Source organism: Embleya sp. NBC_00888 (assembly GCF_045207655.1).
Classification (GTDB): domain Bacteria; phylum Actinomycetota; class Actinomycetes; order Streptomycetales; family Streptomycetaceae; genus Embleya.
The window spans coordinates 57,672-288,357 of record NZ_CP108785.1 but is presented as its reverse complement, the minus strand read 5'-3'; the positions used below and the strand labels follow the sequence as shown (position 1 = coordinate 288,357).

The window sequence follows — 230,686 nt, the reverse complement described above, 5'->3', positions numbered from 1 at the left end:
CCAGGGCTGGAGCGAGGAAGGGCTGGTCCAGATATATGAGGGCACCGCGAAGCTGGTCGCCCGTCGCCTGCCGACCCGTGTGCGCTCCACCGTCTGCCACGCTGTGGGCCGGTTGTCCGGCAGAGCCCAGGGGCTGTTGCGAGCCGCCGCTCTCCTCGGCAGATCCTTCCCTGTCGAGAAGGTGTGCGAGGCGGTCGGGGAGAGTGCTTCGGAGTTGTCGCCCGAGCTGGACGAACTGGTGACGGCGGGGGTGCTCGCGGTCGACGAAGGGCGAATGGAGTTCCGGCAGCAACTGTTCTGGCAGGTCGTCCGTGACGACGCGCTGGAGGCCCCGCCCCGAACGGGGTTGGACGATCACGGTCCCGCGGCACCTGAGGACTGCATCCACGCGGTGAGCGCCGTGCGGACCCTGATCACGCACGGGTGGAACGACTCGGCGATCACCTTGGCCAAGGCGGCTCTCGCGGACTCACCCCGCCCCGACAGCGCCGCGCGGCTGCGTAGCGGGCTGCTCGACGCCCTGCTCATGAGCGGCAGACCGCAGGAGGCTGCCGCCGTCGCCGAACGGGCCCTCGCCGACCCAGGACTGCCCCCCGACGCCGCAGAGGAGCTGGCGGCCGGCCGGGTCCTCGCGCTGGTCATGCAGGAGGCAGTGGGCCCCGCGCAGGCGAGAAAAGCCGTGGTCGCGCAGCTGAGCGGCGCGGACAGCAACGCGATCGCGCTGGCCGCCCTCGCCCGGATCGAGTGGGTGGACGGGAACTTCGCCGAGGCGCTGCGCCGGGGGCGGCAGGCCGTCGGCCGCTGTCCCGCGCTGAAATCCTCGGTTTGGCGGCCCTACCCCGGGCTCACGCTCGCCATGTGCCTCGTCCTGTCCGGGAAGACCGACGAGGCCGAGGTCCATCTGAGGCAGGTCAGCCAGGACATCGCCCGGTACGACCTGACCGCGCACTCACCAGCTCCGAGCCTGATCCGTGCCTGGTTGCTGCTGCGGAACGGAAGACTGTCCGGCGCCGGTAAGGCGGCGCGCTCCGCTCTGGACACGGCCTCCGCGTGCGACGCGCGGATGACCGTGCCGTTCGCCCTCTATCAGCTGACGATGATCGCATTGCGCCAGGGGGACGCGCTGCTGGCCGGGTGTTATCTGTCCAGACTCGCTACTTGCCAGCCCAGCGGCTTCGGCTGGTACCGGCCCGAGCACCGGGCGTGGGCCGAGTTGCGACTGAGCGCCCTGCTCCACTCCTCGCCACGCCGCGTCCGCCTCATGCTGACCGAGCACGCCGACCTGCTCGACTGTCGTTCCCTGCTGGTGGAGGAACCGGGCCTGGCGGCCTGGTTCATTCGGGCCGCGTCCAAGGTGGGTGTCCACGAGATCGCGGTGGCGGCCGTGGAGGCCGCCGGGCGGCTCGACGAGGCCAATCCCGGGATGCCTGCGGTGTCCGTGGCCGCGCTGCACGCCCGGAGCCTGCTGGAACGCGATGTCGAGGGACTCGGCCGCGCTGCGGCCGGGCACCTCGACGACTGGGCGCGCGGCTGCGCGGTGCAGGACATGGCCGCCCTGGTCGGCGACCGGCGGGGCAACCGGCACGATGCGGCGGACACCCGGCACAACCCGGGGCCCAAACCGTTTTACGGTGTGCCTTCGCAAAAGGGCGGGGGCGGCAGCCGCGAGGACGACGGGCACGCAGGCGGGGACGCGTACAGGAACGCGAACGGTGTCCCCGACCGGTCGCCGCACCCCCTGGAGGAGCTGTCCCAGAGCGAACGCGTCATCGCCAAGCTCGTCAGCGAGGGCCTGACCAACCGCCAGATCGCCGGCCGGATGTTCCTCTCGCCGCACACGATCAACTACTACCTGCGCAGGATCTACCGCAAGCTCGACGTCAGGTCGCGGGTGGCCTTGGCCAGGCACGTCCACGGCATGCCTGACGACGTGCCCTTCCGGCCCGAACCCAAAGGACCATCCGACCCCTCCGGGCAGACCGGACCGAGTACGCGGAAGGTCAGCTGACGACCCGACCGCCTGAGCCGAGCGCCGCCAGCACGGCCTCGGTCGGCGGCGTGGCGGCACAGCGCTGCGCCGCGTAGGCGAGCGCCATCTCGTGGTTCGCCGACGAGAAGTCCGCGATCGCGTCCGCCACCAGGAACGGCTGGATGTCGTGAGTGAACGCGTCGCAGGCGGTCATCAGGCAGCCGACGTGCGCGTACACACCGCAGACCACCAGCTGGTCACGGCCCAGCTTCCGCAGGTAGTCCAGCAGGCCCGTGCGGTGGAAGGCGCTGTAGCGCCACTTGGTGAAGATCCGGTCCTCCGAGCCGGGCGCCACCTCGTCGGCGATGGCGCGCTGCTCGGGAGCGACCGTCATCCCCGGACCCCAGAAGTCCTTGAGTAGTCCCCGCTCCTCGTCCGTCATGCCTCCGGGCTGTGCCGTGTACGCCACTGGGACACCGGATTCCACACAGGCCCGCCGCAACAGCGCCACGTTGCGCACCAGTTCCAGGATCGGGGAACGCTTTTCCGGAAACGGCGAAAGAAAGTACTTCTGCATGTCGTGGATCAGCAGGACGGCGCGGCCCGGATCAACCGTCCACGAGACGACGTCTTCTGGGAGATCGTCTCGCTGCGGCATCGCGTACGGCTCGATGACGGGAATACCCATGGTCCTCTTCTCGCCCTGCCCTGATTCCCGCCCGCCGAGTGTTCCCGGCAAGGACGGGCAGGAATTCCACGAATGGCTGCCTGAATTTCGTTTCTTCTCAACCTCGTGCGCATGAATCTAGGTCCCGACCCGCCGCCTGCGCACTACTCGATCGAGTAGTAGGCATTCCGATTGCGAGCTGATTAGGTGGACGGTGAGAGTGCCCACGTCACACAACGAGTGGTGACGGGACGGTGCTCGTGGCAAGGACTGGCATCCCTCGAATGGCGCGAGTCAATTCAAGGAGGCGGCGTGCCTACCGGTAGGGAAGCTTCTGTGTCCTGCAGCGGATCAGGCCCCGAGGAATTCACAGGGATTGTGCAGAACCTGCTCACGGACGAAGACCCGCCGCCCTTCGCGCTTCTCTACCGGCCGGAGTCATGCGCCGACGTCGAGATCCTCACCGGCACCATGACAACGGCCGGGTCGCTGGTCGAGCTGCAGCGTACCCCCAGCCGGTCCGGGGCTGCCCACGACCTCCTCGTCGTCGTTCCCTACCGCCAGATAACCGAGCGCGGATTCGACTGCCCCGACGACTCGGCCCCGCTGCTGGCCATGCGCGTGGAGGCCCAGGGCGCGATGTCCGTGCGCGAGGCGCTGCGGCACCTACCCGACGAGCCGGTCGGCCTGGCAGACGGCCGCTTCGACATCCAGGACGACGACTACGCGGACATCGTGCGCCGGGTCCTGGCCAACGAGATCGGAAGGGGAGAAGGCTCGAACTTCGTCATCAAGCGCTCGTACACGGGCAGCGTCGACGGGGACTCGGTGCGTGCAGCGCTGGCCGTCTTCGCGAGACTGCTCACCGTCGAGCAGGGCGCGTACTGGACTTTCATCGTGCACACGGGCGCCCGCACCTTCGTTGGCGCCAGCCCGGAGCGACACATCAGCCTGGCCGCGGGCGAGGTTGTGATGAATCCGATCAGCGGCACTCTGCGGTATCCGCCCGCCGGCGTCGGCCTGTCCGACGTTTTGCGCTTCCTCTCCGACACCAAGGAGACCGACGAGCTGTACATGGTGCTCGACGAGGAACTGAAGATGATGGCCCGGATCTGCCCGACGGGCGCGACCGTCACCGGCCCGCGGCTGAAGGAGATGGCGCGCCTCGCGCACACCGAATACCTCCTGGAGGGCAAGTGCGAGCTGGATCCCAGGGAGATCCTGAGGGAGACGCTGTTCGCCCCCACGGTCACCGGGAGCCCGCTGGAGAGTGCGTTCCGAGTGATAAAACGCTACGAGCCCACCGGGCGCGGCTACTACGGCGGCGTGCTCGCCGTCCTGGGACGCGACGAGCGCGGCGAGGAGGCGATGGACTCCGCCATCCTCATCCGCACCGGGGAACTTGACCGCTCCGGGCGGCTGCGGGCCGGCGTCGGCGCCACGCTCGTCCGGCACTCCGACCCCGATTCGGAGGTGGCCGAGACGGAGGCCAAGCTCGCCGGGCTGCTGTCTGCGTTCAACGTGGGCCCCGGCGAGGGCACCGGCACCCCCGCGACCCCGTCACCTGCCCGGCCGAGGCTGGCCCGGCACCCGCTGGTACGTCGAGAGCTGCGGCAGCGCAACGCCGATCTCGCCCGCTTCTGGCTGGAGCCGCCGGAACGGCGCGGCTACGCGGCACCGGAACTCGACGGCCGCCGGGTGCTCGTGATCGACGCCGAGGACGCCTTCACCGCGATGCTCGGACACCAGCTGTCCGCGCTCGGGCTGGCGGTCGAGATCCGCAGGTTCGACGAGGCCGAGCCGGTCGGCGGCCACGACCTCGTCGTCCTCGGCCCTGGACCGGGAGACCCCCGGCGGCGGAACGACCCGAAGATCGCAAGACTACGGGCGACCGCCGCCGCACTGTTGCGCGATTGTCGTCCCGTGCTCGCGGTGTGCCTCAGCCACCAGGTGCTCAGCGGGCACCTGGGTCTCGACCTCGTCCGCAGATCCGTCCCCAACCAGGGGGTACGGCGCACCATCGACTACTTCGGCGTCCCCCGCACGGTCGGTTTCTACAACAGCTTCACGGCCGTCTCCAACCGGGACCGGCTGAGCCACCGCGACGTACCGGGCGTGGTAGAGATCAGCCGGGACATGACCACCGGGGAGGTGCACGCGCTACGCGGCCCCTGCCTTCGGTCGATCCAGTTCCACGCGGAGTCGGTGCTGTCGCCGGACGGGCTCGGCATCCTGCGGGACCTCGTCGGGGAACTGGTTTCCGCGGACGACGACTCCAGGGCCGGCCCCGTCTGACCCACCTGCGGCCCACGCCGGGTCTACGCTCTCGCCCGCCGGGGCCTGTGCCCGCTGTCAGTCGGTGGCCGCGGCCTTCCCAGCGAGCGCACCGAAGGTGAGGGCTTGGCCGAGCGTCGTGCCGGTGCCGGGATAGGCATAGCCGAAGGGGCTGGCCGCCGCGTTGCCCGCCGCGTACAGCCCGGGGACCGGTCCGCCGTCGATGTGCAGCACCCGCCCGTCCCCGTCGGTGCGCGGCCCGCCCTTGGTGCCGCCGAGCCCCGCGTGGACCGGCACGGCGTAGAAGGGCCCCTCTGCCAGCGGGCGCAAGGTGGGGTGCGGCGCCAAGCGGTCGCCCATCGCCCGGTCGTACGCGCCGGTGCCACGGCCGAAGTCGGGGTCGGAGCCGTCCCGCGCGGCTGTGTTGAACCGCTCGACCGTCCAGGCCAGCGTCTCGGCCGGCACGTCCATGTGCTTCGCCAGCTCCGCCACCGTCTCCCCGCGCGCGAGCCACGGCGGATCGGGCGCGCCGGGCAGCACCGGGCCGACCGGGTATGAGGCGCGGTGCGGCGCGTCGAAGACGAGCCACGAGGGGTTGCGCCCGAACCGGAAGCCAGAGGAGTCGAACGAGGTCAGCGCCCGGCCGAGATCGTTGTAGTTCTGCGCCTCGTTGGCGAACCGGCGGCCGGCGGCGTCGACCATGATCGCCCCGGGTCTGGCCCGCTCGGCGAAGAGCATTCGGTACAGCGGCTCGCCCTCCATCGAGTCACCGGGGGCATGCATCGCGGGGCACCACCAGGCCTCCGCCATGTTGCCGAGGGCCGCGCCCACCGAGATCGCCATGCGGAGCCCGTCGCCCCGGGCTCCCGGCGCGCCGATCACACCGCGGACGGGGGCGCGCAGGAAGGCCGCGACCAGGCCCGGATCGCGTTCGAAGCCCCCACTGCCCAGGACGACCCGGCCGCGTAGCCGCTCACCGCCCGCCGTGACACCGCCTCGCCCGTCCCGGTCGTCGCTCACGAAGCCCTCGGCCCTCGCCGACGTCCTGACCTCCACGCCTGCGGCAACCGCCGCGGCCAGCAGTCCGGCCACCAGGGCCTGTCCGAGCGTGGCCGTGCCGGTCCGCCGACGCTCGTCGACGACCTCGGGTGAGATCCGACCCGTCGCCATCTCGGTGAGCGTCGCGGCAAGCCGCCACGGCAGGGGAGGGCGTACCAGTGCGGTGACGGACGCGGGGGCGCGCAGTGGCTGGGGCTCGACCGAACGCCCGCCCTCGGCCGCGCCCCCGGGCAAATCGCTGTGGCAGTCGGGAAAGGGCAGCGCAGACCACCGCAGCGCCGTCACGTCCTCCAGCCAGCGCAGGACGCGCGGGGCCGCGTCGACGAACCGGTCGCAGACCGCCAGATCGGTGTCGCCCGCCGCCAGCGAACGCAGATAGCGGTGGGCTCGATCCGCGCTGTCCAAGGGGGCCGACGACTGGCGCACATGGTTGCCGGGAACCCATACCGCGCCGCTGGACAGGGCGGTCGTCCCGCCCACCGACGTCGTCGCCTCCAGCACGGTCACGGCCGCGCCTGCCTCGCGCGCGGCCAGGGCGGCCGCGAGCCCAGCGGCGCCGGAGCCGACGACGATCACGGAGCCGGGCACGGCCGCCGTTCTTCCACCACTCGAGTCGCCCCTCGTTCCGCCTGGGGAGCCGTTGCCGATGTCAACTCGGGATCCCGGCCCGCTTGACGAGCGGTACCTCGATGCCGAGGGCCCTCATCTGCTGGCACGGGTTCATGAACTCCCGAACCTCGGTGATCTTCCCGTTGTCGAGGCGGAACGAGTGGATGAAGTGGTTCTCGTAGTAGCCGGGCGGATAGTCGGGGAACAGGATCTGCCCCTCCCCGTCGCACTCCACCCAGAAGTGGTTGGGGTCCTGGGTCTCGAAGATCTGGATGTTGGTCCAGCGCCAGTCCGGGAACATCTCCAGAGACCACGCGGCCATACGGCCGAGGTTCTCCTTGCCGGTCACGGCCGCCGGCTGACCGGTGTCAGTGGTCCACAGGCCGCCGCGCGCGTCCTCGGAGAACAGCCGATGTCTGTCCAGACGGGGCGTGCCTTCCGTCACCCGCAGGTACTCCTCGACTGTTGCGCGATTGCGCCGCCTCAACTCCGTGTCGCTGCCGAACCCCTGGTTCGCGCTGTCGGGTGTGTTCTCCTCGGTCACGATCGAACCACCAATGTGTTCGCTGAGGGCTTGGTTGGCACCTGTCGAACCTAGTCGAGTCGCCCGACGTGTTGGACTACCCATTCAGGTAGTAAAGCCGCAACCTCCGCGGCGTGTCCGGGTTCAGGTGGTCGCGGTCTGGGTCTCGAGGATGCGGATGAGCAGGAGGGCAAGCCAGCACAGAACGACGTGGGCGCGGATGCGCTCTTCGAGCCGGCGGTGGACGGGCGGCAGGTCGCCGCGAGCCGCGATGCCGCGTCCGGATCGGCGCGTTGCCGGCCGTTGACGCCGACCGCATCGCCGGCGTCCGCCGCTCGATCACACCCACGACCCCACCACGACTACGGAACAAAGCCGTTCTCTTTACAGACCCCTCTGAACCTCACCGGCCCGGGCGTGAGTAATCAGGGAGCGGGAAGTCCCGGGGCCCGTGGGTGAACGTCACGGGGTGCCCGGCCGTTCGGTGAGGAAATCGCGCGACTTCTCCCGTTGCCAATTCGGTTCGGCGACGACATTGGCGGTGGCAAGGGCTGTCCTGGTCGAATACTCGGCCACTGGCTTTGACCCGGGGCTTCGTCTGCGCAGATGATCTCGGCCGTGGCTGCTCGGATGCTGTACCAGTTCGTCGTCCAGGTGTTCTCGTGGATGGTGCTGCTTGCGCGGTCGTCCCCGTCGAAGGACGCGGAGATGCTCGAACTCCGGCACGAGGTCGCGGTCCTGCGCCGGGTGAACCCGAGGCCGCGGTTGTCGTGGCCGGACCGTGCGGTGCTGTCCGCCCTGGCCCGGGTGCTGCCGAAGGGGCTTGCGGGCGCACCGGATCGTTACGCCGGGCACCCTGTTGCGCCGGCGCCGCCGTCTGGTCGCCGCGCGGTGGCGGCAGCCGCGCCCGCCGGGCCGGCCGCCAATCCCCGACGACGTGGTCGCGCTGCTCATCCGGTTCGCGGCCGAGAACCGCACCTGGGGTGTTGTCCGCATCCAGGGCGAACTGCGGCGTCTGGGCCACCGGGTGGCCGCGTCCACCATCCGTCGGATCCTGCGCGCCCGGCGGATCCCGCCGCCCGGGCGGCGGGACGACTCGTGGCAGACATTCCTGCGCGCCCAGGCCGACTCGCTCCTCGCGATCGACTTCTTCCACGTCGACACCGTGACGCTGAGGCGGATCCACGCCGCGGTCGCCATCGAGGTACGCACCCGCCGGGTACGCCTGCTCGGCGTCAACGCGCATCCGATCGGCGCGTGGGCGGTCCGGGTCGCCCACGAACTCGTCGCCGACCTCGAAGACGCCAGACACCGGTTCACGCACCTTATCCGCGACCGGGACGCGAAATTCACCGCCGCGTTCGACGAGGTGTTCGCCTCAGCCGGCATCAAGGTCGTGCCCACCGCGCCGCAGACGCCGCGGATGAACGCGTTCGCGGAACGCTGGATCGCCTCCGCCCGCCGCGAATGCACCGACCGGCTCCTCATCGCCGGCGAACGCCACCTCGACGCCTACGTCGAGCACTACAACACCGGCCGCAGCCACCGAGGCGACGGCTTGCACCTACGCGCCCCGGACGGCGACCCGACGGTGCTCGCATTCCCGGCTCGGCCCGACCGGCTCCGCCGCCATCGACGACTCGGCGGACTTATCAACGAGTACCAGTCGGCAAGCGTGAAAACCCAGATCAGACCCGGTAGTCGGGTTATCGACCAGCACAGGCCCAGGCCGCCTGCAACCTCGCCATGGACCTCGAAGACGCCGACGCCAGGGCCGCGTTCCTCATCCGCGACCGGGACGGGAAGTTCCCCGGGCTGTTCGACGAGATCCTCGCCGACGCCGGGATCCGCACAGTCGTCACCGGCGTCCGCATACCCCGTATGAACGCGGTCACGGAGCCGGGTCCGCACCTGCCGCCACGAACTCCTCGACCGCACACCGACCCGGAATCGGCGTCACCTGCTCCGTGCGCTGCGCGAGTTCGAACGGCATTACAACGCGCACAGGCCGCACCGAACGCTCCGGCAGGCGCCGCCGCTCCGTGCGCTGCCCGAGCCGATCACCGACCCCGACGAACTCCAGCGGTTGCGCATCCGCAGACAGGATGGACTCGGCGGCACCATCCATGAATACCGACATGCCGCCTGAACAGCGCGGATGGTGCTTCCGGCACCCACAGGGTGCGGCGGAAGCCGATTCCGCATTCTGCGGCGCCGGCGACTCTCCAGGTGGTCCCTTCGTCGGAAGCAACGCGGCCGGATCCGCGAGGAGAACTGCCTGGCTCGCCCGGTTCGGGCTCGTCGGGCTCGGCCGCAGTGTCTGCGGCCGGTGGTCCCGGGCCGGCACGAGTGTCAGCCCACTCGGTCCCAGCCTCGTCGTGGTTTGTGGCTGCCGAGCTGTGTGACATCGCGTCTGCGGTAGACGATATAGGGACGGGTCAGATATCCGAGCGGGGCGCTGAACACGTGGACGAGCCGGGTGAAGGGCCACAGTGCGAAGAGCGTCATCGCGATCAGCCCGTGGAGCTGGAAGCCCAGTGGCGCCTCGCCCATGAGTTCGGGGTGCGGGTCGAAGCGGAAGATCCCGCGGAACCAGACCGAGACACCGTCTCGGTAGTCGTAGTGCTCGAAGATATTGGCCGCCACCGTGTTGAACAGGCCAAGGAAGATCACCGCGGCGAGGAAGAGGTACATCACCTTGTCCATCCGGGTGGTGGCCGAGAATACCGGGCCCACGGTGCGCCGACGGTAGATCAGGATCACCATCCCGACGACCGTGGCCAGCCCCGCCAGCGCGCCGACCGAAAAGGCCAGGAAGTGGTAGAGCCCTTCGGACACGCCGACCGCTTCCGTCCAGCTCTTGGGGATGCCCAGTCCGATCACGTGGCCGAAGAACACCCCGATGATGCCGAAGTGGAACAGGGGGCTGCCGATCCGTAGGACGCGGTTCTCGTAGAGCTGGGAGGAGCGGGTGGTCCAGCCGAACTTGTCGTAGCGGTAGCGCCACAGATGTCCCAGGACGAAGGCCGTCAGGCAGATGTAGGGGAAGACCACGTACAGGAACTGATTCACGTGCGGGCTCCCGGGAAGGTCGGCGTGGGCAGCAGGGTCGTCCCGCGCGACGCGGCGGGGCTGAACCGGGGATTGGCGAAGGGTGCGAGCCCGACCTCTTCCTCGGGTGGCCCCTCTGCGGCGAGCCGGCTTACGGCGTCTCGCTCGTCGCCGCGCAACGGCGGCAGGGTTGCGGTGACGGCTGCGACCAGGCCGGCCCACGGAGAGTCCATGTCCCGCAGCGACAGCCGTAGCAGCTCAAGGCCGGCCCGGTGGTCGAGCATCAGCCCTCGGCCGAGCTCCCCGTCGACCGTTGCGGCGAACTCGAGCACGACGCACAAGTGGTCGGGCAGCTCCGTATCGTCGAGCGTGAAGCCGGCGCGCAGGTAGACCTGCTTGAAGCGAAGCAGAGCGAGCCCTCGTTTGCGGGTGTCCCCGTGGGCGAAGTAGGTCAGGAACAGGTTGCAGCGTCTACGGGTGTCGAAGGTCTCGACGTACTGTGCCTGCAACTCCGCCAGCGGCGTGGCCTCCAGTTGCTCCACGGAGTCGCGAATCGTCCCGCCGAGCGCCGAGGGCAGTTCCCGCAGCGCCGACCGGACCAGCGCGATCCGTCCGGGGAGCTCTTCGTCCGGGTAGTCCAGCAGGAGGGAGACCGACTGCCACACGATGGTCAGCTGGTGCGAAGCCGGCGCAGGCTTCGCGCGAGCCCTGCTCAAGAGTCCGACCCCTTCGAGGGGAAGAGCCCGGAGGGAGAGCCCTTGCCATCCCAATTGAGCAGGTTGACCCGTTTGCCCTTGTCGTCAGGGCCCGCCAGGGAGTCGGAGGTCTGCCGGTCCTGTAGCATCTGGAAGTTCTCCACCGCGATCGGTGTCGGGACGCCCGATCCTTCCCCGAACGGGCCGGAACCGCCCATCCCGGGCCCGCCCTCGGAGTCGAGCGAGCATTCCGTTGCCAGCTCTTCCAGGGAGTGGGCCTGCTCGCTGTGGGCGGGCGGGATGACGTAGCGTTCGTCGTACTTCGCGATCGCCAACAGTCGGTACATGTCATACATGTCCTCCTCGCTCATCCCGACGGCGGCGGGGATCGAGGCGTCGGGCTCGCGGCCCATGTTGATGTCGCGCATGTAGCACCGCATCGCGGCGAGCTTCTTCAGCACGGCGTCCACAGGCGAGATGTCGCCGGCGGTGAAGAGTTCGGCGAGGTACTCGACCGGGATCCGCAGCGCGTCGATCGCGGCGAACAGATTGCCCCGGTTCTCGGCGTCCTCGCCGGTCTCCTTGACCACGTCGACTACCGGGGACAGCGGCGGGATGTACCAGACCATGGGCATGGTGCGGTATTCCGGATGCAGCGGCAGTGCCACCTTGTAGGTGTTGATCAGGGCGTGGACCGGGGAGCGCTGGGCGGCGTCGATCCAGTCGCGGGCGATGCCGGCGTGCTCGGCCGCACGCACCACCTCGGGGTCGGACGGGTCGAGGAAGACGTCACGCTGGGCCTCGTAGAGCCCTTGCTCATCGGTGGTGGACGCGGCCTCGAGCACCTTGTCGGCGTCGTACAGCATCAGGCCGATGTAGCGCAGCCGGCCGACGCAGGTCTCGGAGCAGATCGTGGGCTGCCCGACCTCGATGCGGGGAAAGCAGAAGGTGCACTTCTCGGCCTTGCCGGTGCGGTGGTTGAAGTAGATCTTCTTGTAGGGGCAGCCCGAGACGCACATCCGCCAGCCGCGGCACTTGTCCTGGTCGACGAGGACGATGCCGTCCTCCTCGCGCTTGTAGATCGCACCGCTGGGGCACGAGGCGGCGCACGAGGGGTTCAGGCAGTGCTCACAGATGCGCGGCAGGTAGAACATGAAGGTCTGCTCGAACTCGAACTTCACCTTGTCCGCGATCTTCTTCAGCAGTGGGTCCCGGTGACCGTTGGTCGTGGAGCCGCCGAGGTCGTCGTCCCAGTTGGCGGACCACTCGATCTTCATGTCCTTGCCGGAGATCAGCGACTTGGGGCGCGCGACCGGCGTGTGCTCCTGGGCAGGAGCGTCGGTGAGCGTGGAGTAGTCGTAGGTCCAGGGTTCGTAGTACTCACCGATCGAGGGGAGCTTGGGATTGGAGAAGATGGTCAGCAGCTTCTTGAACCGGCCGCCGCCCTTGAGCGTGAGCCGGCCGCGCTTGTTGAGCGTCCAGCCGCCCTTCCACTTCTCCTGGTCCTCGTAGGTGCGGGGGTAGCCGAGCCCAGGCTTGGTCTCGACGTTGTTGAACCAGATGTACTCGGTGCCGGAGCGGTTGGTCCAGGCCTGCTTGCACGTCACCGAGCAGGTGTGGCAGCCGATGCACTTGTCGAGGTTCATCACCATCGCCATCTGTGCCATGACCCTCATCAGTAGGTCACATCCTGCGAGCGCTTGCGGATGACGGTGACCTCGTCGCGCTGGTTGCCGGTGGGGCCGAGGTAGTTGAACGCATAGGTGAGTTGGGCGTAGCCGCCGATCAGATGCGTGGGCTTGACCAGCAGGCGGGTGAGCGAGTTGTGGATGCCTCCGCGCTTGCCGGAGGTCTCGGCGATCGGTACGTCGATGAGCCGGTCCTGTGCGTGATACATGTACACCGTTCCCTCGGGCATCCGGTGGGACACGATCGCCCGGGCGACCACGACGCCGTTGCGGTTGACCGCCTCGATCCAGTCGTTGTCCTCGATCCCGACCTTCGCGGCGTCCCGGTCGCTCATCCAGATGTTCTGGCCGCCCCGCGAGAGGGAAAGCATGAACAGGTTGTCCTGGTATTCGGAGTGGATGGACCATTTGTTGTGCGGGGTGAGGTAGCGCACGGTGAGCCCTTCGACGCCCTGGCCGTCGGAGCCGTCCGAGACGTTGCCGAGAGAGGGTTCGGCGAACAGTGCCGCCATGTTCAGCGGTGGTCGGTAGACCGGAAGTCCCTCGCCGAGTTCGGTCATCCAGTCGTGGTCGAGGTAGAAGTGCATCCGCCCGGTCAGCGTGTGCCACGGCTTTTTACGCTCGACGTTGATGGTGAAGGGTGAGTACCGTCGGCCGCCGCTCTCCGATCCTGACCACTCCGGTGACGTGATCACGGGCACGGGCGGGCCCTGGGTGTCGGCGAAGGTGATCTGTTTGCCCTCGTGCTCCTCGGCAAGGTCGGCCAGCCGCACGCCGGTTCGCTTCTCGAGAGTCTTGAACCCCTGGGTGGCGAGCGCCCCGTTGGTGGTGCCGGACAGCGCGAGAATCGCCTCGCAGACGTTCACATCGCGCTTCAGCGACGGCCGGCCTGCCGCCGCACCGGTCCGGACCGTGCCGTTCTTGCGCCGCAAGTAGTCCACCTGTGCGCCGAGTTCGAAGGTCACCCCCTTGGTGGTCGCGCCGAGCGTGTCCACGAGCGGGCCGAGTGCGTTCATCTTCTCGGCCACGGCTCCGTAGTCGCGTTCGACCTCGACGAGCCTGGGCATCGTGACCCCGGGGACCGGCTCGCACTCGCCCTTCTTCCAGTCCCGCACGGTTCCGTGCGGGTTCGCCATGGCGTCCGGGGTGTCGTGGGTGAGCGGAAGGGCCACCACGTCCTTGCGGACCCCCAGCCGGGTGGCGGCGAGCTCACTGAACTTCTCGGCGATCGTCTGCCAGGCATCCCAGTCCGTGCGGGTCTGCCAGGGCGGTGCGATGGCCGGGTTGAAGGAGTGCACGAAGGGGTGCATGTCCGTGGTGTTGAGGTCGTGCTTCTCGTACCAGGTGGCGGCGGGCAGCACGACGTCGGAGAAGATCGTGGTGCTGGTCTGCCGGAAGTCGATCGTCATCAGCAGGTCGAGCTTGCCCTCGGGGGCCTCGGCGTGCCACTTCACGTCGACCGGACGTCGGTTCTGCGGTGTCTCGGTGGCCCGTACCGAGGAGTCCGCGCCAAGGAGATGCTTGAGGAAGTACTCGTTGCCCTTACCGGACGAGCCGAGCAGGTTGGCCCTCCAGATGGACAGGATGCGCGGATGGTTCTCGGGGGCGTCCGGGTCCTGCCCCGCGAACTCCAGGGCACCCGACTTCAACTGCTCGACCACGTACTCGCCCACCGAGGTCCCCGCCGCGGCGGCCCGGTCGCTCAGGTCGAGCGGGTTCTCGTTGAACGTCGGATAGGACGGCATCCAGCCCATGCGCGCGCTCTGCGCGAGTACGTCGGCGGTGCTCATGCCCGCGAGCTGCCCGCTGCCGGTCTTGGCGGACAGAGTGTCGGCACCGAACTGGTCGTAGCGGAACTGGTTGGTGTGAAGATACCAGTACGCGGTCTGGATCATGTTGCGCGGCGGCCGGTTCCAGTCCAGCGCGTTGGCGATCTGTGTGTAGCCGGTGAGCGGCCGGACCTTCTCCTGGCCGACGTAATGCGCCCAGCCACCGCCGTTGACCCCCTGGCAGCCCGTCAGGTTGGTGAGGGTGAGGAACGCGCGGTAGATCGTGTCGGAGTGGAACCAGTGGTTGGTTCCGGCGCCCATCACGATCATCGAGCGGCCCTTGGACTCCTCGGCGTTCGCGGCGAACTCGCGTCCGACCCTGGCCGCGGTGGAGGCCGGGACACCGGTGATCGTCTCCTGCCATGCCGGGGTGTAGGGCGACTCGGCGTCGTCGTACCCGGCGGCCCATTCTCCCGGAAGGCCGTCTCGGCCCACGCCGTACTGCGCGAGCAGCAGGTCGTAGACGGTGGTCACCAGGTGGCCGTCGACCCGCCGGACCGGCACACCGCGCGGCAGATCGGCCGCCGCACCGTCGGGGGTGTCGAAGCGCGGGAAGCGGACGAGCACGCTCTCCTGCGAGGTGTCCATCAGCGTCAGCTGGGGGTCGACATCACCGAGTTCCAGATTCCACTTGCCCACACCGGCCTCGCCGTAGCGGTGCCCCAGAGATCCGCCCGGAATGGTCGGCTGCCCCGTCCGCGCGTCGACGAGCACGGTCTTGAACGCGGCGTTCTCCTCATGCCGGTGCTCGGGGAGGTCGGAGGCGGTGAGGAACTTGCCCGCCGTGTACGTCTTCTCACCGCTCGTACCTGGTCCGGCTGCTTCGTCGAGCCGGACCAGGTAGGGAAGATCGGTGTAGGTCTTGACGTACTGCGTGAAGTACGGGGTGTGACGATCGACGAAGAACTCCTTGAGCACGACGTGGCCCATGGCCATGGCCAGGGCGGCGTCGGTGCCCGGCTTGGCCGGCAGCCATTCGTCCGCGAACTTCACGTTGTCGGCGTAGTCGGGGGCGACCGCGACGACCTTCTGGCCGCGGTACCGGGCCTCGGTCATCCAATGCGCGTCCGGTGTGCGCGTCACCGGCAGGTTGGAGCCCCACATGATGAGGTAGCCCGCGTTCCACCAGTCCCCGGACTCCGGGACGTCGGTTTGGTCGCCGAACACCTGGGGCGAGGCCACCGGGAGGTCGGCGTACCAGTCGTAGAAGCTCAGCATCGAGCCGCCGATGAGGTTGACGAACCGGGCACCGGACGCATGGGAGACCATCGACATGGCCGGGATCGGTGAGAAACCGGCCACCCGGTCGGGGCCGTACTTCTCGATGGTGTGCACGTGGGCGGCCGCGACGATCTCCGCGGCCTCCTCCCAAGTGGCACGGACCAGACCGCCCTTGCCCCGCGCGGACTTGTAAGCCCTGGACCGCAGCGGGTTCTCGACGATGTGCGCCCACGCCCGCACCGGATCTCCGTCATGCTGGGCCTTCGCCTCGCGGAACATCCGGAGCAGGACACCGCGGACGTAGGGGTAACGCACCCGGGTCGGCGAGTAGGTGTACCAGGAGAAGGCCGCGCCGCGCGGACAGCCGCGGGGCTCGTATTCCGGGGAGTCCGGGCCGACCGAAGGGTAGTCCGTCTGCTGGGTCTCCCAGGTGATGATCCCGTCCTTGACGTAGACCTTCCAGGAACAAGAACCGGTGCAGTTGACACCATGAGTGGAGCGGACGACCTTGTCGTGGCTCCACCGGTCCCGGTAGAAGTCGTCGGCATCACGACCCCCGGTCTGCGACAGGGTCCTCAGATCGGCGGAGACCGTGCCGCGGGTGAAGAAACGCCGGCTGCGCACCAACGCCTCGGCCACGGTCCCGTCCATCCCGACTTCCTTGCTCATGGCACTCCCTGTCCTTGTGTGGCTCAGCGGACGATGATCAAGGCACCGGCCGCCGTGAGGGCCACGCTGACCGCTGATGGCGAACCGACCGGATACGAGTCGGTCCCGCCGTGGGCGTCGCACACCGTCAACCAGGGCCCCTCGTATTCCGCCGGGCCTGGACTGCCACCGGCCACCGCGCTGCCCTACGATGTGCGTCCGTTCCTCCGATGGGGCACATCACGAGCCGGTTGCCATGGATGCGCCACGACGCGGGCGCTCGGACCACACCACGGCCACGATCGACATGCGAGAAGCGCACTTCCCCGCATCCGAGGCGGAGCAACGCGCCAGGCAAGTCGCCGGCGTCCTCAAGCCGGCTGCACCGATGCCGAGTTCACCGGGTGTGTGGCAACAGTGAGCAGAATGGCGGATCTCTCGAGTGCCTCGAGGCTGTGCCGGGCCGGAGGCACAATGATCATGTCGCCGGTGACCCCGTCCCACGACGCCTCCGCGCACTGCAAACGGACCCGGCCACGCAACACGAGCAGCGTGGCCTCGCCAGGGTTCTCGTGTTCCGTGAGCGACTCTCCCGCCTCCAGCGCCACGAGCGTCTGACGCAGCACGTGCTCGTGGCCCCCGTACACGGTTTGCGCGCTACGCCCCGATGCTGTCTCTGCGGCGCGTTGCATGTGCTCGCGGACCCGGGCATCCAGAGAGAATTTCTGCATGGCGCCGAGTCTGTCACTCATTCGATGATCGTCAATGACCCGCCCGACCTTGGCGGCGGCGGCATTCGTCCACGTGCGCTTGGGACTTATGGCACTACACGATCGGGCACTTCGCAGTTCGGCCGCCCGGCGGGGGAGTCGGACTCGCTCCCAGACGCGCGGGGTGCCGGGTCGGGTGGCACCGCATTCGCGACGGCCGGCCATTTCGCCGACCTCGCACGTACGGGAACATACCTATCTGCGGTGGAACACACGCGATTTCCTCACCATCACGGAGCATGGGCCGGTGGTGCCGCGGCAGGGAACGGGCCCGAACGCGCGCAGTTCCTCGCCCAGTTCGGTGGGTGAGTCGCGCAGCGCGGCACGAGCGCTCTGTGACGTGGTCCCGGTTGGCCGGTCGGCCGGTTGGTCCGGGCCGAACGGCCCTGGTGCCGGCTCGGCCGGTCGCCGAATCTGGGTGTGGAGCCATTGCCGGAAGAAGCAGGCGCCGTGTCCCGGACCATGCTTCGGCCCGTCCGGCTGCCGGCGAGACCGAGAGGGAACCTGATGCGCCAGGTGGAGGAAGCGGCGGTCGATGAGCGGGCGGATACGGGTGGCCCGGTTCGGCCCGGTGCCCGGCCTGTGGTGATGCTGCTGCTGGCGACACTGGGATTCGCGATCAACTTCTGGGCATGGGCCCTGCTGAGTCCATTGGGGCCACGCTTCAAGGACACCTTGTTCCTCAGCTCGTTCGAGCAGTCGCTGTTGGTCGCCGTGCCGGTGATAGTGGGTTCGCTGGGCCGGATTCCGGTGGGGGCCCTGACCGACCGGTTCGGTGGGCGGGTGATGTTCCCGCTGGTCTCCGCGGCGACGGTCATGCCGGTGCTGTTCCTGGGATTTGCCGGCCACTCCTCGCTCGCCGCACTGCTGACAGGCGGGTTCTTCCTCGGCATCGGCGGCACGTCGTTCGCCGTCGGCGTGCCTTTTGTGAGTGCATGGTTCCCACCCGAGCGGCGTGGCCTGGCCATCGGGATCTTCGGAGCGGGAATGGGCGGCACCGCGATCAGCGCACTCACCACGGTGAAGCTGGTCGATGCCCACGGCATGGCCAACCCCTTCCTGATCACCGCCTCCGCGCTGGCCGCCTACGCGGTGCTGGCCGCCGTGCTGCTGCGAGACGCTCCCGGGCGTACGGCGCCGACCGAGCCATTCGGCCGGCGGCTGGCCGCCACCGCCCGTCTGGGCATCACCCGGCAGGCATCCGCCCTGTACGCCGTTGCCTTCGGTGGATATGTGGCGTTCTCGGTGTACCTGCCGACCTACCTGAAGACCGGCTACGGCCTGGATCAGGCCGACGCGGCGAACCGCATGGCGGGGTTCGTACTGGTGGCGGTTGCGATGCGACCGGTAGGCGGCTGGCTGTCCGACCGCGTAGGGCCGACCCGGGTGCTCGGAGCGGCCATGGCGGTCGTGGTCGTCGGCGCAGCCGTACAGGCCGCCACGCCGACGTTGGCTCCCGTGGGCACAATCGCATTCCTGGCCATGGCCGCCGCCTTGGGCGCCGGCAGCGGTGCCACATTCGCTTTGGTCGCCCTGCTGTCCCCGGCGAACATGGTCGGAACGGTCACCGGGATGGTCGGTGCGGCCGGCGGCCTGGGTGGATTCATCCCGCCACTGGTCATGGGCACCATCTATGGTGCCACCGCCTCGTACGCCCTGGGACTGATTCTGCTTGCGGTCGTGGCACTGGCGGCGCTGGCGTACACCGTCACCGGTGTGCGCCGGGCAGCAGCCCGGCCCGCAGCGGCCGGCACCGTGCCCGCACCCGTGCAGCGAAAGAGGAGCCCCCATGTGTGAGCACTGCGGTTGCCAGTCGATCGAGGCCATTGCCGAACTGACCGCCGGGCACGACAGCGTGGTCGATCCGATGAGTAACGTGCGGACCGCCCACCGCTGCTGCGACATCGCGGAAATGGGCCGGGTGGCACGCCCGATCACGGCAATCCTCCGCCCACCCACGCAGGTGGAGGAGCACGGTCTCTTCCCGGCCATGTCGGACGAGTTCCCCGGCCACATCGCCGCGCTGGAAGACGAACACCGCTGCTTCGAGACGGTATCGGGTCAGGCCGCCGCCCCCTTCGGCCACTCCAGGGCGTGCACGAGGAGCACAGGCCGTTCACGAAGGGCAGCTTCGTCGGCGGCCCATTCCACCGCGAGCCGCGTTGCCTTGCTGCCGTCGACACCCACCACGACCGGTGCGACCGCACGGAATCCCGCCACGACGTACCCTCTTCGTTCTCGCGTAGCCGACCCATCGTCGGCCCTGTCCCGACTCTGCAACCGGGCAGGCCCCGGCCGACAGGGCCGGACGGCCTTCTCACAAGGTCACCGCACGGCCCGGCCGGGGTGAACCCGGCAGCTGCCCTGAAGGCCAAGGCCTGCCGGGGTGCAACCGCGCCCCGGCAAGGAGTCGGGGCCGGACCCCCGGGCCCGCTCCGGCAGGCCTAGCGGCCCTGCTGCGGCCGTGTCCGGCGGAGGAGGGTCGAAGCCGATCGCGTCCGGTGGTGGGTCAGGCGGCAAGGCCGTAGTCGGGCCGGACGGGGAGGGACCAGGTGCGGACGGCGTGGACGCGCAGCGGTCCGGGAGGACCCGACCGCGGAAGGCGGCGCAGCGACCGGGAGCAGCCCCGTCGGCGACGGGCTCGAGCTGATCGCTCGGTGCCCGACTCGAGCGCGCCCCGGAGCAGCTGATTCGCCGACGCCGCGTCCCGCGGAAGGTCATCATCGCCCCACTGCACGGCCCGCCGGGCGAGCAACTGGTCGCGCGAACGGCGACCCCTCTGGGCTCCACCGGAATCAGCTTTCCGGTCCCCGGCGGTGTCGGGTTGTGTTGCCTTGCCACGCCCCGTTCCCGTCGTCTTCGTCTCCACGCCCTGAGCCTGCGGCCGGCAGCGCAGCCGGGGCATGCGATCCGCGAGCGGGGCGTCTCACGACTTCCGCACCCGTCACCCCGATCGGAGAGCCGGCTTGCCTGCCGGCCGGACCTGTATCCAGCGCGTTTCGGGCCGCGGTTGCCACCGCGTCACAGGACGCTGCGTTCGGGGTACCGGCCGCTCGGGGTGACGATGGTTCCCGCCTTGCCGGCGAGGATGTCGGTGGCCTGCTCCAGCGATCCGATGGCCGCCATGTCGCCCGTCGTCTCGACGAAGTGGCAGACGGCGTCGACCTTGGGTCCCATCGAGCCGGCCGGGAAGTCCTCGACGCGCAGCACCGCCGGGGTGGCGTTGGGGATCTCCTCGGCCTGGGGTGTGCCGAAGTTGCGCACGACGCGCGGGACGTCGGTGAGCAGGAGCAGCGCGTCGGCGTCCAGCGCCTCGGCGAGCAGCGACGCGGTCAGATCCTTGTCGACGACCGCTTCGACCCCGACCAGTTGGCCGAGTTCGTTGCGGATGACGGGGACGCCGCCACCGCCCGCGCAGACCGCGATGGCCCCCGAGTTGAGGAGTTGGCGGATCAGCCGGGTCTCGACGACGCGGCACGGCCGGGGCGAGGGGACGACGCGGCGCCAGTACTTCCCGTCCTGCCTGACGGTCCAGCCGCGCTCGGCGGCCAGCGAACTGGCCTCGGCCTCGTCGTACACGGGACCGACGAACTTGGTCGGGTTCTCGAAGGCCGGGTCGGCGGCGGAGACGAGGGTCTGGTTGATGAGTGCGCACACCTGGCGGCCGGGCAGGGCGTTGTGCAGGGATTGGAGAAGCCAGTAGCCGATCATGCCCTGCGTCTCGGCGCCGAGGACGTCGAACGGGTACGGGATGGTCAGCGACTTGTCGGCGGCGGACTGCAAGGCCAGGACACCGACCTGCGGGCCGTTGCCGTGGGTCACGACGAGCTCGTGCTCCTCGGCGAGCGGCGCGAGGGACTTGACCGCCTTGCGGATGTTGGCGAGTTGGATGTCCGCGTCGGGTTTGTCCCCGCGCTGGAGCATCGCGTTTCCGCCGAGAGCGACGACGACGCGCATGATGATCGTTTCCCTTCCGGGAGCCGGGAGCCGGGAGCCGGGAGCCGGGAGCCGGGAGCCGGGAGCCGGGATGTGGGCGGGAGTTGGGAGTACCGGCGGAGCCGGCGAGGTTGTGACGAAGGGATCGGGGGAGGGGAGCGCGTACGGTCCGGGGCCGGCTCGGGTACCCGGGCCGTACGCGGTTCCCGGGGCGTCAGTCGCCGAGCGTCGCGACCATGATCGCCTTGATGGTGTGCAGGCGGTTCTCGGCCTCGTCGAAGACGATCGAGAAGTCCGACTCGAAGACCTCGTCGGTGACCTCGAGGGCTTCCATGCCGGTCTTCTCGAAGATGTCCTGGCCGACCTTGGTGTTGCGGTCGTGGAACGCCGGGAGGCAGTGCATGAACTTGACCTTGGGGTTCTCGGTCGCCTTCACCACGTCCATGGTGATCTGGTAGGGCTTGAGCAGCGCGATGCGCTTGTCCCAGACCTCCTTGGGCTCGCCCATTGAGACCCACACGTCGGTGTAGAGGTAGTCGACGCCCCTGACGCCCTGCTTGACGTCCTCGGTGTGGGTGATCGTCGCCCCGGTCTTGGCGGCGCTCTCCTTGGCCTTGGCGATGATGGCGTCGTCGTTCCAGAGGGACTTGGGGGCGACCATGCGCACGTCCATGCCGAGCATCGCGGCGGTGGTCATGAGCGAGTTGCCCATGTTGTTGCGGGCGTCGCCGAGGTAGGCGAACGAGATCTGGTGGAGCGGCTTGTCCGAGTGCTCCTTCATGGTGAGCATGTCGGCGAGCATCTGGGTCGGGTGCCACTCGTCGGTAAGGCCGTTCCAGACGGGGACGCCCGCGTACTTGCCGAGTTCCTCGACGAACTCCTGTTTGGAGCCTCTGTACTCGATGCCGTCGAACATCCGGCCCAGCACGCGCGCGGTGTCCTTCATCGATTCCTTGTGGCCGATCTGCGAGCCGGTCGGGTCGAGGTAGGTGACGTTGGCACCCTGGTCGTGTGCGGCGACCTCGAACGCGCATCGTGTGCGGGTCGAGGTCTTCTCGAAGATCAGCGCGATGTTCTTGCCCTTGAGGCGCTGCTGCTCGGTGCCGGCGTACTTGGCGGCCTTGAGGTCGGCGGACAAGTCGATCAGGAACCTGAACTCCTGTGGAGTGAGGTCCAGTTCCTTGAGGAAGTTTCGGTGACGCAGGTTGAAAGCCATGTCTGGGACAATCCGTGAGAGCCGTGTGCCTTCCGCCGGACAGGCGGCGAGTCACAGGGGCGATGGAGGTGGACCACATAGGGGCGGATGCTGCGCCGGCGAACGACAGACTGGGCTTTCACCCGGCCGGGTCGCGCTCGACGGGGCAGCTCATGCAGCGCGGTCCGCCGCGTCCCCGGCCCAGTTCGCTGCCGCGGATGGTGACGACCTCGATGCCGTTCTTGCGCAGGAACGTGTTGGTGGTGACGTTGCGCTCGTAGGCGAAGACCACACCGGGTTCGACCGCGAGCACGTTGCAGCCGTCGTCCCACTGCTCGCGCTCCGCCGAGCGCACGTCCTGGGTGGCGGTCAGCACGTTGATGCCGTCCAGGCCGAGCGCGCGGGCGATGGCGTCGTGCATGTCCTCGGCGGGGTGGTCGCCGACCTTGAGCTCGTCGTCGCCGTCCCCCGGCTCGATGGTGTACGAGGGGAGCATGCCCATCCCGGCGTACTTGGTGAACGTGTCGCCGTTCAGCATCGTCATGACGGTGTCGAGGTGCATGAACGCGCGCGCCTTCGGCATACGCAGCGCCACGATCTTCTTCGCAGACCCCTTGGCGAACAGCGAGCGGGCCAGCGCCTCGACACCCATCGGCGTGGTGCGCTCGCTCATGCCGACCAGGACCGCACCGTTGCCGATGACCAGGACGTCGCCGCCCTCCATCGTGGCGGGGTAGGCGGACTGCCCCGGGTTCCACACGTTGTGGTCGCCCTTGGCGAACATCGGGTGGTAGTTGTAGATCGCCTCGAAGTGCACCGTCTCGCGGCGGCGGGCCGGCATCTGCATCGCGTTGATGGCGACGCCGTCGTACACCCATGCCGAGGTGTCACGCGTGAACAGGTGGTTCGTCACCGGCGTGACGACGAAGTCGTCGAGATCCATGGTGTGGAGCGCGAGACTGTTGGGCTGCTTGATGTGCTCCAGGACCTCGCGCTTGGTGATCCCGCCGATCAGATGCCGTACCAGCGTGTCCGCCTCGAAACCCTCGAACAGACCGCGCAGTTCGTCGACCGCGAGCAGGCCGTACGCCCGCTCGTCGAAAACCCGGTCGAGGATCAGCTTCTTGGCGGCCGGCTCGCCGCCCACCGTGTCCCCGAGGAGTTCGGCGAAGAGGTGGACGGTGATGCCCCGGTCCCGCAGCGCGTCGGCGAACGCGTCGTGCTCCTCACGGGCCCGCTTGACCCACAGCACGTCGTCGAAGAGCAACTCGTCCTTGTTGGTCGGGGTCAGCCGCTTGAGCTCCAGGTCCGGTCGGTGCAGGATGACCTGCCTGAGCCGCCCGGTCTCCGACTGGACGTTGAAACCCATGGAACCTCCTTGGCAATGCGGGGATTGCCCGCTGCATGTCGGGAACGCCGTGTGGCGAAGGAAGGAGCGAGCTCCCCCACGCCGGGGTGCCGGGCATGGGGGACGCACGCGTGCGGCGTGTTCAGCCCTGTCCGCCGGTGGGGTCGGCTCCAGGGTTGAGACCCGCGGAGGTGGCCGCGGGGTTGTTCTCCGCCGGAGCGGAGATCTCGTTGGGGCCGTACTCGCCGCGCGAGGCCTTGACCCAGATGTAGACCGGGATGCCGACCAACAGCATGATCAGGCTCTTCAGGACGGCGTCGGCGCCGGAGCCGTAGACCATCCAGATCGTGAACGCCAGGCCGACGACCGCCACGGTCAGGTCCCGCGCGAACGCCCCGCGGTTGATCGGCCGCTCGCGGGTGACCAGCCAGAAGAGCTGGGCCGCGGCGGAGAACAGGTAGGGGATGACGGTCGTGACGGTGGCCAGCAGCAGGATGTCCTCGAAGGCGTCCTCGGACCACAGGTAGTTCATCGCCATCACGATGACGGTGAGCATGGTGCCGATGAGGATGCCGACGTACGGTACCCCGTTGCGCATCCGGGTGAAGGCCTTGGGGAACATGCCGTCGCGAGCCGCCGCGAACGGCATTTCGGCCACCAGCATGGTCCAGCCGTTGAGTGCGCCGATGCCGGAGATGATCGCCATGGTGGCCATCACGTCGCCCCAGACGCTGCCGCCGAACATGTTGTTGAGGGCGTCCGAGAACGGCGCGGTGGAGTTCGCCAGTTCGCCGTGCGGGACTGTGCCCATGATGGCGATCGTGGACAGCATGTACACCGCGGCGCATGCGAGCGTGCCGAACACCGACGCGCGGGCCACGTTGCGCTCGGGATTGCGCACCTTCTCCGCAGCGACAGAAGCCGCCTCGATGCCGGAGTAGGCGAAGACCACCAGCGCCGCCGAGGTCTGCAGCGCACCGAGGAAGTCGTCGCCGCTCGCGTTGAACGGACCGAAGTTCGCGCCCTTGACGAAGAACAGCCCCACGATCGAGACGAACAGCAGCGGAACGAACTTCAGGACCGTGGTCACCAGTTGGAGGGCGCCCATGTTCTTGACGCCGGAGAGGTTGACCAGTGCCGGAACGGTCAGGCCGACCAGGGCGATGAACATCTTCCCGAGCGTCGAGTCCCAGTGCAGGAAGTAGTTGACGTAGCCGACCCACGCCACCGCGATACCGGCGTTGCCGACCCACGCGGTCAGCCAGAACGACCATGCGGTGAGAAAGCCCGCGAACTCGCCGAAGGCGTCGCGGGCGTAAGCGTAGGGGCCACCGGAGGCCGGGATGCGGGCACCGAGCCTGCCGAAGATCATCGCGATGAGGATCGCGCCGATCGACACCAGGCCGAACGCGAGAATCGAGACGGTGCCGTACTTGGCCAACGTGGCCGGCAGCAGGAAGATCCCGGTTCCGATCACCCCGCCGATCACCAGCGCGGTGGCCTGCGCCAGGCCAAGCGATCCGGGAGGGCTGCTCTTGCCCACGCCAGGCGCCGGGACATCCGCGGGTGATGTGCTCGCCGGCATTGTTTCCTGGCTCATTTCCGGTCCTCCTCGTGGCGGCTGCACCGCAGACCAGTCCCGCGATGCGGGACGGCCACCTCGCCATCCCTTCGCCAGTGATCATCTCGGCGGAACGGGACCGGCGATCAGAGCCGGCAGGCCCCACCCGAACGGCCAACCGGCCCTGTCAGCAGGGCCCGTTCGGCCCACCGGCCACCGCGCACAGCACCGCACCTCACAGGTTCGGACGAGAAACGCCGTTCCGAGCTACGCCATGCCGGGACCGGCGCGCCACTCCCTACGACGCCGGGACAGCTGTCATCCGCGCGGAGCGGAGATACACCCCGACCGAACCTGCAAGAGCGGTCCGGACGGGCGAGGACCTGATGCGGTTGAGCGCCGAGGTCCGCCGGACCGATACCGCCGATGTCCTGCTGATCGGCGTCATCGGGACTACGAACGCCCCCCGCACGCTGGTGATCGAACCACCCGGCAGCCACAGGACGATCACCTCCCCACAACTCGACACCCGCCAGGCCCGTCATGTCGCCGAAGCGGTACAAGGACGCCGGGGCACTCCAGCCTCGGCACGGACCGTCGGCCACGTCATTCCGCACACGGCTCCGTTGCCCATCGAGATCACCCTCGGCGTCGACTGCCCAGAACAAGTCGCTTCGTCCGCGTTGGCGTTCGCGATACGGAGCTCCGGACGCGGCAAGGAGAAGGCTCGGAGCCGGACGATCGGACCGCTCGATGTCCCGAACGTTCATATCGACGGCGAGACGCGCGAACGGTCCGCCACCCACGGAAAGCAACGTAGGGCGGCAGACCGGGTCGTCACCACACCGGACCTCGTTCGGAGGGAGGTCTCCGGCGTACCCGGGGTCACGTGTGGATCGGAACGAGGAGGATCGGGGCCTTGGCGTGGTGTGGAGCACCGTGTGGGTGACGCGGCCCAGGTTGGGGCCGAATCGCCCGGTGTTGCGGTGCGCGGCTGGGACGACCGACTCGGCGCCCGCGCTCGCGGCGACCAGGGCGTGCGAGGGGGAGTCGAGCACGACGTCCTCGGTGACGGCGACGTCCGGGTACTTCTCACGCAGGGGTTCGAGGACGGCGGACAGGGTGGATCGTGCGGCGGCCCGCCAGTCGTCGATGAGCCACGCGGCCGGGGCGTAGCCGGTGCCGGCGGCCGTCGTGGCGGGGTACAGGCATGCGTGGACGGCGCGCAGCGGCGGTTGTCGGGCGTGGGCCCGGGCGAACGCGGCCTCGATCGCGGGGGCGCAGTCGTCGCCGGAGACGCAGACCACGACCGACGTGGGGGCGCGGTCGGCGGCGGTGTCGTGGTCGGGATGGACGACCAGAAGCGGGCAGCGGGCAGCGGGTCGCGGTAGCGACGGGAAGGCTGACCGAGCCCATCAACGGTCCGGCGAAGCCATCCATCCCTCGACCGCCGACCGCCGACCGCCGACCACCGGCATTGCGGCGCGATCGCTCGCGGCCTCCAACGCGTCCATCGCATTGGCGAGTTCGGCCGTGTCGACCACGGGGACGTCACCGTGGCGGGCACGGGCGCGGTCGGCGCCCCCGGTCGACGATCCGGCTGCGGCAACGCGTCTACGACGGCGCCGTCATTCGTCTCTGGCTCAGGGGCGGTCCGGCTGTCGGCCGAGGGCATCGTGTGGGGAGTCGGCTCGCGCCGCCGTGGTCGGGTGGTCGTTCAGCCGTCGTAGTTGCTCTTCCATGGCCGTGCAGGCGCCGCTCGAGGCGAGCATATTCCAGGCGTTCCTCGGCCTGCTGCTCGGGAAGGATCAGCCGGGTGGCGATGGTCGCGGTGACCACACCCATCATGCCGATGCCCACCACCATCAACACCGCCCCCACCAGACGCCCCTCGGCGGTGACCGGGTGCAGAGCGCCGTACCCGACGGTGGTGACCGTGCTGATCGCCCACCACAGCGCATCCGGAGAGTCGGTGATGTTCGCGTCCGGCGCGCGGCATTCCGGCGCCAGGACCGCCGCGGCGCCGGCGACGAGGATCGTCAGGACCAGCGCAACGGTGCTCACCAACAGGCGGCCGGTGCGCCCACCCGCGCGACCGCCCCGATCCGGCCGATCACAGCGATCAGGCGCAGGACCCGCGTCGCGGGCAGCGCGACCGCGGCAAGGTCCAGCGGGTGGGAGCGCACGAACCGCCAACGGTCCCGACTGAGTCTGACCCTCACGAGGTAGTCGGTCATGAAGACCGCCCATACTCCGTACTCGATCCACAGCACCGGACGGTCACGCGCCTGCAACGCCTCGCCCAGAACGAACGTGGTCAACGAGACGACCGCCAGGAGCGTCAGCCATGGGGTCGTCGCGCGTTCCCACCGCTGATACGCCGTGGACTCTTCGTGCCTGTTCGAGCCCCGCATCACGAACTCCCTCCCGGCGGGGACGCCGTCGGGCCGGCTGCGTCCCCGCGTCACGGCGGTCTCCGTCGCCGATCGCCCTTCACCGTCCGGTCGGCTCTCCGGAAGATTTCCGGAATGTGGTGGGGAACGGTGCGGCGCGTGCGTCGGATTGCCGCGCGACACGAGGGTCGGGTCGCGGACAGGGGGTGAGGGGTTCATCCGATGTTCTCCTTCCGTCCGGCGGGCGCGGCGGTGGTGTGGTGGCTGCCGGTCGGGGTGAGAAGACAACGAATTCGGCTGGCTGTCTCAGTGGTCGACGGGGACGAGCAGGACCGGGGCCTTGGCGTGGTGCAGCACGGCGTGGGTGACGCGGCCGAGATTGGGGCCGAAACGGCCGGTGTTGCGGTGGGCGGCCAGCACGACCAGGGCGGCGTCGGTGCTCGCGGCGATCAGGGCGCGGGCGGGTGTGTCGATGGGGACGTCGTCGGTGACGTCCACGTCGGGGTACCGCTTCCGCAGGGGCGCCAAGGCCCGTTCCAGGACGCCACGTTCGGCGTCGCGCCATTCGTCGGTGACCCACATGCCCGGGGCGTAGCCGGGGCCGCCGGCCATCATCGCCGGATAGAGCCATGTGTGGACGGCGCGCAACGGGAGGGCTCGGGCTCGGGCTTGGGCGAAGGCGACGTCCAGGGCGGGGGTGCAGTCCTGGTTCGAGACGCCGACCACGATCGGCTTGGCGGCGGGATCGGCGCTGGTGTCGTGATCGGGGTGGACGAGCAGGATCGGGCAGCGGGTCGCGGCCGAGACGGGGAGGCTGACCGAGCCCATCAACAGGCCCGAGAAGCCGCCGAGGCCGCGACTGCCGACGACGAGGAGCACCGCACGGTCGCTCGCGGCCTCCAACGCGTCCACGGCGTCGGCGAGTTCGACGGTGGTCAGCACCGACAGTCCCGGTCGGCGTCGGCGTGCGCGTTCGGCGCCTTGGTCGGCGATCGCGCGGGCGTTCTCGCGCAGCTGCTGCCCGAAGCGGTCGTGTGCGTTGCCGAATTCCAGCCATTCGAGGGCGTGCAGCACTTCGAGGGTGGTGTGGCGGCGGGTGGCTTCGTCGGCGGCGAGGTCGACGGCGTGTTGGGCGCCGGGTGAGCCGTCGAAGCCGACGACGACGTGCCCACGGGCGGGTCGGGGGCGAGCCACGGAATCGGTGGTCGTCGATGTCTGATGCACGGCGAGTCCCTTCGAAGGTGGGGCCTGCGGTCCGGGGACGGACCGGTGATCGGTTCTCGGCGCGGTTCGTGTGCCGCCCAGGGCCGCGGAGGTCCCGCTCCGGGCGCGCCGCTCGGCACGGTCGCGACTCAACCGGGGAAGTGGCGGGCCTCGTCGGGTGCTCGGCCGCGGGTGGGCGCGTTCTCGTCGACCGGGACCGGGACGATCATCAGGGGGCAGCGGGCGTGGTGGATCAGGCCCTGGCTGACCGAGCCCAACAGCATGCCCGCGAAGCCGCCGTGTCCCCTGGTACCGACGACCAGGCCCAGCGCGTGCTCGGCGGCACCGGTCAGGACCCGGACCGGGTGCCCGACGACAACTTCGCGACGCACCGGCACATCCGGGTACTTCTCGCTCCACCCGGCGAGTGTCTCGGCCAGTCGGATCCGGCCCTCGCGTAGTTCCTCACCGGTGTGCAGTCCGGCCATCAAACCGGTGGACGGTTGCCGAACGTGTACGGCCACGACCGAGGCGCTGCGGCGCGAGGCCTCGTCGAACGCGTACGCCACCGCCGGTGCCGAGCGCCGCGACCCGTCCACACCGACCACGATCGTGCGCGGGTCGGCAGTGGTGTGCTCGGGCTCGCGGACGACCACGACCGGGCACCTGGCGTGCGCGGTGATCGACGTCGCGATGCTGCCGGTGATCAGCAGTTCGGTCGTCGCCGACAGCCGGCGCGAGCCGACCACGATCATCGCCGCATTCCGCGCCTGTCCGGGCAGCACCGATATGGGCGCGCCGTCCAGGAGGACCCGGTCCGTGACCAGCGAGGGATGGCGCGCGGCCACGAACCCGAGGGCCTCGTCCAACGCACGCGTTCCGACGCCCCGAAAGCGTTCACCCCAGGTCCGCCGGTGCGTGTTCGTGTCGGACCCGCGGTCGGCGCCGGTGGGCCAGTCCAGGGCGTGCACCAGGCGCAGCGGCAGCCGGCGACGGGCGGCCTCGTCGGACGCCCACACCACGGCGAGCCGGCCGGCGTCGGTGGGCTCCACTCCCACCACGATCGGCGGCGTCCCCTCATCCATGTTCACGGTGAACTCCCTCTCTGGTACCGGCGCTTGACGGTCTGTGCCCCGAACACTGCTCGTCGTCGCGGCCCGGACACAGAGTCGATGGACCCCCGCCGCGGGACCGCCCGGCCCTGGCCCGGCCCAGGCGATCGACTCGAGACTGACCGTGAGAGGCGCGCGGGTGCCACGGTCGAAGGGATCGGGTCCATGAACGAGATCGGCACACCGCGTGAGGTCTGGGTACTGGCCGTCGACGGCGAGACGGTCCTGCTGTGGCCTCCGGGGCCCGAGGACCGGGGCGGGGTGCTCGCGATGCATCGTGCGATGTCGGCGGACCTCGGGGCCGAGCCCGTCCTCAGGGAACTCCACATCCCCACCTCCACCTACCACCGCCGGCGCCGTTCGGTCGAAGTCCTCTGCGAACGACGCAGGTTCGACCTGGAACTCACCGCGCGAATCACCGCGATCCACGCCGGATCCGACCACACCTACGGCTCCCCGCGCGTGCACGCCACCCTCGCCCGCGAAGGCGTGCGCGTGGGCCGCAAACGGGTGGAACGTCTGATGCGCGAGGCCGGCCTGCAAGGAATCAGCCCGAATCGGCGGCCCGAGGGCTTCACCCGCCGCGACCCGGCGGCGGGCCTCGCCCCCGACCTCGTGCGGCGCGACTTCACCGCCCGGGTGCCGAACCGGCTGTGGGACACCGACCTGACGATGATCCCGACCGGCGAGGGGCCGCTGTGGCTCGCCGCGATCCGCGACGCCTTCTCGCGTCGGGTGGTGGCCTGGGAGACGTCCGCCCGCGCGGACGCGGACCTGGTCCTGACCGTGCTCGAATACGCCCTGCACGGGCGCGACGTCACCCCCGGCACGTTGGTCCATCACGCCGACCACGGCTGTCAGCAGGCAGTACACGTCGATCAAACTGACAACGCGCCCTCTGTGCGCCGGAGTTGCCGCCTCGATGGGTTCGGTGGGCGACTCCTACGACAACGCCCTCGCCGAGAATCTGCGGAGCGTCATCAAGACCGAATGCATCCGTGGCAGGGTCGCCGAGACCTGTGCCGAGGCCAACCTCGCGCTCTTCGCCTACATCGACGGCTGGTACAACCCCAAACGCATGCAAAAGGGTCTGGGATGGCTCAGTCCGGACGAATACGAGGAGAAGCACTACGCCGAACAAGCGACGGCCAATCAGGCAATCATCAAACCCCCCAACCCGCCCTGACCAGCTAATCAACACCTCCTGCACAACGGGGGAAGCTCAGGCATGAGTGGGGCCATCCCGGGTCGGGCGTGGTTGTCAGAGGCCCGTGTCCGGCCCCCAGACCACCGCGGATGTTCGGCTCCCTCCAGGGCTGGCCCACGGAAGCGGACGGTCCGCGTGGGCCGACTGCCGAAAAGGTAGGACGCAGGCGCGTGGGGCGCCGCCCGTTGGTTCGGGCACGCTGCCAGCAAGCCCGCCCCGATGGCCTGTGCCTTCGTGCGAGACAACACCAGGCTGCGAGTCGGACCTGGCGGCTGAAAGATCCAGGTGGCCGGCAACCGTTGCCCATGGCCAACCAACGCTGCTCGTTGTGACCACGACCGATGGGTGGCGAGCGACGGTTGCGTTGTCGCAGGTCACGACTTCGCGTCGATGCGGGGTCGAATCACCATCACCACCCTCGCCGAACGACCCGAACTGTCCGATGTCCTGTGGGAGATGCCGGACGGCCGGCCTGAGTTCATGCGCCACGACCTGGTGGCCAACGCCTACACCGGGTCGATCGCCGAGGAGTTCCCGGAATACGTGTTGGTGGCCACCGGTGCCGACGGCGCGCTCGCCGCGCGCGGGCTCTGCGTCCCGTTCCGGATGGACCACCCCAAGCGCGGCACGCTGCCCGATCGGGGCTGGGACGAGGTGGTGGTGTGGGCGTTCGCCGACCGCCGACACGGTGCCGTGCCCGACCCGGTCGATGCGATCGAGATCGCGGTACGGCCCGATCTGGGCGGGCTCGGGCTCTCCGGGCGAATGCTCGGCGCCATGCGGGCCAATGCCCGCGCACACGGGTTCGCGGAGGTCGTGGCCCCCGTGCGGACGAGCGCCCAAGACCACGAACCGAACGCGTCGATGACGCACGAGCAGCGCCGCCCGAACGTCAGCCGTGTGGCGCCCGGCATTGCGTCGCTTTGTGTCAACTCCCGCTCGGCAGAGCGGCGTTGGGGTGTACTCCGGTCGCATCGCAATGCCCGGGTGTGATGTCGGGGCCGCGGTACGCCCGGCACTACGCGCAGGCCGCCCGCGCCCGGGAACGCGGCCGCTCGGCACGCTGGGTGCCGGGGGACCGGGGGGAGGGCGCGTCGAGATCCTCCATCGCCCTGCGCTCTGCGGGAACGTCGGCATCGACCACCTGCCGGTCCCTTGTCGTCTGCCTCGTGTGTGGTACCTCCGTGGCCGGGGTCGCGGGATGCGGCCCCGATGATGGTTGTTCGACGCCGGGGTTCGCCCGCGGTGTCGAGAAATTGAGCACCTCACTTTGAACGCCTTATCCGCATCATGTGCCACGACCCGGCCTTCGCCACGCCGGAACTGGTCGCCGAACGCACCGCTGAGGCCCGCAAACACCCCGAACACCTGGCCAACTGGCTCGAACTCATGCGGGCGGGCATCGGCGCGGAGGAACTCGTCCACGCCGGGACGGTGCTGCACCGGTCACCGGTACCGGCACTTCTCATCCACGGACGCGACGACCGCGCGGTGCACTACGAACTGAGCCTGCGCACGCTCGCGATCATCCCCGACTTGCGCATGGTGCTCCTCAACTGTTGCGGTCACTGGGCCCAACTGGAACACGCGGACGAGTTCAACCGGCTCGTCGACGAGTTCATCACCCACCACTGACGGCTGCCGCGGTGAGAGGAAATGCCTCTCCGCGACCACACGCGCAGCCACTCAGGCGGTCCTGGCAAGTTCTTCGTAGCCGGAGCCCTGTCCGCGTATGCGCCAACAGCGAGTCGGCATCGAGGCTGTGTGGCACGTGATCGCGCCCGGTCCGGCAACCGCGAGTCGCCGGACTTCGGCGCGGTAGCGGTCCAGCGCTCACCGCCGAACGTCCACGAGGACATCCCCTCACAGCGAGAAACCGGGCTGCCGGAAACCGGTCGCTCCTCTGCGGTGTCCGTATCGGACCATGGTTGCCGGGCCGCGCCGAGCCCTCCGATACCAAGTCATGGGTTGGATCCTGGCATGGGCCCGCGTATGGGAGCGTTCGGCGCGGTCCGGGTCGGTCTGTGGTGGTCGGCGTCCGATGCGCTACCGCGGATGGTGGCGCCCACCCGGCGGGCGTTGATCCGCTCGTGCTTCCACGTGGACTCGGACAGGAGGAACCGGAGCCGCTGTACCGCCGGATGCCGTGCACCGACCACGGGTTCCGTACCGGCCGGGCAGGTCGGCGTCCTGTTGCGGTCCCTCGGCGGCAACAGCCCGGCCGAGTACTCGCGGAACCCACGTCGCTGTGCCAACGTCGAGAAGAGGTCGTCGAACCGCGCGGCACAAGGCTCCAGCGGCCCCGGTGCGGGGGGACAGGGCACACGCGCCGCCCCGTCATCGACCTTTCCCAAGGATGGTGACCGTAGACAACATCAGCGCCCTGTGGTCAGTCCTGCTGTGTCGCTGCCTCCGCCGGACGCCTGGGCGTAGAGGGGAAACGACCGACAACAACGAGTAGAAGCTCGCCGAGACACCGCGCCGTCGCGGTGGGCTGTGGGAACGGGCGGACCACACACCACCGGGCCCCACCAGGCACCGCACCCCTGCACCCCGAGAACCGACCCCGCCAGGCATGCGCCCCCCGGATTCCACCCACCACAACAGCAAAACCCCAGACCACCCAACCCCACTCTCGACGAACCAACGGCCAATCGGAGCAACCTTGTTCGAGAGCCGTCAGACAGGACCCGGCTCCGCTGCACGCAAACCTTGATGTCCTGACAGCCATCGCTCGGCTGGCGTTCACACGGCGTTGGCGTCGGCTGAGTTGTATGTACAACTCAGCGGACATGCTCAAGCATTCATGCCCACGTGAGGAGCTTCCATGACCACCGATCCGATCACCCCGACACTCGAGTCCGAGCTCGTCGGCAGAACCGGGACGACGACTGCCACCAGCCGCCGTCGATTCCTCCAGGGAACAGCGGTCGCCGCCGGGGCGGTGGCGCTCGGCGGGATAACCGGGGCAGGCCGCGGGTACGCCGCTCCGAAGGCGAACTGCTTGCCGGACGGCTTCAAGGGCGACATGTCCGACCTGAAGCATGTCGTGATCCTGATGCAGGAGAACCGCTCCTTCGACCACTACTTCGGCCAACTCCCCGGCGTACGCGGCTTGAACGACAAGCAGGCGCTGCGGTTTCAGGACGGCACCACCGTCTTCCAGCAGAAGGACGGCACCGGCAAGATCGTCACGCCGCAGGTCGACGACGGCGCCTGGGGCAACGACCACGGGGCCTGGGGCGACGTCAACCATCGCAAGTGGAACATGTGGGTGCAGCGCGCAGGCGCCGGCTGCATGAACTACCACAGCGCCGCCTACATGGGTTTCTACCACTCGGTCGCCGCGCAGTACACCATCGCCGACCAGTACTTCTGTTCCGAGTTCGGGCCGACCGACCCCAACCGAAAGTACCTGTGGAGCGGTACCGCCAACGGCGAGACGACCAACGGCGATGAGTCCAACTACTCCCGTCCCTGGATCACGGTGGCCGAGCAGCTCCAGCAGGCCGGCATCGACTGGCGGCTCTACTCCGACAACAGCGGCAACGGGCGACAGGGTTACATCAGCACATGGGTCGGCGACTACGGCGACAACGAGCTGAAGTACTTCAAGGGGTTCGAGCCGGAGGGTCTGAGCGCCGACGACCCGAAGCTGCGGCCCGGCACCGGGCTGATCTGGCGCGGCAACGCCGCGTACTACTCCGGCATGACCTCGCCGAACGACGACTCCAACGAGAACCTCGACGCGGTCCTCAAAGACCTCCAGGACGCCTGCCGGCCCGGCGCGGAACACCCGCTGCCGGCGGTCTCCTGGATGGTGGCGCCGTACGGCTGGTCCGAACACCCGGACGCAGACACCCTGCACGGCGAGCGCTACGTCAAGAAGGTGCTCGACATCCTGCAGAGCAACCCCGAAATCTGGAACCACACCCTCTTCATCCTCAACTACGACGAGAACGACGGGAAGTTCGACCACGTGCTGCCGCCGTGGCCCGAGCCGGGCACGGCGGGCGAGTACGCGGGCGACTACCCGCTCGGCTTCGGTGCGCGGGTGCCGATGCTGCTGGTCTCGCCGTGGACCCGCGGCGGGTACGTCGCCTCGGAGGTCTTCGACCACACCTCGACGATCAAGTTCCTCGAGACCTGGGCGGCCTACCTCGGCAAGCCGTTCACCTGCCCCAACATCAGCGACTGGCGGCGTTCGATCACGGGCGACCTGACCAGCGCGCTCGACTTCGCCCATCCGCAAGCGGGTCCGGCCACCTTCCCGGACCCACTCGCCCAGCGGCCGGTGTCGATCACCGCCGACCACATGAAGCCGCGCCCGCTGGCCTTCCATTCGCACGCAACCATCGCGGAGAACCGCGCGTCGGGGACGGTGGCCGCCACGATGACCCTGACCGGCGGCCCGAAGGGCAAGGCCGTGAGCTTCCAGGTCTTCCCCGACAAGTACCAGGCGTTCTCCAACACGCCGTTCACCGTCACCGCGAGCAAGCCTCGCGAGTACACCTGGGACGCCACGGCCACCGACGGCAGGTACGCCTTCTCGATCTATTGCAACGACGGCTTTGTGCGCTCCTTCGCGGGCCGGGTCGCGCCGGCTGGAAAGACCGACGGTGGCCTCCCGCGCGTGGAGGTCGACCTGCTGCCGGGCGAGAACGGCAAGCATGAAGCCAATGTGAAGTTCTCGCTGCACAACGACGGTAGCAAGCCGGTGCGCTACATGCTCACCGCCAACGACCACGGCGGCACCCCCCGGCGCGTCACGGTGGACGGCGGCAAGACCAGGGACATCACATGGCGGGCCGACCACGGCTACTACGACGTGGTCATCACCGTCGACACCGACACCACCTGGACGCAGCGGTACGCCGGCCGGATCTCCATGACCACATGGAGCTGATCGACGTTGCTCCGGCTCAACCCGGCGCTGCGGAGCTGGTGCGCGCCGTAACGATCCTCTCGCGCCACTCGATGACCGGGGACGCGTCGTCGCCCCCGGCTTGGTTCGGGACCGGCGGCAGACCTGGATCGACGAGCACCGCTATGACCTGATCGACGTCACGACCGCCCATCCCGCCCACGAGATCGCGAACCTGATCGCGCTGACGTCCTCGACGGTGCGGGCAGGGTGGACCGGCGAGTGCCTGGCGGCCGTGTGCGACCACCGCGCCGACGCGTGGGAGAGCCTGGCGGCGCTCGGCGACACCCCGAGCGCCGCCGAGGAGGCCGCCGCCAACCGCGCCCGGGCCAACCGGGACGTGCGGCCCGGTCGAGACCGCGAGGTTGCTCTCCCGGGCACTGTTTCGCCGGCCGTCGGCGCGGGCCCGACTCGCGCTGATGTACGGCGGCATGTCGCTCGTGGTCGGCACGGTCCTGTTGGGCATCGTGTACTGGTTCGTCGACCAGCGGTTGTCCCGGCAACTGCCCACTGCGATGGCGAAGACACTGGTGCTGAATACGACGGGCGTGCCCACAGGCGCGAACGAGGGCGACCCCCGGTACGTGGGCCAGGCCCAGCCCACGCAAGCGGCACCGGGTCCGCAGGCCCAGGGCACGACAATCCCCGCGGACGCGATCCGGCGGGCCGTCGACATAGGTCAGGACGTGACGATGAGTCAACTGCTGACCGTGCTCATCGCGGCACTGCTGCTGGCCGTGACCTCGATCCTGGTCGGCTGGTGGATGGCCGGCCGGGTGCTGCGCCCGGTCCACAAGATCACCGCGACGGCACGCCGCTTGTCCGAACACAACCTGCACGAGCGGATCGCCATGCCGGGCCCGGACGACGAACTCAAGCAACTCGCCGACACGTTCGACGGAATGCTCGATCGCCTGGAGAAATCCTTCGACAGCAGGCGCCTGTTCGTCGCCAACGCCTCACACGAACTGCGTACGCCACTGACCATCCAACGCACGGCGATCGAGATCGGCCTGGCCGACCCGCACTCCCCGGAAGACATCGTGGCGACGCGCGAACAACTCCTCGCAATGTGGACGCGGCGCGTCGGCGACCACCGGTAGCGCTCGCTTCGGAGCGCGTCGATGATCGCCTCGATCTTGGCCAGGCGCATGCCGTCCACAGTCTCGGCCGTGATGCCGGGCGTCATCGCACCGCCGTTGCGATAGATCCGCCCATAGGCGAGCAGGTACAGATCCCGGTTGAACAAGCACCGGTAGAGACGCTCCAGTGGCAACCCCTTTCTGCCGCGTTCACGGATGATCCCCAGTACGGACTCGGCGCTCTGCATTTCGCATACCTCACCAACATGGACGATCAGTTGACACCTGGGGCCCTTCGCCCGTGCGGACGGCTTTCCCGTCCTCCTCGGTCGGGCGTTACTCCGACGACTACTACGACCCCTCCGTAGCCATAGGGCTCGCGCCCCTTAGGCCATCCCGTATTCCCCTTGCGCTGGACGTATCGAGCGTGACGTAGGCCGCCCATCCGTCCCCTTGAGCGAACTCGCTGTCCGCCGCCCGCCGACCGGAAGGGTTGAGACGAGGAAACTCGGACTCGTCCGATGCCGACGGCTGCGACCCAAGACGTCGTGTCGCAGGGTGTGCGCATTCCACCGCTGGTGACTGGGCGTCAGGCAGTATGGCTTTCGCCGTATCACGCGGGCCTTGCGCGGCAGCGCCTTCGACGCCTTCTCAACGCTCCACGCTTTCCCGCCATGCTGTTGTCCCCTCGCGCTTTTGCGTCCAGGTCAGGCGGGTAGCCCCAAGGTCATCTCCTTCCGAACCTCGGCCCCCTGTAGGGGCGATCCAGCGCCGAGTGAAACGGCGCACTGATCCTGCCCAACCGGCTCGGCTCGCCGTTTGACGTGGACCTCGCCCGGATCGGGAATCGTTCGGTGGCCGGGATCCCGCCGGTGCAGCCCTGGCGGGCGCGCGCCCGTTCCCGAGAACCGATGCGCGAGCGGGTTCGGGGATGCCGGGGCCGTTGTCGGTGACGGGGAACGCCACGTGCGCGGTGTTGGCTTCGAGGCGGACGCGCATCCGGCCACAACACACGACTGTGCGACGGCTCGGCGACGGGACGACGCCCTTGCGATTCCTCGGCCGACCTCGCCGAGGCGAGCGAGCGAACGGGCGCAGGCTCAGGTTCGGTGCTCGTCGTGGTCGTGGCGCCGTTCGGTCTCGTACACGGCCGCTTGGACGCGGCGTTCGACGCCCAGCTTGTTGAGCACGGCCGAGACGTAGTTCTTGACCGTCTTCTCCGCCAGACCCAGGGCCGCGGCAATCTCGCGGTTCGTCAGACCCTCCGCGATGTGTGCCAGGACCTGCTGCTCTCGACGGCTCAATCCCGCCGCCCCCGGATCGGCCACCGACCCGCTGCGGACCCGGTCCAGGACTCGGGTGGTCATCGCCGGGTCGAGCAACGATTGCCCGGCCGCGACGGTGCGCACCGCGGCGACGAGATCCCTGCTCCTGATCTGCTTGAGGACGTAGCCGGACGCGCCTGCCAGGATCGCCGCGAACAGTGCTTCCTCGTCGTTGTACGAGGTCAGGATCACACGTGGTCGCCGATCGCCTCCAGGCCGGCGGCCCCGGCTCCTGGACCTGTACGGGCCACAAGGATCGAGTCCGCGCTGACCGCCGAGTGACATCGCGGAAAATCACCGGGACCTTTCGGAGAACGCATCGCGCGATCGCCACGGTGGTCCGGAGAAGTGTCCCGCCCGTCGGGGTTGTTCCCACGGCCCACTCCGCGCCGAACGGCCCGGCATCCGGGGCCGATCGGCCCTGCCGACGCCGCGCAGGCCGCGCGACAGTCGGTATGTAGCCCTCCGGCTCCACCCCGCGTCACCCACACATCGGACAGAGGCACATCGTGGCCATCCTGATCACCCTCGGCGTACTGCTGTTCCTCCTCATCCTGTTCGGCATGGGCGTGAGAATCGTCAAGCAGTACGAGCAGGGCGTCCTGTTCCGCTTCGGGCGCCTGCGCGGCTCCCGGCCCCCGGGAATGCGCGTGATCATCCCCTTCGTCGACGTCCTGCACCGGGTGTCGCTGCGGATCGTCACCAAGCCGATCCAGTCACAGGGCATCATCACCCGCGACAACGTCAGCGTGGACGTCTCCGCCGTCGCCTACTACCGCGTCGACGACGCGGTGAAATCGGTCATCGCGATCGAAAACGTCGAATCCGCGATCGACCAGATCGCGCAGACCACGCTGCGCAAGGTGGTGGGTCAGCACACGCTCGACGAGACGTTGTCCGAGACCGACAGGATCAACGTCGACATCCGCGAGATCCTCGACGTGACCACCGTCGAATGGGGCGTGCAGGTGACCCTGGTGGAGCTCAAGGACATCCAGCTACCGGAAAGCATGAAGCGGGCGATGGCCCGCCAGGCCGAGGCCGAGCGGGAGAAGCGCGCCAAGATCATCAACGCCGAGGGCGAATCCCTCGCCGCCGCCGCACTCGGCGACGCCTCGGACACCATGATGGCCCACCCGCTTGCCCTGCAACTGCGCAACCTGCAGAGCCTGGTCGAGATCGGCGTGGACAAGAACACCACCGTCGTCTTCCCCGCACCACTGATGAGCACGATCGGCGAACTCGGTTCCTTCCTCGCCCGCGAAGCAGCCGCCGCAACCCCGCAGAAGCCGCCTACCACCCCGGTCCCCGCCCCGCGTCTGGTGCCGATCACCGCACTCGACAAGGACGTTCCGGTCAACGGCGGACCGATCGTCACCGTTCCGTAGGCAAGTACGACAGGACGCTTTCACGTGGGCCGCCGACGAGATCCCTTCGTCGACGGCCACGCCCACTCGTTTCCGCTCCACCGAACGAAGCGGAGCACGATCCCGGCGTGCCGGAGCCCGTGGACCGGGCCGGCGCATCCCCGGACCCGGCCGAGAGTCGGTGCCGGTCCCCAACACAGCGATGCACCGGCGCCCGGGCGGAGACACGCACGAGGCGTCCGTACCGCCTGTGGGCATCGGGACGACCTTGCCTCGGAGCAGTCGAGTTCGTCGCCCGAAGAGACCATCGGTCACCTGGACGAGGGCCGACCGGCCCTGTCGCGGACTCCGCGCGGGGAGCACGGTTCAAACGGCCGACATCGTGTCGGCCGTGGTCGAACGGAGAGCCCCATGACGACCTACGCAGGTCTGCCGCCCATCGTCGTCGGTGTCGAGAACACCGACGGTGGGAGGCTCGCGATTGCCTGGGGGGCGGACGAAGCGGCCCGGAGAAGGCTCCCACTGCTATTGGTACACGCCCTGGACTGGCCGATCGGCATCGACCGCGACACCAAGGGTGACGGGTATCACCAGACCTGGCCGGGGCGGTTTCGCAACGCGGGACGGCTCGCGCTCGACGAAGCCCGCGTCCAGGCGGCGGGCCGGCACCCCGAGTTGACCGTCGAGACCGATCTCGTCGACGGTGAACCGGTGGACGTGCTGAGGGAGCGGGCCATGGGAGCGGCGATGCTCGTCCTGGGCTCGCGACACCTCTCGTCGGTGACGGAGCTGATGACCACCGGCGGCATCGCGGTGCCCGTCACCGCGCACGCGGCGTGTCCGGTCGTCGTGGTGCGCGCGAGTGAGCGGGAGGCGGGCGACGCGCGGCGGATCGTCGTGGCGGTGGACGGGTCGCGGCGGTCGGAGGCTGCGGTGGCGTACGCGTTCGAGGAGGCTTCCGTGCGCGGTCTGCCGCTGCTGGCGGTGCACGTGCGGCAACCCCTCGCCGGGTTGATGAGTGGGATCTCGATCCCGGACGAGATGCAGGAGGGTCGAATTCGCCTCGCCGAGACGCTCGCCGGGTGGAGCGAGAAGCACCCCGAGGTCACCGTCACCCGCGACGTCCTGGTCGGGCATCCCGTCGCCACCCTCGTGCAGGTGTCCGAGCACGCCCTGTGCCTGGTCGTGGGTACGCGAGGACTTGGCGGCTTCGAGGGCATGCTGCTCGGTTCGGTCAGTCACGGACTGATCCATCGCGCGTACTGCCCGCTGGTGATCGTGCCCGCGACGCACGACGCAGAGGAACCGGAAGAGCGCTGATCGGCTCGCCCCGACCCCGCCTCGCATCCCCTCCCCCCGACCCCACCGCGCATCCCCTCGAAGGGCGGACAACGATGCACGAGGCCCCGACCCGACACCTCCCGACGCGATCCACGGAGTACGTGACCGGACTGACCGCGCGTCAAGTGGCCGTGAAACGCGCCGAGTACGGACCCAACACGATCGAAAGGGCCGAGCAGACGCCCGTGTGGGTGCGAGTGGTGGCGCAACTGCGGGATCCGCTGGTCCTGGTATTGCTCGCCGCCGCCGTGTTGACGTCGGTGACCGGTGACCTGGCCGATACCGCGATCATCCTCGTCGTGGTCACCGTGAACACGGTGGTGGGCGTGGTGCAGGCGATCCGGGCCGACCACGCGGTGACCGCCTTGTCCGACCTGGCCACGCCCGCCGTTCGGGTACGCCGTGACGGGGTCGAGCGCGAAGTCACCGCCACCGAACTTGTTCCGGGGGATGTCGTGCTCCTCGTCGAGGGAGACGTCGTTCCCGCGGATGTGTGCGTGGTTGAGGGGTCGGCCCTGCTCGTCGACGAGTCCACACTGACCGGCGAGGCGATGCCGGTGGACAAGTCCGCCCTGGATCCGGTCGATGAGGTACACCCCGACAACCTGCTCGGTGCGGGCACGGTCGTGCTGCGCGGCCGAGCCGTGGTCGAGGTGATCGCGACCGGCGCGGGCAGCGCGCTGGGCCGGATCGCCGTGCTCATGCGGGAGCGCCCGGGCCCCACTCCGTTGCAGCGCAGGCTCGCGCAGCTGGGCCGTGTGCTCGCCGTCGCGGTGATCGCCTTGTGCGCCGTGGTGTTCGGCCTCGGCCTGCTACGCGGCGAACCGGTGGAGGCGATGGCGATCACCGCGATCAGCCTCGCGGTCGCCGCCGTGCCCGAGTCGCTGCCCGCGGTGGTGACCCTCGGACTGGCCCTGGGAGCGCGGCACATGGCCGCCCGGCACGCCATCGTGCGCAACCTTTCGGCGGTCGAGACATTGGGCTCGGTGACGGTGTTGGCCACCGACAAGACCGGCACCCTGACCGAGGGGCGCATGGTCGCCGAGCGGTTGTGGACCGCGACCGGAACGGCCGAACTCACCGGGAGCGGATACGGCCCGGTCGGCCAACTCCGCGCCGCCGGTTCCACCTTGGACGTCGAGACTGTCCCGCGACTTCGCGAACTGCTGACTGCCGCAGTGCTGTGCAACGACGCGACGCTCGTACCCCCGGACACCGCGAACACCGAGTGGCGGGCCCTGGGCGACCCCACCGAGGGCGCGCTCGTCGCCGCCGCGGGCAAGGCGGGCCTCGACCGGGATTTCCTGCGGGCCTGCCATGCCCGCCTTGCCGAAGCCCCGTTCGACAGTGTTCGCAAGCGCATGACCACGATCCACCGCGGCCCGGACGGCGACCTGCGAGCATTCCTCAAGGGCGCCCCCGAAGTCGTGCTCACCTCGCAATTCCTCACGACGGACCCGACCGACCTGCGAATCGCCCGACATGCGGCGGACGAACTGGCCGCCGCGGGCTACCGCGTCCTGGCCCTCGCGACGCGCGGGCTCCAAGCCCTGCCCGAAAGGGCCGAGTCGGTGGAGGCGGGTATGACGCTGCTCGGCCTGATCGCGATCGCCGACCCGCCCAAGGCCGGCGCGCGGGCCACCATCACCGCCTGCCGCGCCGCCGGTATCACCCCCGTGATGATCACCGGCGACCACCCCGCCACGGCCCGCGCGATCGCACTGCGCCTGGGGATCGTCGGCAAACGGGATGTCGCCGTCCTGACCGGCGCCGACATGAGCGCCGACTCGACCCTGGACCTCACCTCCGCCCGCGTGTTCGCGCGCACCACCCCCGAACAGAAGCTGACGATCATTCAGGCCTGGCGCTCGCACGGCGCGGTGACCGCGATGAACGGCGACGGCGTCAACGACGGTCCGGCGCTGCGGCGCGCCGACATCGGTGTTGCGATGGGCAAGCGCGGTACCGAGGTCGCCCGCCAGGCCGCCGACGTGGTGCTCGCCGACGACGAGATCTCCACTGTGGTCGCCGCCGTGGAGGAGGGCCGCCGGGTGTACGACAACATCCGCCGCTTCCTGCTGTACGCACTGTCGGGCGGTGTCGCGGAGATCGCGATCATGCTGTTCGGGCCCGCGCTCGGGATGCCGATTCCGCTGGTGGCGGGCCAGATCTTGTGGATCAACCTGCTCACCCACGGCCTCACCGGGGTGGCCTTGGGCGCCGAACCGATCGACCCGGGCACCATGCGCCGCCCACCGCGCCCGCCGCAGCAGAACATCCTCGGCGACGGCCTGTGGCAGCGCGTCGTCCGCCTGGGCGCCGTCGTCACCGCGATCAGCCTCGCGGTGGGCACCTGGGCCGACCACACCGGCCGCGCCTGGCAGACCCTGCTGTTCCTTACCCTCCTGGGCGCCCAACTCGGCGTCGTCCTGGGCCTGCGCACCCGGCTCTTCGCCCGGGCGAACCCGTTCCTGCCCATCGCCGCCCTCGCCTCCGCCGCGCTCGGTTTGGCCGGCGTCTACCTCCCGTGGCTGCGCGAACTGCTGGGTACCGAAACCCTCCCTGCCGCGGATCTCATCCCGGCCCTGATCGGCCTGTGCGTCGGGTTCGCCGCCGCACGCGCCGCCGGGTGGACCCGCGCCCTCATCCGAGGCATCGGCAGCGATCGTGCGGCGATCGCGTCCGCCGAGGCGGCGCCGATCCCCGATCCGGCGGGCAGGCGATCGGAACCGGCCGATCGATGATCGGCAGGGGGATATGCCTCTGCCGAACGGGTCGCGTCGTCCAACCGGCCGATGGACGACTTGCGATAGGTGAAGGGGGCGGGTGAACCCACCACACGGTGGGTTCACCCGCCCCCTTCACCTATCGCAAGCGAGGGCTCCTCCTTACTCCGGGCTCGGTACGAACACCACGGGCGTGCGACTGTGGCGCAGGCAATACAGGCCGACCCCGCCGGGGATCTCCGGCGAGCTGATGCCCGTCGTGCCCAGGACCAGCAGCTCCGCGTCACGCGCCCGGTCCACCAGCACGCTGCCGGGCGGTCCCTCGATCGGGGCGGCCGGCACCCGGGGTGGCGCGTCCCGGTTGCGGAACAACTCGCCCAAGGCGTGTTGCAGGCGCTCACGGGCCACCTCCACCGGGGCATCACTGCCCGGGAAGTCCGGCTTTGCGTCCGCGAGTTGCTCTCACACCGACACCACGTCCAGCACCGATCCCCGCTCGCTCGCCTGCTTTGCAGCCCAGCGCAGCGCGACGACGCACCCGTAGGAACCGTCCAGGCCCACCACGATCCGCCGCCGGCGATCGTGCTGTTCCATGGCGGCCTCGTACGCCTCGTGCACTCGCGCCGCCATGGCTGCGACGTCCGACGCCCGGTGCTCGCTGTCCGTGTGCATGCCGATCTCCCTGTGGTGTGTGGTTGGGGCTGCCGGCACCTCGCGGCGGCAGTCGTGGGAGCCGTGGCCCACGTCACCCGCCTGCGTGGGCGGCGGGATCGTCGCCAGGGCCGAGTGGCCCGTTGAGGGGAAGACACCTGGTCACGCGGAGGCAGGGCGGGTAGCCGGCGTCACCGCGGAGCAGCCTGCGAACGACGCATACCGGTGCTGAAGTACGCGGCGCGACGACGCAGGTGCCGGAGTTCGTCGCCGGTGCGCCGGCGCGGGCCGTCGACCGCCGCAGCGCGGTAGAAGAGGTGCTTGCCCACTTCGATCAGGGCGAGGTAGCCGACGACCATACCCACGAGGGCGGCGAAGAACGCGGCGGGCAGCGGGCGGAAGCCGAGGGTGTGGGCGAAGGGGGTGGCCGGGATGAGCATCCCGACGGCCACGACGCCCAGGGTCGCCAGGGCCAGTGGCAGGCTGGGCCGGCTGCGGAAGAACGGGACGCGCCGGGTGCGGATCGCGAAGATCACCAGGGCCTGGGTGGCCAGGGATTCGACGAACCATCCGGTGCGGAACTGCTCCGGGCCGGAGTCGAAGACCCACAACATGACCGCGAAGGTGGCGAAGTCGAATACCGAACTCAGTGGGCCGAAGCACAACATGAAGCGGCGGATGAAGGCGATGTCCCAGTGCGAGGGCCGGCGCAGTTGTTCGTCGTCGACGTTGTCGGTGGGGATGGCGAGTTGGCCGGTGTCGTAGAGCAGGTTGTTGAGCAGGATCTGGGACGGGAGCATCGGCAGAAAGGACAGGAACAGCGACGCGCCGGCGGCGGAGGCCATGTTGCCGAAGTTGCTGGAGGTACCCATCAAGACGTACTTGATGGTGTTGGCGAAGATCCGGCGGCCTTCGGCGACGCCGTCCGCCAAAACGTCGAGGTTCTTCTCCAGCAGGATCACGTCGGCGGCGTCCTTGGCGACATCGTGTGCCGACTCGACGGAGATGCCCACGTCGGCGGCGTGCAGCGCGAGCGCGTCGTTGACGCCGTCGCCCAGGAACGCGACGCCGCCGGTACCGCTGCCGCGGCGCACCCGCACGATGCGGGCCTTGTGCTCGGGGCCGACCCGGGCGAACACGGTGGTGTTGGCGATCGCGGCGGTCAAGGCGGTGTCGTCGAGCGCGTCGACGTCGACGCCGGTCAGCACGCCTCCGTCGACCAGTCCCAGATCCCGGCAGACCTTGACCGCGACCTCGGCGTTGTCGCCGGTGACGACCTTGACGGTGATGCCGAGGTCGGCCAACCGCCGCAGGGCTTCGGCGGCGTCTGCCTTCGGCGGGTCGTGGAAGACGAGCAGCCCTTCGAGGCGCAGGTCCCGCTCGTCCTCCCGGGTGGGCCGGCGGGCCTCGGCGACGGATCGGGTGGCCACGGCCACGACCCGATTGCCGGCCGTGAACTCCGCTGCCAGGGCGGTGCGCACCGCCTCCGGGACGTCCACGCAGCGTTCCAGGACGGTTTCCGGGGCGCCCTTGGTGACCTGGATCAGCTGCGCCCGCGGGCCACGGACGAGCACCGAGACCATCCGGCGCTCGTGGTCGAAGGGAAGCACGTCGAGCCGGACCCATCCGGCCTGTGTCGACCGCGCGTGCTCGGCGGCAGGCGACTGCCACAGCGCGCTGTCCAGTGGATTCCCGCCGACGGCGTGTTCGTCACCCGCACTGGTCTCGGTACACAACAGTCCCCAGCCCAGCGCCGCTGCGGGATCACCGGCGTCGACGTCCGCGGGGACCGCACGCATGTAGTCGATTCGGCCCTCGGTGAGCGTCCCGGTCTTGTCCGTGAACAGGATGTCCACGTCGCCGAGATCCTCGATGCACACGAGTCGTTTGACGAGCACCTTGCGCCGGCTCATCCGCCGTGATCCGGCCGCCAGGCTCGTGGAGACCACGGCGGGCAGCAGTTGCGGGGTGATGCCCACCGCGATCGCCAGCGAGAACAGCAGCGCGTCCATGATCGGCTTGTCCAGCAGCACATTGAGCACGAAGATCGACGTGGTCAGCGCACCGGCGACGTACACGAGCAGCATCGAGAACCTGCGCAGCCCCACCTGAAATTGGGTGTCCTGCTGCCGAGTGCCCAACCCGGCGGCGATCTTGCCGAACTCGGTCCCGGCGCCGATCGCGACCACCACGCCCCGGGCACTGCCGGCATGCACCTCGGTGCCCATCAGCGCACACCCGGACAGCTCTGCGAGCGGGGTGCGCGGTGGCACCGGGTCGGTGCCCTTGTCCGTGGGCAGCGACTCGCCGGTCAGCACCGACTCGTCGCATTCCAGACCGCTGACCTCCAGGAGCCGCAGGTCGGCGGGGACGATGTCGCCGAGCCGAAGGTCGACCACGTCCCCGGGAACCAGCTCGGTCACATCGACGGAGAGCGAACGCCCGTCCCTGACGGCGATCGACCGGTGGTGGATCTGCGAGTGCAACGCCTCGGCGGCCTGTTCGGCCCGGAACTCGTTGACGAAACCGAGGCCGACCGACACGGCGACGATCACGCCGATGATCACCGCCGAGCCGCGTTCGCCGACCAGATAGGACGCCACCGCCGCGGCCAGCAACAGGCCGAGCAACGGCGACCGCAGTTGATGCCAGAGCACGGCCCACAGGTGGGTGCGATGCGAGGCCACGGCGTTGGGGCCGTACCGGGTGCGCCGCTTCGCGGCCTCCTCGCCCGACAACCCCGAGGCGGCGTCCACGTCGAGCCCGCGCAGGACATCCGAAACCGACAGCGCGGCGGCGGAGGCGACGTCGGTCACCGCCCCGGGCGGCGCGGTCGGCAGGGAAAGCGTCATCGAGCTTCTCCTCGGGCGAATCGCACACGGAACAGGGCGTTCGGGAGTCGGGCATGTGTCGCCACTGCCCGTCCCCCATCGTGCATCCAGCCCACGCGGCGGTTCAGGGCCGACCGGCTCATCGCGGTGGGCCGGTCGGCCCTGCCGCACGATCGCGCGCGGGGACAGGGTGGGCCGCACGGACGGATCCGAGAGGGGAACACACATGACAGGCAACACCGAACCGCGCGTGATCGTCGGTGCGGACGGCGCGGAACTTCTGCTCGGATCGGTGAGCCTGTCCGTCGCGGCGTACACGAAGTGCCCGGTGCTTGTGGTTCGCCCAGGAGTGTCCATACCGGCGTCGGGAGACGGCGACGAGCGCACGGTCGTACTCGGGGTCGCCGGTTCCGCGGCACCGTGAGTGTGTTGCATCCGAGCGTGCACGGTCGAAGGGGTTCGGGCCCATCGGGGCCCGGACGACCTGCCGGAAGCGCCCGACCTGGTGACCGTCGCGGTGCCGGCGGCAGCCGTTCCCGACCTCGCGGAGGACTGTGGGCGCGCGGGGGTGCGAGCCCTGCTGGTCGTGACGTCCGGACTCACCGCAGAACAAGGCGCCCGGCTCCGTGCTTTCTGTCATCGGTAGGGCATGCGCAGAACCCGTTCGTCGACTACCACCTGATCCATGCCCTCGCCCTGATCGCCCTGGCCGCGTTCGCGATCCGCGGCCGTCTCCGCCTGGGATCCCGCTGGGCGCGCATCACCATCGTCGGCCGCAACCGCCGGCTGCTCTGACTTGTCGACCCCGGTCGGGACACGCCGCAAGGAGTACCCGTGACCACCAGCGCATCGACCTCCCCGCCCGCTCTTCTCACCCCCACCGCGCTCGCCAACTGGCTGGCGCTGACCCAACGCGGCGCGCCGATCGACAATTTCATCTTGAACCCGGGAGCCGACCTTCCCGTGCCCGTGCGGCGCTGGCTGGACCACACCCTGCCGGCGAACCCCGGCACCCCCGTCTCCGTCGAACTGTGGATGCACGGACGGATCAAGCTCGGCCGATGGATGCGCTTCGAGGCCCGACAGATCCTGGCACCCACGGCCGGGTTCTGTTGGGCCGCTCGCGTGCATGGGCCGGCCGGCATCCGGATCGCCGGATTCGACCGCCTCGGCTCGGGAGTCGGGGAGATGCGCTGGCGGCTGTTCGGAGTTCTCCCGCTCATCAACGCGGCCGGGCCCGACGTCAGCCGCAGCGCAGCGGGACGACTGGCCGGCGAGTTCGTCATGATGCCGACGTTCGCACTGCACCCCTCGGTTGTGTGGGAGGCAGTGGACGATCACTCGGCTCGCGCTCACCTCGTCGTCGCCGGACATCCGCATGTGGTGACTGTCGTGGTGGGGCCCGGCGGCGCCCTGACCTCGGTTTCGCTGCCCCGCTGGGGCAACCCCGGCGGCGGCGCGTTCCGGGAACACCGGTTCACGGCGTGCTTCGAGGACGAGAAGGCACTGGGCGACCATCTCGTCCCGGCGCGCATCAGCGCCGGATGGGAAGGCGCCGGCGTTTTCATCCGATACGGGATCGACCGCGCGTCATATCGCTGATTCACCGGACATCACCATCACCTTGAGGTTTCGACACCGCTCCCGAGCGGCCGACAGTCTCTCGGCAACAGCCGGGACCGCACAGTGGAATCGAGGGCTGAAGCCATGATCGATAGGCCGACAACGAGGCGTCCTCTCGGCCGTCGGGAAGCGCTCGACCTGATGACGGGAGTACCGGTGGGGCGCGTGGTGGTGACCGAGGACGCGCTCCCCGCCGTCTACCCGGTCCTGTTCGCTGTGGACGGCGATTGCGTGGTGTTTCGGACCCTGTTCGACTCCGCGCTGGCCCATGCCGCACTGGACACGATCGTCGCTTTTCAAGCTGACCGCATCGACGCCGCCGCCCGGACCGGCTGGACAGCCACGGTGACCGGCACGTCCAGCCCGGTGGACAACCAAGCGGAGATCGAGCGGTTGGACCGGCTGCTGCCGACGGAGCCGGGCGACGAAGCGAAATACACGTGGATTCAGGTGACTTCGGAGCTGGTGAACGGACTCCTGGTTCAGCGTCCCGGCGATTCGTGACACGGGGCACACCTGAGATACGCATTGATGCAGCGGCTGCCGCACATGCAGCCGCTCATCTCTTTTTGCGCAGCGCGGGCAAGTGCCTGCGCCTCGGCGCCTGGGATCGTCAACCCCCAGCGGCGCCCGAAAGCATCGAACCGGACCGTGACATCACGCAGGACGAACCCGTCTTCCCTCCGGTCGTGTTCGACATCCTCCACGTCGACACCCGAGCGCGACTTCGCCCGCACCTGGGCGCCGCCACAGCCCCCTGTGAAGGGCCCGCGCCGTGGCAACGCCCTGGTGCGGGCGAAGCGTGTTTCAGTGCCCCGGAAGGGCGGGATCCACCCGCGCCGATTCCGGCGCCGGGTCGACCACCGGATCCGCCGGGTCGTTGCCGGCCGGGACGACCGGGCCCTCGCCGTATTCATTGCGTCCCACCTTGAGCCAGATGTAGACCGGCAGTCCGAGTAGTACGACGAACAGGCCGTAGTACACGGCCTGATAGCCGCTCCCGGCCAGCGACCAGAAGGAGAACACCAGCGCGACGGCGGAGACGCCGCAGTCCCGGATCAGGTGCGGCCACCGGGTCTCACGACCTCGGGTGAGCAGCCAGAAGAGCTGCGCCGCGGCGCTGAAGATGTAGGGGATGACGGCGGTGAGCACGGACAGCAGCACCAGCGTGGTGAAGACCTTGTCGAAGCGCGTGTAGCTGACCACGGTCAGGAGCGAGGCGAGCAGCGTCGAGGCGACGATGCCGAACACCGGTATGTCGCGCCGGGTTCGCGCGAACGCCGAGGGGAACAGACCGTCCTTGGCCGCGGCCATCGGCATCTCGGCGACGATCATGGTCCAGCAGATCAGCGCACCGAGTCCGGAGATGATCGCGGCTATCGCGACGGCGTTGCCGGCCCATTCGCCGCCGAAGATCGCGTTGGCCGAGTCGGTGAACGGGGCACTCGACTTCTGCAGCGCCGCGTTGGACACGGTGCCGAACACCGTCGATGCCCCGTGGAGCGCAGTTCATCGGGAGCCACCCGACGACTCCATGGGACGAGTGGCCCCAAGCACCGGACCGACCGGCCTGTGCTTCGGTGTCGAATCACCCGAGCCGTGACAGCACGGGCCACGCAGAGCACCGCGCATGCCGATGGGCGTGACCCCAGGAATCCTGGAGTCACGCCCATCGGCATGCGCGGGTCAGGCCTGCGGGATCCGGCGATCCCGCGGCAGACGCCGGTCATCGCCGGCGCGGTGGAGGCCGACGAACACGTTCAGCAGATCGTGGTCGGTCAACACGCCCACGGCCGAGCCTGATTCGTCGATGACGAGTACCGCGTCCACCGCTTGACGCAGCATCACCTCGCCCGCCATGACCACATCGGTCGTCGGCACGACGACTGCCCGGACGTCGCCCAGGACGTGTTCGACGGTGAGGTTCTTGAGCCCGAGCGGGTTCGTGGCCCACACGGCGGCGAGGTCGCGGTCGTTGATCAGTCCGAAGGCGCCACCGGCGTCGACGACCGCGAGGTGGTGCAGGTTCGTGGTGAGCATGAGACTCATCGCGGCCCACAGCGTCTCCTCGCGGCCGACCGAGACGACGGGGCTGTGCATCACGCTGCCGACCTCGGGCAGGGGGGAATGGGTGCTTGCGGTCTGTTCGGTGTGGTTGGACATGGGTGCCTCCGTCTTGGTGCGGGTGGAGCGGGATGCCACGCGGGGGGTGGTCAGTGCCGCGCGGGCCGCCTCCAGGCGAGCGCCCGGGACGCGAAATGGTGAGCAGGAGACGTAGTCGACGCCCGCCGTGTGGAAGAAGTGGATCGAGTCGGGGTCGCCGCCGTGTTCGCCGCAGGCGCCGATCTTCAGGTCGGGCCGGATGGCGCGGCCGTCCTCGATGGCGATCCGGATCAGTCGGCCGACGCCTTCGCGGTCGATGGTCGCGAAGGGCGACACGGAGAAGATCCTGCGGTCCAGGTAGAGCGGAAAGAACGATGCCTCGACGTCGTCGCGGGAGAAGCCCCACGTGGTCTGGGTGAGGTCGTTGGTGCCGAAGGAGAAGAAGTCGGCGGCCTGCGCGATGCTGCCCGCCGTGAGAGCGGCCCTGGGCAGTTCGATCATGGTGCCGATCGGGCAGGTGACCGTCGCGTCGCAGGCGTCGAAGACGTCCGCGAGCACCTTTTCGACCTCGTCGCGGACGATGCGCAGTTCCTCGACGGCACCGACCAGCGGGATCATGATCTCCGCACGAGGGTCGCCGCCGACGCCCAGCCGAGCCGCCACCGCCTCTGCGATGGCGCGTGCCTGCATGGCGACCAGCCCCGGCACCGCGAGGCCCAGTCGTACGCCGCGCAGCCCCAGCATCGGGTTCACCTCGTGCATGCGCTCGACGGCATCCGACAACCGCACGTCGTGCGGGTCGGGAGTGCCGCCCTTGGCCCGCGTGGACGCGATACGAACGGCCAACTCCACCCGGTTGGCAAGGAACTCGTGCAGCGGCGGGTCGAGGAGGCGGATCGTGACCGGCAGACCGTCCATGGCTGCGAGGATTGCGGTGAAGTCATCCCGCTGGAGCGGGAGTAGGGCGTCGAGGGCCGGTTGCCGCTCCTCGTCCGTGCGCGCCAGGATCATCTCTTCGACCAGGCGTCGCCGTTCGCCCAGGAACATGTGCTCGGTCCGGCACAGGCCGATACCCTGCGCGCCGAACCTCCGTGCCCTGGAGGCGTCTTCGGGCGTATCCGCATTCGCCGGCACGGCCATCTCGCGCACGCCGTCGGCGTGCTCCAACAGTCGGGCCACCGCGTCGACCACCCCGGCCGAGCGTGCACCGGTTTCGAAGTAGGTGGTCACCGCGGATGCCACGAGCGTCATGGCGCCCAAGTACACGGTGCCGGCCGTCCCGTCGACCGAGACGATCGAGCCTTCGGCCACGACCGTTCCGTCGGGCGTGGTGAACCGGCGTTGCTCGATGTCGACGTCGAGTTCCTCGGCGCCACAGACGCAGACCTTGCCCATCCCTCTGGCCACCACGGCGGCGTGGCTGGTCTTGCCGCCTCGGCTGGTGAGTACGGCCTGGGCGGCGATCATGCCCGCCAGGTCGTCGGGCGTGGTCTCGCGCCGCACGAGCACGACCTTCTCGCCGGTGGCCGCGCGTCGCACGGCGGTGGCACTGTCGAAGACGACGGTGCCGACGGCCGCCCCCGGCGACGCGGATATCCCGTGGGCGAGCGGTGTACCGGCCTGGCGCACGTCGAAGCGCGGGAACAGGAGCTGGTCGAGTTGCCCGCTGCCGACCCGTTCGAGGGCCTCGGCGCGGGTGATCAGCCCCTCGTCCACCAGGTCTGCGGCAATCCGGAACGCGGCTTCCGGCGTCCGCTTGCCGATCCGGGTCTGCAGCATCCACAGCCGGCCGCGCTCGATCGTGAACTCCACGTCGCACAGGTCGCGGTAGTGGTTCTCCAGCACACCCAGGTGCCGACAGAGCTGTGCGTGGCAGTCGGGGTCCAGACGCGCCAGGTCCTGGAGAGGAGACGCGTTGCGGATACCCGCGACGACGTCCTCGCCCTGCGCATCGGAGAGGTAGTCGCCGTAGATCCCGGGGCGACCGGTGACCGGGTCGCGGGTGAAGGCGACGCCCGTCCCGGAGTCCGGGCCGAGATTGCCGTAGACCATGGCCTGGATGTTGACGGCGGTACCGAGGTCGTCCGAGATGCGTTCGCGTCGTCGGTAGATCCCGGCCCGCTCGCCGTTCCACGAGCGAAAGACCGCCAGGATTGCGCGGTCCAGCTGCTCGTGCGGGTCCTGTGGGAACTCCGTGCCGCAGACCTGACGAATCGACACCTTGAACTCGGCCACGAGCGAGGTCAGATCGTGCACGTCCAAGCCGAGGTCGTCGGTGACTTCGCGCTCCGCCTTGAGCCGGGTGAGAGCCGTCTCGAACACGACCGGGTCGACACCCCTCACGGTGCTGCCGTACATCTGGACGAGCCTGCGGTACGAGTCCCACGCGAAGCGCTCGCGTCCGGAGGATTTCGCCAGCCCCACCACCGAGTCGTCGTTGAGCCCGATGTCGAGAATCGTGTCCATCATGCCGGGCATCGAGAACCGGGCCCCCGAACGTACGGAGAGCAGGAGCGGGTCGTCCGCCTGCCCGAGCCGGCGTCCCGTCGCACGCTCCAGGCGCGCCAGGTGCAGGCGGATCTCGTCGTCCAGTCCCGCCGGCACCGTGCCGGTGCGCAGGAACTCCCAACAGGTCTCGGTGGTGACGGTGAAGCCGGGGGTACGGGCAGTCCGAGTCGGGTCATCTCGGCGAGGTTGGCCCCTTTGCCCCCGAGCAGGTCGGCCGCCTCGCGGGAACCGTCGGCGAAGTCGCTCACTCGCGTGACCATTGTTGTGTCCTTCGTTCACCGTGCTCGGCTGGTGCGGGGCCGGACCGCCTCCCCGGACCGCGCGCCGAGGGACGCTGCGCGCGGGACACCGGGTGGTGCCGGATCGTGATCGATGTGTTCCGCTCGGGTTCAGAGCCGGGCGGCGACGTACTCGTAAGGTCGAGGAGACGATTGCTGTACCCCCACTCGTTGTCGTACCAGCCGAAGACCTTGACCAACGCGCCGCGCGCCTGGGTCAGTTCGGCATCGATGACACACGAGGCCGGATCGCCGATGACGTCACGCGAGACGATCGGGGTGCGCGTCACCCGCAGGATTCCGTGCAGGGCTTCGGCGGCGGCCGTCTCGAACGCGGCATTGATTTCGGCTGCCTCGGTCTCTCGTCCGAGGACCACCGTCAGGTCGGTCAGCGAGCCGTCCACGACGGGCACGCGCACGGCGACGCCGTCCAGGACCCCGTCCGGATCCGGGAGTACGAGGCCCACGGCGCGGGCGGCTCCCGTACTGGTGGGGATGATGCTCACGGCGGCGGATCGGCCCCGGCGCAGATCCTTGTGCGGGCCGTCGAGCAGCGCCTGGTCGTTGGTGTAGCCGTGGATCGTCGTCATCAGTCCGTTGCGGACGCCGAATTCGTCGTGCAGGACCTTGAGCATCGGCACGACGCAATTGGTGGTGCAGGACGCGGCGGAGACCACGTGGTGGTGTTCCGGGTCGTATTCGTGCTGGTTCACGCCCATGACCACGGTCGCGTCGACGTGTGTGCCCGGCGCGGAGATGAGGACCTTGGACGCTCCGGCCTTCAGGTGCAGAGCCGCGTCGTCGCGAGCCCGGAAGTGGCCGGTGGCCTCGATCACGACGTCCACGCCCAGATCGCCCCAGGTCAGTGCGGCAGGGTCGCGCCGTGCTGTCACTCCGATCCGTATCCCGCCCACGGTGATGGACTGTTCGTTGGATTCGACCCGGTGGGCCAGGGTGCCGTACGTCGAGTCGTAGCGGAGCAGGTGGGCCAGGGTCGAGGCCGGGGCGATGTCGTTGATCGCGACGACCTGGATCCGATGCTCGTTGCCGCCGGTGCGTTCCAGGACACCGCGCAGATAGTTGCGTCCGACACGCCCGAATCCGTTGATGCCCACTCGTACGGTCATGTCGACGTCCTCTTCGTGCCGGGGGAACGGGCCGTCCGAGCGGCTATATCGGTCGTTTCCAGACTCGCTGCGCCGGCTCGGTCGGCACAGGGCCGGTCGGCCCGACCCGTGGTGCCGTTCGGCACCGCAGGCCGGGCGCTTGGCGGTCCGCGTGTTTCCGCGGCTCCTCAGTACGCGTTCGGGCCGACGGCACGGAACTGCCCGAGCACACGCTCGATCAGGGTCCGGTCCGGGACGGGCGTGTCGCGGAGTGGGGAGGCGATGCCGAGTGCCTCGTACTTGGGCAGAGCCGGCTTGTGGAAGGGGAGGACGTCGACGTGCTCGACATTGCGCAGTCCCGCCACGAAGGTCGCCAAGTCGTCGATCGTCGCTGGGTCATCGGTGAGCCCGGGCACAGCACGAATCGGATCCAGGTGCGGGTGCCGAGGGTTTGGAGACGGCGCGCGAAGTCGAGCGTCGGAGCCGGCTCCGCTCCGGTGAGGGCCCGGTAGCCTGCCGCGTCGGACGATTTGATGTCGAGCAGGACCAGATCGGTGTCGGCGAGGCGGCGATCGTCCGCGCGTGCGCCGAGAAACCCGGAGGTGTCCAGCGCGGTGTGCAGGCCGATCTCCTCCATTCCCGTCCGGCGAATCCCCGCCATGCCGTCGGGGTCGCGGTCGCTGCTTCGGCTGTCGTGGTCATCGTGCGCCTCTGCTTTCTCGTTGCCGTTGCCTGTCGCTGCCTGCGGAACGACCCGAACGGGTACGTTCGCGGCTACGCCGGTCGCACCATCGAGATGTCCGGACTCCGAGCACATCGCGAAGTCCGACGATGCACTCGGGCCGAACGGCCTCCGGCGTGGGGCCGCGTGGCCATGAGACGTGCTCCACGTCGGATGGATGGCCCAGGTCACCAGGGCGCCGGAGAGAAGCACCACCGAGAGGGACAACAACAGGGGCGTCGTCGGGGAGGCGTACGCGGCGGTCGAGCTCACGATCAGCGAGGTGAGGACCATCGTCGAGATCGCGAACACCGCGAACGAGCGCACGCGATGCCCGACGGGCGATCCCGCGTTCATCAGCGCGGCGCCATGACGGGGCGCACGCGGCGACCGGCGACCCGATAGGGCCGGATGCGGATGCGGATGCGGATTTCGCGGTGGTTCGGCGGCCAGGCGACGGAGTCGCCGGACTCCTCACGCGGCCTGACCCACTCGGCGGTGCCGAAGAAGAGCGAGCTCCAGCCGATGGAGGCCGCGTTGATCACCTCATCGACCTCGAAGTGCACAGGCCCACTCGGTCGCGCCGTCATCGAGTCCGCCGCAGTCGAGAACTCGATGTCGTTGCCGACCGGCTTGTAGTTGACGGGCAGGATGAACGGGATCGGGGCGTTGATCATGGAGATCCGCCCCACCTGCTGAAGCGCGACGTGAGCGAAGCTCTCCTCCTCGGTCATCTCCGCGAGTTCACGCCCGGAAACGTCAGCTCCGCCCGATGCCGACACCCGCTCGGGCACCACCTCGCCGAGTGTTCGGACCGTCCCCGCCGTCACCTCTTCGGAAAGCCCGTCAAACCTCGCCGCCGACGGGTCGGCAGTCCATCTTCCCGGACGCTTGTGGCGTGATGGCATGATCATCCTCGGCTCTCGTGGGGGACCGGGACCACCGCGACCGGGCAGGGCGCGTGGTGCAACACGGCGTGTGTGGTGGGGCCGATCCGCATCGGGAATGCGCTGCGCCCGCGATGGGCCGACACGACCACCAGTGCGGCGGCGGCCGCGAGTTCGATCAGTTCCGAGGCCGCCGAGCCGGTCCTGACGACCGACTCGATCGCGACGTCGTGCGCTCGGGCGCGGACGGGGCGCAGGATGTCGTCGAGCAGGGTTCGCTGTCCATCGGCGATCTGTTCGGTGTCGTCGATCACGGGCGGGACCAGGCCGGGCCCGAACGCGGTGAGCGGCAGCGTCCACGCGCGCAGGGCGATCACGTCCCCACCTGTACGGCGTGCCTGCGCGACCGCGAAGTCGACGGCGGCGGTGGGCGCTCCGTCGGCGACACCGACCACGATGTCCTTGTGACCCGCCGTCGAGACCGACTCGGGTACCACGACGACCGGACACGTGGCCTGCGCACACACGCGCAGTGACACCGAACCCAGGACCAGCCCGACAAAGCCGCCGTGACCGCGGCTGCCGACCACGATCAGGCCGGCACGGCGACCAGTTTCCAGGATGACATCCGCAGCCGGCCCTTCGGGCAGGGTGGTTTCCACGACCAGGTGAGGATAGGTGTCGCGCACCGCGGCCGCGGCCGTCTCCACCAGTTGCCGGGCGCCCGCACGCAGAGGCACCGCGTCCTTTCGGTGTCCCAAGCTGCCCGAGGGGATGGCCATGGCGATGTACAGCGGCGTCTTGGCGTCGGCGGCGGTGCGCGCGGCCCAGGCGAGCGCGCGTTCACCACCGGGGGAACCGTCGTAGCCGACCAGGACACCGAGGTCGGGAATAGTGCCGGTGAAAGTCATGGCGCGCTCCGCAGCGTCTCGGTATGCGACAACAAACGTCGTGGGCGCCTGCGGCGAGCCCGCCACACGCCCCGATCGACATCCACAGCCTCACTGCCACCGGGCGCACCCGGCAGGGCCGTTCGGCCCCCGTCGGTGCCCGAAGTGACCCCTACCGGCGGTTCGCGGGCTTCACGTTCGCATGGGCGGGATCGGCGGACAGCCAGGTCCCGATGGCGGATCTCGTGAGGCCGTCGAGCCCTGGGAGTCGGCGTTTCAGGGCTTCGTCCACTGGTCGGAGCCCGAGCCATGTCTGGACGTGAAGGTCATCGAGGAAATCGACGTGCAGGCGCGGCCCGGAAGCCTTTACGCGGAGACATCTCCCGTTTCGGGGCGAGGGCTCAGCGATTCGCGGTCCCGGCCTCCAGGTTGCTGGCGAACACCGCCGCCTGGATTCGGCGTTCGAGTCCGAGCTTGCGCAGCACGGTCGATACGTAGTTCTTCACGGTCTTCTCGGCCAAATGGAGCTGCCCACTGATCTGACGATTCGTCATTCCTTCGGTGATCAGCTCGAGGATGCGGCGCTCCTGCTCGGTGAGGGAGGCCATCCTCGGGTCGGTCCGTGGTCCGCTGCGCACACGGTCCAACACACGCTCGGTGACTGCCGGGTCCAACAACGAGCGTCCGCCGGCGATCTCACGCACCGCGTTGATCAAATCGTTGCCGCGGATCTGCTTCAACACATACCCCTGAGCACCGGCCATGATCGCCGAGAACAGCGCTTCCTCGTCGTCGAAGGAGGTCAGGATCAGCGCGTTGACCTCCGGGCACTGCGAGCGGATCGTACGACAGACATCAATCCCGCTGCCGTCCGGCAGCCGGCCGTCGAGGACCGCGACATGCGGCCGCAGTACGGGTATGCGCCTAAGCGCCTCCTGCGCGGACCCGCTCTCGCCGACCACCTCGATATCGGGTTCCGTCGACAGCAGGTCGCACAAGCCGCGGCGGACGATCTCGTGATCGTCCAGGAGAAATACTCTGATTGTCGACATGAGCCTCCTTGCTGAATGAATCGTCGGACGAACGGAGACCGCTCACCCGCCGAGGGCGAGTGGCTACCCGAAGGTTCTCCCCGGCGGGATTCGATCGTGCCCGAGTCGATCACGTCCGCTCAGGGTCACCGTGGCGAGTGGGCCGCAACAGGGCCGTAGGTCCCCCTACCGGCGAGTATGCCGACACATCGGCTCGCGCCCGTCACCACGTGCGATGTGGGCTCGAGGGCGCGTCCGGCTCACCTCGGCAGCGCTCCCAGCAGGGGGATTTCGCAATTCACCGGCCGATGCCGCTTGAGGTTCGATTCGTTGGACAGGCTGGTCATGACGCCACAGCCGGTCCGAGTCAGGGTGACGCGGAGTGGTCCGGTCCGGCGTCGCCCGGAGCATCCCGTGTGTCTGGGGAGCACGGGCAGTTAGGGGATGACATGACCGAAGCAGCGACGCCACATCCCCGTTCGCCCCGCCTGCGGTCGGACGAGTCCCGGACCGGGCTCGACGGCGCGTGGGCGACCCGAGATCGGCTGCACACCCTGCTGGAGGCCGTGCTCTCGGTCGGCGGCGACCTCGACGTCGAAACCGTGCTGCAACGCATCGTCGAGTCCGCAGTGATACTCGTCGACGCCGAGTACGGCGCCCTGGGCGTCATCGGCGACGAGGAACAGCTCGCCCGGTTCCTGACCGTCGGCGACGACGCCACCATCGAGGGCATCGGGGACCGCCCCTCGGGACGAGGCATCCTGGGGTTCGTCGTCCGCGAACCCCATCCGCTGCGCCTGCGCGATCTCAACACCCACCCGAACGCGCACGGCTTCCCGCCGGGGCATCCCCCGATGCGGACCTTCCTCGGTGTGCCGATCCGGACCCGCAAGAAGGTCTTCGGCAACATCTACCTCACTGAGAAACGCGGTGGGGCCGACTTCACCGACGAGGACGACGCCCTTCTGCGCACGTTGGCCGCCGCGGCGGGCGTGGTCATCGACAACGCCCGCCTCAACGACGAGGCCCGACATCGCGAACAGTGGATGTCGGCCGGCTCGGAACTCACCCGAAACCTGCTCGCCGGCACCCATCCCGGCCAAGTGCTGAGCACGTTTGCCGCCACCGTGCGCTCGATGGCCTCGGCGGACCTGGTCATGGTGGTCGCGCCGGTGACGGGCGCTGCCGAACTCGTCGTCACGGCGGCGGACGGGGACCGGGTCGAGCAGGTCCTGGGCGTGGTGCTGCCCGCCAAGTCGACCCTCACCAAGAAGATGTACAGCTCGGGCGAGGTCTTCGTCAGTCCGGACATCCGAGCGGATCCCCAGGCCGAGGGCTCGATGATCGCCTCGCTCGGCCTCGGGCCCACCTTCATGGTGCCGCTCGGCGGCCCCGGACACATCCGTGGCATCCTCCAGGTGGCGAACAATGCCGGCGGCACGGAGTTCGCCGACAGCGTGGTGCGTACCGTCGCCAGGTTCGCCGACCATGCCGCGCTTGCCCTGGAGATCGCCGAACGGCGGTGGGAGGCCGAACTCCTGACGGTCTTTCAGGACCGCGACCGGATCGCCAGGGACCTGCACGACCTGGCGATCCAACGCCTGTTCGCCACCGGCATGATGCTCCAGAGTGCGACCCGACTGATCACCGACACCGAGGCGTCCCGACGCGTCGAACGCGCCGTCGACGACCTCGACGAGACGATCAAGGTCATCCGCACCACGATCTTCTCCCTCAAGGTCCGCGACCGCGCCGGCGGCCCGGGACTGCGCGCGCGCATCCTCGACGAGATGGATCAGGCTGCGACAACCCTGGGGTTCGGCCCGAGCCTGCGTCTGGACGGCCTGTTGGACACTTTGGTGCCAGCCGACATCGCCGACAGCGCCATCGCCGTACTGCGGGAAGCCCTCTCCAACATCACCCGACACGCAGCCGCCGGCCGGGTCGAGATCTCGGCGGAAATCGTCGCGGATGTGCTGCACCTGCGCGTCACCGACAACGGGATCGGGATACCCGACAAACCCACGCGACGCAGCGGCTTGGACAACATGTACGAACGCGCCCGCGCCCTGTCCGGCGACTTCACGGTGATGCGGCGACCGGGCGGTGGCACGACACTGTCGTGGGTCGCGCCCCTACCCGCGAGCCCCTGAACCTCCTCGCCCTCGAACGGACGGCCACGACGTGGACGGCTGACGCGTGCGACGCCCGAGACCGGGGTCGGCGAGGCGATCGTCACACAGGCCCTCGCCGTCCGAGGTCGCGTCAAAAGCTGAACTCACTTCGCGATGTGACAAGGCGTGTCGCCGGAACGCGAACACGCCCAGACGAGACCGCCCGAGCGCAACGCCGCCCCCGGTGCGATGGCGGCGACCAGGCCGTCGGGGGAGACGCGCAACAGCCTCCGACGGATCAGGGCGCGTGCGTCGACGGCGGTACACAGACCCGGCGGCGGCCAATGCCTCCAGTTCCGGCACCATGCTCCGCCCTCCGTCCGCGCCGCCGTGACGTCGTCCGACCAGGTCCGCCAACCGGATGCACCACACCCGCCGTGTTTCACAGCCGCATCTGCCCCTTGGGGCCGGCCACTGCGGTCCTCGATCCCGAGTGCCGCGACCGCCGACGGATATCCGGCGCCTGTGGTTGGTGTTCCGGATTGACGGTCCCTCAACCCCCGGACGCACCCGCCCAGTTCGGCGCTTGAGAGAACCTGCAATCCTGTGCTCGGACCGTGAATCGTGTGCGCAGGGGGAGATGAGCAGGGACTGGGTCGCGATCGACTTCGAGACCGCCAACGCTTCGTCGGGCAGCATCTGCGAGGTCGGCATGAGCTTGGTCGAGGCCGGTACGATCACCGCGAGACACCGCACATTCGTCCGACCGGCCTGCACTGGAGAGTTCGCCTCTCGCAACGTGCAACTGCACGGAATCAAGGCGTCCACGGTCTCGGGGCCCCGACCTGGCCCGAAGCTCTGCGGAGCATCCTGTCCTTTGCCGGCGACCGACCCTTGGTCGCCCACAATGCGGCCTTCGACTTCAGAGTCCTGCGGGCAGCCTGTACGGAGACTTCCACGCCTTGGCCGAGCGTGCGCTACGCGTGTTCGCTGGTGGTCGCCCGCCAGACCCGGAGGTTGCTGACCTACCGACTGCCCTTCGTCGCCGAGGCCACCGGCGTGCCCATGACGGGCGGCCATCACGACGCCCAGGCCGACGCGGATGCCGCCGCGCTCGTGATGCTCGCCGCCTTCGCGGCGAACGGCGTGGACACCCTCGACGATCTGCTTCGGAAGCTCGACCTCCACTAAGGACAAGAGAGCCCCGATGCGGTGACGTGGAGCAACTGTCGGCGCCGCTCCTCCGACGGGTCCAGGCGGGCGGCGAGCCTCCATCGCCCAAGCGAACCCGCACGCGGACCCGACGGGGCCCTGTACGGGCGCACGGTGTGCTTCACGGGCACCTTGACCACCATGACGCGGCCGGAGGCGCAGGAACGACTGGCCTCCGTCGGAGGGCAGGCGTTGCCCGGAGTGAGCCGCAAGACCGATCTCCTCGTCGTCGGCACCTCGGACCCGACCCGCTTCGCCCCGGGAATGACGCTCGGCAACAACCACCGCAAAGCCCGAGAACTCCTCGATGCGGGCCACGACATCGAAGTGATCAGCGAGGCGGACTTCCTCGAACTGCTCGCGCTTTCCGGCACCGTGTCCGCAGAACCAGCCGAGCTGGAACGAGTACGGCGGCTGCCCGCCCGAGGGGCGCGGGCGCGGTATGCGACGCTCACCGCTCGGATCGAGGATCACAGATTCCGCTACTACATCAAAGACGCCCCCATCGTCAGCGATGTCGAGTTCGACCGACTCGTGAGTGAGCGGAAGGCCCTGGAGACAGCACACCCGTCACTGCGGCACGCGTAGTGCGTGGTCTTCGGGGGAGGCGCGGGCCGAGTCCCGGAACCTGGTCACCTGATTTCGTATCATCAGGAACGATACGCGTACCGACGAGACCGAAGGCCCACTGTAGGCAGAGGTCCGCCCGGCAGGACGGTACCGCAACCTGAGTGGTGAGGAACGTCCCACTACCTGTGCAGACTCGGCTGAGGCAGGCGTCGGTGAGGGCACACGCCAGTCAAAATGGTGCTGACCAGCGGAAACTACCGGAAGGCGTTTTCGCTGGTCAGCCCGTATCTGGTGGTTCCCCGCAGGTCACCTGTCGGGGTGTGCGCTTCGTCGAGGATGTGGTTGTCGCCGGGGAAGCGGGGACTGCCCAACGCGGTTCCGCTCAGGTGGTGCGCGTGGTGGCGTCGAAGCGCTTCATGCGCTCGAGGACACGTTCGTAGGTCGGCGTGCTCATCTCGTCGACGATGTGGCCGTCGCCGAGGAAGACGACACGATCCGCGTAGGACGCCGCGACCAGGTCGTGGGTGACCATGACCACGGTCTGGCGCAGTTCGTCGACGCTGCGGCGGAGTACGCCCAGCACCTCGGCGCCCGCGTGCGAGTCCAGGTTGCCGGTCGGCTCGTCGGCGAAGATCAGTTCCGGACGGCTTGCGAACGCCCGTGCGCACGCAACGCGTTGCTGTTGCCCGCCGGACATCTGCGACGGCCGATGGCGCAGCCGGTCGCCGATCTCCAGGGTCGCCACGACCTGGTCGAGCCAGGCCCGGTCCGGCTTGCGGTGGGCGATGGACATCGGCAACACGATGTTCTCCATCGCGGTGAGGTAACCGAGCAGGTTGAACGTCTGGAAGATGAAACCGATCTTGTCGCGCCGCAGTCGGGTGAGGTCCTTGTCCTTGAGCGCGGTGATCTCGGTGTCCCCGACCCAGATCTGACCACCGGTCACCGAGTCGAGACCGGCCAGACAGTGCATCAGGGTCGACTTGCCCGAGCCCGACGGCCCCATGATCGCGGTGAAGCAACCCCGTTCGATGCCGATGTCGACCGCGTCCACGGCCACGACCCGGGTGTCACCGACCCCGAAGGTCTTGGTCAGGGCGCTTGCGCGGCAAGCGAGTTCGGGCCCGCGCGGCAGATCACGCGGGGGAGTCGCATCGATCTGGTCGCCGTCGTTTTTGCGGTGGTTGCGCACGAGCTCTCCTTGGGTGGTGAGCGTACGGACACCCCGAGTATCGACCCACCGTCGCCACAGAGGAACGCGCGGGTGAGACCGGAGCACCGGAAGGGGGTGGCTGGAGGCGTCGGTCATGCGGCGGTGGTACGGCCGACCGGCCTCGGGTGCTCCGCCCCGGCTTAACGCTTCCTCCGCGAAGCCGTCGCGCGCCTGAAGCCGGTGCACAACAGCACGGCCGAAGTCGTCGCGGCCGAGCAGGCGCTCCATCGACAGACCCACATCGTTCGGCGCGCCCGTGAGCACGTCCGGGCCCAGGCCGAGCGCCAATCACGGCAGGACGCCGCGTTGCGCCGCGAGGCGGAAACCGCCGAACAGCAGGTGCGCGAGGCCGAGGGCCGGGCCCACGAACGGAGGCGACGCGTGGCCGAGGCGAGGGAGGCGGCCGAACGGCTACGGATGGGTGACCACCGGCAGGCCCACGACGCCCGGACCGCGGCGGTTGCAGACGCGAAACGCGAGGCGGAAGCCTGGAGAGCGGTCCCCTGGCTCCGAGACCTGGCAGACCACGAGAGCGAACACCGCGAGGCCAGGCAACTCCTGGCCCGCGCGCGAAGCGAGCAGGCCCCGTTGCGTGAAGCCATGGAACACGCCGGCGCGGAACTGTACGCCAAACTCGATGACGGCCTCGCACGGCTCGCGATCGATTCCGACCAACTCCGAGCCGTACTCGAGACATCGGCCGCGCAGGCCGAGGACGGTCTGCGCCGACACGAGGAAGCAACGACTGCGATCGGACACGCCGAGAGCCTGGCGACGTGCGCCGAGCAGGCCGGCGAAGCGCAACAGGCCAAGCTCGCCGCTGCCCGCGGTGACGGCCTCCTCGGCGACCGGGAACATCCCACCCAGGCACTGGCGCGGCTCGTCCGCGAAGAGGAGACAGCCACGAAGCGGGCCGAGCAGGCACGCAACGACGGGGCAGGCCCGCCAGCAGGCCGCCGCCCGCGCCGCGGAACGAATCGCGTGCACCGACCGGCTCACCACCGTGCGACAGCGACACGACCAGATGTCGCACCGGTGGACCACCCTGGTCGAGGAACGCAGCGACCTGGTCGCCGATCCTCGCATCCGAGAATTGGCCGGAATCGGGGAGACAGACGGCGAGCTGGACCTCGACGCGGTCGGAGCGGACCTCGCCGCGATGCTCACCGACCAACTCGTGATCGCTGACGGCCAACTGGCCGCCGAACACGCCCAGGCGCTCGAGGACGAACGGCTGCGCGACGGCCTGCACCAAGACGGGTTCCGCCCGCCCCCGCGCCACGTCGAACAAGCCGTCACCGCCCTGCGCGAGTTGGGCGCCGAGGCCGTCGCCGGGATGCAGTTCCTCCGCGACACCGTGCCCGCCCCACACCACGACGCCGCCATCACCGCCATCCCCCACCTGGTCGGCGGCGTGGTCGTCTGCGGACCCGTACCCGGCGGCGATCTGGCCGCGCTGGCCCGGCGCGCCGACGTCGCCCTGCCGACGGTGCTCTCGCTCGCCACCGACGACCAGGCCCGGGCGCTGCTGTCCAAGACCCCCGACGACACCGCCGTGCTACCGCCGCGCCGCTCGACACTGGACGCCGACGCCGCCGAAGAGGAACTGCACCTGGTCAACGTTCGCCTGGCCACCGTGGACGAGCGCCGCAAGGCCGTCGTCCGACGACGCGAGGCCGACCACGCCCTCCGCGGCCGGCTGCTCGACCACCTGGCCGCCTTCGACGCGCGGACACGAACCGCTCTGCGGGAATCCCTCGCCCGACTCGACCAGGAGAAGAACACGCTCACCGAGCGCACGAACGTCCTGCTCCGCCAAGCTGCCGAGACCGACGACGCCCGACGCCGCGCCCAGGACGAATCGCACCGATACACGGACGCGTTGCGGACACTCGCCGCAGCACTTTCGCAGGTCCGATCCCTCGTGGAGGCGGCCCACGCCGTGGAGCACTGGGCCACACAGCACCGGCACGCCCAAGCCGAGGCCCGCAAACAACGCGAGGCCGCCCAAGCATCCAAGACCTATTGGCAGGACGCCCACACGCGGCAGCAGGGCGCAGAGACGGCGCTGGGCCGCAACCACGACCAGGCCCGGCAGTGGCAGCGATGGATGCAGGAGATCCGACAGGAACTGTCCGCCGACGACCTCCGCGCCGCCCGCCCGGCCGCCTTGTCCGACAACAGCGCGCACGCCCTCCACCAACGCTGGACGCAGGCCAAAAGCGACCTGCGCAACGGCATCAGCGACACCGTCCTACACCGGCGACTGACCACCGCAGAAACCGCCATCAAGGATCTCGACCGCAAGCTCGACGAGGCCGACCCCGCCGCCCGCACGCGAGCCGCTGAACTCCTCGATCGGGCCCAGACGATGACCACCGAACGCCTCACCGCCCGCATCGCCGACGCCGCCAACGCCCTCAAGGACGCCGAACGGGCGCAGGCGAAAGCCGAAGTGCTGCTCGGGCAGGTCATGGAGGAGCACCAGGAAGCGGTCAACGCCCTCGACGACTTCCCCGACGCCCAGGCACCGGTCTTCGCAAGCACCCGGGAAGCGCGGGACCACCTGGACGCCGCCCGGCAGCTGCTGGAGCACGACGACGCCCTCATCCGGACCCGACGCCTGGAAGCCCTGGAGATCCACCGGCGCGCGGACCAGGCACAGCACCGGGCCGCACAGCTCGGGCAGACCGCCGGAGTCCTCCACGCGGCAGGCGACACCTCCGCCTCCGAGCCCGGCGCCGACAACATCCCGCGGACAACCGCGGACGTGTACCTACTCGAACACCACGGGCTGTCCGAGGACACCGCGCACACATTGCAACCGCACGACGCGGAGCGGATCAAGGACGCCCTGTGTCACGAGGTCACGCAGGCCAATCGCGCCCTGGAAAAGGCCAGAAGCGCCCTGCACAAGGACGTGCTCAGGGTCGAACGGCTCGCCCAACAACCGGAGTACCTGCAGATCGTCGACGAACGACTTCGCGAACGCCTGCAACAAGACGTCACCGCGCCCACGCGGCTGGCCACACTCCTGGAGGACATCCAAGAGCGTCAACGACAGGTCGCTGCCCTGCTGGCCGAGTCCGCCGAAGACCAGGCCCGCGTCGTCGACGCCTGCACGAGCACCGTCGAAGCGGTCCTGGACATGGTGGAGGAAGTCGCCCGCCACTCCCGCCTTCCCCACGACTTGGGGAACTGGTCCAACCAGCGCTTCCTGACCCTGGACCTGCGCCAGCGAGCCACCGGCGACGAACTCGCCCGCAGACTCTCCGCCGAGGTCGACCGCCTCGTCACCGCCCTGCCGACCGCCGCCGCCGGACGATCCGGCACCCTCCCCGAGGCGATCCCCCTGACCAAACAACTCGTCCTCGCGGCACTCGGCGGCCGCGGCAACATCACCGCGAAGATCATCAAACCGACGCCCAGCCCGGACACCATCGAACGCGAATGCGTCACCGAGATCAAAGAATTCAGCGACGGCGAACGCCTGACCGTGTCAGTGCTCCTGTACTGCACCCTGGCACACATGCGTGCCACCCGGCGTGACCGGCGCAGCCCCGGCGGAGTGGGCACCCTGGTACTGGACAATCCCCTCGGCAAAGCCAACTTCGGGCCCTTCGTCGACCTGCAGCGCCGCGTCGCCGCCGCCCACGGGATCCAACTCCTCTACACCACCGGATCCAACGACCTGCCCGCCCTGGCCCGCTTCCCCCTCATCATCCGCACGCGCAACGCCCGGGACCTGCGCACCAAACGGCGCTACGTCCAAATCCTCGAACGCCACGGCGCCGGCGTCGCCCACGCCCAAGACGACGGCTTCACCTCCGCCCACCTCCTGCGCAGTGCCGCCCTGCACACGCAGACGGAACCCGACCCCCGGGCCACCCTCAAGCAGGAGGCAGGATGACCGCCACCGATCACATGGCCGCGTTCCTGACCCGACAGCCCCGCCGGCGCGTCGACTTCGACGCCCTGGCGGGCGCCGCCGACGCGCGCGACTCCAGCCTCGCCACCTCGCCCCGACGCCGCCGCATCCTCGCCGACGCCGCCCACACGCTGGCCCACCGCGGGCTGATCACCCTGCCCAAGGGAACCGACGGCTGGGACCACAGCGCCCATCCGCCCCTGCCCCGCTGGGTCCAACGCCCCGCCGCGCCCCGGCCACCCAGCCACCGGCCCCGCCCCCACGCCTACTTCGAACAACTGCGTTTCACCACCACCCTGCGCCTGACCGCAGGCGACCACGCCCTCCTCGGCCCCGTCAACGCGCTGCTGCGCGACGACCCGGACGCCGAGATCATCCCGCTGGCCGACCGCTCCTACCAGCTGTACGGCGACGAGAAACGCCTCAAGGACATCGAACGCCACCACCTCGTCACCAAGGGACTGCTCGACGTCACCGCACACCTACGGGCCAGACCCACGCCTTCGAGGGCCTGGGGTCGGCGGGGGTGGGGACGTCGAGGGGTTCGCGCAGCGCGGGCACCGGGCAGAACCGCGGCGTGTGGTACTTCACCGCGGTCTTCCCGGCCCGGGTGCGGCACGGACTCCCGGCCGAGGCCGCGCACTTGGGGCAGTCGTGGCGTTCGACCGCATCGGCGGCCCGGTCCGGAGTCCTTTCCATGCCATGAGCGTTGCGGAACCCCTTCGCATGCCGAGGTCGGCTCTTCGGGGTGACGACGGTTGGCAGGTGCCGGTGCTGCCTACGGCAGGCCGCCGACGGGGACGGTCAGTGCGGTCGCTTCGGCTTCGGTTTCGCGGGTCACGGGGATCTCGGGGGTGCGGAACCTGTCGAGGAGGGCGAGGGCGATCGCCGGGATGGCCAGGTAGACGAGGAGGACGACGAGTGCCTGCGTGGTGCCGTGGCCGTCGAAGTAGATCGTGTTGCGGAGCAGGATGTAGGCGTTGCGCGGTGGCAGGAACGGGCCGATGTCTCGCCAGAACGTCGGGAGGTAGGGGACGCCGTTCGCTCCTCCGGAGGAGGGGTTGCCGAACAGCATGACCACGATGACGGTCACGAGTGTCCCGGCGGCTCCGAGGAGTTTCTGGAGGACGGCGGCGACGAGGGCGACGACGGCGATGATCAGCGACAGGATCGGCCAGACGATCCAGAACCGCTCCAGGGGGTAGCCCCGGAGCCAGGGGCCGACGACGAGGTTGACCGCCAGGCCGGCCAGGACGGAGAAGCCGAGGAGGGCGGTCAGGCGTCGGCGTCCGGTGGCGCTGCCGGTGACGGCTCTGAGCATGGTCGATGCCATGTAGCCGCCGACCAGCAGCGGGACGAGCATCAGCGACTCGACGAGGCCGAAGGGGTCCTTCTTCGCCAGCGGGTGCGGCGCGTACTGCCGGACGCTGAGCGGTTGCCCGAGGCTCTTGGCGGCGATCTCGAAGTTCGCCGCCAGGTCGAGGGGGGCGACGTCGCTGAGGGTGGGGACGACGAGCAGGGTGTTCGACGTCGGTCCGGGGACGAGTGCTCCGTAGATCTCGGCCCGGTCGATCGCGTCCTTCGCGGCTTGTTCGTTCGGGTACTGGGTGACTTTGAGGGAGAGGTTCTTCTGGGCCGCGGCCAGGAGCGGTGACTGGCCGGTGGCACCGAACGGCATGTTCGTCGCGACGGGTTCGTGCGCCGAGCTGATGTAGTTGACGGTGAACAGGCACTGCATGACCGCGGCGATCGCCAGCGCGGCGAGGACGCGCACGGCGGTCTTGGGGCCCGCGCCCTTCGCGGCCGAGGCACCGGTCGCGTCGGCGGGCGCGGCTGCGCCGACCCTTTTGACGGGCCGCCGGCGTCCCAGGTAGCCGATGACGATGCCGCCGGCCAGCGCGTATAGACCCAGGACGATCACCGGCGTGGTGATGTTGTTTCCGTCGAAGTAGATGACGTTGCGCAGCAGGGTGACGGCGTGTTGGGGCGGGAAGACGGCGCCGAGGTGCTGCCAGTAGTCGGGCAGGAGGGTGATGCCGATGCCGCCGGCAGCGGAGCCGCCCACGATGATGAACAGGGTGGCGACCACGAGGGTGCCCGGTGGTCCGAGGAGGCGCTGGAAGGCTGCGGCCGCGAGGGTGACGGATGCGGCGATGAGGATGAAGCAGGGCAGGAGCGGCCAGAAGTGGCTGTCGGAGTAGGCGCCGATACCCGGCCCGGCGATCAGGTCGGTCAGCAGGGCGCCCACTGCCGAGTAGCCGACGAGCATCGCCACGTGCCAGGGGGCCGCCGCGGTTCTGGTCGCCTTGAGGAGCAGGACGGCCGCCAGGTAGCCGCCGATGAGCAGCGGGATCAGCAGCAGCCCGGAGACGCCGCCGAGGCGGTCGTACACCGGCAGCGGCTTGACGGTCTTCACCGTCAGGGGCCTGTCGAGTTTCCTGGCCGCGTCCTCGAATGCGGCTTCCAGCTCCACACGGCCGAAGAAGCTCTTGGCGGGGACGACGATCAGGGTGTCGCTCGCCTGGCCGGGCAGGTAGGCGCCGTAGAGCTTGCTTTGGCCGATCGCCTCCATCACCGCGGACTCGTTACCGTAGCTGCGGGTATCCAGTGACACCTTCGAGGTCACCGCGTTCACGACCGGGGACGCGCCGGTAACCCCGAACGGGGTGTTGCGCAGCACGAGCAGTTGGAGCGCGCTGACCAGGCAGAGTGCGAACAGGCTCTGCAGGACCAGGACGATGCCCAGCGCGACCAGGGCCTTCTTCAGCATGCGAACACCCGCCTGCCCGTGTCCGCTTCTCGGCACGCACCGTACCCGGGAAGGCCGCGCCGGTCTCGAGCACCGGGCGGAGGCGGCCGATCACCAGGCCCCGTCACGACCGGGCCGCTAGCCATCGCTCTCATGAGTGCACGTTATGTTCGCGCTCCCGGGGCACCTTGGGCAGTGCATCAGGATGAACACGGGAAGGCCGGCTCGGCCGTCACGGATGGCATGACGACAAGGCCGCAAAAGACGTTGGCAACTTGGAGCCGGAAAATCTTTCGCATCACCCTGGGTTCTCCCTGCCCACCCGGCATCGTCGCGATGGGGCAGCCACCGGCGGGCTCGGTGATCCCTGCCCAGTGCTGTGATGTCGCGTTCGAGGAACGTCCAGGTCCAGTCGTCGGCGACGAGTTCGCCGCTCTCGCGGCCGGGCCGGGTGGTGCGGCAGTGTGCGCACGGCCGTACCGGCCGGGGCTGCCCGAGGGCGGTTTGCAGGATCACGGTCGGCCCGTCGTCGGCCGGGGCCCGGTCCTCGCACAGGTGGCAGACGGCGACGGCGACGGTCAGGCGCGGGCGGGGCGAGGATGTGGTCATGCGGGTTCAACGATGTCACCGGCTTCGGGTCGCGCACCGGTGGCCGACGCGATGCCGGCGGCGAGGACACTCGGCCCGCGCGCACTCGCACCACCACCCGGCCGTGCGGGTGTTGGGCTGTGTGTCCACGAACGTGTCCGCCGTCATTCTCGCCGGCGGCCGAGGTTCGATTCGCGCGGGTCTGTGGTGGGGGTTTCGGAGTAGGCGGGTGGCATGGGCCTGGGGCGCTCGGAGAGGCGAGGCGGCGTGGGGCGGATTGCGGACGGTGTGGATCGGCGGTCGCCGGCGGGGGTGGTCGCCTCGGCGTCGGCGGTGTTCGGGGACGGCGAAGGCGTCCGGCCCGCGGGGGATCTGGCCCGTGCGTTTCTCGGTGGGTGCAGGCCGTGCACGGGCTGCCGGTGTCCGAGCGCGCGATGGACACGGTGCGGCTGGTGGTGAGCGAGTTGGTGACCAACGCCCGCAGGCACGCGCCCGGTCCGTGTCTGTTGACGCTGGAAGTGCGCGACGGCGCGGTCGAGGTGAGCGTGTGGGATGGCGATCCGACGCCGCCGGCGATCCTCGCGCCCGATCCGGCCCGGATCCGCCGGCACGGTCTGGAGATCGTGATGGCGGTGTGTCGAAGCTTCGCGGTGCACCGCGGCCCCGTGGGCAAGCGGATCTGCGCCTCCGTCGTGCCGGCCGACGATCCCGGCGGACACGTCGCCGGTCGCCAGGCCTGAGAGCCCGCGACACCACACGGCGGCCGCCGTCGAGCCGGTCGAGGGCCGGCGGGATCAGGGTCTGGGAAGACCGGCGTTGGTGTCGACACGACGTCGGCGCCTCGGTGGAGCAGCGCTTCACAAGCGTGTCCGGGTGGCGGCCTATTGCCTGTCCGGGGCGACTCCCGCGCTTGGTCGTCACCCAAAGGCTGGCGGTTCGGTTCTTGATGGTCGTGATGCGTCGGTGAGGTCGGCGCCGGTGGCGGCGTCTCGCCGGGAGTGGCCGACGCCGTGCCAGTCCAGGCACATGACGGTCGCGTCGTCCTGTAGATGGCCCTGGGCGGCGTCGACGATGGCTCCGACGAGGGCGCGGGCGGCCTCGCGGGGATGCAGCGCGCGGGTGCCGACGATCAGGTCCGACAGGTCGAGACTCGTGACGTTGCGCTCCAGCATGCCGTCCGTCAACATCACCAGCCGGTCACCTGGCCGCAGGTCCAGCGACTGCACGCGGTAGGTGGGGGTTTCCGATGCTCGGAACCCGAACCCGAACCCGTACCCGAGACCGAACGGCGGGTCGATGTCCGGAACGATCTCCCGCACCTTTGCGTCCCGCATCCGCAGCGGCCAGGGGTGCCCGGCGTTGACGAACTCGGCCCCGCCGTCCAGCAGGCTGATACGCAGCAACTGGCCGGTGACGTAGGCGTGGCGGGCGTGGGCCCGCATGGCCCGATCGGCCTGGCGGGCCTGTTCGCCGAGGTCGGCGCCCGCCCGCCGGGCCCTGCGCAGGGCACCCACCACGAGGGTGGCCAGCAGCGCGGCGTCGACGTCGTGACCCATGGCGTCGGTCACCGAGAGCTGGACGGTGTCCCGGTCGATCACGTAGTCGAAGGTGTCGCCCCCGACCCGGTCGGCGGGCTCCAATGCCCCGGCGACCGCGAACTGAGCGGCTTCGCAGGCCAGGGACGAGGGGAGGAGTCGGTGCTGGATCTCCGCGGCCAGACTCAGTGGGGTGGTGCGGCGGCCCCACTGGTACACGTCGGTGTAGGACCGGTTCGCGATGACGATGTACGCCAGCGCGTGCGCGGTCTCGCCGATCTCGCGCATCGTCCCCGCGTCCGGCGCCGCGGGCAGGAACAACTCGAGGAGCCCGATGGCGTCCCCGCGGTTGGTCACCGGGGCCACGACCCGCACCCCCGGTCCCTCGCCCAGGGCCTCCACGCTCGGGCGCTGGGTGCGGATCACGTCGTCGTACGGGGTGCCCCGAAGCGGGATGCGCCGGGCCGGCTCACCGGTCTCGACGGTGCCTGCCGCCCCCAACCGCACGACCGAACCGCCGGTGAAGTCGGTGATCAAAAACGACACCGACGCGGCTCCGAGGTGCTCCTTGAGCATGCGCGCGACCACGTCGAGCGACTCCACGGGCGCCGCGGCCTCTGCCGCCGCCAACGTCCCCGCCAGGGTCATCGCCCCGCCCCGGCGGCTCCCGTTCTCGGCAGGACGAGAGTCCGGCCCGCCGTTCGGCCCTCCAGCGCTCACAGCGACTCCCACTGCTCGACGACGCCCCGGGCCTCGTCCCGAACGTGCGCGACTTCCATGCCGAGCCCGGCATGGCACACGTCAACATTGCACCACCTCCGCAGCCCCGCGGCCCGCCCGCCGCGGCCGGCCACGGTGAACGACCGCGCGGACGGGAACCCGGATCCCGCGCCTGCCGGTGATGCCCGCGAGGGACTACCGGTCCCGGAGGTCGTGGACAACGAGACCGAGCTTTCGGATGGGCTGGGCGGGATCCTCGTGCCGGGGCGGGGCGTCGGAGTGCTCGGGGGCGACCGGCGGCCCTGGTTCGCTCACCCGGTGCTCTCCACCCCGGTGAACGACAAGCCGGTCGTGGAGTGCGCGGTGTCCCGGCAGGAGGGCCGGGAGCGTCGGACCGGCGGCCGAGGCCCCCGACACCGTGCCGCCCCACTGCCCGACGACCTCGGGGGGTGACGGTCGCGCCCCCATCGCCGCTCGTGGTCGATTACCTCACCACCTCGCGCGCGAAAATCTATGCTGGCTGGAGTAGACATCAGGTGTTGGTGTGGTTATGGTTTCTGTCGTAGCCCAGAGAGACCGAAGGGCCTGGCAGAGACGAACTGCCGGCCGCATTACAGGTAGTCGCAGTACGCAGTATCCGCAGTAGCAGGTGCAGGACGGTGCGCTGGTGGAGTCCCGAAGCCAGGTTGTCGCAGGACGGCGACGGGACTGACGGACGCACCGGGCGGTCCGCAGTGACCAGGGCCGCCGTGAGCAGTACCGCGGTTGACGCAGTGGCACTACCCGGCAAGTGCAGTTCGCAGTACCCGCAGTGGGAGTACGTGAGCAGTACCTCGGTGAAGGCGTCGGCTGCGGACGCGCGCACCGGGAGGTTCGGCAGTGGGGTTCCAAGCCAAGAACGAGACGCAGGACGGGCGATCGGGGCCGGCTGTCGAAGAGTGGCGCTGTCACAGGCCACCGAGCAGTACGTATCACCCGCGGCACGCACGAGAGCGGTATCGGCAGTACGCAGTATCCGGTAGAGCAGTAACGCAGAGCAGAACCGATAGAGCAGTACGCAAGATGGTCACCGAGGAAGAACGAAGGAGTGGAAGCGCCATCGGGATCGCCCGGGCGGAAGCCTGAGCCCGGGTACCGCAGGACATCGTCAGTGAGGTGGTCTCCGGTCGAGCAACCGCGATCCCCGCGCCCCCGACGCCCTCCCGGTCGGGTCCGCGGAAACAACGGGCCGGCGCAGTGTCAGGGCCGGCGGATGGTGTAGCAGTTCCTTCGGGGCCCTGGTGCCAACGGCACCAGGGCCCCTCCACGCGTTCCACGGACGACAGAGAGGTGTGATGACCGCAGAGGACCCGCACGGCCGTCTCGACGACGACCACTACCCCGCCTACACCACCGGCCGGGCCGCCGAACTCCTCGGCACCACCCCGAGTTTCCTGCGCGCCGTCGAACAAGCCCGCCTGATCACCCCGCAGCGTTCCGCCGGCGGCCACCGCCGCTACTCCCGCCACCAACTGCGCATCGCCGCCCGCGCCCGGGAACTCGCCGACCACGGAACCTCCATCGAGGCCGCCTGCCGCATCGCCATTCTCGAAGGCAGGCTCGAACAAGCCCACCGCGTCAACACCGAACAACACCGCCGCAACGACGAACCGGCGAACCCCACGGCCGCGGCCTGAGAACGGCCGAGACCTGCAACTCGCGGGAGCCCGACGGCTTGCCGCCCGCACGTACCGCCCGGGACGCACAGCGTTCCGGGCGACCGCACTCCCTCTGCGGCCACGGGGCCGAGAACCCACGCGCGAGCACACCCCCCCCGACCACCCCGGCCCAAGACATCCTCTTCCCCTTGCCGGACCGGCGGAGTACCGTTCCCGGTCCGTTGATCTTGGGAGGTCGCCATGTGGGTGATCCGGGAATTCACCAACGACGAAGGCGTCACCTGCCGGGCCGTGATGACCGAAGAGGCCGCCGCCCGACCCGACGAGGAACACCGCGCGATGTACCGCCGCCTCCTCGCCACCCACCGCCCACCCGACCCCGCGATGGAACCCGTCAACCGCACCCTCGACACCAACCTGAACGCCTTCGTCCTCGAACGCCTCGAAGGCCTCCACACCCCCGGCCGGCACGTCGGCCTCCACGACCTGGCCCCCGGCCTCCTGCGCCCGGACCTGGACCCGCAGTTGATAGAGACCATGGACCGCCTGCTCGACCGGCAGATCGAGACCATCGCCGACCGGATCCGGCGCGGCGGGACGTGACGGCCCGTCCACGGGCCGCCGGCCTTCCCCTCCGCCGGCGCCCGTGAGACGCGGAGAAGGCGTCGACCGCACTGTTGGTCGACGCCTTCCCCTTCATCCCCATTCTGGGGCACAGACGCCACGCCCGGCGAGATGTGTGTGGACCCCGCGAAGGGCACCCGCCGGCCACGCGGTCTCGGTGCGCCGTCGACGCACTCTCGACGGGCCGGGAACGCCCGCGCGGCGCCCCCCATGTCCATCGCATGTCGAGTGCGGTGAGCGCTTCGAGCCGCTCCGACGGGTAGGTGGCCCGTCGCTGTCGCGCGTTGGCGAGGGCGACCCCGAGCTTGACCTGGTGTGCCTCGCCGCCCTGCTCGACGGCTTCGACGTGCTTGCGCGGCACCGTCAAGTGCCCCTCGCGCTCCCGGAAGGCCGCCGCCGCGGCGAGGGTGAGCGCCCACCGATCCACCGGCGCCGCCCGCTGCTCCGGTACCACCACCATGTCGACACCCACCCCGCCAAGGCCTCCCGCTGCGCGGGCGTCAGACTCTCTGCGCTGCGTCGTTGCCGCTGGAGCCAGGCCCCGACGTCCTCGCCGCCGACGGTGTGTCCGGGCACCAGGTCGTCGACGCGGCCGCCGGCTTCGACGTGGAGGCGTACGGCGGCGAGCATGCGCTGCCAGTCCAACGACCACCGCTTGGCCGGGTTGTCGCGTCCGGCGGGGTTCCAATCGGGGTCGATCGCCGCCGGCTGCGCCCAGCGTTCGCGCCACCGTTCGGGGTTCCTGCGCGTCTCCAACGGTCGTCGGAAGTTGGCGAGGAACTGGCCGATGGGGTACCCGTTGACGGCGGCGGGCTTGGGCGCGGCGAGGTGTCCGTGGACGGCGAAGTACGCGCGGCTTATGGCGAGTCCGTCCTCGAAGGCGGTGTCGTCGGTGTTCCACACCATGCCCAGCCGCTCGAGCAACTCGATCCGGTGCGGGGTGATCGATCGGGCCGCGCGGGCCCGTCGCTGGTCCCCGACCCACTGCCCGATCGGGTAGGACGTGCCGGTCTCGGTGTCGTAGTCGATGCTCTCGAGTGGCACCCGCAGGTGGCCGTGGGTGGTGTGCCGGCGTTTGGCGGCGTGGTAGCCGCGGCGCCAGTCCCGCCGTTCGGGGTTGATGACGCGCAGGTTGATGAAGTCGCGCAGGAGCGTGGGGTCGCGGTCGGTCATGAACCGGACGAGGAACCGCTCCTCATCACCGGCGGCGTCGTTCTCGGGCTCGGCGTCGTCTTGGTCCTCGATGTGCTCGCCGTCGTCGGTGGTTCGGCGGTCGGTGTCGTCGATGTCGATTGCCCGCGCCCGGGTCTTGGGTCCGCTGGGGGCGGGTGTGGCGAGCATGTCCAGGACGCGGGCGTCGTGCGCGGCCAAGGCGTGCAGGGTGCGCACCAGCGGGTGGTAGCTGTCGGAGACGAGCATGTCGTCGGGTCGTTCGCCAGGGGCGAGGAAAACGGGGACGATGATGGTGGCGGTGCGTCCCTCGCCCGGATTCTGGCGCAGGGCTCGGCCGATGGCCTGGACGATCTCGACGATGCTGAACTTGGGGTCCATGAAGGCGACCGCAGAGGCGCGCAGGTCCACGCCCTCGGCCAGGACACGGACGTTGCTGAGGATGGCGCGCCGGGCGATGGTCCCGTGGGGGTCGGCGCGTTCGACGAACCGTGTCAGGACGTCGCGGCGGTGGTCGGTGGGGTGTTCGCCGCTCAACCAGTCGGCCCACACGCGCGCGGGGTGCCGCTTCGGGTCGTCCTGGTGCAGGCGTGCGGCGACGTCGGGCAGGCTCGCGGCGCAGGCCTGGGCCTCCAGGGTGCGGGAGTGGTAGGCGATGACGGTGTCGAGGTCGTCGTCGGCCGCGGCGCGCAAGAGCGCGGTCTGCAGCGCGACCAGGCGCGCGGCCCGGTACTGCTCGACCTCGTCGATGCCGCGCCGGCCCAGGCCTCGGTTGAGGCCGCTGCCGGTGGCCAGCGCGAGCTCCCGGACCTCCGGGTCGGTGATCTCCACGACCACCACCCTCGGCCTGGCGATCAGGCCCATGCGGGCTGCGGCGGCGAGTTCGAGGCGGTGGACGACGGGGCCGTAGATCGTCTCGTCGTCCATGGACGCGACCGTGCGGACCTCCAGTGCCGAGTGCACGGGCCGGCCGCCTCGTACGCGGACCGGCCGATCGTCCTCGCCTTCGTCGTCCCACTCCAAGTCCGGAGCGTCGCCGCGGGCATCGTCCCGGCCGGCGGCGAGGTCGGGTCCTCCCACACGTCGTCCTGGGCCAGGGCCGGGGGCAGTTCGGGGTCGGCGTCCGACAACGTGGCTTCGCTGTAGGCGCTGTTCCCGGGCGGTTCCCACACGCGGGGTGTGGCGGTGAGGTAGAGCCGGCGCGCGGCGGGGAGTCGGGTGTTGTCGTGGACCGCGGCCCATTCCTTCCCGACGGATCCACTGGTTCGGTGGGCTTCATCGACGATCATGAGGTCGAAACCGGCCAAAGCGAGGCCGTAGGCGCCCGCGTCGGCCGTCAGGACGGCGCCCAGCGACTGGTGGGTGGCGTACAGGTCAGGGGCCCCGAGACGGCCGCCCACAGGGCCATTCGGGGGGGGCTGGTGGTGCACCGTACTCCGGCCTCGTCGAGGGTGCGGTCGCCGGCCAGGGAGCAAACGGCGATCTGGGCCCCGTCGGTGCGTCCGGCGCCCTGCCAGGCGGTGACGGTCTGGGTCAGTAGATCGAGGGTGGGGACCAGGACGAGCACGCGCCCGCGCAGGGCGAGGGCTGCGGCCACGGCGGCGGCGATCCTCGTCTTGCCGGTGCCGCAGGCCGTCACCGCGGTGGCCCGCGCGCCGCCGTGCGGCCCGTCCGGGACCACGTCCGCGTCGGGGTTTTCCAGGGCGCGGACGATCGCGTCGACGGCTTCGCGCTGGTGCGGGCGCAGCGGTGACAGGGGCCGGCGTGTGGGATGTGGTGCGGTCTCGGGCGGGAAAAGTGGCAAGGAATGCTGCACGGTTTCTCTCTTCGTGGTGCCGGCTCCCGGACCGTGGTCGCGCTGTCGTCTCGGTGGCGCTTCCGGTGGTACCGGTATTTTCGCGGCTGTTGCGCCTGTGAGGGACCGAGCACGAGCACGCTGCCGCCCCGTGGTCGACGCCCCACCACCCCGGACCCCAGCCGATATCGGCCCCGACCCCTGGACTACACGGGCCTCACGGATCACCCCTGATATCAAATGTGGACCAGATTCGATATCACCGGGGTTGTTTCCCGTCGAGGACAGGGAGTCTTCATGTCTCGTACGCTCATCGATCTCGACGACGCGTTGCTCGCCGAGGCCCAGGAACACCTCGGGACGAGCACGAAGGTCGCCACGGTGCACGCGGCGCTGCTCGCCGCGGTCAAGCTGGCCCGGCGGCGGGGTTGGCGGACGCGATCGCCGCCGGGGAGTTCGACCTTCTCGACGAGGACCGCTCCGCCCCACGCGACGTCTCGTGAACGTGAAATGGAAGTCCCGCACGGCGCCCGTGACGCCGACGAGGCCGATCGTCTGCAACGCCTGCTCGCCGGCTTCGACCACCTGCCCTTTCCGGACGAGGCGTGGGACCGCGCCAAGGACGTCCGGCGCCTGACGGTGGGCAAGGGTTTCCACCGGGCGCTGTCCATGGCCGACCTGCTCGTCGCCGCCACCGCGGAGCGCCACGGCGTGGCGGTCCTGCACTACGACGGCGACTGCGACATGATCGCCGCCGTCACCGGCCAACCCACCCGATGGGTCGCCCTCGCCGGAAGGCCGACTGACAGGACGCCACCGTCCGCGCGACCCCGAATACGTCTCCGGAGCCCACTCCTTGTCGCGCCGCCCGCCGCACCCCGAGGTGTGTGGTCCGGCCGTGCGGCTCGGTGTGTCGGCGTCCGCCGGTTCGGTGTCGGGGGTGTGGCTACCCTTGCCAAGATGTCTGGATGATGGTGTCATGTAGTCATGCTTTTTGGTGTGCCCCGCCTGGACGACCGCGACCTGAACACTCTCCACGAGATCGAGGAGATGCGTACCCGTCTGCGGCACATGCTCCGTCCGGAACTGCGCTGGTCGGGACAACTGCGCCGCAACCTGACCGCGCGGGCGATCGCCGGTTCCAACACCATCGAGGGATACGCGGCCTCCGTCGACGACGTCGAGGCCCTGCTCTCGGGCGAGGAACCCCTGGACGCCTCCGAGGAGACACGCGCGGAGGTCGAGGGATACCAACGCGCCATGACCTACATCCAGGGACTCTCCGACGCCGGCGAGGACTTCCGCTACGACACCGGCCTCCTCAACGGCCTGCACTTCATGATGCAGGCCGACCACGTGACCAAACGCCCCGGCCGCTGGCGCAAGGGACCCGTCTACGTCACCTCCCCCGAGGACCCCACCGTCGCCGCCTACACCGCCCCCGCACCCGCCGACGTCCCCGCCCTGATGGCCGAACTCGTCGACTGGCTCAACGACGGCGACCTCGGCGCACCCGTGCACGTACGCGCCTCCATGGCACACCTGAACCTGGTGAGCATCCACCCCTGGCCCGACGGCAACGGCCGCATGTCCCGCGCGCTGTCCACCCTGGTGTTCTCCCGCGAGGCACTCATGCCCGCCGAATTCTCCTCCATCGAGGAATGGCTCGGATACGGACAGAACACCTACGCCCACTACGGAGTCCTCCAACAGGTCGGCGGCTCCTCGTGGGACCCCACCCGCGACGCCCACGCCTGGATCCGCTTCTGTCTGGGCGCCCACCACCGCCAGGCCCAGATGGCCGGCAGACGCGTGGACCTGTACGCCCGCATCTGGCGCGAACTCACCGAGCACGCCGAACGCGCCGGCCTCGACGAACGCGTCGCGTTCGCCCTGATGCCCGCCGCCTTCGGGACCAAGGTCCGCCGCCCCGTCTACCAACACGACGCCGACATCAGCGAGCAATCCGCCGTGCGCGACCTGCGGGAAATGGTCGCCCAGGGCTGGCTCGAACCCCACGGCAACGCCCGCGCCCGCCACTACACCGCCGCACACCGCATGGCACCGATCCTCGAGCACGTCACGAAGACCATGCCCCCCTACCGCGACCCCTACGGCCACTGACCCACCACCGACACCACCTCCCGCCAAGGCGCCCCAGCGCACTGCCGCAGGCGCCCGGCGACTGTCCCCGGTCACCAGGCGTTTCGCCGCGCCTGCCGCCGGCCGTGGGTGCCCGGCGGGCGCCTCGCGGGGAGTATCAGGAGTACCGAACGCACCCGCCCCGCAAACACGCTCGAGCACCGAGCACGCGATCACCCTGTTCCGCGCACGCGGGGCCACCCGCGACCACAAACGCTCGGCCGTCGTCGCGCTCGCCGGAATCCTCGAACAACGCCGCGACCTCGGATTCACGCCCGCACTCACACGCCTCAGCGGGGAGCGACAGGAAAGCCTTCGCGGTTCCCGAAGAAATACGCGTAACACCCGTCGAGAAAGCGGTAGAGGTCCGCCTCGTTGTCGAAGTCGATGTCCGACAGGCTTGCCCACTCCCCCAGGGTGAGGGTTCGGTCCTCGATGATCTCCGCAAGCCCACTGCGGAGTTCGTCGAGGTTCCCTTCGCTGCGGAGGGACAGCCCACGCTTCACCTTGTCCAGACGGAATACGATTTCCGCAGAGAAAGTCACTTCAATAAATATTGGGCGGCCGACTCCTCCCGGCCGTCCCGAGCACCGGCCCGCATCCGGGGCGGCCCACCGACGCCCGACCCCAACTCACCACCATGCCCACCCAATTCCACGGAGTCTCCACAATCACCGAGGCGATCCGTCCCCGCCCCGACACCCACGTCGCGGGGCTGCGCGCGTTCGACGCCGTCGTCACCACCAACGGTCCCCACATTCGCGCTCACGGACCCGTGCGACTCACGACCGCCGACGTGCACGGCGATGACATCCGGCCAACTGGGCACCGCACACCTTGCCGACCAGGCAACCACCGCCTCGGCACGCTGCTCGGCGCGCCCGCCCATGGTCTGTTCCAGCGTCGTGTACACGGCCTCGACGTCCCGTACGGCCGTCCGCTGGGCCGCACGAACCTCGGGAGCACCGGCCACCTTGTCGACGTCGGGCGGACTCGGAAGATTCCAGTGTACGAACAGGCCCCACGCGACGAGGCCGAGTATCACCAGAATGACCGACGCCACCGAGCCCAGGAACCACTTGGCCACGCGCTTCGCCACGGAATACATGGCGCATGGTGGCTCATGGTCCACGCCTTCGGCTTACCGCGGAACAGGACCGAGTCCAGCTGCCCTTGCGGTGTGTCCCGTCCCTGGATTCGATGCCCGGATTGCACGATGAGGCCCGGGATTTCGGGTACGCCATGGACGGTGTGGCGGGGTGTGAACGCGGGGGCGAGGTCGCGCACGAGGGTCGCGTCTTCCCGATGGCGGGTCAGTGTGCGGTGTGACCCGGGGTGCGGCACGGATCGCTTCCTCATCCTCGATCAGCCATACCAGGTCTGCTTCCCCGAGGACGCGCGAGAGGGCAGCCCGCTCGCTCGCGGGACCCGACCGAGCCGCCCTCCTGAACCTCCACAAGACGATCCAGAACACGGTCGACTGCCTGAACGGCGCCTTCCAGGTCATCGTGTGGAGCACGCCGACCTCGACGACGAACCCTTCCGTGGCGCGGTCGAGGCCCGATGGAGACGAAGCAACGGCCAAGCGCTCGTGCCCCACGACTGGATCACCGAAGAGATCGAGGACTCCTGACGAGAGCCTCCTGCGGGTGGCCGCTCGATCGGTGTCGCCCGGCGCTGGGCCTTCGTTGCGTTCGCGTCGCACTGTTCGGCCGTCGGAGCGTGGTCGGCGCCTGCGTAGTGCAGGGCCTCGCCTGCTGTCGTGCGGCACTGCGGCGCATGGGGCGCTCAGCAGTCGTAGGAGGGTTCCTCGAAGGTGCCGGGGTCGGTGATCCAGCCTGCGTTGAGGACGAGTCGGGAGGTGCGGTGCAGGGCGAGGAAGGCGAAGGGGCAGTCGAAGCGGAGTTGATCTTGTGGGTCCGGAAGGGGTGGTGGGGGATGCCGGCGGCGACTGCGGAGAAGGTGGTGACGGCTGCGGAGCGGAAGCCGCGCGCGCCGAAGGTCGCCGTCATCGTCTGCGCGGCTTGCTGGATGGCCAGGGGTTGGGTGCTGATGCCGGGGAATTGGTTTTGTGAGAGGTCCGCTGCGGTGCGCAGGCCGAACAGGTCGGCGTCGGCGAGGAGGTCGTGGTGGGCTTTGACGGTGAACGCGACGGTGTCCACGTGGAGCTGGGGTTCGCCGTCGACGCGTCCCGGGAATCGCGCCCGCGACGACGAAACGCGCTCCCGAAACGGGGGTGTCGCCCGCGGACGGAGCGTTCTGCCGCGAACTCGGGGAACGGACGGGCGGCCGTGGTCGAGGACGGCCGGCCTTCGATCGCGTGGACGGGCGCCGCCATCCACCGACGCCGCGCGGTCGCGGATCCCGGTCCGGGTGCCCGCAAGCCGGCCGGGGCGCGCGGCGCGGCGGCGGCAGTGCGCATTGACAGTCACGCCGGTCATACCCGCGGACGCCGGGTCGTGCTCGTGTGATCGGTGAACGCCCTCGGGGGCGCTGCCCGCCGGTCGAACCGCCGGTACGGTAGGCACAATCGGTCACGGTCACGGTCGTGTGACGTGCGTCGGTCGGCCTCGGCCCGCCCCCGGTGCGCACGAGGGGTTTCGTATCCGTGACGGTGGTGTTGTCGGTCGAGTGGAACGGGGTGGGGACGGGATGACGGAGTCCGGGTCGGTGGAACGGGAACTGACGGAGCACGAAAAGCAGCTCAACCGGGCGTTTCGACTGGATGGTCTGCTGCGCGAAGTGGCGACGACGGCCTTCACCGGGTCCGTGCTCGCGGCGATCCCGGATGATCGATTGGCGCCTGGCGTCAACCGTGCCCTGGACGCCAGGGCACGGGAACTCGGCGAGCTGGCCGCGGCGAGGGCCGAGGAGGCACGAACGGTCTTCGGCGACTTCACCCGCCACGAGGTGAACATATCCATGGAGATGGAGCACGATCGCACGATGACGGCCGAGGAGGCGGCCAGGTTCGAGAGCTGGATGCGGACACCCGACGGCAACGGCGTCGAGGGCTACGAATTCCCGCCGCGAACCTATCCGTTCGACAAGGTCACCGACGGTCGGCCGTTGGCCGACGAGATGCGTCGCGTGGTCGCGGAACACGGGGACGCGGTCCCGGCGGCGCAGTTGCCCGCGGTGATCGAGCAGACCGTCCGGTCGCAGACGCGGATGAGCCAACCGCTGGGCGATGCCCGGGACGCCCACCTGTACGACGCCATGGCCGAGCATCTCGTGCGCGCCCCGGGCTCGGAGGTCGACCCGCGGATCCAGCGGGTCTACGAGCGGCGAGGCAGCGTCATACAGGAGTACATGTCCGACTACCGAATGGTCCCGCCGGCGGCGGGCCAGGCCGGGGCCACCCTGACCCGTGACCTCGAAAGCCGGCGTTCGGCCGTTCGTACGCCCGAGTGGCAGTGGCAGCGATACGCGAGAGCCGCCGAGCAGAACACGCGATCGGAACCGGCGAGTACCCCCACTCGCGGCCAGGCGGTCAACGCGCGCGGCCCCGTGACGGCCACGGGCTTCAGTCCCGCCAAAACGGTGGTCGCCAAGCCCGCCAAGGACCTGGGAGGCGTCACGAACCAGGGTTCGCCGTCATCGCCGGCGCCCACCCGGGAAGCGCGCGCCGGCCGGGAGGCGAGCGGCCCCTGATCCCCGACTTCCCGGGCAACCGCGGAGCCGTGCGGGGCGGGAGCCGCCGCCGGGACCGGACGCAATCCAGACCACGTCGACTCCGGGCCCGTGCGCTCCGGATCTACGGGTCGACCTGTCGGTGTGTTGATGCGCGGCCATCGGCTCGCCCCGCTCTCGGACTTCCGACCGTGGCTCCGCCGCTCCTCGAGTCCGGCCGGCCGGGATCGGTTCGGGCGGTGCGTGCGGGCCGGCTCACGGCCGAGGGCCTCGGGCCCCGGCCGTCGGGCCCGCGGGAGCCCTCGCCCGACGTTGTCGTCCTCATCGGCCGAGAGGTCCTCATTCCTTGGCAGGCCTTTGGCGAACCGCGGGATCGCCGTTGCCCGTTGCGGGTTCGGCCCGGTCGCCACTCGTGCTTCGCCATCGACCCCGACGAGGGGTCTGCGGCCATGGACGCCCGTTCGCGCGCCACGAACACCGGCCGGGTCGGCAGGACGTCGCCGGTCCGTTGGACCCTCGTCATGATGCCGAACTGCTCCGGGGCGAGGCCGTCCGGCCTCGTGGGCCGGGGCCGCGCTCCCGACCGGCCGGTGGTCCCGGCGAGGTCGACGATCGCACAATGATGCCGTGTCGGGGGCCGCAGTTACGCTGTCGCCGTTCCGAGGCCCCGGGGGAGTGATGCGTCGGTACCGGAGGTATGTGCTGGTCTTCGTGTTCGTCGTCGTGGCGGCATGGACGGCGACGCGTGTGCTCGACGGGGGGTCTTCCTCTGCGGATCGGCCGCCGGTCTCGGCGTCCCCGACGTCGTCGCCCATGAGCGCCTCCGACATCGAGGCGATGTGCCTGCGGCCGAACACGGTGTGCGTGACGGCTCGTGCCACGGCAAAGAGGTAGGACGGGTCCGGGGCGTCTCGGACTGTGTTCGGTTCCCTGTTTTCCACGCCGGGTGATGTGGGACGCGACGGTGGGCACGACGACCGACCCCGCCCCCCGGTGACGGACGCGAACGGCTCCATCCACGGGCACGGGGCGGCGCGGTCGGCAGGTGGTGGGTCCCGACCCGCCCGGGGTGACCGCGACGCGAACGGCACCGGCGGGTTACATCGGGCCGGCGAAACCGCCCCGCGGGGTACGCCGCGCGCCGGACGGTGCGGGCGCCACTCGTCCGGGTGGATCTCGCTTACCCCACCTCGCCCATGGAGAGGATCCGGCCAGGCCGCGCAGCACGACCGGGACCCTTACCGACTCCTGCCCGCGAACACCCCTCTATCCGGCGCGGGCACCCGCGGAAGCAAGGACCGCCGAGGCCGGACGCGCGACGGCCACGGGCGCCCTCTACACGGGGCCCGCTCCGGTGACGGCCTGGAGGGCGTACACGTTGTGGTCGTCGCTGCCGATGTAGGCCACACCCCCCGCCACCGCCGGCGCCGAGGAGACGACATCCCCGGTGGGGCACCTCCACTTCCCGGTGCCGGCCGCGGCGTCCAGCGCGTACACGTTGTGGTCGTTGCTGCCGATGTAGACCACGCCGTCCGCGACCGCCGGCGACGAGACGGAGTCCCGGGTGCGGTGGATCCATCTCGTGGTGCCGGTCGCGGCGTCCAGGGCGTATACGTTGCGCTCGTCGCCGCCGAAGGCCACGCCGTTCGCCACCGTCGGCGACGAGACGGAGCCCCCCGGTGTGGTGGATCCACCTGTCGGCGCCTGTGCCGGCGTCCAGCGCATACACATTGTTGCCGCTGCCGACGTACACCATGCCGCCGACCGGCCTCGGCGAGGAGGCGATTTTGTCAGCCGTGGTGTACGTCCACAGCCTTGTCGCGAGGGTGTGTTTCGTCCCCGGCGGGGTGGTGCGGCGGTTGAGGACGAGGGCGGTGGTGATGCCGCCCCCGGTGAGGGCGGTTGCGGTGCCGGCGGCGAGCCACAGGAACCGGCGTCGCCCCGGCGACGCGGGCATGCCTCCGGAGGCGTCGGATCCGTCGTCGCCCCGCTCGTCCCCGGCGGGTTGCGGCTCCGGGGTGTGGTGCAGGTCGGGGACGGCCGCGGGCGGTGCGACCGGTCGGGTGATCGTGGGTGGGCCGGTGGCCGGGTCCACGGCGTGTCCGGCGGGTGGCGGGGTGCGCGGGTTGGGCTCGGTGGGCGGTGCCGCCGCCGGTGGCCCGCCCGGGGCCGCTCGGGTGCGGGAGCGCGTGTGCGGCGTGTGCGGTGAGGGCGCGCAGGCGCCGGTGGACGTCGTCCGCGCCGGCGGGTCGGTCCGCGGGGTCCTTGGCGAGGAGTTCCAGACGAGGTCGTCCAGGGCGGCGGTCACGTCGGGGCGTTGTTCGCCGGGGCGGGTGGGGGTCCTGCGCAGGTGGGCGTTCATCATCGCGATCGGACCGCTCGCGTCGAACGTAACGTCGCAGGTCAGGAATTCGTGCAGGACGCAGCCGAGGGAGTACAGGTCGGAGCGGGCGTCACCGGGCTGTACGTCGAACCGCTCCGGCGGCATGTAGGCGAGAGTGCCCATGACCTTGCTGGAGCGGTTCGTGGACTCCATGAACCGCGCGATCCCGAAGTCCAGGATCTTCACGACCCCGTCGTCGGTGAGCATCAGGTTCGCCGGCTTCAGATCCCGGTGCACCACGTTCGACGCGTGCGCGCGCCAGCGCCGCGGTCGTCTGCGCGGCCCAGTCACCGCGACCGCCACGGGCGGTGCACCGCTCTCGCGCAGTATCGACGCCAGATCACCGCCCCGCAGGAACTCCATGACCAGGAACAGCGACCCGTCCGCGTCGTCGCGGCCGAGGTCGTGCACGGTGACCACGCCGGGATGGTGCAACGCGCCCGCGGCGCGGGCCTCCCGGAAGAAGAACGCCGCCCCCGCGGTGTCGCCGGGCCCGTGGGCGAGGAGTTTGATCGCGACCCGCCGTTCGATCACCCGGTCCAGGGCTTCCCAGACCTCGCCCATCCCGCCCCGGCCGACGAACCGCACCAGCTCGTAGCGCCCCGCAAGCACCCGTACGACCACCCGACACCCCCGCAACCCGGACCGGCCCCGACAAGACGACGCCCAACCTTCCACCCCGCGACGCGGGATCGACCGGCATTGCCCAATCGTTGCGGGCCGAGCAACCCGACACCACGTCTCGCGGCGTACCCGAACGCCCCGACCCGTCCCGCCCCCGGTTAGCGGTGAACTGCTCGGGGAGGGGGGCGTCTCGCTGGGTATGAGCCCGAATCCCTTACGGCGTCCGCCCCAGCGCGACGGTTTGCGTCTGTGGCCGGTCGGCCGTGTCCTGGCCCTGGTGTTCGTCGGCGCGTTGATCGTCGCCGGCGCCGTGTTCGTCACGACCTGGAACCTGCTGGACGTCCACGCTTTGCAGAGCGAGCGCCGGCTGCCGTCGAAGACGTTGTTCGACATGGTGAAGTTGTCGTTCGGGGTGGTCGCGGGAGCAGGCGCCCTGGTCGCCTTGGTGGTGGCGTACCGTCGCCAACGCGTGGACGAGGAAGGCGCGCTGCGCGAGGCCACCCGTCTGCACACCGAACGCTTCACCACCGCCGTCGGCCAACTCGGCCACGAATCCCCGGCGGTGCGCCTGGGCGGCGTCCACGCCCTGGCGGGCCTGGCCGACGACGCACCCACCCGCGAACTCCGCCAGACCTGCATCGACGTCCTGTGCGCGTACCTGCGCCTGCCCTACACCGCCGAAGCCCACCTGCCCCTGGGTGACACCGCCGCCCATCACGAGTACGTCGCACTGCGCCAGGTCCGCCACACCGTCATCCGCCTCATTCGCGACCACCTGCGCCCGCCCCCCGAACACGACCCCCGCTCCTGGCAGGGCCACGACCTCGACCTCACCGAAGTGGTCTTCGACGGCGGCGACTTCACCGGCGCGCTGTTCTCCGGCGGCACGGTCCGCTTCCGCGACGCGGGGTTCTCCGGCGGCACGGTCGACTTCACCGGCGCGGAGTTCTCCGGCGGCACGGTCGACTTCCGCGACGCGGGGTTCGTCGGCGGCACGGTCGACTTCAGCACCGCGCAGGGACAGCGTCCGTCCGGGTTGGTGTCCTCGGCGGGTGGGGTGTCGGCGGGAGTGCTGCTCCCTGCGACGTGGAATTCGGGTCCCTGACCGGTGGGGTGACGTCGCGCGGGACCATTGCGGCACGAGACCACCGTCCCTGCCGGCCCGAAACCTGCCGCAGGGAAGCCCTGCAAGCTGCTGAGGTCGGCGAGCGAGTCGGACCATCAGGGTCCCGTCGAGATCCCGGCCCGACGTCGGTGATGTGTTCCCGACATCGTTCGGTCGCGCGGGTGTTGCCGCCTGCGGCCACACATCCGCAGCAGGGCGTGCGATGGCTGTGCCGACTTGCGGCTCCCGACGGCACGGAGGCCTCTGGCGTGGGGGTTCGCCAGAGGCCTTCGTGCCGTCCCAGCACGGTCGGCGGCCGGTGCGCGGGCGAGGTGTCGACGTACCCGGGCCGTTGGCCTCTCCCGGGAGGGGAAACGGTAGACCTGCGAGTGCAGATACGGAATTCGCCGGACCGAGCCCGCGTCGGTTCGGCAAGCCGGTCACCGCGTGGCGGTGCGAGGGAGCCGACCCGGCCCGGAAGGGCCGACTTGTGGGCACTGCCTCCGGAGGACCGGGTCCTCCTGGTCGCCGCGTACTGGCGCACGAGCCTGACACGCTGTCAACCGGCGCCGTTGTTCGGGGTGTCGAAGTCCGCCGCGGACCGCGTCGTGGACCATCTCGACCCCTTGCTCGGGCCGCAGCCACGCAAGCGGTTTCGCAAGGGTGCCGCGCTGGTCGTCGACGGTACCCTGCTGTCGACCCGCGACCCCGCGGTGAAGAACTACCGGTACTCCACGAACCACCAGGTCGTCGACGCCCGCCTGGTCGTCGCGGTCGGGCGCCCGGTCACCGGCAACCGCAACGGCTGCAAGGCATGGGGCCCGTCCGGCGCCGAGGCCGCTGACGGAACCGTGCGGGTGACCGGCGACGGCGGTTGCCACGGCACCGGCGTCTTCGTCCCCACCGCCGCGAACGCGGCCGAGACGAACTCCCCGACTGGAGACACGAACACAACGCCGACCACCGCTACTTCCGCGCGCATCGAGCACGCTTCGCCCGCATGAGGGCGTGGAAGATCCTCCGCGACTGCCGCTTCGAAAGGGACGGCGTCCGCCACGCCATGCTCGGCATCACCGGTCTACACGACCCGGCCCTCGCCGGGTGGCCGATGAACCGGACGGCCTCGGACAACCAAAGGATCGACGGGACAACTCCTTGAGTTGTAACGATCGCTTCGATTTGCGTCCGGTACCGGCATTCCACCCCGGGCGCGAGGTGGAATGTCGGTACCGTTGGAGCAGAAGCCATCACACGGGGGTCAATGTGCGTGTGCCTCTTGAGGCTGGGCTGGTCCGGATCTGGAACGGTGACGAGCCCGTCGGTGCCGGCTTTCTTGCCGGCCCCCGGCATCTGATATCGGCCGCGCACGTGGTCGCCGGGGTTCTCGGGATATCAACGGACGAGGCCCCGATCGAGGGGGCCTCGGTCAGTGTTGATTTCCCGCTGCTCGCTCCCGGTAGACGGCAGTTCGCCGACGTCGTCGCTTGGCGGCCTCCCCTGCCGGAGCACGGGATGGACGTCGCCGGGCTTCGGTTGCGTGAGCCACCGCCTGCGGACGCTCGGCCGCTCGTCCTGAGCCGACGGTACGGGGAGTTGGACGGTTCGCTGGTCATGGTGGGCTTTCCCCGCGGTCTGGAGCTCGGTACCTGGGTGCACGGGCGCCAGGGTGGTTCCGTTGCCACGGGCTGGGTGGAGATCGAGAGCGACCCGGCACGGCAGGCCATGTTGGCCCCGGCTTTTCCGGAGCCCCGGTGTGGAGCACCGACGCGGACGCTGCCGTGGGCATGGTCGGCTACCGGGTCACCGGCGCCGGCACGAAGATCGGCTATATGCTTCCGGTGGACATGCTGCTCGAGGCGTGGCCCGAGTTGGCCAAGGTGATCGAGCGGCGCGTTCCGTACCGGGCGCTGCGGCCCTTCACCGAGCAGGACGCCGATCTTTACTACGGGCGCGAGGAGTTGGCCGGTCAGCTCGTCGACCGCATCCGCTCCGGAGCGCCGCTGATCAGCGTCATCGGCGGATCGGGCACCGGGAAGTCCTCGCTGTGGCATGCGGGCGTGATGCCCCGGCTGCATGGCGCCGACTCCTCCGGCACCGTCCGGCTCACGCTGGCGTTACGCCCGTCCGACGCCGCCACCCCGCTGACCGCCCTGGCCTTCGCCCTGGACCGGCTGATGCGCCCCGACCTCACAGCGGTGACCAGGCTGGAGTCGGTTGCCGCGACCGAGGTTTGGCTGGCCGGCGGACAACTGTCCGACATTGTGGCGGCTGTGCTGGAGCAGCACCGCGCGCACCAACTGGTCGTGTGTGTCGACCAGTTCGAGGAGTTCTTCGCGGCGTCGGACAACGACCGCTCCGCATTCGTTCGCGCTCTTTTGCCTTGCTTGTCCGCCGGGTCCCGACTATGTGTGCTGGTGAACCTGCGCGACACCTTCCTGGGGGCCGCGCTGACCGATCGCGCCGCCACCGAACTGGCCCGGACGTGGCTGCCGGTCACCGTGGGCGAGATGACCGAGGCCGAGCTGCGCCGGGTCATGACCGGGCCGCTGGAGAGTGTCGGCACGGTCGCTTTCGCCGACGGGTTGGTCGAACGCATCCTGGACGACCTGAAGCACACCCCGAATCCCCTGCCCCTGCTCGAGTTCACTCTCGCCGAACTGTGGCAGCGCCGACGGGCGGGTCTGCTGACCCACGCGGCGTACGAGGAACTGGGCGGCATCTCACAGGCTCTCGCTCGCTACGCGGACCGGATCTGGGCCGGCATCGACCCGGAGAGCCGGGAGGTCGCCGACCGGCTCCTCATCCAGTCACTTCACGGTTGCTGGTGATGCACCGGATCGGTGGTGACCCGAGCGGTGCCTCCGGTATCGAACTGGCGCACGACTCGCTCCTGCTGCACTGGCGGCACCTGCGCGAACTCTGCGACGAGCAACGCGCGTTCCGTGTCTGGCAGGACGCCGTCCGGCAGCGCATGGCCACCTGGTCCGAACAGGGCCGCCCGGGCAGGCGGCTGCTTGCCGGTGCCGAGCTGAGGGACGCCCGCCTGTGGGGGCGCACCCATGAGGCTCATCTCTCCGCCCGGGAGCTTCAATACATCAAGGCCGGCCGCGTGCGCCGCTGGCGGGTGAACGGCACGGTCTCCGTCGCCCTGGCCCTCGCGGTGGTGGCAGGGACGCTGATCTACCAGCACCGTAGCGAGCAGGTGGCGCAGTCGCTCGCGGGGACCCTGCGCACCAGGGCGGAGGAGCGGGCTTCCTACGACCCCTACGGCGCGATGCAGCTGGGCCTGCGCTCCTACCGTACGCACCCGGACAGCGGTCTGCCGGACGTCTTCCACGGACTGGGTCCCGTCGACCGGATAGTGCCGAACCTCGGTGCGACGACCACGGCACCACGCGACGAATCCCCGACATCGACACCGGCCGCGCAGAGATTTCCCTCGTTGTCGTACCACTACCAGGGGGAACTTCAGGATCTGACCCACCTGGTGGCGGCCGACGGCCGGACCCTGGTCACGGTCGCTCCGAAGGGCCAGATCGTCCCGTGGAGGGACACCGGGCGCGGGCTGGTGGCTGAGCCCCTGGACGAGGTGCTGGTGGAGCACGACCTGGCCAACAAAGCGGTGATCAGCCGCGACGGACGGTACGTCGCAATCCAGGACCAGCTCTTTCCGGACATACAGGGGAAGCGGGATGTCCCCGGCTCCTGCCCTGTGCCGGGCCTCACCACCATCAAGATCTGCCTGGTCGTCTACGACACGGTCGAACGCCGGGTCGTCTTCGGTACCGAGTTCGCCCCGCTGCCCCTGCTCGGCGGGCGCACCATGAGCATCGATCCGAACAACCGGGTACTCGGGCTGGTGCTGCCGGACAGCCCGGAGCCCACGAAGGCCGAAGGTCAGCGCAACACCCTGTACCTCGTCGACCTGAAGAGCGGCAAGCTCCTCCGCAAGGCCGTATTACCGTGGCGGAGCGCGGTGTTCGACTTCTGGCTGGGGCCGGACGGCGAGTCCGCGATCCTGGGCGAAGCCGAGGCAAACGATTCCTCGATGCGCACCGACATCACCCTGACCCGAGTGCGCCTGGAACCCGATCGGATCACCCGCGCCGCGCTGGCGGATCCGACCCGGACACAGAAGTTCATCACGAGCCTGGACGGCCGGACCGTCGCCGCAGTTCTCGAGGGCGCGCCCGGCGCCCCTGCCGAGCTGAGGGCCTGGAACATCGCCACCGGCGCGCAGACGGGATATATCCCGCGCCTCGACCCTGCGGAGGCGGACGGGGTGCTCGCCCTCAACGCCACCGGGACCGCCGCATGGTTCTCCGTCTTCCCCGATATCGATGCCATCAATGGAAAAGCCGACGTAACCGGTATTGCGGCCTTGAGGAGCAGCGTGTCCATTCGGTCACTTACCACGGGAGAACACGTCGGCCGCTACCCCTATTCGTTAGCCTGGCCGACGCTGATGCCGCTGGGCGATTCCCCGGACGGCTCGGTCCTGCTCGTAGACGGCACGGCGCTGGGCGTCGTGTCGGCGGCCTCCGGCGGGCGGAGTCCCCTCCAGCGGGTGGCGGCCGCGGCCGAGGCCGGCGAAGCCAGCCGGAAGCCCGGCATCGACCGCCTCTGCGAGCTCCTGGGCCCCCAGGTCAACGATTCGCACAATATCAAGGATGTGATCCCTTCCGGGGCGCACAAGGGGTCCGTGTGCCCCTGAGCCGGGAGCACCTACGAAACACGCGCCATTACTCACGGACGAGGTGTCACATGGCCGAGATCGCTCGCTGGTCGTTGGACAACGGCGGAGAGGTGCTGGTGGAGATCGCGGAGGACGGCCCTGAGATCAGCCCGGTCTCCCGCTCCCGGGATGCGGTTCGTTCCGCGTCGACCTCGCTCGGGTCCGCACTGAGCAGTGTGCGGGACGCCTCGTCCATGATCCTCGGTCAGTTCCGGGACGCGCCCGTGTGCCCGGACAAGATCGAGGTGGAATTCGGGGTGCGTCTGAGCACCGAAGCCGGTGCCGTCATCGCCACATCCAGCCTCGAGGGCCACTTGAAGGTCAAGCTCAGCTGGGAGGGCGGGCGAGCCGCCCAAGAATGAGCCTCCCGGTACCGGCCGGTTGCCACCGCACTCCCAACTTTCGCTGACGCCTTTGCCGAGGACTCGGCCGACATCCATACCGAGCATGGCGCGCAGCCGACCTCGAACCGATTCTTCATCCTGCTCCCTTCTCTTTTTGGCCCCAACCTCGCGCTGTGGTTGTTCGAGTCGCCGACGACCCCGAGGGGCGTGCCCGCTCCGATATCTGCACAGCGGTCTGAGGGGCCCCGCACGCGGAGGTCTCCTGGCTGGGGTTGTCCTTCCTCACCACCGCATTCCCCGGTGTCTCGTGGCCGATCGTGTGACATCGAACGACCCTCGAGGTCCCGCGATTTCGGGCCGGGCGACCGAGACGGCCCGGCCCTGAGCTGCGATCGCCGCCGGCGCCATTCCACAACCACCGCCAGCACACGGTGTAGCTGAGTGCCGGGTACTCCGGGGAGTCCCAGTACGCCGAGCCGTCGCGTCCGCAGAATGCCGCGTTCCGGGGGGCGGCGGTGCGTCCGGTGACCACGACGTTCGAGCCGGCGCAGGAGCCGACGTTGGTGAAGGTCGGATGGGCATCGGTGCCGGACTTTCGCAGGCACGTGCGGACCGCGGCGCGGCCGAGGTCGTCGGGATAGTTGATCGACAGGCACAGGAGCACGTTCAGGCCGGTGTCGGAGGAGACGGTGAACGTCTTCCAGAGGTTGTTGTTCGGCCAGGAGTTGCATTTCGAGGTGTCGGTGGTGTCCCGGTAGGCCGCCTGGACCTTGAAGTTCCCGGTCTGGCAGGGCCACGCGTTCCAGGAGTATCCGCTGCTGAGGCCGTAGACGCAGTCCCCTGCCCGGGCGTGGTAGGCGGTGCCGTTCGGATGCTGGTAACTCAGGCACAGCACGAGGTTGTTGCGTTTCGACGACACGCACGTCGTTGTCGGTGACATTTTGGCAGCTGTCCAGGTCGGTGGTGCCCCGGGCGATCCGCACCACCTTGAACACCCCGGATGTGTAGGTCGTCGAGACCAGGTCGGGGTGGGTGCTCGTTCCCTTGTCGTCGAAGCAGGAGCCGACCTCGGCCTCACCGATGGCGTCGGGCGTCGCGGTCGCCGTCGGCGAAGCCGAGGGCTCGGCGGGGGGCGTGGCCGGTTGGTCGTCCGGAACCGCCGCCGGCCGGGTCGGCGTTGCGGGGTACTGGGGGTACTGGGGATACGTGGGGAGCGGCGCGGGGCGGGGTGTGTATTGACCGGCCGGAACGGTGGTCTGCGGGCGGGTGTCGGACGCGTTGTCGGACGCGCCCTCGGAGTGCGGGAGGCTCAGGGCGAGGATCACGACGGCAACGGCGGCGGCGATACCGGCACCGATCTTGGCGGGCATCGTGCCGAGCGGGCCGGGTCCGCCTGTCGTGGGTGCGTTCGGTGGTGGATGTCCCATGCCGAGGTGGGCGGTCGGCGGTACCGAGGGCTGTCGGATTTGGGACGGGGTGGGTGGCGGCGCCGTGGTCGATGCCGTGGTGCAGGCCACCGCCAGGTGTTCGGCCCACAGAGCCGGCGTCGGTCGTCGGGCCGGGTTCGGATCCAGGCCGAGACGGGTCACGTCGACCAGCGCCGGGCACCTCGCGGCCAGGACGGCGGGGTCGGTGGCGCTCTGGTCTCGGCCGAGGAGGCGGAGGGCGAGCAGTGTGAACTTGTAGGCGTCGCCGGCCCAGGTCGCTTTCCTCTCGCCGGCGGGGAGTTGCCAGTCGGGTGTCTCGACGTGGGGCAGCACGGTGGTGCCGCCCACGAGCATGGCGTCGCAGTCGATGAGGAAGCATTCGGGGCGTGGCTCGGTGGTGAACAGCAGGTTCTTCGGGGAGAGGTCCCCGACGGTGATGCCGATGCGGTGGAGTCGGGCGAGCGTGCCGGCCAGGTCAATCAACAGCTCGAACCGGTCACGATCGCTGACGGCCAGGCCGATCCCGGCGACGTAGGCGTCGTCGTTGAGCAGGTATTCCAGATTCGCGAGCCGCCGGGTTCCCGTCGTCGCCGTCAGGCCCCGGAAGTCGAAACCGAAACGCTCGGGTACGGCGCGCATGAGGAACCCGCAGGCGTGGCCCCGGCTTTCGACCACGGCCGCAGGCCAGGCGGTCGTCTCGCACAGCCACCGGCTGTCGGCGGCGGTCAGCCTGGCGAGCAGGTCCACCCTCGACGCCAGCGCGGCGGCGTCGAGATGGGGCAGCGTGTCCGCGCCGTACTCCTTGTAGACCACGTCCCAGCCGCCGCCGTCGGCCTTGTTGATCTTCCGGTGGGCCACCTCGTGGACGCTGCCCTGGCCGCCCCGGCCGAGTCGACGCCCCAGGGTGAGCATGCCCCGGTCGACCGCGGGTGTCCGCCCCATGTCACCGCGCCCGTCCGTCGGCGTGGGGCCACACCACCAACAGGGACCGGTCGTCGTCGAACGTCTCCCGGGAGAAGTCCAGCAGGTGGGCGAGCCACAGCGGGGGCGGCGGTTCGGCCAGGCCGCGAGCGAACAGCGAGCCGACCAGGCCGTCACCGTCACCGAACGGATCCGCGAAGCCGTCGGTGCCCACCAACAGCACCTGATGGGGAGTCAGCCGGGCGCCGGCCGGTTCCAACGGATCGGGCACGTGGGGCAACGGCGTCACCGTACTCGGGACCACCGAGGCACCCGCGCCGGTCTTCGGGTCGAACAGCGCCCGGTACTCCCCGTTCGATCGATCCAGGATCCAGGCCCCCGAGTCCCCGATCCGGCACAGTTCCACCACGGGTCCCGCGGGGTCGGGGTAGACCACGCCGGCTACGAGCGTCGTCGCGTACCGGGCCGCGATCTCGTGCGGCTCGGGTTCGGCCCCCTCCGGGCTCCACCGCGCGAGGTCGCGCAGCCGCTCGGCGGCGTGCCGGGCGACGTCGGGAAAGTCCAGTGGCCGCGGATCCCCGGACAGCAGCTCGAGCATGCGCTCCACGGCGGCCCGGCACGCCTCGACGGCGCCGAGTTCGGCGTTCGACGCGCTGGAGACGCCGTCGGCGACGGCGAAGACGACGCCGCCGGTGGACTCGTGCATCGCCGCGCGCGCGGCGTCCTGGCGCGGCTGTCGGTAGTAGCGGTGTTTGGCACCGCGCACCGACGCGAAACGCAGGGCGAGTTCGGGCGTGGACCATCCGTCGCATTCGGAGTCCGGGAAATCGAAGGCGTACTGGCCCGGCGCCCGCGCCTCGAACTCCGGTCCCGGCACACCCACCGTGATCCGCTGCCAGGGGACAGGTTCGGGGGATACCGGCGGGCCGGACGCCGCCGCACGACCGTCTCCGGTCGGGGAGTCCATTACCCGACCTCGTCGATCGCCATGGTGAACTGGTCCGGCCGGTTGACCACGAGCTGCGGGCTGGCCGAGTTCAGCGCGTGCCCCGAGGCGACCAGGCTCGCGGTGAGCGCGTGGAAGAACTCGGAGATCGCCCGACCGATGTCGGTCCCGGCCTTGGACGTGCCTCTCGCGCACGCGGATTACGTCCGTCGCACGGTCACAGCCGCTCGGGTACGGCTGGCCTGACAACGGCGTCAAGTGGCAGGCGGTTCTGGCAGATTATCCCTGGTGGCGAGCGGTCTGCGACTTCTTTCGTCGCTGGCGCGGCTACGGCTACGTGCGCGAGCTGTACGAACGCCCGCGGCGTGCGGCGCGAGTGTGCGGATGACCGTGTGCTGTGAGCGCGCCGGGTGGCGGAAATCTCGGCGACCGACGCGGCGCGTCATGCATGTGTCTTCCTCGACCAGCCACCGATGGCCGGTCGGCATGCTCAAGAGCCTTCGTGGGACGGGTTCTTCCAGAAGCCCGGTCGCTCATCTGCGACCTGCCCGAAGCCGTTCGTCCGACGTCCGCGTGGACCGACTTCGACTTGACCTGGTGCCGTGTTGGAAGGCGCCGAAGCCCCGCCCATCGCAACGGACGGCATACGGCCTGCCATGGTGGAATCATCCGGTCTGTGGAGCTTGGTCTCGACCTTCCCTTCGGCTGTTTCGCGATCATGGAGACCGCACGACCGGTGACACGTGATCACGCGGACGTCCCCGCCAACCGGGCGACAGCCAATCGGTACCGGCGAAGGCTCGAGGATCGCTCTCCCGACCGGCGGGGCCTGGACGAGGGCATCTCTGAAGTCGTCCCATATACGAAGTACGCGCGAGCGGATCCCAGCAGAGGGTTCGACTGCGCAGTGGAAGGTCTTCCACTCGGAGAAGACGCAGCCTCCGGCGTGCGGACACCCTCATCACCCCCTGTGCGTACACCCGGCGACGGACGGTACACCCATCGCCGGGACAGGGCTCGTCGGACGGGCGGACGGGCGACCCGGGCCGGCAGCGCTCTCGGTCCTTGGTCCGCGATGTTCGCGGACTTCGCAGGTGGCGTGGGTGCGGGACGCGGGCGGACCGGGGCCAACGCCCCGCCACGGGAACGAGCGGACGGACCCCGAAGGATTCAAGCAGAGACGTTACTGCACGTCCGGAGACATGACCTCAGAGTAGGGTCGCGCTCAGGGGCAGGTACGCCGAGGAGTAGCGGTCCGAGCCTTGTTGCCAATCGTGAGCGCCTCTCATGACTGTGCGGATGGCGTCGTACTGATAACGGTGGACCGCTTTGGTCCCCGCTCGATCCAACGCCAGCCCGGCGCAGAAGTCGGGTAGTTCGGCCTCCAAAGCCAGGAGGTGTTCGGTACGTTGCGCGAGCAGGGCGGTCACGGCCGAGATCGACTCGGAGCGGCTGCAACCGTGGGCGCGTTCGTAGGTGAGGACGAGGTTGTTGTCGCCGAGAGCCTCTTCCTTCTCCAGGGAGATGATCTCGTTGTCGAAGACCACGACTTCTGCGGCCAGATCCCGGAGGGCGCGCAGGAACGGGCTGTCGACGGCCGGTTCCGGAACCTCATATCCGCCTATGCGCTCGGCGAGATCGAGGATGGGATAGACGCCGCTGGTCTCACGGCGTACTGCCAGTTGTTCGTCCATCCCCGGAGGCACGCCGGTGCGGTCACGGGCTTCAACCACATGGCCTTCGAGATAGCGGCGCCAACTGTCTGCGGCTCGTACGGACCAGGAATCGGACATGCCCACGCGGCTACGTGCCCACAGGTCGGCGAACGAGGAGACCAGCTCGGTCGTGGACGTGCGGACGAGGTCGCGAGTACCGCCAAGGACGGCCAGCACCGCGTCGATCAGCTCGCGCGCGTGCCCCGGGTGCCGGCCACGTTTGCCGTCGAACTGGTCGTCGAAGATGAAGAACCAACTCATCTGGTCGATTGCCAAGTCGAGTTCGGCGCCGCGAGCGGTCGGGTGGAAGCGGCCGGCGAGGTCGGGATAGCGACCTTGGATGTGGCGTCGTTCCGCCTCGAGGGTGGGCAGCAGACCGAAGGAGCGAGGCCAAGCCAGGTGCCGTTCGCTCGCCCGGCTCACGTCCGGGCTGATCCTGGAGGGGAAGGGTATGTGGGTGCGAATCCCTTGGGGCAAGGTGGATACCTTTCCGTGCACAGCCGTTGTGGTGCGCTCGCGGCCGTGCAGGGCCGGACGCCGAGAGCATTGCGACGGTCAGGTGCTCGCCGGTCGGGGGATGGGGATCATCGCCAAACCCTGCGCCTGCATCAGGGCGACGGGGACTTCCTTGACCCGGCTCCCGGGCTTGGGGACCAAGCGCCAGCGGCGGGCGATGGCGGCGATCGCCACCAACATGGTCAGCACGGCGAAGTGCTCGCCGAGGCATCGGTGTTTGCCGACCCCGAATGGCATGTATGCGCTCTTCGGCAGGACGGTGCTCGTGTCGCGCCATCGATCCGGGTCGAAGGCCGTGGGATCGTCGTAGTGTTCGCAGTGGCGATGGAGCGTGGTGAGGCTGAACGCGATCTCACCGTCCCGGGGGATGCGGTAGCCGCCCAGTTCCAGGTCCCTGCCGGCTCTCCGGGTCAGCAGCCAGGTCGGAGTGTGCAGACGCAGCGTCTCTTTGACCATCATCGTGGTGTACTCGAGGCGCATGAGATTCTCGACCGTCAGCGAGTCGGTCCCGAGCACCTCGTCGATCTCGGCGACCATCCGCTTCTCGATCTCGGGGTGTTGAGCGACCTCGTGAAAGAACCAGGCGAGCGTGGTTCCCGGGGCCTCTGCACCCGCGACCACCAGATTGACGACCTCGTCCCGCAGTTGACCGTCGTCCATCCGCTGTCCGGTGTCGCTTTCCACCGCAGCCATCAACATCGCCAGGATGCTCTTGTCCTCAGCACCGGTGACATCCGCGCCGCGATAGCGCGCGATGACGTCGTTGACCGCGGACTCCATCTGCGGTCGGGCCACGTTGAACCGGCGGTTGATGCCGATCGGTAGCTTCTCCATCCACTGCGCCGGGTACAGCGAGTGGGCGATGATGCCGGCCATGAACGCGGGCGTGGCCTTCTTGACACGTTCGGTGGCCGCGACGGCGAACTCGGCTCGAAACAGCGCGCGGCTGAAGAGCTCCATCCCCAGGTCGTGCAATTCCTCGTTGGCGTCGAGCGGGACGCCTGGCTGCCAGGCACTCGCCCGGGCTTCGGCGACCTCGACCATGGCCTGGGTATAGCCGGCGATCTGCCGCTGGGTCAGCGCGGGTTGAATCATCTTGCGCTGCTTCTTGTGTACATCGCCCTCGAGTACGGTCAGTCCTTTGCCGAGGACCTTCTCCGCCTTCTCGAAGATAATGCCGCGCCTGTAGTCCTCGACACGGGTCACCAACATCTCGTATACGAGATCGAGCGTGTTGGCGACGTACATCGGCCGCGTGCCGATGTAGATCGTCGTGACCTCGGGCCCGGACGTGAGGGAGTGCAGGAAGCCGATGGGGTTCCGGACGAGGGCGGGCAGGTGCCCCAGGAGCGGCAACCGCCCGGGAGCCACCGGTGGGTCCGGAGCTCGTACGGCAGCCGTGTTCTTTGACGAGGCGGGTTTCACCACGCGTGTACCACCAGACCTACTTCGTCGTCACATACGGGGAGCAGCCGACTCTCTTCGCCCTTGAAACAAGGCTCCGAGAGGCGGCTGTCGCGCCCGGATACGACCGGATGTGGGAGAGCCCCGGGACACGAGGAGTCCGCCCAGGCTGCGATACGAGACGACCAGTGTCAAGTTACGTTCGGGAAATGGCAACTGATGATCTGTGGTGGTGTGTTGGTGAAGGTTCGGCAGGGTTCTGCCAGTTGGGTGGGGTCGGTGTTCCGGCTCGTGGTGTGGGGTGTGGGGTTGGGCGGTCTGCTGACGTGGGTGCCGATCTGATGGTGACGTTTTTGACGTATCGCCGGGTCGGTTGAACGCAGATCGGTATGACCAGTGATGTTGGTCCGGGTCTCAGGTCCGGCTCGTCGCAGGTGGGAAGGCCGGCGCCGTCGTAGCCGTCCCTTCGTGGATCTCGCCGTCCGGGACCACGCCGTCGATGACGACCTCGACGTCCTCATCGACGTCGAGGAACAGCACGCCGTCGTCGTCGGTGTACGCGGGCCGGATCACGCTCTCGCCGACGACCTCCTCGAAGTAGAAGTCGCCCCTGTACCGCCCGAACCTGCCCATCACGGCCCCTCGCCCCGGTCCCGACTCCAGATGACGCACCACGAACCCGGACAACAAACCCCGCCGCCCCACACCGTTGCACCCAACGGTCCGGCAGCCACCCACCGGTGTCACAGGGATTCGCCCGTCGTTGCGGCCCTTCCGGTACGGACATTGCCGGTGGGGTGGTGTGCCGGGCCGAAAAGAGCGAAGGAGCCCCCGGCATCGGGGGCTCCTTCGTCGAGCGTTCGGGCTCGGTCGTGTCACTCGTCGTCGTCGCGTCGACGGCGGCGCAGTCGGCGCAGCGCGGGCAGCGTGAGGGTGGCCAGCAGTGCCGAGGGCAGGTCGGTGAGCAGTCCGGTGAGGAGTTGGGCGAGCAGGTTCATGGCGTCCACGGGATCCCCGATCGAGGTGGTGGTGGGCGGGCCGACCGCGTGTCGTGCCCGGGTGTCCAGACCACCGGACGGGGCGATCTTGCGCTGAACGCAAGGACTTTGTTGCGCTGCACACGGCAAAATGCAGGCACGCAACCGGGAGGGGCTGTCGTGAGCGAGCTCGAGGAACGGGTGGATCCCGTGCGGCGCGCGGGTCGGAATCGGGGACCGATTCCCGCCGACGCCGTCTACCCCGAACTGGCCGGATACTTCCGCGTCATGGTCGACCGCGTCCTGACCTCGCCCCGCAGCAGGGCCGCCACCGACGGGGACGTCGCGTCGGGACTGGGCATCAGCGCGAGCACACTCTCGCGCCACCTCGCCGGCCATTCACGTCCCGAGCGCGCCGGCATGCGCGCCTTCCAGCGGTGGGTCGCCGAGGAGACCGCGACGCCGCTCACGGCCGAGGAGGCCGAGCGCGGACTGACGCTGGTGTACGCCACCTACGACGCCCGCCACGACCGTCTGCTCATCCGCCAGTTCGAACTCGACGCCCTCCAGGAGCGATACCGGGTCGAACAGGCGGCCACCACCCGCCGCATCGCCGACCTGTCCGAGGAACTCGCACAGGCCCACCGCACCCGCGAGGAAGCCGAACTCCACCAGGCACAAGCCGACACCGCCTGGGCCTCACGCCTCGCCCAAGCCGAGCAACGCATCCGCGAACTCGAACGCGACCTCACCCAGGCCCGCGCCCTCGCCAGACTGCAGGAAGCCGACCAACAACGATGGGCACAGGCCGCCGCCGACACCACCGCCGCCCTCGCCGCACTCGACACCGACACCACCCCCGAACACCCCACCGACGACGCACGGGACCCGCTGCTGCGCCGCATCGAGAAACTGCGCCACGACGGCCACCACGAAGACGCCCCCGCCCTCCTGCACGCCGCCGCGACCGAACGCGACATCATGGAACTACCCCTCCTGGCCCTGACCCTCGAAGCCGGCACCACCGTCGAACGCCACCAGGACGTACCCGAACTGCTCCAGCACGCAGGACGACTCCAACCCATCCCCGACATCGCCCGCCTCATCGCGGTCGCGCACAACCGCGCCACCAGCTCCCCGACCCTCGACCACTCCCGAGCGGACGGGGCGCTGCGCCGCATCAGCAAGGAATGGGCCGCCCCGCTGCTGCGCGGTGTTGCCATGCGCACCCCCGCCGACGTCATCGACCTGGCCGAACTGCTCATCGGCAAGCGCCTTGTCCAAAACACCCGGTTGATGTTCATCGCATGCAACGTGCAGTCCTCGGAGGTGCGACTGCGCGAGCTACTGATCGAGGCGCGCAGCCGTCTCCGCAACGCCGACGACACCCATTCCCCCTTGTTCGCCGTGCTGGAATCCGCATCCGTCGGGCTTCCCGACAGCACGGCACAGGAACGGTGGAACAAGGTGTTCGAGGACACGGTAGGACGACGGTCGCCGGCCACGGGCCCGGCGGCCGTCGAACCGCCGCCACGACGCCGACGCTTCCTCGGTCGCGGCTGACGCGCCGCCGACTCGGGACCGCGACTTTTCCAGAGCAGAGGGCGACGCGGCCGTCAGGGCGGGCCGCCGCGCCGAGGCGGACACACGCAAGCTCGATCTCGGGCGCGACGCTTACTGAGGTTTTCATCGTGATGTCGGTGGGTTGGTTTTCATTCCCTGGGTCGGATGGTGAGGCCGGTTTCGGCGAGGCAGGCGTCGATGAGGTGTGGGCGTCGTTGGATGTGGCGGAGGCCGTGTCTGATCGTGCGGACCAGGTGGTCGACGTCGGTGAACGCGACGTTGCCGGTGAAGCCGCGACGGACCAGGGACCAGATGCCCTCGACCGGGTTCAGGTCGGGCGCGTAACTCGGCAACTGTCTGATCGTCAGCCAGTCGTGGTCGGCGGCGTACTTGCGCAGATCGGCCGCGCGGTGGGTGTTGAGATTGTCCCGGACCAGGACGACGGGGCCGCCGAGTTGCAGGTGCGCGCGCACGGCGAGGTCGCGGTAGTCGGTCCACGCGAAGCTCCTGCGTTCCCCCTTGCGGCGCGTGTGCACGCGGTGTCGGTAGATCAGACGGGAGCGTTCACCCGGCTTGTAGCAGGTCGGTGCGGCGATCGAGACCCGACCGCGGGAGCCCCCGCACACCCGCACCACCGGGGTGAACCCGCGTCGCCCCCACGTACGCGCTCGCGGCGGCGTCATCGACATCCCGGCCTCGTCCTCGAAGACGATCCAGGCGTCGAGCGCCGCCGCGGTGCTTCCACCGACGGCCACGTCTCCCGCACCCAACCCCGCACCGCGTCCTCGTCCCGCTCCACCGCCCGCCGGACCGGCTGTTGACACGACCAGCCGGCCCGACGCAGCAACCCCCAGACCTCATGGATCGAGTACGTCACCCTGAAACGGCGCCGGATCACCGCCTTCACCCGCATCAGGGTCCAACGTTGATCCTGCCAACCGTGGGCTCTCGGACCTCTGTCCAACTCCCCTTCCAATGGGTCCATTTGCGACGGATCCAACCTGGGCACAGACGCGGGACCGCTCGATCGCAGGCCCTCGACACCCGCCTCGCGCCAGGCACGACGCCACCGTTCCACCGACCGACGCGCCACCCGTAACTCCGACGCGATCACCACGTTCGACTCCCCACGCTCGAACCGCTCGGCGGCGTCCAACCGCAACCGCTCCCGAGCCGCGCGTTCCTTGGGAGTCAACCCACCACCCTGCGCATACCGCATATCCACGGCATAGCGCAGGGATCTTCAACCGTCCACGACATCACGACGAAAACCTTGGTAGCTCGCCTTGGCACACCCGAGTTGGCCGGTGAGCTCGTCGAATCGGCCGGTTGACCGTCGACGTTCTTCCCGGTCGGCGAGTCGCGATGCTCCACGGGCCGTTCCACTGCTGCGCACGGACCTGTCGGCGACGACCGGTACGGTCACGCTTGGCCGTCGGAGACCTTGCCTCCCCACCCGGGTCCGACGGCCTTGATCGGCCCGCCGGCCAGTGCACTCCTGGTTCGGCGGGCCGATCGGCGTACCGGACGTGGCCCGCACGGGGGTTGGGCCTCGTCCGGCACGCCGGTGCCAGGGCGCCCGCCGCCCCGACACGGGATCGGCCCCTGGGACGAGCGTGTGTGTGCCGAACGAACCACGTGCCTGCGTGGCATCCTTCGGTGCGGGGAGACGTCCTTCCTTCTCGCCCTGCCCGAGGCCCTGCCGAGGCATCGACGAACAACGGCTCGTCTCCTCACCCGTTCCTCCCGGCGGCGCAGGCCCGGCGCCACGCGGCGCGGCGGGCGGGCGGCGGGCGCGCCGCGGCCGGGGATGCGAGTGTGAACGAACCCGAGAAGACCGGCTCGACGATCCGGGACCGCGCCGATACCCGCCCCGCACCCGGCGCGCACCCGCGGTTGCACCGGACGGCGCACCACGAGACATCCGAAGTCGCGTCCCTCACCGTCGCCCTCGGCGCCGGCGTCGGTGTAGAGGTGTTCGATCCGGGCCTTCTTGACGGCGAAGTCGGGTCGCGGGAGGTCTTGCCGGCCTTCACGCGTTGTCCGCGCGCACTCGGATGTTGTCGCGGGCGGTCGTTTCGCTTGGATCAACCGATCATTGAACCTGTCGTTGGCCGGCGCGCAGTGGGCGCGGATCGAGCCGCGAAGCACCCGAATGGCCGTCTCGTGTGGCGGCGGCTGGCGGGTCCGAGGCACCTACGTTGGTATCCGTCGACGGTGGACCACGGCCGTCACGTATACATGCACGGATCGGAAAGGTAGCGGTGTGACCCAAACTCTCGAGTACCAGAGCAACGCCATCGTCGAACTGATGGGGGTTCGCCCCACGGAGCGCGACGCGGAGTGGCTGAGGAACGCGCTCCAGCAGGCGATCATGGTCGAGGTCGCGACCATCGGCCCCTACGCGAGCGGCCTCTGGTCGATCGAGCAGAGGCAGGGGCCGGTCTACGACGCCATCCGGGCGGTCATGTTCGACGAGATGACTCACATGGGGTTGGTGTGCAACATGCTCACCACCATCGGCGGGAATCCGGTCATCGCCGACGCGAGCGTGGTGCCGAAGTACGAGCACCCGCTGCCCGGTGGTGTACGCCCCGAGTTGATCGTCTTCCTGGAGGGCTTGAACAAGGCTTCCGTCGAGATGTTCTCCGAGATCGAGCGTCCGGACGACCCCGTCGCGCAATTCGAGACCTTCACCACGATCGGGGCCTTCTACACCGCGATCGAGGAAGCGTTCGAGGCGCACAGCCACCTGATCACCGGCGCCCGACAGATCGACTACTCGCTCGCCCACCACGGGCAGGGCAACAACATCGTCCCGCTCGACAGCATCGAGAAGGTCAGGGCCGCCATCGAGGTCATCAAGGAGCAGGGCGAGGGCACCTCCGCCTCGCCCGAGAATCCCTTCCCCGGGAAGCCGGGAGAGCCGGCGCACTTCTACGTGTTCCGCGAACTCTTCCACGGCCGGAAGCTGATCAAGGTCTCGGAGTCCCCGGACGTCTGGGACTTCACGGGCGACGCTGTTCCCCTGCCTCCGGCCCACCCCATGGGCAGGGTCCCCGAGGGCGGCTGGGCCAACGACCCGACGAACGCTCCCACTCCCGAGATCCGGGAGACTCTCGACGCGTTCAACACCGAGTTCAGCTCGATGCTGCGGGCGCTGGAGCGCGCGTGGCGGGCAGACGATCCGAACGCGGGCAAGAGTGAGGTGGGTGCCGCGGTCGGCCACATGTTCAAGATGGGGCCCCTCGCGCGCTCCCTGATGGTGCAACAGCTTCCGGACGGCGGCGGGAAGACCTACGGCCCGGAGTTCCTCTACGTCGAATGAAAGAGCGTTTTGCTCTGGGAATGGTGTTTGCTTCCGGGTTCAGGTGCCGCGCCGGTTCAGGGTTTGCCTGATGCGGCACAGAGCCCATTTTCACTGCCGGCCACAATGTTGTCCGCCGCGAACTTGGCAGTGGATTCGCCAGGAGGGGATGTCAGCGGTTTCGGGGGATCGACGGCACCGCGCCCGGGGACGCCACGCCCCGGGCGGACGGACCTCGACCTATGCCGGGGGTACGGCGTCGAACGTGATCGCCACGACGCCGGTGTAGTCGCCCGGTGCGTAGTTCGATCCCGTCGCGCTGATCTTCAGTGGCGCCCTGAAGTTGACGTCCGATTCGGCTTCTCCGACCACCACTTGGGGAGTGGCGGTCAGGACCGTGTCGTTGAGCTCGACGCGGAGGTCGATCGTGTCGGAGCCGGAGATCAGTCGGGGGAGGGCGTCGGCGAGGACCGCGGCGACCTGGCCGGACTCGAGTCCCAGGGAGTCGCCGGTGCGGGCGAGTTCCTCCTGTCCGACGGCCAGGGTGATCTGTTGGGCGGTCACCGGCTCGTTGGGCCCGGAACCGATCCAGGACCGCCACTGGGCTTCCAGGCCGGCGTCCGTGAGGTCCTTCACGGGGATCGACAAGGTGGTCGGCGTCACTGCGCCGTCGTTCACGGGATCCGTCATGAAGGGATCCTTTCCCATGAGCCGGCCGTCGGGAAGATCGTTTCCCGCCGATGCCGGCCGAAGCTCGTATCGACGAGCGTTCCGCAGCCTCGCATCGTCGTGGCTTCGCCCCGCGTTGGTGGAGCCGGGGCCACTTCCAGGGCCGGCGACCGGCCCACCGATCGCTCCACACAACCCGGGCATCCGTACTGACAAAGCTCGTGGCGAAACCGCTGACAACGACTGTCAAAACACGCTGACGCTGCATCGGCGGTCAACATTCGTGTTGACCGCTGCGAACCTGTCAGTCGGTTTCGCCACGGGGAAATGTCAGCGAGTTCGAGGCGTCGTCTGCGGACGCGTCAAGCCACACCGCAGGCACGGCGTCGAACATCTTCGTCACGGCGCCGGTGTGGTCACCGCGCTGCCGGTCCCGCCGAGCCCGAGGGCTGATCGCGGCCGTTTGCGGCCGGCGACACGGTTCCTGCCGGCACCGAGCCGCGTTCTCGCCCGTTCGGGTGCTTTCGACTGTTCGGCGTCTTTGTGTTCGTGGGTAGGGAACGAAGTCCGGGTCTGCTCTTCGTCTTCCCTCAGGAGTCTCGGAATGTCCGGATATCACAGGCGCCTTGCCATGGCGACCGCCGTGCTGCTCTCCCTGTCCGGCGTGGTCCTGGCCACGCCGGCCGCCGGCCAGGCGGTGTCGCCACAGGACGACTCCGTCCAGTGCGACATGGGCGGGATCGCCGCGTTCAGCCCGGCGGTGTCCAATACCGCCGCCCAGAGCACCATGAAGCTCACCGTCGGGAAGCGGCAATGCGTCGACGATGCGAGCGAGGTGGCGAGCGTCACGTTCGAGGTGTCGTTCACCGGCAGCCTGAGCTGCACGGCGCTCCCCGCGGGGACGTCCGGGAAGGCCACGTACACCTGGTACCTGACGGACGGCTCCACCGACACCAGCACGGCGAACGTGCATCTCACCGGGGCGAGCCCGCAGGAATTCACGATCGAGGGCTCCATCGCCAACGGACGCTACGAGGCCCAGTCGGTGGACGGCGAGGGGAGCATCGACCTCGCCGGCGCCGAGGGCGGGTGCGACGCGGACGGTGTCGCCGAGGCGCGGATGGACGGAACCTTCACCGTCACATAGTCCCGCCACGGACGTCCGGCGGTGGGCGGGTTCCCCTCGTGTGGTCGACGGTCCCGACGAACGGGCGGCGGGTGGTGGGCCGTGTGAGGGCCACCGCCCGCTCCTCGTCACGGGCACCGCGAACCTCCCTCGGCCGATCCGCACGATCACCACGCCCGGCCCGCAGGCGGAGCCCGTGCGGACCGAGGCCGTCCGGTCGACCTCGGGATCGTTTCGCATACGACCGGCTCGGCGCGCTCGGCCCGGCCCTCGGTGCCCTCGTGCCGTTCAACGGCAGACCCCGACCCCCACTCACCGGGGTTCGGCGAAGGTGACGGCGCCGGCACACGGTCGGCCGCGCGGCCGGAGTCGCCGATCACCGCCGGCCCGCTCGTCCACCACGCTCCCGGGACCGACGCGGACGACGCCACGCTCGGCCCGTCCGCCGACGTGCGGTACAGCCTCCGCCTGTTCGAACCGGACGACACGACCTCCTCGTCGGAGACGAAGGCGCGCAGCACCGCCAGCAGCTCCTCCTCCAGGCCGGACAGGGCCAGGCCCTGCTCGTGCCGGGCGGCGGCGTGCAGGGTCACACCGGCCAGGACGTTGGCCGGCCGGTTCAGTCGCAGCCGCCTCGCCGCGCGCGAGGTACCGGGACACTCGCCCAGACGTCCCCGCAGACGGTCGAGACGCTCCTGGGGGTGGACGCGAGTTGAACCATGAACGCTCCCTGGGAACGAACGAATCGGGCGCGACACCGCGCCCCGCGACAACCTGGGACGACCACCCGCAACGCATCCAAGAAAGCCGACCGGATGGCTGGTTTCCGCAGGTCAAAGCCTTGATCCGTTCCATGACCCGGGAATCCGGAAAGCACGGGCGACACAGTGTGTTCGCGGCGGACGAGTCGGCCCGGCCGCAGCGTTTCCCGGAGATCGACAAGGAAGTGGGGGCTGCCGGGCCGTCAGCCGAGAGACCGACTTGAGTCTTCCCCGGGTAACGCCCCGATATCAGTGCCAACGGACGCATCAACCTGCGGGAACGGGCTCCGCCCGATGCGCGAACAGACCCCGATATCCGTGCCAGGCTCGAAGAATGGGGAGCATCGCGCACCTGCCGACCGGTAGGACGCGGTCGGTGGCCACGGCCGCCGACGTGTTCGTCGACGCCCTCGACAACCCGAACACCGTCTGCGGCTACGGCACCGCGCTCAACGCGATCGTCGACTGCTTCGGCGCGGACCGCCCGCTCGCCCTGGTCGCCGACGACGAGATCGGCGAAGACCTTCGGGCACGTTTCGCGGTGTCGCGGGCCGTGTCCCATCCGACCACTCACCAGAGATCACACGTACACCGGACCGGAGCGCGCGAATCTCCCTCGAACGCGAACACCACGCGCCCGATCGAACGTGACGTACGACCCCATCCGGCCTCGACGCCCGAAACTCACGTCCACCTCATGTCGAGTGCGGAGAGGGCGTCGAGGCGCTCGGGCGGGTATGTGGCCCGTCGTTGTCGCGCGTTCGCCAGGGCGACCCCCAACTTGACCCGGTGCGTCTCGCTGTCGTGTTCGACGGCTTCGACGTGTTTGCGCGGCACCGTCAGATGCCCCTCCCGCTCCCGGAACGCGGCGGCCGCGGCGAGGGTGAGGGTCCACCGGTCCGCCCTCGCCGCCGACGCCACCGCAGCCGGCTGCGCGTCCTGCTCGGTGACGTCGACACCAACCTCGGCCAGCGCCTCCCGCTGCGCCGGCGTCAGGTCCGCCGCGTCGCGTCGTTGCCGCCGGAGCCAGGCCCCGACGTCCTCGCCGCCGACGGTGTACCCAGGGGCCAGGTCATCAACGCTGCCGCCGGCCTCGGTGTGCAGGCGTACCGCGGCGAGCATGCGTTGCCAGTCCAGCGACCACCGCTGCGCCGGGTCCTCGCGTCCGGCGGGGTTCCAATCGGGGTCGATCGCCGCCGGCTGCGCCCAGCGTTCGCGCCACCGGTCGGGGTTCCGGCGAGTCTCCAACGGACGTCGGCAGTTGGCGAGGAACTGCCCGATGGGGTAGCCGTTGATGGCGGCGGGTTTGGGGGCGGCGAGGTGTCCGTGGACGGCGTAGTAGGCGCGGCTTATGGCGAGTCCGGTTTCGAAGGCGGTGTCGTCGGTGTTCCACACCATGCCCAGCCGCTCGAGCAGCTCGATGCGGTGCGGGGTGATCGATCCGGCCGCCCGGGCCCGTCGCTGGTCCCCGACCCATTGCCCGATCGGGTAGGACGCTCCGGTCTCGGTGTCGTAGTCGATGCTCTCCAGCGGCACCCGCAGGTCCCCATGGCTCGCATGCCACCGCTTGGCGGCGTGGTAGCCGCGGCGCCAGTCCCGCCGTTCGGGGTTGATCACGCGCAGGTTGATGAAGTCGTGCAGGAGCGTGGGGTCGCGGTCGGTCATGAACCGGACGAGGAACCGCTCCTCGGCGCCGGCGTCGTCCCGGTCGCCGTCACCGGGCTCGACGTCGTCCTGGTCCTCGATGTGCTCGCTGGCGTCGTCGGTTCGGCGGTCGGGGTCCTCGCTGTCGATCGCCCGTGCCCGGGTCTTGGGTCCGCTGGGGGCGGGTGTGGCGAGCATGTCGAGGACGCGGGCGTCGTGCGCGGCCAGGGCGTGCAGGGTGCGCACGAGGGGGTGGTAGCTGTCGGAGACGAGCATGTCGTCGGGTTGTTCGCCGGGTGTGAGGAATACGGGGACGATGATGGTGGCGGTGCGTCCCTCGCCCGGGTGTTGGCGCAGGGCGCGGCCGATGGCTTGGACGATCTCCACGATGCTGAATTTGGGGTCCATGAAGGCGACCGCGGAGGCGCGCAGGTCGACGCCTTCGGCCAGGACGCGGACGTTGCTGAGGACCGCGCGGCGGGCGATGGTGCCGTCGGTGTCGGCGCGTTCGACAAACCGCGTGAGGACGTCGCGCCGGTGTTCGGTGGGGTGTTCGCCGCTCAACCAGTCCGCCCACACCGGTTCGGGATGACGTTTCGGGTCGTCCTGGTGCAGGCGTGCGGCGACGTCGGGCAGGTTCGCCGCGCAGCCCTGGGCCTCCAGCGTGCGGGAGTGGTAGGCGATGACGGTGTCCAGGTCGTCGTCGGCCGCGGCGCGCAGGAGTGCGGTCTGCAGCGCGACCAGGCGTGCGGCGCGGTACTGCTCGACCTCGTCGATGCCGCGCCGGCCGAGGCCTCGGTTGAGGTCGCTGCCGGTGGCCGCCGCGAGTTCCTGGACCTGCGGGTCGGTGATCTCCATGACGACCACCCTGGGTCGCGCGATCAGGCCCATGCGGGCTGCGGCGGCGAGTTCGAGGCGGTGGACGACGGGGCCGAAGATCGCCTCGTCGTCCATCGACGCGACCGCGCGCGCCGACAGTGCCGATTGGACAGGCCGTCCGCCCCGAACCCGTACCGGCCGATCGTCCCCGCCTTCGTCGCCCCACTCCTCGGTGTCGCCCTCGCCGGCCGCGGGGTCGGGGTCTTCCCACACGTCGTCCTGGGCCAGGGCGGGGGGCAGTTCGGGGTCGGCGTCCGACAACGTGGCTTCGCTGTACGCGCTGTTCTCGGGCGGCTCCCACACGCGGGGCGTGGCGGTGAGGTACAGCCGTCGCGCGGCGGGGAGTCGGGTGTTGTCGTGGACCGCGGCCCATTCCTTCCCGATCGATCCGCTGGTGCGGTGGGCCTCGTCGACGATCACGAGGTCGAAACCGGCCAAGGCCATGCCGTAGGCGCCCGCGTGGGCCGTCAGGACGGCGCCCAGCGACTGGTAGTGGCGAACACCGTCAGCGGCCCCGCACCGGTCGCCCACAGGGCGATTCGGGGGGCGCTGGTGGTGAACCGCACGCCGGCCTCGGTCAGGGTGCGGTCGCCGCCCAGGGAGCACACGGCGATCTGCGTTCCCGCAGTACGTCCGGTGCCCTGCCAGGCGGTGACGGTCTGGGTCAGTAGGTCGAGAGTGGGGACCAGGACGAGCACGCGGCCGCGTGGGGCGAGGGCGGCGGCCACGGCGGCGGCGATCCTCGTCTTGCCGGTGCCGCAGGCCATCACCGCGGTGGCCCGCGCGCCGCCGTGCGGCCCGTCCGGGACCACGTCCGCGTCGGGGTTCTCCAGGGCACGGACGATCGCGTCGACGGCCTCGCGCTGGTGCGGGCGCAATGGTGACAGGGGCCGGCGCCCGGACTGTGGTGGGGCCTCGGGTGGAAAAAGTGGCAAGGAATGCTGCACGGTTTCTCTCTTCGCGTCGCCGGTCTTGGGAGCGTTCCGGTCGGCCGGCGGTTCAACGGGTTCCATACTCCCGCGCGGCGGCCCCGGCGCAGGTTTCGGGAGTGCCCTGTCGGTGTCTCGCCCGGTCGAAGGCCGACGAAACGATCGTGGTCGTGTTCGGGACTCGAAGCCCGGCTCGAATCTGCTCCCGGTCCCCGATGGCGGCGCGTGCCGGTTGGGTCATTCCCCTTGATCCAATCGACAGCTTCACGGCGACCGATTCTTCGCAACCCGGTGAAAGTCCCGGTCACAGCAAACGACAAGCTGTGGATGTCTCCCGGCTTACGTTCGCGCAGTCACCAGAAATTACCGTGTGATGGTCAAGGAGTATTCGACGAAGCTTGGTGTTCCGCTACGGGAGCTGATGATCAGTTTGTGGTTGCCGGGAGAGAGGGGCGGCAGAGTGAACCAAAGGCCACAGGCCTGCGTAGAGATGCCTCCGGATTCTTCGGTGAGGGGATTGTCGGCTGGGCTGGTGAAGCTCACCTGCTCGGGGCCGAGTTTCTTGACGCCGATGGACTTGTCGTCCAAGGCAACGTCGCCCGCCGAGCCGGCGAGGTACTGGTTGCATGCCTCGGAGTCGTCCGCCGTGGTGGTGAGGACGGGGCCGACGACGGCCCGGCCGGCCGGGACGGTGCACTTGCGTTTGATGTCGACACCTGGCGCGGGAATCAGGAACCATACGTCGTCGGGCTGCCGTTGGGAGCAGCGCTCGCCCGTGGCATCCGTGTAGGGGCTGTGTGCCGAGGACTGGGCCGACCACTGCCACCAGCGCTCTTGCAGGTTCGCTATCCGGTCCGCCGTGGAGGTTGCCGTCGCCTCCTCTCCGGTCGATTCGCAGGCACTCAGCGAGGTCATGACAAGCGTTGAGGCGAACATGCCGGTAGCAGCGCGCCAAGAGCAATCACAATGGACGATTCTAGATCGCACTGCTCCCGCACCGGGCGTTCGATAGCGTGATTCACGAAAGCCACTCGCGTTTTATCCCATGACAAACCTTCGCCATGGACGAGCTGTTTCCGCTCGGGCCGGGGCCTGACGACGGCTGCTCCTCGAAAACCCCCGGCGCCTCCACCGCGGACGGCAGGTCCGCGTCCGCCGAAATGCCTACGGGCCGGGCACGGTCACCAACCGGAGCTCGACCACCACGTGGGTTGACCGCGACCACGGAAACGGTTGATCGACCCCCTCCGGGGCGCGGGCCATCGGCCGGCGTCGCCCCGTCGGACGGATGCCTGCGCCGGTCCGGCGACATGCCCTGACCCACCCCGCCCGCCGGCGCCGAAGGGCCGGCCCAGGACAGGACCGGGCCTTCGGCCGGCACGTCGGCCGGCGCCGGCGGCACGACAACGACCGGGCCCTGGTGCCCTCGGCCGGATGGCCCCCGATCCCGGCCGACACCCGCCACGCCGAACCGGTGGGCGCTTCGAGCGAGCCGTCCTTGCAGAGGGCTTCTAGTCGAATTAGAATCGATCTGTCTATCGTGGATAGAATCCACGAGTGAAACGAACCGACCTCGTCCGAGAGTTGGAAGCCCTCGGAGCCGTCCTGACCCGGCACGGCGGCAACTACGACATCTACGAACTCAAAGGCCAATCCTCGTGGTCGCGCGTCACCGCGAGATCAACGAGATCACCGCTCAAAAGACCCTGAGGAAGGCGAGGAACGCATGACCCCCACCGTCTACCAGGCCACCGCCGAACGGTCCGGCGTGTGGTGGGCCGTCAGTGTCGAGGACGCCGCCGGTGGCGTGTACACCCAGGGACGTACCCTCGCCGAAGCCGCCGACATGGCCCAGGACGCCGTCGCGGCCGCGTTGGACGTGAGCCCGGACGAGGTGCGCGTCGAACTCTCCGTCGCAGGCACCACTGAGGCCCTGCACACCCTGGATCAGGCGCGGCGGGCAGCCGAGGAAGCCGACAGGACGGCGAGCCGAGCGTTGGCCGACGCCGTCGCGACCTTGCTGGACACCGGAATGAGTCAACGCGACGCGGGCCGGGTCCTGGGACTCTCCCACCAGCGTGTCAGCCAACTTGCTCCGCGACGGACCACCACGCAACGCCCCGGACGCGGAAAACTCCAAGACGCCTGAGCTTCGGAGTCAAGCTGAGGCGCGCGCGAGGGGCTCGGCCGTTCGTGGGGCGGATTGACGACGCGGCTGCTTCTCGCGGTGGACGGGCGGGGGGTTGCCGTTGTCGATCGTGGCCGCTCCGGGGTAGGCCGGTGACGCGCCGGCGTTCGATCGATGTCCCCGGAACCGGCGGCCCGCCGTCGGGTTCGACACGTCTTTACCGCCGTCTCCACCACCACGCCCCGCTGAACACCCCGGCGCACGTGCGGCACGCCGCAGCGCGGACGTCGGGGAGCGCCACGCGCAGCCCGCGCGACATGCTGTTCGTGCGCAGCGTCGTCGGGATGGTCAGGCGGTGTCGTAGCTCCAGTGCGGGCGGCCGTCCGGGGGATCCGCGTGTTCGTAGTGGGAGCGGCCGTACTCCCGGGCGCAGTCGTCGGCTTCGAGCGCGACTCCGCCCGGGTAGGGCGGGTCGTGGTCGTCGATCAGGACCGGCCACTCACCGCCCAGGGATATCCGATCAGCCGGCTCCCGGTCTGGTCGGGGTCGAGGTCGGGCATGCGGGGATCGTGGCCGTGGCCGACGGCAGCGGCCCGGCGGGGTGTCGTCCTTCGCGTCGGCGCCGTCCGTGGCGGCCGCCGTTGCGGGATGGGCGCCGGGTTCGGTGGTGTCGACGCCGGGGCTGTCGCGACGGGAACGCTCCCGCGGCAGGTGTCCCGGTGGGCCGCGGTGCCTCGCGGAGTGGGTTCGGCTTCGGCGACGGATACGTCGGCCTGTGCAGAGCGGGTCGGCTGTCCGTCGGCAGGGTGCTCGGGTACCGGGTGTGGGCGTTGAGGAGAGTGGTGGTCCCTCGCCGACGCGAACGACCGTCACCCCATCCGGCGCGCGGCGCCCGTGCGAACCGCCCTCGATGCCCACGACCGCGCCGTCTTCGGCGACGCCGCCGTCCTGGCTTTGGTCGTCACCAACCTTGATTGTTCCCCGCGTCGACACGCCCGCCTACTATGAGTCATATAACGGTTGCTTTATGTGAGGAGTTGGGATGCCGTACTCGCCACTGCTGGTCAAGCCGATGAAGGAAGAGCTGACGAAAATCGGGTTCAAGGAGCTGTTGACCGCCGAAGAGGTGGACGCCGCGATGAAGGACGCCGAGGAGGGCCTGACCCTGGTGGCCGTCAACGCCGTGAACGGTGCCGCGGCCGGTATGGCCCGCCCCGGGGTCCGCATGGCCCTGGAGGACGGCTCCAAGCGTCCCGACCGGCTGCTGACCGTCTTCGCCGATCAGGACCTGGACGCCACCGCGAGGTTGCGCCGTCATATTGCGGATATCCCGCCGTCCGAACCGTCGTTCGCCTTGTTCAAGGACGGCGAACTCGTCTACTTCGTCCCGCGTCACCGTATCGAGGGACGCGACGCCGAAGCGGTGGCCGCCGACCTTCGCGCCGCGTTCGACGAGTTCGGCCGGTAGTCACCATCGGCCACGGCCACGGCCACGGCCACGGCCACGGCCACGGCGAGGGCCCCGGCCGGGGCCCTGCGTTGGTGACGATCAGCCTGCAAAATCGCCGGTGATGCCGGATGGCAGGCCTTACCAGGCAGGCGGCGATCCGCGTCCATTTCGCGGCACGGGACACGCCGAGCCGCATGAGCGGGCGGGACGACGACGAGCACCGGGCGCACGAGCCCGCTGCTCGTCGGGTCGGGGTGTCGCTCGTTGGAGTCGGCCTCGCATACGCTCTCCGCTCGGCAGGGTGATCAACGTGACCTCGATCTGCGGCCGGATTGCTCCGCCGCACCTGCCGGCGGCGGGCGGGCCGGTCCTGCTCGGTATCCCGACGCCGAGAGTGGACCGGCATGGGTGATCAGGCAGCGGGTGGGGAAGAAGCGGCGGCCCCTCACTGGACCAGGTCGGTGTGCGGGTGGCCTCCGTTTGCCGGGCAGGCGTACAGCTGGAGGTGATTGGCGTCCAGCACCGTGATCTCGGGCGGATTGGACCAACTGTCGTCGGATGTGCCGGGGACCCGGTCCTCGTGCGGGATCCAACTCGTGCTGTTGCGGTGCCATTCGGACGAGGCGATGGTCAGCAGCGGCGTCATCGCGGTACCGCAGGCCACACAGAACCGTGGCACGGGTCGGTGAGTCCCCAGGGGGCCCAGCCACCGACCTTCCAGCCGGGGGCGTGGGACAGCGCGTGGTCGTAGGGCTCCTTCGGGTCGGCATCGTCGACCACGATGCCCGCCGCCCGCCAGGGCGCGGGGTCCGTGATCTGCTGCTTCAGCTCCTCGGGGAGTTCCAGGGAATCGGGGTACTCGGTGACCTGCTCCGGGGCGAGCACGCACGGCTCAGGCACGTAGTAGTCCTCGTCCGCGTCGAACGGCTCGGGCGGTGCGGCCGGCACGTCGCCGACGTCCGCGGCGGTCCGCCAGGACAACTCGATCGGAATGCTTGAGTCCGGCGCGTGCTCCGAAGGGCACCACAGGACCTGCAGCAGGTCGGCCCGCCCGGGCGGCCGCAGCAGGGGTATGTCCCGCGCGTACAGCTGGGCCACGGGCACCAGGGGGTGGAGGCCTTCATGCTCGATGCGGCAGTACGGCCAGGGTTCCTGTGCGGGCCACAGCAGGGGCCCGCCGATCGAGCTGTCGTGCACCGTGGGAGAGCCGGGACGCGGGTACAACCGGACCGCTGGGCGGGCCAGCGGGGCCAGCGCGGGGAAGACCTCCGCGCCCGGGCGGTGTTCGAGCGGCGCGATCGGCAAGTGGGCCTTGGCGCCGGATACTCGAGTGCCTGCTATTCCTCCCAACCGACGGCTTCCTCGTGTGCAGCGAGGTTTCGTATCACGAGGTATGCGCCGGCGGTGGTGAACATTGCGCCTTCCTGACGGGTCTTGCACGTGGGTGCGCCTTCGACGGCCCGCGCGGCTGTAAACGCCGCCGCGTCGGCATCTACCTCGTCGAGTCCCCGGCGTGGGACCACGACGATCTCTCGAACCCGCTCGGAGACGGCGACGACCCCGGCCCGCTGTGGATCACCGACCCCACCCTCCGGCTCCTGCGGCGCTGCGCCTCGCGCCTACGGCAGCCTGTGCGAGGAACCACGAATCCTCGAGTCCCGGACCGCTGTGGCCACCGAGAACGTCTTGGAGCGGTTGCGGACCGCGTTGCGCGGTGCCCGCGACGCGGCGATCGCCGAGGGGGACGACGTGACGCTGGACTACGTGAAGCAGATGGGCGCGAAACTCGTTCCCACGATGGTGGTTCGAACCACAACCGGGAGATCAACCGCCCGGACTGGATGCACGTCATCCGCTCCCAGGCATTCCCGAACCTTTGGGTGAAGGCATTCAAGGCACATCAGGGCGACCTTGCCGTGGTGCGGGTTATGAGCACGGACGAGCTGCACCTCACCGGCGGCGACTGGCGCACGGTGTCCACCGACGGCCTCGGCGTGGGCGACGTGAAGGTCAAGGACATCTACACCCTCCAGACCAAGGAAAGGAATCGAACGCCGCACGCCGCACCGCTCCCTGGAGCCTGCAAGTACGGGATGCGCGGCATGCGCGCCTCGGCCCTGGCCGCGCAGCGCCTGGACGAGCCGGCCGACGGCGTGCCTCGCCCGTCAGATACCGAACGCAGCCTCGCCGGCCGCCGCTCTCAGCCGATTCGAGTGCGGGCAACCGCGCCGGGTCGCGCATGCCCCACGTCTGGCAGGATCCCCCGTATGCCTGAACCACTGGGAGCCGAGTCGCTCCGTCGTGTCCTCGGACCCACCACTGCGGCGGCGGTCGGCGACATCGAGACCGTCGGTGAGAGGCAGTGCGAGGGATACCTGCTCCGCCATGTCGCCTACCGCGTGCCGAGTGGTCGCGCCTCGGTGTTCGTCTGCATCCCTGACGGGTTGGCCCGACCGGCACCGCTGGTCTTCTGCCACCACCAGCACGCGAGTCGGTTCGACCTCGGCAAGAGCGAGGTGGTCGGGCTGCGGGGCAACGCCGACCAGCGCTACGCCGCCGAGCTCGCCCAACGGGGCTTTGTCACCATCGCCCCCGACGCCATCGGCTTCGAGGACCGCAACTGGGACGGCGGGGCCAACATCGGCTGGTTCGAGCTGTCCTCGCGCCTGGTGCGGGGCAGAACGCTGTTGGCGGATCTGCTCCAGGAGGTGAGTCTGGCCATCGACTACGGGGCGTCGCTGCCGGAGGTCGACGCGGCGCGAGTCGGTTTCATCGGCCATTCGTACGGCGGCCGGATGGCGATCTGGGCGCCGGCCTGGGATCAGCGCATCCGGGCGAGCGTGTCGAACTGCGGGTGCATTCCCTACCGTGACTCGGCCGCCCGGGACGCCGGCTTCCAGGCGGACTTCGTCATCCCGGGCTTCGCCCGCGACTACGACATCGAGGATGTGCTCTCGGCCGCTCCGCAATGCCGGTACCTGCTCATCGCGGGCGACCAGGACGTGTGGAGCCGGGGCGCGGCCGACATCGCCCGCGAACTCGAGCACCGAGGGCACGACCATGCCACCGTGCGCATCCGGCCGGGCGGCCACGAGTTCCCCTTCGAGGACCGCGAACTCGCCTACGGCTTCCTCGAGTCGGCTCTTGCCTGAACACTCCTCCACCGCCGACCGGACGTCGGGCGCGGGCCCCAGGCAGGACCACACCGCACCACCGTCGATGGTGCGGCGGGTTCGAGGCAGGGTCGACGAGAAAACCGACGCGGTGCGAGCGGACGTCGAAGGATCGCCAACCGTCACTGATCCAGCCCGTCACCCGCCGCCGGGTTCGGCCGCCGTTCGCGTCGTTCCTGCGCTCCTCTTGTGGTGGCGGTGTGTGGGTGTGCATGCTCGGGGTGTCATCACTGTGCGGGGAGGGGACGGCCGTGGCCGATACCGAGGCACGTGAACACCAAACGGTGGGACTCGCGTTGGACGCGCCGGAGTCGCGTCTGCCGGTGAACCCGTCCGGGGCGGAGCCGTTGCCGGACCTGACGGATCGACAAGGTCCGGTGCCGTTCGCGTTCCGGTTCCTGGTCCCAGTCACCGGTACCGGCGGCATCCTCCCTGCCGACGTCGGCTACGACGAGGACGCGCAGACCGGCGTGTACGAGGACCTCCCGCCCGGGGTGTACATGACGAAGAACCCGCCCAAGACCTACGGCCCCACCCAACCGTCGGGCCAGATGGACGCCCCGGACGACCCCGGCACCAGTGACGACTGAACCCGGCAACCCACCCACATCCCCACCCCCGCCGCTGCGCCGCGAGGGCCATGTCCTGGTCCTGTCGGGTCGTTTCGATCCGACCGCGGATCTGGTGGTGGAGGAGCTCAACCGGCGAACGGTTCCAGTCTTTCGCGCGGACCTGGCCGAGTTCCCCCTCGCTCTGTCCCTGGCCGCGACGTTCGACGGCGCGACCTGGTCCGGGTCGATGCACAACGACCGGCGCGAACTCGATCTCGCCGCAGTGCGCTCGGTCTACTACCGCCGTCCGACCCGGCCGCGTTTCCCGGCCGGCATGTCGGGGCCGGCGCGGCGGGTCGCGGAGCGCGAGGCCCGTCTGGGCTTCGGCGGGCTCCTGGCCGCGTTGCCGTGCCGCTGGTTGCCGCCTCCGGGCCGGGCGGCGGACGCCGAGTACAAGCCGCTGCAGTTGCGGGTGGCGGCCGAGTGCGGTCTGACGGTCCCGCGCACGCTGATCACGAACGACCCGGCGGCCGCACGGGCGTTCGCGGCCGAGGTCGCGGGCCCGGTGGTGTACAAGCCGTTCGGCCCGGTCCGCGGCGTCGTGGACGGCGCCTCGGTCGCGGTGTACGCGAGCGTCGTCGACCCCGCCGCGCTGGACGATCCGGCGATCGCCACCACCGCGCATCTGTTCCAGGCCGTGGTTCCCAAGGCGTACGAGTGTCGGCTCACGGTGGTGGCGGGCCGGGTGTTCGCGGCCGAGATCCACGCCGGCTCCGCCGCCGCCCGGGTCGACTGGCGGCGCGACTACGACAGCCTCACCTACAAGGTCTGCGACCCGCCGCCGGACGTGACCCGGGGTGTCCTGGCCATGCTCGACACGCTCGGTCTGCCGTACGGCGCGTTCGACTTCGTGATCACCCCGACCGGCGCGTGGGTGATGCTGGAGCTCAACCCGTCCGGACAATACGGATTCGTGGAACAGGCCACCGGACTGCCCATCACCGCGGCGATCGCCGACCATCTCGAAGGAGTCACGTGAGCGTCCTCGACGACGACCAGGCCCTGATCGCCGCCCGGGTGCGCCTGGTCGAGCGCATCGCCTCCGGCGACGTCGTGCTCTCGTCCCGGATCGCCGAGGCGTTCCTCAACATTCCCCGGCACGTGTTCACCCCGGTGTTCTACCGCCGCGAGCACGGCGACCGCTTCGTCCCGTGGCGCGCCGACGACACGGACGAGAGCGGCGACGGCGGGGCCTGGTGGGACGCGGTGTACTCGGGGGAGTCCCTGATCACCGAGGTCGACGGCGTCCACGCCGAACACGCCCCGCCCGAGGGTGTGTCCGGGGTGCCGACCTCCTCGTCGACCGCGCCGGACCTGATGGCCGACATGCTCGACGCCCTCGACCCCACCCCCGGCGCCCGTACGCTGGAGATCGGCACCGGCAGCGGCTACAACACCGCGTTGCTGTGCCGGGTCGTCGGGGCCGGGAACGTGACCACCGTCGACCACACCGATCACCTGGTTGTCACCGCCCGCGAACGCCTCAAGACCGCGGGATTCATCCCCGACGTCGTCCTGGCCGACGGCGCCCACGGGTGGGCGCCGAACGCCCCGTACGACCGGCTGATCGCGACCGCCTCGGTCCCGCGCGTCCCGAAGGCATGGATCGAACAGTGCGCGCCGGGCGCGGTGTTGGTGGTCCCCCTCAAGGGCACCCTCGCCGGCGGATCGATCGCCTGGCTGAAGAAACTCCCCGACGGCACCGCGGCGGGTCGCCTCATGCACACCCCCGCCGCCTTCATGCCTCTCCTGCCCGACACCGACCACGCCGAAGGCCGCCCTCGGCCCGCCCACCCGCAGGCCGGACACGCCGCGGACGGGACCCGCACCTCGGCGCTGACACCCAGAGTCCTGGACGACTGGACGTTCTCCTTCTTCGCCCAACTCCACCTCGACGCCCACACCACCCGCACCTTCACCCACACCAAAGGCCGCCACGTCACGACCCTGCGTACTCCCGACGGCTGCGCCGCCACCGTCACCGAGACCGACTCCGGAGCCGAGGTCGCCCGGTTCGGCGGGCGGGACCTGTGGGCGCCGATCGAGCGGGCGTATCACCTGTGGCTGGACCTGAATCGGCCCCGCCGCGAGTGGTTCACCCTCGATGCGGGCCCGATCGGCCAACACGTACGCCTCGCCGCACCGGACGGGCACGCGTACACCTGGACGCTGTGAACGAGCGGAGGTGACGGCACGGGGTGGAGAAGCGCATCGTCCGTTGAATGGGGAACCGAGCCGAATCCTCGTCGGTTCGGCTGAAACGTCGCCGTGGGCTCGGTGCCGTCGTCGAATGACCGACACCACCCCATCTGCCGGACTGCTTCACCCCGTTCGGTTGAAGCTGCCGGCGAACACGCTGGATGCGCCTGCCGGATATCGCGAAGCGACAGCAGATGGACGCATGGATGACTACCGTTCTTCCTTTGGTGATCGAGGGGAGACGGAATGCAGACGACGTCGCTACGCAAGGGCGAGAACGCCACGCTGCTCATGGCGCGGGCGGTGCTGTCAGTCTCGGTGCCAGGGTCTGCGGATGTGTCCGCGCTACTGCTAGGCCGCGTATCCAGTTGAGATCAACAGGTGCCCCGGCTGAGGGCGTTGACCCAGATCATCGCGGCGCGAAGGTGGAGGCCGGCGAGGTAGCTCTCGGGGGTCTTGTCGTAGCGGGTGGCGATGCCTCGCCAGGCCTTGAACCTGTTTATCAGGCGCTCGACGGTGTTCCGTTCCTTGTAGAGGTCTGCGTCGTGGCCGACGGGCCTGCCGCCCCCGGTGCCCTTCCTCTTGCGGTTGGCGGCCTGGTCCCTCTTTTCCGGGATGACTGCCTTGATGCGGCGTCTCCGCAGGTGGGCGCGGTTGCCACGGGACGAGTAGGCCTTGTCTCCGGCGACCGCGTCGGGCCGGGTGCGGGGACGCCCGACGGGCCCGCGGACCCGTACCTTCCCGAGGACGGGGACGAACTGCGGGCTGTCGGCGGCCTGTCCCGCAGTCAGGATCAGCGCCAAGGGCCGGCAGTTGCGGTCCGAGGCGAGATGGATCTTGGAGGTCTGTCCACCCCGCGAGCGTCCGAGCAGGCCGGCCCTCAGCCGGATCCGATGCCGGCGCCGGACACGTCGTCGTTCCTCCCGGTCCGGGTCGATTCCGGCTCCGTTCCCGCTTTGTTCCTCCGGATCGCCCCCTTTTGCCGGGCCTTCTCCTCCTCGGCGGCGGCCTTCTCCAGAGCGGTGAGCGTGTCCGGGTCGAGATGCATCCCGGCGGCGTCGTGGTGCGCCCGGACGGTGGTCGAGTCCACGCTCACCAGCGACATGTCCACCACGCCCCGCTTCGCGGCCTCCGCGATCAGGCCCTCCAACAGGGCCTCGAAGACACCGGCGTCCCGCCACTGCCGAAAGCGGTTGTGCACGGTCGGCCACGCACCGAACCGCTCCGGCATCTCACGCCACTGCGCACCCGTCCGAAACTTCCAGATCACGCCCTCGAACTGCTGCCGCAGCCGCTCGGGATACGGACCGAACCCACCGATCGGCAGATACGGCCCGATGAACTCCCACTCCACGTCCGTCAGTTGCTCTCGCGTCACAACAAGACCAATTACCAGACCAGGACCGGGTTGACGACGAATCCCACAGATCGATCACAACCCGATACACGCCCTAGGCCCTGGCGGCAAAGTCCGCGGCGACAATGACCTGGTCTTCTACAACCACCCGGCGCAAGACGGCGTGTCCATTGACGGCGCGGCAGTGATTGCGGAGCTGCACCGCTTGCCGACAGACGTGCACAGCGTCGTGGTCGTCGTCAGCGCCGATCCGCTGCAATCCCGCGCGGTCTTCACCCGAGCGCCTCAACTGACGATCACCCAAAGCGGTGGGCCGACGCTGTCGTTCACCGCGCCGGACTTCGGATCGGGGGAGACGGTCGTAGTCTTGGCGGAGCTGTACCGCCGGGGAAACGCATGGAAGATTCGCGCTGTCGGGCAGGGGTATGCCTCGGGCCTTGCGGGACTGGCGGCCGACTACGGCGTGGACGTCGACCCCGAGCCCTCTGCTGCGTCGCTACCTGCGCAGGCACGCGCCGCCACCGGGCAGACGACTGCTGTGGAACTGAGGAAGCTGGAGCGACAGGCGCCGGGCCTTCTTGCTCCGGCGAGGCAGGCGAGCCAGGCTCTTGCAGACCGAGGAATGACAGGACGGCGTGCTGCTGTCTACCTCGTCCTGGATCACGACTGGCACAAGGAGCAGCTGTACGAGTCGTTTGCCGTACAAGCTTTCGCAGAACGCGTCCTGGCACTGTCGGCCAACCTCGACGATGACGGGACCGTGCCCGTGATCTTCTCCAGCGGACGAGAGCCGTTCTTGGAGGAGATCGGGCTGGACAACTACCGCGGCCGTATCGGCCAATTGCACACCCAGGTCGACTGGGGCTGAGGCAACGTCGCCGATGCGATGCGATGCGATGCGCCGAGCCGTCAGCCACTATCAGGAGTCAGGCGCCACAGACCCCGCCTTCGTCGTCACTCAAGTCGGCGACGAACCATGGGACAAGGCCGAAGTCCGCTCCATGCTCCAGAACACCGCTTCAATGGGAATCTTCTGGCTCTTTGTGGGATTCGGCCGCGGCAAGCTCGCGTTCTACAAGAACCTCAATGCCTCCACCTCTGCCACCTTCACCAATGTCGCGTTCTACGACGCCGGCAACAATCCGGGATCGGTGCCCGGCGAGCGGTTCTACACGGGCCTCATCGACGCATTCGCCACCTGGATCCGGTCCTAAGAAACCCACACACGGCCAGATCTGCGAGCTGTCCGTGCCGGCCTCCCAGGATGGTCCGACGCAGTGAGCTACCTCCACGCCCAGCCCACGCCGAGTTCGACGACCGCGGGGTCGGTCTCGCTGCCGACCGCAACTCTTCGCTGTAGCCGCCCGGTACCGGCCCGCTTCGAGACGTTCCGGTGCCCTGGGGGCGTAGCGCCCGTCGCCGGCCTCATGGCTACGTGCGGGGTTGCGATGGCCCGACGCTGACGCCAGCCGATCCTGTCGGGACCTGAACTGCAGGCACCGCCGTGTGCGGGACCCGGGGGAAGGTGGACGCCATTCCGAACGGTTGTGCTTCTTTCGTGTGCCTGCGGTGAGTGGTATCACTTGCTTGCGTCGAGTGACCGGGGGGACGGTTTGTCGGATCAGCAGGAGGCGCTTGCGAGGGGCGCGGCCCGGCCGTCGTTGACGGTCCTGCCCCCTACGCTGCGGATGGCCTCGATGCCGTCGCCGAAGCAGATGGTTCCGTTCCTCGACCCGGACACGTTCGAGGAGTTCGTGAAGGAGTGGGTTCCGGCCCTCGAGACGAAGTACGTCCTGGTCGAACGGCACGGCGGGGCCGGGGACCACGGGATCGACGTGGCCGGGTATCTGTCACGGCAGAGGCTGGAGGGGGAGTGGCACAACTATCAGTGCAAGCGGTACGCGGCCGCCCTCGCCTGGTCCACCGTCGTCACGGAGATGCGCAAGATGTTCGTGGCCGTGGCGGCCGGTCACTTCACCGTACCGAAGCGGTACGTGTTCGTGGCCCCCATCATCTCGCGCAGCCTGCCACGTCAGTTCGCGAAGCCGACCGAGTGCCGGGACAAGTTCCTGCGGGAATGGGACACGGCCAAAGAGAAGTTCGTGACGGACCTGACTGCGGACGGGCGCGAGGCGGTGCGTGAGTTGGCCGCGTCCACCGACTTCGACATCTTCGAGTGTGTCGACCTCGACGAGATGCTCGAACTGCACAGCACGACCGTCCACTGGGCCGATCGTTTTCCGCATGCCCCCCTCGCGCGTGGCCCCGAGGCGCTGATTCCTCCCGAGGAGCACGGCGAGGTGGAGACCCGCTACGTCCGGCATCTGCTCGACGTGTACCGCGAACGATTCCCGGACGTGATAACCGACCTGGAGCACGTGAGCGAGGTCGCCGCGGCCGACGCCCACCTCAAGAGGCAACGCGAGGCGTTCTACACGGCCGAGGCACTGCGCGTGTTCGCCCGCGACGCGACCACGCCGGGTTACTTCGAGAAGTTGATGGAGGACGTGTACGACATCGTGGTGGAGGTGGCGGAGCGCACCTACCCGGACGGCTGGGAACGACACGGAGCCGTCACTGCCGCCGCGGGGAGCGTCCAGTTGACCCCGACGATCCTGACCCCTTTCGTGCAGCCGAACACCCGCAAAGGGGTATGCCACCACCTGGCGAACGAGAATCGCCTGATCTGGTGCCGGAAGGGACAGACGTGAATCCGCTCAACAGCCCGCTGGAGGTCGGAGTGCGCGCCCTGGTCCTCCTGGCCGAGAGCCACCCCGAACCGTTGGACCTTGCCCAACTCGTCGTGCTCGACCACGTTCTGCTACACAGCGGCGAGTTCGACGGCCCGCCGAGTCTGCATCCCGACCTCCCGGCCAGAGGGGGGGAGATCGGCATGAAGCGAACCGTCCTGGAGCAAGCCCTCCTCGTCTTGATCAGGGCCGGTCTCGCGGGTGTCCAGGACCGGAACGAGGGGCTGATGTACGCGGCCACCGACCGGGGCCCGGTGTTCGTCGACGTTCTCGAAGCGCCGTACGTCGAGTCCCTGCGCGAGCGCGCCGAGTGGGTGATCCACCACTACTTCCCCACGGTGGACGCCCGTGTCGCCACACGCGAGATCGTCAACTCCTCGTTCGCGGATCCCGCAAGGACGGAGACCGCCCATGGGTGACCTTCGTCTGATCCACCTCACATACACCGGGTCCGGCGAGCCGACCGCGGGCGTGGAGTTCGATCCATCGCGGGCGGCGGCGTTGGCTGCCTCGCCGAGGGCGCCCTTGAGCCAGGGGGTGCCCTGCCCGGCCGGGCCCGCGGTGTTCTTCGCGCCCGACTGGATCGTGCGGGGACACAACTTCGCCCACGAGACGAGGTGTTCGGGGGTGGGGAAGCGGCTCATGTCCGCGCCGATCTCGGCGATGATGATCTGCGCGGTGGCCGGCCCGATTCCGGGAACGGCGTCCAGCTTCTCGGCCAGGGCGCGGGCGCTCACGCCGCCGACGGACGGGTCTGCCGCCGGGCTGTCGTCGTGCGGGGTGATGATCTCTTCCAGTGTGTGGGCGATGAGCCGGTCGAGTTCGCGGATCTGTGCGGTGAGGTGGTCGACGGTTCCCGGCAACACCCGCAGCAGCCGGGCGTGGTGGTCCTCGAACTGCCCGGTCAGGCCCTCGATGAGGGCCGGCTTCTTCTTGACCAGGCTGCCCTTCGCAAGGTCGGCGAGGGCGCGCGGGTTGCGTTCGCCGGCGACCATCGCGTCGAGCATGGCTCGCCCGGACATGCCGAACAGGTCCGAGACGACGCCGGACAGCTTGATCTGCGCGTCTTGGAGGGCCTTGTCCACCCGGTGCTTGTGACGGGTGCGTTCCTAGGTGAACACGGTGCGGGTGCGAGTGAGATCCCGCAACTGCCGGACAGCCTTCGGCGGGACGAACTGGGCCCGGACCATTCCGCGTTCGGCGAGTTCGGCCAGCCGGACCGCGTCCGGCTTGTCGGTCTTGGGGCGCCCGGGGACGTTCTTCACGTCGCGCGCGTTGACGAGCCGGCAGTCCAGGCCCCGGGCCTCCAGCAGGTAGAAGAACGGCCGCCAGTACGACCCCGTCGCTTCCATGACGACCCGCTCGACGCCCTGGCAGACGAGCCGGTCGCCGAGTTCCAGGATCGCGTTGGTGGTCGAGGCGACAGTCCAGACCTGTTGAACGCGTCGGCCCTCGATGGTGTCGTGCGGGACGCGCAGGCAGACCATCCCGGATGCCTTGGCGATGTCGATCGCCGCGACCCGCGCGACCGTCCCGTCGTCGTGATCTTCCCTCGACTCCTCCATGACGTGCCCCCTGTCGTGCCGGTCGGGCGGGGCTGCCCGGGGAACCTGAGGGGAACGGAGAAGCTGATCGGCGTGCTCAAGGCGACAGTGTGCGGCCCCTCGGACGGCTCCCTCACCAGACTCCTATGCGGGCTCACGACCCAAACATCAAGCGGCGTCGGCGGACAGACCCTGTACCGATTTTCACGCCTGCGGGGCGTCATCCGCAGGTGAACGGTCGACTCCTATAGATCGTCAAGTCGCTGTTGTGGGTGGTTGCTTGGCCTTGATGTACTGGTAGATCTCCCGGGCCAGGTACCGCTTGAGGCAGCGGATGATCTCCTGTTTTGTCTTGCCTTCCGCCGTGCGTCGGATGACGTGGTCGATGGTGGGTTGGTGGAAGCGCATACGGACGATCACTACGCGGTAGAGCGCGGAGTTCAGCTGCCGGTGGCCGCCGCAGTTGAGCCGGTGCCGGTTCGTCCTGCCGGACGAGGCCGGGACGGGACAGACGCCCGCGAGCTTGGCGAACGCGGCTTGGGAGCGGATGCGCTCGGGGTTGTCACCGACGGTGACCGGCACTTCGGCCGTGGTGTCCGCGCCGATACCGAAGGCATCGACCGGGTCGGGCGCGTGGGCCCTGGTGAGCTCGCCCGGCAGAGCGTCGTGTTCCCGGACCTCGTCGTGGAGGCCCTTCCAGCGGCGGGCCATGGCGCGTATGGAGTGCTTCGCGGAAGCTGCAGGGCTGGTCACGGGGCCCGGCCGCAGGCCGGCGCATCGGTCGATGAGGGCCATCTTCGGCAACCCCTGGAGTTGCCGGCGCAGTTCGTCGGGGACCGTGACGATCAGGGCCTTGAGAGCGACCATGGCCTGGGTTCGGGCCTTGACCGCGCCGTCGCGGGCGATCTCGAGGTGACGGATCATCCCGACCGTTCCCTCGCCGCTCTCGGGAGTCGCGGTGGCGGTGCCAGCCGGTACCGCGCGGGCGGCGTTCTCCGCGTCGATGGGGTCGGACCTGCCGCGCCGGCGGCGCACGCGCCGGTCGGGCCGGTTGACCTCGACCGGCTTGTGGCCTTGCCTGCGCAGATGGGAGGCCGGTCCAGCCCCGTAGGAGCCGGTGCCCTCCACGCCGAAGGCCAGAACCTGACCGAACCGGCGTGCCCAGGCGTCGAGTTGCTCATAGCCGCCGCGGTCGGCCGTCACGCCGGTCGTGCCCTGGACCCCGCCGACGACGTCCACGGCGACGGCGGTGTGCACGTACTTGTGGGTGTCGACTCCGACAACGAATTTCCCGATCGGTTCGGCCTTCAGGATGCCGGTCACCGCTGTGGGTTCCTCTCCCGGGAGCGGCGGTCGGCGCGAGACCGTCGGCCGGGCGGGAGGACAGGACTGTGACGAGTGCCCGGGGGCAACAGGCTCCTATTCGGTCACTGCCCGCGCGGCCGACGGCCCGCATCGAGCCCGCCGCAGAGACGACCGACAGATCAACAGCAAGGACACCCGAAGGGTCAGTCGTAACGAACAGTCAGGCCGCCCCTGCGGCGGTGACCCCATCCTCACAGTACGAGTCCGCCACCGAGCCGACCGATGCGGCCGCGCCGACGTCGGCGAGCCGTTCGGTGTACCGAATCGATACGTATTGGGCGAGTTCAACCGGTCGTTGCAACACCGGGTTGTTGTAGTGAGCGTAGCTGTTCCTCGAAGACCTCGGCCGGGGTCTTCCAGCCGAGGATCTTGCGGGGTCGGTTATTGATGGCCAGGGCAACGGCTTCGAGGTCCTCGGCGGACCACCGGGACAGGTCGGTGCCCTTCGGGAAGTACTGACGCAGCAGCCCGTTCGTGTTCTCGTTTGTGGGTCGCTGCCAGGGCGAGTGCGGATCGGCGAAAAACACCTTCGTCCCGGTCTCGAGCGCGAACTGGGCATGCCCGGAGAGTTCCTTCCCGCGGTCCCAGGTCAGGGTCTTGCGGAGCTGCTCGGGTAGCTTCGTCATCGACTCAGTCAGGGCAGTGTTCATCGCGACGGCGCCGTAACCGCCCAACGGCGGGCCGTTCTTCACCGGCGGCACCTCGCCCCAGCCCTCCATCCTCGGCAGATGCACCAGGAGTGTAGATCGGCTGCTGCGCTCGACGAGCGTGCCGATCGCGGACCGGCCCGTCCCAATGATCAGATCGCCTTCCCAATGCCCCGGGACCGCGCGGTCCGCGGCCTCCGCAGGACGTTCACCGAGGACGACATCCGCGGTGACATGCCCCTGCGGCTTGTTCCGTGACCTCGACCGAGGCTCTCGAAGTGCCCGCCCGGTGCGCAGGCAGGCGACCAGCTCCCGCTTGAGCGCGCCACGGCCCTCAATGAACAGCGACTGGTAGATCGCCTCGTGGCTGATGCGCATGGACTCATCCTCGGGGAAGTCGGCCTTCAACCGGTGCGAGATCTGTTCCGGGCTCCATGCTGTCGCCCACCGCCTGTCTTGCCGGTGCGGCTTGTTCAGCCCCTTCCACGGAGGCGTCCGCGGTCCCGCGACGACCGTCCCGTCAGGCCGGTGAACGTTCCCCGAAAGCCTCTCCTGCACGTACTCACGCAACCGGTCGTTGCCCAGGAGCTTCGCGCTCTTCGGGCGCTTGGCCGCCTGCTGAGCCTTCCACTGGGCGACCGTCGCGCGGTACTCCTGCTTGCCGCCGCGCGTGGCGGCGTTGCGGCGCAGTTCGCGAGAGATTGTCCCGGGGTCACGCCCCAGGGCGCGGGCGATCTCGCGCACGCCCTTGCTCGTCGCCCTGAGGATCGCAATCTCCTCGCGCTCCTCGAACGTGAGGTACCGGCCCGAGGGCTCGGCCAACGAGATCGGCGGCATGCCGCCAGCGTGACGAAACCACCTCGCGCCCACCGGCCACGACACGCCGACCGCCAGCGACGCCTCCACCGTCGTGACCCCCGTGGCGATAAGTCGCCAGAACTGGCGCTGCACGACCCGAGACGGATCAGGCCGCCCGGGCGAACGCATCGCCGGCCGCAACGCACGGTCAGCGCGCCACTGCCGACGCCGCCCCTCCGGAACATCGCTGGTCTTCAAACTCCAGTCCGCCGTGGCCACGCCGCACACCTCCGAGATCAGGGTGTTGCGACGACCGGTTGAATCCACCTTGCGACCCGCGGTCGCTGTGGTGGACCAGCCCGGAGTCCTTCTTGATGCGGCGGCGCCATAGCGCCATCTCCAAGGCACCCAGAGGGAGTTCGGTGCGCAGGTGCTCGGCGATCCGCCAACCGACGATCATCCGCGAGTACACGTCGAGGACGAACGCGACATACGCCCAGCCGGACCACGTCCGCACATACGTCGGGTCGGCGACCCACACCCGGTCCGGGCCGTCGGCGGCGAAGACTCGGTCGACCGGGTCCGGCGGACGAGGCGCGGCCGGCTCGGGGACCGTGGTGCGCCGGCGCCGACCGCGGATGACACCCTCGATGCCCAGCTCGCGCATCAGCCGCTCGACCGTGCACCGCGCGACCGGGTGGCCCCTGCGGGCCGGGGCGCGGGCGATCCGCCGGGCGCCATGAGTACCGCCGGAGTCGCCGTGCTCACGCTCGATCAGCGCCATGAGCTGCTCGTCGCGCAGCCGGCGGGCGGACTTCGGGCGCTGCTTGCGCGCGAAGTACGTCGACGGCGACGTGTCGAGCACCCGGCATACGGGATCGACCCCGAGGCCTTTGTCGCGCAGGTGGTCGATCACCTGCTCGGCCTCGTCCGGGGACGGTCGATCTCCTGGGCAAAAAACACGGACGCGGCCTTGAGGATGTCATTGGCCCGCCGCAACTCGGCGTTCCACGCCGGAGTTGCCTCAGTTCCTCCGACTCGGCGGTGGTCGGGCGGTCGGTCCGCTCCCCGGCGTCGGCCTCGGCCTGGCGGACCCGGTTCCGCAGGGCCTCCTTGTGGATGCCCAGGTCCCGGGCGACGTGCGCAACCGGACGCCCGGAGGCACGCACCTCCCGGATCGCCCGTTCCCGCAGCTCATCGGGGTATTTGCGTGGTGCCGGCATAGCTTGTGGTGCTCCTTTACGCCGGGCACCATAACCCGGCTTCAAGGACTCCACCAAACTCAGAGCGGCTCACCATGGATAAGGGGAAGACCCGCCCCACCGACCCGCACGTTACGGCGCCGGTTCGCGTACACCCTTTGAGGAACGCAGCTCCCAGGACTCCGGGGACAAATACCGGTGTTCGCTCAGGCGCTCCCGCTGCCCCGCTCGACCGGAATCCACAGCTGAGAGTCGGTCTCCGCGCCGATCTCCACCGGCTGCGTCCGCAGGAGCTCCGGACCTGTCCGGCTCGTGTACGGGTTCGAGGGGAACCACGGCGTGAACACGTCTCGCCCCAGCTCCTGGAGGGCGCTCGGACAGGGCCCGTGGTTGTCGAAGACCGCCCAGGTCTTGGCCGGCACGTCGAGGACGTCGAGCTCCTCGGCGGCCGCCTCGGGACCGGTGACCACGCCGATCCAGTAGTCCGCCTCGGCGCCCTCTTCCCGGCTGCCGGTCAGGTACACCACCGCCGACAGGATCCCCTCCGGCTCCTGGCCGGCCGGCTATTTCATCCGCACGACCGCCTGCTCGTCCAGGCTTTCCACGTGCGCCGCGGCGGCCGCGTTGACCGCCTCGCGCACGAGCGGAGCCGGGCCTTCCTGCCGACGACCCGAAACGACTCCTTCCTCACGATCCGGTACCGCATGGTCGCCTGGTCGCCCTCCCATGCGGACGACCGCGCACCTCAGCCCCGGCGACCGATACGGCCGGGCTCTCGAGGACCGGGACGGGCGAAGAGTGGATCACCCCGCTTCGGGGGGTCAAGCTGTATGTATGCGTTCGTTCCCTCGCTCGGCTCCCGGAACGGGAACCGGTGGTCACAGCCGGCTCCTGGTCACACTCGCACAGTGTGTACCGTTCGCGATCGCGCTCCTGGTGATAGCGATCGAGTTCTCGCCCGCGCACGTTCTGTATACCGGTCCTCTGCTGACTGCGACGCCGGCACTGGCCGCGGTCACGATGGGTCCCAAGGGGACGATCTCGGCGGCGGCTGTCGCCCTGGCCGTCAGCGTGATCACCGCGACCTACAACCAGGCATGGGGCAGCCGACAGGTCTACACGAATTTCCTGGCCATCCTCCTGGTGTCCGCGGCCAGCGTCACGACCAGTGCCCTCATGCATACGCGCCGGCGGACCGAGCTCGACCAGATCCGCCGGATCGCTGCGGCGGCACAGAGAGTCCTGCTCCGGCCGGTGCCGGCCCGATTGGGCCCGCTGCGGACCGCCAGCATGTACCTCGCGGCAGAGAGCGGCGCGCAGATCGGCGGCGACCTGTACGAGGCCGTGCAGACGCGGTACGGAGTCCGGATGATCATCGGAGACGTCCGCGGCAAGGGGCTGCCCGCCGTGCGCTCGGCCGCGGCGGTGCTGGGCGCCTTCCGGGAGGCCGCGCACTACGAGGACGACCTGGTGGAGGTCGTGGCCCACTGCGAGGCCGCGCTGCGGCGGGAACGCGCCATTCCCTGGGGGATCGATTGGGACGACGAGGAGGAGCAGGCGGAGTCGTTCGTCACCGTGCTCGTGGCCCAGGTGCCCGACGGGCCCGTGATCGAGGTGGTCAACCGCGGCCACCCGCCGCCGCAGGTGCTGCGCGGGGGCACGGTTCACGCCCTGATGCCCGCCTCACCATTTCCGCCCCTCGGCCTGGAGGACTTGGTCACCGGTCCTCCCGGCGAGACGGAGAGCTACGTGTTCGTCCCCGGCGACCGGCTGCTGCTGTACACCGACGGCGTGATCGAGGCACGCAACCACGACAATGACTTCTTCGCCCTGCCCGAGGCCGTGGAAGCGGCGCCCGCGTGCGCCCCGCCGGACTTCCTCGAACAACTGCACCAGGGATTGACCCGCCACACTGAAGGCCGCCTGGCAGACGATGTGGCGATGATCGTCGCGGAGCGGCTCGACGGGGGAGCCGGCGCACGTCGGCGCCGCACAGCGTTCCGCAAGGACGCGGACATCGACCACCTACCGCAAGCCCCGAGGTGACGCGGGGGTGCTCGCCCGGGGCCATCCCCGACCTCTCGGTGCCTCGCCGGCCCGTGCCCGGCTCGCAGCCGTCGGGAGGTGGCCGGGCGCCGGCCCTGTGAGCGGCCAAGGGAGCACCTCGAAGCCGTCGCCCGCAAGGCACGCATCCACTGGACGGGTACTGGCCCCGGTCCTGGCCCGCTACGGCCTGAGCGTCATGGACGGCTCACTTTCAACCGGCTGATCGACCGCGACGACGACCAGGCACGGGGCGAGGCCGACCACATCTCCATCTTGCCGCCCGCGGTCATCACGGCCATGTGGCGCGAGTCCTCGAGGAACACAGCCACGACGAGGTTGCCGCCGAGGTGTACGCGAAGAGCCTCGTTCTCCCCGCCCGTACGCGGATCGACGGCGTGCATGTCCGATTCGCCCTGCACGGTGACTGCCGTGTACCCCGGCTCGCGGTGGCGTCCCGTGGCGTAGCTCGGCTGGTCCTTCGTGGTGAGCCGCAGGGCACCGAGGTCGATCGGCTGCGACAGGGCGCGGCCCTCACAGGCGTCCCATTGCTCGACGCGCGTGCCGGTGCCGTTCGGCGCCTGGATCGTCGCGTTATCATACACGATGGGTCAGCGGATCGTGCCGGTGGGCTCGTCGAGAGCTGCACTCGGTCGTGGGCGCTTCCGGGGTCGAGGGCGGCGAGAAAGTCCGTGAGCGAGCCGTCCCCACTGCGTCGTGCGCGGTCGGCGGCTGCTGCCGCGACCGTCTGTCGTGTGTCCGGGTCCTTGCAGCGAACCAGTGTGACGGCCGCGTGCGGGCCGGCTTCGCGCAAGGCCGCCGGGGCCGCCCCCGGTGCCGGATCACGGTGGACGGACCGGACTTCACCATGCTGCGGTACGCCGACGGCGGCCCGGCCACCGCGAACCGCTTCCTGGCCAACTGGCTCACGGACCAGCCCACCGCGAACGGCGCCCGAATCGCCGTCCCCACCGACCACCGGGTCACCCCGAGCGGACCCGCCGACTTCGACCTGAACTACCGCCTCTACGTCAACACCGTTCCCGTCGACCCGGCCAGGGAACTGCACTCGGTCACCCTGCCCGCCAACTCCGCCCTCCACATCCTCGACCCGGCGACCCGGCGCTGTACAGCCCGGTTGCCGGGCGCCCCTCATTCATGCGCCGAGCGCTTGTTCGGTCCAGATGCATTTGCCGGTGAGGGTGTAGCGAGTGCCCCATCGCTGGGCCATGGCGGCGATGAGTTGGAGGCCGCGACCACCTTCGTCCGTCGCACGGGCATGTCGGATGTGAGGCGTGGTCAGACTGCCGTCGGTGACCTCGCAGATGAGGGTGCGGCTGCGCAACAGGCGCAGCTGGATCGGACCTGTTGCGTGGCGGATGACATTGGCGACGAGCTCGCTGACGATGAGTTCGGTGGCCATTTCCAGTTCCGCGTCCAAACACCAGATCCGGAACTGCTCATGGACATGCTGCCTGGCTTGACCCGCGGCCGTGGGGTCTTCGGGGAGAGCCCAGGCGGCGATGTCATTCGGCGGGAGGGAACGGGCGCGGGCGATGAGGAGGGCGGTGTCGTCAGTGGTGCGGCGGTGGGCCGGCAGCAGGGCTGTGGTGACGGCATCGCACAGCAGGTCGGGTTCCCCGGCCGGCCCATCGCGGTCGGCAAGAGCGGCGGTGATGGTCTCGGTGAGGTGACGCAGGCCCTCGTCGATGTTGTGACCCGGGGTCTCCACGAGACCGTCGGTATAGAGAACGAGGAAGCTGCCGTCGAGCAGGGGAACATCGTGAACGTCGAAGGGCGGGGCGGCGATCCCGAGCGGCGGGTCGGGATCGAATGTCAGCAGGGACACGATGCCGTCGGGGCGGGCGACCACGGGCGGGAGATGACCGGCGTTGGCATAGCTGAGGATCTGGGTGGTCGGGTCGTAGACGCCGTACAAGCAGGTGACGAAGGACTCCTCCCCGAGTTCGCTGACGATGTCGTTGAGCCGGGCGAGGACGTCGTCCGGAGGCAGTTCGAGGTCGGAGAGGGTGCGCACGGCGGTGCGCAAGCGGCCCATGGTGGCGGCCTCGGGCATGCCGTGGCCCATGACGTCGCCGATGACCAGGGCCACACGGTCGGCGGACAGCGGAATGATTTCGTACCAGTCGCCACCGACGTCCGCGCCATGTCCGGCAGGCAGGTAGCGGGCGGCGGCAGTGACCGCGGGAAGCGCGGGCAGGCCGCGGGGCAGGAGGGCATGCTGGAGGTCACGGGCGCGAGTTGTGGCCACGTCGTACTGGCGGGCCCGCTCCAGCGCGTGGGCGAGCTGGCCGCTGAACACGGTCAGCAGGGTCCGTTCGTCCTCGGTGAGATGTCGCGGCTGGTCGAAGGAGACGACGACGACACCGATCTCGCGGCCCAAGACGATCAACGGAAGGACGGCCCACGCCTTCTTCCCTTCGGCAACCGGGAAGTCCGCCGGCCCGGGATAGCGAGCGGTGAGGTCGTCGGGTGATTCGATGAACATCAGTGCGTGAGTGTGCAGCACCTCTCCCAGAGGTGTTGCGGCGACGACCGGCATGCCGTGGAGGCGGTCGAGGAGCGCCGGCGAGTAGCCGACAGAGCCAACGAGGTCCAGTCGGTCGTTTTCCAGGGCGAGAATGACCAGTCCGGTGGCGTGGAGAGGAGGAAGGACGCTCTCGGCTACGGCGGTGGTCACGTCCCGGGTCGTAGCCGCCTCGGCGAGCGCTCGGGTCAGCCGGGCTATGAAGGCGGCGCGCTCGGCAGCGGCGCGCTCGGCAGCGGCGCCCTCCGCCTCGCGCAGGCGTCTTTCGGTGACGTCCGTGATGTAGAGGGTGAGTCCATCGGTGACGGGGACCAGTCGTAGGTGGTACCAGCGATCGGTGCCCGGCCACGGCACCTCGAACCCGTCGGGCGCCCCCGCGGTGGTGGCTCGGCGGGAGCGCTCCTCCAGGGAGGGCACCTTCCGGACGATGGAGACGTCCCACAGCGACCGTCCCACCAGGTCGCGTGGCCGGCCGAACAGACGCTCGGCGGCCACGTTGACGAATCCGATCCGCCCGTCGCGGTCCACGGACAGGAAGCCGTCACTCATGTGTGCCAGGGCACGCCCCACCGATTCCAGCGCGGCATGGGTGTCCGTGGTGTAGGACATGGTGCCGACCAGACGGGTCGGCTCGCTGCCTTGGCGCGAGACCGCCCGGCCGCGGAAGCGCACCCAGGCATACGTCCCGTCCGAACGGCGGACCCGGTACTCGCTATCCGCTCGGCCACGGGTTCTGAAAGCTTGTTCGACATCTCCCACCACCCAGGGGAGGTCATCGGGATGGACGTAGTCGTCGAAGGTCGAGAGCCGCCCGTCGAATGTCTCTCGCTCGATGCCGATGGCGTCGAGCAACCGCCCGTCGAGGACGACCTCGTTCGCCTGCACATCGAATTCGAACCTGAATTCGGTTGAGGTCTCACCGCGTCCCTGTCCAGAGGCGCGGTCCGGTGACGTCCCCAGCAAAGTGCGGGACACGCTGTCCGGCGTGGGAGGGGCCAGTCGCAGCCGTTCCGCCGCCCACCGGGCCGCCTCCTCAAGAAACGTCCGCTGATCAGCGGAGGGCGCGCCGGCCACCGGTAGCAGCACTGACAGGACACCGAGTGGTCCGTCCGGTCCGGACAGCGGTACGGCCGCCATCGCGGAGCGCGCCGAGACGTCTGCGGCAGGCGACGGGTGAGGCGGATCCGATGGGTTGCGTGCGGGGCAGTTCGCGGTGGACTCGTAGGCGAACTCGCCGGTCCGGAAGGCTCGCGCCGGAGCCACCGAATCGGTGACGCGGATGTCCTCCCAGTTGCGGGTGACAGCTCGGGGTAGCCCACCGCTCGCGACCAAGTGCAGGCCCTGAGAGGCGCTTGCGCTCAGGTGTCCCATGGCGCCGAACCCACCGAGCGCTGCGGTCGCGTGCTGCACCGCGGCAGTCAATACGTCGGTGTCCGTCGCTTGGTCGTCCAAAGCCGCGAGTAGGCACAATCTGTCGGCCCGCGCCTTCTCTGCCCTACTTCCCAGGCTTGTGGGGCTGCCAAGATTCACCGTCGGCCCCGCCTTCCCGTCGGATCCGTGTACGGCTCGACTCCCTGCGCACCGATATCATCTCTTCTCCAATGTAAAATATCACATTTAGATTTAAATATTTATTTGGGAGTAATTGTCTATATTACCGCTTGGCCGAAACTTCCCGAAGGAAGAGGCCGGCGGGGGCTGGATACGGGTAGATCGATCGACTCCTCCCCTCGCGCTTCTCGGCCAAGCCAGGCCGGCGAGAACGCATCCTCCTCGTGGGTGAGAAGCGCGGCGTCGAGTTCAGAACCCGTGCGCATCGGTAGCCCCGTGCGCGTCTGCCCCGCACCTTCCGCGACGGCCACACCGAGACCTGGTGGGCCGCCGACGCGACGCTGGGCCGGTGGGGACCGGGCGGCACGACCCGGCTGGTGGTGGCGACCGCCGACCCGGCGACGCTGCCGGCCAAGGCCACCTGGTATCTCGCCACCAACCTGCCCCGCCCGGGCGGGCGACGCGAGGACGAAAGCCCGCATCCGGTAGCCGACCCGACGGAGACAGTCCGCATCCATGGGATCCGTCATTGGATCGAGCAGAGTTACAAGCAGGTGAAGGACGAACTCGGCCGGGCCGACTTCCAAGTCCGCTCCGACACGGTGATCCGTCGCCATCAGACCCTGGTGAACTGCGCGTTCTCGCTCTGTTGGGAGGCCTGGTTCACCGAACGGGAGCCAACGAACACCCCGGCGCCGCAGCCCGGCGACGATGCCCCGGCGAGGGGTGTGTCCGTGAGGCGGTCCAAGGTGATGTGCCAGACGCGAGCGATGTTCCTCTCCGCCGATCCGCCTTCCGGGACTGCGGCGTACATCTGCGCCGGCCACCGGGCGAGCATGTCGAGATAGGCGCGAGGGGTGACACCGGTTTCGGCGCAGTAGGCGGCGGCCTGCTCCAACGCGAGGGGTAGGTGGCCGAGTTCGGCGCACACCTCGGCGATGCCGTCGATGTCGTGGGGACTTTGGCGCCGGAGGATGCGCGTGAACAGGTCGAGGGCCTCGTTCTCGTCGGGGACGTCCAGGCGGAGGGTGTCGGTGGTGTGCCATCCGGTGGCGCGGCGGGTGGTGATGAGGATTCGGCCGGTGGTGAAGCGGTCGAGCAGGGGGCGGATGTGGTCGATCCGGTCGACGTTGTCGAGGACTATCAGCCAATCGTCGTGGCCGGTGAGCCATTGCACGGCCCGCTGTCGAAGGACCTCAGTGGGCAGTGTGGTGAGGGCGGGTTGCAGGGCGCGGGCGAGGTCGGCCAGGCCGGTGTTCACGGCGGTCTCGCTGTCGGCGGTGATCCACCAGCGGGGGTTGCCGGCGCAGCGGGTGCGGGCCCAGTGCGCGGCCAGGGTGGACTTGCCGACTCCGCCGAGTCCGTGCAGAACCTGGACGGTGAGCCCGCCCTCTCGGGCGAAGGTCGTGTCCAGGGTTTTCAGCGCGCGCGCCCGGCCGACGAACGACCCCGGCCCAGGCACATTGGTCGTGTCCGGGAGCACGTGCACATCGGTGATCGGAGTGAACGCCTCCGGCGGCAAGACGATTGCGTTCTCGCTGTGGTTGATCTGGCTGAAGGTGTTCACGTTCGCGATGTCGCCGCCTGCGGCGACCCCGGCGTGCGTCGCGGAGACCGTCGGCCCGATGTCCTCGGGATTGGGGCCGGGGCGTTTCACGGGCCCGCGTGGGTGGTGGAGTCCTCGATGTCGCCGCCGGCGGCGATGGAGCCGTTCGTCGCGGTGATCCCCCCGGTGCCGGGCGGAGCCGGGGGTGGGGCCGTCGACCATCATCACTCCTCGGCGCGGTTCGGTGTTGCGGCGATCGACACCCGAACGCCAGTGACCGATGATCGTCAAGACTCGGAAACGAAGGCCGAGTTCGTCGCGTGCCGCGATCTCGCGCCCCGGTGCCAGTGCACGACGGATGATGGGGTCACGATCGCCCGCTGCGCTCCGGCAGGCGGGCCGGGCTCGGCGTGTCGGTGCGGGCACCGACGCGATCGAATCGAGGCGGAGGCGCGATGGTTTGGTGGAAACGTGGAAGCGATTCCGCTCGGGGCGACGAACGGCGCCCGATCGTGATTGCCGCGGACAACGGCTCGATGGCCGCGGGCGGGAACATCAACGCCGACCTCGGACTCACTCGGGCGGAGCGCATCCACCTGTTCTCGCCCGAGAGTCGCGTGCCGATCGAGCGGGTCGAAGCAGGACCGGTGCTGGACAACGTTCCCGACCCGGGCCTGTTCGTCGGCCATTCGGCCGTCCTGGACGACCTCGACCGGGTTCTCGCCCCGTGCGGCGAAGCGGTCGTGCATGTCGTCCACGGTCTGGGCGGCGTCGGGAAGTCGGCCCTGGTCGCTCACTGGGACCGAGCACGTTCCTCCCACGGGCCGAAACGGTGGATCAACGCCGACAGCCCTGCCGCGATCGACGCGGGCCTGGCCGCGTTCGCCGTCGGCCTGCAACCGACCCTCGCCGGCGCCGACACCGACTTCCTGCGCGACCGCGCCGGGCGAAGGCCGGCCTGCCACCCGAACGACTCCGACCGCGACGACGCGTTCTCCGCAGACGTCCGAATCGCCCGGACACGAACGACCCCGACGACCGGTGGACCGCCCGCGACCATGGACGGCGGCGGCTCGATGCCCGGTTGCCCGACCCCACGACGTCGTGCGCATCGGATCAAGGCAACACGACCACGCCGAGAACACCACCGTCGAAACCCCCGCAGAGCCGGTCGGCTCGCGAAGTGCCCCGGCACCGTGACGGACCCGCGAACGACCTGCTCCTTCCATGCGGCAGTGTCAGGACCGACCGGGGGATCCGACCCGCCCTCTGCATCAGCCGCCGGGCAAGCATTCCCCTGACATCCCTGCTGCCAGTGGTCGCGGCATCCGCTGCGCCGAGCGGTGGCGAGGACGGCCGGCTGAGGCTGTATCCATCCGCTGTTGGGCCGGGTGATCCGGAGTACCGGACTGCGGCCTCGCAGCGATCGTGCCCGGGCACCTCGTGGCCTTGCTGCCCGAGGGGGTGTGGGCGGCACGGCCACGCCGGGAGTTGTGTTCAGTTGATGGGCTGGAACGTCCACAACAGATTGGTGCTGTTCTCCCATGCCCATTGCCAGGTCGCGGATCCGGAGGGGACGTGTCCGCCGCCATCGAGGACCAGTCCGGTGGCGCGATTGGCGATCGAGTACTGGCCCTTACCGCGGTCGGCTATCTGCCACTGATGCTGGGGACCGCCGTTCCAGGCCGCTTGCCGGGCCGGGGCGCCGTTGCTGGTCGCGCCCCAGCCGTCGGCGACCATGCCGTTGGTGCGGTTGACCAGCCGGTGGTAGCCGTTGCCGAGGTCGACGGCCTGCCACTGGAGGTTGGGGCTGTCGACCGGTGTCCACTGCTTGAGGTTCGAGCCGCCGGCGACGTTGCCGCCGCTGTCGAGGGCCAGACCGTTCGTGACGTTGACCAGCCGGAAGTACGAGGCCGGGTTGAACGTGACCTTCAGCGAGGCGATGGCGTCGTTGTTGCCGGTCGCGCGCAGGTCGGGATTGTCCGCGGTGAACGTCCAGGGCGTGCCGGTGAAGTTGTCGTCTGAGTAACCGGTCACCCGGAAGCCCTGGGGCACCCTCAGCGAGGAGATGGCCCGAGGCCCCACCCCCGCGGCCGACAGTTGCGAGGACGTGTAGCCACCGAGCGACAGGACCGCGCCGGCCGCGGAGTAATGCACGTCCTGGAACACCGCCACCCCGGATCCGCCGGCGGCTGTGGGGACGCCGTTGACCTCGACGCACACCACTGAGTCGTTGGCGTCCGGCGCAGTGGCCGGCACGGTGACGCTGATCCGGCCACCGCTGACGGCGTAGGTGAGCGAGGTCGAGGGACTGCTCATCAGGTAGACGCGGCTGATCGTGTTGGTGATCGCCGGGATCCGAAGCACGCCGTTGGCGGGCCACGTGAAGACGTGGGCGAACAACTTGCCGTTCTTTTGGGTGGCCTTGCCCCAGGTGGGGTCCGTGTCGAAGGGGCTCGCGCCTGCTCCGTAAATGCTGTCGCCGTAGGTCGACATCCACGAGGCCACGCCGTTGAGGATGGTTACGGATCCGGCGGTGACCGAGCCGTCGCCCTTGGGGCCGATGTTCAGCAGGAAGTTGCCGTCCCGTGAGACGCATGTGACGAGTTCCTGGACGAAATCCCCGACGGGTCGGTAGGAGTTCTCGGAGCCCGAGTTGTAGCCCCAGGCGCCGTTCATGGTGGCGCATCTTTCCCACTGCCGCTCCAGCGGCGCGTTGGGGACGCCGAACTCCGCGACCGTGTAGTCGCCGAGACCCAAGTCCCGCTTGACGCGTTCGTTGACGACGAGCCCGGGCTTGCGGGCGATCAACCAGTTGTAGAGGTCGACGCCGTCCGACCGGAGCCACCAGTCCTGCAGGGAGGGGCTGGAGGGTTCGGCGAACCAGTCCCCGTCGAACCACAGGAGTGCCGGGTCGTAGCGGTCCAACAACTCCTGCAGTTGGGCCTTCATGTCGGAGATATAACCGGTGCGGGCGGCCTGCGAGGCCATCGCGGTGAGACCACCCCCTCGTCTCGTCTGGGAGGGATGGCTCCAGTCCAGGATCGAGTAATAGAGCCCGAACTTGACGCCCCGCGCCTCGCACTCGGCCTTGAGCGCCGCCAGCAGGTCACCCTGGACGCCGGCGTAGTCGTGCAGGTTGTACGGCTTGGTGCCGGTGGTGTCGGTGAAGCCGGGGACGTCGGAGTCCCACATGGCGAAGCCCTCATGATGCTTGGCGGTGATCACCAGGTACTTCATGCCGGCGTCCGCAGCCAGGTGGGCGATGGCGGCGGCGTCGAACGCGGTGGGGTCGAAATGGGCGGACACCTGGGTCTGGTAATCGGCCTTGGACCAGTTCTCGCTGTAGAAGGCCCATTCGCCGTGGCCGAGATGGGAGTAGGACCCGAAGTGGATGAACATCCCGAACCGGGCCTGGTACCACCAGTCCATCTTGGAGGGAACGGGATAAGCCTCGGCGGTGGCGGGGAATAGGGCCTGCGGCAGCCCGAAGGTCACGGCGCCTCCAGCGAGCGCAGCAGCCTTGATCAGGGAACGTCTACTCAATGGGCCAGGGGACACGGTGAGCTCCTGAGGTGTGGGGGATCACGGCAGGCAGTTGATGAGGGAGGACGATGAGGTCGTAGGCCAGTCCGGCGTCGGCCACGGCGGCAAGGCCGTGGAGCACGTCGGCTCCTGGGATCCATTGCGGGTCGGGTTCGTCCTGGATCCTGCGTCGGCGCCGGCGGCGGAGTAGTCGTGGACGACGTCGGGGAGTTCGGTCCTGCGCGCCCGCTACGCAACGTCGACCGGGTCGATCGACAATCGGGCGATCAACGCGGCGTAGTCCTCGCATTCGACCGGGTGGAAGAGGTCGGGGCCGCTGCGCCAGACAGTCCGGGAGGCGGTGTCGGCCCGGCGGATGGCACCGGTGGGTTCGGTCGGGACTTCGCGGTGGGCCTGCTCGTACTCGGTGACGCGTTCGGCGCGAACGCGGCTGTGCGGGGCGATCCTCACGACGGTCCTCGGGGCGGTCGTCGGTGGTGACATTCGGGGTGGCTACAAGGCACTCACGTCGACACGCGGCCGGTGGACACCGCGACCGGTGTACTCGTCTGTCGTCTGTGGGGCACTGATGTCACGGACGGCATGGCCCCTCGGGGATTGGGACATGCTCGGCCAACAGGCCCACCGCACGCAGCCGTGCTGCCGTTGGGAAGACCCGAGCAGGCGACCGACCTTCGTCGAGACGGTGAAGCTGTCGCGCGGCAGGCCGCAGCGTCGCGCCGAGGCGTCGCTTGGACAGGTCGAGTCCGTAGTGCGGGGCGGTGTCGAAGGAGCGGGTGCCGGCTTCCCACACCGCGTCGACCGCGTCTGCGGCGTCCGAGTCCGTTGCCGGGGTGAACAGGTTGCCGGTGTCGGCGGCGCCGAAGGAGAGCTCGGTGACCCGGGCGCGGCTGCGGCAGAGAGCCGACCCGGCATCGCCCCCTCCTGGTCGCTCGCCGGTCGACATGGCACCGCGGTTCCGTCGGCGACGGATACCGGGTGTCCGGCGGTTGCCGGAACGGGCCTTTGCCTGCTCATGGCGGGCTAGTCCTGTGCCTTTCCGCTGGTGATGCGTGAGAGCATGAGCGAGACGAGGATGATGCCGCCGTAGATGGCCTGGATCCAGAACGGCTTGACTTGTGCCAGGGTCAGCAGGTTCTGGACGATGCCGAGCAGGAGCACGCCGGTGAGGGCGCCGGTCATCGTGCCCTTGCCGCCGTCGAGGCTGATTCCGCCGATGACTGCCGCCGCGAATACGGTGAAGATCATTCCGTCGCCCTGGTTGGAGCTGATCGCGCCGACGTAGCCGGTGAGGACGAGTCCGCCCAGGGCTGCGAGTATGCCGCCGACGATGTAGACGCCCATCAGCACGCGGTCCACGTGGATGCCGGCCGCGCGCGCGGCGGCCGGGTTGCCTCCGATGGCGTACAGCGCGCGACCCGCGCGGTGGTGGCGCAGCACGAATCCCGCGAGGGCGAAGGCCGCCGCGGCCAGCCAGACGGACAGCGGGATCTCCGCGAACGTGGAGGTCGCGAGAGTGAAGAACGGTTCGGGCATCTCGAAGAGGGTTTTGCCTTCGGTCGTGCCCACTTGGAGGCCGCGCAGGACGATCAGCATCGCGAGGGTGACGATGAAGGCGTTGAGTTTGAGCTTGACGACCAGGAAGCCGTTGACGGCGCCGATCACCGCACCGGCCAGGGCCATGACCGACAGGCCCACCGCGGTCGGGAGTTCGGTGCCGAATCCGGCGGCGGAGGCGGGCAGGACGATCATCGCGCCGAGCGCGGGGGCGATGCCGACCGTCGATTCGAGGGACAGGTCGAACTTGCCGCCGATGAGGATCAGGGACGCCGCGAGTGTGACGAGCGCGAGCGCGGCGGAGGACCCGAGGATGCTGATCAGGTTGGCCTTGGTGAGGAACGTGTCGTTGGTCGCCGCGCCGAGCACGACGAGCGCGATCAGGGCCGGTACGAGGGCCAGTTCGCGGAGCCTGCGCACGAGGGACGCGCGTGCGTTGCGTAATGTCGTCGACCGGGTCGATCTCGGGCTTTTGTCGAGGACGGATGTGTCAGTCACGTGTGGCTGCTCCTTCGTCGCTCAGACCTTCGATTGCGGCGACCAGGTCGTTGTCGCGCCAGCCGGCGGGGTGTTCGGTGGTCACGCGGCCGTGGCGCAGGACGAGTACGCGGTCGCAGGTGCGCAGGTCGTCGAGTTCGTCGGAGATGACGACCACGGCGGTGTGGCGCTCGCGCCTGTCGTCCACGAGGCCGAGCAGCGCTTCCTTGGACTTGACGTCGACGCCGGCGGTGGGATTGATCAGCACCAGCAGACACGGGTCGGTGGCGAGCGCGCGGGCCATGACGACCTTTTGTTGGTTGCCGCCGGACAACGCGTTGACCGGCGCGTCGACGCCCGGCGTCTTGATGTCGAGGTCGGCGACCACGCGCCGTGCGCGTTCCCGTTCGCGGGCGGGCGAAATGGTGCCGAACCGGCCGGCTCGCACGCAGCGCAGCGTCAGTGTGGAGTTCTCGGTGACCGAGAGGTCGGCGATCAGGCCTTGGTCGTGGCGGTCGCGGGGGACGCAGGCGATGCCCGCGGCGAGGGACTTGGGGACGTTGCCGAAGGGGAGCGGGGCGTCGTCGAGGGTCGCCGTGCCCGACTTGGGGCGGCGCAGGCCCACCAGTGTCTCGGCCAGTTCGACCTTGCCGCTCGCACTGCCGCCCGCGAGGCCCAGTACCTCGCCTTGGCGGATCGTCAGGGACACCCCCGAGAAGGCGTCGCCGGCGAGGCGCGACACCCGGAGGCGGATCGGGCGGTGGGTGAGGTCGCGCCGTTCGGCGGCTGCTTTCTCGGGTCCCCGTTCGCCGGTCATCGCCGCGACCAGTTCGGTGTGCGGCATCGCGGCGACCGGGCGGGTGGTGATCCATCGTGCGTCGCGCATGACCGTGACGGATTGGCAGATTTCGTAGACCTCGTGGAGGTGGTGCGAGATGAACAGGAACGTCACGTCGGCGGCCTGGAGCGCCCGCATTCTCGTGAACAGCCGCTCGATCTCGCGGCTGTCGAGTTGCGCGGTGGGCTCGTCGAGGATCACGAAGCGCGCCCCGAAGGACAGCGAGCGGGCGATCTCGACGAGTTGGCGGTCGCCGACCGACAGGTCGCAGGCCGGGGTGTCGACCGGGATCTCGACTCCCCACCGGTCGAGGAGTTCGCGGGCCTGCACCCGCATGCGGCGCCACGCGACGAGACGGCCGGGGCCGGTGGGTTGGCGGTTGAGGAAGACGTTCTCGGCGACGGTGAGCTGCGGGACGATGGTGGACTTCTGGTAGACGCACGCCACCCGGCGCCGCCAGGCGTGGCGGTCGGTCAGGGAGGGCGCGGGTTGCCCGTCGAAGAGGATGCGGCCCGCGTCGGGGCGGGCGAGCCCGGTCAGGAGTGAGACGAGCGTCGACTTGCCCGCGCCGTTGCGGCCGACGAGCGCGTGCGACTCGCCGGGGACGATCCTCAGGTGTGCGTGGTCCAGGGCCGTGGTGGGCCCGAACCGTTTGACGACGTCGATCGCCTGGGCCAGGGCGGGCGTGGCCTCCCGCGCCTCGGCCGGGGTTGTCGTGGATCCGACCGGCATTCGACTCACTTCCCCAGGGAGTTGCCCCAGAGCGCGGGGTCGTCGACGTTGTCCTTGGTGATCAGCGGGGCTGCGAGTTGGTCCTCCAGGTTGCCGTTCGGGTGCTGGACGATCGTGCTGTTGTGGTCGGTCGGGCCGGGCCCGAAGGTCTTTCCTTCCATCGCTGCTTTGACGTAGAAGAGGCCGTACTCGGCGTAGTCGTCGGCGGGTTGCGACACGGTCGCGTCGATGTCGCCGCGGCGGATCGCGTCGAGTTCCTGCGGGATGCCGTCGTTGGAGACCACCGTGATGTGCTTGGGGTCGCCGACCGGGTGCAGCAGACCCTTGGCCTTGAGCTGTTGGAGCGTGGGGGCGAGGAACACGCCGCCCGCCTGCATGTAGATGCCCTTGAGATCGGGGTTCGCGTTGAGGATCGCGGTCAGCCCGGCTGCGGCTTTCTCGGCCTTCCACTCGGTCGGGATCTCGAGTACCCGGATCTGCGGGTGGTTCTGCTTCATGCAGTCGCGGAAGGCCTCCGACCGGTCCCGGCCGTTGATCGAGGACAGGTCGCCCATGATCTGTAAGACCGTGCCGGTTTTGGTCTTGTCGCCGATGTGCTTGCAGGCGAGCGTCCCGTACGCGCGGTTGTCGGCGCGGACGATCATCGCGACCCTGCCCTTGTCCGGGGCCACGTCCACCGCGACGACCGGGACACCCTTGCGCGTCGCCTGGTCCAGGCCGGCGGCGATGGCGGCGCTGTCGATCGGCGCCACGACCAGGCCCTTGACGCCCTGGTTGAGCAGGTTGTTCAGGTCGGTGATCTGCTGGGCCGCGTCGGAGTTCGAATTGACGGTCGGCAGGGTGGACAGGCCGAGTTCCTTGGCCTTGCCGGGTACGTAGCCGTTGTATGCCTGCCAGAACGGCGAGGTCAGCAACGGCAGTACGACACCGGTCCTGCCGGCTTTCCCGTCGCCGGTTCCGGTGTTTCCCTTGCTGTCGCCGGTGCTGCCGCAGGCACCGAGCAGGACGAGGGAGGTGGTCACCGCGGCTGCGGTGACGCTGGTTCGGCGGAGCGTGGTGGTCACTGTGGACTCCTCGACGAGATGGGTGGCGCTTGGGGATGTGGATGCGTGAAGCCGACCGTTGTCGAAGGCGAGCGAGGTGCCGGCCCCGCCTCGCCTCACGGGCGCGTCCGGGGGCGCCATGCCCGCCGACCTGCCCCGAGTCCAGCGAGTCGGACGTGTGGCACGGCTTGCTCTCGTCCCGTCGCCGGCGCTCCGGGGGACTCGCGTTCGGACATGTCCATGCGCGCCGGGACTGGCGACGCGGTCGGGCGTCTTTCGGCGAGCCGACCCGGCCTGCCCGACGGGCTGACGAGGAGGGCTGGTCGGATCTCCCGGTCGGTCTTGACGCTGCCGCGTGGAACGAGCACGTCGTTCGTGGGGCCGGCCACGGTGCCGGAGGATTTCGCGAGGCCGACTGGCCCTGCGGGGGTTGTGACGGTGGTGTTCCCGGCGTGGTCGTGCCTGGGTTTCCCACGCGGGGAATTGCACGGGACCTCGCTCCAGCCCTGCGCAAGGAGCCGTTCCGACAGCCAATCATCGGATCATTGGATACGCCGGAGTGCATAAAAAGGGGGTGATCGCGACTTGCTGCCCTTGATGTTCGAACATTCAATTCTAGTCATCCGATGTATGTCAAGAGTCGACGTGAAGCATCCGAGGTATGCGGTTCGCGGGTGAGTGAAGAGCTTCGGGTGTCCGTATCGCGTCGTAGTGGTGCCCGTCGAGCGGGCGGGTCCGGCGCCGACCACTCCCGGGGCGAGTGGCCCGAGTGGGATCGGCGCCGACCCGCCCTCCTCGAGGTGGCGTCGTGACCTGCGGCGCCTTCCTCGGGTCGGTCCGGGAAGGAAGGTGGGTCCACTCGAGTGGGACGGCGTGTCCGCGACGCCTGTGCAGCCCCGGCGGGAGGTCGCGGCGACGTCGACAGGTTCGGTGGCAACTCTTAGGATCGCGTGAGAGAGCATGCGATATACGAAGATGCTCTCGGATGGACGCGTTGCGACGGCGGGCGGGCGGATCGTCGGAGCCTTCGGACGTTTCGTCGGGGCACCGTCGGTGGCCGTCGAGGGCGGGTGGTCGACAGCGGCCGTCCGGTGGATCGGCCGGGCGGCGAGGTCGGCGGCGTGTCGTGGCCGGTCTCGTCGTGCGCGGCGGACCGTCGCGGTGCCGGAGGGGTGCAAGGATGCGCGTCGGACGGGACGCCGGGTCCCCGACGTGGGCGAGGTCATGAAACTCCGGATGGGGAGGGAGTGTTCGGGGTGCGTGGGGCACCGACCGGGCCGGACGTTCGCCGCCTCCTCCGACGATGTGCAGGGTGGCAGCTTTGACTCGACCGCATAGTTTGTCCATAGTCAGGAAGAAGTTTGTTTTCGTCAGTGAAATCTCTTCTTGACGGAAACAAAATGAACTACATTCCTGGCGAAAGTCGGCTGTCAGGGGCCGACGAAGCGGGAAGGCACACCCATGCTGCGGTCACGCATCCCCCAGTCCGCTCCCACAAGGGAAGACCGTTCCCGGCCTCCCGCGAAGGCCTCGGCCCAGGCACCGGACACGCAACACTGCGGATTCGACCAGCACGGAGCGCCGAACCCCTGCCCGTCGTAACCCCGTTGCCTCGGGAACACACCGCTGCGGAGACCGATCGCACCGCCATCCGCCCATCCCGCGGCATGCACTCCGCGCGGCGCGTCCCCACCACCGGACCCCACCCCGATCCCGGGCCGGACCCGCGACGACGCCGCACACACGTTACGCGTGCCCGCTGACGCCTCCCACCCCCAAGCCACCTCCGGACCCGCCCGCCCAGGCACACCACCGCAGCGGCCCGTGCGAACAGCGCGCGGCACCGCGGGCCCTGCCCGCCCGACGTCGACGGGGCGCAGTCGCGCCTCGGCCGAGGACCACCCACACACCACGACCACGGCCCGGTCGCCGCCGGACGGCGACACCACCGAGCCCGACACAGCACACCCGACCCAGGCCAAGGCGCTGCAGCTCGAACCCGCCCCGGCAGCGGACGACCCCGGAACCCGCAGGAGAACCCCCCCGCGAGCCCACCCGAACCGCCGCGCGGCCACCACCCTCTCCCAGCAGCGACGGCGGGCCCGCGGCCCACCACCGACCCGGCCCGACCATCGACGGTCACCGCGTCACCGCGTCACCGCATCGATCGAGCCCGACGTACCCGACACCGCAGCCCATCCGCCCCGAACCCCGTCCGCCATGCCCACGCACCTCCCGCCCCGGCCGCGCCACCGGCGACAACCGGCCGTGAACGCACCCCACCCCGTCCGACATCGAAAGGCTGTTCCGTCATGCACATCGGGTTCCACACCGACGCCTTCAACTCCGCGTACTGGTCGTTCGACAAGTGCCTCGCGTGGGCCGAGGAACACGGCGTCCACCACATCGAATGCGGCCTCATCGACGGCGTGAGCTGGATCCACGGCCTGGGTTACCAGCCGCACGTCGCGCTCTACGAGGACGCCGTCCTGCTGCGCCGCGCGATGCACGCGCGCGGCGTGCGGTTCTCCCAGGTCGACGCGGCCTACCCGCTGTCCGGCCTGGACGGGCCGTTGCGGGGGGTGCCGTACGTGCTCAAGTCCATCGCGTGGGCCGCCCAGGCCGGCTGCGACCGAGTCGACACCACCGACGGGTTGCACGCGCCGGCCGGCCTGACCGACGACGAGGCCATGGCGTCGATGAAGCGCTCCTACGAACAGATCCTCCACGTGGCCGAGGCACACGGTGTGCGGATCAACATCGAACCGCACGGCTACTTCACCACCAACCCCGACCGCATGGCCGAGATGCTCGACTTCGTCGACTCGCCGCTCCTGGGCATGAACCTCGACACCGGCAACACCTTCATCGCCGGCCAGGACCCGGTCGAGTTCGCCAAGCGCTTCCTCCACCGCATCTCCCACGTGCACATCAAGGACGTCTCCCGGTCCCTCGCGGAAGCCGTGCGCGGCGGACAGACCGGCATCGCCGTCAGCCACTGCGCGATCGGCGACGGCGTCAACGCCGACAACATCCGCCGCATTCTCGCGCTCCTGCACGACAGCGGCTACGACGGCGTGCTGAGCATCGAATGCGAGGGCCAGGGCGGCCCGATGCTGGAACGCTCCCTGAACTGGCTCCGGTCCGCGCTGGACGACCTCGGCATCCCCCACGACTGACCTCGTTCCGTCCAACCACCGCACCGAGGAGCACGCCCAGATGAAAAGATCCCTGACCGGGTTAACAGTGGTTCTCCTGACCCTGCTCGCCCTGGTCGCCCCGCACACAGCCGTCGCCCACCCCGGACACGAACACCGTTTCCGCGCACTGCTGTTCACCGAGAGCGCCGGATTCGTCCACGACTCCAAGCAAGCCGCCATCACGATGGTGCAAAACCTCGCCGACCAGCACGACTTCGAGGTCGTACACGCCCCGGACTCCTCCGGCTTCACCGACGCCAACCTCGCCGGCTTCGACGTGATCATCCTCGCGCAGGCGTCCGGCGACGTGTGGAACGCCGCCGAGGAAGGCGCGTTCGAACGCTACGTACGCGCCGGAGGCGGTGTCGTCGCCATCCACAACCCCCTCGACATGGAACCGAACTTCCCGTTCTACCGGTCCCTGATCGGCACCGAGTTCACCTCGCACACCGCCTCCGCCGGGGTCACCGCGACCGCACTCGTATCCGACCGGGCACACCCCTCCACCAAGGACCTCCCCCGCGAGTGGACCCGCAGCGAGGAGTGGTACGCCTTCACCAGGACCGTGCGCGGCGACAAGCACGTCCTGGTCCAACTCGACGAACGCAGCTACCCCTCCTCACCGGCCGCCGGCCGCATGGGCCCCGACCACCCGGTCACCTGGTGCGACGACTACCAGGGCGGCCGCACGTGGATCACATCCATGGGCCACTCCATCGCCGCCTACGCCGACCCGCTGCTGCGCGCCCACGTCCTCGGCGGCATCGAATACGCCGCCGGCGCCGAGCCGGGCGACTGCGGCGGCACCGACTGGCCCAACTACCAGAAGGTCGCGCTGGACACCGACACGTCCGCCCCGTGGGGCATCGCCATCGCACCGGACAGCCGGGTGTTCTTCACCGAACTCGTGCGCGGCCAGGTCCGCATCCACGACCCGAAACTGGGCCGCACGGTGACCGCCGCGACCATCCCGGTCTACAGCGGCGGCGAAGACGGCCTCCTCGGCCTGGCCCTCGACCCGAACTTCACCACCAACCAATACGTGTATCTCTACTACTCGCCCGCGAACAGCGGCCCGCTCAACCGCCTCTCCCGGTTCACCATGAGCGGCAACACCATGCGCCTCGACACCGAGGTCGTCATGCTGGAGGTTCCCGCGGGCCGGGCACCCAACGAGATCGGACACACCGGCGGCACCCTGCGCTTCGACGGGAACGGCAACCTCTTCCTGTCCGTCGGCGACGACGTCATCCCGTTCGAGTCCAACGGCTACACACCCATCGACGAACGCCCCGGCCGCAGCCACTTCGACGCCCAGGGCTCCTCGGCCAACACCAACGACCTGCGCGGCAAACTGCTGCGCATCCACCCCGAGCCCAACGGCACCTACACCATTCCCACCGGCAACCTGTTCCCGCCCGGCACGGCCAGGACCCGGCCCGAAATCTACGCCATGGGCTTTCGCAACGCCTTCCGCTACAGCGTCGACACCGACGGCACGGTCTACCTCGCCGACTACGGCCCCGACTCCAAGACGACCAACCCCAACCGGGGCCCGGCCGGAATCGTGGAGTGGAACATCATCCGCACCGCGGGCAACTACGGCTGGCCATACTGCATCGGCGACAACACCCCCTTCAACGACTACGACTTCGCCACCGGCACCCCGGGCGCGAAATTCACCTGCGCCACCCCGGTGAACACCTCACCGAACAACACCGGTCTCACGACGCTTCCCCCCGCCCGCGCCGCGGACGTGTGGTACTCGTACGGCGCCTCCGCGCAGTTCCCCGAACTGGGCTCCGGGGCGGGCGCGCCCATGGCCGGCCCGATCTACCGCTACGACCCGAACCTGGTATCGGACACCAAATGGCCGGAGTATTTCTCCGGCACGCCGTTGTTCTACGAATGGGGCCGCAACTACATCAAGGAGTTCCCCCTCGCGGCCGACGGCAGTGTCATGGCGCTCAACCCGGTGCTGTCCAACCTGTCCTTCCTCGCCCCCCTGGACATGCAGTTCGGCCCGGACGGCTCCCTGTACCTGCTGGAGTGGGGCGGCGGCTACGGCCGGGACAACCCCAACTCCGGGCTCTACCGCATCGACTACGTCAAGAACGGACGCGCCCCCACGGCGGTCGCCGACGGCACACCTCGCGCCGGCATCGCGCCGCTGACCGTGGCGTTCTCCAGCGCGGGCAGTCGCGACGCCGACGGAGACGCGCTGTCGTTCCTGTGGACGTTCGGCGACGGCACCACCTCCACCGACCCCAACCCCAACCACACCTACACGACGAACGGCGAGTACGCCGCGACGCTCAAGGTCACCGAAACCGACACACCTCAGAAGCGCAGCGCCACCGCGTCGGTGCCGATCGTCGTCGGCAACACCGCGCCCACCGTGAGCATCACCGTGCCCACCAACGGCGGCTTCTTCGAATGGGGCGACTCACTGCCCTGGCAGGTATCGGTCAGCGACGCCCAGGACGGAACGGTCGACTGCGCCGACATCGTCGTACAGCCCGCCCTGGGCCACGACGAGCACGCCCACCCGGCCGACCCGGTCCGGGCATGCTCCGGAGTCGCGGCGACATTCCTCGACGAAGGCCACGCCGCGGCCAACGCGTTCTGGGCGATCGACGCCCGCTACACCGACCGCGGCGGCCCGGGCGGGATCGGGAAGCTGACCGGCAGCGACACCTCCGTCTACCGGCCCAAGCGCTTCCAGGCCCACTACTACAACCAGGCGTCCGGCGTGGCCGTGGAGAACCACGCGAACGCCGAACACGGACAGTACGTCGGCAACATCCAGGACGGCGAGTGGGTGAAATACGACAACGTGAGTTTCCAAGGCATCGACTCGATCAAGTACCGGGTCGCCTCCGGTTCGACCGGCGGGCGCATCGAGGCCCGCCTCGGCAGCCCGACCGGGCAACTCGTCGCCACCACACAGGTCGGCAACACCGGCGGGTGGTACACCTTCACCGAGACGGCCCCCGTCCCCGTCGCCGCACCCGCGGGCACACACGACCTGTATCTGGTCTTCCGCAGCAACCCCGGCGCCGCCTACGCCCTGTCCCTGGACACCGTGCAGGCCCTCGGCCCGGGCGTGGGCCAAAGCATCGGCGGCGACTGGCTGGGCGTGAGGGGACAGGCGGGCCACGTCATCCCCGGAGTGTCCACGTCCCTGCCCGCCGGTGTCACCGTCACCCCCGCGGCGACCGCGACCCCGTACACCTGGGCGAACACCTCGACCCTGCCCAGGGCCCTGCAACACCCCACCAACGGCACCCGCGTCGCCCCGACCTGGTTCAACACCAACCGGTTCGACATCGGCGTATCCGTGCAGGGCACCCGCGACGTGGCGGCGTACTTCACCGACTACGACAACAAGGGCCGCGCCCAAACCGTGGAACTGCTGGACCAGTCCGGCACCGTACTGAGCACCACCACATTGACCGGATTCGGTGCCGGACGCTGGCTGACGTGGACGGTCAGCGGACAGGTCACCGTCCGCGTCACGAAGACGGCCGGCCCCAACGCGGTCATGTCCGGCGTCTTCGTCACCTGATCGCCCGATAGGGGCGGGACGGGGCCGACTCGATGGGCGGGCCCCGTCCCGCAACCCCTGACGAGGCCGTACAGGCACGTGAACGAGTTCCCCGACTCGTGGGTTCTCGCGCGCCTACAGTCCGCTCAGGACACCGGCTCGGTTGTGTGAAACGGCCGCCGCGGTCGCGGCGCCCGGTCGGCGGCTTCGTCGGGATCTTTGCGCAGGCCGAGCGAGGCCACGGGTTCGAATCCGTTGCCGCCTCCCGGGTGGCGTCGCACTCGGCCGCCGCAGTCGCCGTGTTCTCGCCCCTCTTCCCCCTGCTCGACCGCACGGGTTTCCATCGACCTGGAGAGCAGCGTCCAAGGCGTCGTCGTGATCACCGCCATGCCCCGGGCGCCGTCGATCCCTCCCGGAATCGGTCCCATGACACCTATATCCATACTTTTGCTGTGACCCTCCCGAGGAGAATCACGATGAGACACAGACTGTCCGTCGGCCTGACCGTCGCGGCCGCCCTACTGGCCACGGCGTCGTGTTCCAGTGACAAGGCCGACTCCTCGTCGGCGACCAAGGCCCCCGGCGTCCCCGGCGCGTCCGCCCCCGGAGCGAGTCCCGGCAAGGGCGACTCCGGCGACTCGAAGTTCTTCGTACAAGCGGACTACGACCGGCAGTTGGCGCTCCTGAAGGCGACCCCGCAGGGCCCCGCGGACAAGCCCTGGGAGCAGATGCTCGACCCGCAGCAGATGGTCGACACCACGCAGTACAAGAAGGACGGTCCGTACGAGATCTGCTTCTCCAACGCGAGCGTCGCCAACAACTGGCGGCAGACCGGCCTCAAGAACATCCAGGCGGAGGCCGGCACCCACCCCGAGATCGCCAGGTTCACCGTCCTGGACGCCCAGGGCAAGGACGACAAGCAGATCTCCGACATCCAGGAACTCGCGGGCAAGGGCTGCTCCGCGCTGATCGTCTCGCCCAACACCACCGCCACGCTCACCCCGGCCGTCAAGGCCGCGTGCGGAAAGATCCCCGTGATCGTCTTCGACCGGGGCGTGACTACCGACTGCCCGGTGACATTCGTCAACCCCGTCGGCGGCTACGCGTTCGGCGACACCGGCGCCCGGTTCCTGAAGGAGAAGGTCAAGCCCGGCGGGAAGATCCTCGCGCTGCGGGTCCTGCCCGGCGTCGACGTCCTGGAGAACCGCTGGGCCGCGGGCAAGCGTGTGCTGGAGCAGGGCGGACTCGACGTCGTCGACGTGAAGTTCACCGACGGCGACCCGGCCAAGACGAAGGCCGTCGTCAGCGACGCCATCCAGCGCCACGGCACCATCGACGGCGTCTGGATGGACGCCGGCGACACCGCCGTCGCGGCCGTGGAGGCGTTCGAGGACGCGGGCAGGAAGGTCCCGCCGATCACCGGCGAGGACCAGCAGCAGTTCCTGGAGGTCTGGAAGAAGAAGAACCTCACCGCGATCGCCCCGACGTACCCCTCGTACCAGTGGCGCACTCCGATCATCGCGGCTCTGAAGATCCTCAAGGGCGAACCGGTACCCAAGGAATGGAAGCTCCCGCAACCCACCATCACGGCCGACAACCGCGATCGGTACCTCAAGCCCGGCATGCCGCCGCTGCATTACGCGATGTGCGGCTGCGAGACGTTGCCCGGCTATCCCGACAAGTGGGGCGGCAAGTAGTCGAACGAGTCGGGGCGATCGTCTCGTCGCCCCGACTCCGGTCGGTCACGATCCCTCGGCCTCTTCGACTTCCGCGCGACGACAGAAGCAAAGCGGTGGGTGCGCCCGATCAACGCCCGGGCGCGGGCCGACCGGCCGTTACCACTCCCGGCCAACCGTGCACGCGGACACGCGGCTCGGGGCCGGACGTTGCCGAACTCGTCTCGGAGCGACCGGATGACCGGGCCCGGTGACGGCTCGGCGGGGTCGTGCTCGACCACGACCCGACGGGTGCCCTCATCGATGCGGTCGTTCGCCGAGCAACGCGATTCGCGGCCGGGCCCCGGCGTGGCCGCGAATCCCGCTACCGTCGATACGACTTTGCCGCCGGAAAGGAAAAGTTGACAATGCGTGACGCGAGCGGGCCAAGAACGAGGCGCTGTCGATTGTCGGTCGAGGCGCGTCTCCTTCCGGCGACGATCCGGTGAAGCTTCCGACGGATGCCCCGGTACGGGGGCGGCGGGATGTGGATGATCCGCATCCGCCGGATCACGAGGGAGGCGAAGCCGTGAACGCGCGATACGAGCCGGAGAACCGGTACCAGGCGCATCTGCTGCGCTTGTTGCGCGACCACGGGCCGCGGTCCCGGTCCGAGCTGGGCGACGCCGTGCAGGTGTCGCGCTCCAAGCTGGCCGTCGAGGTGGACCGGCTCGTCGAACTCGGCTTGGTGGAGCCGGCCGGCCTCGCCGCCTCGCGCGGGGGGCGACGCTCGGGCATCGTACGTATCGCATCGGCGACGCGGTTCGTCGGCGTCGACATCGGCGCAACGTCGATCGATGTCGCGCTCACCAACGGCGAGTTGGAGGTGCTCGGGCACCTGAGCGAGCCCTGCGACGTGCGCGGCGGACCGGAGGCGGTGCTCGAGCGCGTGTTCGCGCTCGTCGACAAGCTGCGCCAAGTCGATCCGTTTCCCCGAGTCCACGGAGTGGGTATCGGCGTCCCGGGACCCGTGAGCTTTCGCGAGGGTACGCCGGTGATCCCACCGATCATGCCCGGCTGGGACCGTTTCCCGATCCGGGGCGTGGTCGGTCGGCGGCTGGACTGCCCGGTCCTGGTGGACAACGACGTGAACGTCATGACCCTGGGGGAACGCCACGCCGGCGTGGCACGGTCGATCGACGACCTCCTGCTGATCAAGGTCGGTACGGGTGTCGGATGCGGAATCGTCGTCGGCGGCCGGATCTACCGGGGCGTCTCCGGGAGCGCCGGCGACATCGGCCACATCCGCCTGGACGAGTCCGGGCCGACGTGCGTGTGCGGGAACTCCGGTTGCCTGGAGTCCTACTTCTCCGGTTGGGCGCTGGCGCGTGATGCCGAAGCCGCGGCGTCCTCGGGGACATCCCCCTTCCTGGGCCGCAGATCGGCCGAGACCGGGGTGCTCACCGCCGCGGACGTCGGCGATGCGGTTACCGCCGGCGACCCGGCGGCGATGGCCGTCGTGCGCGAAGGCGCTGCCCGGCTCGGACGGGTGATCGCCGCGCTCGTGAGCTTCTTCAATCCCGGGATGGTGATCATCGGGGGTGGCGTGGCCGGTATCGGGCACCCGCTGCTCGCGGAGATCCGCAGCGTCGTGTATCGGCAGTCACTGCCCCTGGCGACGGAGAACCTGCCCATCGTGCTGTCCGAACCGGGCGGCACGATGGGCGTCGTGGGGGCGACACACCTGATCAGCGACCACCTTCTGACCATGGGGTGACCCGTCCCGGGTATCCGCGGTTCATTGGGTATCCGCCGTTCCCTGGGCTCGTGTTACCGGTTTGCCCGGCCCTTCCTCTTGATGCCGCTGCGGACGGCAACGCACAGCGCTCCGATCAGCAACGCGCCGGCACAGGTGAGGAGCAGCGGTGTGGAGTCGGAGTTCCGGGTCCCGGCCAGGGTGCCGGAGTCGGTGTCGCGGGCGGGATCGGGAGCGCCGATGTCGGTGTCGAGGTCGGTGTCGCCCGCGAGGTCTTCCGTCGTGGTGGTCGGCGCCGGTGACGCCGGCGTTGCGGTGGACGGGGGTGCCGACGCGGATGCCGAGGGGCCCTGCGGGGACGGTGTCGTGGGTTTCGGGGCGGTGGGGGAGGAGGGCGCGGGCGGGGGTTTGCCGGGGCCCGACGAGAGGGTGGCGATGGCGACGTCGTCGTAGTGGGCCATCACGGCGGGGCTCCCGCCCTTCGCGTGTCCCTTCTCCGCTTTCCAGTTCGGCCGGTACAGGCCGATCTTGTGGTACGGGGCGGTCTCCTGGTGGTAGCTGTTCGGGCCCTGGTGTGATCCGACCGCGGCGCCGTCGCGCGAGACGGCGATCGAGCCCGGGGTGGTCGCGGTGGACCAGGTGATGTCGAAGGCCCACCGGTTCCAGTGCCCGAACCTCACCGTCCCGAGGTCGTACTTGACGCCCTGCACGGGCTGCGAACCCACCTGCCAGTGGACGTCCATCACCCATCGGTCGTTCTTGACGGCGAGGGCGATGGCGGGGATGGTGCCGGTCCCGCCGTGCCACTGGGAGACGATGGTCATGCGCTCGTAGCGCACCCAATCGCTGGGCAGGTGGTTGGAGAAGGTGTACCGGTAACTGCCGTAGGGGAGGCGGTCGGTGGCTATCTCGGCGCGGTAGGACCCGTCGTCGGGCATGGTGAACCGGGCGGCCCTGCCGTTGCCGCCGGCGGGCGCCGCGGTGACGCCCACGGTGCCGCCTCCCTCGACGCCCTTGCGGGGCCACCGGGCGGTGTCGCCCGACTCGAAGCCGTCCGTGAAGGGAATCGCGGTTCCCGCGGCGGCGGTCCCGGTCGGTGCGACGTGGATCGCCGACAGGATCGCCAGTAGTGCGGCGGCCGGTCCCTTGCGGCGGTGAAACGAAGACATGGACTTCCTCGGGTGGGGGCGACGACGGGTTCGCAACCGCGGTGCGCGCTGTCCGTGGCGTGGAGAAGCCGGCGCCGTCGGGGGAGGGGTGCGGTCTTGTGGAACGAGGCCGTCCGGCACCGGTGTCGGTGTTGGGGCGGTGATACCCGTCGGGGCGTGGTGGTGGGGGTTTCCGCCCGCTCGCGCGTGGCGCCCCGGGGCGAGGTCAGTGCCAGGGGATGGCGAGTTGGGCCCAGACGCGTTGGCCGGGGTGCAGGGCGACGGCGCCCCAGGTGGTGCTGAGTGCGTCGACGAGGAGGAGTCCGCGTCCGTGGTTGCTGCCGTTGTGCTCGGGTGCTTCCCAGCCTCGTCGGACGCGTGCGTGGTCGAAGCCGGGGCCGTGGTCGGTGATCTCGAGTCGGACGTAGGGTCCGTCCGTGTCGTGGGCGCCCAGGGACAGTGTGGCGAGGGCGGGCGTTTCGCCGTGTCGGATGGCGTTGGTGGCCAGTTCGGTGGCGATGAGGCAGAGGTCCTCGTCGAGGCGGCCGAGTCCCCAGCGGGCGAGGTGGGCGCTGATCCACGCGCGCAGATCGCCGGGGGCACGGCGGTCGTTGGGAAGACTGCGGCTGTGATGTCGCGAACGCCTCGCCGCAGCCGGTGGGGCCGGCGCACGGTTCTCCGGAATGCGGATCGCGGGCATGGGGGACTCCTCGGTGAGTCTGGGAGACGCCCGCGCTGAGCCGTTGTGGCGGTCCGAACACGCGAGGGGGACATCGGGGGTGATCGGACGCGGGCCTCAAAAGGTCTTACCAAAGAACATAGTATACGAAAAGCACGATGTCCAGATTTCGATACTTTAGGCCCGTCGGTCCAGGTCCGGGGAGTGCGGGAAACTCTCGCCGACGGGTCTGCACGATGAAAAGATATCGCATACGATGAACGGATGGTACGCAAAGACTGGGCCGAGCAGTTGCCGGTCGTGAAGAGCAAGGCGGATCTCGTCTACGAGAGTCTGCGCAAGGCGATCGCCCAGGGGGACATCGCGCCGGGCGAGCGCGTCAACATGGACGAGCTCGCCCGGACGCTGGGCGTGAGCAAGATTCCCATCCGGGAGGCCGTCAAGCGGCTGGAGGCCGACGGGCTGGTGGTGTCGCGGGTCCACTCCGGGGTGACCGTGGCGACCATCGACGTGACGGAGATGCGCGGAGTCTTCCTCGCCCGGGAGGCGATCGAGGCGTTGATCGCCCGCCTGGCGGCCGAGCACGTCACCGAGGGCCTGCTGGCGGATCTGGAGAGCGCGCAGGACGCCATGCGCGACGCGCTGGGCGCCGGCGAGGTGGTGCGTCTGCCGGAACTGAACTCGCAGTTCCATCGGGCGCTCGCACTGGCCGGCGGCTATCGCATCCTGGGCGAACTGACCGAGCAACTCCTGATGACCGTGCGTCGGTTCCGCATCACCGCGCCGATGGACGCCGGGAACTGGCGCCAGGTCGTCGCCGAGCACGACGCGATCCTCGACGCGCTGCGCCGCCGTGATCCGCAGGCGGCGGAGGACGCGGCGCGGACCCACATCAGTTCCCAGGCGGCCCACGAGGTGGACACCGACACCTGAGCCGCGCCGCGCTCGGGATGCGATACGGACCGCGCCGCGTCGCCGGTCGGTCAGCGCGGCGGGCCCAGGGGCGGCAGCCCCATGGCCTGCCGTTGGCCGTCGCGCAGCAGGCCGGCCGGACTGACGACGGACGCGCCGGCGTCGAGGACCAGTTCCGAACCGGTGAGCAGGGCTGCGGCGGGCGAGACGGCGAACGCGACCGCGTCGGCGACGTGCCCGGGCTCGGCGATCGTCCGCAGCGGATTGCTCTCCCGCAGGCGTTCCAGGTCTCCCTCGGGGCCGAGCCTGCCCTCGGTGGCGGGGGTGCGGACCCACCCGGGGGACAGGGTGACGAAGACGATGCCGTACCGGCCGTAGTCGACGGCGAGTTGGCGGTTGAGCGCGGCCACCGCGCCCTTGGCGGCGGCGTAGGCGGGCAGGCCGGGGGCCGCGGTGCGGTGCAGGACGGAGCCGATGGTGACCACGACGCCCGATCCGGCGTCGATCATCGCGGGCAGCACCTCGCGCACGGACAGGAACACCGAGGTGAGGTTGCTCGCCAACACCGATTCCCATTCCCGTTCGCTGGTGGCGTGCAGGGGTTTGCCCTCGGTGACGCCGGCGCAGGCGACCAGCACGTCGACGCGACCCGTGTCGGCGAGGACCTGCCGTACCGCACCTGCCACCTGCTCGGCGTCGGTGACGTCGGCGCGGTGGAAGTCGACGCCGTCCTGGCGGGGGTCGACGACGTCGATGCCGGCGACGCGCAGGCCGTCGAGGGCCAGGCGCGCGGCGACGGCGCGGCCGATGCCGCCCGCCACTCCGGTGATCAAAGCGGTTCGGGTCACGAGGCGATGCCTTTCGTCGAGGAGGCTTGCGGGCGGACCGCCCACCATGAAAGGTATACGATATTCTAAAGTAGCTCGTCCGGCATCTCTGGAGGCACCGTGCACCCCGCCGAACTCAGGTCCGCCCTACGCTCGCGGAGGCTTCTGGCCATCGTCCGCGGACTCGACCCGCAGGCCGCGCTCGACACGGTCCTGGCGCTGTTCGCCGCAGGCGTCGACATCGTCGAGGTGTCGCTGACCACGCCCGACGCACCGGCGGTCATCGAGCGGGCGCGCGCGGCACTGGGGCCCGACGCCGCGCTGGGCGCGGGTACCGTCGTGACCGCGGCCGACGCCCTCCTGGCCGCCCGAGCGGGGGCCGGCTTCGCGGTCACCCCCGGCGGGACCGCCGCCGTGTCCGAGGCCCGCTCGCTCGGCCTGCCGGTCCTGGCCGGCGCGCTGACCCCCGGCGAGGTGACCGCGGTGATCACGGCGGGCGCCACCGCCGTCAAGCTCTTCCCCGCGAGCCTGGGCGGACCGAGCCTCCTGCGCGCCATGCGCGCCCCGTTCCCCGACGTCGACTTCGTCCCCGTGGGCGGCATCGACATCGCCGCGGCTCGTGACTTCCTCGCCGCCGGCGCCTTGGCCGTCGGAGTCGGGAGCCCCCTCGTCGGCGCCGCCGCCGACACCGGGACGGACGCCGGCCTGGCCGAGCGGATCGCCCTCTTCCGCGCCCTCGCCTCGGAGACCCCGTGCCCGACGTCCTGACCATCGGGGAGGCCATGGCGGCCCTGCGCGCCGAACGGCCCCTGCACCTGGGCGGCGCGCTCCACCTGACCGTGGCCGGCGCGGAGGCCAACGTCGCGATCGGCCTGTCCCGACTCGGCCACCGGGCACGGTGGGTGGGCGTCAACGGCGCCGACGAGTTCGGCCGCCTGATACTGCGGACCCTGCGCGCCGAGGGCGTCGACGTCTCCCACGCCGCGGTCGACGAACACGCCCCCACCGGGCTGGTGATCTTCGAACCCCGCGTGGCCGACCTCGTCCGGGTGGGCTACTACCGCAGCGGATCGGCGGGATCGCACCTGGAACCACGACACGCCGCGGCGGCCCTGGAGGAGGGTGCCCGCATCGTCCACCTGACCGGCGTGACACCGGCCCTGGGGCCGGGCCCGCGCGCCGCGGTCGAGGCCGCGGTCCGATCCTCGGCACTGGTGTGTCTGGACGTGAACCACCGATCGCGGCTGTGGTCCGCCCACGAGGCCGCCACGGTCCTGCGCCCGCTCGCGCAGCACGTGGACGTGCTGGTCGCCTCCGACGACGAACTCGCCCTCGTCTGCCCCCCGCACGCCCGGCGCGAGAGCGAACGGGTGGAGGCGCTCCTGGCGACCGGGGTGCGGGAGGTGGTGATCAAGCGGGGGGCGGACGGCGCCGAGGTGTTCACCGCCACAGGGTCGACGTCTCGCCCCGCAGTACGCGTGCCCGTCAAGGACACCGTCGGCGCGGGCGACGCCTTCGTCGCGGGCTACCTGTCCGGGATCCTGGACGGTCTCGGCATACCGGATCGCCTGGAACGGGCGGTGACCACGGGCGCCTTCGCGGTCGCCGCCGCCGGCGACTGGGAGGGGCTTCCCTTCCGCGAGGAGCTCGATCTCCTGCGGGCGGCACCGGGAAGCACGCTGCGCTGACGCGAGCAGGTCGGCGCCGCCCTACGGCGGCCCCGCCCTGCTCCGCGAAGTGCCGCGACGACGACCACGGCACATCCCGTCGGGGCCGGAGGCCCCGAAGCCGACGAATCCCCCTGCCCGCACGACACCCCGGCTCCGACGCCACTCCGAGCGACGCCGCCGCGGCGGCCCCACTGCGACCGGCGTGCCACCCGGCCGACTCCGGACGACCCTCGGCATCTCACGGGCGCCCGGTACCGCTCGGGTGTGAGGGCCGTCCGGTCGCCTCGACGAACGCCCCACGGCCGGGGCCCGGCGGGCCTCAAGAATCGGTTCCTCGCGCCCCGCGACGCCCTGCGCTCGACTCGAAGTCGCACGGGGTACTCCCGTCCCCCGGCCCGTTTCGAGGCGCGGTGAACTCGCAGGAAACAAATCGGCAACAACCCCTGGCCAACGTTTCGTATATCGCATACCTTCGGGTCGTGCCGATCCACGAAGCACGGCTTGGAGGTGCCCGATGAGCACGACGACAGTCGCGACAGTCCCGACGAACCGCTCGTCCGCTCGTTCGGCCACCCGCAGCCGCAGGCCCGACGCACGGGTCCGCATCGGCGGCATCGGCATCGGCCGCGAGTTCGGCACCACCCCTTTCATCGCCACCGCCCCCGTGCGCCCCATCTGTTCCCTCGTCGTCCCCGTGGTCGCCTGCCCGGTCGCCGCGATCGCCCTCTCCGGGCGGCGCGAGAACGCCCACGGAGACCACCCCTCGCCGCCCGAACCCGCTCGGGAACGGCACCGACCACCCCGCAGGAGAACATCCGTGACAAACGCGCCCCTGCGCATCGCCAAGATTCAGGCACGCGCGCTGTCGGCCGGCTTCGACGAGCTCTACGACTCGCCCGAACAGGTGCCGGACTGGCTGCGCTACCCCGCCGCCAGCCACCGCGTCCTTCCCCGGCACGGCCAGTACGCCACCCTCGTCGAAGTACACGCCGAGGACGGCACCGTCGGCATCGGTGAGTGCTACGGGCTGCCCTCCCCGCAGGTCACCGCCACCGTCGTGGCCACGGTCCTGGCCCCACTGCTGATCGGCCAGGACGCCCTGGCCACCTCCGCCGTATGGGAACGCCTCTACCAGGGCCAGGCGGCCGGCGGCCACAACCGCGGCTTCTACCTCGAAGCCATGGCCGGCGTCGACCTCGCCCTGTGGGACCTGCGCGGCAAACTCGCCAACACCCCCGTCCACCGCCTCCTCGGCGGCCCCCTCCGCGACCGCATCCCCTGCTACGCCAGCCCCGTCGCCCTGCACGCCGACCCCCAGGAATCCGCCCGCCAGGCCCTGGACTACGTCGCCGACGGCTTCGAGGCCCTCAAGGTCAAGATCGGCCGCGGCGCCCGCGTCGACCGCGCCCACCTGAGCGCCGTACGCGCCGCCGTCGGCGAGGACGTCGAGATCCTCACCGACGCCAACTGTGCCTACGACCTGGACGAGGCCACCCGCGTCGGCGCCGTCCTCGCCGACCTCGACATCGCCTGGTTCGAGGAACCCCTCCAGGTCGACGACCTCACCAACCTCGCCGAACTGCGCCGCCGCACCGGGCTGACGATCGTCAACGGCGAGACCCACTTCACCCGATTCGACCTGCGCGACTCGCTCACCGCCGGCGCCATCGACGTGTTCATGCCCAACGTCGCCCGCAGCGGCGGCATCACCGAGGCCATGCGTCTGGTCGCCCTCGCCTCCGCGTTCCACGTCGACATCGCACCCCACGGCGTCGGATCCGGCGTCAGCCTGTGCGCCGCGCTGCAACTGTGCGCGGCCACCCCCAACCTGCGCACCTACGAATACAACCGACTGCCCAACCCCATCCGCGAACGCATCCTCCTCGACCCCCCGCAGTTCCGCGGCGGCGCACTGACCGTCCCACAAGGCCCCGGGCTGGGTTTCCGCCTCGACGAGGACATCGTCGACCGCTACACCGTCGCCAAGTACTGAACCCGCCACCCCTCCCACCGCCGTCCCGGCACCCACGCAACCGCACCAGTCACAAGGAGACACCGACCATGGCACCCCTGCGCCGCAGACTCGCCTTCGCCGCCCTGGCCTCGACCTGCCTGATAGCGGCCTCGGCCTGCTCGTCCGACGGCGGCTCGTCCGGGGGCGGCGACGGCCGGAAGACCGTCAAGTTCTGGTCGATGCCCTACTGGATCGGCCAGAACGACAAGGTCAAGCAACTCGTCGACGAGTTCAACGCCTCACAGACCAAGGTGAACGTCGAACTGACCCAGCTGGAGTGGAAGGACGGCCGCGAGAAGATCAAGTTGGCCGTCGCCGCCGGCAAGGGCCCCGACGTGTGGCTGATGAACAACGGCCTGGAACTCGACTACCTCAAGTCCAACACCCTCGCCTCCCTGGACACCCTGGGCTACACCCCCGCCGACCTCGACAAGTTCCTGCCCCTGTCCCGGATCGACGAGTACAACGGCAAGATGTACGGCGCGCCGCTCTACTTCGACGTCGACGTCATGCTGTACCGCACCGACATCCTCAAGGAATACGGCTTCGACGCCCCGCCCCGGACCTGGGACGAACTCAAGTCCACCGCCGCCGCGATCACCACCAAGTCCGCCGCCGCGGGAAAGAAGGTGAGCGGCTGGCAGTTCAAGGGCATGGACGACCACCTCAACGCGATCAACGCGACGTGGGAGAGCTTCCTGTGTCAGGCGGGCGGCAGCCTGACCACGCCGGACTTCAAGTCCTCCACGCAGAAGTCGGACGCCGGCAAGACGGCGATGAACTACATGCGCTCGTTCTACACCGACAAGATCTCCCCGGTCGGCACCAGCGCCCTCAACGGATTCATCAGCGGCGAGGTCGCGATGTTCCCGTTCTTCCAGTCGGTGGTCGGCAACGTGAAGGCGGGCGGGGACAAGGTCGCCGGAAAGTGGGCCGTCGCCCCGATGCCCACCGGTCCCAAGAGCGGCTGCTCGATGGTCGGCGGTCACAGCCTGGTCGCCAACGCCAAGGGCGGCGACCTCGCCGCCGCCGGAACGTTCATGCGCTGGCTGGCCTCCCCCGAACGCAGCGCCCAGTACATGGACTTCCAGGCGATCTTCCCCTACGACCCCACCAAGGTCGACCCGGCGGTGAAGGGCACCGTCGAGCAAAAGATCGCCGGCGACCCCAACTGGACGGCCATCATCGAACAACTCGACCGCAACACCCCCGACCTCGTCCTGCAGGACCGGCATGCCTTCCAGGCCCGCTGGGACGCCCAGAAGGCCTCCGTCGTCGCCGGCGTCAACGGCCAGAGCACCGTCGACAAGGCCCTCCAAGCCATCGACGACCAGGTCGACCAGGCCCTCGCCAACGAGAAGTAGCCCACCGATGACCACCCTCGCCCGACGCCCGGGAAAACACCCGTCCAAGGGACGCCGAGAAGGCCTCGTCGACAAGGCCTCACGTGCCGTGGACGACCGGGTCGACCGGGCCCTGACCAACGAGAAGTAGCCCACCGATGACCACTCTCACCGAACTCCCGGGGAAACCTCCCCCCACCCGGAGCACGAGCGCCCCGCGCCGGCTCCCGCGTCTGCTGGGCGGGCCCCGCCGGCGCCGCAGCGGCGCCCTGGCCGGCTGGCTGACCGTGGCACCCGCGCTCGTCGTCATCCTCGGGTTCACGTTCTACCCGATGGTGCAGTCGATGTTCTACAGCACCGAGCACTGGAACCTGCTGGGGCCCAAGACGGACGTCGGCGCGGACAACTACCGCACGATCCTGGCTGCGGGCACCTTCCGCGACAGCCTGGTCAACACCGTGGTGTTCACCGCCTTCACCCTGGTCGGCACCTACGTCCTGGCCCTGGCCACCGCGATCGCCGCCAACCGCGAACTCGCCTCCGCCCGCTTCGTGCGCACCGTCACGGTGTTGCCCGCCGTCATCCCGATGGTGGTGGCCGGTCTCGTCTGGAAGTGGCTGTACGAACCCGACCACGGGCTGGTCAACTCCCTGGCCTCCCTGGTCGGTTCCGACGGCGCACGCTGGCTGTTCGACAACGACCTCGCGCTGCCCGCGATCGCCGTCGTCAGCGTCTGGAAGGAATTCGGGATCTACGCCCTGATCCTGCTCGGCGGCCTCCAGCGCATCCCCGACGAGTTGTACGAGTCCGCCACCATCGACCGCGCGGGCCCCTGGCGACAGTTCCGCTCCATCACGCTGCCGATGCTCCGCCCGGCCAGCGCGGCGGTACTCCTGCTGCTGCTGTTCAACTCCTTCAAGGTGTTCGACCAGGTCTGGGTGATGACCGAGGGCGGCCCCGGCAACGCCACCCTCACCGTCGTCACCTTCATCTACACGCGCCTGCTCACCGACGTCGGAGTCGCCTGCGCCGCCTCGGTCGTGCTGTTCCTGATCCTGCTGACCGTCACCGTGATCAGGACCTGGCTCACCTCCTCGGAGGAATCGTGAAACACCGCACCCACCGCCTGGCCCCCGCACTGTGGCTCACCGCCGTCACGCTCTTCGCCGGACTGCCCGTCCTGTGGATGACGCTCACCTCCTTCCAGTCCATGGAACAACTCGTGGGCACCGGAAGCCACCTGGTCCCCGACCGCGTCACGTTCGACGCCTACGGCGAGGTCGTCAACAGCCACCCGTTCGGGCGCTGGTTCCTCAACTCGGTGCTCGTCGCGGTCGCCGTGGTCGCCGGCAACCTCGTCTTCGACACCCTCGCCGCGTACGGACTCAGCCGCATCCGCTTCCGCGGACGCCAAGCCGTCTTCACCCTGATCCTCGCCACCTTGATGATCCCCACCCAGGTCATCCTGGTCCCGCTCTACCTGGTCATGCGAGACCTCGACTGGATCGACACCTACTGGGCGCTGATCGTGCCCTTCCTCGCCAGCCCCACCGGCATCTTCCTGCTGCGCCAACACTTCGTCACCCTCCCCGTCCAACTCGACGAGGCCGCCGCCATCGACGGGGCCGGACGCATCCGCACCCTGGTCAGCGTCCTGCTCCCCAATTCCTGGGCCGCGCTGGGCACGGTGGCGGTCCTCAAGTTCATGTGGACCTGGGGCGAGTTCGCCTGGCCCTCGCTCGTCACCAACAACGAACACCTCAGCACCGTCCCGGTGGGACTGGCGCGATTCCAGAACCAGTTCGACCCGCGGTGGGACCTGCTGATGGCCGGCTCCGTCCTCGCCGCCATCCCCGTCGTCGTCGGCTTCATCCTCCTCCAACGCTTCTTCGTCCGAGGACTGACCAACGGCGCGGTCAAGGAATAGACGCAATCGACCCGGTCCGGGAACGAAAGCGGCGGCCGGTCGCCGCGGTCCCGCCGGCACATCGGGGCCACCTCGGCACGGCCCGTGTCACCGCGCGGGCCGAAGCCGACGACACCCCACGAGGCGGTCCCGACCCCCGACGCGTTCGGCGATCCCGAACCGACAACCCGGACCCGCCCCCGGTCTTCCCCCGCCCGAACTCCGCTGCGCACGACCGCCCGCACAGCGAAGTCCCGCCGACCGCTCCCTCCGGTCGCCTCCACGGGCGCCGGCAACCGCAAAGGAGACGACGGACGACGGTGGCCCGACGGCCGCCCGACGCAGCGGCGAGAGTCGGCCGTCGAAACGGCCGGCCGCCACAAGGTCGCACCTCCGAAAGCCATCGAAGGAGCCCCATGTCCCTGCCCCGTCCCCACGGCCCCAGCCGCCGGTCGATCCTGCGCGGCGCCGCCGTCGCCGGAGCAGCCACTGCCCTGACCCCTCTGGTCAACGTCCCCGCCGCCCAGGCCGCCACCACGGGCAACTACACGATCCGCTTCGACAACGGCCGCAGGCAGACCATTCTCGGACTCGGCTTCGAGATCCAGTCGGACTCGATCGGCTCCGGCAACAACGGCCTGCCCGACCTGGTCAGCGGCGTGCCGTACGACCTCACCGACTCGGAACGCGCCCGCTTCTACCGGCAGATGCTCAAGGCCGGGCGCTCCGACCGGGGATTTCGCTACTGCCGCCTCGCCATGGGCCTGTACTACCGCGGCCTCGACCCCACCCGGACCCTCATAAAGGGCCGCTACGACGGCCAGACCGCGCTGCTCGCCGACATGATCCGGCGAGCGGGCATCGAGGGCACCTCCGTCGAATACTGGTCCCCGGCACCCGGCTGGAAGAACAACGACTCCTACATCGGCGGCAGACTCAAGTCGTTCGACCCCGCGTTCCTCTCCCGATTCGGCGACGCCCTGGTCGCCGACCTCGACTACCTCACCGACGGCGGCGTGCCCGTGTCCATGTGGGGCCTGCAGAACGAACCCCGCTACGACACGCCCTACTCGTCGTGTGTGTACACGGCCGGGGAGTACCTGGCGGCGTTCAAGGCGAGCGCGGCCAAGGTACGTGCCGCGCATCCGAACGTCATGATCACCGCAGACAGCCTGGACGGCTGGAGTGGCGACATCGGCAGGGCCATCGCCGCCGACCCCCACGCTCTCGACCTCGTCGACGCATGGACCTATCACCACATCGGAGCGGACAGCGACCAGCACGTCTATCAGAACTGGACGTCCGGCGCTGCGGGCAAGCCCGTCTTCAACAACGAGTTCGAATACCTCCAGCCGCCGGCGAACGAGACATGGGGCGACCGCAGGACCATCAACACCGCACAGTCGATCATGAGCTGGATGACCTTCCAGAACGCGCCCACCTGGTTCTGGCTCCACGCCCTCAAGCCCACCACCAACGCCGAGTCCCCGCACTACTCCCTCGGCTTCTGGCGGCCCCCGCACGACACCGACTTCTCCCGGTTCCCCGACCTGCCCGCGCGGCACTGGACCTGGAACCCGCGCAACTGGAACGGCGTCGCCGGCTTCGTCAAATACATGCCCTGGAACTCCGTCCGCTACCACGTCGACGAGTCCGCGATCCTCGGGGACCAGCGGATCATGGCGTGGAAGACACCCGCCGGCAAACCCGTCTTCGCGATCACCAACCGCTCGACCACGCAGTCCTTCACCTACACCATCGACACCCAGACCGCGGCCCGCTTCGAGGGCTATCGCTACGGCCCACGAACCAACAACCAGGCACTCGGCCCGAAGAACGGGCCGAATGTCACCATGGTCGTTCCACCGCTGTCCGTCGAATTCTGGGTCCGCACGCCGTAGTCGTCGGATCCGGCCCCACGCCGCGCCCGTCGGCCCCGCCCTCGCCCCGCCCGTGCAGGCGGTGCCGACGGCGCGGAGCGTCCGGGTCGTCCATCCCTGTGAGACGGACGGCCCGGGCACTCACCCGACGGGCGGAACGTGATCGTACGAAACAGACCCACGGAAAGCCCCCGGTGCCGTGATCGACTCGTAGTCGTCCGCAGGGACGTCGGAATACTGTTCTCCCGGGCGGAATCGGAATTCGCATGCGGCCTTCCGGGACGGCGTCGAGGAAACCGCCTTTGCGTTCACCGCGCGGCGGTCCATGGCGGAAACCCCTTCCGGAAGGGACCCCGGCCGTACTACTCGGGAAACGACTCCGGTGCGAAAAGGAACGGAAATGCATGCCCGGTTCGTGCCGCGCTCCCCAAGCGGTCCGATGCACTCCGGCAACGTGTGCCGACCCGGCCCGGACCAACCGGATCGCCGGTGCATCGATGGCCCCGGAACCGTGCCGCAGGTACCCGAGGCCCCCCACAGCCGGACACGAACGCTCCTATAGGAGCGGATAATTGCGGTGCTTTGCCACAGCTGCGCCTTGTGGTTCAGCACCCGGGGTGGTGCGCAGACAGAGGATCAAGCCGGCGCCCGGTGGTGTCGGTCACTCCCGGGTCGGGCCGTCACGGCCGGACCCGGTTTCGGCGTTCATTCTTACGAAAGTGCGCAATATCGCCCGACGGCCCCGCCGTTCGAACCTTGCGATTGCGGACGCCGAACGCGTGAGTCCGACCCGAACGGAAACAAGGACCGGTCGACCCGAGGGCCGAACTGTCGCGGGTCGCAGATCGAAACAAAGAATTCACCTCGGGGATTTGACCGGTGAGGGCCATGGCACGATTCTTGTCGTCGGTGACCCGAAAGTCAGGCGCCCGGTGACATGCCCGGGCAACGGGGAACACCTTTCTTTTCCTGAGGAGATGTGTCTTTCCTATGTTCCGTATACAGCGGGTCGTGTCCCGCGCGGGTTCGATCGGTGTCGCAACCGGCCTGACGGCCGTGACGGTCGTCGGCCTGTCGCCCGCCGCCCACGCCGACGCGGACGCGGCGGTCCGCTTCCGAGGGCACGTCGCGGACACACGCAGTTCGGTCCTGCTCCAGGGCGACTCGCAGCCCACGACGACCGAGTTGATGATCCTGGGCACACGCAAGGGTGCCCCCGAGGTCCTGGTGTACTGCATCGATCTGGAGACGAACCTGCGCCCGGTGGACTACCGCGAGGGCACGTGGGCCGACTCCTGGCTCACGGACTCGGCCAAGGTCGCGAGGATCAACTGGGTGCTGAACCACTCGTATCCCAAGGTCACCGACCTGACCGCGCTGGGCACCGCCGCCGGACTGCCCCAGGGCAGGAAACTCTCCGCGGACGAGGCCGTCGCGGCGACGCAGGCGGCGATCTGGCACTACAGCAACGGCTTCGACGTCTCCAAGTGGAACAACGAGGACGTGCTGGACCTGTACGGCTTCCTGACGGGCGGCGCCGACCGGGGACGATCCGACGAGCCCGGAGCGTCGCTCGAACTGTCACCGGGGACCAAGTCCGGCAAGGACGGCGACGCCCCCGGCGTCGGTCCGGTGACCGTCAGGACTACCTCCACCGAGCCCGTCACGGTCGGTTTCGGCGCTCCGACACCGGCCGGCGCGACCCTGGTGGGAAGAGACGGCAACCCGATCACCTCCGCGACCAACGGGACCGACCTGTTCGTCAAGGTGCCCAGGACCGGGAAACCCGGCGAAGCGAGGATCACCGCCACGACCAAGGCCGGCGTCGACGTCGGACGAGTCTTCCTGGGCAAGGACCGCAAGCACACCCAGACCCTGATCACAGCGGGCTCCCGCCCCCTCCCGGTCGACGCCTCGGCCACGGTCCGGTGGAGCCCCGAGGCCGTCCCGGTCCCCTCCTCCCGAGCCAAGGAGGAGTGCGTCGAAGGGGGCGTGACCGTCACCCTCAAGAACACCGGCGACGCCCCGGCGGACTTCACGGTCGACGGCACCAAGACGACGGTGCCGCCCGGCGCGTCGAAGACCCACTTCGTCAAGGTCGCCGAGGACCGCGACTACAACATCAAGGTCACCGGCCCCGCCGGCTACGCCAAGACCCACAACGGCAATCTCGACTGCGTCGCGACACCCCCGGCCCCGCCGACCACCACGCCTCCGAAGGTGCCGCCCACCACGACCCGCAGCACGCCTCCCGCGGTGCCGCCGACCACGACCAGGCCCACCACCTCCGCCCCCACCCGGCCCGCGACGGTACCGGCGACCACGGCTTCGTCGACGGCGCCGCCGACCTCCGTACGGCCGACCACGCCTGCCACGAGCAAGCCCCCGATCGGTACGCCCTCCAACACGACCCCACCGTCGAGCTCGGCGTCGGCGTCGGCCCCCGAGCCCACCACGCCGCCCAGCTCGGCGCCGCCGAAACCGATCGTCGAGCCCGGCACGGACGACCAGCCGCTCACCGTCCCATGGCTCCCGGTCGCCCCGGTCGGTGACCCCAAGGACCTCGCCGAGACCGGCGGGGACGACTCCACCGTGGTCATCGTCACCGCCGCAGCCGTCGCGCTCCTGACGACCGGCGGCGGAGCGCTGTATCTCAACAAGCGCCGCGGCCGTCCCCGGGCCTGATCCGAGCGTCGGGCCGGGCCGACCGTCACCGCCGGTCGGCCCGGCCCGACGACACATCACAAGATCCTCCGTGAACGGCGGATTCCGGGGCCCTCGCCGCGCCCCGGACGAACTCGCCCCCCGTGTACGGGATCGTCCGTACGAAGAATGAGAAGGACGAAAGTCGTGCTGCGTTGTGTGCTGTGCAGGTCGCCGTACCGGGAGACCGACGTCCACTGCCCGGGCGGGCAGTGCGGGGCCGACCTGGACGCCCAGCGGTCGAGGAATTCGGCGTACGCCGTGCAGGCGTGGTGCGAACCGCGCGAGGTCACGGCCCGGCCGGGAGAGACGGTCCTGGTGAAGCTCACCCTGCGCAACGCCGGCAGCGCCCTGGACCGCTACGAACCCCAGCCCGCGGCGGACGCGAAGCTGCGAACGGCCGTCGACCGTACCGGTCCACCCGATGTCTTCCCCGGCGAGAAACGCGTGTGGTACATCATGCACAGGGTCGCGCGGGACGACTACGACACCATGGCCCCGAACGACGGTGACACTCCGGTGTCCGGGCTCGAGGGAACGAACAGCCGCGACGGCGACACGGTCGGGGAACCCACCGAAGACCCGACGCGACCGGTACCAACGGAGATCGACGTGTCGATCCGGGTGGTCTCCACCCGAGACCCTTGGACGGCGGCCGGAGCGAGGTTCACGATCCGCGTGGCACCGACGCATCGGGGAGAAGGACTCGCGTCCGCACCGCACCCCGAGTCGGTCGACCCGCACGCCAACGATCGGGGCGGCGGGGGCTATCGCAGACTCCGCACGACCGGCGCCGCCGTGGTCGCGCTCGTCGTGCGGTCCGTCCGTCCTCGCTCGTGACCGCGCCGCCCGCTTTCCGGCGGAGCGGCGTCGGCAACACCGAGCACGCCGGGATCCGTCACATCGAGTCCGATGTCCGACTCGCCGACGCATCGCATGGGGTCGCAGTTGCGCGCCTGGCGTCGTCGACATGCCCTCGGGACCGGGGCTTTGCCACGCTCCGCGAGAAGGGCGTTCGCTCCGTCGACGGGAACGGCGACACGCTCGCCCCGCCCCGATCCCGTACCCGGGTGGTCCGGGCGAGGACGGCGATCACGGCCACACGGGCCGCCCGAATACCACCCACGAGGATCGTGCCGGCCCTCCCTCCCGTCGCCGCGGTCGGTGGACCCGCCGCGGCGAACCGCACGGACTCGCAGGGCGATGCGCAGCTCGCAACCCACGGCTTCACGGTCGCGCGCCTGGACGACGGCTCGACCGCGGCCCCGGGGGAGGGCGCGAAGGGCTTCGCGATCCCTGGCGATCGTGACGGTGGCCCGACGGGATGACGCCGTCATATGCCACCGGTCCTCTACAACCGATACCTGTCCCGATGCGTTCGTCACGGCGCGCGGCCGGTCTGCCGCTCCTTCGACATGCCGACGTCCGGTTCCCCACAACCCCATCTCCCAACCGCCCCACCGACGAACCGACCCGGGGCCCGCACCGGAGGCAACACCCATGATTCGGATCGAGCGCCTGATCGACCGCGTGCCCGGCATCGCCTTTGAGAAAGCCCTCGCCGGTCTCGCCTACGAGCCCAGGACAGACCCGCTCGTCATGCGCGTGATCCCCAGGACCAGGCAGGACCCCCGCAACCCCGACCCGCGCGCAGCCGATCCCCTCGCCTGGTACGACGTCGTATGGTCCGTGCCGGGGCTCTGCGACCACGGCACCGTCGGCCCGTGGCCCGGGGCGCGTTGGTGTCGCCTCGGGCCCGACGACGACCCCACCGTGGAACACCTCGGCTGGTACGACGTCGCCACCGTCGGCGTGCTTCCCAGGCCCCCTGTCCGCCTGCGAGCGGAAGGCCGTCTCGCGAGAACGCCCGCGTCGCCCCTCGACGTGCTCACTGCGAAGCAGATTCGGCTCCTGGGCGGCGACGCCCCGGCACGCAGGTTCCTGGCCGCGGGGCGCGGGAATGCCGAGAACGCCACCGACGACCGCTTCGACTGGACGGCCCAGGCGCGCCTGACGATCGCGATGTACACCGCGGCCATCGCCCCCGCACCCACCCCGTTCCAGTTCATCGCCGCCGACGGAGCGCGCCTCCACATCGCCAGGGCCGAGGTCGACGCCGCGACGGCTTCGCTCACCGCCCGCGGCCGTGACGCCGCCGCGCAGCGGGGCGCACACCCCCGAGCGGCGATCGGGAGCAGGGCGGCATGGGCACGGGTCACCGGTGTGTCCCGCCGGACGTACAGGACCTGGATCGAGTCGCAGAAACCGTACTGATTCTCGATCGCCGCCCCCGGACGGCCCCTTCGCGCGCCGTGTTCGGCGAGCAGGGGCGTGGTGCCAACGCCGTGCCCGCCGATGGCGGTCGACGACATCCGCAAGAGGGTACGCCCCGGCTTCGCACGGCCGGGAACCGCCGTGTGCCCCTTGCCGGCGGGGTCCGGGGAAGTCCCGGCTGCACCTGCGGGGCGGGTCCTGGTTGCCGCGAGGTTTCGATGTCCGATCCGGAACATCCATGACGCAGGGCCGCGAGCGCTGATCCGGCGGCATCACGCCCGCTCGGCGACGCCCGGCCGCGGTTCGTCGGCGTCAGCCGGACCGGTCCAGTCGTTGTTCCGCCCAGATCGTCTTGCCCTCGGGTCCGAACCGGCAGCCCCAGCGATCGGCCATCTGCGCCACCAGGAAGAGACCCCGTCCGCCCTCGTCGGTGGTGCGGGCCCGTCTGATGCGCGGCTGCTTGCTGCTGCCGTCGGATACTTCGCACATCAGGCGGTCGCTGCTGCGGATGAGCCTTACGGTCATCGATCCGCCGGCGCGCGTGTAGCGGCGGGCGTTGTCGATGGCCAGCCCCCCGCGCGAGACGATCTCCCGCAGAATCTCGGGGTCCTCGGGATCCAGGACACGGCTGCGGTCCTGCCACACGGTCACGCTGCCCAACGCCCGGCCCCTGGCGCCGAAGAAGACCGCGAGGGCTCGTGAACGCCGGTCCGGAACCATGCGCCGCGCCAGATCCGTGCCGAGCAGGGCGACCGCCTCCGCCCAGGCGTCCTCGACCACCACCACGTTCCCCGACATCAGCACTCGGTCGTATTCCAGCCCCATCGATTCCATCGGGATGACGTCCCCCACCGTGGTCAGCTGTTCCGGCACCGGGCCCGCGACCGCGAACCGCACGGCCTGGCCCTGCACGGCGGCCTTCGGTTCGCATCCGTCGCGACGTGGGGTTCGTTGCGGTCCGGGGCGCTGACGCTGTTGCGCGGGGCTGGGCCCCGCCGGGACCGTGTTGTCGCCGGGTGCCGCCGTCACCTCACGCGTTCGCACCGCCCGTATCCGGCGTGCGTCGGATTCCCCGACCGCCCACGTCCGGGTCGCCTTCGCGCCGCCCACCCGACACACGCTTCGACATCCCCGTCCGGTTCGCCCCGTCGAGGCGGGCCCGCCGGCTTCCCGAGGCCCGGGGAATGCGGGCAGGCCGAGGCGTCGGATCCTCGTACGGGTCGACTGCCCTTGCACGATGCGGGTGCACCGTCGTCCCCCGCGGTCGCTGTGCCCCGAACGGGGCCAGGAGCGGGGCCCGGGCAGCCGACCCCGGCGCGTCGCGGGAGGAGCCTGTCGGCGAGGGTCAGTGTCGTCGTGTGGGGATCTCGTCGTGGGCGGTTTCCCGTCCGCTGAGGAGCGCTGTCGCGGTGATCAGACAGGCGACGACGACGTAGAGGGCGACGGGTGTGATGGAGCCGCTCGCCGCGACCAGGGCCGTGGCGATGAAGGGCGCGGTGCCGCCGAAGAGGGCGCCCCCGAACTCGCGGCCCACACTCATGCCGCTGAAGCGGACCCGGGGTTCGAACTGTTCGGCCAACAGGGCGGCTTGGGGGCCGAACACCATGTCCTTGCACAGGGGGATCGCCAGGACCATGGCGAGGAAGACCAGCGCCGTGTTCCTCGTCTCGAGCAGATGAAAGAACGGAAAGACGTAGGCGGTCGTGCAGACGAGTCCGGCGGCGACCACCGGGCGGCGTCCGAACCGGTCCGAGAGCCTGCCCCAGAGGGGAATGGCTGCGATCTCCAGGGTCGACGCGAAGGCGAACGCCCACAGCAACGTCGATTTCGGCAGGTCCAGTTCCCGAGTGGCCCAGGACAGCGTGAAGGCCTGGACGAGGTAGCCCCACACGAAGCCGGAGACGGTGATACCCAGCGTGCGGACGACGGCCCGCGGATACCGTCGGACGACGACCGACACCGGGTAGCGCACCGTCTCGCCCCGCTGCTTGGTCGTGGTGAACGCCGGTGTGTCCTCGATGCCGCGACGCAGCCACAACCCGAACACCACGAGCACCGCGCTGAGCAGGAACGGCACCCGCCATCCCCAATCGAGGAATGCGTCGTCGGACAGCTGGGAGACCGCCCCGAAGGCGGCGCTCGCCAGCACGAAGCCGGCGCCGGTACCCATGGCGGGAACGGCGCCGAACAGGCCCCGCCTGCCGACCGGCGCGTTCTCCACGGTCAGCAGGGTTGCGCCGACGAACTCCCCACCCACCGCGAGACCCTGGCAGACCCTGAGGAGGATCAGCAGGACCGGAGCCCACACCCCCGCCAGCGCCTTCGTGGGCAGGACCCCGATCAGGGTGGTGGCGACACCCATGCCGATCATGGTGATCATCAGGACGCGTTTGCGGCCGATGCGGTCACCGAGGTGTCCGAACACGATCCCGCCGACGGGGCGGGCCGCGAAGCCGACCGCGAACGTCGCGAACGACGCCAACGTGGCGTCGGAGGACGTGGAGCCGAAGAACAGCGGGCCGAACACCAGGGCGGCGGCGAGGCCGTAGAGGTTGAAGTCGTACCACTCCAGGACCGTGCCGACCGTCGCGGCGACCATCGTGCGGCGTTTGTTCGGCTCCCGCGTCGCGGAACCCTTCTCCACCGGCCCTCCCGCAGCGGTTGCAGTGATCGTCTTCGGCCCCTCCCCGTACCCGATCACCATCGAAGGCATGCGATATGCGAAATGAATCAGGTTGCGGAGAGCGGACGGAAGATCCCGATCACCAAAGAGGGCAGATCGTCCGGGGCGTTCCACGGACCCCTCCCGACGTTGCCGGTGCTCGTCGAGGACCGGCGCCTCCGGCAGCACCGCATTCCGGGGACTCGACATCGTGGAACGAGTCGACGTCGAGGACCGGTTCGACATCGCCTTCGAGGCGGACGCCACCGCGAACGGGCGCCGTCCGCGCACGGGCCCGCCCCGCGCGGCAGCAACAGAGCCCCGGAGAGCGGCCGCGCGGATGACCCCGCCCCCGGACAAGCATTTTCACCGGCTACCGCAACGGTCGGTCCGTCGCCTCAGACACGGCAAGCGCGAGTTGCCCGGCGAGGCGGGATTGCCTGGGGGAGCCGGTAACCGGCCGAGGACGACCTTCGATGAATCCCGAGTATCGTCATGCCTCGCTATCAGGGTGCGGCGAGCACGCTGGTGGGACTGCCGGTCGAGAGGGCGACGCCGAGCGGCGCGAGCGTGCCGGTGTGCGGGTCGGGGCGGAAGGCCGTGATCGTGTCACCGCGCTGGTTCGCGACCAGGAGCACGCCGTTCACCAGGGCCACCTCCCGCGGCCACGCCCCGCCCGTCGGTACTTCTTCCACCAGGCACAGGTCCGTGCCGTCGACCGCGAGCACCGAAACGGTATCCGGACCTCGGTTGGCGACGTAGACGAACCGGCCGTCCGCAGACACGACGATCCCCGACGGCGCTCCCGTACCTTCGCCGAGTGTGAAAGGTCGGCCCGCGACGGTCAGCGTCCCGGTGTCCGGATCGCAGCGCAAGGGAGTGACCGAGGCGTTCAGCTCGCCCGCGAGCCACGCGAAGCCCCCGGGGCCGTGCGCGATGTGCCGAGGTCCGGTGCCCGGTGGCAGCGACAACTCGGGCCCCTTCGCGATCGTGCCGGCTCCGGCGTCGCAACTCAGGTGGTACACGGTGTCCGAGCCCAGGTCGCACACCACGAGCCACCCGCCCACGAACGTCACCTGATGCGCGTGCGAACTCGCCTGACGGCCCTTCACAGGACCCGAACCGTTCAGCCGCATACGTGTCGAGGCCTCGCCGAGGGAGCCGTCATCGGCGATCCGATGCGCCGTCACACTGCCCGCCCCGTAGTTGGCCACCACCACGCATCGCCCGCTGGGATCGACGGCGACATGACACGGCCCGGCGCCGAGCGTAGAGACCTCGCCGAGCGGCACGAGCCGCTCGCCCCGAACCGCGTACGCGCCCACGGCGCCCTCGCCGTGCTCGCTCACCGCGTACAGGAACCGGCCCGAGGGATGCCGGGCCAGGTACGACGGGGAGACCGCGGGGATCACCGCCGACGGCACGCCGAGCAGGCCGCTCGTCGCATCCTGTCGGCACACCGCGATCCCGGCGCCGTTGCCCCTGTCGGGGGTGTACGAGCCCACGTAGACGACGGGGCCACGCTGCTCGCCGCCCTGATCGGACGCATCTGGTGACCGCATACGACTCTCCTGTGATCTTGTCGTGGTCGATGCCTTGTTGCGCCTCGGAAGTGCCGACGGGCACACCCGAGAGACGCTGGGTTGCCCACGCGTCGGCGGTGCGCGCCGGGTCGGCGACCTGGACAGGTGGTCGCGGCGGTGTGTTCCGCTCCTGTCCGCTGGTGGAGCGGGGCGTTGTGGGAGCGTCGACGCAGGCGCCGCGCGTCTTTACCGCCGTCCTTGACGAAGACCTGCCGCACCATGTTGCGAGCCGCAGGGATGACGTCGGAATGGCCTTGACGTGGTTGTTGGCGACCGTGCGGCTGATGCCGCGCCGACGATCAAGGCGAATCGCGCCGCACCCCCTCGGAAGAGGCCGCCGCCGCACCGACAGAGAGTATACGATATGCGAAAAGTCGAAAGACTCTCTGGCAGCACCGTGCGGCCCGAACCGTTCGGACCGCGCCGGGGTCACGGGCTTCACCCGCCGTCCACGGCGGGGGAGAGCTTCCCGGGCTGGGTCGGCGCCAGAACACCCTTCCTGTCGAGACCTCGGGAGCCGGTCTCGATACGACCCGACGCCGTAGGCGCCGACGCGCGAAGCCTGCAACGACTCGCCATGCGAATGCGTTCAAGCAGTTTCACGCAACGTCTGATGTCTTCGTCCGGAGACGGCGAGGGTCACCGTTCAGACGACGCCGACGGACGGCCTCGGCCGGGAACCTTCGAAGGGGAGTCATGCAAACGAGCCGAGATCCGCGCGAAGCACCGTTGACTGTCCCGGACCCTTCCCGATCGACAACGCACACAGGACGGTCTCGATCCGCTTCCGCCATTCGCGCCGTCCCGGGCCGTCGAACGGAGGCGTGTTCGGCCTTGCTGCCCAGACGATGAAAACGAGCGTCGAGGTCGTCCCGTGCACGAGCGCCCCGCAGCGTCGGGGCAAAGCCTCCCGAACCGGAGTCCCCGGCCATACCCGGTGGTACCGAGTCGGCGCGAGCAGGTAGCGACTGGACGAGGCTGCTGGTCGCCCCGGGAGGAGTGCCAGAGCATCGGCGCCGTCCGCGAGACGGTCCTCGCGATCGGCGAGCACGACGTGCTCGCAACGTTCGACCCGCGGCTGCGCCTCGGTCGCCGTCCGCGACCTCGGCTTCGGTGCGATGACCGCCGCCGTCCGGCCGGAGCCCGCGCGGCCGCAGAGCTCCCGACGGCGCGCCGGAGCCGGAGATCGTCGGTGGGCACGCAGCCCCCGTGGCGGACACGACCGACGCCGAGGCGGTACCCGGGGCGTCGGTCGCGTCTGCGAGACGGTCACCGTTGTTGCCGCGAGGTTTCCGTGTTCAATCTCTAGCAACATTTTCGTATATCGAATACCTTGCACCTCTGGTCAGGCCGCGAGCCCCCGCTCCCGCCCTCCCGGCCCGTAGGCCGCGGTGTGCCCGGGATGCCGGCCCGCGTTCGCCAGCTTTCCAGTCGCGATCCCCCCGGAGAGTCCCATGCACCCCGCGCAACCCCCGAAGCCCTCCCGTCGAGCCGTCCTCGGCGGCATCGCCGCCGCCGGCGCCGCCACCGCCCTCGGCTCGTTCACCGGCCGCGCCTCCACCGCCCACGCGGCCACCGCCGCCGGCACCTACACCGTCCGCTTCGACCAGGCGCGCCGCCAGACGATCAAGGGCCTGGGCGTGGAGATCCAGGCCGACTCCATCGGATCGGGCAACAACGGCCTGCCCGACACGGTCAGCGGTGTCCCGCTGGACCTGACCCCCGCAGAGCGCACCCGCTTCTACGCCGAAATCCTCAAGGGCACCCGCTCGGACCGGGGCTTTCGCTACTGCCGCCTCGCCATGGGCCTGTACTACCGAGGCCTGGACCCCACACGGAAGCTCATGCAGGACCGCTACCCCGGGCAGAGAGCACTGCTCGCCGACATGCAGGATCGGGGCGGGCTCGAGGGAATGGCCGTCGAATACTGGTCACCCGCCCCAGGATGGAAGAGCAGCAACTCGTTCGTCGGCGGCAGGCTCAAGTCCTTCGAGCCCGCGTTCCTCTCCGAGTTCGGCGACGCGCTCGTCGCCGACCTCGACCACCTGCGCGCGGGGGGCCTGCGCATCTCGCACTGGGGCCTGCAGAACGAGCCGGCCTACGGCGATCTGGACTATTCCTCCTGTACCTACAGCCCCCAGGAGTACCTCGCGACGTTCAAGGCCGTCGCACCCAAGATCCGTGCCGCGTATCCGGACGTGCTGATCCACGCCGAGAGCCTCGACGGCTGGACCAAAGGCATCGGCCAGGCACTGAAAGCCGATGCCGAAGCCATGCGGTACGTGGACGCCTGGACCTTTCACCACCTCCACGACGCGAACGCCGACAAGCAACTGGCGAACAACTACACCTCGGGCGCGCTCGGCAAGCCGGTGTTCAGCAACGAGTTCGAGTACCTGGACGGACCGGCGAGCGACCGGCGATGCATCAACAACGCCCAGTCGATCATGAACTGGATGACCTTCCAGGAATCCCCCACCTGGTTCTGGCTCCACGCGCTCAAGCCCATCGCCAACGCCGAGGCTTCCGGCTACTCCCTCGGCTTCTGGCGCCCGCCCAACGACACCGACTTCTCCCGCTTCCCCGACCTGGCCCCCGGCCACTGGACCTACAACCAGCAGAACTGGAACGGGATCGCCGGCTTCGTGAAGTACATGCCATGGGACTCCGTGCGCTACACCGTCGACGAGTCCCAAGTCCGGCTCGACCAGCGGATCATGGCCTGGAAGACGGCCGCCGGCAAAGCCGTCGTCGCCCTCACCAACCGCTCCGCAACCGACTCGTTCACCTTCACCATCGACACCCAGACCGCCGCCACCTTCCAAGGCAACCGCTACACCCCCCAAGCCAGAAACACGAACCTCGGAACGAAGAGCGGCCCCACCCTCACCGTCACCCTCCCCCCGCACTCCGTCGAGTTCTGGATCCGCACCCCCTGACAGCGACAGCGGGAACGACACGGGATCGAAGAACGTCCGGCTCCGGCGACGATGACCCGGTCGTTTCGGCCGCGGCGGCCCACCGGCCGTCGCGGCCCACAACCCTCCAAACCGCCGGCCCGGCCAGGAGGTCCCACGGGTCGGCGGTACCCGCAACCGTGTCATCGCAGCCGCCCCATCCGGTCGACGCCCACACCGACGCTCATCGAATCCACGATCCCCGACCCGGCACGGAGGCACCCCGCCATGTTCGGAAAGCTCGGCTGGCCCGAGATCACCATGATCCTGATAGTCGTCCTGCTGTTGTTCGGCGCCAAGCGTCTGCCCGACACGGCACGCGCGCTCGGTCGTTCGCTGCGCATCCTCAAGAGCGAGACCAAGGCGATGCACGACGACGGTTCGGCCGACGCACCCGCACCCGCCGCGGCCGACGAGCCCGCGCGGACATCCGACGCCCCGCTACGCGCTATTCAGACTGCCCCGGACGGCGCGACACCGGCACGGCCGGTCGGTGAATTCCCCCACCACAACCGTCGCTGAGTCCGCTCGGCCTGCCGGGAGCCGGTCCTTGAGGTGCCGAACATGACGGGGCGCGGACGAGAGTCCGGCCCGAAACGAAACAAGACCAAGGACGCCGAGGGGCGCATGCCCCTCATGGAGCACCTGCGCGAGCTGCGCAACCGCCTCCTCAAGGCGCTCTTGGCCGTCGTCGCCGTGACGCTGATCGCGGCCGCCTACTACAAGGACATCGGCGCCTTCCTGGTCAGACCCGTCTGCGGGCTGACGAACGTCGAGGGCACCGGCGCGACCGAGTGCGGCAGCGGCGCCCTGGTGCAGACCGGTGTGCTCTCGCCTTTCTCCACGGCGCTGAAGATCTCGCTGGCGACCGGAGTCGTGGTCGCCGCGCCCGTGTGGCTGTACCAGCTGTGGGCGTTCATGGCGCCGGGCCTGCACAGGAACGAGAAGAAGTACACGCTCGGGTTCGTCGCCATCGGGGTGCCGTTGTTCGCGGGCGGCGCCTGGTTCGCGTACTGGATCCTGCCGCACGCCCTCGAGGCGCTCACCGAGTTCACGCTCGACGACGCCAGCACCCAGATTCAGGTCGACGACTACCTGGGCTTCGTGCTGCGGATGATCGTCGTCTTCGGCGTCGCGTGCGAACTGCCGCTGGTGCTGATCATGCTCAACTTCGGAGGCGTGGTCACCGCCCGTCAGCTCGCCGGCTGGTGGCGCTGGGTCGTCATGGGCGTCTTCGCCTTCGGCGCGGCCGCAACCCCCACCACCGACCCGATCACGATGATCATGCTGGGCGTCCCCATCACCCTCCTGTACGGGATCGCGCTGATCGTCGCCTGGATCAATGACCGACGGCGCGGCAATCGACGCGAGGAAGTGCTCGGCGGCGACCCCGGCGACGAACAGGCGTCCAAGCTCGACACGTCCGTGAGCCCGGTGGAGGCAGCGTGCACGATGCCCGACCCGCGCTCCGACGCGTCGGGCATTGGGGCGGGCGACCTCACCTGAGCGGTCGTGGGCCGATCTCTCGCATCGTTTCTCCGGAGACGGTGCCTCGACCCCCAACGGCCGTGATCGAGCGCTCAAGGCCGTCGGCGGGAGCCGACCTGCTGCGTCGGGCGGCGGCCCACGTTCGCCGTCGTGCCCGTGGACGGCGATGGCTGGACCGCACCCCTCGGATTGCCCGGCACTTCCCGAAGACGGCCATGACCGGGGTTCCGCTCGTGCTGGAGTGGCCGGCAGAAGCCCACAGCGCGGGGGTTCATGTTCCGGCGGTGGCAGCCGACTGCGCCGACGGCGACGAGGGCGGATTCTCGCGACGAACTTCGCGAGGTCGGACTTCCGTTCAATGGTCTTGGACTCCAATACCCCCAGCGCGCCGGGTCGTGAACGAGCCCCGTGCGTCCACTCGGGGCCACCGCGCCATCGTGCCCGGACGGTTTCGCCCGGGCCGGCTACGCGATTGCGCGGTTGTCGGGGTCGCCGTCCTCAGATTCGGTGGAGTCCGCTTCGGTGACGTCAGGTTCCGTCACGTTGGGTCCGGGCAGGGGTTGTTCCGTCCAGATGATCTTGCCCTCCGGGACGTACCGCGTGCCCCAGCGGGCGGCGATCTGGGCGACGAGGAACAGGCCGCGGCCGCCCTCGTCCGTCGTGGCGGCGTACCGCAGGTGGGGTGAGGTGCTGCTGCCGTCGGCCACCTCGCAGATCAGACTCCGGTCGTACAGGAGCCGTACCCGGATCGGCTCGGATCCGTAGCGGATGGCGTTGGTGACCAGCTCGCTGAGGATCAATTCGGTGCCGAACACCTGATCGCCCAGCCCCCATTCCTGCAGTTTCGCGGTGACCGCGTCGCGCATCCCGGCGACGGCGGCGGGATCCGACGGCACGACCCATTCGGCCACACGGTCGGTCCTCAGGATGCGGGTGCGGGCGATGAGCAACGCCACGTCGTCCTCGGGGCGCTCGGGGAGCAGTTCGTCCAGTACCGCCGCGCAGCTTTCCTCCGGGGACCGGCCGGGGCGGGCCAAGGCCCGGCGCAGCAGTTCCGTCCCGGCATCGATGTCGCGGGTGCGATCCTCGATCAGCCCGTCGGTGTACAGGACGAGCAGGCTGCCTTCGGCCGGCTCCAGTCCGAGGGTCTCGAACGGCATTCCGCCCAGCCCCAGCGGCGGTCCGGCGGGCAGGTCGGGGAACTCCACGCTGCCGTCGGGGTGGACCAGCGCGGGCGACGGGTGCCCTGCGCGCGCCATGACGCAGCGCCGGGAGGTCGGGTCGTAGATCGCGTAGAGGCAGGTGGCGCCGATGATGCCCGCCCCGACATCCGGATCCGTCTCGTCCTGGTCGATCCGCCCGACCAGGTCGTCCAGGCGGCTCAGGAGTTCGTCGGGCGGCAGGTCGAGCGTGGAGAAGTTGTGCACCGCGGTGCGCAGCCGCCCCATGGTGGCCGCCGCGTGGAGCCCGTGGCCGACGACGTCGCCGACGACCAGTGCCACCCGACAGCCCGAGAGCGGGATCACGTCGAACCAGTCGCCGCTCACCCCCGACTGTGCGGGCAGGTATCGGTGGGCGACGTCGAGGGCGCTCTGCGCGGGCAGGGCACGCGGCAGCAGACTGCGTTGCAGCGCCACCGCGAGGGTGTGCTCGCGGGTGTAGCGGCGGGCGTTGTCGATGCTGACCGCGGCGCGCGCGACCAGTTCCTCGGCGAGGGACAGGTCCTCCTGGTCGAACGGCTCGGGCTTGGCCATCCGCCAGAAGGTGGCCACGCCCAGCACGGCTCCCCCCGCCCGCAGGGGGACCGTGATCAGCGAGTGGATGCCGTAGGCGACGATCGCGCCCACTCGTTCCCGGTCCCGGGCCTGCAGACCGGTCACGGTGGACCGGTCGGACAGGTCGGCGAGCACTTCGCCCCGGCCGCCGGCGAGCCCGCGCGCCTGGGGGGTCGAGGGGGTGAAGTCGATCAGCGTGCCGAGCGGATACAAGGGGTGGTCGTCGCGGGTGCCGCGGACGGCGCTGCGGCGCATGTTCGCGCCCGTGCCGGTCGATTCCCCACCTTCTCCCTCCAGTACCGGGGCGGCCAGGTCGACGGTGGCGAAGTCGGCGAAACGCGGGACCGCGACGTCGGCGAGTTCCTCGGCCGTGCGCACCATGTCCAAGGTGGTGCCGACGCCCACGCCGGCGTCGTACAGCAGCTCCAGGCGCCGGCCCACCGTCTCGACCCGGCCGGTGAGCGCCATCAGCTCGGTCGAATCACGCATGGTCGCGACCGCCCCCCCGGGGACCGCCGTGTCGATCCGTGGGTCGCTGGTTGACCGCCAGCAAACGATCCCCGGCGGGATGCACTTCGTCGGTGGCCACGCGGCCGGAGATCAGTAGTTCCGCCGTGTCCGGGTCGAGGCCAGGCAGGTCGGAGATTCGCCGGCCCTCGGCATCGGGCGGAAGGTCGAGCAGCCGTCTGGCCTCGTCGTTCGCCAGCACCAGGCGGGTGTCGTCGCCGACGATGAGCACGCCTTCGCGGACGGCGTGCAGCACCGCGTGGTGATGCTCGTACATGCGGGTCATCTCGGCCGGGGCCAGACCGCGCGTCTGCCGCCGCAGCCGCCTGGCGATCAGCGCCGTACCGCCGGTGGCCAGGGCCAGCACGGCCGCACCGGTGCCGAGGATGATCGGCAGTTGTACCGCGCTCTCGACCCGCTGACCGGCGATGATCCCCCCTTCGACCGCGCCCTCGGGGCCGGTGACGGGTACCACCGCCTGCACCTCGCGGCCGAGCGGGCCTTTGACCTGCTCGACGAGCACGTGCCCCGCCAGCGCCGGTCCGAGATCGGCCACGGCGCGTTGTCCGATCAACTCCGGTCGGGGGTGCGTGTAGCGGATTCCCGCGGTGTCGGTCACCACGAGGAAGTCGACGCCGGCGTCGACCCGGGTCGCCTCGGTGAGCGGTTGCAGCACGGCGGTGGGGTCGGGCGAACGCAGCGCGTCCGCGACCACGGGCGAATGGGCGAACGTCTGCGCGACCGCGACCGCCCGGTGCCGGGCCTCCCGGTCGCTGTCGTGCCTGGTCTGCAGGACGAGCGCGAGCACGGCGCCGGCCACGAGCAGGACCACCACGGCGATCTGCAGGACGAAGACCTGCCCGGCAACGCTTCGTTGGCGTCTGTCGGACGGCAACCAAGTCGATGCACCCAGAAATGGACTGGAATCATCGGCTATATCACCTTTGTACAGCGCGGCGCCCCCGGGACCGGGCAGGCTCGCCTCGATCCGTACCGCCCCGCTCCGCAAGCGGTTCGACGGGTAGGGAGCTGACCCCCGCCGGTCGGGTCACAGCCTTGCGGCAGGGCGGACTTCAGGGCCTCACCGACGTGCCCCTGGCTCGGTTGGCGCATCGGAGCGCGGGACCATCGCGTTGGATCTCGATCGCGAGCGGTGCCGCCGTGAACGAACCCGTCAGGTGTCGACCACGATGCCGATCAGCAGCGTTGGTACGCACATTCGTCAGCGTGTCTCCGCCCGGCAGGGCGAGCGCCTTGAGGATGAACAGGGCGTCCACTGAGGGTCTTTTGGGTTCGGTGTGGATTGCGACGTCAACACACTCGGCGTCGACCGAATGGCGTTGCGTCCACTGAACGCCGAACTGGGCGAACGCATCCCACGTGTCCGCAAGGCTCCGCTACTGATCGGGTCCAGCGGGAGTGCCTGGCCGGACATTTCGGCCCGTTGCGAAATGGCGTGCACCGGGGGATCGGCGGCCGCACCGGATTTATCGTCCGACGAACAGGTCGTCGCCCCGATCACGATTCCCGGCGACCTGGCGGTACCACCAACCGCAGTTCGAGGCTTCGCCGATCTCCTCGTCGGTGACGAGGACGAGCGGACATTGTGCGCCGTGTCGGCTGCCCCCATGCTGTGACGGAGCCGGACGTCGCAGTGATCGTGACCCGGCCGTGCGCGGGGCCGGGAACACCGACCGGGCGGGACCGGCGTGGAATCGAACACGCGAAACTCGTCGGCGCCGTCGACCCCGCGGTGATGGAACGCGTCGACCAGGCCCTGCGCGCGGTCCTGGACCTGTGGGCGGACCCGGGCGACCATACCCTGCGCGGCACCCCCGCCGCGCGGTGCCGCCGGCGGCCTCCCGGGCGTAGCTGGGCGCGTCCGCCGGGGGCTGGGGGAGGTCCGGCCCGCGAAGTCCCCGCCCGCAGGCGGGGCTTCGCAGTGGCTGTGGCCGTAGTAGCCGGACGAACGGCGCCTGCGGCGGGGCCGGTACGTGTCCGGGGTCGGCTATCCCGGGGGGATCGGCCAGGTGGGGCCGTCGGGGTCGCCGCACCACACCGTCTGGGTGCCGTCGACGTCGACGCCGACGCCGACGTCGAGGCCGAACGCGTCGAACGCCGGCCTGCCGGCGCCCGTCCACCGGGACCAGGCCGCCGCGACCTCGTCCCACAGGCGCCGGGGCCCGTGTTGGCGGACGTGGAAGGTGTCGAGTCGGCGGCCGTCGTAGTCCACGGTGGCCCAGGAGGTCAGCGCGTCGTCCCAGATCCACAGCCGGGACCGGAAGTCGTCGCCCGGCTCCGGGTCGTCGTTCCAGTGCGTGCGCAGGCCGGGCAGCACCAGGCCCATCACCGCCTCGGCGCGCCGGTCGCCGCCCGCGACGTCCCACGGCGACAGCGACGTGGTGCCCGTGTCGGGGACGTCTCCCGCTCGCACCACGGTCGCGGCGACGTATCGCCTTGGTCTCGCTGTGTCCGGAGTGTCCGCAGCGCTGGGACTGTTCGCCACGACGGCCGCCTTCTCCGTTCTCATCGAAACCGCACACGACCCCGGCCGGTTGGGTGCGGCGGCCCCGGCGGTGTCGGTCTTGGCAGCTACTGCCGGATTGCGGGCTCTGCTGGGCATCGCCATCCAGGGTCTGTCCAACCGGCTGTCGCCGCGGATCTGCCGGCAGGCGGAGTACAAGATGCTGGAGGCGGCGACGAACGCCGAGCAGGCCGCTTACGATCACCCCGGCTTCAACGACCGCTTCGACGCCGCCGAACGGGGCGTCGACGTCAGCCGGGACATGATCGGGCAGTCCCAGAACTACATCTCCTCCCTGGCCACGCTGGTCGCTGCGGGCGCCGTCCTGGCCAGCCTGTATCCCTTGCTGCTGCCGCTGCTCCTGGTGGCGGCGGTGCCCCAGGCGGTGGCGTCGATCCGGGGCGAGCGCGTCACGTACCTGGCGGTCGTGGCCACGCACAAGGACCGCCGCGTGATGTCCATGCTGCGCTGGCACCTCATCGCCAAGGACCAGGCCGACCAGGTTCGCACCGACACCCTGGCGCCCTACCTCCTGACGAAGTATCGGGCCAGTGCGACGCGAGTGGAGGTCACCAACGACCGGGCGGCCTGGGACCGGGCGAAGATCGCGGTGGTGGGCGCCGTCGCCGCGGGGCCGGCATCTTCGGTGGTGTGGGGCGCGGTGCTGCTGTTGTTGGGCACCGGGCGGATCTCCGCGGCGTCCGCCGGTACGGCGGTATTCGCCCTGCGGTCGGCGGGGACCGGGTTGCAGGGCCTGGTGGGCTACGGGCGCGACCTGCTGCGGACAGGCCTGTACCTGGACGACTGGGAGCGGTTCGTCACCGAAGCGGCCGGGCAACGTCTGGACCGCGGCGACCTGGTGCCGGCGCGGCCGCTGCACATCGCGCTGAGAGACGTCGTCTTCCGCTACCCCGAGGCCGACCGGGACACCTTGTGCGGCGTCGACTTCGACGTTCGCCGGGGCGAGATCGTGGCCGTGGTCGGCGAGAACGGCTCCGGTAAGTCCACCCTGATGAAACTGCTGTCGGGGCTCAACCTGCCCACCACGGGCGCCGTCACCTGGGACGGGGTCAGCGTGGCCGACCTGGAGCCGCAGGCGATGTGGAGGCAGACCTCGGTGGTCCCACAGGACTTCGCTCGCCGGCCGATGACCGCGCGTGAGAACATCCAGCTGGGCCAACCGCGTGACGATGGCGACCGGGCCGTGCTCGCGGCGGCCCGTGCCGGTGGCGCGGACGACGCGATCAAGACACTGCGTTCCGGGCTGGGTACCCTCCTGGCCCGGGAATGGTGGGGCGGCGTCGCCCTGTCCCCGGGACAGTGGCAGCGCGTCGCCGTGGCACGCGCGGTACATCGCGACGCCGGTCTGCTGGTCATGGACGAACCGACCTCCGACCTGGACCCGCGCGCCGAGCACCGGATCTTCACCGGCCTGCGTGACCTGGCCGGCGACCGCGCGATCGTGCTCGTCACGCACAACCTGGCCAACACCTCGATTGCCGACCGGGTGGTCGTCATGGACAAGGGTCGGGTCGTACAGAGCGGAACCTTCCACGAACTGATCGACCGACCCGGTCTGATGCGTGATCTGTGGCGTCTCCAGCAGGACCGTGACGCCTACCGGCCAAGAGAAGACCCGTGAACGAGCCACGTCGAAGCATCCGACGCCACAACGGCGCAGGCCCTGCCCGCACAACCCTCCGACGGGAGAAGAGCGTGGACCCCGAGCAGAGCAATCTCGACGCCTGGACGGCGTACGGCATGCATCACCTCCAAAGAGCGACCGAAACACCGGAAGTCGACCGTTTCGCCTGGGGATTCCAGCCGGCCGGCCCCGGCGCCGAAGTCCTGGGCGACATCACAGGCCGCCGTGTCGTGGACCTCGGTTCCGGACAGGGCCGGTACGCCGCATACCTCGCCCGCGAGCACGGGGCCCTGGTGGACGCCGTCGAGTTCTCTCCCACGCAACACGAGCGTGCCTGTGCGCGATACGAACGGCAACCCGGCCTGAACCTCGTACTCGCCGACGTCGTCGACTACCTCCGGCAAGCAGAACCGTGCGACGTCGCCTACTCCGTCCACGCTCTCACCTACGTTGACCCCCACCGGCTTCTGCCCGCCCTCGCCACCGCGCTGAAGCCGGACGGACGCCTGGTCTTCTCCGTTCTCCACACGAATGCCGTCGGGGAGGGCCCCTCGGCCACCGTCACCGCGCGACCGGAAATCCTGCACCTGGCGGGCGGTGGCGAGCTGACCGTCCGGATGTGGATTCCCGCTCCCGAGCTGTGGCAGGGAATGCCGGCCGAGCACGGATTCGTCGTCGACAGCATCGACGTGCTCGACGCTCCAGAGGAGGACAACCCTCTATCCTGTCGTCTCTTCCGCGCCCACCGCACCGGAGTGGGTGAGCGATAGACCTTGTACGAGGCGCCCATCCAGCCCGCGCGGTACCAAGAGGTACTCAACGTTGCACGGAACGGGACTACCACCACGCCGAGAAGTGGGGAAGCCCGGTCGGTATGCCGTGTCGGCATGCCGGAGCAGACTGTCATCCAAAGGGATTCCTCGGTCGTCTTGAGGCCTCCGGTGTTTGTCCACCTCGCAGGCGCAACTCCAAGGAGTTCGCGGCCGGGTACGGTGACGGGCTCGATCGCGCTTGCCGGCGTCGTGGTCTTCGCACGTCGGGTTGCGTGACTTCCTCGGCAGGGCGAGGTTGCTCGGGGCCGGGTTGACGCGAAGCTGTCAGCTCCGTTGCGCCAGGTGTTCGACGAAGGCGCGCCAACTGTCCGGGGCGAGTGCCAGGGCGGGTGCGGTTTCGGCTTTCTTGGAATCACGGACATCGATGCCTGTCGGGCCCTTTCGCCATTCCACACAGTCCTGTTGGCCGCTGTGCGTGCTCTTGGTCCACGTGATCGGGGCGGACGTTTCCATCGGGAATCCCTTCGGATGTGCTCGGGTGTGGCGTTACAGGGAGCGGGCGACGGTGCGCATGAGGTCGCGCGAGTCCTGCTCGTTCAGGGCGCGTTCGCCGAGTTGCCCGAAGGCGGCCGTATAGGCGCTCAGCGCTGTGGGGTCGTCGAGGTAGGTGATGTTCAGCAGCGACTGCACCGTGACGATCCGGCCGCCGTCGTTGAGGTCGAACACCGAGAATGGGCCGTCCAGGCCCAGATGGAATCCGGAGCCCTGCGGCACGACGCGAACGGTGACGTTGGGCCGTTGCGACTCGGTGACGACGTGGTCGAGTTGCTCGCGCATGATCGCGGGATCGGTCGACGTGCGCAGCGTGGCCTCGCCGAGGATGGCGTCGAGCGTGAAGCCCTCGTTGTCGAGGATGCGGCTGCGCTCGCGGCGGATTCGTACGTGCGCGTCGAGTCGGTCGGCGTCGGTGTGCAGGGTGCCGTGTCCGGCGGCGAGTACCGCCCGGGTGTACGCCTCGAGTTGCAGGACCGCCGGGAACAGGGAGCCGTCCCAGTTCCTGATCAGTGTGGCGTCGGCCTCCAGCCCGAGGATGTCGGCGTGGGCGGAACTCAGGTAGGACCGGTAGGTGTGCCACCACCCCTTGGACCGGATGCCGCGCACCATCTCCTCGAGTCCCTCGCGCAGCGCGGTGTCGGTGACGCCGTAGATGTCGAGGAGTGACCGGAGCAAGGGGATGTCGATCTTGCCCTGGCCGTTCTCGACCCGGCCGATCTGGACGTGGCCCTTGTCGATCCTCTCGCCCACCTCCGCCTGGGTCATGCCTTTGGACTTGCGCAACGCGAGACGCGAGTCGTATCGCACCCGACCTCCCGGAAGCGGTGGTCCCCGCGGGGGTGCCCGTGTCTCGAATTGCCCAGTGGGTGAAGTGGGTTCGCGCCCCGCCGACGTCGTCGTGGATGGGTCCGGATGCGAATGTCACGCACTGTCCGCATGTCTGGATAAGGGGCCGGTCGCGGCCGCTCCGCATCTCGGGGGAACCTCATTCCGATCTCCGCCCGTCCGAGTGGATCCGCGACCGACGTGCACGGGGCCACGACGGACCGCTTTGTGCGGCCACGACGGGCTCCTTCAGTTGCACGTCCGCTGACCGATTCGCCCACGGAGGCGTGGACGGCTACCCGCCGGGGCGGGGTGCATGCGGGCCGGTGTCGATATCGACTGGCTGGGCGCGGAGGGCATGCCAGGCCGGTACGCGGACGACCTCGATACCGACGGATTCGCCACGTTGCGCATGATGTCGATCGTCGGCGCGTTCCTGCTGGGGCTGTCCAGCCTGCCGTTCCTGCCGAACGTCCGGAAGACGCACAAGTACGCAAGAAGGCCACCGCCGACGACCCGTGGGGTTACGGACGCTCCCTTGAGTGGGCGACATCCTGCCCACCCCGCCACACAACTCACGGACATGCCTCGGACCAGTTCCGAAGTTCCGCCTTCGACCAGCACCACCCGGGATCACCATCCTGGACCACGAGACTCAACGCGGAACCGAGGGCGCCCTCGACGTCAACACCGACACGATGGGAAGTAGCAGAACCCACGAGCCCCGGCGTCGGGAAGCCGATATCGCATCCCACCCGCTGAGGCTCGCCTCGGCGACAGGGGGCAGGACGAGTGGCCACATGAGGCTGAGCGCCCCGTCGGGATGGCTTCTCCGGCACCGCCGGCTAGAGGTGGATCCCGGTGCGATTTGGGAGCGGTGCGTGGCGCCGTTTTGATGGATGCATGCGCCCGTTGGGTCCGCGCCGAGTCCGGGCCGGGAGGTCATGGGTTCCGACGGCTACGACGGCTACGAGAGTGTCGTCGATTCGCGCTCAGTGCCGCAGTCTCCTGAAGTCATTAGTTCAGTGATCAGGATTGTCTACGCCGGTTCCCGCGACCTTTCTTCACGTGACGTTCCGGGTGGCGTTCAGGCCGTCAAGTGGCGCGACATCCAGTGTTCGATGGCGTTGCCCGCGCGCACGCGGCTGTCCGTGTGCAGGAACTCGTGGCCCTCGTCGGGGAGAAGCAGGATCCGTGCGGGGATGCCGCGTTCGCGCGCCGCACGCACGATCCGACGGGATTCGTCCGCCGGGACGTTGGTGTCGTGTTCGCCGTGAACGGCGAGAAAGGGCACGCGCAGGGCGTCGAGGCGGTTCATCGGGGACAGTTCCCGCAGGAGCTCTCGGTCGTGTCGCGGGTGACCGTACTTGACGGCGGCCGAGCGAGCGAGCCACGGCTCGGTGCCTGCGAAGAAGGTCGTCAGATCCGACATGCCGCAGATCGCGATGCCGGTGCGAAACAGTTCCGGATACCAGGTCAGGGCGGCGAAGGTGAGGTATCCGCCGTACGAGTGACCCATCACCGCAAGCCGGTTGGGGTCCGCCCATCCGGCCAGGACGATGTGTGCCGCGCAGTCGGCGACATCGTCGAAGGCGCGGAATCGTCCGCGGCCGAGGTCGGCGTCGACGAAGCGGCGGCCCGCTCCGGCGGAACCTCGCACGTTCGGCGTGAACACGTCGATGCCGCGGGCGAGCAGGCGATGATGCAGGGCGTCGAAGACGGGCCGCGCTTCCTCTTCGGGACCGCCGTGGAGCGACACCACGCAGGGCGCGGCGCCGGCCTCGTCGCGGTCCGGGGCGCGGTAGTACCAGCCGGTGGAGGAGAGACCGTCGCGGGAGCGCACCCGCACCGGTTGGGGCACGACCGGCGCCGTGCCGTGCCCCGTGACGTCGGCACCGCGCGAGGACCACGGAGTGCGGGTGGGGCCGAGCGCGTCTGCGCGAAGCCGCCACACGCCGGGGCGGCGCCGCGACCCGGAGAGCGCGATCCACCAACCGTTGGTGCCGGCCGGTGCCAGTCGGGTGATCACTTCGTGCGGCAGGGGCAGGGTGCGAAGGCGCGTGACGGCCCCCGATCGTCGCAGCGTGACGATCTCGGCTTCGCTGCGGCCACCCTCGTTCCAGGACAGTGCAGCCGTCCGGCCGTCGTTGGAGACCGACAGCAACTCCAGGTCGGCGTCCTCGCGTGCGGCGGCGACGTGCGTACGGGCGAGCGAACCGGTGGCGGTGAGTTCGACGCGGAGCAAAGCCGCGAACTCCCGGTCGGCGTCGCTGCGCAGCCACAGGGTGCGGCCGTCGGGGGCGAACCGGCCGATCCACGGGTCTCCGTCCGCCGCACGCAGGACGCACACCGATTCGGCGCGGGACGTGGACACGATCGCCGCTTCGCGCCGCCCGCGCGGCCCGCGGTGCAGCAGGGCCAGACGTCCGTCGGGCGACACGTCGCATACGCGCAGGGTCGCCGCGTTCTGCTCGGCGGTGATCAGGGTGGGCGAGCGGACGCCGTCGGGGTCCACGAGGTAGGCGGTCGACAGGCTTTCACCCGCTCGTTCTCCTGCCCCCCGCTCGGCGGCGGGAGCCCGGATCAGCCGACCGGGCTCCGGTCGTGCGCCGGTGCGGCGGGCACCGGGGGACGTGGCCGGTGACGAGGCGGACGAGGCCGCCCGGGTGTCGGCGGTGGCGGATTCGGTGGTGACCGCTACCGCCTTTCCGTCGCGTGTCCAACATCCCAGGTACGCGGAGCCGCCGGCGGGCGCGTCGGCGAGCACCCGGCGACCCGACCCGTCCGGGCGTACGCACAGCACGCGCGTGCGTCCACCCCCGCCGGTGGTCGCGGTGTACGCGATCCACCGTCCGTCCGGCGACCACGACACTTCGTTCACCGGGTCAAAGCCGGTGTCGAGCAGGTGCGGCTCGTCGGTGTCGGCGGCCGCGGTCCACACCTGGGGCACCCCGGCCCGATCGCATACGAACGCCACGTGTTCGCCGGTCTGGTCACCTGACGGGCCGCCGCAGGCGTGCGCCCGCGTCCACCGGTGAGCGGTGTCGCGTGCCCCGGCCGCGTCGGGCAACGCCATGGCGACGGGCGCGTGCCCGGCAAGCCGGTCGCCGCCCCGCTCGCCTGGGCGGGGCCGGTGCGGGTCGCGCATCGTGTTCACTCGATTCCGTGGGTCTGGAGCCACATCTCCAACAGGGCCACCTGCCACAGCGTGTTCGCCCCGCGACGGGCGCGATGGGTGTCGGGCGCGGTCAGCAGCTCGGCTACGAATTCGGGACGGAAGATGCCGCGTTCGACGGCCTGGGGCGAGGACAGCGCGTCGCGTACCCGCGCGAGCACGGGGCCCGCCATGTGGGTGATGGCGGGAAGTGGGAAGTAGCCCTTGGGCCGGTCGACGACCTCGACCGGAAGAACGCGGCGCCCGGCGTCCTTGAGGATGCCCTTGCCGCCTTGGGCGAGCTTGAGTTCGGGCGGACAGGCTGCGGCGAGCTCCACGAATTCGTGGTCGAGGAAGGGGACGCGTGCTTCCAGGCCCCAGTCGGCGGTCATGTTGTCGACGCGCTTGACCGGGTCGTCGACCATCATGACGTGCGTGTCCAGGCGCAGAGCCGCGTCGAGTGCGGTCTCCGCGCCCGGTGTGGCCATGTGGGTGGTGACGAGTTCGGTCGAGACGTCGTGGTTGGCCATCATGTGCGGTTGCACCATGTGGGACAGGTCGGCGTGTGATCGGTCGAAGTAGACGTCGGCGTACGTCTGCGGTTCGTGGTCACGCGGTACGGCGGCGAGGTCGGGGTACCAGCGGTAGCCCGCGAGGATCTCATCGGCACCCTGCCCGCTCTGCACCACCTTGACATATTTGGCGACCTGTTCGGAGAGCAGGTGGAACGCGACGACGTCGTGGCTGACCATCGGTTCGCTCATGGCGGCGATGGCACCGTCCAGGGCGGCGGACAAGCGGTCGGACGGGACGAGCAGTTGGTGGTGATCGGTGTCGAAGTGCTGGGCGACGAGGTCGGAGTAGTGGAATTCGTCGCCGTTTTGACCGCCCTCGGATTCGAAGCCGACGCTGAAGGTGGCCAGGTTTTCCTGGCCGGCTTCGGCGAGGAGCGCGACGATCAGGCTGGAGTCCAGGCCGCCGGACAACAGGACGCCGACCTGCACGTCGGCCACGGTGCGTCGTCGTACGGCCGTTCGCAGCGAGTCCAGGAGAACGTCGCGCCAGTCGGCGGCGCTCATGCCGGCGTGCTCGGCGCGGCGGGTGTAGTCCGGTTGCCAGTAGCGGTGGTCGCGATACTCGCCGTCGGGCTCGACGACGCGGATCGTGGCGGGGGCGAGCTTGCGCACACCCGTCAGGATGGTGTGCGGCGTTGCCACGGTGGCGTGCAGGCTCAGGTATTGGTGTAGGGCGACGGGATCGATCGAGGTGTCGACGCCGCCGCCGGCGAGCAGTGCGGGCAGGGACGAGGCGAATCGCAAGCGACCGGGCTCCTGGGCCAGGTAGAGCGGTTTGATGCCCAGGCGGTCGCGGGCCAGCACGAGGCGACCGCTCGCGTGCTCGGCGATCGCGAACGCGAACATGCCGTACAGATGCTCGACACAATCGGTGCCCCATTCGCGATACGCCTTGAGGACCACCTCGGTGTCGGAGGTGGAGAAGAAGCGGTGGCCCAAACCGCGCAACCGGTCCCGCAGTTCGCGGTAGTTGTAGATACAGCCGTTGAACACGCCGGTCAGGCCCGTCTCCGGGTCGGTCATCGGTTGCGCGCCGCGTTCGGACAGGTCGATCACCTGAAGGCGGCGGTGACCGAGTGCGATCGCGGCCTGGCACCACATGCCGCGGCCGTCGGGGCCGCGTGGTGCCAGGCGGTCGGTCATGCGCTGGACGCCGGCGAGGTCGGGTCTGGTGCCGTCGAATCGTATCTCGCCGCTCAGGCCGCACATTGCTTGTCTCCTCGGTTCGTGGTCGCTCGGGTTCCGGGCCGCGGGTGTGTGGTCGGAGGGCGGTCACCGCGGGTGAGGGCGATCAAATCGCCGACGGCGTCGGCCCAACGCTCGCGGGGCGCGTAGCGCCGCAGCCGATGGGCCTCACTGCCGCGGGCGAGTTGTTCGTGGGCCAGAAGGTGCACGGTCGTCCAGTCGCTCAGGGCTTCCAGACGGGGCCGCAGTCGGGTCAGCATGGTGTGTACGACATCGGAGGCGGACGCCGGTTCGTGGGTGAGCGGATCGATCAGCGCACCTTCGAGTCCGGAGCGGGCCGCGCGCCAGGTTGCCGCACGCAGCCATTCGGTGCGGGCGATCGGCCAGTCGGTGCGGTCCTCGCGAACCGCCTCGCACGCGTCGACGACGAGGGCGCGAAACAGGCCCGCGACCAGGACGACGGTCTCCACGCGTGGGCAGGAGTCGGTGATGCGCAGTTCCAGGGTGCGCTGCCGAGCGGACGGCCGGACGTCGTAATAGGCCATGCCGGGATCGCTGATGACCCCGGACCGGACGAGATCCGCGATGGCTTCGTCGTATGCGGCGGCCGACGCGAAGTGGCCGATGGGTCCCGCCGTGGGCCAGCGCTGCCACAACAGCGTGCGCCAACTGGCGTATCCGGTGTCGGCGCCGAGCCAGAACGGCGAACTGGCCGTGAGCGCGAGCAGCACCGGAAGCCACGGTGACACGAGCGCCGTCGCGCGCACGGCCGTGTCCCGGTCGGGCACGTCGACATGGACCTGGGCCCCGCAGATGAGTTGCTCGTCGGCGACGAGCCGATAGTCCCGGGCCATGTCGGTGTACCGGCGCTCGTCGGTGGCCTGGATGTCCTCGACGCAGGCCTGCGGCACTGTGCCGGCGGCCACGACGGCCAGACCGAGGGCGTCGGCCGCGTCGGCGAGGGTGCGACGGGTTTCGCTGAGGTCGCGGTGCAGCGCGTCCAGCGTCGGATGGACGGCGCTGTTCGTCTCGATGACGGACCGCCGGAACTCCTGGGTGTAGGTGTCGCTCGACAACTTCCCCAGTAGGGCGGGCGCCTCCGGAACCAGGCTTCGATTGTCGGCTCCGACGATATGGAATTCTTCTTCGACTCCCAACGAAACACGCACCAGAAGCTCCTTGCCATCAATAACCGGCACGATTCACCGCGGTCGTGTCCTCATAAACCCCGCGGGTCCGCGCGCGCCGGGCTCGCGTTGCGCGATTCGTGGTGGGCGCCTGCTGCCCGCATCCGACGGAAACAAGCCTCCCGCTCGCACGCCAGCCGTGTGACCTGCACCGCAGCGCCGGGCGGGCCGCAGGGCGAGGTGCTCCTCGGCTCGGTGACGAAGCGCGTGGGTCTCACCCGAATGGGGGATGGCCGATCGGAGGGTGCCGGGCCATGCGACGGGAGGTGCTTTGTGTACGGGCTGCGACGCGCAGTGGGGCGCGAGGTGGAAGCACCGTGGGTCATTCACGGGTGAGATTTGGTTGGGCCGCCGGTGGTTTGCAGTTCGGGGGATTCAGGTGCAGGTCGTGCCCTGCTCCAACCAAGTTCATCAGCGCCTGGGACTGGGTGGTTGGGTGCGTTCGACCGGATGCCGACGAGTGTCACGTCGGGCAGATGCCGGCGGGCGAGTCCCGGCCCGCCTGCCCGTCGACGTGGCCATCATGACCACTACGGCCTCGACGAATACGTCCTTACGGCGTAGTGCGCCGGCGCATCCACATTCATCGCCGGGGACATCGTTCCGATGGACTTCCTGCACGCCGACACGCCGTGCGCGTTGCCGTGCGGCGACACCCTGCCCGACTTTCCATCACCGCAAGACCGTTTCCTGCCCAACTGAGGTTCCTGGCCCGGCACCTCCACGTCCGAGGGCTTGTCGTCGGGCGGGTCTTCGGTGTGTGCCGGCGAGGCCGGTGCGGCCCGCGAGGGGGCGCCGGGGTGGACCCGCATCCTACGGGGGAGACTGAGCCCGATCGAGTCGTGCTTTGCCGCACTCGGATGCCGCCCGGCGACCCCGGAACTGCGGTGCCACGATGCGCCGAAGCCAGGACCCTTCGCGGAGACGATGCGCGATGTCGATCCCTGGACCGCCGCCCCGGAGCGGGACCGCGGCACCTCGCGATCGGACGCTATCGGTTCGGGCCGCTGGACCCCGCCCCCGCGGGAGGGCCAGTGAACCCGGACCGGGCTGATGTGGCCTCGTGAACCATGACTCCGCTGACGCGAACGGGAGTCGACGCGGGCCGACATGGGGCAGTTCGCCCTGGCGATGGTGTTGATCGTCGCGGAGCGTCGCGCCGACTCGACGACGTCCTGGACAATCCCTGTCCTGTGCGCCCATGACGCGCACCGCCAACACGCGCTGGCTCGTCGATGCCGCCCACGCCGCCCTTACCCATCCGACGCTCAGTCGGCGGAGTCTTCGATGGGAGAGCCGTGAACGTCCCATGAACCAGCCATGCCCGGCGAGTGGTCCTCGGCCGCCCCTCCCAGGAAGGCGGTGACCTCATGGTCCGAGGCGACGAACAACTGGTCGTCCGGGGTGATGTCGAGGGCTCGGACCGGACTGTCCAGGACCAGGATGTGCTCGACGAGAGCGGTTGCCGGGTTCCACGACTTCACGGTGGCATCCCTTCCGCCCGTGAGCACGCTCAGGCCGAAGTCGCCGTACCGGATGGTCAAGGCGGTCACCGGGCCCTTGTGAACTCGTTCCTGACGGGCGAGCAGGTGTCGGTCGACAGCGCTCTCCACGATCACGGAGCCCTCAGCGGTACCGCGGCAGACAACGAGGTGCCCGTTGAACAAGGCGTGCGCCCAGGGACCGGACGTTTCCTGGCTCGTTTGGAGCGGCGCCGGGCCCCCGAAGTTTCTGCCCGCGTCGATGAGGCGTCGCGCTCCGGGCTCGTGGATCCAGTGGCGCCCGGTGTCGTCCCTCACCAGTGCCACCGTGCGTCCTGCCAGAAGGAACCTCTGCGCGTCCACGAGTGTCACGGGGTGTGGAGGTTCGGGTTCGGTGCGCCGTCCCGTGCGGCCTTCGAACACGATGTGGTCGCCGTGTTCGGCGGACAGGACGAACAACTCGGTCCGGAGATCCCCCGACAACGCGAGGAGTCGTTTGGGACGTGTGGGGCACATCGTCGTCCACCTTGGCTGCCAGGACAGGGCGGCACCGTGAACGGGGACGGCGAGGCGGTGGGCGAGGGCGCGGTCGCCGCTCCTGAGCGCCGTCAGGCTCGCGGCCATACGCCGGTCATCGGCGGAAAGGTTGCGGTCGAGCAGCCGCTCCAGCACCGGTCGCGGCAGACCTGGCGGTTCGGAAAGTTCGGCCAGGGCCTCGCGCGCCGCCCAGGGATCGGCTCTGAGGAGGAATTCGGGGTCGTCGAGCAGTTCCCGCGTCCGGTCGGCATCCCGGGCGATAGCGATGCCGTGCCGCAGGACGTACGGCTCGACCGCGTCCCATTCACGGGCCGCTGCGCGGCCCAGGGGAGAGAGCAGCCGCTCCAACAGGCTCCGGCGCCAGTCCCGGGCGCCGGCGGACTGTGCGAAGTCGGCCACCAGGTAGTCGGCGATCGACTGGTGGAAGAGACGGTGGAGCAGCGTCCCGTCGACATCGGTGACCGATCGCAAATAGAAGCGTGCCGCTTCCAGCGTCTCCCGGATGGCGCCGGCTGACGGAGCGAGCGGAACGTCACCGTCGGTGCCCTCGGCGGCGAAGAGCGGCGCGACGCGGATCAGTGCAAAAACGGGCATGCCCTGGCCGTGAGCGGTGCCCAGAGCGGTGAGGACGGGCCGTAGCCAAAAGAGCTCCGGCTGCGACCGCATCGACAACTCGAGGAACTCGGGCGGGGCCTGCGGCACTCGATGTGCCGCTTCCGCCGCCTCCTGCCGCGTGGTGGCCAGGTGCGCACCGGAGTTGACGAAGGATCGCGTGCACAGACCCGCGACGAGAAAGGCTCCCCAGGGAAGTTCCGCGGAGTGACGGTTGACCAGGACTGACGCAAGTTCGTGCGCGAAGGTTTTGACGACGGAGTCGCGATGGCGGAATTCGCGTGTTGTGCGCAGGATCGCGGTGACGTAGTCCTTGAGGTCCATTGCCAGCTCGTCCTGCGGCACGTCATCGAGGTCGACCAACAGCCCGTTCGCGGTCGCGGCGTCGAAGAGACGCTCGAACGCCGAGTATGGTCGGGTGGCGACCAGAACCCGTGCCAGAGGACGGCCGTCGTTCCGCCGGTCGCGGGCCAAGGGGAGAAGCAGGCGGTCCATGACTTCGGAGCCTTGGACCATCTCGTCCAAGGCGTCGACGACGACGACCGGCGGTGTCGCGTTGTTCCGCAGCGTCTTGAGGAGCCGGTCCGGGGAGCGCGCGTCGACGTCCAGTTGGCGGGCGATGGAGTCGCAGACTTCAGATACGTCACGCTGACGGGCGTGGACGGCGGCGAAGCCCGTGACGGCCGCGAGCGGTACCCGAGACGCCCTCATCCACAACTCCTCGGTCACCTCGCGCAAAGCGGGGTGGGCCGCACAGACGAGGAGACCCAGCAGCGCCGATTTGCCGGAGCCCGGCGCGCCCGTGACCACGGCCGGACCACGGGCGCTCGGGTTGTCAAGCCAGTTGGACAAGACGCCCAGTTCGCGTCGACGGCCCGCGAAACGCCCGAGCATCCCGCGTCCATACTCGGCCACAGCCGAGGTGCCGCTGGCCCGTTCCATGAAGTGCAGGTAGTCGAGGCCAGCGTCCACGTCCGCCAGAAAGGGCAGCACGGCGGGGTCGACGCTACGAGGCATTCCCGGACGGTGGGCAGCGCCGACGGTCGGCATTCTTCGGCTGTGGGCAGGCTGTCTCGGCCGCGGCCGGGTGGAGCCAGCGGGCGGGCACGAAGTACACGTGCTCGACCTGCGGCATGGCTTTGGGCGCGGCGAGGATTCGGCCCGCCCTCGTTGTAGTTGCTCCGATGTCCACGTGCCTCGATCGAAGGGATTGAACGCGCCGTGTACGTGCACGGAGTGACCGTCGGCCTGTGACGCGGAGGAATGGAAGGCGAGGTTCGTGGCGTCGTTCACGGCGGTGCCCTTACTCGGTTCTCCGAGGCGCTCGTGCGTGGCCGCCGAGGTGCCTTCGAGTGGACGGCCACCCAGTCACGGTACGTGCTGAGGACAGACGGAGAACTGGTATGTGGAAAAGGGCTGTTCACGCCCGAAACCCGCTCCTGCACGGGTGAAGCAGCAGGCGTCAGGATCAGCTGCCACAGCAACCGACCGGCTCTTTGGCCCGCACTACTTCCCGCACCGTTGTCCGGGCAGTCGTGCAGGAAAAGCACTGCAGCAATCGCTACCACGAGACGTCCGAAACCCTGATGTACGCGGCCTGGGTGGCGGCCAGCGGTGTCGGGGTGGCTTCCACGGCTGCCTACCGATTGATCCTGCTGGCCGTCTACGTCGTCGCACTCGCGTGCTACCTGACGTACGACGACCTGGGCGCCGTCGCCGGGACGGTGCACTACGCCCCCACGCGCGAGGATGTGAACATGGACCCGCTCTTGCCGCCGCGCTCGATGCCCTCGGCGTCACCGAGCCCCCGCGGCCCCTGAGCCCCGACCACGCCACTGCCTGGCGCACCACCGCGTGGAAGATCAAGACCGCCCACCGGGCCCGGCGACGTTGCCTCACTGCTGCACGAGGCACGCGCCTCAGCGCTCCTGCACCACGCTGGCCTAACCCCGATGGCCGCAGAGGACTACGCGTCCAACGTCCTCGGCTTGTCGTGGTACGACCTCGCGAGTGAGCTTCCCCCGTTGTGCGGGAGGTGTTGATTAGCTGGTCAGGGCGGGTTGCGGGGTTTTGATGATTGCCTGGTTGGCCGTCGCTTGTTCGGCGTAGTGCTTCTCCTCGTATTCGTCCGGGCTGAGCCATCCCAGACGCTTTTGGATGCGTTTGGGGTTGTACCAGCCGTCGATGTAGGCGAAGAGCGCCAGGTTGGCCTCGGCACGGGTCTCGGCGACCCTGCCACGGATGCACTCGGTCTTGATGACGCTCCACAGGTTCTCGGCGAGGGCGTTGTCGTAGGAGTCGCCCACCGAACTCATCGAGGCGGCAACTCCGGCGCGCAGAAGGCGCGTTGTCAGTTTGATCGACGTGTACTGCTTGGGTTCAACCAGTCGTCGCAACACCGGCTCTGACCGGCGACTTTAGCTGATCATCGAGGGCTTCGACGGGCGTCCGCCAATCGAGGGTCTTGCGAGGCCTGTCGTTGAGGGTGGCGGCGACCGCGTTGATCTCGTCGGCGGTCCATCGGGACAGATCCGTTCCTTTCGGGAAGTACTGTCGCAGCAGCCCGTTCGTGTTCTCGTTGGTGCCGCGCTGCCAGGGGCTGTGCGGGTCGGCGAAGAACAGATCCCATGGTTGGAGGTCGTGGACGAAGCCGGGTTGCCCCGCATCCTGGAGCGGATACTCCAGGCCGAGGAACAGGACTTCCCGGCCCTGTTGGCCGCCAGGGACAGGCTCGTCGATCCCTGGATCCGCGGATGTGACGATGACCCGCCTTTCTGAGCGGCAGGGCGGGACACCGGTCTTGCGTGGCGAGCATTGCCGTACTTGAGGAACAGGTCTCGCGGGTCGAGGCCGTACAGCCGGCGCGAGCCAGCCGAATCACCGAGCACAATGGTCGCGGCATCCACCGTGAACCACCCGACGCCGCGCCGGACCCCGTGTTCCGGGGTTGCCGCCGCCGCGCTTTCGAGCACCTCCGATGCGGATCAGAGGGCGGCGAGGACGTCGTCCCACACCTGCCCTCCGTTGGCTCAGATCGACAGCCGAGGGCGCAGTGGCATGGCGTGGCGGAGGCCGTCGTGGGTGTTCTGTCCCCGGTCGGGTTCCCACGCGTCGGCGTCGTAGAGCAGGACGGGGTTGTCGATCGCGGTGAGCGAAAGGTGCCATTCCGTCGAGCGGCCGCCGTCGGCCGGCCGCAGCCACGAGGGCGGCGGCGCCGAGTGCGGCCAGTGGCGATGCGAGCGGCGGTCGTCGTGGACGCACCGCCAGTCGAGTGGCCCCCGGCAGGCGGTTGCCGCGGCGTAGGGACACCAGCTCGGAGTCGGGGCCGAAGCCGCCGTCGCCGACCTCGGTGTAGACGCGGCGCAGCAGTTCGGGAAGAGCCCGTCCAAGCAGGCGTTCGGCCGTTTCGACGTCGGTGTCGTGCGCCGGTGGGAACACCGGTCCGCGCTCGGTGCCGGCGAAGTACGCCGCTACCTCTTCTGCCGACGCCGGGAGTTCGACGCACGTCGGTTGCAAGACCGTCTCGGCAAGGCGTTCCGTCAGTTGGACACCACCCGCAAACTCATCCTCTCCGACAACGAAGCGTTCCGGCATATCCCGCAGGACCGTCCATTCCTGGGGCTTGTCGTCACTGCCGAGTCGTTCGGCTTCGCCGACGCCGCGCTGATACGGGACTACCCGTCACCGACCTCCACACATCGGTCGTCTCCGTCGCGGAGGTGGAGAGCCTCGTGACGATCAACGACCACAGAGTGTGTCCTCCCTACTGCTCGAGATCGCAAACGATCCCGAACGATCCACCTGGGCGCTGAAAGGCAACCTCGCAGGCCACTCCCACGACAGCAACCCGATCATCGACGCCGGGTGGGATCACTTCCCGTGGAGCAACCTCACCGAGCGGCCCCACGAGGACTGGACGAGCCGCCGAGTTTCACCCACGCCATACAGGGGCGCTATGCGGCTGGGGAGTCGGACCCGGCCGGTGGAGGTGATCACGACGAACGGTGGTGGCCGCCGACGAGTTGATCAAGCAGCGGTGCGCAACCGGGAGATCACGCCGGGTCGTCTCGGTGTGCATGACGTTGCTTCCGCCCGCACCGCCGCCGTGGCCGCATTGCGCCGAGGGCGCGGGTCCGGTCGTCGACCCGGTCGGGTGCCGGGGGATCCATGTCACCGGGCACACGTCGTGCCTGGCCCATCCGGCGGCCGCCGATCGGGCCGCGCACGTGGCGACCCTGTCCACGGGCGCCACCGTCGGCCACCGCGGTACGACATTCACCGGCTCCCTGCTCGCCGAGATCCTCGCCGCCCTGCGAGACCCCGGCACCGCTCATCCCGCTTTGGCGTGGCCTTGTTCGATCGGGCGGTGTTCACCACCAGGGCCGTGTTCGACGACGTGACCTTCACCGGCGAAGCCTGGTTCGCCCACGCGACGTTCTCGGCGGCGGCCTCGCCTACCGCGACCACCTGCGCGCACGCCGGGCCGCCGACCCCGCCGTCCCCTCCAACAACTCTTCCGCGAGATCCAGGAGCAGGGCTACACCAAAAGCCTCAACCTCCTCTACCGCGACATCACCCAGGGGCGCGCCGAGGGCAACCGGCCCGTCGCCACCCCACGGCGCTTCGCCCGGCTCCTGCTCACCCGCCCCGCCAACCTGCGCGACAGGGACGCCGAGCTACCGATCGAACTGACGGCCGCATGCCCGGATGTCACTGAACTCGCAGGCCACATAGGGAAGTTCGCCGGGCTGCTGACGCCCACCGTCGGACACGACACCAAACTCACCGCAGGGATCGCATCCGTCCGCGCGTCCAACCTGCCACACCCGTATGCCCCGTCGAGCAAGGGTGGGGCGACCGCCCTCGGGATCGGGAGGGCGGCGGGGTGGCTGTGCGCGGGTCGGCCGAGTGTCGCGCGTTGCCGTGGTTCGTGGGCCGGGGCGGCGTGGCGAGGCCTGCGGGTCGACGACTCCTTGGGTGCGCCGCGCCGCGTACTTCCGGACGTGCTCGATCGACCTGTCGAATACGTGGCTTGCCGTGCCGATCGACTCGCCGTACACGGCCCACGGTTGCCGACTGTTTGGTACGTGGAAATTGTAGACTTCCGGAGTCGTGAACGCTTCCGATTCGATGTCGAGCGTGGGCAGAAATTGAAGAGGTCGGGCGGTTTGTGTCGTATCAACCGATTCTGGCCATTATGGAATGATCGGACGGAATATTATGTCTTCTTTGGATCCGGACAACTTGGAATCCTTATTCGGGGAGGAAGCGTGTGTCATGTTCAGTGATTCGCTTTCCCCGGCGGATGTCTTTCGTGTTCTCGGTGGAGGAGCGGGAGAGCGGTCGCTCATGACCTACGAGCAATCTCTCGATGCCGTACTTTACGGTGATTCGAAAATTCTGCGGGTCGGCGTCTCCGGCGGGTGGACCCTCTGTCAGGAATCCTTCGGCTGCACGGGACTGGCGGGAGACTATCTGAGTCGCTTGTCCGCGTCGGGCCAGGCTCTTTTGTTCTTCTGGAACTCGGAAGCGTTGACGACTTTCGCCTACGCGCGTCGTGGAAAGGTGGAGGCGTCTTTCGAGCCAGGAATGCCGGGAGCGATGGTTTCAGCGCTCGACTCTCCGTTTATGAGACGTATTCGAGCCCTGAGCGTCGCCCGGGACGGCGGCCTGAACGATCTCTATCGTGCGGCGCGAGACATCCTGTCCCTCGACCTGAGGAGATCGGATGTCGAGAGGGACCTGCCTGCCCTGCGTATTGCGAGATGACGTCTGCCGTGGGGGAGGTGTTCGTTCCCCCACGGCAGACGGCAGTCGCTATTGCGCCGGCATCATTGCGCGAAGTCTGTCCGGGGAGAGCTGACCGTCCGGACCGAGGACGCTTTCCAACGGCACGGAGTTGCGCGCGATTTCAAGTTGCTCCCGCAGTGTTTTGTTGATCCATTCCGCGGGTGTGACCTGCCGGTAATCCGGCCTGCAACGTCCGGTGGATGCCGCGACTGCATCTATCTGGCCACCCGGGGTATACGTGTATTTACCGAGACAGCCGCCTTGAAAGGCTTGGAAGGTGTAGAGGTTGCCGATCGGAATCCCCGGGTCCGCCGCGTGATCCTTGGTGGGGAACCCCATCCATGTATTGGGGCCCGTATAGGCTCGCCACGACGCGATCACGAAGTGGGTGCCGGAGGAGGGTCCCCAAAGAAATCTAAGGAGCAGGTAAGCCTGTCCTTGCTGGTCGATACCGGCCGTGTATTGCTCGATTCCCCCGCTGGCTCCGGTACCGGTGGCGTCCCCCACGGGATAGCCACTGGCCCGCTCGGCACCGAAGGTCAACCACTTGTCCCGGAGTGTCGACCGTATGTATCCGACGCCCACCTTCGGGTGCCAGTAAATGGAATCGTCGTCTGCGGCAGCGGTCAATTTTCTAAAATGATTGAATCGTCCCTGGCCGTCGGAAGTTCCGGTTTCATCGGTGCTGGGATACCCGACGTTCGTTTCCCAACCCAGGGCTGCCCACTTGTCGCGGATGGCTCCACCTATTTGATGCGCGCCGGTGGAGTTTGTCCAATAGATCGAGTTTCCCCCCTTCGAGAAGTGGGCGAAACGACCGCTCCCGTCGGGAGTCGTGGCTTCGTCCATGGTGGGGTAGCCGAGTGTTGTCTCCCTGTCGAGAGCGACGTATTTATCACGTACCGCACCCGACAGAGAGTGCGCTCCGGTGGCGGCATTCCAGTAGATTGAGCCGTTGGAAAAATCGTTGTACTTCCCGACTCCGCCGTTTCGTGGGGCAGTATCGTTGATCGGGTATCCAAGGCCGTTTACGCCCCCGAGGGCAAGCCACTTTTCTCGGATCGCTCCGTCGATGTAGTGCGCCCCCGAGGTGGGACTCCAGTAGATCGAACCGGTGATCTCGGAATGCCCGGTCATGCGAAGGTCGACGTATTTTCCGACGCCGTCCGGAGCGTCCTTCTGGCCGGTCGGAAATCCGATGTTCGTGACCCCGGGCCCGTCCAGTGCTGCGCGCAGGGGTCCGCACACCGCGAGCGTGCTGCGCGTCCCCGCGGTGTTCTGGCGGGACGCGGCGACGGGCACGGGTTCCCAGTAACTGCTGCAGCCCGACCACCCCGGGGGCGCCGCGTCCACCCAGTATTTGTCCCCTCTCAGGAGTCGTTCGCGTGAGATGAACGTGCTGCCTGTTTGTCGACCCACGGCACCGTTCTGCGAATTCGGTATCGTGCCGCGCACACAGGGGACTTCGTCCTTCCATATGCCGAGTCCGATCAATTTGACGCCGGTGTACTCACCGGCGGCATTCTTCGTCGCCACCATGACGTTGCATTCTTGGCCGTCGATGATCTTTTCGAGCTCCGGATACCCTCCGCCGCCCGCGCTCTCATAGCTCGAAGCGAAAGGGAATTCATCGCAGCTGGCCAGATCCGTGGAGCCCGCCGGAAACGTGACGCTGGGATCCTTCACCAACGATCCGCAAACGATGGCGCGGTTCTTGCCGCTCCATGATTTCTGGCTGTCCGGCTGACTGGCGGACCGGTAGGACAGGGGTTCCCTGCTCCATTCCAGAGGGCGGCCCATGTCGTTCGCGAGCTTGAGACCGGGTGGCCTCCACATCGACATGTGATAGTAGTTGATCATGGCGGCGGCGGACCCGAATTCACTGACGTTGGATACGTCCACGGTGGGGTAGTAGGTCGGAAATGTGCATCCGGCCTGACTGGTGACCACTGTGTCGCATCTCGGGCTGTCATTGGTGGTATAGACCACGGGGTCGTGCGCGGTCGGTGCCGAAGTGTGGGCCTCGATGGTGGTTTTGATTTTGAGTTCCGATTGTGCCACTCTCGGCGGGGGCATCCACGTGATGTCGTTGTGGAACTCCAGGTGCATCCCGTTTCCTGCGGTGAGGATGGGTGAAGTTGCCACATTGCACGGTGTGCACTCCGCCTTGATATCCACGGTCATCGTGCCGATCGCGGCATCGACCTTGATGAAGTCCAAACGCGTCTCGTTGTAGATCTTGCCACTGCTCTTGGCCAGCAATATGCCGTGGCTGAGGAATGCTGTTGCAGTACCGATCACCTTTCCCGTTTCGACATCGTAGGTGACCAGTGTGAAATCCCCGAGTACGCACCACGAGAAGCGCTCGAAGTGGTCGTCTTTACCGTCGTACGGGGGAGTGCAGGTGCCGTAGTCCGGATTGGTGTTCCCGGCGGGGGCGTGAAGGGAAGAATGGGTGGTATCGCAAGGTTCGTCAACGTGGTCGATTTCGGCGAACGATACGAACACGTGAATGTCGTGTCCCCCTGAACACGAGCCCTGGCACGGGGCTCCGCGGAGTTGGGGCATCCGCCTTCGGCGGTTTCGCGAGCCTGGGGTGAACCCCCGTCGTTTCCCGACGAGGGATCCTGGGGCATTCCGGCCGGGATCGTTGCGGGTGGTTGCCCGGGGGGCGGTGTGTGTCGACCCGGCTGACCGGAGTCCCGGGACTCCTGCGTCGGCGGTGGGGGAGGGTCGGTTGCCAAGGCGGGCGACGGGGCGCCGGAGGCCGAAGGCGTCGTGGGAGGGCTTCCGGAAGGCAGGGATGCATAGCTAGGTTGAGCCGCTAAAAGACTGGTCGTTGTCAGGAGGGACAGGAGTAGTCCCATCCCTCTGTGACGATATTTTCGGGCGGTCGGCACGCCGGGCTCGCTTTCGATTTTCGCATTAAGCAACCAGTTGGCTGTGTTATGCAAACTATCGAGACGGACCAAGGGCATCAAGGTCACTTCGCGCCGATGTCGAGCCTGTTCCGGCCGATGCCACCGAGTGCATGAACCCTCCTATTCATTCCGAGAATCATCCTTTTCTTGAAATAAGAGGATCCTCGAGGAGGTGGTGTGGCTATCGGCCGCTGCGGGTTTGTGGCTGCACTTCCTTCGGGCGGGCAACCGACCGGTACGCGAGAATGGGGCAGAGGACGCGCTGTGGGTCTTCGGACACATCACCGGATCCGACCACCTCTATCTCGCATGTCGCCCCCCTCCCCACCGCGAACGCGCACGCGTGCTCGGGACCTACGCGCCGAGTACGAGGCGAACGTGTTGGTCGGCCGGGGCGTGGGCGGTCGGCGGGTGTTCGGGGCGGCCGCGACCCGGCCCGGGCCCCAGGACTCACCATGTCGGCGGTGGCTGGGCGACGGACTCGCCACGGTCGGCTCCAAGTTCCCCGCCGAGGCCAGCTTCCGCTTCGTCCCCGCCGACCGCGGCCGCGACCTGGGCCACGCGGACGCGGAACCGCTCGGGATCGTCATCGGCACCGCCGTCGACGCGTGGGCCCGATCGAGTTCGTGATCGGCCTGCACGTGCCCGACTGCGTGCTGCAGCCGGTGCCCGGGACGCTGTGGCTGCATGCCTCCTGGGTTCTGCTGTGTTGCTCGACGTTGTCTGGCCTGTGGCCTGTGGCTTCGCAGGCTCTGGGACGGATTTTCGGTTCCGTTGGGAAAACCCGTGACGGAGGATGAGGTCGCCTCAAGGATTCTGATCTTGATGTGATGCGGTGATCACCTGCGGTCGGTCCTTCTCGCGTCGGCTGCCGGTGTGCGTGTGCTCGGGCCGCCTCCGGCTTCGGCCGACTCGGCCCGGGGCATCAGAGCCGGTTCAGTCCATGGTGAATGGCTTGCCGTCAAGGGTCGTGATCTTCGGGTCGGTACCCCAGGCCTGCCAGGAGTAGTGGTTGGGGGCTGCCGGCGCCGTGCGCTGCGTCGCCTCGGAGTTGCTTGTCGATGGTCGCCTGCTTCCAGGCGCTCTTGGGGGTGGCCAGGACCAGGTGCGTCGGCCGAGTGCGCGGCATCCGTTCAGGAGCTTGTCGAGCTCGGTGAGGGTCGCTTTCGCGGAGTCGGCGAGGCAGTCGTTCTTCTTGGACTCGCCCAGGAAGAGTCCCTCGACGGTCGTCGCGGCGAAGTCGAACCCCACGACGGCTTTGCCGTCTTGGACCAGTTTGAACTCCTCGGTGACGAGGCAGGCTCCGGCCCAGGCCTTCGAGCGGAGGAACCGGGTGGCGAGCAGGTCGTGGTTGCCGTCCTCGGCGATCGACTCGGTGATCGCCGGGTGTAGTTCGTAGAACCAGGTGGGCTCGTTGCGGGCTGGCTTCCACCGCGGTTGCTCCAGCGTGTTGCTGCTGCCGCAGCGCCGGAGGTGTACTGCTGCGCCACTTCGGCGATGGGGCGGAACTCGACCCGTGGGCAGTCGCGGCAGCCGAGCACCGGCCCGCGGCGCAGGAGCCCGCAGGTGCTCCACGCGTCGATCCGCGCCCGCAACTCTGCCTGGGCCCAGTCGCCGGGAGCGGCGGCGATGGCTTCCCACGTCAGGAACACCCCGGACTTGAGCTCCCGGGCACTGTCTGCTGGAAGGGCCGAGCGGTTGTGGCCGGGCAGCCAGTGCGACAGCAGCGCCCACGGCGCCGGCGCGGCCAGTGCTTCGACGGCAGATCGTGACCCGAGCAGCCGCTTCGCGACGCGGGCGCTTTTTCCGGCGGGGCCGGGGCGCATCTCGTCGGGCTCGGCGGTGAGTCGCAGAATCCGCTCGAGAGAGGGCCACACGAGCCTGGGCCCGGCGAGGGAGCCGGCTGGCGACGCGCCGGCCGTGTGAGTGTGCGTTGTGGTGGCGGTGGTTGGTCGTCAGTGGGGTGCGGGTGTCGTGTGGGTGTTTGTGTGCTGGTCGGGGTGTGGATGACCGTGATCGTTTCGACTGTCACGGGAGTGACCATCGACTGACGTCGGGTGCCTAACACAAGCGGGTTGTTCTGTCATGGAGTTGCCCATTCCTGTGTCCGGGATCCGGGGCGCGGTATGTGCTGGCCGGCATGACGAAGAGTCGGTCCGTGTCGTCGATGGATCCTTCTGTTGGTTTGCCGAGCGCGGCCGTGGTGATGCGGCCGATGGTGGTGCGGCGTCTGCTCGCGGTGGCGGAAGCGGGTGGTGTCACCCGCGCGCACGTGGCGGTTGCCGCCGAGGCGGTGGGGGTGTCGGAACGCACGGTGTGGCGTTGGCTGGCGGCAGCGCGCGCCTCTGGCCGCGCGGACCCGCCGGGACGCGACCGGTTCACTCTCGATGACACGCTCTGGTCATGCCTGGCGGACCTGGGCGGGAATGTGAGAGCCCTGCACCGCTGGATGAGCGATCGGGCCGCGACCCTCGTCGAGGACGAGCCGAACACGAAGCCGATGGTGTCGTTGACGACGCTCTATCAAGCGGTCCGTCGTGATCTCCGCTCCGGACGTGTGCTCGGGATCGCCCGTCCGATCCACGGGTCGGCCGTGGACGGCTACGACCGCGCGTTGGCCGACCTGGCACTTCCGGGAACGGTGGACGAACAGGGCCGGCCCGCACCGCCGGTCCCGGCCGCCGAAGCCGTTCGGGGGACCGATCCGATCGCGGGGCCGGAACCCGTCGATGACGGTGTGCGGCTGTACGCGCCCGGCGCGCACGTGGTGTCGACGCGCCAACTCGGCCAGGTCGCCGAAGCACTCGTCCATACCGTCGCCGCCCGCGGGATCGTGTGCGTGTACGGCGACCCCGGACACGGCAAGACGGTCGCCGTTCACCAGGCGTTGCGTCTGCTGCCGAGGCGGGTCCCGGTCCATCGAGCACAGGTGGCGGTCAAACCCGCGCTGCCCCAGTTGCGCGCCGCGCTGCTCACCGCGTTCGGCCTGCCGGCCACCCACCTGACGAACCGCACCGACGCGGCCGACCGCGTGCTCGTCGACGCGCTGAAGGAGCCGGGCGTCCTGATCGTCGACGATGTCCAGCGCATCGCCGCTCCCGAGCTGGACTACCTGCGCCTCCTGGCGGACGCCCCCACCACTCGGACGTCGTTGGTGTTGTGTGGAGCGGGTGCCGAGCGCACCATCGCCCGGGCTCCCGCGCTGGCCTCCCGCGTCCTGACATGGCAGCAGGTGCCCCGTTGGACACGTCTCAAGTCCCGGGCGTGCTGCGCCTGTTCCACCCGTTGTGGGATGCCGTGGCCGACGAGGACCTGCTCCACACCGACCAGGCGCACGCGCGGGGGAACTTCCGTTCCTGGGCGAAGATCACGTCCCACCTGTATGCGGCCCGCCATCACGAACCCGGCAGGAACGTGGACCACACCCTGCTGACCTGGGCCTGTTCCCGCCTGGGCCCGCCCTTGTGACGACACGCCGCGCCGCGTACCGCACCCGCGATCGAAGGACGAGACATGGGCTCGAGCGAAACCCAACCGCCGGCCGACGAGACCCGCCCCGCCCCCGCACCAGGGCTCGACGCCGTTTCGCGGACGGCCTTGCGGGCGCCGGCCGTGAGAAGCCTTCTGGGCCTGCGTTCCCGACGCGCGCTCACCACCAACCACGTCCGTACGACGGCGCAATGCCTGGGAGTATCGGAGCGCACGGTGTGGCGATGGCTGGCCGACGCCGGCACCACACCCGAAACCGCCACACACCCAGGCGCCCGCCATGGCGACCGGTTCGAGATCACCCCTCAGATCCGGGTGTTGCTGGCCTACTGGCACGGCAACGCCTCCGCGGTCCACCGCGAACTCGTCGCCCGCGCCCGTACGGCCACCAGTCCGGGGACGCCGGCCGGCGACGCCGCCTCGCCCGCCTCACCACCGCCCCCGCCGAGCGGGATGCCGCTCCCGGGCGGCGCACCGCCGACGGCCGTGCCGGTGCTGGATCCGGTGCCGTCCTTGTCGACGTTCCTGCGCGGGCTCCGCCGGGACCTGACCGCGGGGGAGCGGGCCGGCCACCGCAAGGGCCCCGAAGCCGCCCGGGCGCTGGACGTGTTCGCCAAACGACCCCGTACCTGGCGCAACCACACCTGGGAGGCCGACCACGTCCAGGCCTCCCTGCGCGTGACCGCCGACGGCGACCTCGTCCACCCGTACATCACCTGGTTCATCGACTGCGCGACGAAAGCGGTCACCGGTGTCGCCGTCACGCCCGGCCCTCCGACGCGGGCCTCGGTCCTGGCCGCGTTGCGTTCCGCGATCGTGCGCACCGACCCCTACGGGCCCTTCGGCGGCCTGCCCGAACACGTGCGCTTCGACCGCGGCAGAGACTTCCTCTCCCGCACCGTGACCACCGCGCTGACAACCCTGGACGCCGACATCACCGTGCTCCCGCCCTACAGCCCACACCTGAAGGGCGGCATCGAGAACCTCAACCACTGCGTGGAGCGGATGCTGTTCACCGCCCTGCCCGGCCACACCCCCAAACAGCCCCGCCGACGACCCGACCGCACACCCACAGGCCCCGCGCTGTCCTTCCGCGACTTCACCGCCGAACTGCCGGCCTGGGCGCACTGGTGGAACACCGAACACCACCCGGACAGCCTCCACGGCAGCACTCCGCTCAAGGCATGGCAGGCCGATCCCACCCCGCTCAACGACATCCCGGCCGCGGACGTGTGGTCCTTCACGCTCGAGGACGACGGCCGCACCCGCGTCATCACCAGCCACGGCGTGGGCTTCCGCAACCGCGACTACATCGCCGACTGGATGACCGGCCAGGCCGGCCGCGAGGTCACCGTGCGGTTCATGCCCCACCACACCCACGAGATCGAGGTCTGCACCCCCGACGGCCGCCGCCTGGGCACCGCGCACCTGGCCGACCAGGCCACCGACGAACAACGCGCCGCCCTGCGCCGCGCCCGAGCCTCCCGAGCCCGCCGCCTGCGCGCCGAGGCCAAAGCCGCCGAGCAACTGCGCCACACCCGGTTCGCCCCCACGTCCACCCCCGCCGACGCACAGCAGCGCCTGGACGCGATCACCGCGCCCGAGGCCGCCCGGGAACCGGCACGGCACCGCGAGGGCGACCTCGGCAAGCTCGCGCTGCCCGACCTGATCCCGCCCGCCCCGCCCCCGCCCGACTGAGCCACCCCCGACGTCCTGAAGACGGCCACCAGGCCCGTCAGGCCAGCCGAACCCACCGCTCCCCGCCCGCGAGGACCCCCGATGACCCGCCACCTGCCGCCCGCACCCACCGACCAGTACGTCGCTCTCCCCGACGCACGTCTGGTGACACCCGCGCGCTGCTCACCGCCCGGGATAACCTCGCCGACACGATCGCCGCCCGCGCGATGACGTGCATCCACGGCGGAGCCGGCTTCGGCAAGACCCTGGCGGTCACCAGCTGCCTGCGCGAGCTCGAACCCGACCAGGACATCCGCCGCATCACCTTCCACACCCGCCCCACCCTCCGCACGGTGCGCCAGGAACTGCACGCCGCCCTGGAACTCCCGGGCCAACCCCCTCGCTACGCCGGCGAGTTCGACCAACTCCTCAAGACCGCGCTCGCCGCCCACCCCCGCACCCTCGTCCTCGACGAAGCACAGTGGCTCAGCGGCTCCCTACCTCGAATACCTGCAACAACGCTGGGACGAGAGCGAACACAGCGCCAAAATCCTTCATCGGGAACTCCTGGCAAAGGGCTACTCGGGGCACTACCAGCGCGTGAAGACGGCAGTCGCGTCACTGCGGCGTGGCCTGCCCTTGGACGAGCCGCGCGAACGGCCACCTTCCCCACGTGAGACCGCACGCTCAACACGCGGTACATGGACGCCGCCGTCACGCAGCTGCGAGAGGACGGGTTCGACGTCCGCGACGTGGACATGGCCCGCCCCTCCCCGTTCGTCCGCCATCACATCAACATGCTCGGCCGGTATTCCTTCCAACTCCCCGAGCTGCCCGGGGCTCTGCGCCCGCTGCGCGATCCGGACGCCGCCGACGACGAGTAACGCTGGTCGGGCCGGTCAGCGGGTGAGGGCGCCGGGAGAGATGCGGGTGTAGCGGGCGGGGCCGGCGGCCGAGGAGTGCCCGGAATAGACCAGAGCAGCACTCCCATGTGATCCGGCCGAGGAGGCGCAGCCGCCTGTCGCCTACCGGACTTTCGTATAGGCGCGGATCTGTTCGGCCAGCCGCGCGAGTTCGGCCGCTGTCGCGGGCGAGGCGTCGCTGAGTCCGCTGTGTACGGCCGTCGGGCTTCGCAGGAAGCGCCGCAGCGTGGCCACGAGCAGACCTTCCGGCAGGGTCCGCAATGCAGCGAACCCGCGAGGGACCGGCGGCGTCGGCATGGCGGCCAGGTTCTGCCGCATGAGGCGGAGCATGCCGCGGACCGCGTCCGGATCGTCGGCAAGCGCTACCGGGCCGCCCGCCGTGTGCACCGCCTGCCCGAGTGGCACCGCGAACGCCGCGTGCGTCTTGAGCCAGGCATCCATCTTCGGCTCGGTCTTGGCGTTCATCCCGGTGGTGCGGAACGACCGCACGATCCGTTCCAGTCGCGGGGTGGTCCGGCCGTCGGGTTCGCCGATCGGCATCGCAACCCGGCGGGTCATGAACTTGGTCGCGCGGTAGCGGACCACGTCGCCGTCCATCGTGCCGCCGGCTGTGCCGAAGCCGAGCAGCACCCGCTCGTGGCCGATCACCGCGCCCAGCGGCTCCGGGCCGGCCGCCCAGTTGAGCAGGAACAGCACGTCGCCTTCGAGACCAGCGAGTGACTCCAGCACCGCGTCCACCTGATGGGTGCGGACGAAGACCGCGATCAGGTCGTACCCGCCGGCCGGGTGCTCGACCACCGGCACCGGTACCCGCCTGACGGCCGGGCTGTCTGCCTCGGCGAGCTGCACGCCGTGTCGGCGCAGGGCGGCCAGGCGCTTGCCCCGGGCGAGGAGCGCAACGTCGTGCCCGGCCTCATGGAGGCGGGCGGCGAACAGGCTGCCGAGAACCCCGGCGCCGTACACGAGCAGTTTCATGGCAATCTCTTTCATACGTTCGTTTCAGTCATACGTTCGTTTGAATCAAACGTCTGTAGTGTACGCAGGCATGGCGCCACCTGACACCCGCACCCAGATCCTCGACGCGGCCGAACGCCTCTTCGCCGAGCGCGGTTACCGCGGCACCTCGGTCCGCGCGATCACCGACCTCGCCGGAGCGAACCTGGCCGCCGTCGGGTATCACTTCGGCTCGAAGGCGGAACTCCTGGCCGCGGTCGTCCGCCGCGTGATCGAGCCCATCAACGCCGCGCAGTGCGCAGGGCTCGACCGACTGCTCGCCAGGACTCCGGACCCTGCGATCACCGAACTGGTGGAGGCATTCGCGGGGCCGCTGTTCGACGAGATGCCGGCCGGTGACGAGGGCGGTGCCCGGACATCCCGGCTGATCGTGACGATCCTCAGCGACCCGGCCGAGGAGGTGCGCAGCTGGACCGGTCCGGCCGAGGACACGGTCCGTGAGCGCTACCTGGCGGCCTTCGGGCGCGCACTGCCCGGCCTTTCCCCGGAGGAACTGCGGTTCCGGATGCGGGGGATCCTCGCGGTGACGGCTGTGGACCGCGTCGAGGTCTACCAGCAGAGCTCCCCGGCCTGCCTGTCCCCGGTAGCGGGTCAGGCAGCCCGGCACTGGGCGATCACGTTCCTGACGGCAGCGATGAGCGCACCACCGACGGGGACCTGACAACTCGGGACGGCCGCGGCCGATCGGCGATGTCGCCGGTCGGCTGGGAGGCGGGCCGGGCGGCCGGCGTCTGCTCGGCACCTTTGTCGGGTAGAGACGGACGGAAGTTGATCGGGCGGGCCTGCCGTGTCGAGGTCAGCGCCTGCTGCCGTCGCGTGCGAGCAGGCTGGTGACCTCGGCGATCGCCTCCGCCGAGGGATGGAAGTACTTCCTCACGTTCGCGGGCTTCTTGTGCCGCGACTTGGCCATGAGCATCGGCAGGCCGGCCCCGGCTTCACCGAGGTATGTGAGGCCAGAATGACGGTACTCGTGCAGGTCCCAGCCCGTCCCCGGCACACCGCCGAGCGAGGTGTGGGCGTCGAGCAGAGCTCGGGCCTGGCCGTACGACAGCCGGACAAGCCCGGTGTCGGGGCAGACGTCGCGCGGACTGACGACCTTGCCGGGCCCCGGCTTGCGGTGCGTGACGAAGACCGGCCCGCGCGTACGGCCCTTGATCAGGCGGGGCAGGAGGCGGGCGGTGCCCGCGTCCCAGTACACGGCCTCCAGCACGAACTCCTCGCGCGGGGCGCCCCGGCGGCGGGTACGCGGCCGGGCACCCTTCGATGAGCCTGGGGGGTGGTTGGTTGGTGTGTGGGTGGTGGTGTGGGCTGGGTGTTGCAGGTTGGGTGAGAACGTTTTGGCGCCGTCTGGGTTGGGGCCGTGTGTGGTCTGGCCTGGGGATATCGCGGTCTTGACTCTGTCGGTGATCTTGGGAGGTGATGGTCAGCTGCTGGCTGCTCGCCAGGATCGATGCCGGGGGATCTGGTGCTGGTCCAAGTAGTTCTGGAACGCCGTCGGTGGCCGTTGAAGGGACGGCTGTTGGGGAGTCGGTTGTCTGCTGCACCGTTCGACGTCGATGGCAACGGCGGTGAGGACGAGCCGGACGTGGGCCTTCGCCCGGCCGCGGTAGCGACACTTGCGCATTCCGTGGCCGTGAGCGAACTCGTTGATCGTGCCCTCGATGCCGGAGCGCACCGCGTAGTGCTCCTTCCAGACCGGGGTTTGCTGCTCGGCGCGGTTGCGGATTTGCAGCTCAAGGAGCTCCCGGGGTGGGAATCCGACGTTCCTGGCCCCTCCGCGGGAGGTGGTGCACCGCTGTCGGAGCGTGCACGGATCACATTGGCCCTTGGTGAACCCGGCCACGATGAGCGGGGCTGCGGTGGGCGAGGATGTCGGGTAGGGCCCGTGCCGGTTGCGGGTGACCTCCCCGTTCGGGCAGGTCACCTCCCGGCGGTCGAAGTCGATCCGGAAGTCGTCGCGGGCGAAGCCCTCTTGCGTGCGGTGCCGGCGGGTGGCGTTGCCGGGCAGTGGCGCGGTCATCGTGATTCCGTGCTCGCGCTCGGCCCGTTCCAGGTGGACCAGGGAGGTGTAGCCGCCGTCGACCAGGTGGCGGCCGGGTAGCAGGCCGCGGCGGTGCAGCCGGTCGTGGATCCCGGGCAGGGACCGGGAATCGGCGGCCGTGGCGGGAGCGGTCGCCACGTCGGTGATCACGTTCACGCCGCCGGTGGCACAGGTTTCGGTGACATGGGCCAGGAACCCCTTCCAGCGCGTGACCTGTCCCCGGCGCGCGTAGCGGGCCTGGGTGTCGTAGGACGAGACGACCGCGCCGGCCGAGGGCGGCAGGCCACCGTCCTCCGGCGTGCGCCAACGCAACCGGCCGGCGGCGTCGGCGTAGTAGTTCTGCACGAGGATCTGCCGTAGGGCTTCGGCCCGCGGGCCGGCCGTGCGACCGGGTCGGCGGCTGTGCAGGTGCTCCAGGAGTCGGCGGCCGTCCTCGCCGGCCTGGTTGATCCTGGTCTTGGGTCGGGTGGGGTTCTTGCCCAGGCGCACCGGGCGGCCGTAGCGCTTGCCCCAGTCCTCGTCGACCAGGCCCTTCAGCAGGTGTGGGGCGGTGCGGGCGACTTCTTCCAGCGCGCCGCGCACCGCCTCGGTGACCAGCTCCAGCCGGGTCAACTCCCGCACCATGCCGAGGACATGGGTGGAGTCGGTGCGTTGCGCGGTGCGCCCGCCGACCAGCCCGGCATCCTTGAGCCGGGCCAGTGCCAGGTCCAGCAGCCGGTCGGCGCGGTCGCCTTGGGCCGGCCTGTCGCGGAAATCGGCCAGCACGCTGGGGTGGAAGCCAGGATCGTCCAGGTCCATGGCCAGGGCGTATTTGAAGTCGAGGCGGCACCTTACTGCTTCGGCCGCCTGACGGTCGGACAGGTCCAGCAGGAACTGCAGGACCGAGATGGTGGCCAACTGGGCCGGTGACATGCCGGGCCGTCCGTCCCGGGGATACCACTCGGCGAAGTCCTGGTCGTCCCACAGTCCGTCCAGCCGGTCGCGGATCCACATCGCCGGAGTACCCCGGGGATTGCTGGCACGCGCGATCCGCGCGGTCAACTCTGGGACGTGACGGCCGGGCCGGGACTGCATCGACATCGCGAACACCTCTGAGTGATGGAAAGTCACCAGCGTGTCACCAGATAGTCGGAGGGTGCCCCGGTTTTCTTGGATTGCCAAGATCACCGACAGAGTCAAGCTCAGTAGCCATGCCCATCGCACTCTTCCCGCTGGTCAACGAGATCCGCTTCGGGGGAAACCCGCGGACCCTCGGCCTGTTCCTCTCGGCCGTCGCGGTCGGGGGGATCACGGCCGGTTTGCTCTCCGGCACGGTGACGCACTGGCGCCGCAGCGGCCTGGTACAGCTGTCCGCAGCCGGGATCTGGGGCCTGGCGCTGGCCTGTTTCGGTCTGGCGGGGCCGCTGTGGCTGGCGCTCGGCTGCCTGGCCGTGGCGGGTGCTGCCGACACCGTGTCTGTCGTCACCCGCAGCGCCCTGGTCCAGTTGGAGACCCCGGACGCGTACTGGGGGCGGGTCTCCTCGGTAGAACACGTCATCGGTGTCGCGGGCCCCGAACTCGGCAACTTCCGTGGTGGCCTGTTGGCGTCGGTCACCTCCGCCCCCTTCTCCCTGGTCTTCGGGGGACTGTCCGCCATCCTGGCGGTCGCCGCCGTGGCCGCGACCAATGCCCCCCTTCGCGCCTACCGCACGCCGCCTGCTGCCGCGAAGCCGACCGTCTCCGGAGTCGCCGACGCGGCAGCGGCCGCTGGTTGAGTGTGCTGATTCGCCTCCAGCTTCGACGCCCGGCGAGGGGTCGTCATTCCTCCGATCCCGCGGCTGCGCGCCGTGAGATCGCCGGGCTGCGCGCCGGCGCCGGCCTCGACTGAGCGCCGCCGTTCACGTGTTCGGGCCGTCGGCGATCACCGTGCTCCACGCGAGCGCACCGACGTGCTCCGCCGGCCCCTGCCCGCCGAGTGGACCGACGGTCCGTCGGCCGCTACTGCCGATTCGGGGGCGTCGATTGCCTCGCATCCGCCCGATCTTCCCGGGTACTACGGGGATCCCCGTCCCGCCGACGTGCCGAACTCGGCCGGCTGCGGCGCCTCGTTGGGGATGCCGCGGTCGGCTCGGGGGCGTCGTACCAGGCGGCATGAGGCCGCACCGATCGCGATCACGGCGACGGGCAGTGCCAGCGTGGGTGGCACGGCGTGGACGACGCCGTGGTCGACGGCGGATGTCGCCGCGTGTGCGAACTGACGGGCGAGGTCCTCGGGTGTTCCCGTCGGAGCGTGGACCGCTGTGCTGTTCTGTCCGGCCCCGGCTTCCTGACCACTGTCGGCGGCGTTGCGCAGCGCGGTCAGGAACGGGTCGCGGAGGCCGTCCGGGAGTCCGGCGGCCCGCCTGGCCGCTTCGTCCTGGATCGAGGAGGCCAGGCGGTTCTGGAGGATCGCCCCGACCGCGGCGCTGCCGATCACCGTGCCGATCTGCCGGATCGTGTTGAGCACGCCGGAGGCGGCGCCGGCCATTCTCGGCTCCACGTTGAACATGGCGATGGTGACCATGGGGCCGAACACGCAGCCGATGCCGGCCCCGGCCGTGATCAGTGCCGGCTGGAACTCCCACCAGGCGCGGCCGACATCGACGACCATCGCAAGCCAGGCCATGCCGCCGGCGAACAGGGTCAGGCCGCCCATCAGGATGTACGTGCCGCCGATCCGGTCCGCCATGCGGCCCGCGATCGGCGACAGGGCCGCCGAGACCACCATCGCGGGCGCCATCACCAGGCCGGCTTCGAGCGCGCCGAAGTCCAAGACCGACTGCAGATAGATCATCACCGGCAGGAACAGGCCCATCATGCCGACCTGGACGGTCGCGGACACGAAGGTCATGACCGCGTAGTTGCGGTCGCGGAAGAGCGTGAAGGGGAGCAGTGGGTCGTCGTGCTGCCGGGCGCGCTGCTGGATCAGGAAGACGGCCAGCAGCACGGCGGCCGCGCCCAGGAGGGCCCAGATCCCGGCGTTCCAGCCGTACCGCTGGCCTTCGGTGAGGGCGAACGTCGCGCAGGCCAGGGTCGCCGTTGCCAGCACGACACCCACGATGTCGAGCTTGCGGCGGGCGCCGTAGCGGGCGTCCGGCACGAGCGCGACGGCCATCGCCAGCACGGCCACGCCGACGGGGACGTTCACGAAGAAGATCCAGCGCCAGCCGACGGTGCTGACCACGAGACCGCCGAGCGTGGGCCCGGCGATCGTGGCCACGCCCGCCACCGCGCCCCAGACCCCGAGCGCCGTACCCCTGCGCTCGGGCGGGAACGTGCCGATGATGATCGTCATCGTCTGCGGCATCAGCGCCGCGGCGCCGAGCCCTTGGACCGCCCGCGCGGCGATGAGCTGCGCGGGATCCTGCGACAGGCCGCACAGCACGGATGCCACCGTGAACAGTGCGACACCTCCGATGAACATCGCGCGCGGCCCCCATATGTCGCCCATTCGGCCGAACGTGATCAGGAGCGCGGCGAGGACGAGGACGTAGATGTTGATCACCCACAGCACCGCGTCCAACGACGCGTGCAGGCCGCCGATCATGCTGGGGATGGCGACGTTGACAGCCGTCAGGTCCAGCAGCGTCATGAAGAAGCCCAGGCTGAGTGTCAGCAGCACCGCCCAGGGGTTGCCTCGCCACCGGCTCATTCGATTCCCTTCCATGGACTGTCCCTCCGGGTCTCCCGGAGAACGAGTTGTCCGAACTCGTGCGGGCCGAGTTCGTGTGCCGCGCGCCAAGGGCGGGCACCGGTGGTGTCGCGGTCAACGGGCGCGGACCCACGGGTTGTGACGGCGTCGGCGTGTCGCCCTGTCTTCCGTGTCACCGCCGGGGGCAAGGCCGCTGAAGGCGGCCGACCGTCGACGGCGGGCGGCGGATCGCCGCGCGTCGACGGCCCGGCTCCAAGCGCCGGGCCGTCGACGCGGCTCAGCCGGTGCGGCGCCGGCCCGGTCTCAGCTCTTGGCGGGGGCTTGCAGGCTCCACACCCGGCCGTCGGGATCGCGGACGGTCATCTCGCGGGTCCCGTAGTGGGTGTCCTCGAAGGGGGTGACCACCTCCAGCGCCGGATCGGTCCGGAAGCCGTCGGCGTCCGCCACCGTCAACGCGAGCCGCACGACGGGCTCCCGGTCTTCGGGGACCTCGACGATGACGAGATAGGGGCCTTCGCCGTTGCGGAACACGCCCGAGCCGTCGCCGGTGGCGTGGTCCGACTCGAATCCCAGCGCTTGGAAGAACTTCGCGGACTTGCCCCAGTTGTGGGTCTCCAGGAACACCGCTTCGATTCCTTGTGTCGCCATGTCATGACTCCTTGTCTGGGGCTTGCGCCCGTTGCGTGTCGGCGTCGTCGAGGTAGGCGCGCAACGCTTCGGCGACCAACGCCGACAGCGACATGCCCGTCTCGATCGCATGGTGTTTGACCTGCCTGATCAGGCCTGTCGGCAGGTACACGTTGAACTGCCTGGCCGCCTCATCACCCATGTCCATGATGCTAGCATCCTAGAAAAGTAGCTTGCTAGCACAGAGAGGAAGCGGCGCATGTCCGTCCACGCAGTCACCCCGTACGCCCCGGTCGTCGTCCGCGCCGACGAGGCCGAGCACCTCCCCGAGATCGGCCACCACCTGCTGGCCGACGCAAGTGCCAGCAACGGCGCGCTCAGCGCCCACCGCATCCGACTCGCCCGCGGCGCCGACGGCGCGACCCCCCACCTGCACAACCACTCGTCCGAACTGTTCTTCATCGTCGACGGCACACTCGACCTGCTGGTGGGCCCCGACATCGTCACCGCCCGCTCGGGCGACTTCCTGGTCGTCCCGCCGCTGTGCCACCACGCCTTCCGCGCCGGCCCCGACCACACCGCCGACGCACTCGTCGTGATCACACCCGGCATCGAACGCTTCGCCTATCCAAGGCAGGTCGCGAAGATCCGCAGGGGCGAAGCCGACCGCGACAGCCTCCTCACCGAACAGGACCACTACGACACCCACTTCGTCAGCACCCACATCTGGTGAGTCAGGCCCACCGCCCCCTACCGACACAGGTACCGACAACCGCGACGACCAGGACGCCTGCACCCGTCCGGCCGAACACGGGCGCGCCGCCCTCGCATCCCATGCAGCCATCGGACGCGAGGGCGGCGGCGGGGAACCATCAGCGCATGAGCGGCGCAGGCGGAGCCGACGCCCGGCCGGTGGCAAGCCAGCGTCACGGAGCGCCGCCGCATGACCCGCCCCGGACAGGGCCCCCAATGTCTTGCCGGCGGCCCCGCGGCGGCGTTTCTCGCCACGAGTACGTGTCGCCTTCGAACGCTGTCGCCTCCGGTCCCGGCGCGCCGGTGCCGAAGCCCTCGTGCTCGGGCCGGGGCGATGTGATGGTCCCGGATGGCAACGACGTGCGGGTGGTCGCCACCCGTTCGACCGGATCGGTGATGGAGCCGGACTCCGCAGGGATCGTGACCGGTCGTGTGCGGGGTCGGGGGCCGACCGGGCCGGATCGGCGTCGGAACGAACCGATGCCACCGGTGACGCCACCGGGTCCCGGTTGCTAGGTTGGTGTCATGACGGTGATGACGTTGCGGATTCCCGATGATCTGGACGCCTCGATCCGCGCGGGCGCGGCGGCGGCGGGCCTGTCCCTGAACGCCTACATCGTGCGGGCCGCCCGCCGGCAGGCGGTCCTGGACGCCGCCCGGCACCTGGCCGGGCTCGGCCTGGGCGAGGACCTGTGTGGCGAGGGCGACAGCCTGTGAGGCGAGGCGAGATCTGGACCCTGGGCGACGGCCGCGACGTCCTGATCGTCTCCCTGGACGGCCTCGAACAGGCCTACGCGGCACTCCTGGCGATCGTGCTGCACCCCGCGGGGCGCTACCCCGACACCGCGATGTCCGTCGTCGTCGAGGACCCCCTGCCGTGCACGGCCGTGGCGGTCAACCTCCAACAACTGCGCACCACCCGCTTCGACGACGCGAAACTCCTCGGCGCCGTCGACCCCACCGTGATGGAACGCGTCGACCAGGCCCTGCGCGCGGTCCTGGACCTGTAAGTCCGGACAGGGCCCGCCGCAAGAGAGTTGGTCCACGTCGTGGTGGAGCTGTACCGCGGCTGGGAGAACCCGAGCCGGCCCCGATCGCGGTCTGGCGGGGTCGCCACCCGCCCGAACAGCGCCTCCGACAGCATCGTTCTGCACGTCCCCGACGCATGGTTCCTGTAGAGACCGAGACCCAACTGCGGGTCTCGGTCGGTCGTCGCGGCCCTGTACCCGGGGTACAGGCGGCTGTCGGATCCGACGTTCCGGTTCCTGTACCGGACGCGGTCGTGTGGGGGTCGGCCTTCGTTCGGTGCGCGGTTCCGGAATCACTCGGCAGGCCCGGAGCGGGCCGCCCCTCGTCGTCGGCTTGCGATGCCCGCCCGGGTTTTCGTTTGCGGCGGTTGTCGCAGGGCGCATGCTCACCGCGATCGAAACGAAGCTCTGCCAGGGGAAGCAGGCCTCCGGCTGAGCGGCCGCCCGTGCGGCGCGGAGCGTGGCGAAGACGACGCCTCGTCGTCGCGCAAAGCGCCGGCCGGGGGGCGATTCTCCGGGGTCTGCCGGCGTCCTCGTTGGTCCGCCGGGTCCGGTTACGGCGAAAAGGGCCCCGCGGCGAATACACAATGCCGGGGATGAGTCTGACCGGCGAGTTGAAGCACGCCGATTCCGAGGTCGCGCGGTTCTTCGCCGCGCGCCTGCCGGATGCCGCCCGGGCGCAAGCGGCGCTGCGGCGCTGGACCGCGCACCTGCCGGAACCGGTCCGCCCTCCGCCCGGCTGCACCACACCGCCCTGGGCGTTGGGCCTCACGATCGACCACCGCGTCCGCGTCTCGCTCGGCGCCCCCTACGGCGACCCCATCCGGTTCGGCATCAAACGATTCCGGCCCGACGACCCGGGCGTACGCGACGCGATCGGGCGAGCGGGGCCGAACTCCTCACCGAACTCGACCGCTTCACCGGCGCACCCCTGTTGCTCGACGGCGCGGACGGCGACCGGTTGATCCGATTGTGCGCGGTCGCCTCCTACTTCGCACACGTCTACCGCTCCGGAGGGTGCGACCGCGGTGACCTCCTGGACAGGGCCGGCGCCCACACGACCCTCTCCTCCCTCCTGGCCGACGTCCCGCACGAAACCGTCGAGGACATCACCGCGCAACTGCGCCTGGCCGAACCGCGCGAGGCGCTGGGATGGCTGGTCGGCCGGGAGGTGGAGTGCGGAGCGGTGTTCGCCGGCAGCGCGCACGTCGGCGGGGCCGACGCGGACCTGGTGTGTGCGGGCGAGTTGATCGACTGCAAGGCCGTCGCACCGTCCCGCCTCGGCACCCGCGAGCTCTATCAACTCGCCGGATACCTCCTGCTCGACTTCGACGACCACCACCGGATCCGCTTCGTGAGCCTGTATCTGTCCCGCCAGGGCGCCATGCCGGGCCGGCACGTCAACGAGTTCCTGCCGCTTGTCGGCGCCACCGCATCCCTGTGGGAGCTGCGCACCGCGCTGCAGGACTTCTTCGTGCCGCCGGCCGAACACGTGGCCGTGGGCCCGGACCCCGCGTGGGCGGTGCCCTGCCCGAAGTGCCGAGCCCAGGCGGAAAACGGATGCGTGACACCCCGCGGCATCCCGGCCCGCGCGACCCACGCACCGCGCCTGAACGCAGTCCGGCGCCGACTTCCGATGCCTCACCCAAGCCGGTGAGCGGTTGAGTTGGGCGGATGGGTGGTTCGCCTTGCCTTCAGTCCGTCTCGCGCGGAATGGCGGCGATGCCGGCGCAGGCCAGGACTGCCGTGGCCGCAGTGTTGAGGAAGAGCATGAACGTCCATGCTCCATCCGGAGTGCTGATCTGGCCCAGGCGGAGCCTGTCAATGCGATCAAGGCAGGTAGGGATGTCCAACGCTGTGTCGGGGTGTGTTCCTCGTCTTCGGTGGGTTTGTTGATCCACGCGTGCGTGGGAATGTGGGGCGGTTCGGGACGCCCGCGGACGAATCGTTCGGGATGGTGTCGGTAGGCGTCGGCGAGAGTGCGTGCTCGGGCTTCGCGGACGAGTTCGGCCCGGCCGTGGTGCACGTCGTAGGGGGTGTGGTACCCGATTCCGGAGTGTCGGTGATCGTGGTGGTACCAGTCGAAGAACTCCGCGCCCCACTCGCGTGCGTGCGCGATCGAGGTGAACCGTCCCGGGTAGTCGGGTCGGTACTTCAAAGTCTTGTACTGGCTTTCGGAGTACGGGTTGTCGTTCGATGTCTTGGGCCGCGAGTGGGATCTCGAGACGCCGAGGTCGGCCATCAGCTCCGCGACGGACTTCGCGGTCCGGATCGCTCCGCGGTCCGAGTGGATCGTCAACCGGGTCCCGCCCACGGCGTGCCGACCGACCGTCTCGGTGACGAACTGCCGTGCGAGTTCCTTGTGTTCGTGATGCGCGACCATCCAGCCCACCGTGTATCGGGAGTAGATGTCGATCATCGTGTAGAGGCAGAAGAACACCCGCCGATCCGGTCCGCGCAGCTTCGTCACGTCCCACGACCACACCGTGTTCGGGGCCGTTGCCACCAACTCCGGTTTCACGCGGGGCGGATGGGCGGCCTGTCGTCGGCGTTCGCGGACCTCGCCGCGCTCGCGCAGGATCCGATACATCGTGGACTCCGAACACAGGTGGACGCCCTCGTCCAACAGCGTGGCCCAGACCTGGGCCGGGGCCGGCAAGTGGTTCACCCGGCCGCCTTCTCGGTGCCCGTCGCGTGGTCGTGGTGTCAGTTCGCCGGGACGAACTGTGTTCCGAGTTGGTCGTCGAGGCGGTGGATGAGGTATTCGAGTTGGCTGTCGACGCGACGCTTGAGGGCGTCCAGGGTCGGGGGCGCGTGTTCCTCCGGGGCCGTGGAGTCGGCCACCCGCCCCTCGATCAGTGCGAGTACGCCGGTGCTGGGGTCGTACAGCGCGGCGCGGGGGCGTGTGTGGAAGCCGTCGGCGTTCGGCACGTAGGTGAGGAATCCCCGGAAGTCGGCCAGGCCCTTGACGCGTGGACCCGGGTAGGGCTCGGAGGTCTGCTCCTGGTTTTCCTGGTATCTGCCTGTCGGTTTGAGGGTGCATTTGCCGCTGCCGACGAGTTGTACGAAGTAGTCCCTGGTGAGGTCCCGGAAGTCGGTGCGGACGTACCAGAGGGTGATCGTGGTGGCGATGTCGTCGGCGAGATAGGACTTCGCGGCGAATTGGGGTTGGGGATGGAGCCAGGTTTCCCAGTGCTTGCCCTTGAGTTGGTCCACGCACGGGGTGCCGGGGTCGGGCACCGTCTCCAGTGTGCCGCCGCCGAAGCGGTTGTTGTTGTCGACGATCGGTGGCCTGACGGTGAATCCGGGGATGTTATTGCCGGGCAGCACCTCGGCGAGTCGGGCGAACGGCGGTTCGGCGGCGGCGAGTCCCAGGCGGTAGACCTTGAATCCGTTCGCTCCCTCGGCGATGGACGCCCCCACTTCCATGAGCAGGGGTTCGTGTTCCCATGCCGCCAGGATCGCCCGGATCATCCCGGGGCAGAGCTTCTCGCACAACTCCTCGATCTCCTTGCCTGCGGCCGATGCGACCTGTTCCGCGCTCCAGCCCTGGCGGCTGACGGCGACGGCGAGTCGGGTGCCGAGTTTGCGCATCGCGTCGCCGCACTCGCGGGCGCCCGCGACGAGTCGGCCGGTGATGTCGGCGGCGGAGGGGTTCGCCAGCTTGGAGATCTCCGTCCCGTGCTTGTACAGGCAGGCGAACGCCTCGGCGGCCTCGTGGGTCGCCGCCACCGCCCGGACCACGGGATCGGTCGGCTCGGCGGGCAGCATGCCCTTGAAGATGGCCGTGGCCAGATCCAACAGCGGGGTCGCCGCGTCCAGGGTTGCGGTGATCGCGGCGCCTGCCGTCAGCTTCGACAGATCGACCTTGAGCCGGATCATGCCGCCGGCGGGCAGGAACGCGACGGGCAGGTTCTGCGCCGCGGCCATGGTCCGGGCCAGGAGCGTATACGGATTGTCCGGGTCCGGCTTGGCCTCGACGAACTGCACGCCGGTGGGCAGATCGAGCAGAAAGGGTGTGAAGTGCGGATTGCTCACGTACAGATCGAGGGTTCGTCGCGACCCGTCGGTGACATCGAATCTGGTGCACGTGATCGCGCCCGGCACGAACTTCTCGACGTCCAGGGTGAGGGTGAGCGCCGGGTACGCGCACTCGACGATGGGCGGGTTCGCCACGCGCTTGCCGATGCCCAGGACGCCGTCGGTGCTGAGCAGGTTCCTCGCCTTGGTCACGGTCGTCGCGATCGCGCTTTCGACGTCCCACCATCCGATTCCCCAGAGCGAGAAGCGGTCCGTGCCCACCGAGACCCGATGCCGTGCCTCGTCCACGTGTTCCGGAGTCAGGGCCTGCCATTCGTTGCCTTCGTAGCGCAACACCCGCAGGTTCTCGACCTGTTGCGGCGTCGCCTCGGCCGGGTAGTCCAGGGTCACCACGGCCCTCCCCTTGGCGAGTTCGCCGCCCCGTACCTCGATCCTGGTGGGCTTGCCGAAGAGCCTGTACGCGCCGCTCGGCGGCGGCGCGTCGTCGACGGTACTCAGGTGCAGGACCGGCGAAGCCCCCTTGAACGCCTTGGCAGGGGCCGAAACGGACACGCCCCCATGGGGGTTGGCCCCCTCGACGGAGCCCTCGCCGTCGCCTCCGCCGCCCGACGTGCATCCGGCGACCACGGCCACGATCACCGCGAACACCGCCACCGTCCGGCAGCGCGCCGCGGCCCACGACCACACCGTCATGTCCCCCACCATCCCCACTTCACGCCCGTCACGGCCCTACCGGACGAATCCGCCGCGCCCCCCACGAGCGCACATCCGTCGATCATGCGCGGAACAGCCCCGACCTGAGGACCCGTTCGGTGAAACCGACGACGCGAATCACGCAACGAATCGGCAACACACAACCGGTATCACCCCATTCATGTCACATATCCCACCCCGTCCGGAGGCGAATCCGGCGCGGCGCGGCCGCGGACCGGGTTCCTCGAGGATGGGCATGCCCGGTCGTCGCCGGTGCGCGGGGGTGCCTCTATGTCTTTCGTCAAGTGTGAGCGGGTCATGCTGCGACCGGTTGGGTCGGGCGGGATTCGTAGAACGTGCCGTCTCTGAGCATGGCGAACAGGACGCTGATGCGTTGTCGGGCGAGGCGGAGGAGGGCTTGGGTGTGGGTCTTGCCGCGGGTTCTGCAGCGGTCGTAGTAGGTGCGGGAGGCGGGGTCGTGCAGGGCCGCGAACGCGGAGAGGAACATCGCCCGTTTCAGCAGCCGATTGCCTGTCCTGGGGGCGTGTTCGCCGTGGATGGAGGATCCGGAGGACTTCGTCGTGGGGGCCAGGCCCGCGTAGGAGGCCAGGTGGGCGGCGGTGGGGAAGGACGACCCGTCGCCGATGGTGACCAGGAGGGTGGCTGCGGTCCTGACGCCGACTCCGGGCATCGAGATCAGGACCCGGGAAAGAGGGTGGGCCTCCAGGAGCTCGCCGATCTGCGTCTCGACGGCGCGTCGTTGTTCGTGGACGGCGGCGAGCGAGCGGGCCAGGGAGGGCACGACCGTGTCGAGGGTGGTGGTGCCGGGGACGACGACGGTCTGTTCGTCGAGTGCGTCGAAGATGTCGTTCACGAGGCGTTCGGCCATGCGCGGGGCCTTCGGGCGTATCAGGGCCACGAGTCTGCGGCGTCCGGCCTTGCGCAGGGCGGCGGGCGAGCCGTGTCGCTCCAGGAGGTGGGTGACGGCGGGGTGGTCCAGGCGGGGTCCGAGGACGCGTTCGAGGGAGGGGCGGAACTGGGTGAGGAGGCCGCGGATGCGGTTGCTGGTGCGGGTGGCCTCGCCGGCGAGGTCCTGGTCGAAGCCTGTCAGTACCGTGAGTTGGGCGATGGTCTCGTCGGCGACCTCGAGGGCGCGCAGGGTGTGGGGCATGGTGCGGGCGGCGTCGGCGATCACGTGGGCGTCCCGGGCGTCGGTCTTCGCCTCGCCCGGGTAGAGGTCCGCGATCCGTCGTATCGCCAGGCCCGGCAGGTAGGCGACCTCGCAGCCCGCGTCGCGGGCCACCGTCAGTGGCAGGGCGCCGATCGAGGCGGGCTGGTCGACGATCACCAGTACGGTGCCGAACTTCACCCGGAGCTTGTCGAAGACGGCCCGCAGC

At 69.5% G+C, this 230,686-nt stretch carries 165 protein-coding genes and 32 pseudogenes (2 of these 197 only partly in view); 94 read left to right on the top strand and 103 right to left on the bottom strand.

The annotated features are described in order from the left end of the window. Positions 1-2,008 carry the 3' portion of a helix-turn-helix transcriptional regulator gene (locus OG948_RS35345; RefSeq protein ID WP_331769090.1) on the top strand. The gene continues 464 nt to the left of window position 1, outside the view, so only the last 2,008 of its 2,472 coding nucleotides appear in the window; its start codon lies beyond the left edge, outside the window; its stop codon occupies positions 2,006-2,008. Here OG948_RS35345 and OG948_RS35340 read toward each other — a convergent pair. Beyond that, positions 2,001-2,657, bottom strand: a complete 657-nt coding sequence (locus tag OG948_RS35340; protein ID WP_331769089.1) for an isochorismatase family protein — start codon at positions 2,655-2,657, stop codon at positions 2,001-2,003. The two genes, OG948_RS35345 and OG948_RS35340, sit on opposite strands and share 8 nt — an antisense overlap. 357 nt (positions 2,658-3,014) lie before the next feature. On the opposite strand from OG948_RS35340, the gene OG948_RS35335 reads away from it, so the two are divergent. Then, a complete protein-coding gene (locus OG948_RS35335; RefSeq protein ID WP_331769088.1) occupies positions 3,015-4,931 on the top strand; it encodes an anthranilate synthase family protein in 1,917 nt (638 codons plus the stop codon). A 57-nt stretch (positions 4,932-4,988) separates the two neighbouring features. Here OG948_RS35335 and OG948_RS35330 read toward each other — a convergent pair whose 3' ends face one another. Continuing rightward, the gene (locus tag OG948_RS35330; protein WP_331769087.1) at positions 4,989-6,557 is read right to left on the bottom strand and encodes an FAD-dependent oxidoreductase; all 1,569 of its coding nucleotides are present in this window, start codon (positions 6,555-6,557) and stop codon (positions 4,989-4,991) included. 61 nt (positions 6,558-6,618) lie between these two features. Further along, positions 6,619-7,122 carry a PhzA/PhzB family protein gene (locus OG948_RS35325; RefSeq protein WP_331769086.1) on the bottom strand — a complete coding sequence of 168 codons (504 nt, stop codon included), beginning with the start codon at positions 7,120-7,122 and terminating at the stop codon, positions 6,619-6,621. A gap of 597 nt (positions 7,123-7,719) precedes the next feature. Here OG948_RS35325 and OG948_RS35320 point away from each other — a divergent pair. Both OG948_RS35320 and OG948_RS35315 read left to right on the top strand, forming a co-directional pair. After that, positions 7,720-8,776 (top strand): annotated as a pseudogene (locus tag OG948_RS35320) (integrase core domain-containing protein); the annotation flags it as partial. Positions 8,777-9,058: 282 nt separating this feature from the next. Beyond that, positions 9,059-9,250, top strand: a pseudogene (locus OG948_RS35315) (integrase); the annotation flags it as partial. Between the two features lie 203 nt (positions 9,251-9,453). Here the strand turns inward: OG948_RS35315 and narI are convergent. From narI to OG948_RS35290, 5 genes are all read right to left on the bottom strand, one after another. Next, positions 9,454-10,173 carry a respiratory nitrate reductase subunit gamma gene (narI, locus tag OG948_RS35310; RefSeq protein ID WP_331769085.1) on the bottom strand — a complete coding sequence of 240 codons (720 nt, stop codon included), beginning with the start codon at positions 10,171-10,173 and terminating at the stop codon, positions 9,454-9,456. Beyond that, entirely contained in the window at positions 10,170-10,868 is a 699-nt protein-coding gene (gene narJ, locus OG948_RS35305; RefSeq protein WP_331769084.1) for a nitrate reductase molybdenum cofactor assembly chaperone, read from the bottom strand. Before narJ ends, narI begins: the two co-directional genes overlap by 4 nt. Then, positions 10,865-12,523, bottom strand: a complete 1,659-nt coding sequence (gene narH, locus OG948_RS35300; RefSeq protein WP_331769083.1) for a nitrate reductase subunit beta — start codon at positions 12,521-12,523, stop codon at positions 10,865-10,867. Before narH ends, narJ begins: the two co-directional genes overlap by 4 nt. Next, positions 12,523-16,254, bottom strand: coding sequence for a nitrate reductase subunit alpha (locus OG948_RS35295; protein ID WP_331769082.1), 3,732 nt, complete (start codon positions 16,252-16,254; stop codon positions 12,523-12,525). The genes narH and OG948_RS35295 overlap by 1 nt, the downstream gene beginning before the upstream one ends. A gap of 350 nt (positions 16,255-16,604) precedes the next feature. After that, positions 16,605-16,964, bottom strand: a complete 360-nt coding sequence (locus OG948_RS35290; protein WP_331773395.1) for a cupin domain-containing protein — start codon at positions 16,962-16,964, stop codon at positions 16,605-16,607. A 546-nt stretch (positions 16,965-17,510) separates the two neighbouring features. Between OG948_RS35290 and OG948_RS35285 the strand changes: the two genes are divergently transcribed. Next, entirely contained in the window at positions 17,511-18,800 is a 1,290-nt protein-coding gene (locus tag OG948_RS35285; RefSeq protein WP_406300440.1) for a nitrate/nitrite transporter, read from the top strand. Between the two features lie 264 nt (positions 18,801-19,064). Here OG948_RS35285 and OG948_RS35280 read toward each other — a convergent pair whose 3' ends face one another. The 10 genes from OG948_RS35280 to OG948_RS35235 form a co-directional block, all read right to left on the bottom strand. Next, a complete protein-coding gene (locus tag OG948_RS35280) occupies positions 19,065-19,190 on the bottom strand; it encodes a universal stress protein (protein WP_406300866.1) in 126 nt (41 codons plus the stop codon). 834 nt (positions 19,191-20,024) lie between these two features. Continuing rightward, positions 20,025-20,960 carry a carbamate kinase gene (arcC, locus tag OG948_RS35275; RefSeq protein ID WP_331769081.1) on the bottom strand — a complete coding sequence of 312 codons (936 nt, stop codon included), beginning with the start codon at positions 20,958-20,960 and terminating at the stop codon, positions 20,025-20,027. Positions 20,961-21,153: 193 nt separating this feature from the next. Beyond that, complete coding sequence (argF, locus tag OG948_RS35270) at positions 21,154-22,155, bottom strand: ornithine carbamoyltransferase (protein WP_331769080.1); 1,002 nt, start codon at positions 22,153-22,155, stop codon at positions 21,154-21,156. Positions 22,156-22,273: 118 nt separating this feature from the next. Beyond that, a complete protein-coding gene (locus OG948_RS35265) occupies positions 22,274-23,503 on the bottom strand; it encodes an arginine deiminase (RefSeq protein ID WP_331769079.1) in 1,230 nt (409 codons plus the stop codon). Between the two features lie 121 nt (positions 23,504-23,624). Next, the gene (locus OG948_RS35260; protein WP_331769078.1) at positions 23,625-25,082 is read right to left on the bottom strand and encodes an amino acid permease; all 1,458 of its coding nucleotides are present in this window, start codon (positions 25,080-25,082) and stop codon (positions 23,625-23,627) included. A gap of 107 nt (positions 25,083-25,189) precedes the next feature. Beyond that, positions 25,190-26,350 carry a universal stress protein gene (locus OG948_RS35255; protein WP_331769077.1) on the bottom strand — a complete coding sequence of 387 codons (1,161 nt, stop codon included), beginning with the start codon at positions 26,348-26,350 and terminating at the stop codon, positions 25,190-25,192. Between the two features lie 307 nt (positions 26,351-26,657). Then, positions 26,658-27,107: a potassium channel family protein gene (locus OG948_RS35250; protein ID WP_331769076.1), complete on the bottom strand. Its 450-nt coding sequence runs from the start codon at positions 27,105-27,107 to the stop codon at positions 26,658-26,660. After that, positions 27,104-27,457 (bottom strand): hypothetical protein, encoded by a 354-nt coding sequence (locus tag OG948_RS35245; protein WP_331769075.1) that lies wholly within the window; start codon positions 27,455-27,457, stop codon positions 27,104-27,106. Before OG948_RS35245 ends, OG948_RS35250 begins: the two co-directional genes overlap by 4 nt. A 285-nt stretch (positions 27,458-27,742) precedes the next feature. Continuing rightward, complete coding sequence (locus tag OG948_RS35240; RefSeq protein WP_331769074.1) at positions 27,743-28,660, bottom strand: universal stress protein; 918 nt, start codon at positions 28,658-28,660, stop codon at positions 27,743-27,745. Positions 28,661-28,788: 128 nt separating this feature from the next. Next, entirely contained in the window at positions 28,789-29,724 is a 936-nt protein-coding gene (locus OG948_RS35235; protein WP_331773393.1) for a universal stress protein, read from the bottom strand. An 87-nt stretch (positions 29,725-29,811) separates the two neighbouring features. Between OG948_RS35235 and OG948_RS35230 the strand changes: the two are divergent. The 6 genes and pseudogenes from OG948_RS35230 to OG948_RS35205 all read left to right on the top strand — a co-directional run. Beyond that, positions 29,812-30,600, top strand: a pseudogene (locus tag OG948_RS35230) (IS3 family transposase); the annotation flags it as partial. Between the two features lie 73 nt (positions 30,601-30,673). Beyond that, on the top strand, positions 30,674-30,937 hold the full coding sequence (locus tag OG948_RS35225; protein ID WP_406300439.1) for an IS3 family transposase: 264 nt from the start codon (positions 30,674-30,676) through the stop codon (positions 30,935-30,937). Between the two features lie 411 nt (positions 30,938-31,348). Beyond that, a complete protein-coding gene (locus tag OG948_RS35220) occupies positions 31,349-31,951 on the top strand; it encodes an N-acetyltransferase (RefSeq protein ID WP_331769072.1) in 603 nt (200 codons plus the stop codon). Between the two features lie 297 nt (positions 31,952-32,248). Further along, positions 32,249-32,593 (top strand): alpha/beta hydrolase, encoded by a 345-nt coding sequence (locus OG948_RS35215; protein ID WP_331769071.1) that lies wholly within the window; start codon positions 32,249-32,251, stop codon positions 32,591-32,593. Between the two features lie 1,192 nt (positions 32,594-33,785). Further along, positions 33,786-35,864 (top strand): alkaline phosphatase family protein, encoded by a 2,079-nt coding sequence (locus OG948_RS35210; RefSeq protein ID WP_331769070.1) that lies wholly within the window; start codon positions 33,786-33,788, stop codon positions 35,862-35,864. 449 nt (positions 35,865-36,313) lie between these two features. Continuing rightward, a pseudogene (locus OG948_RS35205) lies at positions 36,314-36,949 on the top strand (HAMP domain-containing protein); the annotation flags it as partial. Here the strand turns inward: OG948_RS35205 and OG948_RS35200 are convergent. Both OG948_RS35200 and OG948_RS35195 read right to left on the bottom strand, forming a co-directional pair. After that, positions 36,946-37,212 (bottom strand): annotated as a pseudogene (locus OG948_RS35200) (hypothetical protein); the annotation flags it as partial. The pseudogenes OG948_RS35205 and OG948_RS35200 overlap by 4 nt on opposite strands. Before the next feature lie 852 nt (positions 37,213-38,064). Continuing rightward, positions 38,065-38,481 (bottom strand): annotated as a pseudogene (locus OG948_RS35195) (LuxR C-terminal-related transcriptional regulator); the annotation flags it as partial. A gap of 371 nt (positions 38,482-38,852) precedes the next feature. Between OG948_RS35195 and OG948_RS35190 the strand changes: the two are divergent. From OG948_RS35190 to OG948_RS35180, 3 genes are all read left to right on the top strand, one after another. After that, the gene (locus OG948_RS35190; protein ID WP_331773391.1) at positions 38,853-39,677 is read left to right on the top strand and encodes a slipin family protein; all 825 of its coding nucleotides are present in this window, start codon (positions 38,853-38,855) and stop codon (positions 39,675-39,677) included. A gap of 390 nt (positions 39,678-40,067) precedes the next feature. Then, on the top strand, positions 40,068-40,976 hold the full coding sequence (locus OG948_RS35185) for a universal stress protein (protein ID WP_331769069.1): 909 nt from the start codon (positions 40,068-40,070) through the stop codon (positions 40,974-40,976). A 122-nt stretch (positions 40,977-41,098) separates the two neighbouring features. Further along, entirely contained in the window at positions 41,099-43,741 is a 2,643-nt protein-coding gene (locus OG948_RS35180) for a cation-translocating P-type ATPase (RefSeq protein ID WP_331769068.1), read from the top strand. A 144-nt stretch (positions 43,742-43,885) separates the two neighbouring features. On the opposite strand, the pseudogene OG948_RS35175 reads toward OG948_RS35180, so the two are convergent. Together OG948_RS35175 and mgtA are read right to left on the bottom strand one after the other, a co-directional pair. Continuing rightward, positions 43,886-44,317, bottom strand: a pseudogene (locus OG948_RS35175) (universal stress protein). Between the two features lie 248 nt (positions 44,318-44,565). Then, entirely contained in the window at positions 44,566-47,226 is a 2,661-nt protein-coding gene (gene mgtA, locus OG948_RS35170) for a magnesium-translocating P-type ATPase (RefSeq protein ID WP_331769067.1), read from the bottom strand. A gap of 205 nt (positions 47,227-47,431) precedes the next feature. Here mgtA and OG948_RS35165 point away from each other — a divergent pair, with 205 nt between their 5' ends. From OG948_RS35165 to OG948_RS35150, 4 genes are all read left to right on the top strand, one after another. Beyond that, entirely contained in the window at positions 47,432-47,629 is a 198-nt protein-coding gene (locus tag OG948_RS35165) for a universal stress protein (RefSeq protein WP_331769066.1), read from the top strand. Next, positions 47,630-47,851 carry a CoA-binding protein gene (locus OG948_RS35160; protein ID WP_331769065.1) on the top strand — a complete coding sequence of 74 codons (222 nt, stop codon included), beginning with the start codon at positions 47,630-47,632 and terminating at the stop codon, positions 47,849-47,851. It abuts the gene before it with no gap. 188 nt (positions 47,852-48,039) lie between these two features. Beyond that, complete coding sequence (locus OG948_RS35155; RefSeq protein ID WP_331769064.1) at positions 48,040-48,807, top strand: DUF6544 family protein; 768 nt, start codon at positions 48,040-48,042, stop codon at positions 48,805-48,807. Between the two features lie 105 nt (positions 48,808-48,912). Continuing rightward, positions 48,913-49,332 (top strand): pyridoxamine 5'-phosphate oxidase family protein, encoded by a 420-nt coding sequence (locus OG948_RS35150; RefSeq protein WP_331773390.1) that lies wholly within the window; start codon positions 48,913-48,915, stop codon positions 49,330-49,332. A gap of 303 nt (positions 49,333-49,635) precedes the next feature. Here the strand turns inward: OG948_RS35150 and OG948_RS35145 are convergent, their stop codons facing one another. From OG948_RS35145 to OG948_RS35125, 5 genes and pseudogenes are all read right to left on the bottom strand, one after another. Next, entirely contained in the window at positions 49,636-50,313 is a 678-nt protein-coding gene (locus tag OG948_RS35145) for an amino acid permease (protein ID WP_406300438.1), read from the bottom strand. Positions 50,314-50,514: 201 nt separating this feature from the next. Beyond that, the gene (locus tag OG948_RS35140) at positions 50,515-50,928 is read right to left on the bottom strand and encodes a CBS domain-containing protein (RefSeq protein WP_331773389.1); all 414 of its coding nucleotides are present in this window, start codon (positions 50,926-50,928) and stop codon (positions 50,515-50,517) included. A 114-nt stretch (positions 50,929-51,042) separates the two neighbouring features. Beyond that, positions 51,043-53,699, bottom strand: a pseudogene (ppdK, locus tag OG948_RS35135) (pyruvate, phosphate dikinase); the annotation flags it as partial. Beyond that, positions 53,684-54,844: a type I glyceraldehyde-3-phosphate dehydrogenase gene (gene gap, locus OG948_RS35130; protein ID WP_331769063.1), complete on the bottom strand. Its 1,161-nt coding sequence runs from the start codon at positions 54,842-54,844 to the stop codon at positions 53,684-53,686. The pseudogene ppdK and the gene gap, both read right to left, overlap by 16 nt. Before the next feature lie 167 nt (positions 54,845-55,011). Further along, a pseudogene (locus OG948_RS35125) lies at positions 55,012-55,457 on the bottom strand (pyruvate formate-lyase 1-activating enzyme); the annotation flags it as partial. Between the two features lie 265 nt (positions 55,458-55,722). On the opposite strand from OG948_RS35125, the gene OG948_RS35120 reads away from it, so the two are divergent. After that, entirely contained in the window at positions 55,723-55,917 is a 195-nt protein-coding gene (locus OG948_RS35120) for a hypothetical protein (RefSeq protein WP_406300945.1), read from the top strand. Here the strand turns inward: OG948_RS35120 and OG948_RS35115 are convergent. The 3 genes from OG948_RS35115 to OG948_RS35105 form a co-directional block, all read right to left on the bottom strand. After that, complete coding sequence (locus tag OG948_RS35115) at positions 55,901-56,278, bottom strand: pyridoxamine 5'-phosphate oxidase family protein (protein ID WP_331769062.1); 378 nt, start codon at positions 56,276-56,278, stop codon at positions 55,901-55,903. The genes OG948_RS35120 and OG948_RS35115 overlap by 17 nt on opposite strands. 176 nt (positions 56,279-56,454) lie before the next feature. Continuing rightward, positions 56,455-57,342 (bottom strand): universal stress protein, encoded by an 888-nt coding sequence (locus tag OG948_RS35110; protein ID WP_331769061.1) that lies wholly within the window; start codon positions 57,340-57,342, stop codon positions 56,455-56,457. A gap of 380 nt (positions 57,343-57,722) precedes the next feature. Continuing rightward, positions 57,723-58,373: a response regulator transcription factor gene (locus OG948_RS35105; protein ID WP_331769060.1), complete on the bottom strand. Its 651-nt coding sequence runs from the start codon at positions 58,371-58,373 to the stop codon at positions 57,723-57,725. Positions 58,374-58,801: 428 nt separating this feature from the next. On the opposite strand from OG948_RS35105, the gene OG948_RS35100 reads away from it, so the two are divergent. The 4 genes and pseudogenes from OG948_RS35100 to OG948_RS35085 all read left to right on the top strand — a co-directional run. Next, complete coding sequence (locus OG948_RS35100; RefSeq protein ID WP_331769059.1) at positions 58,802-60,505, top strand: GAF domain-containing protein; 1,704 nt, start codon at positions 58,802-58,804, stop codon at positions 60,503-60,505. Between the two features lie 585 nt (positions 60,506-61,090). Beyond that, a complete protein-coding gene (locus OG948_RS35095; protein ID WP_331769058.1) occupies positions 61,091-61,657 on the top strand; it encodes an exonuclease domain-containing protein in 567 nt (188 codons plus the stop codon). Positions 61,658-61,678: 21 nt separating this feature from the next. Continuing rightward, a pseudogene (locus OG948_RS35090) lies at positions 61,679-61,948 on the top strand (BRCT domain-containing protein); the annotation flags it as partial. Between the two features lie 126 nt (positions 61,949-62,074). Next, a pseudogene (locus tag OG948_RS35085) lies at positions 62,075-62,257 on the top strand (hypothetical protein); the annotation flags it as partial. A gap of 373 nt (positions 62,258-62,630) precedes the next feature. On the opposite strand, the gene OG948_RS35080 reads toward OG948_RS35085, so the two are convergent. Together OG948_RS35080 and OG948_RS35075 are read right to left on the bottom strand one after the other, a co-directional pair. After that, complete coding sequence (locus OG948_RS35080) at positions 62,631-63,383, bottom strand: ABC transporter ATP-binding protein (protein ID WP_331773388.1); 753 nt, start codon at positions 63,381-63,383, stop codon at positions 62,631-62,633. A gap of 489 nt (positions 63,384-63,872) precedes the next feature. Continuing rightward, positions 63,873-64,319, bottom strand: a complete 447-nt coding sequence (locus tag OG948_RS35075) for a hypothetical protein (protein ID WP_331769056.1) — start codon at positions 64,317-64,319, stop codon at positions 63,873-63,875. Between the two features lie 145 nt (positions 64,320-64,464). Between OG948_RS35075 and OG948_RS35070 the strand changes: the two genes are divergently transcribed. Next, complete coding sequence (locus OG948_RS35070; protein WP_406300437.1) at positions 64,465-67,371, top strand: hypothetical protein; 2,907 nt, start codon at positions 64,465-64,467, stop codon at positions 67,369-67,371. Further along, entirely contained in the window at positions 67,368-68,141 is a 774-nt protein-coding gene (locus OG948_RS35065) for a hypothetical protein (protein ID WP_331769054.1), read from the top strand. The genes OG948_RS35070 and OG948_RS35065 overlap by 4 nt, the downstream gene beginning before the upstream one ends. A 26-nt stretch (positions 68,142-68,167) precedes the next feature. Here the strand turns inward: OG948_RS35065 and OG948_RS35060 are convergent, their stop codons facing one another. Continuing rightward, on the bottom strand, positions 68,168-70,159 hold the full coding sequence (locus OG948_RS35060; RefSeq protein WP_331769053.1) for a hypothetical protein: 1,992 nt from the start codon (positions 70,157-70,159) through the stop codon (positions 68,168-68,170). Between the two features lie 962 nt (positions 70,160-71,121). Between OG948_RS35060 and OG948_RS35055 the strand changes: the two genes are divergently transcribed. Continuing rightward, positions 71,122-71,466: an ATP-binding protein gene (locus OG948_RS35055; protein ID WP_406300436.1), complete on the top strand. Its 345-nt coding sequence runs from the start codon at positions 71,122-71,124 to the stop codon at positions 71,464-71,466. 177 nt (positions 71,467-71,643) lie between these two features. On the opposite strand, the gene OG948_RS35050 is transcribed toward OG948_RS35055, so the two are convergent. After that, positions 71,644-72,909, bottom strand: coding sequence for a PP2C family protein-serine/threonine phosphatase (locus OG948_RS35050; protein WP_331769052.1), 1,266 nt, complete (start codon positions 72,907-72,909; stop codon positions 71,644-71,646). A gap of 1,406 nt (positions 72,910-74,315) precedes the next feature. Here OG948_RS35050 and OG948_RS35045 point away from each other — a divergent pair. Next, positions 74,316-74,657 (top strand): MerR family transcriptional regulator, encoded by a 342-nt coding sequence (locus OG948_RS35045; protein ID WP_331769051.1) that lies wholly within the window; start codon positions 74,316-74,318, stop codon positions 74,655-74,657. A 222-nt stretch (positions 74,658-74,879) separates the two neighbouring features. Continuing rightward, a complete protein-coding gene (locus OG948_RS35040; protein WP_331769050.1) occupies positions 74,880-75,242 on the top strand; it encodes a hypothetical protein in 363 nt (120 codons plus the stop codon). A 301-nt stretch (positions 75,243-75,543) separates the two neighbouring features. Here OG948_RS35040 and OG948_RS35035 read toward each other — a convergent pair. The 4 genes and pseudogenes from OG948_RS35035 to OG948_RS35020 form a co-directional block, all read right to left on the bottom strand. Next, a pseudogene (locus OG948_RS35035) lies at positions 75,544-75,624 on the bottom strand (hypothetical protein); the annotation flags it as partial. 2 nt (positions 75,625-75,626) lie between these two features. Beyond that, on the bottom strand, positions 75,627-77,513 hold the full coding sequence (locus tag OG948_RS35030; RefSeq protein ID WP_406300435.1) for a Helicase associated domain protein: 1,887 nt from the start codon (positions 77,511-77,513) through the stop codon (positions 75,627-75,629). 149 nt (positions 77,514-77,662) lie between these two features. Continuing rightward, positions 77,663-77,722: pseudogene (locus OG948_RS35025) on the bottom strand (hypothetical protein); the annotation flags it as partial. 47 nt (positions 77,723-77,769) lie between these two features. Further along, a complete protein-coding gene (locus OG948_RS35020) occupies positions 77,770-78,249 on the bottom strand; it encodes a DEAD/DEAH box helicase family protein (RefSeq protein ID WP_331769047.1) in 480 nt (159 codons plus the stop codon). A gap of 276 nt (positions 78,250-78,525) precedes the next feature. Between OG948_RS35020 and OG948_RS35015 the strand changes: the two genes are divergently transcribed. Next, on the top strand, positions 78,526-79,200 hold the full coding sequence (locus OG948_RS35015) for a PIN domain-containing protein (RefSeq protein WP_331769046.1): 675 nt from the start codon (positions 78,526-78,528) through the stop codon (positions 79,198-79,200). A gap of 27 nt (positions 79,201-79,227) precedes the next feature. Beyond that, positions 79,228-80,352 (top strand): Fic family protein, encoded by a 1,125-nt coding sequence (locus tag OG948_RS35010; protein WP_406300434.1) that lies wholly within the window; start codon positions 79,228-79,230, stop codon positions 80,350-80,352. A gap of 308 nt (positions 80,353-80,660) precedes the next feature. Here the strand turns inward: OG948_RS35010 and OG948_RS35005 are convergent, their stop codons facing one another. Together OG948_RS35005 and OG948_RS35000 are read right to left on the bottom strand one after the other, a co-directional pair. Beyond that, on the bottom strand, positions 80,661-80,915 hold the full coding sequence (locus OG948_RS35005) for a hypothetical protein (protein WP_331769044.1): 255 nt from the start codon (positions 80,913-80,915) through the stop codon (positions 80,661-80,663). Then, complete coding sequence (locus OG948_RS35000) at positions 80,912-81,469, bottom strand: hypothetical protein (RefSeq protein WP_406300433.1); 558 nt, start codon at positions 81,467-81,469, stop codon at positions 80,912-80,914. The genes OG948_RS35005 and OG948_RS35000 overlap by 4 nt, the downstream gene beginning before the upstream one ends. Before the next feature lie 411 nt (positions 81,470-81,880). Here OG948_RS35000 and OG948_RS34995 point away from each other — a divergent pair, with 411 nt between their 5' ends. After that, the gene (locus OG948_RS34995; RefSeq protein ID WP_331769042.1) at positions 81,881-82,003 is read left to right on the top strand and encodes a hypothetical protein; all 123 of its coding nucleotides are present in this window, start codon (positions 81,881-81,883) and stop codon (positions 82,001-82,003) included. A gap of 1,019 nt (positions 82,004-83,022) precedes the next feature. Next, a complete protein-coding gene (locus OG948_RS34990) occupies positions 83,023-84,024 on the top strand; it encodes a hypothetical protein (RefSeq protein ID WP_331769041.1) in 1,002 nt (333 codons plus the stop codon). Between the two features lie 1,314 nt (positions 84,025-85,338). On the opposite strand, the gene OG948_RS34985 is transcribed toward OG948_RS34990, so the two are convergent. Both OG948_RS34985 and OG948_RS34980 read right to left on the bottom strand, forming a co-directional pair. Next, positions 85,339-85,656: a PQQ-binding-like beta-propeller repeat protein gene (locus tag OG948_RS34985; protein WP_406300432.1), complete on the bottom strand. Its 318-nt coding sequence runs from the start codon at positions 85,654-85,656 to the stop codon at positions 85,339-85,341. Positions 85,657-85,714: 58 nt separating this feature from the next. Further along, positions 85,715-86,950 (bottom strand): annotated as a pseudogene (locus tag OG948_RS34980) (protein kinase domain-containing protein); the annotation flags it as partial. 301 nt (positions 86,951-87,251) lie between these two features. Here OG948_RS34980 and OG948_RS34975 point away from each other — a divergent pair. From OG948_RS34975 to OG948_RS34960, 4 genes and pseudogenes are all read left to right on the top strand, one after another. Then, positions 87,252-88,115 carry a hypothetical protein gene (locus tag OG948_RS34975; protein WP_331769039.1) on the top strand — a complete coding sequence of 288 codons (864 nt, stop codon included), beginning with the start codon at positions 87,252-87,254 and terminating at the stop codon, positions 88,113-88,115. A gap of 352 nt (positions 88,116-88,467) precedes the next feature. Beyond that, positions 88,468-89,274 (top strand): annotated as a pseudogene (locus tag OG948_RS34970) (transposase family protein). A gap of 625 nt (positions 89,275-89,899) precedes the next feature. Then, positions 89,900-92,829, top strand: a pseudogene (locus OG948_RS34965) (hypothetical protein). A gap of 50 nt (positions 92,830-92,879) precedes the next feature. Beyond that, positions 92,880-93,212, top strand: coding sequence for a CU044_2847 family protein (locus OG948_RS34960; RefSeq protein WP_331769038.1), 333 nt, complete (start codon positions 92,880-92,882; stop codon positions 93,210-93,212). A gap of 115 nt (positions 93,213-93,327) precedes the next feature. On the opposite strand, the gene OG948_RS34955 is transcribed toward OG948_RS34960, so the two are convergent. Continuing rightward, positions 93,328-94,113 (bottom strand): hypothetical protein, encoded by a 786-nt coding sequence (locus OG948_RS34955; protein ID WP_406300431.1) that lies wholly within the window; start codon positions 94,111-94,113, stop codon positions 93,328-93,330. A gap of 1,145 nt (positions 94,114-95,258) precedes the next feature. On the opposite strand from OG948_RS34955, the gene OG948_RS34950 reads away from it, so the two are divergent. Beyond that, positions 95,259-95,429, top strand: a complete 171-nt coding sequence (locus OG948_RS34950; protein ID WP_406300430.1) for a hypothetical protein — start codon at positions 95,259-95,261, stop codon at positions 95,427-95,429. 135 nt (positions 95,430-95,564) lie between these two features. Here the strand turns inward: OG948_RS34950 and OG948_RS34945 are convergent, their stop codons facing one another. Further along, on the bottom strand, positions 95,565-96,509 hold the full coding sequence (locus tag OG948_RS34945) for a protein phosphatase 2C domain-containing protein (protein ID WP_331769037.1): 945 nt from the start codon (positions 96,507-96,509) through the stop codon (positions 95,565-95,567). Positions 96,510-96,530: 21 nt separating this feature from the next. Here OG948_RS34945 and OG948_RS34940 point away from each other — a divergent pair, with 21 nt between their 5' ends. Then, positions 96,531-96,734, top strand: coding sequence for a hypothetical protein (locus OG948_RS34940; protein WP_331769036.1), 204 nt, complete (start codon positions 96,531-96,533; stop codon positions 96,732-96,734). A 962-nt stretch (positions 96,735-97,696) separates the two neighbouring features. Here the strand turns inward: OG948_RS34940 and OG948_RS34935 are convergent. The 4 genes from OG948_RS34935 to OG948_RS34920 form a co-directional block, all read right to left on the bottom strand. Further along, positions 97,697-98,680: a pentalenene synthase gene (locus tag OG948_RS34935; protein ID WP_331769035.1), complete on the bottom strand. Its 984-nt coding sequence runs from the start codon at positions 98,678-98,680 to the stop codon at positions 97,697-97,699. A 78-nt stretch (positions 98,681-98,758) separates the two neighbouring features. Further along, positions 98,759-100,090 carry a cytochrome P450 gene (locus OG948_RS34930; protein ID WP_331769034.1) on the bottom strand — a complete coding sequence of 444 codons (1,332 nt, stop codon included), beginning with the start codon at positions 100,088-100,090 and terminating at the stop codon, positions 98,759-98,761. A 447-nt stretch (positions 100,091-100,537) separates the two neighbouring features. Beyond that, positions 100,538-100,756: a hypothetical protein gene (locus tag OG948_RS34925; protein ID WP_331769033.1), complete on the bottom strand. Its 219-nt coding sequence runs from the start codon at positions 100,754-100,756 to the stop codon at positions 100,538-100,540. 242 nt (positions 100,757-100,998) lie between these two features. Then, entirely contained in the window at positions 100,999-101,130 is a 132-nt protein-coding gene (locus OG948_RS34920) for a hypothetical protein (RefSeq protein ID WP_331769032.1), read from the bottom strand. A gap of 150 nt (positions 101,131-101,280) precedes the next feature. On the opposite strand from OG948_RS34920, the gene OG948_RS34915 reads away from it, so the two are divergent. Then, positions 101,281-102,663, top strand: coding sequence for a hypothetical protein (locus OG948_RS34915; protein WP_331769031.1), 1,383 nt, complete (start codon positions 101,281-101,283; stop codon positions 102,661-102,663). 149 nt (positions 102,664-102,812) lie between these two features. Here OG948_RS34915 and OG948_RS34910 read toward each other — a convergent pair whose 3' ends face one another. Then, on the bottom strand, positions 102,813-103,346 hold the full coding sequence (locus OG948_RS34910; protein ID WP_331773387.1) for a transposase: 534 nt from the start codon (positions 103,344-103,346) through the stop codon (positions 102,813-102,815). After that, the gene (locus OG948_RS34905) at positions 103,343-103,882 is read right to left on the bottom strand and encodes a winged helix-turn-helix domain-containing protein (protein ID WP_331773386.1); all 540 of its coding nucleotides are present in this window, start codon (positions 103,880-103,882) and stop codon (positions 103,343-103,345) included. The genes OG948_RS34910 and OG948_RS34905 overlap by 4 nt, the downstream gene beginning before the upstream one ends. A gap of 1,047 nt (positions 103,883-104,929) precedes the next feature. Here OG948_RS34905 and OG948_RS34900 point away from each other — a divergent pair. After that, a complete protein-coding gene (locus tag OG948_RS34900) occupies positions 104,930-105,991 on the top strand; it encodes a ferritin-like protein (RefSeq protein ID WP_331769030.1) in 1,062 nt (353 codons plus the stop codon). A gap of 219 nt (positions 105,992-106,210) precedes the next feature. On the opposite strand, the gene OG948_RS34895 is transcribed toward OG948_RS34900, so the two are convergent. Further along, positions 106,211-106,660, bottom strand: a complete 450-nt coding sequence (locus OG948_RS34895; protein WP_331769029.1) for a CS1 type fimbrial major subunit — start codon at positions 106,658-106,660, stop codon at positions 106,211-106,213. A gap of 610 nt (positions 106,661-107,270) precedes the next feature. Here OG948_RS34895 and OG948_RS34890 point away from each other — a divergent pair. After that, a complete protein-coding gene (locus OG948_RS34890; RefSeq protein ID WP_406300429.1) occupies positions 107,271-107,786 on the top strand; it encodes a hypothetical protein in 516 nt (171 codons plus the stop codon). A gap of 146 nt (positions 107,787-107,932) precedes the next feature. Here OG948_RS34890 and OG948_RS34885 read toward each other — a convergent pair whose 3' ends face one another. From OG948_RS34885 to OG948_RS34870, 4 genes are all read right to left on the bottom strand, one after another. Beyond that, a complete protein-coding gene (locus OG948_RS34885) occupies positions 107,933-108,358 on the bottom strand; it encodes a hypothetical protein (RefSeq protein WP_406300428.1) in 426 nt (141 codons plus the stop codon). An 852-nt stretch (positions 108,359-109,210) separates the two neighbouring features. Further along, positions 109,211-111,487, bottom strand: coding sequence for a Helicase associated domain protein (locus tag OG948_RS34880; RefSeq protein ID WP_406300427.1), 2,277 nt, complete (start codon positions 111,485-111,487; stop codon positions 109,211-109,213). Between the two features lie 29 nt (positions 111,488-111,516). Continuing rightward, entirely contained in the window at positions 111,517-111,927 is a 411-nt protein-coding gene (locus OG948_RS34875; RefSeq protein WP_406300426.1) for a DEAD/DEAH box helicase family protein, read from the bottom strand. Between the two features lie 414 nt (positions 111,928-112,341). Next, positions 112,342-112,893 carry a signal protein gene (locus OG948_RS34870; protein WP_331769025.1) on the bottom strand — a complete coding sequence of 184 codons (552 nt, stop codon included), beginning with the start codon at positions 112,891-112,893 and terminating at the stop codon, positions 112,342-112,344. 642 nt (positions 112,894-113,535) lie between these two features. On the opposite strand from OG948_RS34870, the gene OG948_RS34865 reads away from it, so the two are divergent. The 3 genes from OG948_RS34865 to OG948_RS34855 all read left to right on the top strand — a co-directional run bounded on the left by OG948_RS34865 (position 113,536) and on the right by OG948_RS34855 (position 115,574). Next, positions 113,536-113,688: a hypothetical protein gene (locus tag OG948_RS34865; RefSeq protein ID WP_331769024.1), complete on the top strand. Its 153-nt coding sequence runs from the start codon at positions 113,536-113,538 to the stop codon at positions 113,686-113,688. Positions 113,689-113,704: 16 nt separating this feature from the next. Then, a complete protein-coding gene (locus tag OG948_RS34860; protein ID WP_331769023.1) occupies positions 113,705-114,127 on the top strand; it encodes a type II toxin-antitoxin system HicB family antitoxin in 423 nt (140 codons plus the stop codon). A gap of 1,021 nt (positions 114,128-115,148) precedes the next feature. After that, positions 115,149-115,574 (top strand): BrxA/BrxB family bacilliredoxin, encoded by a 426-nt coding sequence (locus OG948_RS34855; RefSeq protein ID WP_331769022.1) that lies wholly within the window; start codon positions 115,149-115,151, stop codon positions 115,572-115,574. A gap of 427 nt (positions 115,575-116,001) precedes the next feature. Here OG948_RS34855 and OG948_RS34850 read toward each other — a convergent pair whose 3' ends face one another. Both OG948_RS34850 and OG948_RS34845 read right to left on the bottom strand, forming a co-directional pair. Further along, complete coding sequence (locus OG948_RS34850; protein ID WP_331769021.1) at positions 116,002-116,202, bottom strand: hypothetical protein; 201 nt, start codon at positions 116,200-116,202, stop codon at positions 116,002-116,004. Then, complete coding sequence (locus tag OG948_RS34845) at positions 116,199-116,906, bottom strand: hypothetical protein (RefSeq protein ID WP_331769020.1); 708 nt, start codon at positions 116,904-116,906, stop codon at positions 116,199-116,201. The genes OG948_RS34850 and OG948_RS34845 overlap by 4 nt, the downstream gene beginning before the upstream one ends. A gap of 116 nt (positions 116,907-117,022) precedes the next feature. Here OG948_RS34845 and OG948_RS34840 point away from each other — a divergent pair. The 5 genes and pseudogenes from OG948_RS34840 to OG948_RS34820 form a co-directional block, all read left to right on the top strand. Continuing rightward, positions 117,023-117,604: pseudogene (locus tag OG948_RS34840) on the top strand (hypothetical protein); the annotation flags it as partial. A gap of 45 nt (positions 117,605-117,649) precedes the next feature. Next, positions 117,650-118,708: a dienelactone hydrolase family protein gene (locus OG948_RS34835; protein ID WP_331773385.1), complete on the top strand. Its 1,059-nt coding sequence runs from the start codon at positions 117,650-117,652 to the stop codon at positions 118,706-118,708. A 272-nt stretch (positions 118,709-118,980) separates the two neighbouring features. Further along, positions 118,981-119,319: a hypothetical protein gene (locus OG948_RS34830; RefSeq protein ID WP_331769019.1), complete on the top strand. Its 339-nt coding sequence runs from the start codon at positions 118,981-118,983 to the stop codon at positions 119,317-119,319. Beyond that, entirely contained in the window at positions 119,309-120,319 is a 1,011-nt protein-coding gene (gene tgmB / locus OG948_RS34825) for an ATP-grasp ribosomal peptide maturase (RefSeq protein ID WP_406300425.1), read from the top strand. Before OG948_RS34830 ends, tgmB begins: the two co-directional genes overlap by 11 nt. Further along, entirely contained in the window at positions 120,316-121,515 is a 1,200-nt protein-coding gene (locus OG948_RS34820; RefSeq protein WP_331769018.1) for a methyltransferase domain-containing protein, read from the top strand. The genes tgmB and OG948_RS34820 overlap by 4 nt, the downstream gene beginning before the upstream one ends. Before the next feature lie 398 nt (positions 121,516-121,913). Here the strand turns inward: OG948_RS34820 and OG948_RS34815 are convergent. Further along, a pseudogene (locus OG948_RS34815) lies at positions 121,914-122,917 on the bottom strand (IS5 family transposase). Between the two features lie 40 nt (positions 122,918-122,957). Here OG948_RS34815 and OG948_RS34810 point away from each other — a divergent pair. The 4 genes from OG948_RS34810 (at position 122,958) to OG948_RS34795 (ending at position 126,065) form a co-directional block, all read left to right on the top strand. Beyond that, a complete protein-coding gene (locus OG948_RS34810) occupies positions 122,958-123,764 on the top strand; it encodes a TerD family protein (protein WP_331773383.1) in 807 nt (268 codons plus the stop codon). A 28-nt stretch (positions 123,765-123,792) separates the two neighbouring features. Next, the gene (locus OG948_RS34805) at positions 123,793-124,110 is read left to right on the top strand and encodes a VWA domain-containing protein (RefSeq protein WP_331769017.1); all 318 of its coding nucleotides are present in this window, start codon (positions 123,793-123,795) and stop codon (positions 124,108-124,110) included. Positions 124,111-124,593: 483 nt separating this feature from the next. Then, entirely contained in the window at positions 124,594-125,607 is a 1,014-nt protein-coding gene (locus OG948_RS34800; protein ID WP_331769016.1) for an ABC-three component system protein, read from the top strand. After that, a complete protein-coding gene (locus tag OG948_RS34795; RefSeq protein WP_331773382.1) occupies positions 125,550-126,065 on the top strand; it encodes an ABC-three component system middle component 2 in 516 nt (171 codons plus the stop codon). The genes OG948_RS34800 and OG948_RS34795 overlap by 58 nt, the downstream gene beginning before the upstream one ends. An 81-nt stretch (positions 126,066-126,146) precedes the next feature. Here the strand turns inward: OG948_RS34795 and OG948_RS34790 are convergent. The 8 genes and pseudogenes from OG948_RS34790 to OG948_RS34755 all read right to left on the bottom strand — a co-directional run. Then, positions 126,147-126,641, bottom strand: a pseudogene (locus OG948_RS34790) (transposase); the annotation flags it as partial. A 114-nt stretch (positions 126,642-126,755) separates the two neighbouring features. Beyond that, the gene (locus OG948_RS34785; protein ID WP_331769015.1) at positions 126,756-127,211 is read right to left on the bottom strand and encodes a transposase; all 456 of its coding nucleotides are present in this window, start codon (positions 127,209-127,211) and stop codon (positions 126,756-126,758) included. 234 nt (positions 127,212-127,445) lie between these two features. Next, entirely contained in the window at positions 127,446-128,513 is a 1,068-nt protein-coding gene (locus tag OG948_RS34780) for an IS110 family transposase (protein WP_331769014.1), read from the bottom strand. A 326-nt stretch (positions 128,514-128,839) separates the two neighbouring features. After that, complete coding sequence (locus OG948_RS34775; protein WP_331773381.1) at positions 128,840-130,039, bottom strand: IS30 family transposase; 1,200 nt, start codon at positions 130,037-130,039, stop codon at positions 128,840-128,842. Positions 130,040-130,208: 169 nt separating this feature from the next. Continuing rightward, on the bottom strand, positions 130,209-130,916 hold the full coding sequence (locus tag OG948_RS34770) for an IS3 family transposase (RefSeq protein WP_331769013.1): 708 nt from the start codon (positions 130,914-130,916) through the stop codon (positions 130,209-130,211). A gap of 106 nt (positions 130,917-131,022) precedes the next feature. Beyond that, positions 131,023-131,223, bottom strand: a pseudogene (locus tag OG948_RS34765) (transposase); the annotation flags it as partial. Positions 131,224-131,408: 185 nt separating this feature from the next. Further along, positions 131,409-131,729 carry a GyrI-like domain-containing protein gene (locus OG948_RS34760; RefSeq protein WP_331769012.1) on the bottom strand — a complete coding sequence of 107 codons (321 nt, stop codon included), beginning with the start codon at positions 131,727-131,729 and terminating at the stop codon, positions 131,409-131,411. 36 nt (positions 131,730-131,765) lie between these two features. Further along, positions 131,766-131,930: a hypothetical protein gene (locus OG948_RS34755; RefSeq protein WP_406300424.1), complete on the bottom strand. Its 165-nt coding sequence runs from the start codon at positions 131,928-131,930 to the stop codon at positions 131,766-131,768. 106 nt (positions 131,931-132,036) lie between these two features. On the opposite strand from OG948_RS34755, the gene OG948_RS34750 reads away from it, so the two are divergent. Further along, positions 132,037-133,248, top strand: a complete 1,212-nt coding sequence (locus tag OG948_RS34750) for a PP2C family protein-serine/threonine phosphatase (RefSeq protein WP_331769011.1) — start codon at positions 132,037-132,039, stop codon at positions 133,246-133,248. 194 nt (positions 133,249-133,442) lie between these two features. On the opposite strand, the gene OG948_RS34745 is transcribed toward OG948_RS34750, so the two are convergent. From OG948_RS34745 to OG948_RS34735, 3 genes are all read right to left on the bottom strand, one after another. Continuing rightward, the gene (locus tag OG948_RS34745) at positions 133,443-133,850 is read right to left on the bottom strand and encodes a hypothetical protein (protein WP_331769010.1); all 408 of its coding nucleotides are present in this window, start codon (positions 133,848-133,850) and stop codon (positions 133,443-133,445) included. 551 nt (positions 133,851-134,401) lie between these two features. Further along, complete coding sequence (locus OG948_RS34740; RefSeq protein ID WP_406300423.1) at positions 134,402-137,245, bottom strand: SpoIIE family protein phosphatase; 2,844 nt, start codon at positions 137,243-137,245, stop codon at positions 134,402-134,404. Between the two features lie 715 nt (positions 137,246-137,960). Continuing rightward, positions 137,961-139,001, bottom strand: a complete 1,041-nt coding sequence (locus OG948_RS34735; protein WP_331769008.1) for an ATP-binding protein — start codon at positions 138,999-139,001, stop codon at positions 137,961-137,963. Positions 139,002-139,402: 401 nt separating this feature from the next. Between OG948_RS34735 and OG948_RS34730 the strand changes: the two genes are divergently transcribed. Further along, positions 139,403-140,191, top strand: a complete 789-nt coding sequence (locus OG948_RS34730) for a hypothetical protein (protein ID WP_331769007.1) — start codon at positions 139,403-139,405, stop codon at positions 140,189-140,191. A 196-nt stretch (positions 140,192-140,387) separates the two neighbouring features. Here OG948_RS34730 and OG948_RS34725 read toward each other — a convergent pair whose 3' ends face one another. From OG948_RS34725 to OG948_RS34695, 7 genes and pseudogenes are all read right to left on the bottom strand, one after another. Beyond that, positions 140,388-142,451: an alpha-L-fucosidase gene (locus OG948_RS34725; protein ID WP_331769006.1), complete on the bottom strand. Its 2,064-nt coding sequence runs from the start codon at positions 142,449-142,451 to the stop codon at positions 140,388-140,390. 28 nt (positions 142,452-142,479) lie between these two features. Continuing rightward, positions 142,480-142,608: pseudogene (locus OG948_RS34720) on the bottom strand (amidohydrolase); the annotation flags it as partial. Then, positions 142,599-142,886 (bottom strand): annotated as a pseudogene (locus OG948_RS34715) (L-rhamnose mutarotase); the annotation flags it as partial. The pseudogenes OG948_RS34715 and OG948_RS34720, both read right to left, overlap by 10 nt. Positions 142,887-143,093: 207 nt before the next feature. Beyond that, a pseudogene (locus OG948_RS34710) lies at positions 143,094-143,382 on the bottom strand (aldo/keto reductase); the annotation flags it as partial. A 77-nt stretch (positions 143,383-143,459) separates the two neighbouring features. Next, the gene (locus OG948_RS34705; RefSeq protein ID WP_331769005.1) at positions 143,460-144,491 is read right to left on the bottom strand and encodes an ABC transporter permease; all 1,032 of its coding nucleotides are present in this window, start codon (positions 144,489-144,491) and stop codon (positions 143,460-143,462) included. Then, on the bottom strand, positions 144,484-146,040 hold the full coding sequence (locus OG948_RS34700) for a sugar ABC transporter ATP-binding protein (protein WP_331769004.1): 1,557 nt from the start codon (positions 146,038-146,040) through the stop codon (positions 144,484-144,486). Before OG948_RS34700 ends, OG948_RS34705 begins: the two co-directional genes overlap by 8 nt. A gap of 5 nt (positions 146,041-146,045) precedes the next feature. After that, on the bottom strand, positions 146,046-147,104 hold the full coding sequence (locus OG948_RS34695) for a sugar ABC transporter substrate-binding protein (protein ID WP_331769003.1): 1,059 nt from the start codon (positions 147,102-147,104) through the stop codon (positions 146,046-146,048). Between the two features lie 2,291 nt (positions 147,105-149,395). Between OG948_RS34695 and OG948_RS34690 the strand changes: the two genes are divergently transcribed. The 4 genes from OG948_RS34690 to OG948_RS34675 all read left to right on the top strand — a co-directional run bounded on the left by OG948_RS34690 (position 149,396) and on the right by OG948_RS34675 (position 157,262). Further along, the gene (locus tag OG948_RS34690; protein WP_331769002.1) at positions 149,396-150,262 is read left to right on the top strand and encodes a sugar phosphate isomerase/epimerase; all 867 of its coding nucleotides are present in this window, start codon (positions 149,396-149,398) and stop codon (positions 150,260-150,262) included. 40 nt (positions 150,263-150,302) lie between these two features. Next, a complete protein-coding gene (locus OG948_RS34685; protein WP_331769001.1) occupies positions 150,303-153,851 on the top strand; it encodes a ThuA domain-containing protein in 3,549 nt (1,182 codons plus the stop codon). A gap of 455 nt (positions 153,852-154,306) precedes the next feature. Then, positions 154,307-155,527 carry a substrate-binding domain-containing protein gene (locus tag OG948_RS34680; protein ID WP_331769000.1) on the top strand — a complete coding sequence of 407 codons (1,221 nt, stop codon included), beginning with the start codon at positions 154,307-154,309 and terminating at the stop codon, positions 155,525-155,527. 547 nt (positions 155,528-156,074) lie between these two features. Then, positions 156,075-157,262: an ROK family transcriptional regulator gene (locus OG948_RS34675; RefSeq protein ID WP_331768999.1), complete on the top strand. Its 1,188-nt coding sequence runs from the start codon at positions 156,075-156,077 to the stop codon at positions 157,260-157,262. A 53-nt stretch (positions 157,263-157,315) separates the two neighbouring features. Here OG948_RS34675 and OG948_RS34670 read toward each other — a convergent pair whose 3' ends face one another. After that, positions 157,316-158,410, bottom strand: coding sequence for a heparin lyase I family protein (locus OG948_RS34670; protein ID WP_331768998.1), 1,095 nt, complete (start codon positions 158,408-158,410; stop codon positions 157,316-157,318). A 205-nt stretch (positions 158,411-158,615) separates the two neighbouring features. After that, complete coding sequence (locus OG948_RS34665) at positions 158,616-159,089, bottom strand: ATP-binding protein (protein ID WP_331768997.1); 474 nt, start codon at positions 159,087-159,089, stop codon at positions 158,616-158,618. Positions 159,090-159,332: 243 nt separating this feature from the next. Here OG948_RS34665 and OG948_RS34660 point away from each other — a divergent pair, with 243 nt between their 5' ends. After that, the gene (locus OG948_RS34660) at positions 159,333-160,001 is read left to right on the top strand and encodes a GntR family transcriptional regulator (RefSeq protein ID WP_331768996.1); all 669 of its coding nucleotides are present in this window, start codon (positions 159,333-159,335) and stop codon (positions 159,999-160,001) included. A gap of 50 nt (positions 160,002-160,051) precedes the next feature. Here the strand turns inward: OG948_RS34660 and OG948_RS34655 are convergent, their stop codons facing one another. After that, a complete protein-coding gene (locus OG948_RS34655) occupies positions 160,052-160,828 on the bottom strand; it encodes an SDR family oxidoreductase (protein WP_331768995.1) in 777 nt (258 codons plus the stop codon). 99 nt (positions 160,829-160,927) lie between these two features. Here OG948_RS34655 and OG948_RS34650 point away from each other — a divergent pair, with 99 nt between their 5' ends. The 11 genes from OG948_RS34650 to OG948_RS34600 all read left to right on the top strand — a co-directional run bounded on the left by OG948_RS34650 (position 160,928) and on the right by OG948_RS34600 (position 174,597). Beyond that, positions 160,928-161,575 carry a bifunctional 4-hydroxy-2-oxoglutarate aldolase/2-dehydro-3-deoxy-phosphogluconate aldolase gene (locus OG948_RS34650; RefSeq protein ID WP_331768994.1) on the top strand — a complete coding sequence of 216 codons (648 nt, stop codon included), beginning with the start codon at positions 160,928-160,930 and terminating at the stop codon, positions 161,573-161,575. Beyond that, positions 161,560-162,495 (top strand): sugar kinase, encoded by a 936-nt coding sequence (locus tag OG948_RS34645; RefSeq protein ID WP_331768993.1) that lies wholly within the window; start codon positions 161,560-161,562, stop codon positions 162,493-162,495. Before OG948_RS34650 ends, OG948_RS34645 begins: the two co-directional genes overlap by 16 nt. 799 nt (positions 162,496-163,294) lie before the next feature. Then, positions 163,295-164,470 (top strand): mandelate racemase/muconate lactonizing enzyme family protein, encoded by a 1,176-nt coding sequence (locus OG948_RS34640; protein ID WP_406300422.1) that lies wholly within the window; start codon positions 163,295-163,297, stop codon positions 164,468-164,470. Positions 164,471-164,538: 68 nt separating this feature from the next. Then, entirely contained in the window at positions 164,539-165,855 is a 1,317-nt protein-coding gene (locus OG948_RS34635) for a sugar ABC transporter substrate-binding protein (RefSeq protein WP_331768991.1), read from the top strand. Positions 165,856-165,862: 7 nt separating this feature from the next. Beyond that, complete coding sequence (locus OG948_RS34630; RefSeq protein WP_331768990.1) at positions 165,863-165,985, top strand: hypothetical protein; 123 nt, start codon at positions 165,863-165,865, stop codon at positions 165,983-165,985. 7 nt (positions 165,986-165,992) lie between these two features. Continuing rightward, positions 165,993-166,943, top strand: a complete 951-nt coding sequence (locus tag OG948_RS34625) for a sugar ABC transporter permease (protein WP_331768989.1) — start codon at positions 165,993-165,995, stop codon at positions 166,941-166,943. Continuing rightward, entirely contained in the window at positions 166,940-167,761 is an 822-nt protein-coding gene (locus OG948_RS34620; protein WP_331768988.1) for a carbohydrate ABC transporter permease, read from the top strand. Before OG948_RS34625 ends, OG948_RS34620 begins: the two co-directional genes overlap by 4 nt. A gap of 395 nt (positions 167,762-168,156) precedes the next feature. Then, on the top strand, positions 168,157-169,641 hold the full coding sequence (locus OG948_RS34615) for a hypothetical protein (RefSeq protein ID WP_331768987.1): 1,485 nt from the start codon (positions 168,157-168,159) through the stop codon (positions 169,639-169,641). Positions 169,642-170,610: 969 nt separating this feature from the next. Next, positions 170,611-172,305 carry a Cys-Gln thioester bond-forming surface protein gene (locus tag OG948_RS34610; RefSeq protein ID WP_331768986.1) on the top strand — a complete coding sequence of 565 codons (1,695 nt, stop codon included), beginning with the start codon at positions 170,611-170,613 and terminating at the stop codon, positions 172,303-172,305. Positions 172,306-172,452: 147 nt separating this feature from the next. Then, complete coding sequence (locus OG948_RS34605; RefSeq protein ID WP_331768985.1) at positions 172,453-173,163, top strand: hypothetical protein; 711 nt, start codon at positions 172,453-172,455, stop codon at positions 173,161-173,163. A 660-nt stretch (positions 173,164-173,823) separates the two neighbouring features. After that, complete coding sequence (locus OG948_RS34600; RefSeq protein WP_331768984.1) at positions 173,824-174,597, top strand: hypothetical protein; 774 nt, start codon at positions 173,824-173,826, stop codon at positions 174,595-174,597. Between the two features lie 312 nt (positions 174,598-174,909). Here OG948_RS34600 and OG948_RS34595 read toward each other — a convergent pair. The 3 genes and pseudogenes from OG948_RS34595 to OG948_RS34585 form a co-directional block, all read right to left on the bottom strand. Then, positions 174,910-175,161 (bottom strand): annotated as a pseudogene (locus tag OG948_RS34595) (ATP-binding protein); the annotation flags it as partial. A 781-nt stretch (positions 175,162-175,942) separates the two neighbouring features. Then, positions 175,943-177,241, bottom strand: a complete 1,299-nt coding sequence (locus OG948_RS34590) for an MFS transporter (protein WP_331768983.1) — start codon at positions 177,239-177,241, stop codon at positions 175,943-175,945. A gap of 524 nt (positions 177,242-177,765) precedes the next feature. Then, positions 177,766-178,821 carry a lactonase family protein gene (locus OG948_RS34585; RefSeq protein ID WP_331768982.1) on the bottom strand — a complete coding sequence of 352 codons (1,056 nt, stop codon included), beginning with the start codon at positions 178,819-178,821 and terminating at the stop codon, positions 177,766-177,768. Positions 178,822-180,296: 1,475 nt separating this feature from the next. Here OG948_RS34585 and OG948_RS34580 point away from each other — a divergent pair. The 3 genes from OG948_RS34580 to tatC all read left to right on the top strand — a co-directional run bounded on the left by OG948_RS34580 (position 180,297) and on the right by tatC (position 183,305). Continuing rightward, positions 180,297-181,781, top strand: a complete 1,485-nt coding sequence (locus OG948_RS34580) for a hypothetical protein (RefSeq protein ID WP_331768981.1) — start codon at positions 180,297-180,299, stop codon at positions 181,779-181,781. Positions 181,782-182,027: 246 nt separating this feature from the next. Next, entirely contained in the window at positions 182,028-182,321 is a 294-nt protein-coding gene (tatA, locus tag OG948_RS34575; RefSeq protein WP_331768980.1) for a Sec-independent protein translocase subunit TatA, read from the top strand. Positions 182,322-182,426: 105 nt separating this feature from the next. Beyond that, positions 182,427-183,305 (top strand): twin-arginine translocase subunit TatC, encoded by an 879-nt coding sequence (gene tatC, locus OG948_RS34570; protein WP_406300421.1) that lies wholly within the window; start codon positions 182,427-182,429, stop codon positions 183,303-183,305. A gap of 446 nt (positions 183,306-183,751) precedes the next feature. On the opposite strand, the pseudogene OG948_RS34565 reads toward tatC, so the two are convergent. Further along, a pseudogene (locus OG948_RS34565) lies at positions 183,752-186,464 on the bottom strand (SpoIIE family protein phosphatase). A gap of 403 nt (positions 186,465-186,867) precedes the next feature. Here OG948_RS34565 and OG948_RS34560 point away from each other — a divergent pair. After that, on the top strand, positions 186,868-187,206 hold the full coding sequence (locus tag OG948_RS34560) for a hypothetical protein (RefSeq protein WP_331768978.1): 339 nt from the start codon (positions 186,868-186,870) through the stop codon (positions 187,204-187,206). 371 nt (positions 187,207-187,577) lie between these two features. Here the strand turns inward: OG948_RS34560 and OG948_RS34555 are convergent, their stop codons facing one another. After that, positions 187,578-188,075: a hypothetical protein gene (locus OG948_RS34555; protein WP_331768977.1), complete on the bottom strand. Its 498-nt coding sequence runs from the start codon at positions 188,073-188,075 to the stop codon at positions 187,578-187,580. A gap of 70 nt (positions 188,076-188,145) precedes the next feature. Between OG948_RS34555 and OG948_RS34550 the strand changes: the two genes are divergently transcribed. Together OG948_RS34550 and OG948_RS34545 are read left to right on the top strand one after the other, a co-directional pair. After that, positions 188,146-189,735, top strand: a complete 1,590-nt coding sequence (locus OG948_RS34550) for an ATP-binding cassette domain-containing protein (RefSeq protein WP_406300865.1) — start codon at positions 188,146-188,148, stop codon at positions 189,733-189,735. Between the two features lie 74 nt (positions 189,736-189,809). Continuing rightward, entirely contained in the window at positions 189,810-190,508 is a 699-nt protein-coding gene (locus OG948_RS34545; protein ID WP_331768975.1) for a class I SAM-dependent methyltransferase, read from the top strand. Between the two features lie 327 nt (positions 190,509-190,835). Here the strand turns inward: OG948_RS34545 and OG948_RS34540 are convergent, their stop codons facing one another. Together OG948_RS34540 and OG948_RS34535 are read right to left on the bottom strand one after the other, a co-directional pair. Beyond that, positions 190,836-191,024, bottom strand: a complete 189-nt coding sequence (locus OG948_RS34540) for a DUF397 domain-containing protein (RefSeq protein ID WP_331768974.1) — start codon at positions 191,022-191,024, stop codon at positions 190,836-190,838. 33 nt (positions 191,025-191,057) lie between these two features. Further along, on the bottom strand, positions 191,058-191,873 hold the full coding sequence (locus tag OG948_RS34535) for a helix-turn-helix transcriptional regulator (protein ID WP_331768973.1): 816 nt from the start codon (positions 191,871-191,873) through the stop codon (positions 191,058-191,060). Between the two features lie 358 nt (positions 191,874-192,231). On the opposite strand from OG948_RS34535, the pseudogene OG948_RS34530 reads away from it, so the two are divergent. After that, positions 192,232-192,653: pseudogene (locus OG948_RS34530) on the top strand (cytochrome ubiquinol oxidase subunit I); the annotation flags it as partial. A gap of 325 nt (positions 192,654-192,978) precedes the next feature. On the opposite strand, the gene OG948_RS34525 reads toward OG948_RS34530, so the two are convergent. The 4 genes from OG948_RS34525 to OG948_RS34510 all read right to left on the bottom strand — a co-directional run bounded on the left by OG948_RS34525 (position 192,979) and on the right by OG948_RS34510 (position 201,639). Beyond that, positions 192,979-195,039, bottom strand: a complete 2,061-nt coding sequence (locus OG948_RS34525) for an alpha/beta fold hydrolase (protein ID WP_331768972.1) — start codon at positions 195,037-195,039, stop codon at positions 192,979-192,981. A gap of 5 nt (positions 195,040-195,044) precedes the next feature. Next, complete coding sequence (locus OG948_RS34520; RefSeq protein WP_331768971.1) at positions 195,045-196,829, bottom strand: N-acetylglutaminylglutamine amidotransferase; 1,785 nt, start codon at positions 196,827-196,829, stop codon at positions 195,045-195,047. Further along, the gene (locus OG948_RS34515; protein ID WP_331768970.1) at positions 196,817-197,974 is read right to left on the bottom strand and encodes a YbdK family carboxylate-amine ligase; all 1,158 of its coding nucleotides are present in this window, start codon (positions 197,972-197,974) and stop codon (positions 196,817-196,819) included. The genes OG948_RS34520 and OG948_RS34515 overlap by 13 nt, the downstream gene beginning before the upstream one ends. Positions 197,975-199,260: 1,286 nt before the next feature. After that, positions 199,261-201,639 carry a hypothetical protein gene (locus tag OG948_RS34510; RefSeq protein WP_331768969.1) on the bottom strand — a complete coding sequence of 793 codons (2,379 nt, stop codon included), beginning with the start codon at positions 201,637-201,639 and terminating at the stop codon, positions 199,261-199,263. Between the two features lie 518 nt (positions 201,640-202,157). Between OG948_RS34510 and OG948_RS34505 the strand changes: the two genes are divergently transcribed. Continuing rightward, the gene (locus OG948_RS34505; RefSeq protein ID WP_331768968.1) at positions 202,158-202,442 is read left to right on the top strand and encodes a hypothetical protein; all 285 of its coding nucleotides are present in this window, start codon (positions 202,158-202,160) and stop codon (positions 202,440-202,442) included. Positions 202,443-202,664: 222 nt separating this feature from the next. Here the strand turns inward: OG948_RS34505 and OG948_RS34500 are convergent, their stop codons facing one another. Both OG948_RS34500 and OG948_RS34495 read right to left on the bottom strand, forming a co-directional pair. Continuing rightward, on the bottom strand, positions 202,665-203,018 hold the full coding sequence (locus OG948_RS34500) for an IS3 family transposase (RefSeq protein ID WP_331768967.1): 354 nt from the start codon (positions 203,016-203,018) through the stop codon (positions 202,665-202,667). Further along, positions 203,002-203,244: pseudogene (locus tag OG948_RS34495) on the bottom strand (IS30 family transposase); the annotation flags it as partial. The pseudogene OG948_RS34495 and the gene OG948_RS34500, both read right to left, overlap by 17 nt. 18 nt (positions 203,245-203,262) lie before the next feature. On the opposite strand from OG948_RS34495, the gene OG948_RS34490 reads away from it, so the two are divergent. From OG948_RS34490 to OG948_RS34480, 3 genes and pseudogenes are all read left to right on the top strand, one after another. Beyond that, complete coding sequence (locus tag OG948_RS34490) at positions 203,263-203,400, top strand: hypothetical protein (protein ID WP_331768966.1); 138 nt, start codon at positions 203,263-203,265, stop codon at positions 203,398-203,400. Between the two features lie 1,677 nt (positions 203,401-205,077). Further along, a pseudogene (locus OG948_RS34485) lies at positions 205,078-205,448 on the top strand (ISL3 family transposase); the annotation flags it as partial. Positions 205,449-205,899: 451 nt separating this feature from the next. Then, positions 205,900-206,391, top strand: coding sequence for a DUF6461 domain-containing protein (locus tag OG948_RS34480; RefSeq protein ID WP_331768964.1), 492 nt, complete (start codon positions 205,900-205,902; stop codon positions 206,389-206,391). A 48-nt stretch (positions 206,392-206,439) separates the two neighbouring features. Here the strand turns inward: OG948_RS34480 and OG948_RS34475 are convergent, their stop codons facing one another. After that, entirely contained in the window at positions 206,440-208,920 is a 2,481-nt protein-coding gene (locus tag OG948_RS34475) for a hypothetical protein (RefSeq protein ID WP_331768963.1), read from the bottom strand. A gap of 722 nt (positions 208,921-209,642) precedes the next feature. Between OG948_RS34475 and OG948_RS34470 the strand changes: the two genes are divergently transcribed. Then, positions 209,643-209,963, top strand: coding sequence for a hypothetical protein (locus OG948_RS34470; RefSeq protein ID WP_406300420.1), 321 nt, complete (start codon positions 209,643-209,645; stop codon positions 209,961-209,963). Between the two features lie 306 nt (positions 209,964-210,269). Here OG948_RS34470 and OG948_RS34465 read toward each other — a convergent pair whose 3' ends face one another. Then, positions 210,270-210,908 carry a hypothetical protein gene (locus tag OG948_RS34465; protein WP_331768961.1) on the bottom strand — a complete coding sequence of 213 codons (639 nt, stop codon included), beginning with the start codon at positions 210,906-210,908 and terminating at the stop codon, positions 210,270-210,272. 592 nt (positions 210,909-211,500) lie between these two features. Here OG948_RS34465 and OG948_RS34460 point away from each other — a divergent pair. The 4 genes and pseudogenes from OG948_RS34460 to OG948_RS34445 all read left to right on the top strand — a co-directional run. Next, on the top strand, positions 211,501-212,766 hold the full coding sequence (locus tag OG948_RS34460; protein ID WP_406300419.1) for an AAA family ATPase: 1,266 nt from the start codon (positions 211,501-211,503) through the stop codon (positions 212,764-212,766). A gap of 179 nt (positions 212,767-212,945) precedes the next feature. Next, positions 212,946-214,520, top strand: a complete 1,575-nt coding sequence (locus OG948_RS34455; RefSeq protein WP_331768959.1) for a Mu transposase C-terminal domain-containing protein — start codon at positions 212,946-212,948, stop codon at positions 214,518-214,520. A gap of 206 nt (positions 214,521-214,726) precedes the next feature. After that, positions 214,727-215,176, top strand: a complete 450-nt coding sequence (locus OG948_RS34450; RefSeq protein WP_331768958.1) for an AAA family ATPase — start codon at positions 214,727-214,729, stop codon at positions 215,174-215,176. Positions 215,177-215,188: 12 nt separating this feature from the next. Further along, positions 215,189-215,383 (top strand): annotated as a pseudogene (locus OG948_RS34445) (Tn3 family transposase); the annotation flags it as partial. 141 nt (positions 215,384-215,524) lie between these two features. On the opposite strand, the gene OG948_RS34440 reads toward OG948_RS34445, so the two are convergent. After that, positions 215,525-216,397 (bottom strand): 2-dehydropantoate 2-reductase N-terminal domain-containing protein, encoded by an 873-nt coding sequence (locus OG948_RS34440; protein ID WP_331768957.1) that lies wholly within the window; start codon positions 216,395-216,397, stop codon positions 215,525-215,527. A 70-nt stretch (positions 216,398-216,467) separates the two neighbouring features. Here OG948_RS34440 and OG948_RS34435 point away from each other — a divergent pair, with 70 nt between their 5' ends. Beyond that, entirely contained in the window at positions 216,468-217,097 is a 630-nt protein-coding gene (locus OG948_RS34435; protein WP_331768956.1) for a TetR/AcrR family transcriptional regulator, read from the top strand. Positions 217,098-217,232: 135 nt separating this feature from the next. On the opposite strand, the pseudogene OG948_RS34430 reads toward OG948_RS34435, so the two are convergent. Both OG948_RS34430 and OG948_RS34425 read right to left on the bottom strand, forming a co-directional pair. Continuing rightward, positions 217,233-217,709 (bottom strand): annotated as a pseudogene (locus tag OG948_RS34430) (site-specific integrase); the annotation flags it as partial. A gap of 150 nt (positions 217,710-217,859) precedes the next feature. Beyond that, on the bottom strand, positions 217,860-219,557 hold the full coding sequence (locus tag OG948_RS34425; protein WP_331768955.1) for an IS1182 family transposase: 1,698 nt from the start codon (positions 219,555-219,557) through the stop codon (positions 217,860-217,862). Positions 219,558-219,661: 104 nt separating this feature from the next. Between OG948_RS34425 and OG948_RS34420 the strand changes: the two are divergent. Then, positions 219,662-220,231 (top strand): annotated as a pseudogene (locus OG948_RS34420) (MFS transporter); the annotation flags it as partial. A gap of 278 nt (positions 220,232-220,509) precedes the next feature. Here the strand turns inward: OG948_RS34420 and OG948_RS34415 are convergent. The 3 genes from OG948_RS34415 to OG948_RS34405 all read right to left on the bottom strand — a co-directional run bounded on the left by OG948_RS34415 (position 220,510) and on the right by OG948_RS34405 (position 222,976). Continuing rightward, the gene (locus OG948_RS34415; protein WP_331768954.1) at positions 220,510-222,147 is read right to left on the bottom strand and encodes a DHA2 family efflux MFS transporter permease subunit; all 1,638 of its coding nucleotides are present in this window, start codon (positions 222,145-222,147) and stop codon (positions 220,510-220,512) included. 303 nt (positions 222,148-222,450) lie between these two features. Further along, a complete protein-coding gene (locus OG948_RS34410; RefSeq protein WP_331768953.1) occupies positions 222,451-222,795 on the bottom strand; it encodes a VOC family protein in 345 nt (114 codons plus the stop codon). 1 nt (position 222,796) lies between these two features. Next, complete coding sequence (locus tag OG948_RS34405) at positions 222,797-222,976, bottom strand: CopG family transcriptional regulator (RefSeq protein WP_331773380.1); 180 nt, start codon at positions 222,974-222,976, stop codon at positions 222,797-222,799. A gap of 57 nt (positions 222,977-223,033) precedes the next feature. Here OG948_RS34405 and OG948_RS34400 point away from each other — a divergent pair, with 57 nt between their 5' ends. The 5 genes from OG948_RS34400 to OG948_RS34380 all read left to right on the top strand — a co-directional run bounded on the left by OG948_RS34400 (position 223,034) and on the right by OG948_RS34380 (position 226,212). After that, a complete protein-coding gene (locus OG948_RS34400) occupies positions 223,034-223,507 on the top strand; it encodes a cupin domain-containing protein (protein WP_331768952.1) in 474 nt (157 codons plus the stop codon). 545 nt (positions 223,508-224,052) lie between these two features. Next, positions 224,053-224,244: a toxin-antitoxin system HicB family antitoxin gene (locus OG948_RS34395; RefSeq protein ID WP_331768951.1), complete on the top strand. Its 192-nt coding sequence runs from the start codon at positions 224,053-224,055 to the stop codon at positions 224,242-224,244. Further along, positions 224,241-224,537: a hypothetical protein gene (locus OG948_RS34390; RefSeq protein WP_331768950.1), complete on the top strand. Its 297-nt coding sequence runs from the start codon at positions 224,241-224,243 to the stop codon at positions 224,535-224,537. The genes OG948_RS34395 and OG948_RS34390 overlap by 4 nt, the downstream gene beginning before the upstream one ends. Positions 224,538-225,151: 614 nt before the next feature. Next, the gene (locus tag OG948_RS34385; protein WP_331768949.1) at positions 225,152-225,520 is read left to right on the top strand and encodes a hypothetical protein; all 369 of its coding nucleotides are present in this window, start codon (positions 225,152-225,154) and stop codon (positions 225,518-225,520) included. Continuing rightward, positions 225,517-226,212, top strand: a complete 696-nt coding sequence (locus OG948_RS34380; RefSeq protein WP_331768948.1) for a hypothetical protein — start codon at positions 225,517-225,519, stop codon at positions 226,210-226,212. Before OG948_RS34385 ends, OG948_RS34380 begins: the two co-directional genes overlap by 4 nt. A 387-nt stretch (positions 226,213-226,599) precedes the next feature. Here the strand turns inward: OG948_RS34380 and OG948_RS34375 are convergent. The 3 genes and pseudogenes from OG948_RS34375 to OG948_RS34365 all read right to left on the bottom strand — a co-directional run. Next, positions 226,600-227,145 (bottom strand): annotated as a pseudogene (locus OG948_RS34375) (transposase); the annotation flags it as partial. A gap of 116 nt (positions 227,146-227,261) precedes the next feature. Further along, positions 227,262-229,289: a hypothetical protein gene (locus OG948_RS34370; RefSeq protein WP_331768947.1), complete on the bottom strand. Its 2,028-nt coding sequence runs from the start codon at positions 229,287-229,289 to the stop codon at positions 227,262-227,264. Between the two features lie 316 nt (positions 229,290-229,605). Then, on the bottom strand, positions 229,606-230,686 hold the 3' portion of the coding sequence (locus OG948_RS34365; protein ID WP_406300418.1) for an IS110 family transposase. 167 nt of this gene lie beyond the right edge of the window; the window shows 1,081 of its 1,248 coding nt (coding positions 168-1,248); the start codon falls outside the window, past its right edge; it ends in the stop codon at positions 229,606-229,608.

Bases quoted from the DNA above. Each gene is read 5' to 3' on its own strand.
- OG948_RS34440 (WP_331768957.1), bottom strand. From the start codon at position 216,397: ATGAAACTGCTCGTGTACGGCGCCGGGGTTCTCGGCAGCCTGTTCGCC.
- OG948_RS34800 (WP_331769016.1), top strand. From the start codon at position 124,594: ATGCCGTCGCCGAAGCAGATGGTTCCGTTCCTCGACCCGGACACGTTC.
- OG948_RS35065 (WP_331769054.1), top strand. From the start codon at position 67,368: ATGACCGCCACCGATCACATGGCCGCGTTCCTGACCCGACAGCCCCGC.
- OG948_RS34905 (WP_331773386.1), bottom strand. From the start codon at position 103,882: ATGCGGTATGCGCAGGGTGGTGGGTTGACTCCCAAGGAACGCGCGGCT.
- OG948_RS35015 (WP_331769046.1), top strand. From the start codon at position 78,526: ATGTCTCGTACGCTCATCGATCTCGACGACGCGTTGCTCGCCGAGGCC.
- OG948_RS35165 (WP_331769066.1), top strand. From the start codon at position 47,432: ATGACAGGCAACACCGAACCGCGCGTGATCGTCGGTGCGGACGGCGCG.
- narH (WP_331769083.1), bottom strand. From the start codon at position 12,523: ATGAGGGTCATGGCACAGATGGCGATGGTGATGAACCTCGACAAGTGC.
- OG948_RS35050 (WP_331769052.1), bottom strand. From the start codon at position 72,909: ATGACCCTGGCGGGGACGTTGGCGGCGGCAGAGGCCGCGGCGCCCGTG.
- OG948_RS35140 (WP_331773389.1), bottom strand. From the start codon at position 50,928: ATGCACAGCCCCGTCGTCTCGGTCGGCCGCGAGGAGACGCTGTGGGCC.
- OG948_RS34525 (WP_331768972.1), bottom strand. From the start codon at position 195,039: ATGCGCGACCCGCACCGGCCCCGCCCAGGCGAGCGGGGCGGCGACCGG.
- OG948_RS35235 (WP_331773393.1), bottom strand. From the start codon at position 29,724: ATGGATGAGGGGACGCCGCCGATCGTGGTGGGAGTGGAGCCCACCGAC.
- tatA (WP_331768980.1), top strand. From the start codon at position 182,028: ATGTTCGGAAAGCTCGGCTGGCCCGAGATCACCATGATCCTGATAGTC.
- OG948_RS35045 (WP_331769051.1), top strand. From the start codon at position 74,316: ATGACCGCAGAGGACCCGCACGGCCGTCTCGACGACGACCACTACCCC.
- OG948_RS35340 (WP_331769089.1), bottom strand. From the start codon at position 2,657: ATGGGTATTCCCGTCATCGAGCCGTACGCGATGCCGCAGCGAGACGAT.
- OG948_RS34755 (WP_406300424.1), bottom strand. From the start codon at position 131,930: ATGGGAGGGCGACCAGGCGACCATGCGGTACCGGATCGTGAGGAAGGA.
- OG948_RS34385 (WP_331768949.1), top strand. From the start codon at position 225,152: ATGAGTCTGACCGGCGAGTTGAAGCACGCCGATTCCGAGGTCGCGCGG.
- OG948_RS34665 (WP_331768997.1), bottom strand. From the start codon at position 159,089: ATGCCCGCGATCCGCATTCCGGAGAACCGTGCGCCGGCCCCACCGGCT.
- OG948_RS35040 (WP_331769050.1), top strand. From the start codon at position 74,880: ATGTGGGTGATCCGGGAATTCACCAACGACGAAGGCGTCACCTGCCGG.
- OG948_RS34700 (WP_331769004.1), bottom strand. From the start codon at position 146,040: ATGCCGGTCGGATCCACGACAACCCCGGCCGAGGCGCGGGAGGCCACG.
- OG948_RS34470 (WP_406300420.1), top strand. From the start codon at position 209,643: ATGTCGCCCCCCTCCCCACCGCGAACGCGCACGCGTGCTCGGGACCTA.
- OG948_RS35100 (WP_331769059.1), top strand. From the start codon at position 58,802: ATGACCGAAGCAGCGACGCCACATCCCCGTTCGCCCCGCCTGCGGTCG.
- OG948_RS35060 (WP_331769053.1), bottom strand. From the start codon at position 70,159: ATGCTGAAGAAGGCCCTGGTCGCGCTGGGCATCGTCCTGGTCCTGCAG.
- OG948_RS35260 (WP_331769078.1), bottom strand. From the start codon at position 25,082: ATGAGCCAGGAAACAATGCCGGCGAGCACATCACCCGCGGATGTCCCG.
- OG948_RS35285 (WP_406300440.1), top strand. From the start codon at position 17,511: ATGCGCCAGGTGGAGGAAGCGGCGGTCGATGAGCGGGCGGATACGGGT.
- OG948_RS34750 (WP_331769011.1), top strand. From the start codon at position 132,037: ATGCGTTCGTTCCCTCGCTCGGCTCCCGGAACGGGAACCGGTGGTCAC.
- OG948_RS34680 (WP_331769000.1), top strand. From the start codon at position 154,307: ATGAGACACAGACTGTCCGTCGGCCTGACCGTCGCGGCCGCCCTACTG.
- OG948_RS34610 (WP_331768986.1), top strand. From the start codon at position 170,611: ATGTTCCGTATACAGCGGGTCGTGTCCCGCGCGGGTTCGATCGGTGTC.
- OG948_RS34925 (WP_331769033.1), bottom strand. From the start codon at position 100,756: ATGGGCAGGTTCGGGCGGTACAGGGGCGACTTCTACTTCGAGGAGGTC.
- OG948_RS34940 (WP_331769036.1), top strand. From the start codon at position 96,531: ATGGTGAACTGGTCCGGCCGGTTGACCACGAGCTGCGGGCTGGCCGAG.
- OG948_RS34400 (WP_331768952.1), top strand. From the start codon at position 223,034: ATGTCCGTCCACGCAGTCACCCCGTACGCCCCGGTCGTCGTCCGCGCC.
- OG948_RS35115 (WP_331769062.1), bottom strand. From the start codon at position 56,278: ATGACCGAGGAGGAGAGCTTCGCTCACGTCGCGCTTCAGCAGGTGGGG.
- OG948_RS34910 (WP_331773387.1), bottom strand. From the start codon at position 103,346: ATGACGCCGCCGCGAGCGCGTACGTGGGGGCGACGCGGGTTCACCCCG.
- OG948_RS34410 (WP_331768953.1), bottom strand. From the start codon at position 222,795: ATGGCGACACAAGGAATCGAAGCGGTGTTCCTGGAGACCCACAACTGG.
- OG948_RS35105 (WP_331769060.1), bottom strand. From the start codon at position 58,373: ATGTCGACAATCAGAGTATTTCTCCTGGACGATCACGAGATCGTCCGC.
- OG948_RS35265 (WP_331769079.1), bottom strand. From the start codon at position 23,503: ATGGGTTTCAACGTCCAGTCGGAGACCGGGCGGCTCAGGCAGGTCATC.
- OG948_RS34600 (WP_331768984.1), top strand. From the start codon at position 173,824: ATGATTCGGATCGAGCGCCTGATCGACCGCGTGCCCGGCATCGCCTTT.
- OG948_RS34585 (WP_331768982.1), bottom strand. From the start codon at position 178,821: ATGCGGTCACCAGATGCGTCCGATCAGGGCGGCGAGCAGCGTGGCCCC.
- OG948_RS35245 (WP_331769075.1), bottom strand. From the start codon at position 27,457: ATGCGGGGCTCGAACAGGCACGAAGAGTCCACGGCGTATCAGCGGTGG.
- OG948_RS34685 (WP_331769001.1), top strand. From the start codon at position 150,303: ATGAAAAGATCCCTGACCGGGTTAACAGTGGTTCTCCTGACCCTGCTC.
- OG948_RS34670 (WP_331768998.1), bottom strand. From the start codon at position 158,410: ATGTCTTCGTTTCACCGCCGCAAGGGACCGGCCGCCGCACTACTGGCG.
- OG948_RS34520 (WP_331768971.1), bottom strand. From the start codon at position 196,829: ATGTGCGGCCTGAGCGGCGAGATACGATTCGACGGCACCAGACCCGAC.
- OG948_RS34855 (WP_331769022.1), top strand. From the start codon at position 115,149: ATGCCGTACTCGCCACTGCTGGTCAAGCCGATGAAGGAAGAGCTGACG.
- OG948_RS34580 (WP_331768981.1), top strand. From the start codon at position 180,297: ATGCACCCCGCGCAACCCCCGAAGCCCTCCCGTCGAGCCGTCCTCGGC.
- OG948_RS35215 (WP_331769071.1), top strand. From the start codon at position 32,249: ATGTGCCACGACCCGGCCTTCGCCACGCCGGAACTGGTCGCCGAACGC.
- OG948_RS34690 (WP_331769002.1), top strand. From the start codon at position 149,396: ATGCACATCGGGTTCCACACCGACGCCTTCAACTCCGCGTACTGGTCG.
- OG948_RS35110 (WP_331769061.1), bottom strand. From the start codon at position 57,342: ATGACTTTCACCGGCACTATTCCCGACCTCGGTGTCCTGGTCGGCTAC.
- OG948_RS34775 (WP_331773381.1), bottom strand. From the start codon at position 130,039: ATGCCGCCGATCTCGTTGGCCGAGCCCTCGGGCCGGTACCTCACGTTC.
- OG948_RS34615 (WP_331768987.1), top strand. From the start codon at position 168,157: ATGTCCCTGCCCCGTCCCCACGGCCCCAGCCGCCGGTCGATCCTGCGC.
- OG948_RS35290 (WP_331773395.1), bottom strand. From the start codon at position 16,964: ATGCAGAAATTCTCTCTGGATGCCCGGGTCCGCGAGCACATGCAACGC.
- mgtA (WP_331769067.1), bottom strand. From the start codon at position 47,226: ATGACGCTTTCCCTGCCGACCGCGCCGCCCGGGGCGGTGACCGACGTC.
- OG948_RS35150 (WP_331773390.1), top strand. From the start codon at position 48,913: ATGATCGATAGGCCGACAACGAGGCGTCCTCTCGGCCGTCGGGAAGCG.
- OG948_RS35185 (WP_331769069.1), top strand. From the start codon at position 40,068: ATGACGACCTACGCAGGTCTGCCGCCCATCGTCGTCGGTGTCGAGAAC.
- OG948_RS34630 (WP_331768990.1), top strand. From the start codon at position 165,863: ATGACCACCCTCGCCCGACGCCCGGGAAAACACCCGTCCAAGGGACGC.
- OG948_RS34950 (WP_406300430.1), top strand. From the start codon at position 95,259: ATGAGGAACCCGCAGGCGTGGCCCCGGCTTTCGACCACGGCCGCAGGC.
- OG948_RS34660 (WP_331768996.1), top strand. From the start codon at position 159,333: ATGGTACGCAAAGACTGGGCCGAGCAGTTGCCGGTCGTGAAGAGCAAG.
- gap (WP_331769063.1), bottom strand. From the start codon at position 54,844: ATGACCGTACGAGTGGGCATCAACGGATTCGGGCGTGTCGGACGCAAC.
- OG948_RS34990 (WP_331769041.1), top strand. From the start codon at position 83,023: ATGACGGAGTCCGGGTCGGTGGAACGGGAACTGACGGAGCACGAAAAG.
- OG948_RS34870 (WP_331769025.1), bottom strand. From the start codon at position 112,893: ATGACCTCGCTGAGTGCCTGCGAATCGACCGGAGAGGAGGCGACGGCA.
- OG948_RS34415 (WP_331768954.1), bottom strand. From the start codon at position 222,147: ATGAGCCGGTGGCGAGGCAACCCCTGGGCGGTGCTGCTGACACTCAGC.
- OG948_RS35225 (WP_406300439.1), top strand. From the start codon at position 30,674: ATGGGTTCGGTGGGCGACTCCTACGACAACGCCCTCGCCGAGAATCTG.
- OG948_RS34450 (WP_331768958.1), top strand. From the start codon at position 214,727: ATGACGTGCATCCACGGCGGAGCCGGCTTCGGCAAGACCCTGGCGGTC.
- OG948_RS34460 (WP_406300419.1), top strand. From the start codon at position 211,501: ATGGATCCTTCTGTTGGTTTGCCGAGCGCGGCCGTGGTGATGCGGCCG.
- OG948_RS34510 (WP_331768969.1), bottom strand. From the start codon at position 201,639: ATGCCTCGTAGCGTCGACCCCGCCGTGCTGCCCTTTCTGGCGGACGTG.
- OG948_RS34435 (WP_331768956.1), top strand. From the start codon at position 216,468: ATGGCGCCACCTGACACCCGCACCCAGATCCTCGACGCGGCCGAACGC.
- OG948_RS34805 (WP_331769017.1), top strand. From the start codon at position 123,793: ATGCGCCGAGCCGTCAGCCACTATCAGGAGTCAGGCGCCACAGACCCC.
- OG948_RS34895 (WP_331769029.1), bottom strand. From the start codon at position 106,660: ATGACGGATCCCGTGAACGACGGCGCAGTGACGCCGACCACCTTGTCG.
- OG948_RS34945 (WP_331769037.1), bottom strand. From the start codon at position 96,509: ATGGACTCCCCGACCGGAGACGGTCGTGCGGCGGCGTCCGGCCCGCCG.
- OG948_RS35210 (WP_331769070.1), top strand. From the start codon at position 33,786: ATGACCACCGATCCGATCACCCCGACACTCGAGTCCGAGCTCGTCGGC.
- OG948_RS34395 (WP_331768951.1), top strand. From the start codon at position 224,053: ATGACGGTGATGACGTTGCGGATTCCCGATGATCTGGACGCCTCGATC.
- OG948_RS34635 (WP_331768991.1), top strand. From the start codon at position 164,539: ATGGCACCCCTGCGCCGCAGACTCGCCTTCGCCGCCCTGGCCTCGACC.
- OG948_RS34850 (WP_331769021.1), bottom strand. From the start codon at position 116,202: ATGACGCCGCTGCTGACCATCGCCTCGTCCGAATGGCACCGCAACAGC.
- OG948_RS34605 (WP_331768985.1), top strand. From the start codon at position 172,453: ATGAGAAGGACGAAAGTCGTGCTGCGTTGTGTGCTGTGCAGGTCGCCG.
- OG948_RS35190 (WP_331773391.1), top strand. From the start codon at position 38,853: ATGGGCGTGAGAATCGTCAAGCAGTACGAGCAGGGCGTCCTGTTCCGC.
- OG948_RS34785 (WP_331769015.1), bottom strand. From the start codon at position 127,211: ATGGAGGAGTCGAGGGAAGATCACGACGACGGGACGGTCGCGCGGGTC.
- OG948_RS35120 (WP_406300945.1), top strand. From the start codon at position 55,723: ATGGCCCAGGTCACCAGGGCGCCGGAGAGAAGCACCACCGAGAGGGAC.
- OG948_RS34625 (WP_331768989.1), top strand. From the start codon at position 165,993: ATGACCACTCTCACCGAACTCCCGGGGAAACCTCCCCCCACCCGGAGC.
- tatC (WP_406300421.1), top strand. From the start codon at position 182,427: ATGCCCCTCATGGAGCACCTGCGCGAGCTGCGCAACCGCCTCCTCAAG.
- arcC (WP_331769081.1), bottom strand. From the start codon at position 20,960: ATGCGCGTCGTCGTCGCTCTCGGCGGAAACGCGATGCTCCAGCGCGGG.
- OG948_RS34960 (WP_331769038.1), top strand. From the start codon at position 92,880: ATGGCCGAGATCGCTCGCTGGTCGTTGGACAACGGCGGAGAGGTGCTG.
- OG948_RS34540 (WP_331768974.1), bottom strand. From the start codon at position 191,024: ATGGAAACGTCCGCCCCGATCACGTGGACCAAGAGCACGCACAGCGGC.
- OG948_RS34425 (WP_331768955.1), bottom strand. From the start codon at position 219,557: ATGTCGATGCAGTCCCGGCCCGGCCGTCACGTCCCAGAGTTGACCGCG.
- OG948_RS35075 (WP_331769056.1), bottom strand. From the start codon at position 64,319: ATGTTCCCGGTCGCCGAGGAGGCCGTCACCGCGGGCAGCGGCGAGCTT.
- OG948_RS34795 (WP_331773382.1), top strand. From the start codon at position 125,550: ATGCCACCACCTGGCGAACGAGAATCGCCTGATCTGGTGCCGGAAGGG.
- OG948_RS34890 (WP_406300429.1), top strand. From the start codon at position 107,271: ATGGCGACCGCCGTGCTGCTCTCCCTGTCCGGCGTGGTCCTGGCCACG.
- OG948_RS35220 (WP_331769072.1), top strand. From the start codon at position 31,349: ATGCGGGGTCGAATCACCATCACCACCCTCGCCGAACGACCCGAACTG.
- argF (WP_331769080.1), bottom strand. From the start codon at position 22,155: ATGGCTTTCAACCTGCGTCACCGAAACTTCCTCAAGGAACTGGACCTC.
- OG948_RS34370 (WP_331768947.1), bottom strand. From the start codon at position 229,289: ATGACGGTGTGGTCGTGGGCCGCGGCGCGCTGCCGGACGGTGGCGGTG.
- OG948_RS34405 (WP_331773380.1), bottom strand. From the start codon at position 222,976: ATGGGTGATGAGGCGGCCAGGCAGTTCAACGTGTACCTGCCGACAGGC.
- OG948_RS35295 (WP_331769082.1), bottom strand. From the start codon at position 16,254: ATGAGCAAGGAAGTCGGGATGGACGGGACCGTGGCCGAGGCGTTGGTG.
- OG948_RS34835 (WP_331773385.1), top strand. From the start codon at position 117,650: ATGCGCGGCATGCGCGCCTCGGCCCTGGCCGCGCAGCGCCTGGACGAG.
- OG948_RS34480 (WP_331768964.1), top strand. From the start codon at position 205,900: ATGTTCAGTGATTCGCTTTCCCCGGCGGATGTCTTTCGTGTTCTCGGT.
- OG948_RS34860 (WP_331769023.1), top strand. From the start codon at position 113,705: ATGACCCCCACCGTCTACCAGGCCACCGCCGAACGGTCCGGCGTGTGG.